Source organism: Microbacterium marmarense, assembly GCF_037204165.1.
Taxonomy (GTDB): domain Bacteria; phylum Actinomycetota; class Actinomycetes; order Actinomycetales; family Microbacteriaceae; genus Microbacterium; species Microbacterium marmarense.
Genome location: NZ_JBBDGL010000001.1, coordinates 917,882 through 1,145,681, shown reverse-complemented (window position 1 = coordinate 1,145,681; position 227,800 = coordinate 917,882). Strand labels below are relative to the sequence as shown.

General features: G+C 62.6%; 220 protein-coding genes and 5 tRNA genes (2 of these 225 cut by a window edge). 89 read left to right on the top strand and 136 right to left on the bottom strand.

The window, feature by feature from the left end:
- The 3 genes from WDU96_RS05200 to WDU96_RS05190 form a co-directional block, all read right to left on the bottom strand.
- On the bottom strand, positions 1-372 hold the 5' portion of the coding sequence (locus WDU96_RS05200) for a carbohydrate ABC transporter permease (RefSeq protein WP_337337416.1). It extends 603 nt beyond the left edge of the window; 372 of the gene's 975 nt are visible here — the first part of the coding sequence; it begins with the start codon at positions 370-372; the stop codon falls past the left edge of the window.
- Complete coding sequence (locus WDU96_RS05195; protein ID WP_337337415.1) at positions 369-1,502, bottom strand: carbohydrate ABC transporter permease; 1,134 nt, start codon at positions 1,500-1,502, stop codon at positions 369-371. The genes WDU96_RS05200 and WDU96_RS05195 overlap by 4 nt, the downstream gene beginning before the upstream one ends.
- A gap of 111 nt (positions 1,503-1,613) precedes the next feature.
- The gene (locus WDU96_RS05190; RefSeq protein ID WP_337337414.1) at positions 1,614-2,921 is read right to left on the bottom strand and encodes an ABC transporter substrate-binding protein; all 1,308 of its coding nucleotides are present in this window, start codon (positions 2,919-2,921) and stop codon (positions 1,614-1,616) included.
- Positions 2,922-3,177: 256 nt separating this feature from the next.
- On the opposite strand from WDU96_RS05190, the gene WDU96_RS05185 reads away from it, so the two are divergent.
- Complete coding sequence (locus WDU96_RS05185; protein WP_337337413.1) at positions 3,178-4,188, top strand: LacI family DNA-binding transcriptional regulator; 1,011 nt, start codon at positions 3,178-3,180, stop codon at positions 4,186-4,188.
- Positions 4,189-4,305: 117 nt separating this feature from the next.
- Here WDU96_RS05185 and rplL read toward each other — a convergent pair whose 3' ends face one another.
- From rplL to WDU96_RS05165, 4 genes are all read right to left on the bottom strand, one after another.
- Positions 4,306-4,686, bottom strand: coding sequence for a 50S ribosomal protein L7/L12 (gene rplL, locus WDU96_RS05180; RefSeq protein WP_337337412.1), 381 nt, complete (start codon positions 4,684-4,686; stop codon positions 4,306-4,308).
- Positions 4,687-4,736: 50 nt separating this feature from the next.
- Positions 4,737-5,225 carry a 50S ribosomal protein L10 gene (rplJ, locus tag WDU96_RS05175; protein ID WP_337337411.1) on the bottom strand — a complete coding sequence of 163 codons (489 nt, stop codon included), beginning with the start codon at positions 5,223-5,225 and terminating at the stop codon, positions 4,737-4,739.
- 256 nt (positions 5,226-5,481) lie between these two features.
- Positions 5,482-5,781, bottom strand: coding sequence for a Dabb family protein (locus WDU96_RS05170; RefSeq protein WP_337337410.1), 300 nt, complete (start codon positions 5,779-5,781; stop codon positions 5,482-5,484).
- 112 nt (positions 5,782-5,893) lie between these two features.
- Complete coding sequence (locus tag WDU96_RS05165; protein WP_337337409.1) at positions 5,894-10,903, bottom strand: ExeM/NucH family extracellular endonuclease; 5,010 nt, start codon at positions 10,901-10,903, stop codon at positions 5,894-5,896.
- A gap of 183 nt (positions 10,904-11,086) precedes the next feature.
- Between WDU96_RS05165 and WDU96_RS05160 the strand changes: the two genes are divergently transcribed.
- From WDU96_RS05160 to WDU96_RS05145, 4 genes are all read left to right on the top strand, one after another.
- Complete coding sequence (locus tag WDU96_RS05160) at positions 11,087-11,755, top strand: YqaJ viral recombinase family protein (RefSeq protein WP_337337408.1); 669 nt, start codon at positions 11,087-11,089, stop codon at positions 11,753-11,755.
- Between the two features lie 142 nt (positions 11,756-11,897).
- Positions 11,898-13,604, top strand: a complete 1,707-nt coding sequence (locus WDU96_RS05155; protein ID WP_337337407.1) for an MDR family MFS transporter — start codon at positions 11,898-11,900, stop codon at positions 13,602-13,604.
- An 11-nt stretch (positions 13,605-13,615) separates the two neighbouring features.
- On the top strand, positions 13,616-14,074 hold the full coding sequence (locus tag WDU96_RS05150) for a MarR family winged helix-turn-helix transcriptional regulator (protein ID WP_337337406.1): 459 nt from the start codon (positions 13,616-13,618) through the stop codon (positions 14,072-14,074).
- Between the two features lie 136 nt (positions 14,075-14,210).
- Positions 14,211-15,242 carry an NADP-dependent oxidoreductase gene (locus tag WDU96_RS05145; protein ID WP_337337405.1) on the top strand — a complete coding sequence of 344 codons (1,032 nt, stop codon included), beginning with the start codon at positions 14,211-14,213 and terminating at the stop codon, positions 15,240-15,242.
- Between the two features lie 13 nt (positions 15,243-15,255).
- Here WDU96_RS05145 and WDU96_RS05140 read toward each other — a convergent pair whose 3' ends face one another.
- Positions 15,256-16,152 (bottom strand): LysR family transcriptional regulator ArgP, encoded by an 897-nt coding sequence (locus tag WDU96_RS05140; protein WP_337337404.1) that lies wholly within the window; start codon positions 16,150-16,152, stop codon positions 15,256-15,258.
- A gap of 68 nt (positions 16,153-16,220) precedes the next feature.
- Here WDU96_RS05140 and WDU96_RS05135 point away from each other — a divergent pair, with 68 nt between their 5' ends.
- Positions 16,221-16,880, top strand: a complete 660-nt coding sequence (locus WDU96_RS05135; RefSeq protein ID WP_337337403.1) for a LysE/ArgO family amino acid transporter — start codon at positions 16,221-16,223, stop codon at positions 16,878-16,880.
- A gap of 38 nt (positions 16,881-16,918) precedes the next feature.
- On the opposite strand, the gene WDU96_RS05130 is transcribed toward WDU96_RS05135, so the two are convergent.
- The 11 genes from WDU96_RS05130 to gabT form a co-directional block, all read right to left on the bottom strand.
- The gene (locus WDU96_RS05130; RefSeq protein WP_337337402.1) at positions 16,919-17,263 is read right to left on the bottom strand and encodes an iron chaperone; all 345 of its coding nucleotides are present in this window, start codon (positions 17,261-17,263) and stop codon (positions 16,919-16,921) included.
- 99 nt (positions 17,264-17,362) lie between these two features.
- Positions 17,363-18,052, bottom strand: coding sequence for a 50S ribosomal protein L1 (gene rplA, locus WDU96_RS05125; RefSeq protein ID WP_337337401.1), 690 nt, complete (start codon positions 18,050-18,052; stop codon positions 17,363-17,365).
- Between the two features lie 14 nt (positions 18,053-18,066).
- Complete coding sequence (gene rplK / locus WDU96_RS05120) at positions 18,067-18,498, bottom strand: 50S ribosomal protein L11 (protein WP_337337400.1); 432 nt, start codon at positions 18,496-18,498, stop codon at positions 18,067-18,069.
- 119 nt (positions 18,499-18,617) lie between these two features.
- A complete protein-coding gene (gene nusG, locus WDU96_RS05115; RefSeq protein WP_337337399.1) occupies positions 18,618-19,646 on the bottom strand; it encodes a transcription termination/antitermination protein NusG in 1,029 nt (342 codons plus the stop codon).
- Between the two features lie 82 nt (positions 19,647-19,728).
- Complete coding sequence (secE, locus tag WDU96_RS05110) at positions 19,729-19,989, bottom strand: preprotein translocase subunit SecE (RefSeq protein ID WP_337337398.1); 261 nt, start codon at positions 19,987-19,989, stop codon at positions 19,729-19,731.
- Between the two features lie 92 nt (positions 19,990-20,081).
- A tRNA-Trp gene (locus WDU96_RS05105) sits at positions 20,082-20,154 on the bottom strand.
- A gap of 184 nt (positions 20,155-20,338) precedes the next feature.
- Positions 20,339-21,700 (bottom strand): NAD-dependent succinate-semialdehyde dehydrogenase, encoded by a 1,362-nt coding sequence (locus WDU96_RS05100; RefSeq protein ID WP_337337397.1) that lies wholly within the window; start codon positions 21,698-21,700, stop codon positions 20,339-20,341.
- Between the two features lie 40 nt (positions 21,701-21,740).
- Complete coding sequence (locus WDU96_RS05095; RefSeq protein WP_337337396.1) at positions 21,741-23,300, bottom strand: APC family permease; 1,560 nt, start codon at positions 23,298-23,300, stop codon at positions 21,741-21,743.
- The gene (locus WDU96_RS05090; RefSeq protein WP_337337395.1) at positions 23,297-24,184 is read right to left on the bottom strand and encodes a universal stress protein; all 888 of its coding nucleotides are present in this window, start codon (positions 24,182-24,184) and stop codon (positions 23,297-23,299) included. The genes WDU96_RS05095 and WDU96_RS05090 overlap by 4 nt, the downstream gene beginning before the upstream one ends.
- Positions 24,181-25,542 carry a flavin monoamine oxidase family protein gene (locus WDU96_RS05085; RefSeq protein WP_337337394.1) on the bottom strand — a complete coding sequence of 454 codons (1,362 nt, stop codon included), beginning with the start codon at positions 25,540-25,542 and terminating at the stop codon, positions 24,181-24,183. The genes WDU96_RS05090 and WDU96_RS05085 overlap by 4 nt, the downstream gene beginning before the upstream one ends.
- A 43-nt stretch (positions 25,543-25,585) precedes the next feature.
- Positions 25,586-26,944, bottom strand: coding sequence for a 4-aminobutyrate--2-oxoglutarate transaminase (gabT, locus tag WDU96_RS05080; protein ID WP_337337393.1), 1,359 nt, complete (start codon positions 26,942-26,944; stop codon positions 25,586-25,588).
- Positions 26,945-27,054: 110 nt separating this feature from the next.
- Here gabT and WDU96_RS05075 point away from each other — a divergent pair, with 110 nt between their 5' ends.
- Both WDU96_RS05075 and WDU96_RS05070 read left to right on the top strand, forming a co-directional pair.
- Positions 27,055-28,584, top strand: coding sequence for a PucR family transcriptional regulator (locus tag WDU96_RS05075; RefSeq protein ID WP_337337392.1), 1,530 nt, complete (start codon positions 27,055-27,057; stop codon positions 28,582-28,584).
- Between the two features lie 47 nt (positions 28,585-28,631).
- The gene (locus WDU96_RS05070; protein WP_337337391.1) at positions 28,632-30,056 is read left to right on the top strand and encodes an NAD(P)/FAD-dependent oxidoreductase; all 1,425 of its coding nucleotides are present in this window, start codon (positions 28,632-28,634) and stop codon (positions 30,054-30,056) included.
- Positions 30,057-30,063: 7 nt separating this feature from the next.
- Here the strand turns inward: WDU96_RS05070 and WDU96_RS05065 are convergent, their stop codons facing one another.
- Positions 30,064-31,536, bottom strand: a complete 1,473-nt coding sequence (locus WDU96_RS05065) for a helix-turn-helix domain-containing protein (protein WP_337337655.1) — start codon at positions 31,534-31,536, stop codon at positions 30,064-30,066.
- 157 nt (positions 31,537-31,693) lie between these two features.
- Between WDU96_RS05065 and aceA the strand changes: the two genes are divergently transcribed.
- Entirely contained in the window at positions 31,694-33,010 is a 1,317-nt protein-coding gene (gene aceA / locus WDU96_RS05060) for an isocitrate lyase (protein ID WP_337337390.1), read from the top strand.
- Between the two features lie 91 nt (positions 33,011-33,101).
- Positions 33,102-34,760 carry a malate synthase A gene (aceB, locus tag WDU96_RS05055; RefSeq protein WP_337337389.1) on the top strand — a complete coding sequence of 553 codons (1,659 nt, stop codon included), beginning with the start codon at positions 33,102-33,104 and terminating at the stop codon, positions 34,758-34,760.
- An 81-nt stretch (positions 34,761-34,841) separates the two neighbouring features.
- Here the strand turns inward: aceB and WDU96_RS05050 are convergent, their stop codons facing one another.
- Together WDU96_RS05050 and WDU96_RS05045 are read right to left on the bottom strand one after the other, a co-directional pair.
- A complete protein-coding gene (locus WDU96_RS05050; RefSeq protein WP_337337388.1) occupies positions 34,842-35,651 on the bottom strand; it encodes an ABC transporter permease in 810 nt (269 codons plus the stop codon).
- A complete protein-coding gene (locus WDU96_RS05045) occupies positions 35,648-36,511 on the bottom strand; it encodes an ABC transporter ATP-binding protein (protein WP_337337387.1) in 864 nt (287 codons plus the stop codon). The genes WDU96_RS05050 and WDU96_RS05045 overlap by 4 nt, the downstream gene beginning before the upstream one ends.
- A 94-nt stretch (positions 36,512-36,605) precedes the next feature.
- On the opposite strand from WDU96_RS05045, the gene WDU96_RS05040 reads away from it, so the two are divergent.
- Entirely contained in the window at positions 36,606-37,808 is a 1,203-nt protein-coding gene (locus tag WDU96_RS05040) for a pyridoxal phosphate-dependent aminotransferase (protein ID WP_337337386.1), read from the top strand.
- Positions 37,809-37,829: 21 nt separating this feature from the next.
- Here the strand turns inward: WDU96_RS05040 and WDU96_RS05035 are convergent, their stop codons facing one another.
- The 10 genes from WDU96_RS05035 to WDU96_RS04990 all read right to left on the bottom strand — a co-directional run bounded on the left by WDU96_RS05035 (position 37,830) and on the right by WDU96_RS04990 (position 45,428).
- Positions 37,830-38,966, bottom strand: coding sequence for a UDP-N-acetylmuramate dehydrogenase (locus tag WDU96_RS05035; RefSeq protein ID WP_337337385.1), 1,137 nt, complete (start codon positions 38,964-38,966; stop codon positions 37,830-37,832).
- Between the two features lie 3 nt (positions 38,967-38,969).
- Positions 38,970-39,374, bottom strand: a complete 405-nt coding sequence (locus WDU96_RS05030; RefSeq protein WP_337337384.1) for a MaoC/PaaZ C-terminal domain-containing protein — start codon at positions 39,372-39,374, stop codon at positions 38,970-38,972.
- Complete coding sequence (locus WDU96_RS05025) at positions 39,371-39,820, bottom strand: FAS1-like dehydratase domain-containing protein (protein ID WP_337337383.1); 450 nt, start codon at positions 39,818-39,820, stop codon at positions 39,371-39,373. Before WDU96_RS05025 ends, WDU96_RS05030 begins: the two co-directional genes overlap by 4 nt.
- Positions 39,821-39,859: 39 nt before the next feature.
- Entirely contained in the window at positions 39,860-40,663 is an 804-nt protein-coding gene (locus tag WDU96_RS05020; protein ID WP_337337382.1) for a sulfite exporter TauE/SafE family protein, read from the bottom strand.
- A gap of 3 nt (positions 40,664-40,666) precedes the next feature.
- Positions 40,667-41,488: a DUF2510 domain-containing protein gene (locus tag WDU96_RS05015; RefSeq protein ID WP_337337381.1), complete on the bottom strand. Its 822-nt coding sequence runs from the start codon at positions 41,486-41,488 to the stop codon at positions 40,667-40,669.
- A 169-nt stretch (positions 41,489-41,657) separates the two neighbouring features.
- Positions 41,658-42,725 (bottom strand): alpha/beta hydrolase, encoded by a 1,068-nt coding sequence (locus WDU96_RS05010; protein WP_337337380.1) that lies wholly within the window; start codon positions 42,723-42,725, stop codon positions 41,658-41,660.
- A 172-nt stretch (positions 42,726-42,897) separates the two neighbouring features.
- A tRNA-Met gene (locus WDU96_RS05005) sits at positions 42,898-42,971 on the bottom strand.
- Between the two features lie 35 nt (positions 42,972-43,006).
- Positions 43,007-43,078: transfer RNA gene (locus tag WDU96_RS05000), tRNA-Thr, on the bottom strand.
- 66 nt (positions 43,079-43,144) lie between these two features.
- Positions 43,145-44,251, bottom strand: coding sequence for a M23 family metallopeptidase (locus WDU96_RS04995; RefSeq protein WP_337337379.1), 1,107 nt, complete (start codon positions 44,249-44,251; stop codon positions 43,145-43,147).
- Between the two features lie 376 nt (positions 44,252-44,627).
- Complete coding sequence (locus WDU96_RS04990; RefSeq protein ID WP_337337378.1) at positions 44,628-45,428, bottom strand: inositol monophosphatase family protein; 801 nt, start codon at positions 45,426-45,428, stop codon at positions 44,628-44,630.
- Positions 45,429-45,470: 42 nt separating this feature from the next.
- On the opposite strand from WDU96_RS04990, the gene WDU96_RS04985 reads away from it, so the two are divergent.
- Entirely contained in the window at positions 45,471-47,045 is a 1,575-nt protein-coding gene (locus WDU96_RS04985; RefSeq protein WP_337337377.1) for a phytoene desaturase family protein, read from the top strand.
- Between the two features lie 6 nt (positions 47,046-47,051).
- On the opposite strand, the gene WDU96_RS04980 is transcribed toward WDU96_RS04985, so the two are convergent.
- Positions 47,052-48,131: a DUF2304 domain-containing protein gene (locus WDU96_RS04980; protein WP_337337376.1), complete on the bottom strand. Its 1,080-nt coding sequence runs from the start codon at positions 48,129-48,131 to the stop codon at positions 47,052-47,054.
- Between the two features lie 128 nt (positions 48,132-48,259).
- Between WDU96_RS04980 and WDU96_RS04975 the strand changes: the two genes are divergently transcribed.
- Positions 48,260-48,745, top strand: a complete 486-nt coding sequence (locus tag WDU96_RS04975) for a GNAT family N-acetyltransferase (protein WP_337337375.1) — start codon at positions 48,260-48,262, stop codon at positions 48,743-48,745.
- 93 nt (positions 48,746-48,838) lie between these two features.
- Here WDU96_RS04975 and WDU96_RS04970 read toward each other — a convergent pair.
- From WDU96_RS04970 to WDU96_RS04935, 8 genes are all read right to left on the bottom strand, one after another.
- A tRNA-Tyr gene (locus WDU96_RS04970) sits at positions 48,839-48,923 on the bottom strand.
- 90 nt (positions 48,924-49,013) lie between these two features.
- Entirely contained in the window at positions 49,014-49,928 is a 915-nt protein-coding gene (locus tag WDU96_RS04965) for a PfkB family carbohydrate kinase (protein WP_337337374.1), read from the bottom strand.
- A complete protein-coding gene (locus tag WDU96_RS04960) occupies positions 49,925-50,425 on the bottom strand; it encodes an FBP domain-containing protein (RefSeq protein ID WP_337337373.1) in 501 nt (166 codons plus the stop codon). The genes WDU96_RS04965 and WDU96_RS04960 overlap by 4 nt, the downstream gene beginning before the upstream one ends.
- A 47-nt stretch (positions 50,426-50,472) precedes the next feature.
- Positions 50,473-51,369: a bile acid:sodium symporter family protein gene (locus tag WDU96_RS04955; RefSeq protein ID WP_337337372.1), complete on the bottom strand. Its 897-nt coding sequence runs from the start codon at positions 51,367-51,369 to the stop codon at positions 50,473-50,475.
- 66 nt (positions 51,370-51,435) lie between these two features.
- Entirely contained in the window at positions 51,436-53,322 is a 1,887-nt protein-coding gene (locus WDU96_RS04950; protein ID WP_337337371.1) for a glycoside hydrolase family 13 protein, read from the bottom strand.
- A 218-nt stretch (positions 53,323-53,540) separates the two neighbouring features.
- Positions 53,541-54,530, bottom strand: coding sequence for a sugar ABC transporter permease (locus tag WDU96_RS04945; protein ID WP_337337370.1), 990 nt, complete (start codon positions 54,528-54,530; stop codon positions 53,541-53,543).
- A 1-nt stretch (position 54,531) separates the two neighbouring features.
- Positions 54,532-56,154, bottom strand: a complete 1,623-nt coding sequence (locus WDU96_RS04940; protein ID WP_337337369.1) for an ABC transporter permease subunit — start codon at positions 56,152-56,154, stop codon at positions 54,532-54,534.
- 77 nt (positions 56,155-56,231) lie between these two features.
- A complete protein-coding gene (locus WDU96_RS04935; RefSeq protein ID WP_337337368.1) occupies positions 56,232-57,476 on the bottom strand; it encodes a sugar ABC transporter substrate-binding protein in 1,245 nt (414 codons plus the stop codon).
- 233 nt (positions 57,477-57,709) lie between these two features.
- Here WDU96_RS04935 and WDU96_RS04930 point away from each other — a divergent pair, with 233 nt between their 5' ends.
- Positions 57,710-58,198 (top strand): YajQ family cyclic di-GMP-binding protein, encoded by a 489-nt coding sequence (locus WDU96_RS04930; RefSeq protein WP_337337367.1) that lies wholly within the window; start codon positions 57,710-57,712, stop codon positions 58,196-58,198.
- Between the two features lie 419 nt (positions 58,199-58,617).
- Here the strand turns inward: WDU96_RS04930 and WDU96_RS04925 are convergent, their stop codons facing one another.
- From WDU96_RS04925 to WDU96_RS04910, 4 genes are read right to left on the bottom strand one after another with little or no spacing between them, the layout of a single operon-like run.
- Positions 58,618-59,991, bottom strand: coding sequence for an FAD-dependent oxidoreductase (locus WDU96_RS04925; protein WP_337337366.1), 1,374 nt, complete (start codon positions 59,989-59,991; stop codon positions 58,618-58,620).
- A gap of 32 nt (positions 59,992-60,023) precedes the next feature.
- Positions 60,024-61,079 (bottom strand): polyprenyl synthetase family protein, encoded by a 1,056-nt coding sequence (locus WDU96_RS04920; RefSeq protein ID WP_337337365.1) that lies wholly within the window; start codon positions 61,077-61,079, stop codon positions 60,024-60,026.
- Positions 61,080-61,113: 34 nt separating this feature from the next.
- Positions 61,114-61,875 carry a demethylmenaquinone methyltransferase gene (locus WDU96_RS04915; RefSeq protein ID WP_337337364.1) on the bottom strand — a complete coding sequence of 254 codons (762 nt, stop codon included), beginning with the start codon at positions 61,873-61,875 and terminating at the stop codon, positions 61,114-61,116.
- A 51-nt stretch (positions 61,876-61,926) separates the two neighbouring features.
- Entirely contained in the window at positions 61,927-62,472 is a 546-nt protein-coding gene (locus WDU96_RS04910; protein ID WP_337337363.1) for a DUF402 domain-containing protein, read from the bottom strand.
- Between the two features lie 43 nt (positions 62,473-62,515).
- Between WDU96_RS04910 and WDU96_RS04905 the strand changes: the two genes are divergently transcribed.
- Positions 62,516-63,781, top strand: coding sequence for an isochorismate synthase (locus WDU96_RS04905; RefSeq protein ID WP_337337362.1), 1,266 nt, complete (start codon positions 62,516-62,518; stop codon positions 63,779-63,781).
- Positions 63,782-63,787: 6 nt separating this feature from the next.
- On the opposite strand, the gene WDU96_RS04900 is transcribed toward WDU96_RS04905, so the two are convergent.
- From WDU96_RS04900 to WDU96_RS04890, 3 genes are read right to left on the bottom strand one after another with little or no spacing between them, the layout of a single operon-like run.
- On the bottom strand, positions 63,788-64,651 hold the full coding sequence (locus WDU96_RS04900; protein ID WP_337337361.1) for a polyphosphate kinase 2 family protein: 864 nt from the start codon (positions 64,649-64,651) through the stop codon (positions 63,788-63,790).
- A 39-nt stretch (positions 64,652-64,690) separates the two neighbouring features.
- A complete protein-coding gene (gene menD / locus WDU96_RS04895) occupies positions 64,691-66,502 on the bottom strand; it encodes a 2-succinyl-5-enolpyruvyl-6-hydroxy-3-cyclohexene-1-carboxylic-acid synthase (RefSeq protein ID WP_337337654.1) in 1,812 nt (603 codons plus the stop codon).
- A 1-nt stretch (position 66,503) separates the two neighbouring features.
- Entirely contained in the window at positions 66,504-66,965 is a 462-nt protein-coding gene (locus tag WDU96_RS04890) for a PLDc N-terminal domain-containing protein (RefSeq protein ID WP_337337360.1), read from the bottom strand.
- 88 nt (positions 66,966-67,053) lie between these two features.
- Here WDU96_RS04890 and WDU96_RS04885 point away from each other — a divergent pair, with 88 nt between their 5' ends.
- On the top strand, positions 67,054-67,335 hold the full coding sequence (locus WDU96_RS04885) for a DUF4229 domain-containing protein (RefSeq protein WP_337337359.1): 282 nt from the start codon (positions 67,054-67,056) through the stop codon (positions 67,333-67,335).
- A gap of 6 nt (positions 67,336-67,341) precedes the next feature.
- Here WDU96_RS04885 and WDU96_RS04880 read toward each other — a convergent pair whose 3' ends face one another.
- From WDU96_RS04880 to WDU96_RS04870, 3 genes are read right to left on the bottom strand one after another with little or no spacing between them, the layout of a single operon-like run.
- Complete coding sequence (locus WDU96_RS04880; RefSeq protein WP_337337358.1) at positions 67,342-68,322, bottom strand: 1,4-dihydroxy-2-naphthoate polyprenyltransferase; 981 nt, start codon at positions 68,320-68,322, stop codon at positions 67,342-67,344.
- A 58-nt stretch (positions 68,323-68,380) separates the two neighbouring features.
- Complete coding sequence (locus WDU96_RS04875) at positions 68,381-69,535, bottom strand: AMP-binding protein (RefSeq protein WP_337337357.1); 1,155 nt, start codon at positions 69,533-69,535, stop codon at positions 68,381-68,383.
- 16 nt (positions 69,536-69,551) lie between these two features.
- On the bottom strand, positions 69,552-70,451 hold the full coding sequence (locus WDU96_RS04870) for a 1,4-dihydroxy-2-naphthoyl-CoA synthase (RefSeq protein WP_337337356.1): 900 nt from the start codon (positions 70,449-70,451) through the stop codon (positions 69,552-69,554).
- 89 nt (positions 70,452-70,540) lie between these two features.
- Between WDU96_RS04870 and WDU96_RS04865 the strand changes: the two genes are divergently transcribed.
- Genes WDU96_RS04865 through WDU96_RS04855 form a run of 3 tightly spaced genes read left to right on the top strand, consistent with a single transcriptional unit; the run spans position 70,541 to position 74,387 of the window.
- Positions 70,541-71,071 carry a hypothetical protein gene (locus WDU96_RS04865; protein ID WP_337337653.1) on the top strand — a complete coding sequence of 177 codons (531 nt, stop codon included), beginning with the start codon at positions 70,541-70,543 and terminating at the stop codon, positions 71,069-71,071.
- Between the two features lie 46 nt (positions 71,072-71,117).
- On the top strand, positions 71,118-73,952 hold the full coding sequence (locus tag WDU96_RS04860; RefSeq protein WP_337337355.1) for an ATP-binding cassette domain-containing protein: 2,835 nt from the start codon (positions 71,118-71,120) through the stop codon (positions 73,950-73,952).
- A 48-nt stretch (positions 73,953-74,000) separates the two neighbouring features.
- Positions 74,001-74,387 (top strand): glucose-6-phosphate dehydrogenase, encoded by a 387-nt coding sequence (locus tag WDU96_RS04855; RefSeq protein WP_337337354.1) that lies wholly within the window; start codon positions 74,001-74,003, stop codon positions 74,385-74,387.
- A gap of 39 nt (positions 74,388-74,426) precedes the next feature.
- Here the strand turns inward: WDU96_RS04855 and metH are convergent, their stop codons facing one another.
- On the bottom strand, positions 74,427-78,056 hold the full coding sequence (metH, locus tag WDU96_RS04850; RefSeq protein ID WP_337337353.1) for a methionine synthase: 3,630 nt from the start codon (positions 78,054-78,056) through the stop codon (positions 74,427-74,429).
- Positions 78,057-78,109: 53 nt separating this feature from the next.
- Positions 78,110-78,904, bottom strand: a complete 795-nt coding sequence (locus WDU96_RS04845) for an LLM class F420-dependent oxidoreductase (protein ID WP_337337352.1) — start codon at positions 78,902-78,904, stop codon at positions 78,110-78,112.
- Positions 78,905-78,956: 52 nt separating this feature from the next.
- On the opposite strand from WDU96_RS04845, the gene WDU96_RS04840 reads away from it, so the two are divergent.
- Complete coding sequence (locus WDU96_RS04840) at positions 78,957-79,952, top strand: o-succinylbenzoate synthase (RefSeq protein WP_337337351.1); 996 nt, start codon at positions 78,957-78,959, stop codon at positions 79,950-79,952.
- On the opposite strand, the gene WDU96_RS04835 is transcribed toward WDU96_RS04840, so the two are convergent.
- Entirely contained in the window at positions 79,930-80,574 is a 645-nt protein-coding gene (locus WDU96_RS04835; protein WP_337337350.1) for a TetR/AcrR family transcriptional regulator, read from the bottom strand. The two genes, WDU96_RS04840 and WDU96_RS04835, sit on opposite strands and share 23 nt — an antisense overlap.
- Positions 80,575-80,696: 122 nt before the next feature.
- Between WDU96_RS04835 and WDU96_RS04830 the strand changes: the two genes are divergently transcribed.
- Together WDU96_RS04830 and WDU96_RS04825 are read left to right on the top strand one after the other, a co-directional pair.
- Positions 80,697-83,519, top strand: coding sequence for an MMPL family transporter (locus tag WDU96_RS04830; protein WP_337337349.1), 2,823 nt, complete (start codon positions 80,697-80,699; stop codon positions 83,517-83,519).
- Positions 83,516-85,864 (top strand): YhgE/Pip domain-containing protein, encoded by a 2,349-nt coding sequence (locus WDU96_RS04825; RefSeq protein ID WP_337337348.1) that lies wholly within the window; start codon positions 83,516-83,518, stop codon positions 85,862-85,864. The genes WDU96_RS04830 and WDU96_RS04825 overlap by 4 nt, the downstream gene beginning before the upstream one ends.
- Positions 85,865-85,929: 65 nt before the next feature.
- Here the strand turns inward: WDU96_RS04825 and ccsB are convergent, their stop codons facing one another.
- From ccsB to WDU96_RS04795, 6 genes are read right to left on the bottom strand one after another with little or no spacing between them, the layout of a single operon-like run.
- On the bottom strand, positions 85,930-86,979 hold the full coding sequence (gene ccsB, locus WDU96_RS04820) for a c-type cytochrome biogenesis protein CcsB (RefSeq protein WP_337337347.1): 1,050 nt from the start codon (positions 86,977-86,979) through the stop codon (positions 85,930-85,932).
- A 9-nt stretch (positions 86,980-86,988) separates the two neighbouring features.
- Positions 86,989-88,686: a cytochrome c biogenesis protein ResB gene (resB, locus tag WDU96_RS04815; RefSeq protein ID WP_337337652.1), complete on the bottom strand. Its 1,698-nt coding sequence runs from the start codon at positions 88,684-88,686 to the stop codon at positions 86,989-86,991.
- 7 nt (positions 88,687-88,693) lie between these two features.
- Entirely contained in the window at positions 88,694-89,500 is an 807-nt protein-coding gene (locus WDU96_RS04810) for a cytochrome c biogenesis CcdA family protein (protein WP_337337346.1), read from the bottom strand.
- Entirely contained in the window at positions 89,497-90,102 is a 606-nt protein-coding gene (locus WDU96_RS04805; protein ID WP_337337345.1) for a TlpA disulfide reductase family protein, read from the bottom strand. The genes WDU96_RS04810 and WDU96_RS04805 overlap by 4 nt, the downstream gene beginning before the upstream one ends.
- A complete protein-coding gene (locus WDU96_RS04800) occupies positions 90,099-90,728 on the bottom strand; it encodes a histidine phosphatase family protein (protein ID WP_337337344.1) in 630 nt (209 codons plus the stop codon). The genes WDU96_RS04805 and WDU96_RS04800 overlap by 4 nt, the downstream gene beginning before the upstream one ends.
- Before the next feature lie 42 nt (positions 90,729-90,770).
- Positions 90,771-91,799: a DUF368 domain-containing protein gene (locus WDU96_RS04795; RefSeq protein WP_337337343.1), complete on the bottom strand. Its 1,029-nt coding sequence runs from the start codon at positions 91,797-91,799 to the stop codon at positions 90,771-90,773.
- Between the two features lie 108 nt (positions 91,800-91,907).
- Between WDU96_RS04795 and aspS the strand changes: the two genes are divergently transcribed.
- From aspS to WDU96_RS04770, 5 genes are all read left to right on the top strand, one after another.
- Positions 91,908-93,251, top strand: coding sequence for an aspartate--tRNA(Asn) ligase (gene aspS, locus WDU96_RS04790; RefSeq protein ID WP_337337342.1), 1,344 nt, complete (start codon positions 91,908-91,910; stop codon positions 93,249-93,251).
- A gap of 157 nt (positions 93,252-93,408) precedes the next feature.
- The gene (locus WDU96_RS04785; RefSeq protein WP_337337341.1) at positions 93,409-94,548 is read left to right on the top strand and encodes an ABC transporter substrate-binding protein; all 1,140 of its coding nucleotides are present in this window, start codon (positions 93,409-93,411) and stop codon (positions 94,546-94,548) included.
- Positions 94,545-95,480, top strand: a complete 936-nt coding sequence (locus WDU96_RS04780; protein ID WP_420063929.1) for an ABC transporter permease — start codon at positions 94,545-94,547, stop codon at positions 95,478-95,480. Before WDU96_RS04785 ends, WDU96_RS04780 begins: the two co-directional genes overlap by 4 nt.
- The gene (locus WDU96_RS04775) at positions 95,477-96,271 is read left to right on the top strand and encodes an ABC transporter permease (protein WP_337337340.1); all 795 of its coding nucleotides are present in this window, start codon (positions 95,477-95,479) and stop codon (positions 96,269-96,271) included. The genes WDU96_RS04780 and WDU96_RS04775 overlap by 4 nt, the downstream gene beginning before the upstream one ends.
- A complete protein-coding gene (locus WDU96_RS04770; RefSeq protein WP_337337339.1) occupies positions 96,268-97,389 on the top strand; it encodes an ABC transporter ATP-binding protein in 1,122 nt (373 codons plus the stop codon). Before WDU96_RS04775 ends, WDU96_RS04770 begins: the two co-directional genes overlap by 4 nt.
- Here the strand turns inward: WDU96_RS04770 and WDU96_RS04765 are convergent.
- The 5 genes from WDU96_RS04765 to WDU96_RS04745 form a co-directional block, all read right to left on the bottom strand.
- The gene (locus WDU96_RS04765; RefSeq protein ID WP_337337338.1) at positions 97,386-97,634 is read right to left on the bottom strand and encodes a glutaredoxin family protein; all 249 of its coding nucleotides are present in this window, start codon (positions 97,632-97,634) and stop codon (positions 97,386-97,388) included. The two genes, WDU96_RS04770 and WDU96_RS04765, sit on opposite strands and share 4 nt — an antisense overlap.
- A gap of 5 nt (positions 97,635-97,639) precedes the next feature.
- Positions 97,640-97,933: a rhodanese-like domain-containing protein gene (locus tag WDU96_RS04760; RefSeq protein WP_337337337.1), complete on the bottom strand. Its 294-nt coding sequence runs from the start codon at positions 97,931-97,933 to the stop codon at positions 97,640-97,642.
- 89 nt (positions 97,934-98,022) lie between these two features.
- Positions 98,023-98,121 carry a 30S ribosomal protein bS22 gene (locus WDU96_RS04755; protein WP_003792170.1) on the bottom strand — a complete coding sequence of 33 codons (99 nt, stop codon included), beginning with the start codon at positions 98,119-98,121 and terminating at the stop codon, positions 98,023-98,025.
- A gap of 81 nt (positions 98,122-98,202) precedes the next feature.
- Positions 98,203-98,394, bottom strand: coding sequence for a helix-turn-helix domain-containing protein (locus tag WDU96_RS04750; protein ID WP_337337336.1), 192 nt, complete (start codon positions 98,392-98,394; stop codon positions 98,203-98,205).
- Between the two features lie 96 nt (positions 98,395-98,490).
- On the bottom strand, positions 98,491-98,895 hold the full coding sequence (locus tag WDU96_RS04745) for an ArsR/SmtB family transcription factor (RefSeq protein ID WP_337337335.1): 405 nt from the start codon (positions 98,893-98,895) through the stop codon (positions 98,491-98,493).
- 68 nt (positions 98,896-98,963) lie between these two features.
- On the opposite strand from WDU96_RS04745, the gene WDU96_RS04740 reads away from it, so the two are divergent.
- Entirely contained in the window at positions 98,964-100,403 is a 1,440-nt protein-coding gene (locus WDU96_RS04740; protein WP_337337334.1) for a TrkH family potassium uptake protein, read from the top strand.
- Complete coding sequence (locus tag WDU96_RS04735; RefSeq protein ID WP_337337333.1) at positions 100,396-101,067, top strand: potassium channel family protein; 672 nt, start codon at positions 100,396-100,398, stop codon at positions 101,065-101,067. The genes WDU96_RS04740 and WDU96_RS04735 overlap by 8 nt, the downstream gene beginning before the upstream one ends.
- Before the next feature lie 10 nt (positions 101,068-101,077).
- On the opposite strand, the gene proC is transcribed toward WDU96_RS04735, so the two are convergent.
- The 3 genes from proC to WDU96_RS04720 are packed head-to-tail and all read right to left on the bottom strand — an operon-like array spanning position 101,078 to position 103,602.
- Positions 101,078-101,908 (bottom strand): pyrroline-5-carboxylate reductase, encoded by an 831-nt coding sequence (gene proC / locus WDU96_RS04730; RefSeq protein WP_337337332.1) that lies wholly within the window; start codon positions 101,906-101,908, stop codon positions 101,078-101,080.
- 16 nt (positions 101,909-101,924) lie between these two features.
- Positions 101,925-102,587, bottom strand: coding sequence for a GntR family transcriptional regulator (locus WDU96_RS04725; protein WP_337337331.1), 663 nt, complete (start codon positions 102,585-102,587; stop codon positions 101,925-101,927).
- 13 nt (positions 102,588-102,600) lie between these two features.
- Complete coding sequence (locus WDU96_RS04720) at positions 102,601-103,602, bottom strand: ornithine cyclodeaminase family protein (RefSeq protein WP_337337330.1); 1,002 nt, start codon at positions 103,600-103,602, stop codon at positions 102,601-102,603.
- A 265-nt stretch (positions 103,603-103,867) separates the two neighbouring features.
- Between WDU96_RS04720 and WDU96_RS04715 the strand changes: the two genes are divergently transcribed.
- The 9 genes from WDU96_RS04715 (at position 103,868) to WDU96_RS04675 (ending at position 113,163) form a co-directional block, all read left to right on the top strand.
- On the top strand, positions 103,868-104,791 hold the full coding sequence (locus tag WDU96_RS04715) for an ABC transporter permease (protein WP_337337329.1): 924 nt from the start codon (positions 103,868-103,870) through the stop codon (positions 104,789-104,791).
- Positions 104,788-105,696 carry an ABC transporter permease gene (locus WDU96_RS04710; RefSeq protein WP_337337328.1) on the top strand — a complete coding sequence of 303 codons (909 nt, stop codon included), beginning with the start codon at positions 104,788-104,790 and terminating at the stop codon, positions 105,694-105,696. The genes WDU96_RS04715 and WDU96_RS04710 overlap by 4 nt, the downstream gene beginning before the upstream one ends.
- On the top strand, positions 105,693-106,706 hold the full coding sequence (locus tag WDU96_RS04705; RefSeq protein WP_337337327.1) for an ABC transporter ATP-binding protein: 1,014 nt from the start codon (positions 105,693-105,695) through the stop codon (positions 106,704-106,706). The genes WDU96_RS04710 and WDU96_RS04705 overlap by 4 nt, the downstream gene beginning before the upstream one ends.
- Entirely contained in the window at positions 106,706-107,542 is an 837-nt protein-coding gene (locus WDU96_RS04700) for an ATP-binding cassette domain-containing protein (protein WP_337337326.1), read from the top strand. Before WDU96_RS04705 ends, WDU96_RS04700 begins: the two co-directional genes overlap by 1 nt.
- An 18-nt stretch (positions 107,543-107,560) precedes the next feature.
- Positions 107,561-109,099 (top strand): ABC transporter substrate-binding protein, encoded by a 1,539-nt coding sequence (locus WDU96_RS04695; RefSeq protein WP_337337325.1) that lies wholly within the window; start codon positions 107,561-107,563, stop codon positions 109,097-109,099.
- 93 nt (positions 109,100-109,192) lie between these two features.
- Positions 109,193-110,416 carry an amidohydrolase family protein gene (locus WDU96_RS04690; protein WP_337337324.1) on the top strand — a complete coding sequence of 408 codons (1,224 nt, stop codon included), beginning with the start codon at positions 109,193-109,195 and terminating at the stop codon, positions 110,414-110,416.
- Positions 110,413-111,162 carry an aspartate/glutamate racemase family protein gene (locus WDU96_RS04685; RefSeq protein WP_337337323.1) on the top strand — a complete coding sequence of 250 codons (750 nt, stop codon included), beginning with the start codon at positions 110,413-110,415 and terminating at the stop codon, positions 111,160-111,162. Before WDU96_RS04690 ends, WDU96_RS04685 begins: the two co-directional genes overlap by 4 nt.
- A 73-nt stretch (positions 111,163-111,235) precedes the next feature.
- On the top strand, positions 111,236-112,201 hold the full coding sequence (locus WDU96_RS04680) for a cation diffusion facilitator family transporter (protein ID WP_337337322.1): 966 nt from the start codon (positions 111,236-111,238) through the stop codon (positions 112,199-112,201).
- Between the two features lie 32 nt (positions 112,202-112,233).
- Positions 112,234-113,163, top strand: coding sequence for an LLM class F420-dependent oxidoreductase (locus tag WDU96_RS04675; RefSeq protein WP_337337321.1), 930 nt, complete (start codon positions 112,234-112,236; stop codon positions 113,161-113,163).
- Here WDU96_RS04675 and WDU96_RS04670 read toward each other — a convergent pair whose 3' ends face one another.
- Complete coding sequence (locus tag WDU96_RS04670; protein WP_337337650.1) at positions 113,164-113,595, bottom strand: nucleoside deaminase; 432 nt, start codon at positions 113,593-113,595, stop codon at positions 113,164-113,166. It lies immediately after the preceding gene.
- A gap of 64 nt (positions 113,596-113,659) precedes the next feature.
- On the opposite strand from WDU96_RS04670, the gene upp reads away from it, so the two are divergent.
- Positions 113,660-114,292, top strand: a complete 633-nt coding sequence (gene upp / locus WDU96_RS04665) for a uracil phosphoribosyltransferase (RefSeq protein ID WP_337337320.1) — start codon at positions 113,660-113,662, stop codon at positions 114,290-114,292.
- 111 nt (positions 114,293-114,403) lie between these two features.
- On the opposite strand, the gene WDU96_RS04660 is transcribed toward upp, so the two are convergent.
- Positions 114,404-114,724 carry a DUF3467 domain-containing protein gene (locus WDU96_RS04660; RefSeq protein WP_337337319.1) on the bottom strand — a complete coding sequence of 107 codons (321 nt, stop codon included), beginning with the start codon at positions 114,722-114,724 and terminating at the stop codon, positions 114,404-114,406.
- 60 nt (positions 114,725-114,784) lie between these two features.
- Positions 114,785-118,324 (bottom strand): TM0106 family RecB-like putative nuclease, encoded by a 3,540-nt coding sequence (locus WDU96_RS04655; protein WP_337337318.1) that lies wholly within the window; start codon positions 118,322-118,324, stop codon positions 114,785-114,787.
- A gap of 84 nt (positions 118,325-118,408) precedes the next feature.
- On the opposite strand from WDU96_RS04655, the gene WDU96_RS04650 reads away from it, so the two are divergent.
- Positions 118,409-120,469: an NAD(+) synthase gene (locus tag WDU96_RS04650; protein WP_337337317.1), complete on the top strand. Its 2,061-nt coding sequence runs from the start codon at positions 118,409-118,411 to the stop codon at positions 120,467-120,469.
- Positions 120,470-120,473: 4 nt separating this feature from the next.
- On the opposite strand, the gene WDU96_RS04645 is transcribed toward WDU96_RS04650, so the two are convergent.
- The gene (locus WDU96_RS04645) at positions 120,474-121,052 is read right to left on the bottom strand and encodes a hypothetical protein (protein WP_337337316.1); all 579 of its coding nucleotides are present in this window, start codon (positions 121,050-121,052) and stop codon (positions 120,474-120,476) included.
- Positions 121,053-121,193: 141 nt separating this feature from the next.
- Here WDU96_RS04645 and WDU96_RS04640 point away from each other — a divergent pair, with 141 nt between their 5' ends.
- The gene (locus WDU96_RS04640; RefSeq protein ID WP_337337315.1) at positions 121,194-121,322 is read left to right on the top strand and encodes a hypothetical protein; all 129 of its coding nucleotides are present in this window, start codon (positions 121,194-121,196) and stop codon (positions 121,320-121,322) included.
- Positions 121,323-121,331: 9 nt separating this feature from the next.
- Here WDU96_RS04640 and WDU96_RS04635 read toward each other — a convergent pair whose 3' ends face one another.
- Genes WDU96_RS04635 through WDU96_RS04625 form a run of 3 tightly spaced genes read right to left on the bottom strand, consistent with a single transcriptional unit; the run spans position 121,332 to position 125,729 of the window.
- Positions 121,332-121,514 carry a hypothetical protein gene (locus WDU96_RS04635; RefSeq protein WP_337337314.1) on the bottom strand — a complete coding sequence of 61 codons (183 nt, stop codon included), beginning with the start codon at positions 121,512-121,514 and terminating at the stop codon, positions 121,332-121,334.
- A gap of 52 nt (positions 121,515-121,566) precedes the next feature.
- On the bottom strand, positions 121,567-124,578 hold the full coding sequence (locus WDU96_RS04630; protein ID WP_337337313.1) for an AAA family ATPase: 3,012 nt from the start codon (positions 124,576-124,578) through the stop codon (positions 121,567-121,569).
- Positions 124,575-125,729, bottom strand: coding sequence for an exonuclease SbcCD subunit D (locus WDU96_RS04625; RefSeq protein ID WP_337337312.1), 1,155 nt, complete (start codon positions 125,727-125,729; stop codon positions 124,575-124,577). The genes WDU96_RS04630 and WDU96_RS04625 overlap by 4 nt, the downstream gene beginning before the upstream one ends.
- A gap of 185 nt (positions 125,730-125,914) precedes the next feature.
- Here WDU96_RS04625 and WDU96_RS04620 point away from each other — a divergent pair, with 185 nt between their 5' ends.
- The gene (locus tag WDU96_RS04620; RefSeq protein WP_337337311.1) at positions 125,915-127,246 is read left to right on the top strand and encodes a ferredoxin reductase family protein; all 1,332 of its coding nucleotides are present in this window, start codon (positions 125,915-125,917) and stop codon (positions 127,244-127,246) included.
- Positions 127,247-127,417: 171 nt separating this feature from the next.
- On the opposite strand, the gene WDU96_RS04615 is transcribed toward WDU96_RS04620, so the two are convergent.
- Both WDU96_RS04615 and WDU96_RS04610 read right to left on the bottom strand, forming a co-directional pair.
- Positions 127,418-127,714, bottom strand: coding sequence for a hypothetical protein (locus WDU96_RS04615; RefSeq protein WP_337337310.1), 297 nt, complete (start codon positions 127,712-127,714; stop codon positions 127,418-127,420).
- A gap of 89 nt (positions 127,715-127,803) precedes the next feature.
- Positions 127,804-128,097, bottom strand: coding sequence for a GNAT family N-acetyltransferase (locus WDU96_RS04610; RefSeq protein WP_337337309.1), 294 nt, complete (start codon positions 128,095-128,097; stop codon positions 127,804-127,806).
- A 460-nt stretch (positions 128,098-128,557) separates the two neighbouring features.
- Between WDU96_RS04610 and WDU96_RS04605 the strand changes: the two genes are divergently transcribed.
- From WDU96_RS04605 to WDU96_RS04595, 3 genes are all read left to right on the top strand, one after another.
- Complete coding sequence (locus tag WDU96_RS04605; protein ID WP_337337308.1) at positions 128,558-129,286, top strand: winged helix-turn-helix domain-containing protein; 729 nt, start codon at positions 128,558-128,560, stop codon at positions 129,284-129,286.
- Positions 129,287-129,358: 72 nt separating this feature from the next.
- Positions 129,359-130,330, top strand: coding sequence for a DNA-3-methyladenine glycosylase family protein (locus tag WDU96_RS04600; RefSeq protein ID WP_337337307.1), 972 nt, complete (start codon positions 129,359-129,361; stop codon positions 130,328-130,330).
- A gap of 61 nt (positions 130,331-130,391) precedes the next feature.
- Entirely contained in the window at positions 130,392-130,775 is a 384-nt protein-coding gene (locus WDU96_RS04595) for a SpoIIAA family protein (RefSeq protein WP_337337306.1), read from the top strand.
- Positions 130,776-130,781: 6 nt separating this feature from the next.
- On the opposite strand, the gene WDU96_RS04590 is transcribed toward WDU96_RS04595, so the two are convergent.
- Positions 130,782-131,693 (bottom strand): aldo/keto reductase, encoded by a 912-nt coding sequence (locus WDU96_RS04590; protein ID WP_337337305.1) that lies wholly within the window; start codon positions 131,691-131,693, stop codon positions 130,782-130,784.
- A 76-nt stretch (positions 131,694-131,769) separates the two neighbouring features.
- Here WDU96_RS04590 and WDU96_RS04585 point away from each other — a divergent pair, with 76 nt between their 5' ends.
- The 6 genes from WDU96_RS04585 (at position 131,770) to WDU96_RS04560 (ending at position 136,690) form a co-directional block, all read left to right on the top strand.
- Positions 131,770-131,997, top strand: a complete 228-nt coding sequence (locus WDU96_RS04585) for a hypothetical protein (RefSeq protein ID WP_337337304.1) — start codon at positions 131,770-131,772, stop codon at positions 131,995-131,997.
- Positions 131,998-132,073: 76 nt separating this feature from the next.
- Positions 132,074-133,105: a siderophore ABC transporter substrate-binding protein gene (locus tag WDU96_RS04580; RefSeq protein WP_337337303.1), complete on the top strand. Its 1,032-nt coding sequence runs from the start codon at positions 132,074-132,076 to the stop codon at positions 133,103-133,105.
- Between the two features lie 40 nt (positions 133,106-133,145).
- Positions 133,146-134,150, top strand: coding sequence for an ABC transporter permease (locus WDU96_RS04575; protein WP_474199785.1), 1,005 nt, complete (start codon positions 133,146-133,148; stop codon positions 134,148-134,150).
- Positions 134,147-135,139, top strand: a complete 993-nt coding sequence (locus WDU96_RS04570) for an iron chelate uptake ABC transporter family permease subunit (RefSeq protein ID WP_337337301.1) — start codon at positions 134,147-134,149, stop codon at positions 135,137-135,139. The genes WDU96_RS04575 and WDU96_RS04570 overlap by 4 nt, the downstream gene beginning before the upstream one ends.
- Positions 135,139-135,891 carry an iron ABC transporter ATP-binding protein gene (locus WDU96_RS04565; protein WP_337337300.1) on the top strand — a complete coding sequence of 251 codons (753 nt, stop codon included), beginning with the start codon at positions 135,139-135,141 and terminating at the stop codon, positions 135,889-135,891. The genes WDU96_RS04570 and WDU96_RS04565 overlap by 1 nt, the downstream gene beginning before the upstream one ends.
- A 28-nt stretch (positions 135,892-135,919) precedes the next feature.
- Positions 135,920-136,690 (top strand): siderophore-interacting protein, encoded by a 771-nt coding sequence (locus WDU96_RS04560; protein ID WP_337337299.1) that lies wholly within the window; start codon positions 135,920-135,922, stop codon positions 136,688-136,690.
- A gap of 14 nt (positions 136,691-136,704) precedes the next feature.
- Here WDU96_RS04560 and WDU96_RS04555 read toward each other — a convergent pair whose 3' ends face one another.
- A complete protein-coding gene (locus WDU96_RS04555) occupies positions 136,705-137,538 on the bottom strand; it encodes an aldo/keto reductase (protein WP_337337298.1) in 834 nt (277 codons plus the stop codon).
- 61 nt (positions 137,539-137,599) lie between these two features.
- Here WDU96_RS04555 and WDU96_RS04550 point away from each other — a divergent pair, with 61 nt between their 5' ends.
- Positions 137,600-138,424, top strand: a complete 825-nt coding sequence (locus tag WDU96_RS04550) for an esterase/lipase family protein (RefSeq protein ID WP_337337297.1) — start codon at positions 137,600-137,602, stop codon at positions 138,422-138,424.
- Positions 138,425-138,433: 9 nt separating this feature from the next.
- On the opposite strand, the gene WDU96_RS04545 is transcribed toward WDU96_RS04550, so the two are convergent.
- The 3 genes from WDU96_RS04545 to WDU96_RS04535 form a co-directional block, all read right to left on the bottom strand.
- A complete protein-coding gene (locus WDU96_RS04545) occupies positions 138,434-139,945 on the bottom strand; it encodes a SulP family inorganic anion transporter (RefSeq protein WP_337337296.1) in 1,512 nt (503 codons plus the stop codon).
- A gap of 119 nt (positions 139,946-140,064) precedes the next feature.
- Complete coding sequence (locus tag WDU96_RS04540) at positions 140,065-141,720, bottom strand: ABC1 kinase family protein (RefSeq protein ID WP_337337649.1); 1,656 nt, start codon at positions 141,718-141,720, stop codon at positions 140,065-140,067.
- A gap of 77 nt (positions 141,721-141,797) precedes the next feature.
- On the bottom strand, positions 141,798-142,376 hold the full coding sequence (locus WDU96_RS04535; protein WP_337337295.1) for a PadR family transcriptional regulator: 579 nt from the start codon (positions 142,374-142,376) through the stop codon (positions 141,798-141,800).
- Positions 142,377-142,576: 200 nt separating this feature from the next.
- Between WDU96_RS04535 and WDU96_RS04530 the strand changes: the two genes are divergently transcribed.
- From WDU96_RS04530 to WDU96_RS04520, 3 genes are read left to right on the top strand one after another with little or no spacing between them, the layout of a single operon-like run.
- Positions 142,577-144,421 (top strand): AMP-dependent synthetase/ligase, encoded by a 1,845-nt coding sequence (locus tag WDU96_RS04530; protein ID WP_337337294.1) that lies wholly within the window; start codon positions 142,577-142,579, stop codon positions 144,419-144,421.
- 21 nt (positions 144,422-144,442) lie between these two features.
- Positions 144,443-145,321: a DUF1295 domain-containing protein gene (locus WDU96_RS04525; protein ID WP_337337293.1), complete on the top strand. Its 879-nt coding sequence runs from the start codon at positions 144,443-144,445 to the stop codon at positions 145,319-145,321.
- Between the two features lie 31 nt (positions 145,322-145,352).
- A complete protein-coding gene (locus WDU96_RS04520; RefSeq protein ID WP_337337292.1) occupies positions 145,353-145,778 on the top strand; it encodes a hypothetical protein in 426 nt (141 codons plus the stop codon).
- 49 nt (positions 145,779-145,827) lie between these two features.
- Here WDU96_RS04520 and WDU96_RS04515 read toward each other — a convergent pair whose 3' ends face one another.
- Both WDU96_RS04515 and WDU96_RS04510 read right to left on the bottom strand, forming a co-directional pair.
- Positions 145,828-147,549 carry an FAD-dependent oxidoreductase gene (locus WDU96_RS04515; protein ID WP_337337648.1) on the bottom strand — a complete coding sequence of 574 codons (1,722 nt, stop codon included), beginning with the start codon at positions 147,547-147,549 and terminating at the stop codon, positions 145,828-145,830.
- Positions 147,550-147,757: 208 nt separating this feature from the next.
- Entirely contained in the window at positions 147,758-148,420 is a 663-nt protein-coding gene (locus WDU96_RS04510) for an amino acid deaminase (RefSeq protein ID WP_337337291.1), read from the bottom strand.
- A gap of 97 nt (positions 148,421-148,517) precedes the next feature.
- On the opposite strand from WDU96_RS04510, the gene WDU96_RS04505 reads away from it, so the two are divergent.
- The 6 genes from WDU96_RS04505 to WDU96_RS04480 are packed head-to-tail and all read left to right on the top strand — an operon-like array spanning position 148,518 to position 153,597.
- The gene (locus WDU96_RS04505) at positions 148,518-149,222 is read left to right on the top strand and encodes an HAD family hydrolase (protein WP_337337290.1); all 705 of its coding nucleotides are present in this window, start codon (positions 148,518-148,520) and stop codon (positions 149,220-149,222) included.
- 2 nt (positions 149,223-149,224) lie between these two features.
- Positions 149,225-150,235 (top strand): phosphate/phosphite/phosphonate ABC transporter substrate-binding protein, encoded by a 1,011-nt coding sequence (gene phnD / locus WDU96_RS04500; protein ID WP_337337289.1) that lies wholly within the window; start codon positions 149,225-149,227, stop codon positions 150,233-150,235.
- 24 nt (positions 150,236-150,259) lie between these two features.
- Entirely contained in the window at positions 150,260-151,084 is an 825-nt protein-coding gene (gene phnC / locus WDU96_RS04495; protein ID WP_337337288.1) for a phosphonate ABC transporter ATP-binding protein, read from the top strand.
- Positions 151,081-151,890 carry a phosphonate ABC transporter, permease protein PhnE gene (phnE, locus tag WDU96_RS04490; RefSeq protein ID WP_337337287.1) on the top strand — a complete coding sequence of 270 codons (810 nt, stop codon included), beginning with the start codon at positions 151,081-151,083 and terminating at the stop codon, positions 151,888-151,890. Before phnC ends, phnE (WDU96_RS04490) begins: the two co-directional genes overlap by 4 nt.
- A complete protein-coding gene (gene phnE, locus WDU96_RS04485) occupies positions 151,887-152,756 on the top strand; it encodes a phosphonate ABC transporter, permease protein PhnE (protein WP_337337286.1) in 870 nt (289 codons plus the stop codon). The genes phnE (WDU96_RS04490) and phnE (WDU96_RS04485) overlap by 4 nt, the downstream gene beginning before the upstream one ends.
- Positions 152,737-153,597 (top strand): MurR/RpiR family transcriptional regulator, encoded by an 861-nt coding sequence (locus WDU96_RS04480; protein WP_337337285.1) that lies wholly within the window; start codon positions 152,737-152,739, stop codon positions 153,595-153,597. The genes phnE (WDU96_RS04485) and WDU96_RS04480 overlap by 20 nt, the downstream gene beginning before the upstream one ends.
- A gap of 2 nt (positions 153,598-153,599) precedes the next feature.
- On the opposite strand, the gene WDU96_RS04475 is transcribed toward WDU96_RS04480, so the two are convergent.
- Positions 153,600-154,445: a formate/nitrite transporter family protein gene (locus WDU96_RS04475; protein ID WP_337337284.1), complete on the bottom strand. Its 846-nt coding sequence runs from the start codon at positions 154,443-154,445 to the stop codon at positions 153,600-153,602.
- Between the two features lie 123 nt (positions 154,446-154,568).
- Positions 154,569-154,823 carry a helix-turn-helix domain-containing protein gene (locus WDU96_RS04470; RefSeq protein WP_337337647.1) on the bottom strand — a complete coding sequence of 85 codons (255 nt, stop codon included), beginning with the start codon at positions 154,821-154,823 and terminating at the stop codon, positions 154,569-154,571.
- Between the two features lie 70 nt (positions 154,824-154,893).
- Here WDU96_RS04470 and map point away from each other — a divergent pair, with 70 nt between their 5' ends.
- Positions 154,894-155,670, top strand: a complete 777-nt coding sequence (map, locus tag WDU96_RS04465; RefSeq protein ID WP_337337283.1) for a type I methionyl aminopeptidase — start codon at positions 154,894-154,896, stop codon at positions 155,668-155,670.
- Positions 155,671-155,969: 299 nt separating this feature from the next.
- Here the strand turns inward: map and WDU96_RS04460 are convergent, their stop codons facing one another.
- Positions 155,970-157,811, bottom strand: coding sequence for a DUF2207 domain-containing protein (locus WDU96_RS04460; protein WP_337337282.1), 1,842 nt, complete (start codon positions 157,809-157,811; stop codon positions 155,970-155,972).
- Positions 157,812-157,854: 43 nt separating this feature from the next.
- Here WDU96_RS04460 and WDU96_RS04455 point away from each other — a divergent pair, with 43 nt between their 5' ends.
- A complete protein-coding gene (locus WDU96_RS04455) occupies positions 157,855-158,292 on the top strand; it encodes a MarR family winged helix-turn-helix transcriptional regulator (protein ID WP_337337281.1) in 438 nt (145 codons plus the stop codon).
- An 8-nt stretch (positions 158,293-158,300) separates the two neighbouring features.
- Here the strand turns inward: WDU96_RS04455 and WDU96_RS04450 are convergent, their stop codons facing one another.
- The 4 genes from WDU96_RS04450 to WDU96_RS04435 are packed head-to-tail and all read right to left on the bottom strand — an operon-like array spanning position 158,301 to position 160,908.
- Complete coding sequence (locus WDU96_RS04450; RefSeq protein ID WP_337337280.1) at positions 158,301-159,035, bottom strand: ABC transporter permease; 735 nt, start codon at positions 159,033-159,035, stop codon at positions 158,301-158,303.
- Positions 159,032-159,931, bottom strand: a complete 900-nt coding sequence (locus WDU96_RS04445) for an ABC transporter ATP-binding protein (protein WP_337337279.1) — start codon at positions 159,929-159,931, stop codon at positions 159,032-159,034. The genes WDU96_RS04450 and WDU96_RS04445 overlap by 4 nt, the downstream gene beginning before the upstream one ends.
- 32 nt (positions 159,932-159,963) lie before the next feature.
- On the bottom strand, positions 159,964-160,257 hold the full coding sequence (locus WDU96_RS04440) for a DUF4287 domain-containing protein (RefSeq protein ID WP_337337278.1): 294 nt from the start codon (positions 160,255-160,257) through the stop codon (positions 159,964-159,966).
- A 42-nt stretch (positions 160,258-160,299) separates the two neighbouring features.
- Complete coding sequence (locus WDU96_RS04435) at positions 160,300-160,908, bottom strand: TetR/AcrR family transcriptional regulator (RefSeq protein WP_337337277.1); 609 nt, start codon at positions 160,906-160,908, stop codon at positions 160,300-160,302.
- A gap of 206 nt (positions 160,909-161,114) precedes the next feature.
- Between WDU96_RS04435 and WDU96_RS04430 the strand changes: the two genes are divergently transcribed.
- Complete coding sequence (locus WDU96_RS04430; protein ID WP_337337276.1) at positions 161,115-162,086, top strand: hypothetical protein; 972 nt, start codon at positions 161,115-161,117, stop codon at positions 162,084-162,086.
- A gap of 125 nt (positions 162,087-162,211) precedes the next feature.
- Here WDU96_RS04430 and WDU96_RS04425 read toward each other — a convergent pair whose 3' ends face one another.
- Both WDU96_RS04425 and WDU96_RS04420 read right to left on the bottom strand, forming a co-directional pair.
- Positions 162,212-163,714 (bottom strand): L-serine ammonia-lyase, iron-sulfur-dependent, subunit alpha, encoded by a 1,503-nt coding sequence (locus WDU96_RS04425; RefSeq protein ID WP_337337275.1) that lies wholly within the window; start codon positions 163,712-163,714, stop codon positions 162,212-162,214.
- Between the two features lie 36 nt (positions 163,715-163,750).
- Positions 163,751-164,986 (bottom strand): trans-sulfuration enzyme family protein, encoded by a 1,236-nt coding sequence (locus tag WDU96_RS04420; RefSeq protein ID WP_337337274.1) that lies wholly within the window; start codon positions 164,984-164,986, stop codon positions 163,751-163,753.
- A gap of 109 nt (positions 164,987-165,095) precedes the next feature.
- Between WDU96_RS04420 and WDU96_RS04415 the strand changes: the two genes are divergently transcribed.
- Complete coding sequence (locus WDU96_RS04415; RefSeq protein WP_337337273.1) at positions 165,096-165,572, top strand: Lrp/AsnC family transcriptional regulator; 477 nt, start codon at positions 165,096-165,098, stop codon at positions 165,570-165,572.
- A gap of 31 nt (positions 165,573-165,603) precedes the next feature.
- Here the strand turns inward: WDU96_RS04415 and WDU96_RS04410 are convergent, their stop codons facing one another.
- The 5 genes from WDU96_RS04410 to WDU96_RS04390 form a co-directional block, all read right to left on the bottom strand.
- Positions 165,604-166,176 carry a DUF2238 domain-containing protein gene (locus tag WDU96_RS04410; RefSeq protein WP_337337272.1) on the bottom strand — a complete coding sequence of 191 codons (573 nt, stop codon included), beginning with the start codon at positions 166,174-166,176 and terminating at the stop codon, positions 165,604-165,606.
- On the bottom strand, positions 166,173-167,039 hold the full coding sequence (locus WDU96_RS04405; RefSeq protein ID WP_337337271.1) for an endonuclease/exonuclease/phosphatase family protein: 867 nt from the start codon (positions 167,037-167,039) through the stop codon (positions 166,173-166,175). Before WDU96_RS04405 ends, WDU96_RS04410 begins: the two co-directional genes overlap by 4 nt.
- Entirely contained in the window at positions 167,036-167,830 is a 795-nt protein-coding gene (locus tag WDU96_RS04400; protein ID WP_337337270.1) for a glycosyltransferase family 2 protein, read from the bottom strand. The genes WDU96_RS04405 and WDU96_RS04400 overlap by 4 nt, the downstream gene beginning before the upstream one ends.
- A gap of 156 nt (positions 167,831-167,986) precedes the next feature.
- Positions 167,987-168,059, bottom strand: a tRNA-Arg gene (locus WDU96_RS04395).
- A 93-nt stretch (positions 168,060-168,152) separates the two neighbouring features.
- Positions 168,153-168,788 (bottom strand): asparagine synthase, encoded by a 636-nt coding sequence (locus tag WDU96_RS04390; RefSeq protein ID WP_337337269.1) that lies wholly within the window; start codon positions 168,786-168,788, stop codon positions 168,153-168,155.
- Positions 168,789-168,881: 93 nt separating this feature from the next.
- On the opposite strand from WDU96_RS04390, the gene WDU96_RS04385 reads away from it, so the two are divergent.
- The 3 genes from WDU96_RS04385 to WDU96_RS04375 all read left to right on the top strand — a co-directional run bounded on the left by WDU96_RS04385 (position 168,882) and on the right by WDU96_RS04375 (position 171,282).
- Entirely contained in the window at positions 168,882-169,733 is an 852-nt protein-coding gene (locus tag WDU96_RS04385; RefSeq protein ID WP_337337268.1) for an SDR family NAD(P)-dependent oxidoreductase, read from the top strand.
- Between the two features lie 119 nt (positions 169,734-169,852).
- Positions 169,853-170,494: a DUF4956 domain-containing protein gene (locus WDU96_RS04380; RefSeq protein WP_337337267.1), complete on the top strand. Its 642-nt coding sequence runs from the start codon at positions 169,853-169,855 to the stop codon at positions 170,492-170,494.
- Positions 170,491-171,282: a polyphosphate polymerase domain-containing protein gene (locus WDU96_RS04375; RefSeq protein ID WP_337337266.1), complete on the top strand. Its 792-nt coding sequence runs from the start codon at positions 170,491-170,493 to the stop codon at positions 171,280-171,282. Before WDU96_RS04380 ends, WDU96_RS04375 begins: the two co-directional genes overlap by 4 nt.
- A gap of 111 nt (positions 171,283-171,393) precedes the next feature.
- Here WDU96_RS04375 and WDU96_RS04370 read toward each other — a convergent pair whose 3' ends face one another.
- The gene (locus WDU96_RS04370; protein ID WP_337337265.1) at positions 171,394-171,777 is read right to left on the bottom strand and encodes a DUF5684 domain-containing protein; all 384 of its coding nucleotides are present in this window, start codon (positions 171,775-171,777) and stop codon (positions 171,394-171,396) included.
- 169 nt (positions 171,778-171,946) lie between these two features.
- On the opposite strand from WDU96_RS04370, the gene WDU96_RS04365 reads away from it, so the two are divergent.
- Positions 171,947-172,144 (top strand): hypothetical protein, encoded by a 198-nt coding sequence (locus WDU96_RS04365; RefSeq protein ID WP_337337264.1) that lies wholly within the window; start codon positions 171,947-171,949, stop codon positions 172,142-172,144.
- An 88-nt stretch (positions 172,145-172,232) separates the two neighbouring features.
- On the opposite strand, the gene WDU96_RS04360 is transcribed toward WDU96_RS04365, so the two are convergent.
- On the bottom strand, positions 172,233-173,174 hold the full coding sequence (locus WDU96_RS04360) for an aldose 1-epimerase family protein (RefSeq protein WP_337337263.1): 942 nt from the start codon (positions 173,172-173,174) through the stop codon (positions 172,233-172,235).
- Between the two features lie 190 nt (positions 173,175-173,364).
- Between WDU96_RS04360 and WDU96_RS04355 the strand changes: the two genes are divergently transcribed.
- From WDU96_RS04355 to WDU96_RS04345, 3 genes are all read left to right on the top strand, one after another.
- Positions 173,365-173,721, top strand: coding sequence for a YidH family protein (locus WDU96_RS04355; protein WP_337337262.1), 357 nt, complete (start codon positions 173,365-173,367; stop codon positions 173,719-173,721).
- Positions 173,718-174,071 carry a DUF202 domain-containing protein gene (locus WDU96_RS04350; protein WP_337337261.1) on the top strand — a complete coding sequence of 118 codons (354 nt, stop codon included), beginning with the start codon at positions 173,718-173,720 and terminating at the stop codon, positions 174,069-174,071. Before WDU96_RS04355 ends, WDU96_RS04350 begins: the two co-directional genes overlap by 4 nt.
- 120 nt (positions 174,072-174,191) lie before the next feature.
- The gene (locus tag WDU96_RS04345; protein WP_337337260.1) at positions 174,192-175,421 is read left to right on the top strand and encodes an MFS transporter; all 1,230 of its coding nucleotides are present in this window, start codon (positions 174,192-174,194) and stop codon (positions 175,419-175,421) included.
- A 63-nt stretch (positions 175,422-175,484) separates the two neighbouring features.
- On the opposite strand, the gene rhaS is transcribed toward WDU96_RS04345, so the two are convergent.
- Genes rhaS through WDU96_RS04325 form a run of 4 tightly spaced genes read right to left on the bottom strand, consistent with a single transcriptional unit; the run spans position 175,485 to position 180,199 of the window.
- On the bottom strand, positions 175,485-176,528 hold the full coding sequence (gene rhaS, locus WDU96_RS04340; protein WP_337337259.1) for a rhamnose ABC transporter substrate-binding protein: 1,044 nt from the start codon (positions 176,526-176,528) through the stop codon (positions 175,485-175,487).
- Positions 176,529-176,586: 58 nt separating this feature from the next.
- Entirely contained in the window at positions 176,587-177,642 is a 1,056-nt protein-coding gene (locus WDU96_RS04335) for an ABC transporter permease (protein ID WP_337337258.1), read from the bottom strand.
- Entirely contained in the window at positions 177,639-178,676 is a 1,038-nt protein-coding gene (locus tag WDU96_RS04330) for an ABC transporter permease (protein ID WP_337337257.1), read from the bottom strand. The genes WDU96_RS04335 and WDU96_RS04330 overlap by 4 nt, the downstream gene beginning before the upstream one ends.
- Positions 178,673-180,199 (bottom strand): sugar ABC transporter ATP-binding protein, encoded by a 1,527-nt coding sequence (locus WDU96_RS04325; RefSeq protein ID WP_337337256.1) that lies wholly within the window; start codon positions 180,197-180,199, stop codon positions 178,673-178,675. Before WDU96_RS04325 ends, WDU96_RS04330 begins: the two co-directional genes overlap by 4 nt.
- 142 nt (positions 180,200-180,341) lie before the next feature.
- Between WDU96_RS04325 and WDU96_RS04320 the strand changes: the two genes are divergently transcribed.
- Complete coding sequence (locus tag WDU96_RS04320) at positions 180,342-181,352, top strand: LacI family DNA-binding transcriptional regulator (protein ID WP_337337255.1); 1,011 nt, start codon at positions 180,342-180,344, stop codon at positions 181,350-181,352.
- 9 nt (positions 181,353-181,361) lie between these two features.
- On the opposite strand, the gene WDU96_RS04315 is transcribed toward WDU96_RS04320, so the two are convergent.
- The 12 genes from WDU96_RS04315 to WDU96_RS04260 all read right to left on the bottom strand — a co-directional run bounded on the left by WDU96_RS04315 (position 181,362) and on the right by WDU96_RS04260 (position 191,495).
- Positions 181,362-182,786 carry a gluconokinase, GntK/IdnK-type gene (locus WDU96_RS04315; RefSeq protein WP_337337254.1) on the bottom strand — a complete coding sequence of 475 codons (1,425 nt, stop codon included), beginning with the start codon at positions 182,784-182,786 and terminating at the stop codon, positions 181,362-181,364.
- Between the two features lie 93 nt (positions 182,787-182,879).
- Positions 182,880-183,404: a ribonuclease H family protein gene (locus tag WDU96_RS04310; RefSeq protein ID WP_337337253.1), complete on the bottom strand. Its 525-nt coding sequence runs from the start codon at positions 183,402-183,404 to the stop codon at positions 182,880-182,882.
- Positions 183,405-183,439: 35 nt separating this feature from the next.
- A complete protein-coding gene (locus tag WDU96_RS04305; protein WP_337337252.1) occupies positions 183,440-183,751 on the bottom strand; it encodes a DUF7882 family protein in 312 nt (103 codons plus the stop codon).
- Positions 183,752-183,779: 28 nt separating this feature from the next.
- A complete protein-coding gene (locus WDU96_RS04300; RefSeq protein ID WP_337337251.1) occupies positions 183,780-184,262 on the bottom strand; it encodes a glycosyltransferase in 483 nt (160 codons plus the stop codon).
- Between the two features lie 15 nt (positions 184,263-184,277).
- Positions 184,278-184,985 (bottom strand): glycosyltransferase, encoded by a 708-nt coding sequence (locus tag WDU96_RS04295; RefSeq protein WP_337337250.1) that lies wholly within the window; start codon positions 184,983-184,985, stop codon positions 184,278-184,280.
- A 36-nt stretch (positions 184,986-185,021) separates the two neighbouring features.
- Entirely contained in the window at positions 185,022-185,918 is an 897-nt protein-coding gene (locus tag WDU96_RS04290; protein WP_337337249.1) for an SDR family oxidoreductase, read from the bottom strand.
- Positions 185,919-186,013: 95 nt separating this feature from the next.
- Positions 186,014-186,304 carry a DUF1905 domain-containing protein gene (locus WDU96_RS04285; RefSeq protein ID WP_337337248.1) on the bottom strand — a complete coding sequence of 97 codons (291 nt, stop codon included), beginning with the start codon at positions 186,302-186,304 and terminating at the stop codon, positions 186,014-186,016.
- A gap of 77 nt (positions 186,305-186,381) precedes the next feature.
- Positions 186,382-188,019 carry an MFS transporter gene (locus WDU96_RS04280; RefSeq protein ID WP_337337247.1) on the bottom strand — a complete coding sequence of 546 codons (1,638 nt, stop codon included), beginning with the start codon at positions 188,017-188,019 and terminating at the stop codon, positions 186,382-186,384.
- A 50-nt stretch (positions 188,020-188,069) separates the two neighbouring features.
- Positions 188,070-189,059: an SRPBCC family protein gene (locus tag WDU96_RS04275; RefSeq protein ID WP_337337246.1), complete on the bottom strand. Its 990-nt coding sequence runs from the start codon at positions 189,057-189,059 to the stop codon at positions 188,070-188,072.
- Positions 189,060-189,086: 27 nt separating this feature from the next.
- Positions 189,087-189,437 carry an ArsR/SmtB family transcription factor gene (locus tag WDU96_RS04270; protein ID WP_337337245.1) on the bottom strand — a complete coding sequence of 117 codons (351 nt, stop codon included), beginning with the start codon at positions 189,435-189,437 and terminating at the stop codon, positions 189,087-189,089.
- 205 nt (positions 189,438-189,642) lie between these two features.
- Positions 189,643-190,311 (bottom strand): response regulator transcription factor, encoded by a 669-nt coding sequence (locus tag WDU96_RS04265; RefSeq protein ID WP_337337244.1) that lies wholly within the window; start codon positions 190,309-190,311, stop codon positions 189,643-189,645.
- Positions 190,308-191,495, bottom strand: coding sequence for a sensor histidine kinase (locus tag WDU96_RS04260; RefSeq protein WP_337337243.1), 1,188 nt, complete (start codon positions 191,493-191,495; stop codon positions 190,308-190,310). The genes WDU96_RS04265 and WDU96_RS04260 overlap by 4 nt, the downstream gene beginning before the upstream one ends.
- 164 nt (positions 191,496-191,659) lie before the next feature.
- On the opposite strand from WDU96_RS04260, the gene WDU96_RS04255 reads away from it, so the two are divergent.
- Together WDU96_RS04255 and WDU96_RS04250 are read left to right on the top strand one after the other, a co-directional pair.
- On the top strand, positions 191,660-192,358 hold the full coding sequence (locus tag WDU96_RS04255) for an ABC transporter ATP-binding protein (RefSeq protein WP_337337242.1): 699 nt from the start codon (positions 191,660-191,662) through the stop codon (positions 192,356-192,358).
- Positions 192,355-193,656 (top strand): ABC transporter permease, encoded by a 1,302-nt coding sequence (locus tag WDU96_RS04250; protein ID WP_337337241.1) that lies wholly within the window; start codon positions 192,355-192,357, stop codon positions 193,654-193,656. The genes WDU96_RS04255 and WDU96_RS04250 overlap by 4 nt, the downstream gene beginning before the upstream one ends.
- 100 nt (positions 193,657-193,756) lie before the next feature.
- Here WDU96_RS04250 and WDU96_RS04245 read toward each other — a convergent pair whose 3' ends face one another.
- The 3 genes from WDU96_RS04245 to WDU96_RS04235 are packed head-to-tail and all read right to left on the bottom strand — an operon-like array spanning position 193,757 to position 196,058.
- Positions 193,757-194,785, bottom strand: a complete 1,029-nt coding sequence (locus WDU96_RS04245; protein WP_337337240.1) for an ABC transporter ATP-binding protein — start codon at positions 194,783-194,785, stop codon at positions 193,757-193,759.
- On the bottom strand, positions 194,782-195,576 hold the full coding sequence (locus WDU96_RS04240; RefSeq protein ID WP_337337239.1) for an ABC transporter permease: 795 nt from the start codon (positions 195,574-195,576) through the stop codon (positions 194,782-194,784). Before WDU96_RS04240 ends, WDU96_RS04245 begins: the two co-directional genes overlap by 4 nt.
- Positions 195,573-196,058, bottom strand: coding sequence for an ABC transporter permease subunit (locus WDU96_RS04235; RefSeq protein WP_337337238.1), 486 nt, complete (start codon positions 196,056-196,058; stop codon positions 195,573-195,575). Before WDU96_RS04235 ends, WDU96_RS04240 begins: the two co-directional genes overlap by 4 nt.
- Before the next feature lie 41 nt (positions 196,059-196,099).
- On the opposite strand from WDU96_RS04235, the gene WDU96_RS04230 reads away from it, so the two are divergent.
- On the top strand, positions 196,100-196,267 hold the full coding sequence (locus WDU96_RS04230; protein ID WP_337337237.1) for a hypothetical protein: 168 nt from the start codon (positions 196,100-196,102) through the stop codon (positions 196,265-196,267).
- Between the two features lie 139 nt (positions 196,268-196,406).
- Here WDU96_RS04230 and WDU96_RS04225 read toward each other — a convergent pair whose 3' ends face one another.
- A complete protein-coding gene (locus WDU96_RS04225) occupies positions 196,407-197,666 on the bottom strand; it encodes an ABC transporter substrate-binding protein (protein WP_337337236.1) in 1,260 nt (419 codons plus the stop codon).
- A 114-nt stretch (positions 197,667-197,780) separates the two neighbouring features.
- On the opposite strand from WDU96_RS04225, the gene WDU96_RS04220 reads away from it, so the two are divergent.
- Together WDU96_RS04220 and WDU96_RS04215 are read left to right on the top strand one after the other, a co-directional pair.
- Complete coding sequence (locus WDU96_RS04220; protein WP_337337235.1) at positions 197,781-198,494, top strand: TVP38/TMEM64 family protein; 714 nt, start codon at positions 197,781-197,783, stop codon at positions 198,492-198,494.
- Positions 198,491-199,111 carry a CDP-alcohol phosphatidyltransferase family protein gene (locus WDU96_RS04215; protein ID WP_337337234.1) on the top strand — a complete coding sequence of 207 codons (621 nt, stop codon included), beginning with the start codon at positions 198,491-198,493 and terminating at the stop codon, positions 199,109-199,111. Before WDU96_RS04220 ends, WDU96_RS04215 begins: the two co-directional genes overlap by 4 nt.
- Here the strand turns inward: WDU96_RS04215 and WDU96_RS04210 are convergent.
- Positions 199,108-200,544, bottom strand: a complete 1,437-nt coding sequence (locus WDU96_RS04210; RefSeq protein ID WP_337337233.1) for a dihydrolipoyl dehydrogenase family protein — start codon at positions 200,542-200,544, stop codon at positions 199,108-199,110. The genes WDU96_RS04215 and WDU96_RS04210 overlap by 4 nt on opposite strands.
- Before the next feature lie 119 nt (positions 200,545-200,663).
- Here WDU96_RS04210 and WDU96_RS04205 point away from each other — a divergent pair, with 119 nt between their 5' ends.
- Positions 200,664-201,395: a flavodoxin family protein gene (locus WDU96_RS04205; RefSeq protein ID WP_337337232.1), complete on the top strand. Its 732-nt coding sequence runs from the start codon at positions 200,664-200,666 to the stop codon at positions 201,393-201,395.
- 45 nt (positions 201,396-201,440) lie between these two features.
- Positions 201,441-202,226, top strand: a complete 786-nt coding sequence (locus tag WDU96_RS04200) for a Crp/Fnr family transcriptional regulator (RefSeq protein ID WP_337337231.1) — start codon at positions 201,441-201,443, stop codon at positions 202,224-202,226.
- 143 nt (positions 202,227-202,369) lie between these two features.
- Here WDU96_RS04200 and WDU96_RS04195 read toward each other — a convergent pair whose 3' ends face one another.
- Positions 202,370-203,170 carry an SDR family NAD(P)-dependent oxidoreductase gene (locus tag WDU96_RS04195; RefSeq protein WP_337337230.1) on the bottom strand — a complete coding sequence of 267 codons (801 nt, stop codon included), beginning with the start codon at positions 203,168-203,170 and terminating at the stop codon, positions 202,370-202,372.
- A 143-nt stretch (positions 203,171-203,313) separates the two neighbouring features.
- Here WDU96_RS04195 and WDU96_RS04190 point away from each other — a divergent pair, with 143 nt between their 5' ends.
- On the top strand, positions 203,314-203,919 hold the full coding sequence (locus WDU96_RS04190; RefSeq protein ID WP_337337229.1) for a TetR/AcrR family transcriptional regulator: 606 nt from the start codon (positions 203,314-203,316) through the stop codon (positions 203,917-203,919).
- 324 nt (positions 203,920-204,243) lie between these two features.
- The gene (locus WDU96_RS04185; protein WP_337337228.1) at positions 204,244-205,155 is read left to right on the top strand and encodes an aggregation-promoting factor C-terminal-like domain-containing protein; all 912 of its coding nucleotides are present in this window, start codon (positions 204,244-204,246) and stop codon (positions 205,153-205,155) included.
- A 5-nt stretch (positions 205,156-205,160) separates the two neighbouring features.
- Here the strand turns inward: WDU96_RS04185 and WDU96_RS04180 are convergent, their stop codons facing one another.
- Entirely contained in the window at positions 205,161-206,249 is a 1,089-nt protein-coding gene (locus WDU96_RS04180) for an LLM class F420-dependent oxidoreductase (RefSeq protein WP_337337227.1), read from the bottom strand.
- Positions 206,250-206,386: 137 nt separating this feature from the next.
- Here WDU96_RS04180 and WDU96_RS04175 point away from each other — a divergent pair, with 137 nt between their 5' ends.
- Positions 206,387-208,363: a BCCT family transporter gene (locus tag WDU96_RS04175; protein WP_337337226.1), complete on the top strand. Its 1,977-nt coding sequence runs from the start codon at positions 206,387-206,389 to the stop codon at positions 208,361-208,363.
- A 51-nt stretch (positions 208,364-208,414) separates the two neighbouring features.
- Here WDU96_RS04175 and WDU96_RS04170 read toward each other — a convergent pair whose 3' ends face one another.
- From WDU96_RS04170 to WDU96_RS04120, 11 genes are all read right to left on the bottom strand, one after another.
- Complete coding sequence (locus WDU96_RS04170; RefSeq protein ID WP_337337225.1) at positions 208,415-209,890, bottom strand: FGGY-family carbohydrate kinase; 1,476 nt, start codon at positions 209,888-209,890, stop codon at positions 208,415-208,417.
- Positions 209,891-209,916: 26 nt separating this feature from the next.
- On the bottom strand, positions 209,917-210,720 hold the full coding sequence (locus WDU96_RS04165) for a BtpA family protein (RefSeq protein WP_337337224.1): 804 nt from the start codon (positions 210,718-210,720) through the stop codon (positions 209,917-209,919).
- Between the two features lie 42 nt (positions 210,721-210,762).
- The gene (locus tag WDU96_RS04160) at positions 210,763-211,566 is read right to left on the bottom strand and encodes a DeoR/GlpR family DNA-binding transcription regulator (RefSeq protein WP_337337223.1); all 804 of its coding nucleotides are present in this window, start codon (positions 211,564-211,566) and stop codon (positions 210,763-210,765) included.
- Positions 211,553-212,905, bottom strand: coding sequence for an amidohydrolase family protein (locus WDU96_RS04155; RefSeq protein ID WP_337337222.1), 1,353 nt, complete (start codon positions 212,903-212,905; stop codon positions 211,553-211,555). The genes WDU96_RS04160 and WDU96_RS04155 overlap by 14 nt, the downstream gene beginning before the upstream one ends.
- Positions 212,902-214,437 carry an ABC transporter ATP-binding protein gene (locus WDU96_RS04150; protein WP_337337221.1) on the bottom strand — a complete coding sequence of 512 codons (1,536 nt, stop codon included), beginning with the start codon at positions 214,435-214,437 and terminating at the stop codon, positions 212,902-212,904. Before WDU96_RS04150 ends, WDU96_RS04155 begins: the two co-directional genes overlap by 4 nt.
- Positions 214,438-214,468: 31 nt before the next feature.
- Positions 214,469-215,560, bottom strand: coding sequence for a BMP family ABC transporter substrate-binding protein (locus WDU96_RS04145; RefSeq protein WP_337337220.1), 1,092 nt, complete (start codon positions 215,558-215,560; stop codon positions 214,469-214,471).
- Positions 215,561-215,586: 26 nt separating this feature from the next.
- The gene (locus WDU96_RS04140) at positions 215,587-216,654 is read right to left on the bottom strand and encodes an ABC transporter permease (RefSeq protein ID WP_337337219.1); all 1,068 of its coding nucleotides are present in this window, start codon (positions 216,652-216,654) and stop codon (positions 215,587-215,589) included.
- The gene (locus WDU96_RS04135) at positions 216,651-217,766 is read right to left on the bottom strand and encodes an ABC transporter permease (protein WP_337337218.1); all 1,116 of its coding nucleotides are present in this window, start codon (positions 217,764-217,766) and stop codon (positions 216,651-216,653) included. The genes WDU96_RS04140 and WDU96_RS04135 overlap by 4 nt, the downstream gene beginning before the upstream one ends.
- A 123-nt stretch (positions 217,767-217,889) precedes the next feature.
- Positions 217,890-218,966 (bottom strand): HupE/UreJ family protein, encoded by a 1,077-nt coding sequence (locus WDU96_RS04130; RefSeq protein WP_337337217.1) that lies wholly within the window; start codon positions 218,964-218,966, stop codon positions 217,890-217,892.
- Positions 218,967-219,011: 45 nt separating this feature from the next.
- A complete protein-coding gene (locus WDU96_RS04125; RefSeq protein ID WP_337337216.1) occupies positions 219,012-220,082 on the bottom strand; it encodes a YHYH protein in 1,071 nt (356 codons plus the stop codon).
- Positions 220,083-220,116: 34 nt separating this feature from the next.
- Positions 220,117-221,175, bottom strand: a complete 1,059-nt coding sequence (locus tag WDU96_RS04120; protein ID WP_337337215.1) for a YHYH protein — start codon at positions 221,173-221,175, stop codon at positions 220,117-220,119.
- 77 nt (positions 221,176-221,252) lie between these two features.
- On the opposite strand from WDU96_RS04120, the gene WDU96_RS04115 reads away from it, so the two are divergent.
- From WDU96_RS04115 to WDU96_RS04095, 5 genes are all read left to right on the top strand, one after another.
- A complete protein-coding gene (locus tag WDU96_RS04115) occupies positions 221,253-221,960 on the top strand; it encodes a response regulator transcription factor (RefSeq protein WP_337337214.1) in 708 nt (235 codons plus the stop codon).
- On the top strand, positions 221,957-223,438 hold the full coding sequence (locus WDU96_RS04110; RefSeq protein ID WP_337337213.1) for a sensor histidine kinase: 1,482 nt from the start codon (positions 221,957-221,959) through the stop codon (positions 223,436-223,438). The genes WDU96_RS04115 and WDU96_RS04110 overlap by 4 nt, the downstream gene beginning before the upstream one ends.
- 114 nt (positions 223,439-223,552) lie before the next feature.
- Positions 223,553-223,933, top strand: coding sequence for an SHOCT domain-containing protein (locus WDU96_RS04105; protein WP_337337212.1), 381 nt, complete (start codon positions 223,553-223,555; stop codon positions 223,931-223,933).
- Positions 223,934-224,046: 113 nt separating this feature from the next.
- Complete coding sequence (locus WDU96_RS04100) at positions 224,047-224,466, top strand: DUF6325 family protein (RefSeq protein ID WP_337337211.1); 420 nt, start codon at positions 224,047-224,049, stop codon at positions 224,464-224,466.
- Positions 224,467-224,476: 10 nt separating this feature from the next.
- The gene (locus WDU96_RS04095) at positions 224,477-224,827 is read left to right on the top strand and encodes an SHOCT domain-containing protein (RefSeq protein WP_337337210.1); all 351 of its coding nucleotides are present in this window, start codon (positions 224,477-224,479) and stop codon (positions 224,825-224,827) included.
- 55 nt (positions 224,828-224,882) lie between these two features.
- Here the strand turns inward: WDU96_RS04095 and glsA are convergent, their stop codons facing one another.
- Entirely contained in the window at positions 224,883-225,848 is a 966-nt protein-coding gene (gene glsA, locus WDU96_RS04090; protein ID WP_337337209.1) for a glutaminase A, read from the bottom strand.
- Positions 225,849-226,029: 181 nt separating this feature from the next.
- Between glsA and WDU96_RS04085 the strand changes: the two genes are divergently transcribed.
- Positions 226,030-226,341: a carboxymuconolactone decarboxylase family protein gene (locus WDU96_RS04085; RefSeq protein ID WP_337337208.1), complete on the top strand. Its 312-nt coding sequence runs from the start codon at positions 226,030-226,032 to the stop codon at positions 226,339-226,341.
- 20 nt (positions 226,342-226,361) lie between these two features.
- Here the strand turns inward: WDU96_RS04085 and WDU96_RS04080 are convergent, their stop codons facing one another.
- Positions 226,362-227,800: the 3' portion of a helix-turn-helix transcriptional regulator gene (locus tag WDU96_RS04080; protein WP_337337207.1), read on the bottom strand. Its footprint extends 802 nt past the window's final position; the window shows 1,439 of its 2,241 coding nt (coding positions 803-2,241); its start codon lies off the right edge, out of view; the stop codon is at positions 226,362-226,364.

The window sequence follows — 227,800 nt, the reverse complement described above, 5'->3', positions numbered from 1 at the left end:
GATCGCCAACGGCACGATCGTCGCCGGTATGGTGATGGCGATCGAGTTGACGAATGCGCCAGCCATGGTCAACTGCGAGTTGCCTGCCTGCAGCACCTGCACATAGTTGTCGATCGTCACCTCGGGGTCGGCGAAGAACGTCCACCATCCCGTCGTCTTGATCTGCGCTTCCGGGCGGAACGATGACACCAGCAGGCCGAAGGTCGGTATGGTCCACAGCAGCGCGATAACGATCGACGCGGCCGAGGCCCATGGGTTTGAGAGCGCCTTCTTGGTGCGACTCCAGATGCTCTCTGAACGACGCTCCCCGCGCGTAAGCTCTTCTCTCGTCTCGTCATCGACGGGAAGGTCGATTGGCATTACACCGCTCATCGGATCTCCTTCTGCAGGCGAATCTGTCGTGCGTTATAGATCACGATCGGCAAGACAAGCACGAACAGAATCACGGCAAACGCCGCTGACCGGCCAGCCTCAAACTTCGTGAACTGGGTGTACATCTCGTTCGCGATCACCGACGTGTCGAAGTTTCCGCCCGTCATGGTTCGAACGATGTCGAACACCTTCAGCGACGCAATCGAGATCGTTGTCAGCACCACAATGATCGCGGGACGGATCGCGGGAACCGTCACGTTCCAGAAGGACTGCCATGCGTTCGTACCGTCAAGTTCAGCAGCCTCGAGCTGCTCAGTGGGCACGCCCTTGATCGCGGCCGACAAGATGACCATTGCGAAACCGGTTTGCACCCAGATCAGCACGACAATCAGAAACAGCGTGTTCCATGGCGCTACCAAGAGCCACTGCTGCGGCTCCCCGCCAAACCAGACGACGATCTGATTCAGCAGACCGATCTGTTGGAATTCGGCCGCGCGATACTCGTACACGAACTTCCAGATGATGCTGGCGCCGACGAATGAGATCGCCATCGGCATGAAGACGAGCACCTTGTAGATCTTCTCGCCGCGAGTCTTGTCGATGAACACGGCGTATGCCAGACCCACCGCCGTCGAAACGGCGGGCGCGATCAGCACCCACACGATGGTGTTCGCGACAGTGCGAATGCCGTCGGGCTGTGTGAACACCCACACGAAGTTGTCGAATCCGATGAACTCCTTGCCAGAGGAGTTCATAAACGCTGCGACGAATGTCTGAATGGACGGGATGATGAGCCCGATCAGCAACAGCAACGCTGCCGGAGTCAAAAAGGCGATGAGCTGAATCAGGTAGCCCTTGCCCTGACGTGCGCGATAGTCCAGCAGGAACAGAATGGCGCCGACTACCGCAGCGGCTGCGGCCGCCCACCATGCCGAGTTGAACGCGACGAAAAGCACGACTGGAATCAGCACGCACATGGCGAGGCGAATCCAGTTATAGATCTTTCCTGGGCGTGGCGCGATGTCGATGAAGAAGAGGATGAGGCCTACCACCGCGAGGAACGCCACCACCACCAGGATTGCCTGGACTACCGGGGGGAAGGCTCCCACCCAGGTAAAGAAAGCGGTCATGTCGCTCCTTTCGAGTGCGACGACGGACTCAAGGGATGAATCCGAAACAAGAGAGTCACTGCGTGCGCAACACGAGCCGCCCCACACATGCGGGGCAGCTCGTGCGCGGCGCTAGCTAGGCCAGCCCGACTCAATCTGTTCAGTGACTTCGTTGACCGGCGTACCGCTGATCCACGAGACCATGCCCTTCCAGAACGTTCCTGCACCAACGGCACCCGGCATCAGGTCCGAAGCGTCGAAGCGGAATGTCGTGTTGGGGTCCTGCAGAATCTCGATCGCTTGCGACAGGATTCCCGAAGACGCACTCGAGGCGTCAAGCCCGGTGTTCGCCGAAATCACGCCGCCCAGTGCAACGCGGTTGTTTGCCCACTCGGGGCTAGACAGGAACTCGAGCACCTGCACGGTGTCAGCGTCGGAGTTGAATGCACCGACGATCTCGCCACCACCTGTGACGGCCGCGGCACCAGCCTCAACACCGGGCATGATGAATGCCCAGACGTCGCCGTCTTCAGCGACAGTTCCACCGGCATCCTCAATGAATCCCGAGTAGAAGGAAGCCTGGTGGTGCAGTGCGCAATCGCCCGAGACAAGCGCGCCCGCGGGATCGCCGAACTCAGTTGAGTTGATGGACTGCACATCACCGAAGCCGGCGTTCACGAGGTCTTCGTTCAGCAGGATCTCGCCAGCTGAGTTGAAGGCATCGACGATGGGAGCGTCGGTGAACGTAACCTCATTCGCGACCCACTGGTCGTAGACCTCAGGGCCAGACTCTCGCAGTACGTAGTCTTCAATCCAGTCTGTTCCCGGCCAACCAGTGGCATCGCCAGACCCGAAGCCGACACACCACGGTGAAGTGCCCGTCTCTTCTTGAATGGTGTTGGTGAGCGCCATCATCTCGTCAAGAGTTTCGGGAACGGTCACGCCCCATTCCTCGAACTTCGCGGGCTGGTACCAGATGAAGCCCTTGACGCTCGCCATCAACGGCGCGCCATAGAGGGTGCCGTCGACGGTGCCATAAGTAGCCCAGTCTTCGGTCCAGTAGTCCTCGACGTTCGCGACAACTTCTTCAGGAGCGGGCGCCAGGTAGTCGCGACTGGCGAGGTCAGCGAGAAGGCCCGGCTGCGGGAAGATGGCGATATCGGGTGGGTTGCCGCCCTGCGCGCGAATACCGATCTGCGACTCGAACTCTTTCGAGGCTTCGTACTGGATCGTGATTCCAGACTCTTCCTCGAAGTCAGCCCAAGATTCCTCGAGCAGCTCGGCTTCGGTGTCAGAGATAGTGCCGTAGACCGTGACGGTGTTGTCGCTCTCGGCGGCATCTGAATCGCCCCCGTCCGCACTGCAACCCGTTATCGCAAGTCCCACGACCCCCGCCAGGGCGATAGGCACCATCACACGACTCCGCTGTGATCTCACCATGTTTTTTCTCTCCTCGTTGAGTGTGTGGGCGACAGAGCCCGATCGACATGTGTTTGACGGCATCCTCGGGAACCGCTTCCAGGCAAAGCTACATTGCCAACACCCTGCGCACAACAAAATCGATTGTTACAACTCGGTAACTCGGTGAATTCCGACCCACGGCGAGCCGATGCAATCATGGAACCGGTTGCTGACAGACGCGTGCTCAGGTACGGTTTACGCATTCCCATCCACCTTCGATGACGAAAGCTGACGGATGAGCGGTATCGCCGATGTGGCCCTTCGTGCAGGCGTGTCTAAATCGACTGCCAGCCGCGCCCTGAGTGGTGCAGGGCATACGTCCGAGCGCACCCGCACCCGAGTTCTCGCGGCAGCCAGCGAGTTGGGGTACGTTCCATCGACCAACGCGGTCAGTCTTGCCACTGGGCGCACGCGCAACATCGGTGTGGTGATGCCTCGCGTCAACCGTTGGTTCTTCGCCGAAGTGCTCGAGGGCATTCAAGCCACTCTGCTCGCGCGGGGGTACGACCTCACGCTCTACGATGCCAAACCGGGGTCACCCGAACGAGCGCGAGTGTTCACCGAATTCTTCGCGCGCAAACGCTTCGACGGGCTCATCGCGGTCGGCATTGAGCCGGTCGACGATGAGATCGGTCAGCTGCAAGCGGTGGGCCGGCCGATCGTCAGCGTGGTCGGCGCGCAGGATCAGCCTGGCGTCGTAGGAATCGATGACGTGCGCGCGTCAAGGCGCGCGACCGAACACCTGCTGGGATTGGGGCATCGCAAGATCGCGTTCTTAGGCGCCGGAGATGCTGAGGTGTGGGCCAACGTCGACCGATTGCGACTGGAGGGATACCGCGCCGCGATGAGCGACGCGGGCCTCAGCGCGTCGATCCTGCACGTGCCGTCGCCAGTCACACTGCCCGGGGGCTACGCAGCGGCGGTTGATCTGCTCAGCGACGACCGACGACCGACAGCGATACTCGCGGTGTGCGACGAAGTAGCCATTGGCGCGATTATTGCCGCGCGGCGACTAGGCATCGCCGTGCCCGCATCGCTGAGTGTTGTGGGCATCGATGACCACGAGTTCGCTGAGATGTTCGCACTCACCACTCTGCGGCAAGAGCCGCAGGAACAAGGGGCCCTCGCCGCGCGGGTGCTGCTCGAGACACTGCAGCACCCCGACAATCCGACCCTCATCGAGCCGATGCCTGCACGGTTGATCGTGCGCAACTCCACAGCCTCCGTGGATCCGTCGCAGCTCTAGCGGATTGAACAGAATGCACGAAGCCCCGGATGCCTAAGCATCCGGGGCTTCGAAATAACCCGATCGGATCAACCGATCTGAGCGATCAGCGGACGCTCAACGAGCGCCCGCATCGGCTCACTTGAGGGTTACGGTCGCGCCTGCGGCCTCGAGAACTTCCTTGGCCTTGTCAGCGGCTTCCTTGCTTGCGCCCTCGAGCACAGCCTTGGGAGCGCCGTCGACAACAGCCTTGGCCTCGCCGAGGCCGAGCGAGGTGAGCTCGCGCACGGCCTTGATGACCTGGATCTTCTTGTCGCCGGCAGCCTCGAGGACGACGTCGAAGGAGTCCTTCTCCTCGACCTCTTCAGCTGCGCCTGCGCCGCCGGCGCCAGCAACGGCGACGGGAGCAGCAGCGGTGACGTCAAACTTCTCTTCGAATGCCTTCACGAACTCGCTGAGTTCAACGAGGGTCAGGTCGGCGAACTGCGACAGCAGTTCCTCAGTGGTGAGCTTCGCCATGATGTATCTCCTAGATAAATGGGGGTTTGTGTTGAGAAAAAGCCAGACGCTTACGCAGCGTCGGCAGTCTCGAGCTTCTCGCGAAGAGCATCGATGGTGGCCGCAGCCTTGCCCATCGTGGCCTTCATCATGCCCGCAGCCTTTGCAAGCAGAACCTCGCGGCTCTCGAGCGAGGCGTACTTGTTGATCTCGTCGGCGCTCAGGAGGTTTCCCTCGAAGACACCGCCCTTGATCACGAGATGCGGGTTGGCCTTGGCAAAGTCACGCATTGCCTTCGCGGTGGCGACGAAGTCACCGTGCACGAATGCGATAGCCGACGGCCCCTTGAGGTCGTCGTCCAGACCAGAGACGCCAGCGTTGTTCGCCGCGATCTTGGTCAGCGTGTTCTTCACCACGGCGTATTCCGCGTCCTGACGGATGCTGTTGCGCAGCTCCTTGAGCTGTGCAACCGTCAGACCGCGGTACTCGGTAAGCAGAACGGCGTTCGAGCTCTCGAAGTTCTTCGTAAGCTCGGCAACCGATGCATCCTTCTGCGCCATGGTCACTCCTTGTGTGTATGAGACGTTCCGCGGCAGCGGGGCGTCAGCTTCGGCATCCGGTCAGCTGATTTGTTCACGAACATCAAAAAAGCTCCGGCGCAAGCGCACGGAGCTGGATTCTCGAAGAGATTCATTTCGTACACCTGCGCGGGCCCCTGCAATGCAGTGCTTCAATCTTCGTTCGCTTGCGCGCACGATGATGACCGACGGTCTTTGGCTAACGTCAAGAATAAACGATCGAGCTCTCTCCGCCAAATCAAGGGCCGTCGACGAAGTCATACTCCTGAAACTCGGCGACTTCGGTGACCCAACGATTCGCAACGAAAGCGACGTGATCGGGGTGGTTGTTGTAGGCGTCGTACGCACTCTGATCTGCAAAGCTCATCGAGAACTGGTGGGTCAGTGCACTTTTCGCACTCACTTGCCGCGCGACAGCAAAATTCCGCACGCCCGGAATAGCGGCAAGAATATCGGGGCCAGCATCCAGAAATTCACTTTCTTCAGCGGAGCCCGCGGGGTGCATGAGGCGGAAGACAACGGTGTGCTGAATCGACATGACCCCATCTTGGCAGGTGCAGCGCACTGCCCTTGCTCTCGACGCTCGCGTGCACGAAGAAGGCCCCGCTCACCGCTTGAATGCAAACGATGAGCGGGGCCTTCCGTGTTGACTAGACCGCGCGACGTGCGGCGATAACCCGCAGTGTCACCCCGAGACCCAGCATCATCGCGAGCGCGATGAGAAGCGCACCGAGCTCACCGGCGTTGCCACCGGTCGCAGCCAGCGCGCCCCCGGCGCTGGTGTCGCCGGCATCGTCTGTGCTCGTCGCGACGTCGCCATCGGCGATCGTGATCGACTGCCAGCCGATCACCTCACCGGAGGCATCGAGCACGACAAGACGGTGTGTTCCCGTGACATCGGTGGGCAGCTGAACCGAAACAGTTCCGTCTGCGGCCACCTGCAACCAACCACCGCCCAGCTGCTGTGGCGTCGAGTGCAGCCACACGCTCACCCACTGGCCCGCGTACTTCGGGTCAAGACTGATCACGACGGTGCCGCCGGGCACGAAGTCGCCATCGAGCCCTGCAATGCCGTTCGCGTTCTGCGGGGTGAGATCACCATCTGCAACCGGAATTGCATCGGTGGTCGGCTTCGCCGATCCGCCCGTTGTGGGCAGTTCTCCCCCGGTGCCCGGGTCAGTCGGATCGGTCGGATCGGTCGGATCGGTCGGATCGGTCGGATCGGTCGGATCGGTCGGATCGAGAACTCCCACTACTGTCAGCGGAACAGTCACGACCGTGCCACTGACAGGTGCTGTGAGCGTCAACGTGGTCGCACCTGCTGCCGACTCAGGAACAACGAGTTCGATGGATGCTGCGCCCGCCGTCACTGCGAACGGGGCGTACGCCGTATCGCCGATGGTCGCCTCGACCGTGGTGTTCTCCGGGCTGCCGAGCGATGTCAGGTTAAGCCCTGAGACCTCGATCGAAAGCGTCTCACCTGCGTTGATCATCGAGGGAACACCGGTGACCTGAGCGCTACGGCTCTCGAAACTCGGGCTCACCGGCGAATTCGACTGAAGGTAGGCGATCCAGGCGTCACGATCGATGAGGCCCGAGTCCCGCGTGTTCGATCCCTGGGCCAAGGTAGAGAAGTTGTCTCCGCCCTGAAGCAAGAAGCTGAACGATCCGATGCGGTAGTCAGCTTCACGGTCGATCGGCTCACCGTCGATCCAGACACCTGTGATGTGCTCACCGCGGTCTGCGGTCGCGTCGAACGTGTAGCTGACGTTCTCTGACAGACCAAGAGCCAAGAAGGCACGGCTAGAGCCCTCGGGCTGCCATTGCTCTTCAAGTGCCGATATGAGCTGTGCACCTGTGAGCGTTGTCGTCCACAGGTTGTTGAGGAACGGCAACACGGCGTTTGCCTCGGCGTAGGTGATGACTCCGTTATCTGAGCCGTAGAGCATCTCGGCTCGAAGCCCGCCGGGGTTCACCATGGCGATCTCGGCTGCCCCGAGCTCGGGGTTTGAGAGGCTTTCGACGATCGCGTCTGCAACCAGGTTGCCCAGTGTCGACTGCGAGGTGCGGTCGTCTCGCGACCCACCGGTCCACATTCCGTCGACAAACGCGCCGCCGCTGAACGCGGTGGTGATGTCGGCGGTGACCGAGCCCACCTGAACACCGCCGACCACAGCTGCGTGCGCAAGAGCGTCGGCGACGATCGTCGACACTTCTTGAACGCGCGGGTAGGCGGCGATCAGGTCAGCATCACTGGTCGTTGTGCGAGCAACGGTGCGTGCCGTGTATGACTCAACGTCACCCGATTCAGCGTCAACCGTGAGAACGATCTGACCGATGTTCGAGCCGTAGTCACCGCTCTGAACAATTGGGCGTGTGCCCTCTTCGCCGGGGATCGGTGCGTCCCACACATACAGCTTGTGGGTGTGGCCGGTGAAGATGGCGTCGACGTCGCTCGACGTCTTCGTGACGATGTCAGCGAATGAACCGCCAGCAGCAACCTCTTCTTCAACAGTCGCGCCCTCAGCCGCACCGTCAGTAGCTCCCTCGTGGTATTCGGCAATGATGACGTCAGCCGTGCCCTCAAGTTCAGCTGCCACTCGGTTGACGGCCTCGACCGGGTCTCCGAAGTCAACCGAAGCGATGCCACCGGGGGTGACGAGCGTTGCGGTGTCTTTCGTCACCGCGCCGATCACGGCCACGGTGAGGCCATCGACCTCGAACAACTCATACTCCTGAAGAACGGGGTCGGTAGTGCCCTTGGCATAGATGTTCGCGCTGAGGTACGAGAAGTCTGCTGCGTCAGTCACCCGGCCTGTCAGGTCATCGATTCCATTGTCGAGCTCGTGGTTGCCCACGGCCGACGTTGCCAGTTCAAGTGCATTCAACACATCGATAGTGGGCTCATCACCCTGCGTTGAGGACGCAAATTCTGACGCACCGATGTTGTCACCTGCAGAAAGGAACAGGGTGTTGTCGTCGCCGTACTGTGCACGCAGCTGCTCCACGGTTCCCGCGAACTTCACGGTGTTCGAGTTGATGCGTCCGTGGAAATCGTTGATGTTCAACAAGTTGAGATCCACAAATTCGTCTTGTTCGGCGAAGTCAACACCCACCACGACAGGATCGTGGTCGCTCGAACGGTACGGTGACTCGTCGTAGAAGATCGTCGCGTTGTAGTTGTAACGGCTGTACTCCAGCGCGATCGATTCACCCGAGTTGATGTTCCAGATGTCTGCACCGGTCACAAGCTCATCTGCCGAAGCGGAGGCGAGAATGTGGTCAAGCGATCCGCTGGCACCGTCGAACGAGTATGTGTACTTTCCCGTCTTGGAGCCCTGGTCAACGTAACCCGCGCTGTAAAACACCTGCATCGGGTCTTCCTGCGTGTAGGCGTTGAAGTCTCCGATGAGGAAGACATCGTCAGTACCGACGTCGGCCTGCAGCGTATCTGAGAACTCGACGAGGGCGGTCGCCTGCGCAACGCGCGATGCGTTCGAGGCTCCCTGACCATCGCCCTGGTCGGCGTCAGCTCCCGTGCCCGATCCTTTCGACTTGAAGTGGTTCACGATTGCGATGAAGGTGTCAGCGTCACTCCCACCCGCGGGCTTGAACGCTTGAGCAAGCGGGTAGCGCGCGTTGCTGAACGCTGCGTCATCATCGATGACCGCGTCGCCCACGGTTTCAAGATCTGCTTTCTTGTAGATGAAGGCAGTGCGAATGACGTCTTCGCCCGTCGGCACGGTTTCGGGCGAACGAGCGTAATCCCATGCGTCCGAGCCAAGATCAGCATTCAACGCGTCGACGAGTTCTGCCACAGCAGCGTCGCGGTCGACGCCAGCGATGGTGGAGTTCTCGATTTCTTCGAGCGACACGACCTCAGCGCCCAGCCCGTTGATCGCTGCGACGATCTTGGCTTGCTGACGTGCAAGGTTTTCGTCGTTTGCAGCTCCGCGCACGGCTGCGGTTCCGGAGCACGAGTTCACCGTGATGTTGTTGCCGGCGCGGTCTGTGTAGTAACTGCACGATGAGCCGAGTGCTACAGCATCTGCGCCGGTGGTGGTGAAGTAGTTCAGCACGTTGAAGCTGGCGATCTGCACGTCGCCACCCACATCCGCAGGCGACGCGGTGCGAGTGTTTTCGAACGTTGCCGGCTGCACAGTGGTGGCGTTTTCTACCGTCAACTGCTGGGTGGGCTGGAAGTTCCACAGGCCGTAGCGGTAATCAACGATCACCGCTTGGGTGAACGTCGTCGAGGCACCGACGATGACCGGATCGGTGGTCGACAGGTACGGCAGCGGAATGCCTTTGTTGGCGGTCGAGTTGAAGTTCGTCGAGGCACCGTCATCGAGCGTGACGAAGCGCGCCGCGTTATCGGCGATGACGGCCTCGTACTCGGCGCTGCCGGGAAGAGCAACTTCAGTCGGGGTCAGCAGAGGTTCGACGCCTGAAGCCAGACCGATTGATCCGTAGTAGTTGGTGTCATACGTGTCGGTGACGGTGAACTCACCCTGAGGAGCAACAAGCATGCCCTCGAGCAACTCCCGCTCGTCGTCGGTCGCGGGCCATGCCACGGCTGCTGGGGTAACCGCCTCAACGGTGTCAGACAGCACGGTGACGTTCTCTGCGCTAGGTGAGAGCTGAGTCGCTCCGTTGTACTCAGACACGAGCCCGGTCACTTCGACATAGTCGCCGATGGCGACCTTCGCCGTCGCGGCAGAATTGTAGATGAACACGGCTTCGGATGCTGCGTGTGACGCGTCAAGGGCACCTCCTGTGCCCGGTGCCTGTACGTAGAAGCCGTTGTAGCCGCCAGTGGGGTACTCGGCTGTGACGACGCCTCGCGTCGTGACCGTTTGCCCTACCATCGGGCTTGCTGCGCCGGTTCCCTGAATGGCTGCGATCTCGACCACGACCGGTGCCGCGGTGGGAGTCGGAATGGGAGTTGCCGTCGCGGTAGGAGTTGCCGTCGCCGTGGGGGTCGGCGTCGGCTCCACACTTGAAGCGGATGACTGCGGAGTGACCGTTGCAACACTCGCAAAGTCGACGGAGTTGTTGTCGGTGTCTACGAAATCAGCGCGAGCGAGCGAGTTGGGCTCACTGTTGCCCCCGTTGACGGCGACGACTGCGCCTTCAAAAGTGTTCGACGTTCCATAGCCGATAAGGTCTGCGACCTCGGGGTTGTCAACGATCGACCCGATGGCAAGAGTGACAGACTCTGTCGTCTCCGCCAGGTAAAGGGTTCCTGAGGTGCCTGAGGCGCCAAGGGTGGCGTCAAACGCAAGGTCGGGAGTTACCGGCAACGCGGCCCCATTGGCGCCGTTGCCGTTCCACGCAACCAAGAAGTAGCCGCCTGGCTCGATCGTGCCTGCGAGTGGGTAGCTCACCGAAGGCCCCGCCGTACCGCTGGCTGAGCGGTATTGCACAGACCAGTCCGAGAGGTCTTGCGCAACGTCGCCAGCGTTGTACAGTTCAACGAATTTGTTCGTGTACGGCGCGTTTGCGCTTCCGCCCTTGAGGTATGCCTCATTGAAAATGACGTCAGCGTCGCCAGGCTCTGCGGCGAATGCCGATAGCGGCACTAACGCTGTGCCAACGAGTGCCACCGTGATACCGGCGGCGAGGCGACCAAGCAAAGGGCGCCGTCGAGAACTGGACATATGTCTCCTGATGAGTGTGATCGAATGATCGGAACCTCCAAAAGCTATGGCCGCGTTCATCCCGTAGCGTTTCCCGTGTGTGTCGCACTGATGAACAGTCGATGTGAGTTTCCCGCGGCACCATCTGCTGTGTTTCGAGCGTCGCAGGCGCACGGTGTCTACGCACCGAGTTAGTCTCGATTGGTGACCCCCGAACTCGCAGCCAGAATCGTCGCTGATTCTCGCGACCGAGTGGCGTGGATGCGAGCACGATCGCGTGGAATCACCGCGACAGATGTGGCATCCCTCACCTCCGAGAAGTCAATCGTGCGCGCCGCTGACTCGAAGCTCATGGGTTCGGGCTTCTCGGGCAACGCTTTCACCGCGCATGGCAAGGCGCGCGAGCCCGAGATCGCCGCATGGGTTGCCGCGACCCACGGCATCCAGCCTTCATCGGCACTTTTTCACGCCGTCGTCGAAAAGCGGCACCTCGCAACTCCCGACGGAATCATGATCGACTCCGCAAGTCGTGTCACTCTCGCCGAGATCAAAACGACGAACAAGTCGTGGCGCAGCGTGCCACGCACCTACCTCCGTCAGGTCTGGTGGCAACAGCACGTCCTCGGGGCAGAGCGCACGCTCGTGGTCTGGGAAGAGCACAACGACTTCGTTCCGGTGAGCGACGAACCCCGTTGCGTCTGGATCGACCGCGACGAGCGTGAGATCGCAAAGCTGGTCAGCCTCGCAACCTCGTTGATCGATGAGCTGTACCACCGCACCACAGGCCGACGGCCCGCAGCTGATGCCCCCAACGCAGCGCCTGTTGGCGCGCGTCAACCCTTCCGCTCGCTGGCACTTGTCGACCTGAGCTGACGCCGGCGGGCGCCTTCAACTCCTCCGCATACGCATTTAGTTGACACTGGTCAAAGATCTTCATATAGTTGACTCTTCTCAACTATTGACCTAGATCAACCATGTCGCGTCAATGCCGCCGCGCGCCACGCGAAGGATTTTCATGTCAGCATCCACCGGCAAAGCTCAAACCGCCGCCGCTCCCCCTGCAGACCCCGCTCACAAGCGCCGCGTTCTTCAGGCTCTTATCGGCCTGCTGCTCGGCATGTTCGTTTCGATGCTCGCATCGACAGTGGTCTCTTCCTCGCTGCCGGTGATCATTCACGATCTCGACGGCGACCAGGCGGCCTTCACCTGGGTGATCACAGCCACTCTTCTGACCACGGCTATCTCGACACCCATCTGGGGCAAACTCGCCGACCTTTTCAACCGCAAGATTCTCATCCAAACCGCCATCGTCATTTTCGTGCTGGCTACGGCGGCAGCAGGTTTCTCTCAGAGCACCGAGATGCTGATCGCCTTCCGCGCAGTGCAGGGCATTGGAGCAGGCGGGCTCGCAGCTCTCAGTCAGGTGATCCTGGCCGACATCATCAGCCCTCGCGAACGCGGACGATACATGGGGTTGTTCGGGGCAGTCATGGCGCTCGCGACGGTCGGCGGCCCGCTTCTCGGCGGCGTAATCACCGACACCTGGGGCTGGCGCTGGAACTTCTTCGTCGCGTTGCCCATCGCCGTCGTCGCGCTGATCATTCAGCAACGCACCCTTCATCTGCCCCCGCGCCCCAAGGTCAAGGCACGCATCGACTACCTCGGCATAGTGCTGCTCTCTACCTCGGTATCGCTCTTGCTGATCTGGATCACCAATGCTGGATCGACCTACGACTGGCTCGGCACTGAAACGCTCCTCATGGTGGGCGGCGCGATCCTCGGGGTGATCGCGTTCGTCATCACGGAGCTGCGCGCGAGTGAGCCGCTGATTCCACTCACGCTGTTTCGCAACCGCACCTTCACCCTGTCGGTACTCGCGTCGATCGCCACTGGCATCGCGATGTTCGGGTCGGCGGTGTTCCTCAGCCAGTACATGCAGATGGCGCGAGGAGCGACCCCCACTGAGGCTGGTCTGATGACGATCCCGATGATGGCTGGCTTGCTCATCGCGTCGACGGTGGTCGGTGGCATCGTCACGAAGTACGGGCATTGGAAGCCTTACCTCATTGCTGGCGCCGTGCTGCTCATCGCTGGGTCGTCGCTGCTCTCGACAATTCACTACGACACAAACTTCGCGCTGGTGTCGCTCTATATGTTCTTGCTCGGTTCCGGTGTCGGCATGACGATGCAAAACCTCGTGTTGGTGGTGCAGAACACGGCAAAGCCCGAAGAGATGGGTGTCGCCAGTTCAGGCGTCACGTTCTTTCGCAGCCTCGGCGGCACGATCGGCGTTTCGGTGATGGGCGCGGCACTGGCTTCGTCAGTCACCACGCTCACCGCCGCAGCAAGAGCGGACATCACTGCCGCCCTTGCTGCGCTGGGCGAGCAAGGTGCGGTGATCGCGGAGCAGCTTCAGTCTGGAACGCTCCCGCAGGTTTCGGCGTTGCCCGAAGGCATCCGCATCATCATTGAGGATATCTATGCTCAGTCCATCGCTCAGTCGTTCCTCATTGCGGTGCCGTTTGCCATTCTGAGCTTGATCGCGATCGCTCTGTTGCCAAATCACCCGCTCACGCGTATGACTACCAGTGAACGCGTCGTGGCGAACGAGGCCGATCTGGCAACAGTCTCTACGGCCCAAGGCATGGATGTGCTGCGAGCGACGGGTGACGATCGTGAATCCCGTTCACACGACTCTCGCACCGCGCACGACAACGGCTAGTGTCGACAGTCATGGACCCGATCGACAACCCCAGGGCGCGCACGGCTGCCGTGCGCGCCCTGGAGGCCGAATTCGGCGAGCTGATCTCTCGATTCCGGCGCGTGCTTTCTGAGAATGCCAACCGGGTGAGCCCTGGCATGCTGCCCGGCGCATACAAGGTTCTCACCACGATCGCACGCAAGGAACAGGTCACCCTCTCTCACTTGGCCGACTGCTTGATGGCCGACAAGGGGCAGATCAGCCGCGCGGTGCGTGAACTCGAGGCCTTGCAGCTCGTCACCCGCACGCCCGACCCCGAGGATGGGCGTTCCAGTCTGATCTCGCCCACCGCGTTCGGGCTGGAACGGTTGAGCGTCGCTCGCGCCCCCCAGGAAGGCGCACTCCTCAAGGCGCTCGACGCGTGGTCGCTCGCAGACATCGAGAATCTCTCTCGCATGTTGCACGCACTTAGCGCAGGCGAGACCCCGTAACTCGCCCGGCGATCGGGCACGACGTTCGCGACACGGTAGCACCCGCGTAACACGTGCGAGACATTGACAAGGTTGACTGCTCGTATCACCAAATCACGTGCGGTCGTCGCCGACCGCACACGCGGAAGGAGCCATCATGAGAGCGCGACCTCTGCGAACCGCCTCAGCGCCACGCCCCGACACCACCCCAGTCGGTGAAACGCCAGAAACCATGCGTGCCGCTGTCTTCGACACCCCCGGCGAATCGAGCGTTCTCCATATCGCTACGGTGCCTGTGCCGAGCCCGGTAATCAGCGAACTGCTCGTCCGAGTTCATGCTGCGGGAGTGAACCCGATCGATGCCAAGACTCGCGCTGGCCGCGGCGTGGCCCCAGCGATCGACTCGTTTCCTTCAACGATAGGTTTCGACTTCAGCGGCACCGTAGTGTCGTCGCCCTACGAATCGCACCCCTTCCCCCCGGGCACGGAGGTGTTCGGCATGACGCACTTTCCTCGCTCTGGCGGAACCTACGCCGAATATGTTGTCGTGCCGACGCTGTCTGTCGCACGCAAACCGGCAGCGCTGTCGCACGTTGAAGCGGCTGGCGTTCCCCTGGCGGCGCTGACGGCGTGGGGCCTTGTCGTTGAGACCGCGCGCGCGCATGAAGGTCAGCGCATACTCATTCACGCCGGCAGCGGAGGGGTGGGCCACTTCGCCGTGCAATTCGCAGCCTATTTCGGCGCGCACGTCACGGTCACCGGTTCAGACCACAACGCCTCGTGGCTCCGCGAGCTCGGAGCGTCCGTCGTCGTCGACTACAAAACGACACGATTTGAAGACGTTGTCGCCGATGTCGATGTCGTGATCGACCTGGTCGGCAACGTCAGTGATTCGACAAGCAGCCGCTCACTCACAGTGTTGCGCCCTGGGGGGCTTTACATCATCGTGCCAACCGGGTCTTGGCCCGAGTACGCCCACGCAGCGGATGAAGCTGGTGTGCGCGCAACCAGTTTCAAGGTGAGCCCCGACGGCGCCGCCCTTTCGACTATCGCGCGCCTGCTCGACTCGGGCTCGGTGCAGGTGTACATCGACCAGATCTTTGAACTTGAGGATGCTGCCGCTGCCCATCGTGCAGTTGAAGATGGGCACACGCGCGGCAAGATCGTTCTGCGCGTCGCCGAGGGCTGAGCGTCACGGGTTCTCAGACGCCGGGCCGCTCCAGCACCGTGGCGGCGGCCTCGGCGACGGTGTCAGCAATCGCGTCGAGCAGCTGCGATCGCAGATTCCACTGTTGCCAGTACAACGGCACATCAACCCACAGGTTGTCGAGCTTTACCAAGCTGCCGTCGTTGAGGCCTTCGGACGATTGAAAAACCGGCAGCAGACCCCAGCCCAGCCCCAACGACACGGCGCGCGCGAAGTCGTTCGATGCAGGCACATAGTGCCGCGGCGCAGTGCCCGCGCTCCCCCGGTCTCTGAGCCAGCGCGTTTGCAGATCGTCTCGTCGATCGAACTCGACCACGGGCGCGGCGTCGAGCGCTGTTGCGGTGGGGCCAGCGGGCAGCCATCGCTTCATGAATCCCACCGTAGCCACGGCGTCGTAGCGCATGACTCCGAGCGGCATCACCTTGCACCCCGACACCGGAGCGCGCCGCGAGGTGACCGCGCCCATCACGGTGCCCGATTCCAGCAGCGAAGCAGTGAAGTCTTGGTCGTCGCGGTGCAGATCGAACACGACAGGATGCTGCTCAGCCAGACGCGCCAGCGGCTGCAAGAACCACGTGCCTAGGGAATCAGCATTGACCGCGAGTGGGATGCTGACCCGTGCGGAATCGTCGCCGACGCCCATCTGAACCAGCGCATCGTGCTCGAGAAGGGCGATCTCACGAGCAAATCGAACTACGGCCGTGCCCGCCTCGGTCGTGCGTGCCGGCTTCGCTCGCACCAGCACGACCCGACCGAGCTGCGTCTCCAGCGCTTTGATGCGCTGACTGACCGCAGATGGGGTGACGTGCAGCCGTTTCGCCGCAGCGTCGAGCGTGCCTTCTTGAACGACCGCCAGAAGCGTCTCGGCGAGTTCCCGCGAAATGTTCATCATTAGCTAGAGTAATGCGTCCTTAGAATCATTAGCTGGTTTTACTAGCTATGCAGCCGTAGCTTCGTTCTGTGGCACTCACCTCGATACTTGCTGGCTTTACTCTCGGACTCTCGCTGATCATCGCGATCGGCGCGCAGAATCTGTTCATCCTGCGCCAGGGCGTTCACCGCCAGCACGTGGTGATGGTGGCGATCATATGCGCCGTGTCAGATGCGATTCTCATCGTGTTCGGCGTCGCAGGCCTTGGTTTTATCGTTGCGTCCGCGCCCTGGCTCATAACTGCAGTCCGCTGGGCGGGAGCCGGCTTCTTGTTCGGGTATGCGCTCCTCGCTGCTCGGCGCGCGTGGCATCCGCGCACGACCGGGCTTGACGTCTCGGCCGCACCGATAACTACGGCACAACCGTCGCAGACTGGCGCTGTCTTGACCGCAGCCAAGATGAAGGCATTGCCGGTCGCGCTCACGTGTCTCGCGCTCACCTGGCTCAATCCGCATGTCTATCTCGACACCGTGTTCTTGCTTGGCTCGGTGGCCAGCACGCATGGCGACCAGCGCTGGCTGTTCGCTTTGGGTGCGGTGATCGGCAGCGTCGTCTGGTTCAGCGCTTTGACCTTCGGCGCGCGTTACCTGAGTCGCTGGCTCGCAACACCACGGGCGTGGCGAATTCTCGATGTAGTGATCGCCGTGGTGATGACGGGCCTGGCGATCAGTCTGCTGATCTCGCACTAGCCCCGTGCGCGCTCGGCCGCCGAGCGCACGAGCGGGATTCAGCCGTCTATCTGCGCCCGTCGGGTGTGCACCATTGTGCGCACGGCCGCATCGGGAATGGGACTGTCCGGCTGGAAGCGCACGGTGCCCTTGTCGCGATCGAAGCCAACCAACTCATCTGCGGCCGCCGCGATGGCTTCGGGGCTGAACGGATACACGCCGATGTGCTTCGCGGTGCGCATCACAGAGATCAGTGACTTGCCTTTGTACACGAGGGCGGGCATTCCGTAGCCTTTTCCTTGCTCGACGTCAGGAACCAGATCCCGAGCGATGTCGTAGACGTGCTCGATCACCACACGATCATTCTCGGTTTGCTCGGCTAGATAGTCATCGACTGTTCCCATAGCGCCATCATGCCAGCAGTTCGGCGGCGACACCGCCGCCGGGCACAACGAGAAGGGCCCCACCCGGAGGTGAGGCCCTTCTTTGCGAATCAGTCAGACTCAGATGGAGTTGACGTCCAGCGGGATGCCCGGACCAAAGGTGGTTGAGACAACAGCCTTCTGGATGTAACGGCCCTTCGAGCTCGACGGCTTGAGACGCACGATCTCTTCGAGCGCCGCGAGAATGTTCTCGTCGAGCTGCTCGGCCGAGAACGATGCCTTGCCGACGATGAAGTGCACGTTCGCGTGCTTGTCAACACGGAACTCGATCTTTCCGCCCTTGATCTCCTCCACGGCCTTGGCCGGGTTGGGAGTCACGGTGCCGGTCTTCGGGTTCGGCATGAGACCACGGGGGCCCAGCACCTTACCGAGACGGCCAACCTGGCCCATGAGCTCAGGAGTTGACACGGCAGCGTCGAAGGACGTGTAGCCCTCTGACACCTTCTGGATGAGCTCAGCGCCGCCGACCTCGTCTGCGCCCGCGGCAATAGCAGCTTCAGCGGCCGGACCCGTTGCGAAAACGATGACGCGGGCCGTCTTGCCGGTACCGTGCGGCAGAATGACGGTGCCGCGCACCATCTGGTCAGCCTTGCGGGGGTCAACAGCGAGCTTCAGCGCGACCTCAACGGTTGAGTCGAACTTCGCTGAGCCGGTTTCCTTAGCCAGTGTGACGGCTTCGGTCGGCGTGTAGAACTTGTCTGCCTCGATCTTGGCAGCTGCGGCCTTAAAGGCCTTTGACTTGGTAGCCATGATGTTTATTCCCCTCAGTCCTCAACCGTGATGCCCATGGAACGGGCGGTGCCGGCGATGATCTTCGAGGCAGCCTCGATGTCATTTGCGTTCAGGTCGGGCTCTTTCGCTTCAGCGATTTCGCGAACCTGAGCCTTGGTGAGCTTGCCAACCTTGACCGTGTGAGGCGTGGAAGAACCCTTTGCAAGGCCAGCGGCCTTCTTGATGAGCTCTGCCGCCGGCGGGGTCTTGAGGACGAACGTGAAGCTGCGGTCCTCGTAGACAGTGATCTCTACGGGGATGACGTTGCCACGCTGTGCTTCGGTAGCCGCGTTGTACGCCTTGCAGAACTCCATGATGTTGACGCCGTGCTGACCAAGCGCCGGACCGATCGGCGGCGCGGGGTTTGCGGCACCAGCCTTGATCTGGAGTTTGATCAGGCCGGTCACCTTCTTCTTGGGTGCCATTTCCTTTTCCTTTCATCGAGCGAAACTGCGTCAGGCTGCGCCTCGACGAGTTCCGTTCTCCCGCACGCTCGGCATTTCCGAGCCGCGGTTTTCCCGGGTGGTCCCGGGAAGTCTTAGTGTCAGAGCTTTGTGACCTGGTCGAACGAGAGCTCGACCGGTGTCTCACGCTCGAAGAGCGAAACGAGAACCGTGAGCTTGCCGCTTTCGGGCTTGATCTCGCTGATCGTGCCGGGAAGACCCGCGAACGAGCCTTCTTTGATGGTGATCGTCTCGCCAACTTCGAAATCGACCTCGGCAGGGATGCTGCGCGCGACAGGCTGGTTGCCCTTCGCCGCACCAGCCTTGGCCGGAGCAACCTCTTTGATTTCGACGAGGCTCTTCAACATGTTGAATGCTTCTTCAAAGCGCAACGGCGTGGGGTTGTGAGCGTTGCCCACGAAGCCGGTGACACCGGGGGTGTGGCGCACGACCGACCAGGTGTCTTCGTTGAGTTCCATGCGCACGAGAACATATCCCGGAATGCGAACGCGCGTGACCATCTTGCGCTGGCCGTTCTTGATCTCGACGACGTCCTCCATGGGGACCTCGATCTGGTAGATGTCTTCTTCTACCTCGAGCGTTGACTTGCGCTGCTCGATGTTCGCCTTGACCTTGCGCTCAAAACCGGCGTAAGAGTGAATGACATACCACTTGCCCTCGAGTGCGCGCAGTTCTGCGCGGAACGCGTCGTAGGGGTCTTCTTCGCTGTCATCGTCAGAATCAGCTTCGGTGGCGTCTTCGTCACCGTTCACATCTGGTCCGTCGTAGGGCGCGACCTCGTCCGCGGCTTCAGCGGCATCTTCTTCTGCCTCTTCGGCAGCCGAGTCAGTCAGCACCTCAGCGGCGGCTTCGACCTCAGCGGTCTCGTCGATCTCAAGCGCGTCATTCACGATTGCGTCTGCTTCCGGGTCGTTCACTTCGACGTCATCCATTTCGGACTCGTTTGCGTCGTCGCCATCTTCGTCAACAATGTGAATTGCGACGTGCTCGGCCGACGTGCTTGCGCGCTCTTCTTGAGCGAGAACGTTGCCTTCTTGGGCTTCGTCATCTTCTGAGGACTGCTCTGCAGCGGTCGCCCAGTCGGCGTCGTCGACATATCTTTCAGACACTTGGGATTCTCTTCCGTTTCGTCGCGGGGTGTGATCCGACCGCGTCGCCACTTGGTGATTCAGGGATGTAGGTGATTCAGGATTAGGACGGGACGCCGAAGACGTACTGCGCCATCAATACGAACACGAAATCGAGTCCGTACACGATGGCCATCATGACGACAACAAAACCCAGTACGACTGCGGTGTACTTCAGGAGCTCTTGACGGGTCGGGGTGACGACCTTGCGAAGCTCGGCGAAGACCTGACGGATGAAAAGAGCAAAGCGCGCGAAGACGTTGGGCTTCTTCTCACGTGTGCCGCCTGAAGCGACGACTTCACCCTTCGGTTCGTCCTGAGCCATCGATGTCACCTGATTACTTTCCGCGCTTCGACATTCGCCGAACCACTGTGTTGTCAACCGCTGACACCGTACTGTCAACGTTTGCTGACGCGCAGGGCGGACAGGAATCGAACCTGCAACCTGCGGTTTTGGAGACCGCTGCTCTGCCAATTGAGCTACCGCCCTAGAAGCCCGGAAGCTTCGAGGCCCGCAAACTTCTGCCGCACTTTGTGAGAAGTGGAGTGCCACCCATTACAGGGCACGGCGAAAGAATGCAGATTTGTACTGCACGTTCAAGTGTACGGCATGCCCTCGCGGGCCGCGAACCAGGCCAGCGCGTGACGCGGTGCCGACCCGGTCGCGAACCGTCTCACATGGCGGTGCGAATGAGCTTCTTGTTGACGAACTCGTCAGCGGCGAGCAATCCCATCTCTCGCGAGGTGCCAGAGCGCTTGACTCCCCCGAAGGGGAGCGCAGGCTCGTCAGCGAGAACGCAGTTGATATAGACCATGCCCGCGTCGATCTGATCGGCCATGCGCGCCGCCTGCTCAGAATCGGTCGTGAAGATGTAAGAGCCCAAGCCGAAGCTCGTGTCGTTCGCAATCTCGACAGCCTCCTCTTCGCCAGCGACGCGGTACACAACGCCCACCGGACCGAAGAACTCTTCGCGGTAAGCGTCCATATCGCTGGTGACGTCGGTCAGCACCGTGCCAGGGTAGAAGGCACCGTCACGCACGCCGCCGGTCACGAGCGTCGCACCCTGCGCGACGGCGTTGTCTACCTGGGCCGCCAGGCGCTCTGCGGCGGCAAGCGACGAGAGGGGGCCGAGCACAGTGTCTTCAGCGAACGGGTCCCCGACCTTTGCCGCATCCATGGCCGCCGTGAACTTCTCGACGAAGCTTTCGTAGAGATCGTCGGCCACGATAAAACGCTTCGCGGCATTGCAGGATTGACCGTTGTTGTCGAGACGCGCATCGATGCCGGCTTGTACGGCAGCATCCAGATCATCGGTTGACAGCAAGATGAAGGGGTCGGATCCCCCGAGCTCGAGAGCAACCTTCTTCAAATGACGGCCAGCCAACTCGGCTACCGCCGACCCGGCACGCTCAGACCCGGTCACCGACACGCCCTGCACGCGCCGATCAGCGATGACCGTTGCGGCTTGCTCATTCGTAGCAAGAATGTTGACGTACACGCCTGCGAGCCCGGCGTCGTTGTAGATCTTCTCGATTGCTTCTGCCGACTCGGGGCACTGCGGAGCGTGCTTGAGCAGGATCGTGTTGCCCACGACGATGTTGGGAGCCGCAAAACGCGCGACCTGGTAGTAGGGAAAGTTCCACGGCATGATCCCGAGAAGCACACCAATCGGCGACCGTCTGATGATCGCATCACCATCACCCTCGATGTCGAGCGGCTGATCACCGGTGATCTTGTCGACGTGGTCGGCGTAGTACTCGGTGATATCAGCGGCGAAGTCGACTTCTCCGAGCGCCGCTTCTAGGGGCTTGCCCATCTCGCGCACGATGATGTCGGCGAGCTCTTCGCGCCGTTCACGGTGAAGTTCGGCGACCCGGCGGATTCCCGCAGCACGCTCGGCCGGCGACACGGTGCGCCACGTGCGATACGTCGAATCGGCTGTCTCGATGGCCTGTGCGAGCGCCTCGTCGGTGATCGTCGGGTAGGTGGACAGCGTCTCGCCGGTGGCGGGGTTGATGACGGCATAGTCAGTCATGAGTGTTCTCTCCGATCAGAAGGGTGGGTTAAGTCTGCCGCTATCGCTTCACGCGACGCAGGCTTGGCGGCGATTCCAGCGAAAGTGTCTCACCACGGAAGAATGCCGGACGCTTGATCGCCTGCCAGACCATGACGATCACTCCCAAGAGGATGACACCCATGCCGAGAATGAAGACGAGTCCGACACCACCGATGTTGGAGCCGCTGCCATAGTCAGGATCCATGCTGTCGACGAGCGTGATCGCGAACAAGGCTGCCAAGATCGCTCCGCCCAGAAGCGGAAACAGCAACGTGAAGAAGATGTTTCGCGTGCTGTCAAGCCATTGCTTGCGGAAGTACCAGACACAAGCGAACGCGGTGATCCCGTAGTAGAAGCAGATCATCATGCCCAGCGCTGTGATGGTGTCCCACAGCACGTTCTCGCTGATGAGCCGCATGACCGTGTAGAACGCCGATGCGACGATAGCCGACACGACCGTCGCGTAGCCGGGGGTGAAGAAGCGGGGGCTGATCTGCGCGAATTTCTTGGGGAGCGCGCCGTAGTGCCCCATGGCCAGCAAGGTGCGCGCTGGTCCGACGAAAGTGGATTGAAGCGAGGATGCTGAGCTGGTCAGCACCGCGAGTGACACCAGGAACGCCATTGGGCCGAGCACCGGTCCTGACAGGTAGAAGAAGACGTTGTCTTGAATGTCGGGGTTGCCGAGCCCCAGCCCTTCTGCTCCGGTGCCGGCGAACATCAGCAGAGACACCGCGATCAGAAGATAGAGCACAACGATGGTGATCACCGTCAGCGTGGCCGCCCTGCCGGGTGTCTTTTCGGGGTCTTTGGTTTCTTCGTTCATGGTGAGAGTGACATCCCACCCCCAGAAGATGAAGATCGACAGCGACAGACCCGCTACTACCGCTGTCACAGAGCCGACAGCGAAGGGATTGAACCACGAGAGTTCGGGAAGGCTGGCATCGAAGGCGTTGCCCTGCACGACTTGCACGAGCGCCGTGATCGAGAAGATCAGCAGCACCGCAACCTGAAAGGTCACGAGCACATACTGCAGCTTTTGCGTCGTCTGCATGTCGCGGTACGACACCAGGGTGGCCGCGAGCATGAACAGCAGACACACCGTGACGTTGATGAAAGGGTTGAAAGCCATCGCGGCGATTGTGCCGGGGCTGCCCGCAATCTGGTCGATGAGCAGGAACAGAAACTCGACCGCGATTCCGGCCAAGTTCGACAGCACCAAGATGGTGGCAGCAACCAGTCCCCATCCCGCCATCCATCCGATCCATGGGCCGAAAGCCCGCGACGCCCAGGTGAACGATGTGCCACTGTCGGGCATCACACGGTTGAGTTCCCGATAGCCGAAGGCCACCAGCAGCATCGGGATGAAGCCGACGAGAATAATAGCCGGCACCTGAAAACCGACTTCCGACACGGTAGGGCCAAGTGCAGCAGTGAGCGTGTACGCGGGCGCGATGCACGAGATGCCGATCACGACGGCACCAAGCAATCCGATCGTGCCGGCGCTCAGGCCCTTCTGCGAGAGTCCGCCCGTGGCTACCGGGTCTGTTTTCGGCGCTGACGCGGCTGAGGGAGCACTCATTGCTGCCCGCTTTCTGTGGAACGCGTACGCGGAACCACGACCATTGGTACCGGCAGCTCGTGCAGCATCTTCGCTGCCGTTGAGCCGAGGAAGAGTCGACGCGGCTGCGCCAAGCGGCTAGAGCCGACGACTGCGAGCTCGCCCGGCTCCCAGCCAAGGTGCGAGACGGCGTCTTCGATGCTGTCGCCGCGGGCGACGATGACTTCAGCGTCGATATCGTCGGGCAAGGCAGCCAACGCCTGCGTGAGCACGTCGTCGGCGTGTGCCGCCCCCGCGATACGGATGACGCCCGTGTTCACTGACGCGGGAAGGTCGACCGAGACCAGCGAAACCAAGCGCAATTCGGCGCTCGTCGCCACGGCGAGCGCAATGCTCTCCTGCAAGAGCGCGTCGGCGCCGGGTCGGGTTCCGACAGCCGCCGTGATCCTGGTGATACCTGCACCGGCCTCGGTGCGCCTCGCTCCCTCTGGTGCGAGCACCACTGGCACGTTCGACGAGTGCAGAAGCTCGTCGGCGACGGTGCCCAGCCGATGGCGACCGCGAAGACCGCCGTTCGCTGCGCCGACGACGATGTAAGACGCTTCAAAATCGGCCGCCGCTGTCACCAGGCCCTCGGCGAACGAATCTGCGTATCGCACGTGTGTGCGCGTCTTGACACCCTCGGGCACCTGTTCTGCCGCCTGACTCAGCCACGCCGAAGCCTGGTCACGCAGGTAGCGGTCGTAGGCGGCATCTGGCGGCGTGATCACGCTGCGGCCATCGGCTGGCAGCACGACGACAACGTCAACCGCGCTCGCAGACGCGTGAGCCAAACGTGCAGCCAGCGCTACCGCGTCAGCCCCGGCACTGGTCGCCGTATAGCCGACGACGATACGGGCGGTCACGAATGCGCCGCCGCGACGATGTTCGCCGCGACCAGTCGGCCCATGCGAATGGCGCCGTCGACGTGCTGGTAACCAGCACCGGCCATGTCACTGCAGGCGAAGTGGATGGGTCCCACCGGCGTGCGCAGATCGGCTCCGTACCGAGCAAGCCCGCCCAAGTCGAAGCTCGCCGCGTACGCTCCGCGAGTCCACTCTTCGGCGCCCCAGTCGCTCTCGAAGTACACCAGCGGCTCTTTCGCCTGCGGTCCGTAGTAGTTGGCCAGCGACAAGAGAATCCGCTCTTTGCGCTCCTCAGCCGACACGCGAAAAAGGTCGTCGGCATTTCGATCCGACACGAACCCCACCAGCGTGCCGCGCTCGTCGCCGTGGTTGGTGTTGTCGTACGCTTCGTGCGCAATCTCGTAGGGGCTGAAGGCGGTGCCCGAAAGTCCGTCTTCTCGCCAGAACGGCCGGTCGTACACCGCGTGAACCTTGATCACAAAGCCCATCGAGATGTGCTGGTGCATCTGCTGCTTGAGTCGCGGCAGCGGCGGGGCGAAGTCGATCCAGGGATACAAGATCGGCGCATGCGCAAGAATCGCAAAGCGCGCGTGCACGGTCATATCTCCGTCTGTGATGACAGTCACCCCGTCTGCGTGCCATTGCACCGTGTGCACGGGTTGCCCGAGAAACACGTCATCGCCCAGCCGTTCCGCGAGCAGCAGCGGCACCTGCTGAAGTCCACCCACGACTCGCTCGTCGAGAATGTAGTCGGCGTCGACGAGGTTCGAGAAGCTTCCCGCACTTGCCGCCATCAGCAGCGCCTGCAGGGCGGAGAACGCATACGCGGGCTTGGTCAGCATCGCCCCGGCGATGAAAAGCGCGATGTTGTCACGCGCTTCTTGGTCTTGAGTCTGTTCTTCTAGCCAAGCTTCGAATGAGATGCGGTCGAGCGCCTCTGCATCAGGGTGTTCCCAAGGCTTGTCTGGATCGATGAGTGCCACCATTGCGTCGAGCTTTTCGATGAGTCGAACCAGCTCCTTCTCGGTCGCCTCGGGCACCGGAAAGATCTCTCCCGTAAACCGGGTGAGCTCACCGCTCGCATTGACGTACACCGAGTCGCCCTCGCGGTAGCGGCGATAGGTTTCGAGCCCGAGCTCTTCGATCGTCTCTTTGAGCGCTTCTTGATCGGGCGACACCCACTGGCCCCCGATTTCGAGCATGGCTCCGTCGACGACGTCAGTCCATAGCCTGCCGCCCACGCGGTCTCGCGCTTCTAGAACAGCAACCGATAGACCGGCCTTCTTCAGCTCGTTCGCTGCGGTAGTTCCGGCGGCGCCGGCCCCAACGATGACAACGTCTCTCGTGATCTCAGTCATCTCACTCCTCTGTAATGGTGTGGGCGCGCCGATGGCGGCCAGGTCACGCTGCGGCGAGAGCTGCCGCGACGACGTCGAGGCCCTCGTTGAGCAGACCGTCAGGGATCGAAAGCGGCGGCAGAAAGCGAATGACGTTTCCGTAGGTGCCGCATGTGAGCACGATCACACCTTCCGCGATGCACGCCTTCGCAACGGCTGCGGTGAGCGCAGCATCCGGATCACCGGTGTTTGGATCCACAAACTCGGCGGCGATCATCGCGCCGTGGCCGCGGATGTCTCCGATGCGCGCGTCTCGAGACTGCATGTCTGACAGTCGCGAGATCAGGATGCTGCCGATGTCGCGTGCGCGCTCGATGACCCCGTCGTTCTCGAAAACGTCAATCGCGGCGATTGCTGCCGCACAGGCGATCGGGTTTCCGCCGTAGGTGCCACCGAGACCGCCGGCGTGCGAGGCGTCCATGATCTCGCTGCGACCGGTCACCGCGGCGAGGGGAAGCCCACCCGCGATGCCCTTTGCCGTGGTGATGAGATCGGGAACGATGCCAAAGATCTCACTGGCGAACATGGCGCCGGTGCGGGCAAAGCCGGTTTGGATCTCGTCAGCGATGAAGACGACGTTGTTCGCGCGCGCCCACTCGACAAGTGCCGCAAGAAAGCCCGCTGCGGGGACGATGAAGCCGCCCTCCCCCTGGATGGGTTCGATGATGATCGCGGCGAGGTTGTCGGCGCCTACCTGCTTCTCGATGATCGAGATAGCGTTCTTTGCGGCAGCTTCGCCGCTGAGGCCGTCGCGATAGGGATACGACATCGGCGCGCGGTAGATCTCAGAGGCGAACGGGCCGAAGCCGCTCTTGTAGGGCATCGACTTTGCGGTGAGACCCATCGTGAGGTTGGTGCGTCCGTGATAGCCGTGGTCGAATGCGACCACGGCCTGCTTCTTGGTGAATTTGCGGGCGACCTTGATGGCGTTCTCGACGGCTTCCGCCCCCGAGTTGAACAGCGCGCTCTTCTTTTCGTGGTCGCCGGGAGTGATGCGGTTGAGCGCTTCGGCAACGTCGACATACGACTCGTAGGGCGCAACCATGAAGCAGGTGTGGGTGAATTGGGCGACCTGTTCTTGCACCACTGCGACAACCTTGGGGTGCGCGTTGCCAATGCTGGTGACCGCGATACCCGAGCCGAGGTCGATCAGCGAGTTGCCGTCGGCGTCGACGATGACTCCCCCACCCGCGGCGACCGTGTGCACGGCGGCTGTGTGTCCGACTCCGGCTGCCACGGCGGCGGCTTTGCGGGCGATCAGCTCCTGCGAGCGAGGGCCCGGAATGCTGGTGACGAGGCGACGCTCCTGCGGAAGAGTCGGGCCGCCGAGGGGAACGTGAGTGAGGGTGTCGGTTGCGCTCATAGTGGCGAGCGTAGGGCGCTCAACCCGCGCAATGCACCTGCCCTCATGTACATTGTGCATACCTTCTTGTACCGCTCGTACACGAAGCCCGCAGCGCATTCAGGAGCACCATGGCCGCCGCCCCCGAAACCCCCACCCTTCGCGCTCTGCTTGGCCGCGCCGATCTTCAGCTGACGCTCGATGGCGAAAGCGCTCGGCACAATCGGCTGCTTGACCGCGCCGTGCGATGGGTGCACAACTCAGACCTCGCAGACCCCACTCCGTTCTTGTCAGAGGGAGTCGTGCTGCTCACTACGGGCACGCAGTTCGCCGAGGGCGTCGACAGCGACGCGGACGTTCACGCGTACGTGTCGCGGCTTAAAGAACGCGGGGTCGTCGGGCTGGGTTTCGGCACTGAAGTGGTGCGCGACGGCATCCCTCCGCAACTGATCGATGCGTGCCGCGCGACGCAAACACCACTGTTCGAGGTGCCGTACCGCACCCCCTTCATCGCAGTTGCGCGCGCGAACGCCGAGGCTATTGCCGCGGCTTCGTATGCACGCAGAAGTTGGGCATTGGCTGCACAGCGCGCCATTGCCCTCGCTGCCCTCAGGGCCGACGGCCTCGGCGCCACCGTGGCAGAGCTTGCCCGCCAGCTCGACACGTGGGTGGGATTGTTCGACGCTGCGGGAGAGCTTTCTCGCGAGCACCCTGCCGGCGGGCTTGCCGCGACCACGGCTGACTCACTTCGGTCCGAGGTGATCGCTGTGCTGCACCGCGGGGCCCGAGCGGGGTCATCGTTGCCAATCGGCGACACCGCTTTCTCGCTGCAGACGCTCGGGCGGGGTGGGCATCTGCGTGGCGTGATCGCGATCGCCGCAGGTGACCTCGACCAAGAAGGACGCCGGCTCGTGACATCGGTTATCGCGATGGCTGGGCTGGCTCTTGAACAGCAGCAGGGCCTCAGCAAAGCGCGCAACTCGCTGCGGGCAGGGCTCGCTCAATCTCTGCTTGGCGATGACCCGTCTCTCGCTCGACGAATCTCAAAAGACCTGTGGGGCCCGCTGCCGGCCGCGCCCGTGGTTGTCGCCATCACCGATCTTGCCTCAGCCCGCGTCGATGCCGTCTCTGAGCGACTGGAGTTGCGTGCAGAAGAGCGCCGCGGATCGGTGTTCTTCGGACGCACCGATGACGGACTCGTCGTGGTCGTTCCCGCCGATGACCGCTCACCCATCGTCGAGGTCGCAGAGCTCTTCAGCCTCCGCGTCGGCGTATCCGAGCCGACCACCTACGAGCGCGTTTCGTCGGCGATCGGGCAGGCGCTTCTGGCACGCGATCGCGGTTTGACCGGCGTGAGCAACTTCGCCGACGTCGCTCACGGCGGAGTATTCTCAGCGCTCACCGATGATGCGCGCACCCTCGCCTTGGCTGAGCTCGCGCCGTTGAGCGAGTACGACGCTGAGAATGGCACCGAACTGGTCGTCATGTTGCGCACCTGGCTAGACAACGATTGCTCGCACGAGGCTTCAGCGCGCGCCCTCGGCGTTCACCGCCACACCGTACGCACGCGCTTGGCGCTCGCCGAGAAGCTGCTCGGGCGCGACCTGTCGTCGTTTGCGATTCGCGCCGAACTCTGGGCGTCGCTCCGCGTCGCGCAATAGCCAGACACGCTGACTCTTTCGTTCCCAATTCACGACAGCTTGGCGTCGTGGCGCCTGCCGCACTGCGAGAAGATGATCAGGTGAGTGAAGACAGCGCGACAGTGAACGGCGACGTCTCATGGTGGTGGCGCGATCTGGGTGGTTTGCCGACGGTGCGAGCAGCCCTACCGGGATCGATTGACGTTGATGTAGCCATTGTCGGGGGCGGTTACACCGGACTGTGGACGGCGTACTACTTGAAGAAAGCTCAGCCAGATCTGCGTGTTGCGGTGCTCGAGCAGCGCTTCGCGGGTTTCGGGGCGTCAGGACGCAATGGGGGGTGGCTGACCAACTCGGTGACCGGAGGCCGCGCCACCTACGTCGCCACACATGGCCGCGATGCGGCGATCGCTCAGCAGCGTGCACTCAACGACGCGGTCGACGAAGTGATCGCCGTCACCTCGCGCGAGGGCATCGATGCCGACATCATCAAAGGCGGTGAGTTCGAGGTGGCCCGCACACCAGCGCAGCTGGCCAGGTTGCAGACCTCTGCCGCGGGCGAACAGACGTGGCCCCACACAGACGTCGAACTATTGGATGCTGCTGGTGCCGCTGAAAGAATCGCTGTTGACGGCGCGCTGGGCGCGACGTGGCACCCTCATTGCGCGCGCGTGCACCCCGCCAAGCTGGTGAGCGGCCTTGCCTCTGCGGTTGAACGCCTAGGGGTGGCGATCTACGAGAACACTCGGGTGTCAGCGATCGCCCCTGGGCGCGCGATCACCGACCGCGGAACAGTGCGAGCAACGCACGTACTGCGCGCAACCGAGGGCTTCACCCCCGATCTGAAGGGCGAGCACCGCACGTGGTTGCCGATGAACTCGTCGATGATCGCGACCGCTCCCCTGCCTGCGTCCGCGTGGAATGCGATCGGCTGGGATGGTCGCGAAACGCTCGGCGATTTCGCGCACGTCTATATGTACGCCCAGCGCACTGCCGACGATCGCATCGCCTTCGGCGGTAGAGGGGTGCCATACCGCTACGGGTCGCGTGTCGACACCGACGGAACAACCCAGCAACGCACGATCGCGTCGCTCACCGCGCTGCTCCATAGCTTCTTTCCCATCGCGGCAGACGTGCCGATCGACCATGCATGGGCGGGAGTGCTCGGCGTGCCAAGAGACTGGGCGGCGTCCGTCGGGCTGAACCACACGACCGGATTGGGCTGGGCGGGCGGCTATGTCGGCACGGGAGTGACAGCAACCAACCTTGCCGGGCGCACGTTGGCCGATCTTGTTCTCGGCCACGACACCGAACTCGTTCGCCTGCCGTGGGTAGATCATCGGGCGAAACTGTGGGAAGCCGAGCCCCTGCGCTGGCTCGCGGTGAATGCGATCTACACCGCCTATCACGCCGCCGATCGCGCGGAATCTCGCACCTCGTCGACGCGCACCGCGTGGCCGGCAAACGTCGCGGCTTGGGTGGCTGGTCGCTGACGGGGTATCAGGCTGGTGCGTGAGCTTGGAGGAACTCATACACGTCGGTCGTGTCAACCCCCGGGAAGGCGCCGGTCGGCAGCGTAGCGAGAAGCGTGCGCGGTGTGCGAACGTTCGGCCAAGAGTGCTCACGCCACGCCAGCTCAAGGTCTGCCGGAGCTCGACGGCAGCACGTCTCGACAGAGTGCTTCGAAACCCCACGGTTTGTCGTGTCTCGCCCTAGGAACCACTTGGTGTCGTCGAATCGCACGCCGACACTGACCGAGTGTGCTCCCTCGCTGGAAAGCTCGACTCGCGCTGTGCACCAATACGTTCCGTTGCCGGTGTCGGTGTATTGGTAATACGGGTTGAAGTGATCGTCCACATCGAACACCACGCGCGACGTCCACTTGCGACAGCACATCTGTCCTTCGATGGCGCCCAGACGGTCCGTCGGAAAGTTCACGTCGTCGTTCTCGTAGGCCTTCGTGATCGTGCCCGACTCATGGACCTTGAGAAAGTGCACGGGAATGTCGAGGTGGCGGGTCGCGAGGTTCGTGAAGCGGTGCGCTGCGGTCTCGTACGAAACCGAATACGCGTCGCGAAGGTCTTCAATCGAGATGGCACGGTCGTTCTTGGCCGCCACCAGCGAAGGCACCACGTGTGCTTCAGGAATCATCAGCGCACCCGTGAGGTAGTTCGTCTCGACTCGCTGGCGCAGGAACTCCGCGTAGCTCTTGGGCTCCTGATGCCCGAGAATGCGACTCGAGAGCGATTGCAGCACCGCCGTGCGCGGGTCGCCCTTCGTGGCCAGCCTGCTCGACAGATAGAGTCGACCGTTCTTGATATCTGCAACACTGCGAGTCGTCTGCGGCAGATCTGGCACGTAGTGCAGCGTGAAACCAAGATGCGCCGCGATGTCGCTCGCCGTGCGCTGGGTCAGCGGGCCGCCCGGGTGATCGACGGCGTCCAACACCCGTCTTGCGTGCTGCTCAAGGTCTTCAAAGTAGTTGCTCTGCGTGCGCATCAGCTTGCGCAGCGCCACGTTGGCACGGCGAGCCTCTTCGGGGGTGGCCGCGCGTTCATCACGAAGCCGCTCGATCTCTCCCTGCAACGACAGCATTGCTTTCAACGCATCGGTGGGAACCGACTTGGCGATGCGAAACGGGTCGATGCCGAGCGCTTTGAATGTCTGGCCGCGCATTGCGCGTTCGAGCGCGATCTCGAGTGTCGCTCGCTCGTCCAGGGGCTCCGATTCCAAGAGGGCATCCAGAGACGATCCCAAGGCACGCGCAATGGCCTGCAACAGCGTGAGCTTCGGTTCGCGCTTGCCGTTCTCGATCATCGAGAGCTGGCTGGGAACGCGATCAACCGCCGCGGCGAGTTCGTCAAGCGTCATGCCGCGGTCGGTGCGCAATTGTCGGATCCGTCGGCCGATTGTTAGTGAGTCCACCTCATCATCGTCGGGCAGATCAGCGACCGATTCACGGCCCGAAGTCATCGTCATACCGCGATTCTGTCACGAAACGAGAATTTTTGACAAACTTCACACCTAAATCCGTCGGGGAACCGCACGAAGTTCACTGCAGAGTGGAGGTACGACAACAGCAGAGGCCGAAAGCCGAAGCATCCAACTGATCCAACGCAGGAGAACCGCCATGACGATCCAAGCCACCCCCGGCCAGCCGCCGCTTCGTGCAGGCGACCAGACGCAGACCGCTGCCGAGCTTCAGGAGATCTGGGATACCGATCCTCGCTGGCAGGGCATCGAGCGCACCTTCTCGGCAGAAGACGTCGTCGCACTGCGCGGATCCGTTCGTGAAGAGTCGACGCTCGCGCAGCGTGGCGCCGAGAACCTTTGGAACCTGTTGCACACGGAGGACTACATCCGTGCACTCGGCGCATACACCGGCGGTCAGGCAGTGCAACAGATTCGTGCGGGACTGAAAGCCATCTACCTGTCGGGATGGCAAGTAGCTGCCGATGGCAATCTCGCCGGCCAGACCTACCCCGACCAGAGCCTCTACCCCGCCAACTCGGTGCCGGCCGTGGTGCGACGGATCAACAACGCGCTGATCCGCCAAGACCAGCTCGAGCACGCCGAGGGCGAAATCACTCAGGACTGGTTGGCCCCGATCGTCGCTGACGCCGAGGCTGGCTTCGGCGGTCCGCTGAACGCCTACGAGCTCGCTCAGTCACTGATTTCTTCGGGTGCCGCAGGCATCCACTGGGAAGACCAGCTCGCGAGCGAGAAGAAGTGTGGCCACTTGGGCGGAAAGGTGCTTGTTCCCACGCAGCAGCACATCCGCACCTTGAACGCCGCTCGGCTCGCCGCCGACGTTGCCGGCGTGCCGACGGTCATCATTGCGCGAACCGATGCGCTGGCTGCCGATCTGCTCACGAGTGATGTCGACGAGCGCGACCAGCAGTTCACCACCGGCGAGCGCACGAGCGAGGGCTTCTATCGCGTCAACCCCGGTCTCGACGCAGTGATCAGCCGCGGGATGGCATTCGCGCCCTACGCTGACCTCATCTGGGTCGAGACGGGCGAGCCTGACATTGAACTTGCTCGCGAGTTCGCCAAGGCGATTCACGCGAAGTACCCGGGCAAGCTGCTCGCGTACAACTGCTCGCCCAGCTTCAACTGGAAGCGTCACCTCAACGACGCACAGATCGCTACCTTCCAACAAGAACTCGCCGACCTGGGCTACAAGTTCCAGTTCATCACCCTCGCGGGCTTCCACGCGTTGAACTACTCCATGTTCGACCTTGCCCGCGGCTACGCCGATCGCGCTATGAGCGCCTACGTCGAGCTGCAAGAAGCTGAGTTCGATGCCGAGAAGGACGGTTACACCGCTACCAAGCACCAGCGCGAAGCGGGCACCGGCTACTTCGATCGCGTCTCTACCGCGCTCAACCCTGACAGCGCCACCCTCGCCCTGGTCGGTTCGACCGAGGCGCAGCAATTCCACTGATCAAGTGTTCGAATGCTGCGGCTCCCCCATCCGGGTGGCCGCAGCATCCCGCCAGATATTTCGTACGACCCACACAGATAAGGACAGGGCAATGACTCCGACCGCTACGGGCATCGCGCCCGAGACGAACTCCATCCCGACGACGACCACCGCGAGCATCCAGATTCTGGGTGAAATGCGTCCTCGCTATGACGAGATCCTCACACCCGAGGCCGTCGCTTTTCTCGCCGCGCTGCACCACCGCTTCTCGGGGCGCCGCCACGACCGGCTCGCCGATCGCATGCGGCGCCGCTACGAAATCGGAAACGGGCACGACCCGCGCTTTCGCGACGACACCGCTCACATTCGCGAGGATGCCGAATGGCAGGTCGCCGGAGCGGGCCCCGGCCTCGAAGACCGTCGTGTCGAGATCACCGGCCCCACCGATCCCAAGATGACCATCAACGCGCTCAACTCGGGTGCGAAGGTATGGCTCGCCGACCAGGAAGATGCCACAAGCCCGACCTGGAAGAACGTGATCGAAGGCCAACTGTCGTTGCGCGATGCGATCCGCGGCGAACTGTCGTTCACGAGCCCCGAAGGCAAGACCTACGAAGTCACCGCCGAAGAAACTCCGACGATCGTGATGCGCCCGCGTGGATGGCACCTGACCGAGAAGCACCTGCGGTTCACCGACCGCTCGGGGCGCGAGATGGCGGCCTCGGGTTCGCTGATCGATTTCGGGCTGTACTTCTTTCACAACGCGAAGCAGCTCATCGAGAATGGTCGCGGGCCCTACTTTTACATCGCCAAGCTCGAGAGCGCTGAAGAAGCCAAGCTCTGGGACGACGTGTTCACCTTCGCAGAGAACTACGTCGGCATTACCCACGGCACGGTGCGGGCGACAGTTCTCATCGAGACCCTGCCGGCAGCCTTCGAGATGGACGAGATCCTGTTCGAGCTGCGCGATCACTGTGCGGGTCTGAACGCGGGACGCTGGGACTACATCTTCTCGATCATCAAGAACTACCGCGGCCGCGGTGCACGCTTCGTGCTCCCTGACCGCAGCGAAGTGACGATGACCGTTCCGTTCATGCGCTCGTACACCGAGCTTCTCGTGAAGACCTGCCACAAGCGGGGGGCATTCGCGATCGGCGGCATGAGCGCGTTCATTCCGAATCGTCGTGATCCTGAGGTGACTGCGCGTGCCTTCGAGAAAGTGTCTGCCGACAAGAACCGCGAGGCTGGCATGGGCTTTGACGGCACCTGGGTAGCGCACCCTGATCTGATTCCCGCCGCAATGGCAGAGTTCGATGCGGTGCTGGGCGACAAGCCGAACCAGGTCGATCGTCAGCGTGACGATGTTGAGGTCACGGCAGCCGATCTGCTCGACGTGCACATCGGTCGCCCGATCACTGCGCAGGGCGTTCACGACAACGTGTCGGTGGCGATCCGCTACATCGAGGCCTGGTTGCGTGGACTCGGTGCCGTTGCGCTCGACAACCTGATGGAAGATGCCGCCACCGCTGAGATCTCGCGATCGCAAGTGTGGCAGTGGATCCACCAGGATCAGCGAACAGCTGATGGCGCACTGATCACTCGCGAATACGTCGAAGGGCTCATCACACGGGTGCTCGGCGAAGTCGATCGTCGCGAGGGTGACCGATTCGATGACGCGGCGGCAATCTTTCGCGAAGTCGCTCTGGGCAGCGAGTTCCCCGCGTTCTTGACCCTGTCGGCCTACGCCAACTACCTGACCGAAGCCGACTAGTTGCAGCTAGCCAGCAGCGCGCCGCGTCTCTGCCACAACGCAGAGTCGCGGCGCGCTGTGGTGCGCAACGGCCAAGCACGTCTAGCCGCTGCGGCGATTCCAGCGGAACGTAAGCAGGCTCAAGACCGCCCCGACCACGAGCCAGATCAAGAGAGCGACAGCCACCCAGCCGAGCTCCCATGCCCCAGCAGGCTCGAGGGTGGCAAAGTCCTCTGGCAGAAACACCGCGCGCATGCCCCGCGCCATCCACACCAGCGGGAACAGGCTGGCGAGATTCTGCAACCAGTCGGGCAGCAGCCAGAAGAAGAGATAAACCCCTGAAGTGAACTGAAGAATCAGCGCCACCGGCACGACAACGGCGACGGCGCTCTTTCCGGTACGGGGAACGGCTGACATCGCGATCCCCAGCAAAGCTGAGGTCAAGATGCCGAGCACGAACACCCATGCGAAGGTGGTCCACGACTCGAGCGACGTGGGCAATTCAACGCCGAAACCAAACGCGGCCACCAGCAACAGCAACGTTGCCTGCACGATTCCGGTCGCAAACACCTGACCAAACTTGCCGAGGAAGTAGCTCAGCGGCGACAACGGCGTGCCGCCAAGCCGCTTGAGGGTTCCATCAGATCGCTCCATAGCGATGTCGGTCGCGAGGTTCTGAAAACCAGAGAGCAGCAGGCCTGCGGCAAGCATTCCCGGCAGATAGAGCTGAGCTGCAGACAGCGCCTCTACCTCAGGCCCTACGACGAGATCTCCGTCGGCGCCAAAGATAGAACTGAACAGGGCGAGCATCATCACAGGGAAGAAGAAGGTGAACAGCAGCGTGTCGGGCGCCCGAAAGTAGCCGCGAACTTCGTAGCCGACTCGCGACGCGCCCAGCGCCAACACGCTCATCGACGGGCCTCCGCTTCTGCAGATTCTTCGATCATCGATAGGTAGATCTCTTCAAGACCAGGCCTGCGAATCTCGAGGCCTTCAGGCTCGGCACCCAGCCGAACCGCAAGCGCATTCGCAAATTCGAGGGGTGTCGCCGTGGTTTCAATGCGCTCTTCCCCCGCATCAAGCCAGCGCACGCGTGGAGTTCGCGCTCCTTCGCCGCCGAACGAGTCGATCGGACCGATAGCGTGAACGACACCTGCCGCGATGACCGCGACGCGGTCTGCCAGCTGAGCGGCTTCGTCGAGATAGTGGGTGGTCAGCACGATCGTCGTGCCTTCCGACTGCAGCCCGCGAATGAGTTGCCAGAACTCCCTGCGGGCGTGCGGGTCGAACCCGGTCGTGGGCTCATCGAGAAAAAGCACTTCAGGTCGCCCGATAATTCCGAGCGCGACATCGACGCGACGCTGCTGCCCTCCCGACAGACGCGAGATGCGGGTGCGGGCCTGCTGTTCGAGGCCGACCGAGGTGATCACCTCTTCAACCTCACGCGGATTCGGGTAGTAGCGGCTGAACTGTTGCAGCTGCTCCCGCACGGTGTAGGCGCCAGCTTGCCCCGTTGACTGCAGCACGATGCCGAGTTTCGCCTTCCACGACAGGCTTCCAGAATCCGGATCGGTGCCCAGCACACTCACGGTGCCACCCGATCGAGAGCGGTAGCCCTCGAGGATCTCAACGGTCGTGGACTTTCCTGCTCCATTCGGGCCGAGCAGGGCAAACGTCTCACCCCGCTGAATGTCGAACGATACGTCACGCAGCACTTCGCGTTCACCGTACGACTTACGAAGGTTTCGCACGTGGATCGCTGCCGTATTCATAAGCCCAGTCTCGTGGGTGCTCTACAACAGCACAATCCAAGATCCGTCAGGGTTCACATTCCGCGTCGCACCTCGCGCGACTACGCTCGTAGATGTGACCGAACGCGCACCACTCTCCCGCAAATTGTCCGCCATCGCCGAGTCTGCAACGCTCAAGGTCGACGCCAAGGCCAAAGCCCTTCAGGCTGCGGGCCGGCCCGTGATCAGCTACGCGGCTGGCGAGCCGGATTTCTCCACGCCGCAGTTCATTGTGGATGCTGCGGCCGAGGCCTTGCAGAACCCAGCGAACTTTCGCTACACGCCCGCGGTCGGGCTTCCGGTGCTGCGCGAAGCCATCGCCGCAAAGACGCTGCGCGATTCCGGTCTCGAAGTTGACCCCTCGCAGATCATCGTGACCAACGGTGGCAAGCAGTCGGTCTATCAAGCTTTTCAGGCGGTTGTGAACCCGGGCGATGAGGTGCTGCTTCCTGCGCCGTACTGGACCACGTACCCCGAGGCGATTGCTCTGGCCGATGGCGTGCCCGTCGAAGTGTTCGCCGGAGCTGACCAGGATTACAAGGTGACGGTTGCGCAGCTTGAGGCGGCACGCACCGACAAAACCACCGTGCTGGTCTTCGTCTCCCCGTCGAACCCAACAGGTTCGGTCTACACTCCCGAAGAGACCCGTGCGATCGGCGAGTGGGCCGTCGAGCACGGCATCTGGATCATCTCCGACGAGATATATCAGAACCTCGTCTACGAAGGCGCCCGTGCGGTGTCGATCGTTGAAGCGGTGCCCGAGGCGGCGAACCAGACCATTCTTGTCAATGGCGTTGCCAAGACCTACGCGATGACCGGTTGGCGCGTGGGTTGGATGATCGGCCCGAAAGACGCCATCAAGGTCGCGGCAAACCTGCAATCTCATCTGTCGAGCAACGTCAACAATGTCGCCCAGCGCGCCGCCGTTGCCGCCCTGACGGGCCCGCAAGACGAGGTCAAGCAGATGCGCGAGGCGTTCGACCGTCGACGTCAGCTGATCGTGAGCGAGCTGAACAAGATCGATGGGGTTCATACGCCGAACCCGCTTGGCGCCTTCTACGCATACCCCGACGTCACCGGCCTTCTCGGCAAGACGTGGGCTGGAAAAACTCCGACCACTTCACTCGAGCTCGCTGATCTGATCCTCGAAGAGGCTGAGGTTGCCGTCGTCCCCGGCGAGGCGTTCGGCCCGAGCGGGTACCTTCGGTTGTCTTACGCGCTCGGCGACGACGCTCTGCTCGAGGGCATCCAGCGCATGCAGCGTCTGTTCACCGCGTAACGGCCGACGACGCAACGCTCGTCAGAGGTCGACTCCCACGAGTACTGGCTCTGGTTGCAATACGAGGCCGAATTCTGAGTACACCCGGTTCTGAATGAAGCGGGCGAGCTCAGCGAGCTCACCCGCCGTCGCGTTGCCTCTGTTCGTAAGAGCAAGTGCGTGCTTGGTCGACAACGAGGCTCGAGACCGCGGCAGCTTGAAGCTCTTGCCAATGCCCGATTGCTCGATCAGCCAGGCTGAGCTCACCTTGACCTCAGACTTCTTGGCCGCAAGCTTCGGCACATAGCCGTCGAACGAGTCCAGAGGAATGACGAGCACCGGATCGAGGTCTGGGGCCACGGGCCAGCGAGGGCACTCGGCTGGAAGCGTGCGGGCGAAGGACTCCGACACCACGGCATTCTGAAAGAAAGAACCCGCGCTGTATGTGTCGGCGTCTGTGTCGTCGAGCACCATGCCTTTGCTGGCACGAGTTTCAAGCACGTGGTCACGAATCCATTTGAGGCTGACGCGATCGTCTGATTCCAAACGCAACGCGGAACGCAACTGCTCACCGGCGATCGGGCGATCACCTTGGCCTACCTCTGCAAGCTCGAAGGTCACCGAGATGATCACCGCGCGGCGGGCCGGCAATGATCCGTAGTGCTGCTTGAGCACTGAGGTGCGAAAACCGAGACCGAGTTCTTCGGCCGACACCGTCGAGACATCGCCGGTCGATTCATCGATGAGCTCAGCCTCCACGAGCGTCTGAACGATCTCCTGACCGTATGCGCCCACGTTCTGCACCGGAGCTGCACCGACGGTTCCCGGTATTCCCGACATCGCCTCGATCCCGGCGAGTCCAGCATCGACGGCAAAGGCGACGAGTGCGTCCCAGTTGTGCCCCGCTTGCACTTTCACACGTGTGAAACCAGGACGCGTTCCAGGTTGACGTTCGATGCCCTCAGTCAGAATGCGAACCACGGTGCCCTCGAACGGCTCGTCGCCGACGAACAGATTCGAGCCGCCGCCGAGAACAAACCACTCCTCGCCAGTAGCCCACACGTCATGCAGAGTGCTGATCAGCTCATCACGGGTCGTAGCGTCGACCATTCGTGCTGGCGCGGCGCCCGTGCGCAGCGTTGTGAGCTGCGAGAGCGGGATCGGTGCAATCTCGGGCACGACTCAACCGACCCGAACTCGCACCTGAGCTTTGCCCAGCACGGTCGTATCAGCGTGAGTCACCGTCAGGTCAACGCGCACTGCGTCTTCTGCGATCGCGCCGACCTTGGCAACAACCGATACCTCGGCGCCGGCCGCGGCGTCGACGACCACCGGACGCGTGAACCGAACGCCGTACTCGAGAATGCGCCCCGAGTCACCCAGCCATGGCACGATCGTCTCTACGGCAAGGCCCATCGTCAGCATGCCGTGTGCCAGCACGCCCGGCAGACCCACCGTTTCGGCGACGTCGTCGCGGTAGTGAATGGGGTTGAAGTCTCCGGATGCTCCGGCGTACCGCACGAGCGACTCGCGGGTGAGATGAACTGTTCTTTCGGCGACGACGTCTCCGACTGCAAGAGCGCTCATTCGCTTGCCTGCCCGACCAGCAGCACCGACGTCGCTGTCACAACGTGCGCGCCGTCAGCATCCACTACTTCAGCATCGCTGGTCACCATGGCGTTGCCACCGAGCGTGCGGATGCCCGTTACTGTCAGCTGAGCCGTCAGCTCATCGCCCGCAACGATCGCGCGGGTGTAGCGAAAACGCTGCTCTGCGTGAATGACCCTCGAGAGCACGATGCCCGAATCGGGCGCCGAAATCAGCTGCTGCAGAGTGAGATCTTGCACCACCATGGCGAACGTCGGAGGCGCAACCACGTCGGCATAGCCGAGGGCACGGGCTGCTTCAGGGTCGACATGCTGAGGATCGTTGGCGAAGACCGCGCGCGAGAACTCACGCACCTTCTCACGACCCACGAGGTAGGGGGCAGTCGGCGGGAAGACGCGACCGACGATCTCGGGGTTCACTGGCACGTACACAATCCTATCGACCGGGGCAGAGCCCGATCGCTGTCACTTGTTCTTGTTCCGCTGCGCCTTGACGGCTTTCACGCCCATTTGAACGGCGATGAAGGTAAGGAACAACGCGAAAAGGATGTTGGCTGCGAAAGGGTCGAGCAGGGTCGCGAACCAGGCACCGACAGCCGTGGTCGTACATGCCGCCCCGCCGATGATGGCTGCGGCGAACAGATTGACGTTGCTGCGGCGAAGGTTTCCCACCGTGCCAGAGATCGCGGTCGGGATCATCATGAGCAGTGAGGTGCCCTTGGCGATGAGGTCGCTCGTTCCGAATAGGAGTATGAGCGCGGGCACCACGATGATTCCGCCGCCCACACCGAGCAGACCGGAAAGCACGCCGGTGACGAACCCGACAGCGGCCAGGCCGAGCCCGTTCCACCAGTCAAGCTGAAGCCCGGCATCGCGAGAAGGAATCACCAGGAACAAGCTGACGATGACGATGCCTAGAAAGCCGATGAACGACCATCGAAGAATGGTGGCCGACAGCCGCGCCAGTAGCCACGTGCCCACCTGAGCGCCGATCACCGCCGTCGCGGCAAGGATCAGTGCGGGAATCCATGCCACGGAGTCCGATAGCGCGTACGAGACGACACCGACCGTGGCTGTGGGCACGATCGCGGCGAGCGAGGTACCCGCGGCGAGTCGCTGTTCGAAGCCGAGCAGCAGCACGAGCAATGGCACGATCACCGTGCCACCGCCGACGCCGAACAGGCCCGACATCAATCCGGCGATCAGGCCGATACCGATGCACGCAGCGATGAAGCGGAAGCTCTTGGGGTTCTTTATGGTTTCAGGCACGCGTCACCGATTGTTGATGCTGTCGATCGCCCAGTCGCCGTTCACTTCAACGACCAGGTATTCGTACTCATCAACGACGGTGTTGTCTGAATCTGTCGGATTGCCTTCTTCGTCGAAAGGCACTTTGTAGGTTTCGTCGGTCTCGACGAATATCACGCCCGGCGCTTCGTCGATGCTGACCACGGTTACCTGATACTCCGAGGATGTCGCATCGAAGTCTTCGACCAACTGGGTGAAGGTAACGCAGTCCACAGCGCCCTCAGTTGCGCGGAACGACTCGGTGGTCGACGCGAAATAGCTCTCGCAGTCCGCACTTGCCCACGCGTGGTCGTACAACAGCACTGCGTCGACGGCCGCCTGCTGGTCCGCGCTCTCGGCGACCACTGACGAACTGGTATCGGAAGAGCCATCTGACGTCGACAGACTGAAGATCAGCAGCGGCACGACAACTGCGATAGCGATGACGATGCCAAGCAGCACAACGCCAAGCACGACCCACACCACCCACAGCTTCGACTTGCCGGGTTCAGTGGCGGCCACGAATCCGCCGCTGTACGCGGGAGCTTCGGCGCCTGGCACCGCTCCCGGGTATCCATCGGGTGCGTGCACGTATCCCGGAGTCTGGGCGGCATCAGCTTCCATTGCAGCCATGAAGTCCTCAACCGACGCAGGGCCGGCTGGTTCTGCATCGCTGGCGGTAGCCGACTCTGTGACGCCGCTCTGCTCCGCGTTGGGAACAGCCACATGCTCGGTCCACTGCGAGCCATCCCACCAGCGCATTGCGCCGTGTCCGTCGTCATACCAGCCAGGAGGGGTCGTCGTCATTCTCAAACCCTATCCGTCTGCGAACGCTAGGCACGCACGCGGGCATGAAAAAGCCCCGACCGTTACCACGCGGCCGGGGCGAGACGAATGAGATGTTCGCCTATCGAGTACAGCGTACCCCGCCAGGCTGGCAATTGGCCTTATGCGGCGACTATGGCGAACGAAGAAGCTAGCTCGTCACTTCTGCTAGCCAGCCGATAGTCGCCTCGAGTGCTTGTTGCGCTTCGGGGCGATCAAGATGGAACTGGTACTCATGGGCAAGCGCGGGCTCATGATCAGCGGGCCAGAACAGCTCGGTGACAGGCACGCCTGCGGCTTGAAGGGCCGTGCTCATCGGTATTGATTGCAACCAGGTGAGCCCATCGCCATTGCCGCCGCTGATGTAGGTGGGAGGAAAGTCGGGTGTAGCGAAATCGATGGTCGACATCGTCGCGCCCTCGTAGGTTGCCGACCAGTTCTTGGTGCCCGTGTATGCCCACAGCGACGTCTGCAGACCCCAAGCGATGATTCCATCGAGCTCGGCCATCGATGCCAGATCGTAAACACCGCAGTTGAGCAGCGCGCCACTGAGCTGCTCGGGTTCGAGGGTAGGGGCAATTCCCATCAGATTGGCATAGCGCTCGTTGGTGATCAGCGTGGCGAGCTGGCTGGCAAGCTGGGCCCCCGCCGAGTCACCAGCCAACACGATCTTCGAGCTGTCAATGCCGAGCTCATCAGCATGATCGTCGAGGTAGCCGAGCGCCTCATTGAGCTGGTTCACCGCGGTGGGGTACGTCGCCTCCGGCCCGAGGCCATAGTTGACGCCAACAGTCGTGTACCCCTCGTTGGCGAGCAGTTGCAAGTACGGGTTGACGTTTGCTGAGGATCCGGAAACCCACGCCCCACCATGAATCCATACGACGGTGGGTAGCGCCTCGGCGTCCGCAGCATTGCTGAAGAGATCTAGCGTCTCGACGGGGTTGACTCCATCGCCGTAAGCGATGTCGAACATTTGGGTGGTGGGTTCAACCGCCACGTGCTTTTGCATCTCTGCGGCGGTGGTCGCGCCGTCTTTCACGAACAAACTGCGGATGATCAGGGCTGACGGAGTCGGTGTCACCGCGCCGACTATGGCGCCCACGACCGCGACGACCAGCAACGAGCCGACGATCCACGCAGCTACGCGCCAACCGCGATGGCCGCGACTCGAAGAGTCTGAGGCAATTGCCTCGTCGGCAGTCTTCGAAGGCTTGCTCATCAACGAAGGCTAGCGGGCGTCAGGTGAACCAAAGTGCACGAACAGCCCACAGATGGATTTGTGCGGCGTGCGTCTGATGGGAGCGGCGCGAGATTCCGCCTGGAGCTCGTCTGCGACTAGAGCAGCCGTGAGACAACGAAAAAACCCCCGGAAATCCGAGGGTTTCAATCTGTAGCGGGAGCGGGGCTTGAACCCGCGACCTCACGATTATGAGTCGTGCGCTCTCACCAACTGAGCTACCCCGCCGCACCGTTTTCAGATCATTCGATCCGAATACTACGAGCCCCGAGACAGGTTTGAACTGTCGACCCCTTCCTTACCATGGAAGTGCTCTACCACTGAGCTATCGGGGCGTGCTGCCTGCAACAGGCAACTAGAAGAGGATACCAGAGCATCCGCCTATTGCTGAACCGGTGCCACTATCCCGCGTTCTCTTGCAGCCAGACCAGCGGGTCGATAGCGGTGGTGCCGTTCAGCAGAATCTCAAAGTGTGTGTGCGCACCGAATGAGTAACCCGTGTCGCCAGTGTTTCCGATGACCGTTCCTACCGTCACCTGCTGCCCCGCCGTGACCTGCAGCGAACCATAGAGCATGTGCGCGTAGTGGCTCGATACAAGCACCCCGTCGACTTCGTGATCGATGATCACGTGCACACCGTATGCCCCGCCAGCTTCTGTTGCCACGCGCACCACCCCGTCGGCAATCGCCTGCACAGGCGCACCCTCGCCGGGGGTGAAGTCCACGCCTTCGTGCATCGTTCCCGAGCGCATGCCGAAGCCGTAACTCATCGGAACGCCCACAGCGAATGGCCATTGGATGTCAGCATTCGGATCGTTCACGAAGAGGTCAGAGACATTCGAGATGCCAGAGTCAGATGCAACTTCTGCGACCGTGACGGTGTCGTAACCGCCTTCGCGGTCAAGCGTGGCATTCTCAATCGTCGATGGTGCAACGTAGGCCTGGATCTCGTCGTCATCGTCGGCGGGACCGACATCGCCCGCCGCAATCCTTGCTCCCTGCGAACCAGCAGTCATCGCGGCCATCGCTTCAGCGGGCGTCGTCATGCCGACAGTCAGCAAGCCGACGGCCCCCATCACTCCAACCGAGAAGGAAAGGGCTGTGGCTCTCTTCAGAGCGGCACGCCGGCTGACCCGGCGCCTCGCCGCAGCAGTGGCGCGAGTAGTCGGGTGCACAATGACGGTTTCAGCGTCGTCAAACTGAACGGCTTCTTCACGCACGGGCAGTTCACCCGTGAATGAGAACAGGCGTGCCGACGCAGCGAATGCATCATCGTTGCTCTCGTGCGCGTCGGCCGCGAGCTCAACAGGCTCCGCGTCGATCGCGGCCTCGTCGCGAACTGTGGGCTCTGCGTCGATCGCGGCCTCGTCGCGAACTGTGGGCTCTGCGAGCGCAAACGAACCCGTCTCGGTGAACGCGGGGGTGAGCACGGGAGCCGGCGCCTCGGGGGCCACTGCATGCGACGCGGTCGCTGCGCGACGCGCGCGGCGACTCGTCGGTTCTGTCACTGCACGAGCTGCGTCGTCAGCATGCGCCGAATCGGCGATTCGCGCGGTAGCACCTGCAAGGTCTGCTCCCGCTCGCTCGCGCCTCTGCGCGCGCGACAACGCCGGGTCAGCAGCGGGCGGCTGAACGGGCGTGGCGGCGGTACGGCTCGAGCGACGCGTGGGCGCGTTCGCAGCCTGAGGGGCTTCAGCAGACAAGCGGGATGGAGCTCTCGGGTCGTGTCGCTTCGGGGGCAACGGTACGGTCTTCGGGCTTATGAGGTCACAATTGGTTCGGGCCAAAGGTAACGATCGGGTAAACAATACCCGGGGAGGCCTGAGAATGCCATGTGTGCGTCGCCGAGTCGCGGGAATTCGTTCGCGCTGTTTACTTTTGCGTCTAGTCGCCGCTCGCAGAGGAGAAGAGCGAATCGAAGAGCAACGAGTTGGATGCTACGACAAGCACGCGACCGAATTCGTCCCTCTCATGACCAACACTCACACGACCGCCCGCCTCGGTGACGATGAGGGCGCCTGCCGCGTGATCCCACGGTTTCAGACCACGCTCGAAGTATCCATCGAGTCGGCCTGCCGCGACTGCACACAGATCCAGGGCCGCCGAGCCGAACCGGCGAATATCGCGAGCGAGCGGCATGACTCGAGCCACGCGTGCCAGATCGCCCGCGTGGGAGCGAGGGTCATAGCCGAATCCGGTGCCAAGCAGCGCACCTGCGGGCGAGGGTGCATCGTTCACAGCGATGCGCCGACCGCCCAACCACGAACCATTGCCGAGCGAAGCATGAAAGATCTCGGCCGTCACCGGATTGAACACCACCCCCGCAAGGGCGGTCCATTTGTCGGGCTCGGGGGTTCCTCGCACGGCCGCGATACTGACCGCATAGGCCGGAATCCCATAGGCGTAATTGACGGTTCCATCGATGGGATCGACGATCCAGGTGATGCCACTCGTACCTGTCTCGGGTTCGGACTCCTCACCGACGAACCCATCTTCGGGTCTCATCGAACGGAGTCGATCGCGAATGAGTGACTCGACCTCTCGGTCAGCCTCGGTGACGATGTCTGCCATCGACGACTTGGTCGCAGCGATCTCTACTCCCTCATCTCGTCGGCGGCGCGCCAGCGCTCCTGCCTCCCGAGCAATCTCGATCGCAATGTGTGCCAGCTCGGAAACATCAGTCATGTCCCCACGGTAGCGGGATGAGGCCTGCCGCTACCGTGAAGCATGGCCATTTCACACTCAATGTTCACGCACGACGTCGTCATCGTCGGAGGCGGCCACAACGCGCTCGTCGCGGCCGCGTATCTTGCCCAAGCGGGCATCTCAGTTGTCGTTCTTGAACGCCTCGAACACGTGGGTGGCGCAGCAGTCTCGGAACGGCCTTGGAACGACGTCGACGCAAAGCTCTCGCGCTATTCGTACCTGGTCAGCCTGCTCCCCCAGCAAATCATCGATGATTTGCACCTCGACATCACGCTTGAGCGCCGGCGCTTTTCGTCCTACACACCCGACCCCGATGACCCGACTAAGGGCATATTGGTCGACAACGAAGATGCCACCGCCACAGCAGCATCCTTCTTGCGCGTGACCGGCGACGACTCCGAAGCCGAACGTTTCGAGGAGTTCTACGCTCGCGTTGCACCGATCGCCGCAGCGGTGTTCCCCTCTGTCACCGAACCGCTGTTGCGTGAGAGCGAGGTTCGTGAGCGTCTGCAGAACGACGTGCTTTGGCAAGACCTTGTTGAGCGCCCTCTCGGCGAAATGCTCAACCGCGACCTGAAATCAGATATCGCGCGAGGGATCGCCCTCACAGACGGACTGATTGGCACCTTCGCCAGCGCCGACGACAAGTCTCTGCGACAGAATCTATGTTTTCTCTACCACGTGATTGGTGGCGGCACCGGAGACTGGGACGTCCCCGTCGGCGGTATGGGCGTGGTCAGTGGCGCACTCGAGAGCGCAGCGCGCGCGGCTGGCGCAGAGATTCGCACGTCAGTCAACGTGACGGCGATTGACCCCGATGGCAGCGTGCATGCCGGCGATGAAGCGTGGCGAGCACGACTGGTGCTGAGTGGAGTGGGCCCCGCAGTACTTGACCGGCTCATGGGAACCAGCGACGCAGACATCGCAATGCCTGAGGGCGCACAGCTCAAGGTGAACATGCTGCTCTCCCGGCTGCCGCGTCTGCGCGATGAGCAGGTCTCAGCCGAGGCCGCGTTTGCAGGAACGTTTCACGTCAACGAGACGATGAAGCAGCTTGAGCGAGCTTTCGCGGCTGCGAAGAGCGGCAGCATCCCGAATCCGTTGCCGTTGGAGATCTACTGCCATTCATTGAGCGACCCGACAATTCTGGGCCCGCAGCTTCGTGAATCAGGCGTACAGACTCTCACGCTCTTCGGGTTGCATGTGCCGCACCGGCTCGTCGCGGGCGAAGACCCCGATACGGTGCGCGCTGCGTTGCTCAAGTCGGCGATGGATTCGCTGGACTCTGTGCTCGCGGAGCCCATCGCTGACTGCCTCTATCTTACGCCAGACGGCACGCCCTGCGTCGAAGCACGCACGACGGCTGACCTGGAAGTTTCGCTCGGAATGCTCGGGGGCGACATCTTTCATGGCTCGCTCTCATGGCCGTGGGCAAGCGATGACGAACCGTTGAACACTCCCGCGCGGCGATGGGGTGTTGCCACGAGTCACGACGCGGTGCTGATCTGCGGATCGGGCGCACGGCGCGGTGGTGCTGTCAGCGGTATCGGCGGCCACAACGCGGCGATGGCAGCGCTCGAGATTCTGCGCGGCTAGGCGGGCTCAAGGGCGAGGCGGCAACGGCGGTGGCGGTGGAAAGTTGCGGTAGTCGATCTCGTCGGCTGCCACCGTTGGCGCAGTTGCGGTCTCAGTCGCCACTGCTGGGGCGACATCTGCCTGGACATTTGCGCTCGCATCTTCCGGAGCTACAGCAACATGGGCGGCAGGGGCCTGCTCGCCGGCAGACCCTTCCGCAGCCGCAGATTCAGACTCGGATGCGGCCAGTGACGACTGGTCGGGCGTGGGAAAAACATAGGCGCCGGCGCTGGGCTGACCGGAATAGTAGGCATTCCAGTCGGGTGATCCGTCTGGAAGCATCGGCAGGGGCGTCTTGCCGTCTACGTAGTACGGCCACGGGAGCGGCTCAGGGGCAGGCGCCGCTGCAATCGCACCGTAGTGAGCGTTGCCACCCGAGTGAGCAGGCGACGCGGGACGCGGTGTGTGTGGCGTGAACAGCACGTTGACCAGCGGAAGCAACGCCGTGCCCACGGCAGCGAGAATCGCAACCGCTACGACGACTCTGCCGTACAGGTCGGAGAAGTCCAGCCACTCCGAGAACATGAGCGGCAGCGTGAGAAGCACTGCCAGCGTGACGACAAGCACGATCGTAACGATCGCAACCACCTGGGTGAATGTCGTGACCCGGCGAGCGAAAGCCTTCACGTAGAGCCGCACGTGCAACAGCACCAACTGGAAGATCAACACGATGATGAGAAAGTTCACGAACCGTGACGCGAGCCACCAGGTGCGCTCGGGCATCCAGATCATCACCGCGCCGATAAGCAACAACACGATCCACGTCGCCATGCTCGCCAGCGCAAACCATGACGGGCGACGCGGAGCGAGGTGAACATCAAGAATCGTGACCCCCGCAAACGCGGCCAGCAGAAGGACCGTGGCGAAAGCGCGGCCAATGATCCCGTTCTGCTCGCCGACGAGCACCCAGACTACGCACACCAGCGCGGCCGCGATTAGCGCACCGATCGCAACCCAGATCGCAGCTCGCATCAGCGGCGGCAACGCCTGCTCTTCAGCTGAAGCAGCAGCGGGTACAGAACCCAAGGAATGCTCTGGCGCAGTCATGACAGTCCTCTCTCACCGTGAGATCGTTCGAAAGCCATCCTGACACGGTGTGATCAAAAGACAGAGGGCCCGAGCGCATTCGCAAAACTGCACTACCCGCGAAGTGGCGGTGTAGGTACGGTGGTTTCGTGGCTCATATTGATCTTCGCGAACTCGGCGACGACGATCTCGATGCAATCTTTGAGATGATGCGCGATAGCGCCGCCGTCGAGCTGGCGGCGTTCACCGCCTCTGATCCGGATGATCGCACCCGATTCGACGAGTGGATAGCCCGCGAGCGCGGCAACCCAGATGTCAGCATGCACGTGGTCACCGAGGACGGTGGGTTCGCAGGAACCGCGGCGACTTTTATGGCCGACGGCGATCGCGAGGTCACTTATTGGATCGCACGCCATGCCTGGGGTCGTGGCGTGGCCACCGCCGCGCTGCAGCTTTTGGTATCACGAGAAGCCACGAGACCGCTTTTCGCTCGCGCCGCATCCCACAACCTCGCGTCGATCGCTGTGCTTGAGAAGTGCGGCTTCACCGAAGTCACGCGCAACGTCGACTTCGCGCCAGGCCTCGGTCGACAAGTCGAAGAGATCTTCTTCACACTCGTACCCACCCTCGACTAGCGCAAGTCAAGCGCGGCGAGAATATGCGACGACAAAAGCTCACCAACCACGAGCGTCTCGCGACATAGGAGCCCTCAGTCGCGAGAGAAAATTTGGTGGCGAGTGAGGGATTCGAACCCCCGAATGCTGAGCAGTCTGATTTACAGTCAGATCCCTTTGGCCGCTTGGGTAACTCGCCAGGTGCGCACCCGCCCAGGCTTTTTCAGTCGACCGGAGGCGCGATCCACAATATTACCCCCTGCGGGGCACTCCCAGAAATCGAGTGCGTTCAGGTGCCGATACGATCAAGATCCAGGTCGTCTAACGCCGACGGAAGCCGCAGCAGAGCGCCCTCAAATCGGCATGTGGCAGCGGCAGCATCCATCGCCTCGTGAAGAACCTCAGACCAGGATTGAACGGCTTCGGGCCACTGCCTGATCACGGCCGCGATGACCGAGGCGAACACTGCATCACCCGCCCCCATCGTGTCGACGATCGAGCCTGGCAGTGAAGAAATCGGTGCTGTTGCGACGTCGCCGTTCGACTCAACGGATGCGCCGGCCGCTCCCTCGGTTGAGAGCACCGCGCGTGCCCCATGCTCGATCAGCCGCGCGCTCAGCGCATCAACCGGCACCTCGTAAAGCAACGTGGCATCGTCGGCGCCGATCTTCACCAGGTCGGCGTGAGCGGCCAAACGCTCGAAACCACTGACGAACAGCGAGAAGTCTCGCATCATGCCTTCGCGAGGGTTCGGGTCGATCGCGAGCATCGCACTGCCACCGGCGAGCGCCGTCGCCAAGCCGAAAACCTGGTTCGGATCGTCGAGCGCCATGCAACTGACGGCCACCAAGGGGGCCTGGCGAATCGCGTCGGCAGCGGCGGAGTCGAATTGGATGCTGCGCTGTTGCGCGGCTTCGTTGAAGACGTACTCAGGCTCCCCGCCCGCACTGCGGGTGCTGACGGCACGCGCGGTGCCGTGAGGTGCAGGTGTCGCGATCAGGTCGACGCCATAGTCATTCAGGTAAGACCTGATGCGCTCCCCCTCGTCGTCATCCCCGACCATGGCAATCAGAACGGCGGGTACTCCAAGCCGTGAAAGACCCACGGCGACGTTGAGCGCCGCGCCACCCACGAATTCCCTCACCCCGCGGTCGTCGCGTATCTCGTCGATAAGAGCATCGCCCACCACCGCTACGCGGTTCACGAGGCGTCCACGCTTGAGTCGAGCACGCTAGCGACGAAGCTCTCCACACGTCGCCGGGTTCCATCGATCTTCATATCTACACTCGCTCTCATTTCGCTGGGGGCTAGCGGCGCCGCCAAACGTACATTTTCGTGACATGACAGATCGGCACAGATGTACGTGCCAATACTGTCCCCTCGCTCTCCTGCTTTGCCACCCTTGCGTGCGCTGAACAGCGACACCTGATCGCCGGGCTGCATCGTGTGACAGAGGTTGCACAGACCCGAGCGGGCGCGCGAGGTAGTGCTCGCCGCACGCACCATCACACCGCGCAGCTCACCGTCTACTTCTGCGATGACATAGCCGCGACCCCGGGTTTGGGGATCACGCCAGGCGTAGAAATCGAGATGGTCCCAATCAGTGAACAAGAAATCAGCCGGCAAAGCCAGAAGCTGTGTTTCGTCATCAGTGGCATTCTCAAGTGCCGAGCGCACATCGCTGTCGATAAGTGGGCGCATTGCAACCTCCTGACTGTCCTGATCCAGTCTACGAACGCGCGTGACTGCTAGCTCTGCGGCGGCGCAGCCACGGCTTTCGCCTCAGCGTCGTTCACGCCAGTGCGATCGCGAATCAAGAAGCCGAACCCGAAGGCGATGAAGAACATCAACACGCCATACACCGCGGCAGGCAAGCTGAGCTCGGTTGAGCCCAGTACGGTCTGCGCGATCACAATGGCGAGCGTTGCATTGTGGATGCCGATCTCGAACGATGAAGCGATGGCTTGACGTTTGCCGATTCTGATCGCGCGAGGCACGAGGTAGCCGATCGACAAGCTGATGAGACAGAAGACTACGGTGATCAACGCCAATTGGGCGAAGTTTTCAAGCAGCAGAGACCAGTTGGACGCGACCGCTCCCGCGATGACGACAACCAAGATGATCACCGAAGCGATCCTCACGGGTTTATCCATCGCATCGGCGAACGTCGAGGCGAAGCGGCGGATCAGCATGCCGACCGCGACCGGCAGCAGCACGATCGCGAAAACCTCGAGCGTTTTTGACCATTGCAACCCGAGCTGGTCATCGAACGGGTTGAAGTACACGATCGCCAGGTTCGTGATTAGTGGCAGTGTGACGACAGCGATCACCGAGTTCACCGCGGTAAGTGAGATATTGAGCGCGACATCACCCCGGAACAGATGGCTGTAGAGATTCGCGGTCGTGCCACCCGGCGACGCCGCCAGCATCATCATTCCTACGGCGAGAATCGGCGGCAGCTGGAACAGCAGTACCAGTGCGAAACAGATTGCCGGAAGCAAAACCAGTTGGCACCCGAGAGCGACTATCACCGCCTTGGGCTGCTTCAGCACCCGCGCGAAATCGCCGGGGGTGAGACTGAGACCGAGGCCGAGCATGATGATGCCCAGGGCCACGGGAAGGCCGATTGTGGTCAACGCTGACATAGCACTCAGTGTGCCCGATGGCACGACGAAGTCGCGCCATCGGGCACACTGCGTGTCGCCCTGGTGCTACTGCGGGAGTCGTACACCCGGCAACGACCAGACGGCGAACGTCGGTCCTTCAGCCGAAATCAGTACCGCGCCGTCTTCTGCGACCGCGAGCGTGGCTTCGCCATACAGCTCCACGGCTTGGCCAACGCCCGCCAGCGCGCCGGCGCCGATCGCTGCATCGATACCTTCACGGGCGGCCGCGACGAGAATGGTTTCATCCGCCGCTTCGCGCACGAAGATCACACTGTGCTCATCGACGTGCACCCAGCGAAGCCCTCCGGTGGCCAGAACCGGATGCGCGCGGCGCAGCCCGATGAGCGACGTGTACAGGGCCAGCCTTTGCGCGACCTCGGGTGAAGACTCTCTCCCCCACGGAATCGGGCTGCGGCTCCACTCGCCATCAACGCCGGTGAGGCCGAACTCATCACCAGCGAAAACCACGGGAAGCCCCGGCAGAGTCATCGCCAGCCCGACTGCAACGGGTACCGTGCCGGGCGCGGCATTCGTCGCGAACCGCGCCGTATCGTGCGTGTCGAGCGGTTGCATGTTGCCCAAACGCACCCGCCACGGGATTCCGGCGTTGAAGCGCACAACCGCGTCGACGAATTCTCTCGCCGAATAGCGAGGAATTCCGCCCAGAGGTTGACCGAAGAACCACGGTTCTGTGAGCGTGTTCGCGTCGCCATCGAGATAGGGCTCGTGCGTCGGCTCGCTGAGCCAACCCCACACGGGCCGCGTGAACGACGGGTACGTCATCGCACCGTGCCATCCATCGCCCTGCAGGTCACTTGCCGCGTCATTGGTCGACTCGCCCAACAGAATCGCATCGGGATTGATGGCATGCATGGTGTCACGCAGCAGTCGACGTACGTCTTTGTTGAGGTCGACGGCCCCTAGTCGCCCCGTCATGTTGGCGACGTCGATGCGCCAGCCATCCGTCGAATAAGGCGGCTTCAGCCACTTTGCCACCACCGACTGTTCGCCCGTGATGAAGCGCTCGCGCAGCTGTTCTGAGGCCCAGTTGAACTTGGGCAGACTGGGGTAGCCGAGCCACGAGACGTACTCCGTGTTCTGTTCGTTCTCGAAATAGTAGAACTCGGACTCCGGTGCTTTCGGATGCGCGAAAGCCGACTGAAACCACTCGTGCTGGTCGCCCGAGTGGTTGCTGGTGAGGTCACCGATGATTCGCATGCCCCTGGAATGAACCGCGTTGATCAGCCGCTGGTACGCCTCGCCGCCGCCGAGCAGCTCATCGATCTCGTCGAAGCTTGACGCGTCGTATCGGTGGTTGGATGCTGCGGGGAACACGGGAGTCAGGTAGACCAGATTGACGCCGAGTTTTTCCAGGTGGTCGAGCTTTTCGATGATGCCGTCGAGGTCGCCGCCGTAGAACTGGTCGGTGCGATGTGGCATGACGCCATTGACCGGGTCATCCCATTCTGCGGGAATCACCCACTCTGGCAGCTCCCGCCCGTCAGCACCGGCCGAGCGCGCGAAACGATCCGGAAAGATCTGATACATCACGGCTTCGTTCAGCCATGCCGGAGGCGCGGCGTTGGCGACGAGGGCGAAGTCCTCGGCATCCAAAGTCTCGATGTGGTGCAAACCTGTCTGATTGAGCCACTCGGCGCCGCCCTCACTATGCACGAGAAGCCAACGGTAGCCATGGCGCGGGTTTGCGACGACGATCTCTGCTTGCCACCAGTCCCACCCGTCGACCGTGCCGAGGTGTTGAGCTTCGGCCCATGCAGGCTCATGGTCAGGGTTGGAGCGCACGCGGACCGCGGATAGCGGTGCATAGCTGCCTGGCACACGCAAGCGAACGGCTACCCGATCACCGAGGGCAGGCTCAAGGTTCGATACGTAAAGCGGCGAACCGTCGTGGTGAGGGTGAAGGGTTGTCATAAGGGTGCCTTTCGTGTGAATGATCGACGTGGTTGCACGGCAGCCGCCATGACAGAGCCCTTGAGTTGTTGTTCAGTTGTCGGATTCAGGATGCCGCAACTGCCGCCACCGGTTCGCGGTCGCACGCGGCACTGGCGCTCACTACCGAGTATCGCGCGGCGCGACACGAATGCGCATCGTCCACACCGGGTCGGCCGCGATCACACCGCGCCACTCGACTACTTCACACTGCCCGCCGTGAGACCTCCCACGATGTAGCGCTGCAGCGCGAGGAAGAGCGCCACCGGAAGGATTGCGGCCAGCACAGCACCCGCCGCAAACACGCTCCAGTTCTTCGAGAACTCGTCAGATATGAACTTGTAGAGTCCGACCGCCAGCGTCTGCTTTTCGGGGTCGATGAGGATGACGCTGGCCAGCACGAACTCACTCGAGGTGCCGATGAAGCTGAGAAGACCCACGACCGCGAGAATCGGCGCGACGAGACGCAGGATGATCGTGAAGAAGATGCGTGCGTGGCCGGCGCCGTCGATCTTCGCAGCCTCGTCAATCGATGAAGGCACGGTGTTGAAGAAGCCGTACATGAGGTAGGTGTTCACACCCAGCGCGCCGCCGAGATAGATCATGATGAGACCGATCTGGCTGTTGAGCCCGATCGCCGGGAATACGTCGCCGATAGCGACCATCAGCAAGAAGATGGCGACCATCGCGAGCATCTGCGGGAACATCTGCACCACGAGCAGCGTCGTGAGACCGAATCGGCGTCCGGTGAACCGCATACGCGAGAACGAATACGCGGCGAGCGCTCCGAGAAGAACCGTGCCGGCTGCTGTGACCAGCCCGATGATGAGGGTATTGATGTACCACGCACCGTAGGGTTGCCGGTCGCTTGAGAACAGCGTCAGGTAGCTGTCGATACTCGTATTGGAGAACAGGGAGTTCGCCGTGAGAAGCGTGCCGCCAGGGTTGAGCGACGCCGACAGGACGTACAGCAGAGGGAAGATCGCGAACAGCGAGATGGCAATTGCCACGAGGTGACGCCATCCGGTCTCGCGAAAATACCGTTTGAACGGACGACGCGGGGCTGCGGCGACACCGCGCACGCCCGCAGTACCGCGCCCCGAGGTGCTGGCGGCCAGTTCGTCGTCTTGCGCGGCGACGTTGTCGATGAGTCCACGCGCCGCGGGGGCACCGGGTCTGAGGTTGCTCATGTCAGTTGATCTCCTCGAGTGCTTTGGTGCGCCGGAAGGCGATCACCGAGATCGTGCCCACCAATAGGAAAATGATGATCGAGAACGCGCTGGCCAGGCCGTAGTCGGCCGTCGAACCGACGAACGCGACCTTGTAGACCATCGTGATGAGGATGTCGGTCGCGCCGACGTTGACGCCGGCCGCCGCATCGCGTGGTCCGCCACCGGTGAGCATGTAGATCAGGCTGAAGTTGTTGAAGTTGTAGGCGAAGGACGCGATCAACAGCGGCGCAACCGCGACGAACAGCAGCGGCAGCTTGATGTTGCGGAAAACCTGCCACGCGGTCGCACCGTCGACGCGCGCGGCCTCCTGCAGTTCGTCGGGGATCGCCTGCAACGCTCCCGTGCAGATGAGGAACATGTAGGGAAAGCCGAGCCAGAGATTCACCAGCAGGATGCTGAACTTCGCCAGCCACTCGTTGGTGAGCCACGGCACGTCGGCTCCCCCGAGAAGTACGACGTTGATGAAGCCGAACTCTTGATTCATCATTCCGGCCCAGACGAGCGCCGAGAGAAATCCGGGGAACGCGTACGGCAGGATCATAATCAGCCGGTAGTACTTCTTCGACTTCATACGCGGATCGTTCAAGACGATCGCAACGAAGAGTCCGAGAACGAACGTCGTTGCAACCGAGAAGAACGCGAAGACGAAGGTCCATACCAACACCGACAAGAACGGACCGCGAATAGATTCTTCGCTGAAAGCCCGCACGAAGTTGTCGAAGCCCACGAAGATCTGCCAGCCCGGCCTCAGCTCCGAGCCGTCGTCGGCGACAAATGCGCCGGTTCCCTGGTCGGAATACACCGTACCGGTGCGGGTGTCGGTCATCGTGTCGGCTTGCTCGTCATAGACGAGCTTCGAGGTATAGACGTAGGCCGACGATCCGTCGGGGGTGCGCAGCGCCCCATCGTTCGGGTCGTCGCTGATCGGAACCGCGATGTCGGCGATGGCCTCTTGGTTGGCGACGATCTCTGCGAAGCCGAGCGAGGTGTAGCCGTCGATCGCGACCGCTTTGCTTCCGTCCATCTCGGCACCCGTGACCGGCTCAAGCGGACGTTCTTCACCACCGATCTCGACGGTGCCGTCGGGATCGGTAACCAGGAAGGAGAATTCGCCGAGCTGTTCGACGACGGTGAGTCCGTAGGCGGGTGAGTCGGGCACGCGCTCCTGTGCCGACAGCATGAGCGAATTGATCGCACTGTCTTTGTCGCTGTTGTGACCGGTGCCGTAGTTCGTGAACGCAACGTAGCCCGTGTAGCCCGCGGCGAAAATCTGAAAGACGAAAAGGAACACCAGGCCAGGAATCAAGTATTTGGCTGGCAAGTGCCCGCGACTGAGGTAGATCCAGTTGGCGTAGGCCGTCACAGCGAACACTACGCCCGCGGCGACCCACTGGTCGCTCTGCAGCAGCACGAGGATCGAGTACACCGCGAGCGCATCGATGACGCCGAGCGCGACGATCTTGACCAGCAGCACTTTCCAGCCTGCCGCGGCGGCATCTGCCATCCGTGCGGCGCGGGCCGAGCGTTTGGTCCGCTGAGCGTCGACCGCGAGGTCGCGGTCTACGGTGGTGGGGGTCGTCATTGGCATCCCTCGACTTGGAGACTACATGGGCCGAACAGCGGGGCGACACCGGTGGTGCCGCCCCACTGAGCGATTGCTTATTCGATGGCGCTCTGTACGTCGGTTGCCATCTGATCCCACAGCGTCGCAGGGTCGCCGCCGTTGATGATGGCAGCTTCGGTGACGCCCCAGAACTCCCATACCGCGCCCATCTCTGGAATCGACGGCATCGGCACGGCATTCGCGCCGACCTCGCCGAACCCGGCAACGATGGGATCGCTGGCGACGGCCGCGTCGAAGGCCGAGGTGAGTGCAGGAGCGCGACCGCCAACCTCATAGAGCGCGGTCTGCACTTCTTCAGATCCCACGTAGTTCACGAGGAACTCGTTAGCGGCGAGGCGGTTCTCGCTCTCGGACGAGAGGAAGAAGCCCTGCACACCGGCGAACGGCTGCGCGTCCTGGCCACCTGCCGAAGGAATGGCATCGACAGAGAAGTTGATGCCAGCTTCTTCGATCGCCGGAACGTTCCAAGGCCCGGTCAGGTAGAACGGCGCGCCACCACTCGTGAAGTTCTCAAGTGCGAGCTCGCCCGTGATGTTGGTGTTCAGAACACCGGCTGCACCCTGCTCGCCGAGCCAGGTTGCGAACGCCTCGCCGCCGTCGTTGCCGATCTGAAGGTCATCGGCGTTGTAGCTGCCGTCGGCGTTGTTGCCGAAGACTGGAGCGCCGAACGAAGTCTGGAACGGGTAGAGGTGGTACGGGTCGGCTTGCTCGGGGTCGAGGCCCACCAGGAACTCGTACTCGGTGCCCGCGGCCTGAGCCATGGCGATCATGTCGTCATAGTCTGCGGCGGCCTCGGGAGCGAGGTCGGTATTGCGAATGAGGGCGATGTTCTCGATCGCGTACGGCACAGCGTACGTCTGGCCGTCGTAGGCCCAGGCGTCCACCGCGACCTGTTCAAAGTCCGAGGACTTGTCACCGAGTTCCACGGGCGCCACCACACCGTTGGTGGCGAGCACGCCGAGCCAGTCATGCGCACCCACCGCGATGTCGGGTCCTTCGCCGGTCGGAACCTGCTGCACGAACTGGTCGCGGATCTCGCCGAACTCTTTCTGGATGAGTTCGACGTCGACACCGGTCTGCGCCGTGAAGTCAGCGGCGGCTTCTTCCAGAACGCCCGCCCGGTCTGCATCCACCCAGACGGTGATGGAACCGGTCATCTCGGGTGCTGCCGTGTCGTCGTCGGTCGTCGTGGAGCCTTCGCCAGCGCAGCCGACAAGGGCCAGCGATGAAACAGCCACGATCGCGCCGAACGTCGCGATGCTCTTGTTGTTCACCTTCATTGGTGTGTGCCTCTCTCAAAGTCAATGGATGCGACCGGCCGACGCCAGCGCCGCAGCACCGTAGAAGGCCGTTCTTCCGCCCGCGAATGCAAGCGCTTACATTCTTATCACGAGATTCTCGTAGATCAAATCCGCAAGATGATTCGATATCCTCCTGTGATCAAAGCGGCGAGTGGAATCGCTTGCATAAAACCAACGCGCAACAACAACGGCTCACGGATAGACTTCCGCGCATGGCAGATTCATCATTCGACATCGTGAGCAAGGTCGATCACCAAGAGGCAGAGAACGCCCTCAATCAGGCCCGCAAGGAGGTCGAGCAGCGCTACGACTTCAAGGGCACTGGCGCCTCGGTTGAGTGGAGCGGCGAATCAATTCTGGTCAAGGCGAGCACCGAAGAACGTGCGAAGGCTGTTCTCGATGTCTTCCAGTCCAAGCTCGTCAAACGCGGCATCTCGCTGAAGAGCCTCGAGTCAGGCGAGCCTTTCGCCAGCGGCAAAGAATTCCGCATCGTTTCGACGATCAAAGACGGCATCTCGTCTGAGAACGCGAAGAAGATCAGCAAGCTGATCCGCGACGAAGGCCCCAAGGGTGTCAAGTCGCAGATCCAGGGCGACGAATTGCGCGTGCAGTCAAAGAGCCGTGACGACCTGCAAGAGGTGCAGCGCCTGCTCAAGGCGGCCGACCTCGAAGTCGACCTGCAGTTCATCAACTACCGCTGAGTCGCTGGCCGCCACCAGGGCATGACCGCGTGATGCCCTGTCACGCAGCGACCACCCCCCCTCAGCGGCTCATCCGTCGCGGACACACCCCGCCAAGACCCCCAGCGCCTAAAGACGTTGGGGGTCTTTCTTGACCCGCGCGCACGGAGGTGAGCATCTCTCGCCCCACCGCCGAGAGATGCTTGGCGACCTGTCGACCCTCGTTTACCACTCGTTCACATAGAAGGTCTTCTATGTGACACGGATAGAAGCTCATCTATCTGAACTGCCTGCACCGGCGGTTCGCTGTAGCCGCGCATGCGGCTCCCACGCTTCGCTCGGTGAACTCTCATGAGGCATCTTCCGATAGTAGTCGGATAGACGATTGTCAATGTGTAGCTAGTCGCGCGAGGAGCGTGGTTCCGACCGGCGGTCGGGCGCTAGCCTCCGCGCGAAACCCGCACCATCTCATCGCGTGGCACGACCTTGACACGCGCGCGCTCTTGATCAGCGCCCAGAGCGATCTCATGCTCGTCGAGCCGGTGCCAACCCTCAAGATCGGTCCACTTCACGCCGCGCGTGGCAAGCAACTCAACAATCGCTGCTTCTGAGGGATCGGCGGGCTGCCACCACGAACCTTGGTCGTTGATAATGTGCCGCACGGTTTCCATCGCATCGGATTTGGTGTGGCCGATCAGCCCCACGGGTCCGCGCTTGATCCAGCCGGTGGCATAGACGCCAGGAACGCGCTCGTTCGAGTCGTTGCGCAGCACTTGCCCCTCGTGATTGGGGATCACGCCATGTCGTGTGTCGAAGGGCACGCCAGGCAACGGCGACCCGAAGTACCCCACCGCGCGATAGAGCGCCTGCACCTCAAGCTCACGCATCTCGCCGGTGCCGACAACACCACCCTCGCCGTCGGGACGAGTGCGCTCGTAGACGAACGCAGACACCCGGCCATCGACATCTTTCTTCACCTCGATAGGTTTGGCCCAAAAGTGGAGGTGAAGGCGGCGCGACGCGTCGCCACCCTCATTGTTCACCGATGAGCGCTTGCGCCAAGACTGCAGAATTCGGTCGATCACCATGACCTGCTTGTTGCTCGCGATGGCGGCCTTTGACGCTTCGTCATAGTCAAAGTCCTCGTCATAGACAACCGTGTCAACGTCACGCATTTCACCGAGCTCACGCAGTTCGAGCGGCGTGAACTTCACCTGGGCAGGTCCGCGGCGACCGAACACGTGCACATCAGTGACGGGTGAGCCCGCCAGACCCTCGTGCACGTTCGCGGGAATCTCGGTGGGCAGCAGGTCGTCGGCATGCTTGGCAAGCATGCGTGCGACGTCGAGCGCCACATTGCCATTGCCGATGACTGCAATGGACTCTGCATCAAGCGGCCACTCCCGAGGCACGTCGGGGTGCCCGTCGAACCAGCTGACGAAATCCGCTGCGCCATAGGAACCGTTGGCGTCGATGCCTTCGATGTCGAGATCGGTGTCTCGAATCGCTCCCGTCGAGAAAATCACCGCATGGTAGTGATTCTTCAGGTCTTCGAGGGTGATGTCTTCGCCGAAGCGCACGTTGCCGAACAGTCTGATGTCGCCACGGTCGAGCACCCCGCGCAACGCGGTGACGATCCCCTTGATGCGGGGGTGATCGGGCGCGACGCCGTAGCGCACCAATCCATACGGTGCGGGCAGTTGCTCGAACAGATCGATCGACACATCGAACTTGCGCTCTGCTTTGAGGATGATGTCGGCAGCATAGATGCCCGCAGGCCCGGCACCTACGATTGCGAGTCGGAGCTTCGTCATGATTCCCCTTTGATCACTGAACCAGCGGTAGATCAGCGAGAGCGATCGACGACTGCCCGTGCAAAACGAGTCAGTGCGTCGCGCACTGCGCCATCAGGCAGCGGCGCCAACGCGTCAATCGATTCCGCCGACCAGCGGTGTGCAAGGTCGAGCGTGGCCTGCGTCGATTCGTGGTCGCGCAGTTCGGCGAGCGCATCATCTAACAGCTCCGGATCAGCACCGTCTGCGATCTGCGCGACGCCGTCATCAATACGTTCGCGAAGTGCTGTGGCCGAAGTGTCTGAACGCTGTGCCAGCAGAAGGTAGGGCATTGTCGGCACGCCTGCTCGCAGATCGGTGCCGGGCACCTTGCCTGTTTCGTCGGGGTCAGCCGACAGATCGATCACGTCGTCGAGCAACTGGAACGCCACACCGACCTTCTCGCCAAAGACGGTCAACGCCCCTTCGAGCTCAGCGGGTCCGTTCGAGAACGTCAAGCCGGTTCGTGCTGCCGCAGAAATCAGCGAGCCCGTCTTGTCTGCCAACACCCGCAGATAGAACTCAACCGGGTCATCGTCGTCTTGGGCACCTGTGGTCTCGTGCATCTGCCCAATCACGAGCCGTTCAAACGTGTCGGCCTGCAGACGAATAGCAGCCTCACCGTGCCGTGCCATGATCTGGCTGGCACGCGAGAAAAGCAGGTCGCCGGTGAGAATGGCAATGTTGTTGCCCCACACCTCGTGAGCCGCCGGGACACCTCGTCGCTTGTCTGCAGCATCCATCACATCGTCGTGATAGAGCGAACCTAGGTGGGTCATCTCAAGGGCTGTGGCCCCATCGATCACCTTGTCGGTCGCGCCGTCGCCCAGTTGGCAGGTCAGCAGAGCGAGCATCGGGCGCACGCGCTTGCCGCCGGCGTCATAGAGATAGCGGCTGGTCGCGTTCGCGAGAGAATCTGCCATAGCGAGCTCACGCACAAGCGCGGCATCCACACGCTCAAGGCCAGCCTCCACCGTCGACAAAAGCCGGCGCGAGCGGGGACCGGCGAAGATTCGGTCGCTCAAGCCCAGCTTGCTCGCGATGCGCGTGCTTGGAGCCGACGATGTCACCACTCCAGCCTAGCGCTGGTACGGCTAAGCGAGATCAGCTTGCACCGTTGGGCTTGCTGCCACGGTGAAGCGCGACGATCCCCATCGATAGATTTCGATGGGCGACGTCGCTCCAGCCTGCTTCACGCAGCCACGCCGAAAGGGTCGGCTGGTCGGGCCAGTCTTTGATGGATTCGTTGAGGTAGTCGTAAGCGTCAGCGTTTGAGCTCACAGACTTTGCGACCACGGGAAGGATGCGGTCGTTGTAGAAACGGTACAGGCCGCGGAACGCGGGCGACGGGGGCTGCGAGAACTCACAGATGACAATTCGGCCGCCCGGTTTGGTCACGCGCAACAACTCGCGTAGCGCCTTCTTCGGTTCGTTGACGTTGCGCAGGCCGAACGACATGGTGACCGCGTCGAACTCGTTGTCGGCGAACGGCAGCTCGGTTGCGTCGGCCTGCACGAACGTGAGGTTTTCGACGCCTCCGCCCGCCGCTGACGGACCATAGCGACGAACACCCTCGGCGATCATGCCGCGCGAGAAGTCAGCGGCAACGATCGTGGCGCCGCTGCGCGCCAGCGCCACACTTGATGCGCCGGTGCCTGCTGCGAGATCGAGAATGCGCTGCCCAGGCTTCGGGGCGATTGCGCGAGTGGTTGCAGCTCTCCACAGCCGGTCATTGCCCATGCTGAGCACCGTGTTGGTGCGGTCATAGCCCGCGGCGACTTCGTCGAACATTCCGCTGACGCGCGCCGGGTCTTTGTGAAGGTCAGCGCGGTGAGAGTCTGGCGAAAAAGCGTCGTTCGAGGTCACCCGTTGAGTCTAGGGCGTCTGACATGCGGGCCGGCTGGTCTGGAATGGATGCTACTCAAGTTCCAGGGCTGCGAGCTGTCTGAGCCAGTGCGCGACCGTGGTGTCGTCAAACGGAGCAGTGCGTGCGGTTACTTCGCGTTCCAAGTCGCTGGCAAGGGCGTCGAGAAACTCGACCACGTCAGCGGGGTAGCCGTAGCCCACTCGGTGCTCATCCCATTCATCGCGGTCGTCTATGTAGACCCCGCCGTCGACGCGATCGACCACATCAAGATCCATATCGATACCGGTCGGCTCACCGTTGCTCCAGCGCACATCCCACGCGAGATCTATGTACACGCGAGTGCGGTGCGGCGCGGCATTGTGGGTGAAGGCATAGTCGCCGCTCGGCGGCATCAACGTGACATTGGCATGGTCGGCGACGAACGATCGCGCCGGTCGAGAGCTGCCCCACCCCGGAATCTGCCCAAACCAATCGCCCCACTGATCCTGACCCAGATAGACGCAATCGTGAACCCAGTGCACGCCACCATCCCACTTGCGCCATCGAAACTTGAGGCGAGTGCCCGGTGCAGGTCTCTCGATCGCGGATTCAGTCACGCGTGCGAGTCTAAGCGCGCCGGACGCGTCTAGGCTGAGATGTGTGACCGAACCGCCTCGCCTGCCGCGACTCGTCGTCACAACTCGCGAGATCGACCCGGTCGACGACCTGCTTGAGTTCGCTGGCCCCGCTTCACCGCTTGCATGGCTGCGGCGTGATCGCGGAATCGTCGGTGTCGGCATCCCCCTGGTTGAGATCTCTCTTTCAGGAGCGGATGCGACACCCGAGCACTTTGCGGCACGCTGGCGCGAGCTTGCGGCGGCCGCCGAAATCGATGATGCGGTGAGCCTTCCTGGCACCGGGCTGGTCGGTTTCGGCACCCTGGCTTTCGACCCCGAGGCATCGGCGTCACCGAGCGTGCTGCTCGTGCCGCCGACGGTGATTGGTCGCTCCGGTGATCGGGCGTGGCTCACCTCCATTCACCTGGCCGACGACATCGCCGCAACCGAGGCGCCCATTGCCCGACCATACGGTCCGCTCTGGTCGGCGACTCTCGGACCGGGCAGCCAAGACCCGGCTGGCTATCAAGCGTCAGTCAGCAGCGGCTTGACTGCGATCGCCAACGGCGACTACGAGAAGATCGTGCTCGCGCGCGACGTGGTCGGCACAATTCCTGCGGGCGCCGATCTGCGCAGGCTTGTGCGCGCTCTCGCCGATGACTATCCCGATACGTGGACGTTCGCCGTCGACGGCCTCGTGGGCGCAAGTCCCGAAACGCTCGTGACGGTGCACGGCGGCCGGCTCACTGCTCGAGTGCTCGCCGGCACCATTCCTCGCGGCACCGATGCCAGTGACGATGTCGTCGCGTCGGATGCCCTTGCGCACAGCGCGAAGGATCTCAGCGAACATCGCTTCGCGGTACGCAGCGTGCTCGAGACCCTTGCGCCGCATGCCACCAACCTGCATGCCGATGATGAGCCGTTCGCCCTGGAGCTGCCGAATCTCTGGCACCTGGCGACAGACGTCGCTGGTGACATCTCTCACCACGCTTCGGCACTCGATTTGGTGGGGGTGATGCACCCCACGGCCGCGGTGGCGGGCACGCCCACACAGACCGCGATTCGCGCGATCCGCGCCCTTGAGCCGTTCGACCGGGGGCGCTATGCGGGCCCGGTGGGTTGGGTCGACGGCAACGGCGACGGTGAGTGGGCGATCGCCCTGCGCTGCGCTCAAATCGGAGAGCCTGACGACGAGACGATCCCCGTTGTCGCACATGCCGGTGCGGGAATCGTGCGCGGCAGCATCCCCGAGTCTGAACTGCTTGAAACGCGCGTGAAACTTCGCCCCATCATCGACGCCCTCGCCTAGTCAGGCTCAGCTGGCGGCGAGCCGCGCTTTCTCGGCCGCAACGTCGAAGGTCGCTGCCGGCCAGCGCGGATCGATGTCTTCGAGCGCCTCAAGAAGCAGGTGTTGCACAGCAAGACGGGCGTACCACTTGCGGTTCGCTGGCACGACGTACCACGGCGCATGCTCAGTTGAGGTGCGCTCGAACACGGTTTGATACGCCGCCATGTAGTCGTCCCACAGCTGTCGCTCATCGACGTCGCCCGGGTTGTACTTCCAGTATTTGTCCGGCCGCTCCAACCGCTCTGCCAGCCGCGACTTCTGTTCTTCGCGAGAGATGTTCAGCATTACCTTGACCACCCGGACGCCAGAGTCTGTCAACCGCTTTTCAAAGTCGTTGATGGCGCCATAGCGCCGCTCGATCTCGTCGGGTGCGGCAAGTTCACGCACCCGTCCGATGAGAACGTCTTCGTAGTGCGAGCGGTCGAAAACGCCGATGAACCCGGGCTCAGGGGCACGCTGTTCGATACGCCAGAGAAAATCGTGCGCGAGTTCCTCTTCGGTCGGCTTCTTGAAGGCGGTCAACGCCACGCCCTGGGGGTCGACCGACCCGACGACGTGTCGGACGATTCCGCCCTTTCCTGCCGAGTCCATTGCTTGAAGCACGAGCAGCACCGAAGCGTCGGTGGCGTCAACGCGGCTCTGCGCAAACAGTCGCTCCTGGTATTCGTCGAGCTGCTCTGCCCCCGCGGCCAGATCATCTTTGGCGTGTGCTTTGTTGTGCTCATATCCCGGCGTCGACTGCGGGTCGACGTCTGCGAGGACGAACCCTTGGCGCACCCGAAGCAACTCGGCCACGTCGTCACTCCAGTGTTTCTGGCTGCGGGCGATCATCGTGTTCTCCTTGAGATCATCTAGTCAGGATGCCAGGGGTTACCGCTCGAGCGATACCTCAATGATCTGCATTCCTCCGACCGGCGAGGTGAGCGCCTGGTCGAGGGCGGCACGCGTCTTGACATGGTGGTATTCCCAGCCGTAGGCGTGCGCGAGTGAATCAATCCGCACACTCTGCGGGGTGTAGAGCACTCGGTTCATCGCATCGTCTGAGGCAACCTCAGCAACCTCGAGACTGTCGAAGATCGTTCCCCCGCGGTCGTTGCCGATCACGACTTGGATGCGCGGCTCAGACTCGCTTGGCGCAATCAGCATCGCGCCGACGTCGTGCAGAAACGCGAGGTCACCGAGCAACACACGCGTAACCCCGGCGGCATCGCCGGCTTGGCTGGCCAAGGCGACGCCGAAGGCTGTAGCAACGGTGCCATCAATTCCCGCGAGACCCCGGTTGGCGTGCACGGGCACCTTCTTGCCCGCGAGCACAGCGTCAGCGACTCGCACGAGCCGCGATGAACCGAAGAACAATCTGTCGTGCGGCCACGTCGCACGCCAGACGGCATCGACCAGCGACTCCCGATTCAAAGGTGCACGAATAACCGCCAGTTCGGCGGCGACCGCGGGAAGGCGGGTATCGCGCTCGGCTGATGCCAGCGCACGTGCGTCAGGCGCTGGCGGAGTGAGATCTACCGCGAGTCGCCTCGACGCCGACAGCCATGCACCAAGCCATTCGCGGTCAGTCTCGCCCGGGGCAACAACCACCGCATCAGCCGCGACAGTCGTACCGTTGAGGTTGAGCGGTTCGCCGGGGCCGCGCAATGCGATCACCTCTACGCGCGCGTCGGCCAGCAGCGCCGCGACCTCGCGGCTGAGGGTCGGGTGACCGAGCACAATGGCGCGCTGGATCATGCCGCCGAGTTCGGCCTCGGCGAGCAACGAGCGATAGCCGTGCACGAGTTGTCGGCCGAATCTGGCGCCGCTCACGATTTCGGCTATGAGCGGCCAGCCACCGAGATGCGCGAGCTCTTCGGCGTCGGCACCCGCATCGGCGCCGGCAATAACAACCGTTCGCGGTCCACGGTCGATGACCAACGGAAAGTCGCCGGTGTCGCCCGGCAGATCGGACTCACCGATGCCCCCGCCGCCTTGATACAGCGCTCCCGACATATCTTCATCGTGCTCATCGCCCGGCAATGAGGCCTCACGAACTTCGGGTGTCGAAGCAACAGTGTCGGCAGAGGCGTCACCGAACCACGTGGGAAATTCGCCAGCGAGAGGCTCGCGGTAGGGAACGTTCAAGTGCACGGGCCCCGGCGAGCGCAGCCCTTCGCCGAGCGCAGCAGCCATCGACTGGTTGGCGATCTGGCGCAGCATCATGCTTTGCTCGCCATCACCGCTCTCGTCGATGTCGACGGGCACCGGAAGATCCGCCTCGAATCGAGCGTCGCGGGCGAACATGCCGGGTTGATGGGTAGTCTGATTTGCCCCGATCCCGCGCATTTCGGGTGGGCGATCGGCGGTGAGCAGAATCAAGGGCACACCGGAGTGGTGAGCTTCGAGGGTCGCCGGCAGCAGATTCGCCACCGCCGTGCCCGACGTGCAGATCACGACGGCGGGCATTTTGCTCTCTCGGCCTATGCCCAGGGCTGTGAAGCCAGCAACCCGCTCATCGACACGAACATGCAACGAGATGATGCCGCGTCGTTCCAATTCGGCAGCGGCAAGCGCCAGTGGCTGCGAGCGTGAGCCCGGACTCACAACAATATGGGCGACGCCGAGTTCGACCAAGCCGCCGAGCAACGCCGCAGCCGCATCGGTCGCGGCTGCCGCGATCCGGTGATCGTGCCGGGCCATCTCAGCCGAGCGCGCCGCGGTGACCACGGTTGTCGTCGTCACCATCAGAGACGTGGGGCGAAGAATCTGGGTCGCTCACCGTGTCGGCATCGCTTGGCTGCGGGTCTTCGTCGACGACGTTGTAGTTCGTCTTCCACTTTGGATCGTCGTCTTCGCTATCAAGCTGGGCGAGCTCTTCTTCGAGTCGGCGGATGCGATCGTCTTGCTCGCTTGTCGACCCGAGCTTGCCGAGAAACTCGGGATCATCGTCTGGAGCGTGCCGCTCCGCGGCTTTCGCCGCACGCATGCGGCCCACGCTCAACCAGAGCAGTCCGCCCAGCACCGGAAGCAGCACGACGATCAGAATCCACACGGGTTTTGACACACCGCGGTGACGAGTCGGAGGCTGGACGGCGCAATCAACAATGGTGAAGACCCAGAACGCGGTCGCCACCAGGGCCAGAATCAGCAGCACCCGAGGCATCTCCCTATCCTATGCGCCAGAACGCGCTCGCGGTCCGCGCTTGACGTAGAGCAAGCTGTGTGTTCGCACCGCGGCTTAGGATGAAGGTGTGAAACCTCGCTCCGCCCTCGTCTACTCGGTGTTGCGCCTGCTCGCATTTCTCGTGCCTTTCGGCGTGCTCATGCTGTTTCCGATCATGCGCGACTATTACTGGCTGGCCGCAATCTTCGCTGCGCTCATCGGCCTGAGCCTCTCGATGCTCTTCTTGCGACGACCGCTCGAAGACATGGCTGCCAGCATGGCGGAACGTCGCGCCCGCGCGACCGCGCCTGTCACCGACGAAGACGTAGAAGACGCCGCGGCTGATGCCGTGGACTCTCCCAAAGACTGAGTTCGCTCAGCCCACGAACGCCCAGCACAACACCGCGCCGTAGGCCAGCGAGGTGAGCGACGTCACGCTCAGCGCGACGACGAGTTCACGCGGATCGCGATACGTCCACACAATCAGGATTGCCGCGACGGCCGCCACCATCGGCAGCAGGCTCAGCCATGCGATCGGATAGACCAGAGCGAGAAGAATCGCAATAGCAAAAGGCAGCAGCACGAATACCGTGAACAGCCACCGCGTAGCCGTTCTGCCGATCAGAACCGTGAGAGTGCGCTTGCCCGCTTTGCGGTCTTGATCGATGTCGCGCAGGTTGTTGGCGAGCAGAACCGCACACGCAAACAGTCCTGCCGCGATCGCCCCGAACCATGCTTCCTGAGGGAGTACGAAAGCCTGCACCCAGGTTGTGCCCAGTGTGGCAACCAGTCCGAAGAAGACGAACACGACAACTTCCCCGAAGCCGTAATAGCCGTAGGGCCGTTTGCCGCCGGTGTAGAACCAGGCGGCAATTATCGAGATGACGCCCACCAGCAACATCCACCACTGCTCAGTGCGAATGACGATCGCAAGGCCCGCGACAGCGGCCACCGCGAAGAACGACAGTGCGACAAGCAGCACCGTGCGCGGGTTCGCTTTGCGCGCTCCGGTCAGCCTGGCGGGGCCGACACGGTAGTCGTCGGTGCCACGAATGCCGTCGCTGTAGTCGTTGGCATAGTTCACGCCGATCTGCAGCGCGATCGCGACCACAAAGCAGCACAGCGCAATCACCCAGTGAAAGGCATCGGTCACCACCAGGGCGGCGCCCGTGCCAATCAGCACCGGTGTCGCCGCAAGCGGAAGGGTGCGAAGGCGCGCTGCACCAATCCAGTCGCTCGCTCGCGCTTTCTCAACTCTCGCCGGGTTCTGCGATTGGGTCGTCTTCTGCGGGTTGCCGCGCGAGACGTGCTTCTTGGAGCCCGGACGTTTGCGTTTCTTGCTGGAGGTGCCTGCCACGAGTGGTCATCCTAGACCGCGAATCAATGACCTGGCGAAGCCGAGGCTCATCGGCGCGTCAGCGCAGAGCTCCCACGACCCGCCGAATCGCTTCTCGGTCGGGCTTTCCTGAGGGAAGCATGGGCAGTTCATCAACGAGCACAAGCCGCGACGGTCGCGCATGGGCACCGAGCTGTGCGGCGACCGCATCGCGGGCCTCTTGCAACTGCACCGCTTCGCTGCGGCGCAGCGATTCGCCGCGCCGCGCCACGACAACCGAGGCCTCGCCCCACTTGTCGTCATCGACCGCAACGACGACCGCACCGTGCAGACCGGTGATCGAACGCACCGCATGTTCGACGCGGTCAAGCGAGACATTCAAGCCACCCGAGACGATGACATTGTCGATACGGCCATGAATGCGCAGCAGTCCACCGTCGATGAGCCCGGCGTCACCGGTTCGATACCAGCGCGCGCCGCTGTGGTCGCGGACGAAAGTCGTGTCGGTGAGCTCGTCGTTGCCGAGATAGCCGTCCGCGAGGGTCGGTCCAGACACCTGCACCTCTCCCCGCTCGACGCGGAGCGCCACACCTCGCAGGGCTGACCCGTCATAGACGCAACCGCCACTGGTTTCTGTCGAGCCATACGTGCGCACGATGCGCACCTGCTCGGCCTCGGCCCGCTCGCGCATCGCCACTGGCATTGCTTGGCCGCCGATGAGGATCGCTTCAAACGAACGAAGCGCCGCTCGCACCGCCGAGTCGTGCTCTGCGGCGTCGAGCAGCTTTGCCAGCTGAGCGGGCACGAGCGAGGTGTAGGTAGGAATGCGCTCACCGCGATCAGTCGACACCATCATGAGAGATGCTGCGGCAAAGCCTTGCGGCGTGAATGAACCGCTCATGATGGCGGGTTCACGATCGGTCACGATTGAGCGCACCAGCACTTGCATTCCCGCGACATAGCTCGCCGGCAACGCGAGCAGCCACATTCCCTCGCCGATTCGGTCGGCGGTCGCCAGCGCGCTAGAGGTCAGCGCGTCTCGGCTCAAGGCGACACTCTTGGGCACACCGGTAGAACCCGAGGTCGTCACCACTACCGCCGTGCCGGCCCGCACATCAGTGGGCATCGTTGACACAGCGCCCAGAGCGAGCGCGGGGCCGGCGCCGTGCAGAGCGGATCGCACCGCACGCAACACCTCTCGGGGGTCATCCCCGGTGACGGGCTGCAGCTTCATAAGCGCACCATGCGCGTCAGAAGTGCCAGGGGTACGGCGACCAGTCGGGGGCACGCTTCTCGAGGAACGAGTCACGACCTTCGACGGCTTCATCGGTGCCGTAGGCGAGGCGAGTCGCCTCACCGGCAAATACCTGCTGGCCGACCAGACCGTCGTCGACCGCGTTGAAAGCGAACTTCAGCATTCTGATCGCCGTCGGCGACTTGGTGAGAATGGTGCGAGCCATCGCGATTGCCTCGTGCTCGAGTTCGGCGTGCGGAACGACACGGTTGACCGCACCCATCTCATACGCCCGCTGGGCGGAGTATTCCTCGGCAAGAAAGAAGATCTCGCGCGCGAACTTCTGCCCGATCTGGCGTGCGAAATAGGCCGAGCCGTAGCCCGCGTCGAACGAGCCGACATCAGCATCCGTCTGTTTGAACTTGCCGTGTTCGGCGCTCGCGATTGTGAGATCGCAGACGACGTGAAGCGAATGACCGCCGCCAGCCGCCCAACCCGGCACAACAGCGATAACGACCTTGGGCATGAAGCGGATCAGCCGCTGCACCTCGAGGATGTGCAGTCGACCGGCGCGCGCGGGGTCGGTGACCGAGTCAGTCTCGGAGTATTTGTATCCATCCCGGCCGCGAATGCGCTGATCGCCGCCCGAGCAGAACGCCCAGCCGCCGTCTTTTTCGCTCGGACCGTTGCCGGTGAGCAACACCACACCGATGCGCGGATCCTGTCGCGCTATCTCGAGCGACCGGTACAGCTCATCAACGGTGTGGGGGCGGAACGCATTGCGCACTTCAGGCCGGTTGAAGGCGACGCGTGCGATGCGCCCGTCGAGGGAGACATGCGAGGTGATATCGGTGTATGCGTCGGCGCCAGGCGCCAGCATCCACTCACTCTCATCGAACAGATCGGAAACGCTCACCGGCCCAGCCTACGACGCACGCGCAGAGTTCATGGTGAGACACATAGCGAAGCCCCACGGCGCACGCGCCCTAACCTGGAATCGTGACCATGACTCTGCGCGCTTTCGCGGCCTCTGCTGCCGCTGCCCTTCTAATTTCCCTCGCTGCCTGTTCTTCTGCCGACACCACGGCAACACCCGAGGCATCGGCAACCACCGAAGCCGGCTCCGGCGAGTGCGCTGGTGTGACAATCGTCGTCGAATTGCCTGAAATCGACGTGGCAGACTCCGATGCCGGAACCACGTGTATCGAAACGGATGAGGCGATCGCCGCCAGTGAAGCCGTAGCTGAGGCAGGTCTCACCACTGAGGGCACAGCCGAGTATGGCGACCAAGTGGTTTGCCGTGTCAACGGTTTTCCCGCCGCCGACTATGCACTGACCGCAGAAGACGGTTCTGATTACTTCGAGACGTGCGAGTCGATGCCCGCCGCGTTTGCGTACTGGTCGATGTGGGTGCAACCCGCCGACGGCGAATGGGGCTACGCCCAAGAAGGCCTCGGCACGCTTCAGTTGCAGCCCGGCGAGAGCCTCGCCCTGCTGTTTACTCTGAACGGCGAGCCCGCGGCACCCAGCGCCTGAACACCGAGCTCCTGAACACCCAGCGACTGAACACTAACCGCCTGACGTGACCTTTCGACCCGGACCCCTTCGTGCCGCCGCGGCTCTCGCTGCAGGCTTCGTTGGGGTTCGTGTCGTTTACCGGGTTCTTTTTCACGGCGCTGATGGGTCAGGAACGGTGGTGCTCGCACTGCCCGAGTACCGCCTGCCGGCTCCGCTGAACCATGTCGTGCTGTTGGGGCCTGCCACAACAGATGGACTGTGGGATGCTGCGGCGAGCGCAATGCCGATCGCGTTCACCATTCTGCTCTTCGGCGTCATCAACGCGCTCATCGATGTGCCACGCCTCTTCGCCCGTGGATCACGGCGTGGCCCGCTCAAAGGCGTTGCGCGCACACTCGCGGTAGCGTGGGCCGCGTTGCCAGCCCTGGCTGATTCGGTGCGCCGGGTGCGCTTCGCGCAGCGGTTGCGTGGCGAGCGAGGTGGGCCGCGCCTGCTCGCGCCCGTGCTCGAACGCACTCTCGAGCGCGCCACGGCCATCGCGTCGGCACTGGAGCTTCGCGGGTTGGCCGGAGCGGCAGCCGAGGGTGATTGCGAGCATCCCGCCAACGCGCTCGATGCAGCGATCACGCACCATGGCGCGCCCTCGCCAGCGGTGCGCATTGACGCGCTTGACCTCGCCCCGGGTCGGTTGACGCTCGTCACTGGCACCACGGGCAGCGGCAAGTCAACGCTGCTGCGGGCTTTGGCGGGGCTTCACAGTCATGTCGATGGCGGCACCATCAGCGGGCGACTCGACGTCGTGGGCCTCGATCGCGTCGCTACACCACCGCGAGATACCGCTCGACTAGTCGGAGTCGTGCTGCAGAATCCCCGCGAGGGCTTCGCCACTGATCGCGTGCGTGATGAGATCGGTCTGACGCTGGAGCTGCGCGGGGTCGCTCCCGTGATCGTGGCCGCGCGTGTAGATGAGATCGCCTCCCGCATTGGCATCGAGTCTCTGCTGGGCCGGGATGTTCGAGGCCTCTCCGCTGGCGAAGCCACGCTGGTGGCTATCGCGGCCGCCATAGTGGAGCATCCGATTCTGCTGCTCGTCGACGAGCCGCTTGCCGATCTTGATTCGCGCTTTCGTCGGCGAATTGTCGAGCTTCTCCGTGCGCTTGCGCACGACGCGGGCATGAGCGTCGTCGTTGCCGAACACCGACATGCCGACTTCTCATGCGTCGCAGATGAGCGTCTCGAGATCATCAACGGTGCTGCTCGCGCGGTGCCGGTGCAGGCGGTGGCGTCGGCCATTCCGATGCTCGCTCGGGTGTCGACGGCGCGCGAGACGGTGGCGTTGAGCGCGAACGACGTCACCGTGATTCACGGTGACACCACCGCAGTACGGGGCGCCTCGCTGAATGTCGCGGTGGGAGAGATCGTCGCGCTGCGGGGCGCCAATGGTGCCGGCAAGTCGAGCCTGCTCGCCGCGATCGCGCTGCCGCCGCGTGATGCACACCTCACCGTAAAGGGCGTCGCGGTGACCAGGCGAAAGATCGCGCTGGTGCCCGACGCTTCCGATGACCTGTTCGTCTGCACCAGCGTGGGTTCGGAGTGCGCGAGGGCAGACCGCCGTGCACACGTACGACAAAGCACGACTGCAGCACGGTTCGCCGGTTTTCTTGGCCACGAGACCGGGTCGGCAGCATTCCTCGCGCTGGCAGCGCAGCATCCGCTCGATCTCTCTCTCGGCGAGCGCCGATGCTTGGCAATCTCGCTGCAACTGGTGGCCTCACCACCGGTTCTGCTCGTCGACGAACCCACGCGAGGGCTCGATCCGGCGGCGAGTGCGCTCGTTTCTGCGGCACTGTCTCGTGCCGCTTCTGACGGCGCTGCGGTGCTCATGGCCACTCACGATGGGGACTTCGCTGCCGCCCTCGCCGACAGAACTCTGACGATGGCGAACGGGATCGTCTCAGAGCAACCGCAGGTGTCGAGCCCTGGTGCGACGCCGCAAACGCCGCAGACTCACGAAGATGCTTGGCGCGAGCCGCCGCCCGAGCCCGCACAGCCTGTCGTGCTACGCCGCGTGACCGGCATGCCCGCTCGCTCGCGCGGGTGGCCATTCTCAGCTCCCTGGGTGGCTCTAGCTGCCGCGAACCTCGTTGCACTCGCAGCGTTTGCGTGGCCGCTCATGGCATACGCGGTGCCCGCGCAGTCGGCTGCCGCGGTTCCTGTTGCGGCCTTCGCACTCGCCCCAGTGGCTGCCATCGTCGTGCTGATAGCCCTCGACGGCTCGGTTCGCGCAGCACACACCCTTGCGCTGCTGGGCACATTGGCGGCGATCGGCGCCGCAGTGCGCATTGTGGGAACCGGCGTCGGCGGAGTAGAAGCCGTCTTCATTCTGCTGATACTCGCGGGGCGAGCCTACGGCGTGAAGTTTGGCCTGCTGCTCGGATTGCTGACCATCGCCCTCTCGACCGTTGTCACAGGCACGTTCGGCCCGTGGACGCCATTTCAGATGTTCGCGTGCGCCTGGGTCGGTGCCGGGGCGGGCCTGCTTCCTGGTAGAGGGTCTGCTCGCGCCGAGATCGCAATGCTGAGCGTCTACGGGGTGCTTGCCGCATACGCCTTCGGTCTGATCATGAACCTCTGGTTCTGGCCATTCGCGATCGGCACGGGTTCGGGAATCTCGTACGAAGCAGGGGCACCCCTCACGCAGAATCTCGGCAGTTTCTTCGTTTACTCGCTAGTGAGCTCCACTCTCACGTGGGACACCCTGCGAGCGATCACCACGGTGATCGGTTTGCTCGTGGTGGGAAGCGCCGTTCTAGCGGCCTTGCGGCGCGCTAAACCCGTCGCTGCGCAACCGAGCACACCACGAAGCGGTGTTGAGAAGCCACTGCGCGTGGGACACTAGAGCCAGGTGACTCCCCATTCGGGTCGAAGCCGCCGAAAGGACTCCCCGATGAAAATCACCACCTCCTCCGACTGGCGCGACGAGATGCCGTTCGACGTTCCAGTCTCGGCGGCCGAGGTACTGCCAGGCGAGCCCACCCGCTGCGCTGGCTGTGGATCGGATGCTTCACTGAACCCACGAACGGTGATGTGGGCGGTCAAGCACCGGCATCCCAACAACCACGCCGGCTTCGTGCGCCTGTATTGCAGCGTGCATGTGCCCAAGCCCCCCGCACGAGCACCGGAGCTTTCGGTGACGAAGAAGCGCGAACGCCGCCCGGCCGCCCGCAAAGCAGATGCGGTTCCCGAGCGCCCGAAGATCCTCTGCCCCGACTGCTACGTCGAAGTGCCGTCGCACGGCACCTGCGGAATGTGCGGCCAGCAAGTCGCTGGCTAAGCCGCCACGAACGGCTCGCCGGAAACTCGGTGCGCCACCTCACACCGAGAAGTACTTGGCCTCGGGGTGATGGAACACGAATGCGTCGGTCGACTGCTCGGGATGCAGCTGCAACTCGTCGCTCAATTCAACGCCCATGCGTTCAGGCCTCAGCAGTTCAACCACCTTGCGTCGGTCTTCCATCTCGGGGCACGCCGGGTAGCCGAGCGAGAATCGCGCGCCGCGGTATTCGAGTTTGAACAGTCCCGCGACATCTTTCGGCTCTTCATCGGCGAAGCCAAGCTCGGAACGAATTCGGGCGTGCCAGTACTCAGCCAGCGACTCGGTCAGCTGCATCACAAGACCGTTCAGCTCGTAGTAGTCGCGATAGCGGTCTTCGGCAAACAGCTTCGCCGTGACTTTGTCGATAGCCGCACCGGCAGTCACAAGCTGCACCGGCATCACATCAATTTGGCCAGACTCCTTCGAGCGAACGAAGTCTGACAAGCAGAGGTGGCGATCACGGCGCTGGCGCGGAAAATGGAACCGAAGTCGTTCGGCGCCAAGCTGACCGTCAGAGCCACCGTCTGGAGCGAGCAGGCCCGCGGCGCCAAGCGTTCCTTCGCGGTCATCGCCGTGGTGAAGCACGATCAGGTCGTCGCCCTCACTCTGCACCGGAAAGTAGCCGTAGGCAACCGAGGCATCGAGCATGCCTTCAGACAAGATGCGGTCAAGCCAATAGCGCAAGCGAGGGCGGCCCTCGGCCTCAACCAGCTGATCGTATGAAAGACCGTCGGCGCCACGACCCGGCTTCAGCCCCCACTGCCCCATGAATGTGGCCCGCTCGTCAAGGAATGCCGAGTAGTCGGCGAGTGCGAGACCCTTCACAATGCGGGTGCCCCAGAACGGCGGCACCGGCACCGGGTTGTCGGCCAGAACGTCGGAGCGCGCGGGCATTTCTTCGGGCTCGGTGAGCGTGAGCTGGGTTCCCGAGCGATGAATGCGCTTCTTGAGCGGCGGCAGGCCCACTTCTGCCGGGTCGGCGCCGCGGGCAATCGCCACCAGCGGCTCCATCAGTGTCAGTCCCTCGAACGCGTCTCGTGCGTAGCGCACGTCACCGTCGAAGAGACCGGCGAGGTCATCTTCCACGTAGGCGCGGGTGAGGGCAGCGCCGCCAAGAATGATCGGCCACTTCTTCGCCAGACCCCGAGAGGAAAGCTCCTGCAGGTTCTCTTTCATCACGACGGTTGACTTGACCAGCAGCCCCGACATGCCAATCACATCAGCGTTGTGTTCTTCAGCGGCCGCGATGATCTCAGCGATTGGCTTCTTGATTCCCAGGTTCACGACGTCGTAGCCGTTGTTGGTGAGGATGATGTCGACAAGGTTCTTGCCGATGTCGTGCACGTCGCCACGCACAGTCGCGAGGATGATCTTGCCTTTGCCCGACGCATTGGACTTCTCCATGTGCGGCTCAAGCAGGGCGACGGCCGCCTTCATCGTTTCTGCCGACTGCAGCACGAACGGCAACTGCATCTCACCCGAACCGAAGCGCTCCCCGACAACCTTCATGCCCTCGAGCAGATGTTTATTGATGATTTCGAGCGCCGTCAAGCCGCTCTCGCGGGCGAGATCTAGATCGGCCTCCAGCCCCTTGGCTGCACCGTCGATGATTCGACGCTCCAGCCGCTCCCCGACGGGGAGTGCATCAAGTTCAGCGGCACGCTGATCGCGAAGCGCGGCGGTGTCGACTCCGGCAAAGAGGTCGAGCATCACAGCGAGCGGATCGTAGGTGAGGTTGCCCTCCGCGTCATATTCGCGGCGGTCCCAGACCAGATCGAGCGCAACCTTGCGCTGATCTTCTGACAGCGAAGCGAGTGGCACGATTTTCGCGGCGTCAATGATTCCTGACGTCAACCCAGCTTCGACGGCTTCGTGCAGGAAGACCGAGTTGAGCACGCTTCGCGCCGCGGGGTTGAGGCCGAAAGACACGTTCGAGACTCCCAACGTGGTGTGGATGCCCGGGTACTTGGCGGTGAGCCGGCGAATGGCGTCGATCGTCTCAATGCCATCGCGTCGCGTTTCTTCTTGCCCAGTGGCGATCGGAAAGGTCAGGCAGTCGACGATGATGTCTTCGACACGCATGCCCCAGTTCTGCACCAGGTCATCGACGAGGCGAGACGCGATACGCAACTTGTCATCGCCGGTGCGAGCCTGCCCCTCTTCGTCGATGGTGAGCGCTATCACCGCAGTGCCGTGCTCTTTGACCAGCGGCATGATCCGCCCGAAGCGGCTCTCGGGCCCCGCACCGTCTTCGTAGTTGACCGAGTTGACGACCGGGCGCCCACCAATCAACTCAAGCCCCGCGGCGATCACCGCTGGTTCAGTTGAGTCGATGACGAGCGGCAGGGTTGAGGCGCTGGCAAAGCGTGAAACGATCTCGCGCATGTCGTTGACGCCATCGCGCCCCACGTAGTCGGTGCACACGTCGAGCAGGTGCGCACCCACGCGAATCTGGTTGCGAGCGATATCGACGCAGTCGTCCCATCGCCCTTCGATCATCGCTTCGCGAAACGCCTTCGAGCCGTTCGCGTTGGTGCGTTCGCCGATCGCCAGGTAGGACGCATCTTGGTCAAAGGGCACGTGCTGGTACAGGCTCGCGATGCCCGCTTCGGGCGCGGCGGTGCGTCTGGTCGAGGCATCAACCGAGCGCAGTCGCTCGACGACGGCACTCAGGTGCTCGGGCGTAGTGCCGCAGCATCCACCAACCAGACCGACACCGAACTCGCGCACGAACTGCTCGTGAGCCGTGGCCAACTCGTTCGGAGTCAGTGGATAGTACGCGCCATCGGCGGTTAGCACGGGCAAGCCCGCGTTCGGCATGCAGGCCACCGGCACATTGGAGTGCTTCGACAGGTGCCGCAGGTGCTCACTCATCTCGGCCGGGCCGGTGGCGCAGTTCAGGCCGATTGCATCGACGCCGAGAGGCTCGAGGGCAGTGAGGGCTGCGCCAATTTCGCTTCCCATCAGCATTGTTCCCGTGGTCTCGACGGTCACCTCGACGAGGATCGGAAGCCGAACACCGCGATTGACGATGGCCTGCTTGCAGCCGTTGATCGCGGCTTTCGTCTGCAACAGGTCTTGTGAGGTCTCAACGAGAAAGGCGTCTGCGCCACCGTCGATGAGTCCCTCAGCCTGCAGCGCAAAAGTCTGCTTCAAGTGGTCATAGGTGGTGTGTCCAAGACTTGGCAGCTTGGTGCCGGGCCCCATCGACCCGAGCACCCAGCGCATGCGCCCGTCGGCGGCCTCGGCCGCTTCAACCTGCTCGCGAGCAATGCGCGCACCGGCGGTGGCGAGCTCGAGAATGCGATCGTCGATGTCGTAGTCCGAAAGGTTCGACCAGTTCGCGCCGAAGGTGTTGGTTTCGATCGCGTCGATACCGGCAGCGAGGTACTCGTCGTGGATGGCCGCGATCATGTCAGGGCGTGTGACGTTGAGGATCTCATTGCAACCCTCGAGCTGCAGGTAGTCGTCGAGTGTCGGCTCGTGCCGTTGCAGCATGGTGCCCATCGCACCGTCTGCGATGACGACGCTGTTCTGCACGGCGTCAAGCAGCGCCTGCGCACGCGCTGGGCGCGGCACAGCCTCGATATCGAGGGCGAAACGGGACGAAGTGCTCTGAGCGTTCACCCACGCGAGTTTACTCAGCGCGTCGCGTTGCGGCTCTCGTGAGTCTGACTGAGTCAGCCGTTTTTCGCGTCACGCCAACGCAACCATGATCTGACGATCTCGTAGTCGTAGTCGGGCCCGCTGAAGTTGAGGGTGAACAGTCTCGTGCCGGCCGCGTATAGTTCGTCGGCGTCGTCTTGACTGCGTCGGTGCAGCTCATTCGAGACCACCAGTCTCGACAGATCGCGCTGCTCCTTCTCTGCCCACCGTTCGACAACCTCAAGCTTGTGAGGCAGCTCTTCGGCAGCCACGAAACTGTGCCAGATATCGGCGTGCCTCGCGACCAGGCGCAGGGTCTTCTGCTCTCCTTTGCCACCGATCATCACCGGGATCTCGCGCGTGGGCGCGGGGTTGAGCTTCTGCCACCGTTCCTCGATCCGCGCAAGTCCGTCGGCGAGGTCATTCAGTCGAGAGCCGGCGGTGCCGAATTCGTAGCCATACTCGGTGTAGTCGCGCTCAAACCACCCTGAGCCGGTCGCGAAGATGAACCGGCCTTCGCCGCCTCGTGCCGAGATGTGGTCGATTGTGCGGGCCATATCAGCCTGCAGATCGGGGTTGCGATAGCTGTTGCAGTTCACCAGCGCGCCGAACTCCACCCGTTCGGTCTGCTCCGCCCAGGCGGCGAGCATCGTCCACGACTCAAAGTGCAAACCTTCGGGATCGCCCGACAGCGGAAAAAAGTGATCCCAGTTGAACAGAATGTCTACGCCCATCTCTTCGAGGCGTAGAACAGCGTCGCGGATCTGAGGGTAAGTCACGTGCTGGGGAGCGATCTGCACGCCGAGGCGCACGGGAGTGTCGAGAAGCATGCTTCTCAGCCTAAATCCCTCGCGGCACCCATAGGTTTGCCATGATGATCACATGATCCTCCCAACGCTCGCTGACATCCTCGCGAGTACGCGCATTGTTGCGCTGCCGCTCGCCACTGAGTTCCGCTCGATCACCGTGCGCGAGGCCGCACTGTTCGAAGGGCCAGAAGGGTGGACGGAGTTCTCGCCTTTTCTCGAGTACGGCGATGCCGAAGCGGCGACATGGCTTGCCGGGGCAATCGACTTCGGGTGGATGCCGCAACCCGCGGCTTTGCGGCATCAAGTTGCTGTCAACGCAACCATTCCGGCTGTCGGCACTGCCGCTGCGGCGGAGATTCTCGCCCGCTTCGACGGGTGTCGCACGGCCAAGGTCAAGGTCGCTGAACCAGGCCAGACGCTCGCCGACGACGTGGCCCGCGTGCAGGCAGTTCGTGAGGCAATGGGCTCAGAGGGACGCATCCGCGTTGATGCCAACGGAGCCTGGAACATCGACGAAGCTGAGCATGCCATTCATGCCTTGGCCGAATTCGATCTGGAATACGTTGAGCAGCCGTGCGCGAGCGTCGACGAACTCGCTGAGATTCGGCGGCGGGTGAAGTACATGGGCATTCCCATCGCGGCAGATGAGAGCGTGCGTAAAGCCGCTGATCCTCTCGCCGTCGCGCGCGCCGGGGCAGCCGACCTTCTGGTGATCAAAGTGCAGCCACTCGGAGGAGTGAACCGCGCGCTCGAGATCGTCGCCGAAGCTGGCCTGCCCGCTGTCGTATCCAGCGCTCTCGATACCTCAATCGGACTATCGATGGGCGTAACTCTTGCGGCTGCGTTAGAGCAACTCGACTACGACTGCGGCCTCGGCACCGCAGCGCTGTTCACCAGCGACGTGACCTCTCCCGCCCTGACCCCGCAGAGCGGCGCCCTTTCGGTCGACCGGATCGCCGCGGATCCGTCGCTGCTCGCGGCGAGCGCGGCCGGCGCAGATCGAGCGGACTGGTGGCGCGAGCGCATCACCCGCTGCCATGCACTGCTCAGCTCTGCGGCGGCCGAATGACCAGTTGGGCTACGATCGCGAGCTCAGCGCTGACGAATTCACGCATCTGAGTGTGATTGAGCCCAGCCATCACCGCCCGCACCGACGCACTTTCCCAGGTGGTGAGCATGACTCGAGCGACGTCGGCGGCTGGTAACACGCAGACAAGAGTGCTCGCTCGAGAGATATCGTCGACGATCTGCGTGACGCTCACCAGCAACTCGTCTTCTTGAGCGAGCGATGCGGCCGCAAGGCCCGGGTTGCGCAAGGCGTTGATGCGAATTTCGCTCATCAACAGCACGCTCAGCCGATCTGACGCTGTCGTATCGAGAACCTGTTGAATGACCTGCAACGCCTTCGTTTCTCCGCCGTTCAATGCGCCATCTTGCTCAAGCGCTCTCACGCGCGCACGAACGGCCTCTACCCGCGAGAGTGACACTCGTCCGGCGAGTTCAAGAAAGAGTTCGTCTTTGGACTCAAAGTTGGAGTAGAAGGCGCCGCGAGTGAACCCTGCTCTCTCGCACACCTCTTCGACCGAAGCCGCATCGAGGCCGACTTCAGCGAATACCTGAGCGGCGGCATCCAGTAGCTTCTGCCGTGTGGCTTCTCGTCGGCGTGAGGGCGAGGCCATGCTCTCTGACATCAGTTCTCCTTGGTTCTCATCTTCTGTTCAGCCTGAACGCATGAGACTCGCCTACGATACACTGACGTATCCGATACAGCGGTGTATCTGTTTCGCATTGGCACTTGAATGACGGAGGCGCTGTGTCTACTCTGCTGTACTCGCTCGGACGCTGGTCGTACAACCGGCCGTGGCGGGTTCTCGTCGGCTGGCTGCTGCTACTGGCGATCGCCGGCAGCAGCGCAGCAGTGTTCATGAAGGGCACCGACAACTCGTTCAGCATTCCAGGATCTGAGTCCCAAGAGGGGCTCGAACTGCTCAGCCGCAGCTTTCCATCGGCCAGTGGCGCGAGCGCGACACTCATCGTCGGAGCCGCTGACGGCGACAACATCACCGAGGCTCCATACGATCAGCTCATCTCCGACGCCATCGTCGATCTAGAGAGCGTCGATGGCGTGGCAGCAGTCGCCGACCCGTTCGACGGGTTGATCGATGGAACGATCGCTGACGATGAATCGGCTGCCATCGTGACCGTGCAGCTAGACGGCGATGCGACCAGCGTCTCGAGCGCCACGACGTCGGCGCTCACCGACATTGCTGCGGAACTGCGCGAAACGCTTCCCGAGGGTGCGAACGCAGCCATGGGAGGCGAGCTGTTCGCAGCCGCGATTCCCGCGTTGTCGCTGATCGAAGCGGTAGGGGTTCTGATCGCTCTCTTCGTGCTGATCGTCACGTTCCGCTCGTTCGCGGTCGCATGGTTTCCCCTCGTGAGCGCGCTGATCGGCGTGGGGCTGGCGATCTCGCTCATCCTCGTGTCGACCGCGTTCGCATCGGTCTCTTCCACAACGCCGATGCTGGCAATCATGCTCGGTTTAGCCGTCGGCATCGATTATGCACTGTTCATCGTGGCCCGACATCAAGATCAAGTACGCGAGGGAATCGACCCCGAAGAGTCGGTCGCGCGTGCCACCGGCACGGCTGGCTCCGCGGTCGTGTTCGCCGGCATCACGGTGTTGATCGCCCTCATCGGGCTCAGCTTCGCCGGCATCCCGTTCCTCACCACGATGGGTGTTGCCGCCGCGGTTGCCGTGGCGATAGCGGTAGTCGTCGCTGTCACTCTCACTCCCGCTTTGCTGGGATTCAGCAAAGGCCGGGTGGTCGGCTGGGGCTTTGCAAAGAAGAAGCCGGCGCAACCGACCGAAGACGACGAAGAGCAGACAGTCGTTGCGCATACCCCACCGAAGTCGAACCGCTGGGTGATGCTTGTCACGAAGCATCCGCTGGTCACCACGATCGCGGTTATCGTCGGCCTCGGTGTGATGGCCGTGCCTGCCAGCAGTCTTGCGCTTGCCCTTCCCAACGCGGGCGTGCAACCGACTTCAAGCGAAGCACGCCAGGCTTACGACCTCACCGCAGAAACCTTCGGTCCAGGCGCCAACGGACCGCTGATCATGACCGGCACAATCGTGACATCGACGGATCCGCTCGGCCTCATGGACGATTTGGCGACCGAAATCGAAGCGATTCCCGGTGTTAAAGAAGTAGCGCTGTCAACACCCAACGAAACAGCCGATACCGGACTCATCCAGATCATTCCTGAGACTGCTCCAGATGCCCCCGAAACAGCGGAACTCGTTCGAACACTGCGGGACCAACACGATCGGCTTCTCGAGGAATACGGTGTTGATCTGAAGGTCACCGGATTCACCGCTGTCGGAATCGATGTCTCAGACCGGCTTGGTGCCGCGCTCGTCCCGTTCGGCATCTTTGTGGTTGGCCTGTCATTGATCCTCCTGATGATCGTCTTCCGCTCCATCTGGGTTCCGCTCATGGCCGCCGGTGGCTACCTGTTGTCGGTGGCCGCGTCGTTCGGCGTTGTGGCGGCGGTGTTCGAGTGGGGGTGGTTCGCCGACGCGCTGCACGTCGCCAAGGTGGGCCCCATCATCAGCTTCATGCCCATTTTGCTCATGGGCGTGCTGTTCGGCTTGGCCATGGACTACCAGGTGTTCCTGGTTTCACGCATGCGCGAGGACTACGTGCATGCTGTGCGCGCGCCTGGCGGAGCGGCTGATCGAAAGACTGCGCTCGGTGCCGTTCGATCGGGCTTCACTGCCTCGGCGCGGGTGGTCACCGCAGCGGCCGTCATCATGTTCGCCGTGTTCGTCGCCTTCGTGCCCGAAGGCGACTCTTCGATCAAGCCCATCGCGCTCGGACTCGCCGCTGGTATCGCCATCGATGCGTTCTTGGTGCGAATGACACTGATCCCCGCTCTGATGGCGCTACTCGGCGAGAAGTCATGGTGGATTCCGCGGTGGCTCGACAAGGCCCTACCCCACTTCGATATTGAAGGTGAAGCCGTCCAGCGTGAACTCGAGTTGGCGAACTGGCCTGAACCCAATACGTCAGCTGCCGTCGTGGGCGAGAATGTCGCCGTGCATGCCGACGGCGGCAACCGAAACGGCGAAGTCACCCTCTTCGCTGGCGCGACGTTCCGCGTCGAACCGGGATCTGCACTGGTTGTCACTGGAGACGCTCGCGCGGGAAGAGCCTTTGCCCTTGCCGTGGCGGGTCGAATCACCCCCGATCAAGGTCTGCTGCGCGTCGGAGGCCATTTGCTTCCCGGGCGAGCTGCCTGGGTTCGCGCCCATGTCGGCGTGGCTTTGCTTTCTACTGCGGAGCACCCGGTCAAAGAACTGCGAAGCGCGCTTGCCGGCAACACTCGAACCGTCGTTATCGAAGCGCCAGAGGTCTTAGAAGGCGCCGAGCGCGACCAGGCGGCCGCTGTTTTGCGGGACGCGATCGAGCGTGCGTCCGAGCGGGGCGCTGCCCTCACGGTCGTGACCGTCTCACGTGCCGAGGGTCCGGCCCTTTCCCTGCTCGCCGAAGCGAGGTTCAGCGACGTTGCGTCGATCGGCCTCACACAGCATCCTTCTCCCACTCCTTCCACCGCTGAGGTGAACGCATGACTCTCCCCCTAGAACGCTCGCAATCCCGGAGCCCCATCACGTGGCTGACGTTGATCGGTGTCTTGCTGCTGCCCGTCATCATCGGCGGCATCCTGATTACTGCGCTGTACAACCCCACCGAGCGTCTCGATAATCTGAACGCCGCAATCGTGAACAACGACGAACCGGTTGACGTTGACGGTCAAATGGTGCCGTTGGGCCGCCAACTCACCGCCGGTCTCGTCGAGGGCTCAGACAGTCTCGACAGCAACCTCACATGGACGCTGTCAAACACCGACGAGGCCGAGGCGGGCCTGGCGGACGGCACTTATGCCGCGGTGATCACCATTCCCGAGAACTTCTCGACCGCTGCTCTCTCTACGCGCCCCGGAGAAACTCCCGAGCAGGCAACGATTGAGGTCACCACTCCCCCAGACAGCTTGATCGTCGACGACGCGATTACCTCGCAGGTGGCGACCGCCGCTGCGTCTCTCATGGGATCCGAACTGTCGACGGTGTATCTCGAAAATGTCTTCCTCGGCTTCACTACCCTGGGCGAACAACTGAGCGAAGCGGCAGATGGCGCGGGTGAACTGGCCGACGGTGCTGCCAGCGCGGCAGAGGGCACCGTCAGTCTCGCTGACGGCGTTGACCAGTTGGCGAGCGGCGCCACAGAGCTGTCGGCCGGTGCGGGCGAGATCTCGGCTGGCTTCGGTCAGCTCTCGGGCGGTGCCGCAGAACTGGCGGTTGGTGCGGGCGAGATCTCAACTGGTATCGGCCAGCTCTCGACGGGCGCACAGGAACTCGCCGACGGTGCAGACGAGATCTCAGCCGGCACGAGTGGCATAGCCACCGGTGCGGCCGGGCTCGCGGCGGGAACTACAGAAGCGGCTGAGGGACTGGACAGCTGGGCTGCCGGCGCGCATCAGAGCGCCGATGGCGCCGCACAGCTCGCCGATGGACTCACCGTCATGGCTGACGAGGTGGCTGCGCTTCCCGATGTTCCCGAAGAGCTCGTCGTCGCAGCGCAGACCCTTGCCGACAACAGCGGCCAGATCGAAACCACCGTGACAGACGCCGCAGCAGAGCTCGACACCCTGGCTGCCAGCTGTCTCGCAGAGGGCGGCTCGGCTGCGCTCTGCGAGGCCATCACAGATGTCGCCGATACCGCCAATGAGGCGTTGCCCGCTATCACCGGCATTCTCGACGACTCGCAGAACATCGCCGACGGGATTGCTGGCCTGGCCGAATTCGAACCGCAACTGGTCGCCGCGCTGCAACAATCAGCTGCGGGAGCCGATTCGTTGGCAACAGGAGTGTCTGCGCTCGCAGACGGCGCCACCGAAACAGCAGTCGGCCTCGATGAGCTCGCGTTCGGCATGGGCGCCCTTGCGGTTGGCGCCGACGATCTTGCTGACGGCACCACGACGTGGGCCGGCGGAGCTGAGGCGTGGGCTGCGGGCACGTCTGAGGCGAGCGCAGGAGCCAATACATGGGCAGACGGTGCCTACCAGTGGGCGAGCGGCGCGGCAGCCGCCGGCTCCGGCGTGAACACGTGGGCCTTCGGCTCGAGCGAATGGGCTATGGGAGCCACCGACGCGGCTACGGGGGCTGAAGAACTTGCTGACGGCGCCGGACAGCTCGCCGACGGCACAAGCGAGCTCGCCAGCGGCCTTGGCACCGCAAGCGAAGAGATTCCCACCTACACCGAAGACGAGGCCGACGCGCTGGCAACCGTGGTTGCTGATCCGGTTTCGGCTGAGGGCGCGGGCAACGAGCTGTTCGGCGCTTCGGCTATTCCTCTGCTCGCGATGCTCGCACTCTGGTTCGGCGGCCTGGGAAGTTTCATCGCTCTGCAGGCTGTCTCACGACAGGCACTGACCTCACGCAAGCCCTCTGCACTGCTGGCGGCTCGGGGCCTCGCTCCTGCTGCTGCCATCGGCGCAGCGCAAGGCCTGCTCGTGGCTGCAGTCGTGCAGTTCGCCGCGTCGTACGACTGGTCAACGTGGCTCGCATTCGCGGCAATGGCGATCGTCGCGGGCGTGGCCTTCGCGGCGGTGAACCAAGCGCTCGTCGCTGCGCTCGGTGGAGCGGGGCGCTGGGTCGCCGCCATGATCGGCGTGCTTGCACTCGCTACCGGGATCGTGTCGACAGTGCCCGGAGTCTTCACCGACTTCGCCGCACTCTTGCCCACTACCCCCGCCTACAACGGCATGCTCGCCGCGCTCACCGCGACGACCGGCTACGGCGCGGCGATCGCCGGGCTAGTCGTCTGGACGCTGATCGGCTTCGCAATCACCGTCATCGCGGTGGCACGACGCCGCTCGGTCTCGTCGAAGAGCTTGTTGGCGCCGGCGACCGTCTAGCGGGCCCGCTACGAGAAAGGGTCCGTCGCTCATCGAGCGGCGGACCCCTTTTCTCGTGGCCGGGATCAGCTCAAGCCGGAGTAGGCGTGCAGACCCTTGAAGAACATGTTCACGATGGTGAAGTTGAACAGCACAGCGGTGAAGCCGATGATCGACAGCCACGCCGAGCGCGACCCGCGCCAGCCTCGCGTGGCACGCGCGTGGATGTACCCCGCGTAAAGGACCCAGATCACGAAGGTCCACACTTCCTTCGTGTCGAAGCCCCAGTAGCGGCCCCACGCATCGTTCGCCCAGATCGAGCCCGCGATGAGCGTGAATGTCCAGAAGATGAATCCAAGAATCGCGAAGCGGTAGGCGAGCGACTCAAGCGCCTCGGCACTGGGGACGGTACGCAGAAACCCTGGGCCGGTTTTAACGGCAGTGGTGGATGCTGCGGCTGCCGCAGCCACCTTCTGTTCGCGTCGCGCCTGCATCAGCTGCAACACCGAGAGGCCGAACGCGATCGCGAACAGCGCCGTCGCCAAAGATGCGACGAAGACGTGAATGACGAGCCACACGCTCTTGAGCGGATCCATCAGCGGGGTGATCTCTACGTAGAAGTTCATCGCCGAGGCACCGAGGAGCACGACTACCAGACCGGTGATGAACGCCCCGAGAAAACGTAGGTCGTAGCGCAGCAGGGTGACGAGGTAGACACCGACGACGAGCAGAAGGCCCGTGAGCGCGAACTCATACATGTTCGACCACGGCACGCGACTCGAGGCGATGCCCCGCGTGACGTCGCCGCCGAGGTGGAACAAGAAGCCGAAGACGGTCAGTGAGGTGCCGATTCGCGCCCAGAGGTACCGGGGTCGCTGCGACGGTGACGCGTTCAGCGCGACCTCAGCGGCTCGCTCTTCATCGCGTAGCTGCGTCATCGTGCTCGCACTCGAACCGGCCGCGGCACCAACCAGTTCACGCTCGCGCAGAGCGGCGTCTTTCTGATCGACGCTGCTTGCCGAGCGGGTGGCGAGATCTACGGCGTAGGCGATGAACGCGAGCGCGTAGACCGCGATCGCTGTCCACACCAGCAGCACTGAGATCGACTCGAGCGAGAGAGCGGCGGTATCCTGCATCGTGCCAGTCTACGTCGCGGGAGCGGCGCTCTGACCGGCTCTGAGCGACGCGCTGTGCTTGTCGGCCACCTGGTCGACGGCGCCCATCAGCGTCGGATCTTCACCGCGCGCAAGCCCGGCGTATTCGACATTGAGCGCTCCTTGTTCTGGCGTGATCTTCACCCACATGCGGCGGCGCGGCACGAAGAGGGCCACCATCAGTCCGGCCGTCGCGAGAATCGCGAATAACAGCACCCAGGTTGCGCCGGCATCGCGATGCACTGAGAGGGATACGTAGCGCTTCACCGACTGCTCATAGCCAGCGGCGCCCGCGGGCGATTCGTCTTCGAATGTGATCGTGCCGTACCCGTCGGGCAGATCAGCTGTCTCCCCCGGAGCCAGCTCGATCGATTCGACATCGGTGTCACGTCCGGTGAGCTTTTCCATTCCCGTCGGATCGAGCGTGTAGACCGAACGAGGAATGCCGTCGTTGATGCCGAGGTCGCCGGCATAGACGTCGAGAGAAAGCACCGGGTTCACGAGCGCCGGGTATGCCGAAGAGAAGGCACCCGTCGTGAGTGGTGCCTGCGTGGGATAGAAGAAGCCCACCAATCCCAGCTGATCTTCAAGACCATCGGCGATCTTCACCACGCCGAGCGACGTCATATTGGTGTCTTGCGGCAAAAACGGCACAGATTCTGAGAACACGACCTCGCCGTCAGAGTCCATCACGGTGATTGTCGGTGCGTAGCCATTGCCCAGGAGATAAACACGGTCGCCGTCGATCTCGAGGGGATGGTTGACGCGAACCTCAGCTTCGACGGGGTCGCCGCCCGCTTCTTGCACGGTGAGGTTCGCAACGAAGTCGCCGGCCTGACCTGCGCCCGGGGTGTTTGCGGGTTGATAGGTGACTTCAAAGCTGTCGAGCGTCATCGCGTAGGGCGAGAGTTGCTCTTCATCGACGAAGCGGCCAGGGTTGAACGAGGCGTAATCAAGCAACGTGTTGACGAAGGTGCGTCCCTCGATGATCACGCTCTGGCCGGTGTGCGTGAACCCACCGCCCACTCCGACGGCGATGAGGACTCCCACGAGCGAGGCGTGAAAGACGAGGTTGCCGGTTTCTCGCAGGTACCCGCGCTCGGCAGACACCGACATTGCACCGCGGGCGTCATAGCGCTCGACGCGGTAGCCCGCACTTCTGAGCTGCGTGTGCGCGGCCGCAATGGCGGCAGACGCGGTGGAATCAGCATCCTGCCCGTCGGCAATGGCGACTGTCTCTGAGCGATATGCGTCCAGGCGAGACAGCCGTGCCGGTGTGCGCGGCGGACGCGCACGCAGGGCCTTCCAGTGGTGCTTGGTGCGCGGAATCACACAGCCGATCAGTGAGATGAACAGCAGCAGGTAGATCGCCGAGAACCAGGGCGACGTATAGACGTCGAAGAGGCTCAGTTTGTCAAGAATCGGAGCGAGGTCGGGGTTGTCGGTGAAGTACTGCGTGACGCCGTTGGGGTCGGCGCTGCGCTGCGGCACGAGCGAGCCGGGCACTGCAGCGATGGCGAGCAGCAAGAGCAGCACCAGCGCCGTGCGCATCGAGATGAGGTGGCGCCAGGCCCATCGAAGCCAACCGGTGAAGCCGAGCGAGGGATTCGTGATGTCGGAGGCCGACTTCGTGTCGCGAGACGACGAGTCTGCGTGATCGGCGGGGCGCAACGGCTCGCCTTCGAGCATGTCTGCGTCAGATGGGGAGCGGGACACTCGCAAACACCCCCTGCAGCTGAGCCATGATCTGAGTCCAAATGCCCGTGACCATGAGCAGGCCGAGCAAGATGAGCACGATGCCGCCGATGATGTTCACCGCGCGGATATGTTCGCGCAGGAACGCGACTGAGGCCGTCGCCCAGCCGAAGCCGAGCGTGAGCAGCACGAACGGAATGCCCAGGCCGAGCGAGTAGGCAAAACCGAGCAATGCGCCGCGCCAGACGGAGCCACTGTCAAAGGCCATACCCAGAATGACCGCGAGGGTCGGGCCGATGCACGGCGTCCACCCGATGCCGAGGGCGACACCAAGCAGCGGCGCTCCAACGAGTCCGACGTTGTTCTTCACCTGCGGTCGCAGCGTGCGCTGCGCGACACCGAATACACCGATGAAGACTAGCCCCAGCAGAATGATGACGACGCCGAGAATGCGCGTGATCGGGTCGGCGTATTCGAGCAAGAACCTGCCGAGAGTGCCTCCCAGCATGGCAACGCTCATGAACACCACGGTGAAGCCACCGATGAACAGCAGCACGCCCAGCAACAGGCGCCCTCTCGCGGGCGCCTCTGCGGCAACTGCGGCAGGGGCGCCTGGTGCGAGCCGACCGCTCTCAGAAGGGCTGCGGTCAGAAGTCTGACGCGGCGTCGCCGCGCCCGCGATGAAGCCAAGGTATCCGGGAACGAGCGGAAGAACGCAGGGCGACAGAAACGAGATCAGCCCTGCAAGCACAGCAATCGGGATCGCTACCAGCAGCGTGCCGTCGGCGACAAGGGCGCCGGGGTTCATGATTCGTCCAGCGTGTCACGCACAAGGGTCTCGAGAATCGACGCGCTCTCGACGACACCGATGATGCGCACCGCTACGCGACCCTCGCGGTCGAGCACGAGGGTGACCGGCACCGCATTCAACGGGGTCTTGCCTGCGAAGGCAAGCTTGATCGACCCGTCGACGGTGGTCAACGCGCTGGGATACGTGATGCCATAGGTATCAGCGAACGCCTGTGACTGTTCGGCGCCGTCGTAGAGGTTCACGCCGAGAAACTCGACCTCATCATCGATGAACTCTTGGTGAGCGGCCTCGAGTTCAGGCGCCTCGAGCCGGCACGGTGCACAAGCGGCGTACCAAAAGTTCACGACGAGCACCTCGCCGAGGTAGTCGTCGCTGGTCACTGTTTCGCCGTTGTCGAGTACAGCGTCGAACTCGACGGGTTCGGTGCGCTCTTCTTCGGGAATCTCTACGACGCGAAATCCATCGGCCGCGATGAAGCCGTTGTTGCTTCCTTCGCGGTAGGCCTCGGCAAGCGGGTCGCTGGAGCATGCGGCGAGCGAGAGCACCATGGTGAAGGCCAAGGCGATGGATGCTGCCGCCTTCGCGAACCTCAGTCTCATACGGCGCCCACGTCGACGGCACCCTCGGTGGTCGCCGGTTCTGCGTAGGACACTTCAGCCCACTTGCCATCGGGCATCTCGAAGCTCGTGACGCTCGACAGCGCGCAACGGCGCTCGCGAGGATCATGGCGCGACGGCAGGCCTGCCACCGCAAGATGCGTCACCCAGATCGGCAGCTGGTGCGAGACGATCACGACATCGCCAGCGTCAACCGACTCCCATGCCGTCGTCATCGCCTTATTCATGCGGGCGATGACCTGTGCGTAGGGCTCGCCCCAGCTGGGCAGTGCAGGTTTGCGAAGATGACGCCAGTTCCATGGGTTCATCAGCGAGCGCACCATGCGCCGACCCTCGAAGACGTTCGTCGGTTCGATGACTCCCTCATCGATTGTGGCGTCTAGTCCGAAAAGCTCTGTGAACGGCTCTGACGACTCACGCGTGCGTTGCAGCGGGGAACACACAAGCGCAGTGACGGGGCGATCGAGCGTTTTCACGTATTCCGCGGCTTGCTGCGTCATGCGGCGACCGGCATCGCTCAAACCGAATCCGGGGAGCCGCCCGTAGAGCACGCGGTGGGGGTTATAGACCTCCCCATGACGCACGAGATGAAGGCGATCGGCGGGCACCCACACAGTCTACGCGGCCGAGGTCTGTGGGGCGGCTGAGCGTCAGTCGTCGGAGTGCTTCGCCGGTGCGTCCGCAATGGGCGTCGCAGCTGCAGACGTGAGTTGACGTCGCTGAATCACGCGCTCGACAGCGATCATCCCGAATACGATCCCGGCGCCGATGATCATCAGCAGAATCGGACCGCCCACCGGGTCGTACGGCGCGACCGGAGTGCCAACGCCGTGTGAGTCGTCGCTCGTTGCCTGCCACGGCCACAGTGCCCGCAGCGATCCCAGCATCAGACCGGCCATTGCCAGAAGCGTGATTCTCCGATGGTGATCGAGTAGCCACTTCATGAGCTGCACAATCGTGACGAGCCCAACGAGGGCGCCCGCTGCGAAGACCGCGAGGTACGAGAGGTTGCGCTCGTCTACCGCGATCAACGTCGGTGAGTACAGGCCGATCGCCAGCAGGAAGAACGATCCAGACACTCCGGGCACGACCAGCGCACACACGGCGATTGCCGCCGCGATGAAGACCACCCACAGCGGCGGTTCGGCCGAGAACGAGCCACCGGCCAAGTCGATGAGCACAAACGCCACGATCGCTGCAACGACAAAAACGAGCACCCCCAGGATCTTGGATGCGACCGCGCGCTGTGCTTTCGGAATGAGCTGCAGGGGTACCACGATGCTCGCGGCGACAAGCCCGAAGAACAAGCCGCGGGCAAGTTCCACGTTGTTTGCAACCAGCGACTCGATCATTCCAGCGAGGGTCAGCACCATCGCCGCCATGCCGACGATCACGGGGATGACCAGCCACCAGTCGACGGCACGGAACTCCCGCAGGAAGCCCTCGCGGCGCGAGGGTCCGACCACGAGCCGTTTGAGCGCATTGACTCCGTGCGAGGCAGAGTCGATGAGCCGCTCGTAGACACCGGTGATCAGCGCAATCGTGCCACCCGAGATGCCAGGAAGCAGTTCGGCGAGGCCGACTAGTCCACCGCGCAACGCGTTCAATAACACTGCCGGGATGCGGTCGGAGGCGGTGCCTGAAGTGCGGCTAGGCTGCGGCGAAGCGGGCGTCGTCATGCCTCGACGATACGCGCTCACCTCGGCCACTCGCCTACAGCCAGACCAAGCAGTGCGCTGCACCGATCCGGACAACTGTTTGGATGCGTCACAGGTAGACTGCCCTGCGTGAATGAACGCGTCCTCGTAAAGCACCTGCAGGACCTCGCCGACGGTCCCGTTTCCGTCTCTGGTTGGGTCGAAACCGTCCGAGACCAAAAGAAGGTGCAGTTCGTCATCCTTCGCGACGAGACGGGCGCCGTGCAGCTGGTCAACCCGGCAACCCGCGAGGTCGGTGACGATGCCACCCCCGAGGCGACCGCCGCTCTTGAGCTGACCGAAACCATTTCGGCTCTCGCCACGGGCACGTTCTTGACCGTGACAGGTCACCTCAAAAAAGACGAGCGCGTCAAGCTGGGTGGGCTCGAAGTCAAACTGTCGGGCCTCGAAATCGCGGCGGCCGCGCTGCCTGAAACGCCCATCGCCGCTGACAGCGCGCAAGACAAGCGCATGGACTGGCGGTTCCTCGATCTGCGCCAAGCTCGAAACAACCTGATCTTCCGTGTGCAGACGACGCTCGAGCATGCGCTGCGCACCTATTGGATCGAGCGCGACTATATCGAGATCCACTCACCCAAGCTGATGGCTTCTGCGAGCGAATCCAATGCCGAGCTATTTGCGCTCGAGTACTTCGGCGAACAGACCGCCTACCTCGCGCAATCGCCCCAGTTCTTCAAACAGATGGCTCAGTCTGCCGGCTTCGGCAAGATCTTCGAGATCGGCGACGTGTTCCGCGCCGACCCGTCGTTCACCAGCCGCCACGCAACCGAGTACACCTCGATTGATGCCGAGATCAGCTGGATCGACTCTCACGAAGATGTCGCGTCGATGCAAGAAGAGTTGCTCGCGTTCGCATTTCAGACCGTGGCCGACAAGCACGGAGCCGAAATCAAAGAACTGTTCGACATCGACCTCGTCGTGCCGACCATTCCGTTCCCGCGTATTCCGCTCGCCGAAGCGGTGGAGATCGTCAAAGCGCGAGGCTATGACATTCCGCGCACCGACGGGGATCTCGACCCCGAGGGCGAACGTCAGATTTTCGCCCACGTGAAGGAAACGTACGGCCACGAGTTCGTTTTCGTGACTGACTATCACCCCGAGATTCGAGCGTTTTACCACATGCGCGACGAAGAATCTGGACTCACCAAGAGCTACGACCTGCTCTTCAAAGGTGTGGAGATCACGACCGGCGCGCAGCGTGAGCATCGCGTCGAAGTCCTCGAAGCGCAAGCGCGCGAGAAGGGACTTGACCCAGAGCACCTTGACTTCTACCTTGACTTCTTCCGCTACGGAGTTCCGCCCCACGGTGGCTTCGGAATGGGCCTCGCCCGAGTGCTCATGCTGATGTTCGGTGAATCATCGATCCGCGAAGTCACGTACCTGTTCCGTGGCCCCACTCGCCTGGCTCCCTAGTCGTCTGTGCGTGGACGCGTGTCGTCCACGCAGTGATCACTGCCCGTTCATCCGGCGGGGTGCCTAGCTTTACCCCACGTCCCTAAGTTCCTCTCGACCCCACATTTCTTGCGTCTTCCAGCGCGCGCGAATTGTGACCCACTCGAGAGGATCACAGATGTCCCATTCCCCTGCACGGCGCCTTCTGCTTGGCGCCGCCATTGCAACGGTGACCGCACTGGCTCTCGCCGGTTGCGCTAGCGAGAGCACGCCCGCCGCCGACGGCCCTGATGCCAGTATCGACGCGTCCGCGGCGACAACCCTCAGCGACTTTGGCTCATTCGAAGACCTTGAAGAGGCGGCAAAAGCAGAAGGTCAGCTGAACGTCATCGCATTGCCACGCGACTGGGCTAACTATGGCGAGATCATCGACACGTTCGTCGAGCGCTACCCCGAGATCACGATCAACGAGCAGTCTCCCGATGTGTCAAGCGCCGAAGAGATCCAGGCTGCCGAAACGAACGAGGGCCTCGACACGGCGCCCGACGTGTTCGACATCGGATTGACCGTCGCGTTGCAGAACACCGACTGGTTCGCTCCCTACCAGGTCGAGACCTGGGCTGACATTCCTGATGCGCTCAAAGAGCCCTCGGGTCTCTTCGTCGGAGACTACGGCGGATACATGTCGGTGGGCTACGACGCGTCGCGCTACGACGCGCCTTCGAGCCTCGACGATCTGCTCGGCGAGGACTACCGCGCCGCTGTCGCCATCAATGGTGACCCGACACAGGCCGGCGCCGCATTCGCCGCGGTCGGCCTTGCCACTGTGCAGTCCGACGGCACCCTCGATGACTTCCAGCCGGGCATCGACTTCTTCTCGGAGCTCAACGCTGCCGGCAACATGCTCAAGGTCGATGTGACCTCCGCCACGGTCGCCAGCGGCGAGACACCCGTCGTGTTCGACTGGGACTACCTGAACGCAGCTCACGCGGCTAGCAACGACGACTGGGCAACCGTGGTCTTTCCTGGCATCGGGTACGCCGGCTACTACAACCAGGCCATCAACCGCGATGCGCCTCACCCCGCCGCCGCGCGCCTGTGGCAGGAATACCTCTTCAGCGATGAGGTGCAGAACCTATGGCTCAAGGGTGGCGCGCGTCCCGTGCGCATGGAAGCCATGATCGAGTCGGGCACGATCGATCAGGCGCTTGCGGATGCGCTGCCAGCTGCACCCGCTGAGACGGTCGTCCCCACCGAAGAGCAGAGCTCATCGGCTGGAACACTTCTCGGTGAGAACTGGGCTGCCGCAGTCCAGTGACCCAAGCCCTCATTGACGCCGGTCCCTCTGACTCGGCGGCAAGCCACGCCGCGCCGGAACCTCGTGTTCCGGCGCGGCGTGGCGCATCCGGCTATCTGCCCGTCCTCGGGCTTGTTCCGTTTGGCCTCTACCTGCTCGCGTTTCTTGTGCTGCCGGCCGCGATAGCAATCGGTTCTGGACTATTCGATGGCGACGGAGAATTCACGCTTGAGAACGTCGCGGCGCTCACCGACCCGGTGATTCTTCGCACTTTCTACAACTCTGCGTGGCTATCGCTGCTGACAGCGTCGCTGGGCGCAATCGTCGGAGCGGTGGTTTGCTACGCGATGCTGGGACTGCCCGCTACGGGAATCGTGCGCACTACGGTCGACGCAGCATCCGGCGTACTGGCCCAATTCGGCGGTGTCATGTTGGCCTTCGCCATGATCGCGACAATCGGCATCCAAGGTGTGCTCACCCAGTTTCTGCGCACCACGTTCGGCATCGACATATTCGCGAACGGTGCCTGGATCTACGCGTTGCCGGGACTCATCCCGACCTATCTGGTGTTTCAAATCCCGCTCATGGTCATCACGTTTTCACCGGCGATGAGCGCGCTCAAACCGCAGTGGGTCGAGGCGCATCTCACTCTCGGCGGCACTCGGGCCAGTTTCTGGGCGCACGTTGGGCTGCCCGTGCTCGCGCCATCCTTTCTCGCGAGCTTGTTGCTGCTGTTCGCCAATGCGTTCTCGTCGTATGCAACCGCGGCCGCCCTAGCCAGCCAGGGTTCGCAGATCGTCCCGCTGCAGATTCGCACCGCGCTCACCAGCGAGACGCTGCTCGGTCGAGAAAACCTCGCGGGCGCGCTGGCGCTGGGCATGCTCGTCATTGTCGCAATCGTGATGTGGCTGTATTCGCTGGTTCAGGGTCGCGCTGCGAGGTGGCAAGCATGAACCTGCTCGCTCCTCCCGTCTACGTGCGTTGGGTGATCGGGGTGGTCGTGAGCGCAGTCTTCGCGATTCCGTTCGTGGCCACGTTCCTATTCACCCTCTCTTCCGACGACGGCTACACATTCGACCGCTGGGTCGGGCTGTTCAATCCCGAGAACGCACGCCTCTACGCACCGATCTGGACCGGGCTGGCAAACTCACTGATTCTGGCGATTGTCACCGTTGCCATCGTGCTGTTTTTGCTCACTCCGACGATGATTCTGATCACGCTGCGGTTTGCACGACTTCGTCGCGTATTCGAATTCATCGCCCTGCTGCCGATCACCATTCCTGCCATCGTGCTTGTCGTCGGACTCGCGCCGATCTATCTGCAGATCGGGCGCACACTTGGTACGGGCACCTGGACGCTTGCATTTGCGTACGGAGTCCTGGTGCTGCCGTTCGCATATCGGTCGATCCAGGCCTCGATAGATGCGGTCGACATCAAAACACTGACCGAAGCGGCGCGAACACTCGGCGCAGGCTGGTTCACGGTGCTCGTGAGCGTGGTCGCACCCAACCTGCGCCAGGGGCTGCTCGCGGCGTCGCTTATCTCTGTCGCGGTGGTGCTGGGCGAGTTCACCATCGCCTCGCTGCTCAACCGGCAAGTGCTCCAGACAGCCCTGGTCGTCGTAAACCGAATCGATGCGTACTCCGCCGCGATGTTCACCCTGCTCGCGCTCGCGTTCGCGTTTGCTCTTCTCCTCGTCATTGGGCGCGTAGGACGCTCCCGCCCCGGAAGGATCCCCTCTTGACCTCTGCCGACGCTCCCCCACGCAACCTGCCTTCGACCTCTGACAACATCTTGCTCGGCGACGTCGCTGACAGCACGCGAGTCGAGTTTCGTTCCGTCACAAAGAACTACGGCACAACCCAAGTTCTTCACGGCGTAGATCTCGATGTGGCACCCGGGGAGTTCGTGTCGCTGCTGGGGCCTTCGGGCTGCGGCAAGACGACCGCGCTGCGCGTGCTGGCCGGACTCGAGAGCGCTAGCGGCGGCACGGTGCTGCTGGGCGGAGTCGACGTTTCCGGAGTGCCAACAAACAAGCGTGACATCGGCATGGTCTTTCAGGCCTACTCGCTGTTTCCGCACCTTACGGTGGCTCAAAATACCGCCTTCGGTTTGCGCCGACGTCGTGTGTCGCGCGCAGATGCGAACCGTCGAGCCCACGCGGCGCTCGATCTGGTCGGGCTCGACCACCTCGCGGAGCGCTATCCGCACCAGCTATCGGGCGGCCAGCAACAACGCGTCGCGCTCGCTCGCGCGCTCGTGACGGAGCCTCGCGTGCTGCTGCTCGACGAACCGCTCTCTGCGCTCGATGCAAAAGTCCGCGTGCAATTGCGCGACGAGATTCGTCGTATTCAACTGCGGCTCGGCATCACGACGGTATTTGTCACGCACGATCAAGAAGAGGCACTCGCGGTTTCCGACCGCATCGCGGTGATGAACGCTGGCCGGATTGAACAGGTCGGCACACCCGAAGACCTCTACTTGCGGCCCGCGACGGCGAGCGTTGCGTCATTCGTCGGGGTGTCCAGCTTGGCGCCGGGCGTTGTGCGCGGCGACAGCGTCACCGTATGGGGCAGCGCGTTGCCGCTTCAGACGCCTCACGCCGATGGTCCGGTCGAGGTGTTCCTTCGACCGGAAGACCTCAGGCTGGTCGACACCGAGGCCGCTGGCACTGATGCCGTCGTTCAGGAGAGCACGTTCTTGGGCAGCTTCCGACGCACGCTGGTCCGCACAGCGGACGGCACGCTGGTGCGCGTGCAACACGCGGCGACAGCGCGCGTCGAGTACGGCGACCGCGTGCGGATTGCGCTCTCGACGCACCCGGTGACGGTTCGTCCGCTCAGCGAGAACAACGCGAACTAACTGGAGGCGAGGGCCGCTCGCAACCGATCGGGCGAAACGCGCCAATGCGCGTGGAACTCGCCATTGACCAGCACAACGGGAATCTTCTCCCACCACTGCGCATAAAGAGCCGGGTCGTCTTCGATCGAAAGTTCGTCGAGCGCTACCGCGTTCTCAGGAAACTCGTCGGCCACGGCCTCGATAACGTCGCGCGCCACATCACACAGGTGGCATCCTGACTTGCCGATGAGCGTGATGGTCTTCACCGTGCTCAATTCTCGGTTGAGTAGCCGGCAGCGATCCATTCGCCGGTGCCGCCATCGACGTTTGTCGCGTCGTAGCCGCGGGACTCGAGCGCTTCAACCACTCGTCCGGATCGCCCACCCACCTGGCAGATCACGTCGAAAGGGCCCTCAGGAAGCTCATCGAGTCGGCCCCCGATGCTCGACATGGGAATGTTCACTGCCCCCGGCACGTGCCCCAACGCGAACTCGTCTGCTTCGCGCACGTCGATAAGCGGAGTATTTGATCGCTCGCGCAGTTGCTGCACGCTGATGCTCTGCATGGGACTGTCCTCTCAGGGGCGGTGCCGACGGTTGGCAGGACCAACACGAAGCGCCCGTCCGAGGACAGGCGCTTGGTGTCTAGCCGCTGCTACTTCTTGTTGCGGCGCTGGTGGCGGGTCTTGCGAAGCAACTTGCGGTGCTTCTTCTTCGCCATGCGCTTGCGGCGCTTCTTAATAACTGAACCCACGGAAAACCTCACAATGTCGGGGTCTGGGCGCAGCTCGTGCGCGCCCGGGAACGGCAATATGCAAAAATGCCTCTCGTCAGTCTAGCCGACGTCAGCGATGGGTCGTTGCAATGCTTCGGTTACAGCCGTTTCTGGTACGCGATAACTGCGGCCGAAGCGCACGGCCGGCAGTTCCCCCGCGTGCACCAGACGGTAGACGGTCATCTTTGACACGCGCATGATCGCGGCAACTTCAGCAACCGTCAGAAATCTGACATCAGGCAACTCAGCCATAGCGATCCCTTTCCCCAGAGTCTCTGTGCACACTCTAGAGCGGGATGCGTGCGCGTGTAAACCCGAGTGACGCTTGAGGCGGATGTGAAGGCGGCGTCAGCGACCGGGAAGCTTCTTGAGTGCACTCTCAAGGGCGTGCTTGGCGGATGCGGCGGCACGGCCCACTACCTCGGCCGCGTGTGCTGCCGAATCCGTCAGTGTCGATTCAGCGATGAGATCATCTTCCCCACTGCCGAGGAAGGGGACCAACCAGTCATCAATCTCATCGAGAGGCGCAGCAGACAGGCTGTAGTAGCGGTGCTGGCCCTCTTCGCGCACCGATACCAGCTGAGACTCGCGCAACACCTTTAAATGTTTGGAAACAGTGGGTTGGCTGACCCCGAGTTCGTGAACGATATGCGAGACGCTAGTCCCGCGTTCACCCTCGTTGACGCGATCGAGAAGTAACCTCAGGATGTCGCGGCGCGTACCGTCCGCAATCACGTCGAAGATGTCCGGCATGACTTCAGAGTAGTCGGGCGACGCGACGAGTACCATGACTGAGGTCCACGAAGGAAGAGAGGCGACGCATGGCGACTGGCCCCGCGGCGTCGTTCGCGCGCCGAGTGCGTGCGGCCGCGAAGGCGACAAGCGATACCTTGCGCTCTGCAACAACATCTTCGCCGGCACGGTTCGCGGTAGTGGTCTTTTTGATCCTCATCATGCTGTTTACCGCGCTGTTGTCGCTTCCGATTGCGGCGGCACCCGGTTATCGGGTGCGTTTCGCCGATGCCGTCTTCACCGCAGTATCGACAATCTGCGTGACGGGCCTCACCACCGTCGACATCGCAACCACGTTCTCAGGGTTCGGCAAAGCCGTCATATTCGTCGGGGTCAACATTGGCGGCATGGGCGTGTTGACCCTTGCGTCCATCCTCGGACTCGTCATTTCAAAGCGTTTGGGCCTGCGCGCAAAGCTGATGGCGGCGGGCGACTCGAACCCACTGCGTGCGCACGGCGGCCCCGTCAACGAGGGCCAGACAGTTCGACTGGGTGAAGTCGGTCAGCTTCTTCGAACCGTCGCTCTTTCGACTCTGCTGATCGAGGGTCTCGTAGCAATCGCGTTGTACCCCACCCTCGTTATGGCAGAGATCAATCCGCTGGATGCGCTGTGGGAAGCGCCGTTCTACGCGGCGATGGCTTTCACGAACACCGGCTTTACGCCGAACCCGGGTGGTTTGACGGCGTTCGCCGATGACTATGTGCTGATGACCATCCTGATGACCGCCGTATTCCTCGGCAGCATCGGCTTTCCGGTGATCTACGCCCTGTGGAAGAACCACTGGCACGTGCGCCGGTGGCCGCTGCACACCAAGCTGACCATCATCACCACGATGCTGTTGTTCTTCGCCGGTGCTATCGCCTTCCTGAGCCTCGAGTTCAACAACCCCGCCACATTCGGAGCAATGGATGCGTGGGATACGACATTCCAAGCGTTCTTCTTGTCGGCCATGACCCGCTCTGGCGGCTTCTCGGTGGTTGACGTCGGTGAGCTCTATGGCTCTTCGCTCGTCGTCGGCTCGATGCTGATGTTCGTGGGCGGCGGTTCAGCATCCACAGCCGGCGGAATCAAGGTGACCACCCTCGCCGTGTTGGCTCTGGCTGTGTGGTCAGAAGCCAAGGGGCGCACCTCGGTCGAAGCGTTCGGACGCCGCATTCCCAGCGATGTTCAGCGCGTCGCGCTGTCGGTTGTCGCGTGGGGCGCGACGCTGGTGGCGCTTTCGACCATCGTGATCGCGCAGATGAGCAAAGCACCGATCGCAGATGTTCTCTTCGACGTGATTTCTGGCTTCGCGACGGTGGGGCTCTCGACTGGTCTCACCGCTGACCTCGACGACCCCGCAATCTATGTCATGGCGGCAACCATCTTCATGGGTCGCATTGGTACAGTGACACTCGCCGCGGCTGTGGCAGCAACATCTCGATCGCAGCTTTACTCGCTGCCCGTGGAAAGGCCGATTGTTGGTTGAGCGCATTCGGAGCGACGCTCCCGTCCTAGTGATCGGCCTCGGTCGTTTCGGCGCCGCGTGTGCGGGCGAACTCGACCGCCTCGAGCGCGAGGTGCTTGCCATCGATGAGAACCTCGATCTCGTACAGAAGTGGTCTGAGCGCGTTACGCACACCGTGCAGACAGATGCTCGCAACATCGACGCGTTGAAGCAGATCGGCGCCCAGGACTTTCAAGTGGCCGTGGTCGCCGTAGGTTCATCCATCGAGGCATCCGTGCTGATCACCGCCAGCCTCGTCGACCTCAAAGTGCCGCAGATCTGGGCTAAGGCCGTTTCACAATCTCACGGCAAGATCCTGGCCCGCGTAGGCGCGAACCACGTCATCTACCCCGAGCGCGAAGCAGGCGAGCGAGTCGCGCACCTGGTCAGCGGTCGCATGCTTGACTTCATCCGCTTCGACGACGACTTTGTGCTCGCCAAGATGTACCCCCCGAAGTTCATTCGCGGAGTGGGCCTGAACGAGTCTGGCGTACGCACCAAGTACAGCGTCACCGTCGTCGGCGTGAAGAGCCCCGGTCGCCCGTTCCGCTACGCCGAAGCAGACACGATCGTCACAAACCACGACCTCATCATCGTCTCGGGCACAAACTCCGACATCGAGCGCTTCGCCGCGCTTGATCGATAGAGCCCCGGCGCTACGAGCTCGCCGCAAGCTCTCTTGCCCGAGCTAGGGCGGCATCGGTCGCACGCGCAAAAACCTGGTCAAGGTTCGCATCTTGCAAAACCGCAACTGCGCGTTCTGTCGTGCCGTTGGGACTCGTAACTCGGCGGCGAAGCTCGGCCGGATCGTCATCTGAAGCGTCAAGCAGTGCGGTCGCCCCGATGAAAGTCTGTTCCACCATGCGGCGTGCCTCATCGATAGTGAAGCCTTTGGCTACCGCCGCCTTGGTGAGCTCTTCGATGAGTAGAAACACATATGCGGGTCCCGAGCCGGAAATGGTCGAGAGTGCGTCGATCTTGGTTTCGGGCACTTCGAGCACTTCGCCGCACGTTTCGAACAACGCTCGCACTAGCGACATCTGCTCGGAGCTCGCCGCGGTGCCGGCCGCGATGCCGGTCACCGCCTTGCCGACAAAGGCGGGAGTGTTCGGCATGGAGCGAACGACCGAGACGTCGGCGCCAAGAATGCTCTCGAACGTGGCGACGGTCACCCCAGCCGCCAAGCTCACCACGATGGTGCCGTGCTTCAGATGGGGGGCGATTTCGCGCAGCAGATCGGGGACCGTAGCCGGTTTGACGCCAATCAACACGAGGTCTGCGGTCGCAGCTGCGTCGGCGTTGCCCGTGGGCTGAGACTCCAAGGCGATGCTGGTGACTCCGTCAAGCTCCGCGAGATCACGGGCCTTTTCCGCCGTTCTGTTGGTGACAGTGATGCCCGCCGCGGCAACCTCAGATCCCACCAATCCGCGCAGAATTGCGCCACCCATTGAGCCGGCGCCGAGGATTGCGATTCGTGGAGATGTCATCTTGCAATCCTAGAAGTCACCCACGGTCAAGGATGATTTTGAGCGAAGGTGTTCGTCCCTTCTCAATATGTGAGAAAGCAATGCTCTCGGCCAACCGGTCGTTTCCTTCGTCGATCGCAGCCAAGAGCTCATCGTGTTCGTGAGATTGCACGCCTGGGTCTCGCTCAGCACCGGTCAAATAGAACATCCAGGTCATCCGGGCTGACACGGCCCGCATCAGGTCTCGCAACAGCGCGCTGTCGGCGAGCGCAACGATCTCGTTGTGAAAGCGCGCGTGCGCTTCAGCGATCGCCATGCGCTCCCTCGTCGCTACAGCGTGGTGCGCGAGGTCAAGAGACTCGGCAAGCGGCGTCGAATCGGCCCCTCGGCGAATGTTCTGTGCGGCAAGCCTCGCCGCGAGGCTCTCCAGGCTCAATCGCACGTCAAAAAGTTCGTTGATTCCCCTTGCGGTCCAGATCGTCACTCGTGCGCTGCGCCGAGGCGCCGTGACCACGAAACCGTCGTTTGCCAGCTGCAGCATCGCAGAGCGGACGGGTATGCGCGACACCTCTAGCTCCGCCGCGAGCGCATTCTCTTTCAGCGCCAAGCCTTCCTTGAAACGCCCTGTGATGATCGATGCCCTTAGCGCGTGATAAGCCTGTTCGGCCAGAGAATCCTGCACCAGTGTTTCATCGACCATCTCTATCCCTCGTTCACTCTCGAATGCAAACCATCGTGCCAGTTCCTAGAGTCCGAGCACGCCCAAGCACGTGATCCGCAGCCGCGAGATCCTGCAACCCGATCCCGACCGAGTTGTAGACGGTGATGTCAGAGGCGTTCACGCGGCCGGTTGCGGGGGCGCTGAACACCTTGCCCAGCTCAACCAACGCCGATGGCGCGAGCGCGTTGGCATCGCATGCATTGCGAATGTTCCCTGAATCGGCCAGCGCGACTGATCGCTCATCAACCACCACGGCAGTGGCTCTCTGAAAGACGTCGGGATGGAGCTCGCTGAACGCTGAACGCGGCGGCGAGCCAACTGCATTGACGTGTACCCCCTCGACAATCTGGGCTCCGAAGAGGATCGGTTCCGAAGAGGGCGTCAAGGTGCAAACAATGTCGGCGCCTTCAACGGCCTCCGCGACACTCACTTTCGAAGTCGCCGGCAGGCCTGCTTCTCTGAGCTTGCGAACCCCGTCGCGGGATCGTTCGGGGGAACGTGACCACAACCGCACTTCATCAAACTCGAACAAGCGCGACAAGACGGCGGCGTGTTCGATCGCCAACGCGCCTGCTCCAAGCAGGCAGAGCACACGCGAGTCAGCCCGAGCAAGCGAGCGGGTTGCAACCGCCGTGACCGCCGCGGTTCTCATGCGGGTCAACGAACGACCGTCCACAACGCCTACACACTCGCCGGTGCCTGCATCGAACACCGAAATGCTCGAGCGTTGTGCAGGCAGACCCTCGGCGCGGTTTCGGGGCGAATCTGCCAACACCTTGAGTCCAAACAAGCCCAACGATGGCGCGAACGCTGCCATGGGCACAACTGTCGGTGCATCGTCAGCGCGATCATTGCTGAGGTACAGGGCGTGGGGCGCCAGTTGCACCGCTTCGCCAGCTGAAAGCTCGCAGTGCGCACGGGTGAGCGCCTCAAAGAGTTCATCCCAGTCCACGAGGCCCTCAACTTCCGCCGAGGTAAGAGTGAGTGTCGCCATCTTCGTATCTACTTTCTGTATCCCAAACGGGTTTCGCTAGAAGCTACGGTAGTTCAATTTCGCTCGACGAATTTGCGCACCTTCTCCTGTTGATGACGACGCCAGTCGCGAAAAATGCCCATATTTACGACAAAAAAACGCGCGCGCTCATCGCGATTTATTCATCCGAAGAGTTCATCCTTCAGAAACGCCGTGTCACGCGAACGAAACACTCGTGCGCAATTCTGTATCCCAGATCAATTCCTAGACAGTCGGGGGGTGCGGCATGGCAAGTCTCATCGGACGCCGCTTGGCGCAAGCGATGACCACGGTTTTCGTCGTGGTCACGATCGCGTTCTTGCTCGGAAGGCTGAGCGGGAGCCCTGCAGCGCTGCTGCTCAGCGAGAATGCGTCGACGGAGCAGATCGATGCCCTGAACACCCAACTGGGCTTTGACCAGCCGGTGTGGAAGCAGTACATCGATTACCTCGCAGGAATCGTCACTGGCGACTTCGGCGACTCCTACCGGCAGACAGGCGTCTCGTCTATGGAGTTGGTGCTCGAACGACTGCCCGCCTCGATCGAGCTCGGCGTAACAGGGCTGTTCCTTGGCATCGCACTCGCGCTGGCAGCCGCAGTGATCGTTCAACTCTCCGGCAGTCGAGGGGTGCGCACGGCATTCTTGGGATTGGGGTCTGCGCGACAGGCCATCCCCGACTTCTTCTTCGGTTTGCTGCTTGTGCTGATCTTCTCAGTGCACCTGGGCTGGCTGCCCTCGCTTGGCGATAGCGCGCCTTTCTCAATCGTGATGCCCGCAGCAACCGTCGGGACTGCCCAGTTTGTGATTTACCTTCGGCTGCTCGATAACTCGCTCGGCGAACAGTTCCGGCTGGACTATGCCCGCACCGCCCTCGCCCGCGGTGAGAACCGCTACCGGGTGATTGTGCACGAGTTGCTACCCAACGCCGCGTTGCCGGTTCTCACGATCGCTGGAATCAGTCTGGGCACTTTTCTCGGCGGCCTTGTGATCGTCGAGAACGTCTTCGCATGGCCGGGCATGGGGCAACTGATGCTCAGCGCCGTCTACTCCAGAGACTTTCCCGTCGTCCAGTCTGGGCTGATCGTTGTGGCCACTTTGTTCATCCTGTCCAACGCGATCGTTGACGTGCTCAGCGCTGCGATCGATCCGAGAGTGAGACAAGCAGCATGACGACGATCGACAACGACCGGGTGCTCGTCGCTCCCGACCCTGACACTGCCGCCAAGATTCGGCTGCCGAGCTTCTCGGCCCAAGAATGGGTCGGCATTGGCTTACTCGCAATCGTGGCCATTTACATCATTGCTGTCCCGTTCCTCGCGCAGTACGACCCCTACACCCAGGACCTGTCCGCTGTACTCCTCGAACCGTTCACGGACGCAAACCATGTGCTCGGCACTGACATGCTCGGCCGCGATCTTGCCAGCCGGCTAGCCCTTGGCGGGCGAGTTTCGATGGGAATCGTGCTGCTAGTCGTGGTCGTCAACTCCATCACCGGCATGATCGCCGGGATGCTCGCGGGGTATGCGGGAGGAAGAGTCGACAACCTGCTGATGGGGTGGGCTGATGTACAACTCGCAATGCCCGTGATTCTCGTGCTGATCGCGCTCTCCGCTTCGCTCGGCCCGAGCGTGTGGCTCATGATCTTCACGCTTGCCGCGACCTATTGGGTGGGATACGCACGCGTCGCGCGGAGCACAGCGATGGCTTTGCGCGGTCGGGACTTCGTGATCGCACCGCGAATTCAAGGCGCTACCCCCTACTGGACGGTCAGCACCCACATCGCACCACACGTGAGCGTGCAAATGGTCATTCTCGCCTCGGCTGATATCGGCGGCGTCCTCCTGCTCACTTCTTCGTTCGACTACTTGGGGCTCGGTGTGCAACCGCCCACTCCAAGTTGGGGGTTGATGATCAGCGAAGGCCAGAAATACGTGCGCGAATCGCCGCATCTCGCATTGATCCCCGGCATCGCCATCTTCTTGGTGGTGATCGGCACGAACCTCGTCAGCCAGCGGTTCACCGCTGAGAGAAACATCTCGACGCTCCGCCGACGAAAGAAGAAGGCTACACAATGAGCACACCCCCGCTTCTGCAGGTAAAAGACCTCGTCGTCGCCACCCGAGATGAGAAACACGGCCTTGTTCGACTGGTAGACGGAGTGTCGTTCTCAGTGCAAGAAGGAGAAGTGCTCTGCCTCGTCGGCGAGTCTGGATCAGGCAAGAGCATCACCATGTCGGCGGTGCTTGGCCTTCTGCCCGCTGGTGTCGAAGTGCTCAGCGGCAGCATCGAGTACCGCGGTCGCGACCTGCTTGCGCTGTCGAATCGTGAGTTGCGTGCACTACGCGGCGATGAGCTGGCGATGGTATTCCAGGACCCCATGACCGCACTGAATCCTGTCAAACGAGTTGGCCACCAGCTCGCACGCGCAGTGCAATTGAGAGGAAAGCGTCGCTCCGCCGACGAAATCGACCACCGAGTGCAGGAGCTATTGCACTCGGTGGGTGTCACCGACTCGGCGGAACGCGGCAAGTCCTATCCACACCAGTGGTCAGGCGGAATGCGCCAGCGCGCCGTAATCGCGATGGCGATCGCTCACAATCCACGGCTACTAGTCGCCGACGAGCCGACGACAGCCCTCGACGTGACGATCCAGTCACAGATCATGGCGCTTCTCACCGAAGCACGGGCTAAGTCTGGAGCGGCTATGGTTCTCATCACTCACGATCTTGGGTTGGTCGCGCAGACGGCTGACCAGATCTGCATCATGTACTCGGGCCGCATCGTCGAACAGGGCACGGTCTGGGATATCTTCGATCAGCCGAAACACCCCTATACCGCTGGACTGTTGGCGAGTCTGCTCACCGCAGACCGTTCTAGCGGGCGCGCCTACGCAATCCCGGGCTCTCCTCCGATGCCAGCTCGCCGTGGCAGCGGCTGCGCGTTCGCTGCGCGTTGCGAGCTTCCCGCCAAGTCGCTCGAATGCGCGAGCGCCGTACCCACGCTTCGCGATGTCGGCACGGATCACTTCGCCGCTTGCCATCATGCCGAAGCCATGTCGGCCTTCGAGACGGTGGTGAATTCGTGATGGCTTCCTCTGCAGCGCCTGTTCTTGAGATCGATGATCTGCTTGTCCAATTCACGCGACGCAAGGGTCTCCGCGGACGCCACGTCGTGAACGCCGTCGATGGAGTCTCTCTCACGCTTCAGAAGGGCGAAACCCTCGGACTTGTCGGCGAGTCCGGCTGCGGAAAATCGACCCTCGTTCGCACAGTCTTTGGCTTGAACAAGCCGACCGCCGGCTCAATAAGAGTCCTTGGTGAGACGCTGAGCACGCTCAGCCCGGCGAGACGACGCGCTGTCCAAAACCGCGTGCAGCTTGTCTTTCAAGACCCGTACTCGTCGTTGGACCCACGGTTGAGCGTCCATGACATCGTTGCAGAGCCCCTGCAGATTGTGGGCACGTACTCCAAAGAACGCGTGGTTGAGCTGCTCGCAGATGTCGGCATCGGCGCTGAGAACCTTCGTCGCACACCGGATCAGTTTTCTGGCGGACAAAGACAAAGGATCGGCATCGCGCGAGCGCTTGCTCTGCGTCCCGAGGTTCTCGTTCTTGACGAGCCGGTGTCGGCACTCGATGTATCAGTGCAAGCGCAGGTGATCAACCTGCTCATCGATCTGCAGGCGAAACATGACCTGTCATATCTGTTCATCGCCCACGACCTGTCGGTGGTGCGGTATCTGTCAGACCGCGTGGCGGTGATGCGCGCGGGCAGCATCGTCGAGCTCGGCCAGCGCGATCAAGTGTTCGACTCGCCCCAGCACCCATACACGCGATCGCTGTTGTCAGCGATCCCGATCCCAGATCCGCACCTCAGACCAGACTCACCACGATCAGTCCAGCGCCCTGCCCCTACCCCCTGAGAAACCGAGGAATCACAAATGTCACGCAGACTCATCCGCACCCCCCGCCGTGGGCTCGCTATCGCGACCGTCGCAGTGAGCAGCATTGTGCTTGCCGGTTGCGCATCCGGAGGCGCCGAAGGCGAAGCATCCCCCGATCATGACCTGACGATAGGCGTCGTCACTGAACCGGAAAAGACCCTCGACGGCATCGTCGATGGATCACTCGCCGGCTACAACATCTACTACAACCTGTTTGACCAGCTCACCACGCTCGACGCGGACGGCAACATAATGCCGTCAATCGCGACCGAGTGGTCAGCGAATGATGACTTCACCGAGTGGACGTTCACGCTGCGCGACGACATTGAGTTTCATGACGGCACCCCGCTCACGTCTGAAGACGTCGCGTTCACCTACACCGAGGTTCTCGCGACGCCTGACTCCGACAACTTGGGTTATATGGGAATGCTTGAATCGGTGTCTGCACCGGATGCAACCACCGTCGTCTTCGAACTCAACTCGTCGTTCTCGCCGTGGCCATCGATCACTACTGCGCAGTCGATCGTTCCCGCTGAGCTGTACATGGAACTCGGATCAGAAGAGTTTGCCGAAGCCCCGGTCGGCAGTGGAGCATTCACCTTCGTTAGCCGGTCGCGCGGTGTTGACTACGTTCTTGAGCGCAACGACGACTATTGGGGAGACGTGACTGAGGTCGACACTGTCACCTTCCAGACGGTCGCTGACGAAGAAGCCCGCCTGAACGGAGTGATTTCAGGGAGTCTCGATGTCGCACTCATCTCGCCAAATCAGGTGTCTTCACTCGAGGGCAGCGGCGCGGATTCTGTGTCACGTGCGTCGAATGGTGCCACGTTCTTGGGCATCAACTCGACTTCGGGTCCGCTAGCCGATGAGAAGATTCGCCTCGCTGTGTGGCACGCGATCAACCGCGACGAGCTTGTCTCGGCCGTGCTGGATGGCCGCGCTGTTCCCAACGACCAGATCGTTGCGCCGAATGTCACCGGCTACGTCGATGGCAGCGAAGGCCCAGCCTATGACCCTGCCGCTGCCGAAGCGCTCCTCGCTGAAGCCGGCTATGACGGCACCGCGATTGCTCTGGAGTATGCCACTGACGGTCGCATCCCGATGAGCTCAGAGGTTGCGCAAGCAATCGGTGGCTACTTGGAAGCCGTCGGAATCACAGTTGAGCTTGTGGGAATGGACCAGGCCAGTCTGTCGAACCGCATCTACGGCACCGTCGACATGGATGGCATCTTCTTGAACACGTGGGCGCCGTCGACTATGGACGGCGATATGCCCATCACCAACATGTTCGCGGGCGGACAGAACGACTACGCGCAGAGCCCGACCACGGCCACGCTGGTTGAAGAACAGCGCATGGTCGATGGCGCTGACAGGATCGCGGTGTTCGACGAACTTGCCAGCACCAACTATGCAGCGGCCTACTTGATTCCGCTTTACACGCCTGACGCTGACTATGCCGTGACTGCCGGCATCGACTGGACCCCTCGTGTCGACGGCGAGTTTATGCTCGCCGACGTCACATTCAGCGACTGACGCTACTGTCACGCGAGTGGAGGGCCGTTTGCAATCGGCCCTCCACTCGCCTCTCCCCTGTTACGCGTCACACTGGCGCAAGAAAGGCTCGTGATGTCTTCGACAATTCTGCGCAATGTGCGCCCGTGGGGGCAGGCCCCCGTCGACATCGTTCTCCAGGACGGCGTGATCGACGCTATTTCACCGCACTCTGACTCCGGCAGCATCGCCGGTGCCGCCGAAATCGAGGGCGAGTGCGGGATCGTTGTGCCATCGTTCAGCGATGTGCACGTGCACCTGGACTCCACCCGCATGGGGCTCCCGTTCCGCCCCCATAGCGGGGGGAACACTTTGTGGGAGCTGATCACGAACGATCGTGAGAACTGGCGCTCGGCCGAGCAAAGCGTCGCTGATCGCGCGACCTACACCCTCGGACGGATGATCGAACAGGGTGCCACCCGTGTTCGCAGCCACGCGCAGATCGATGCTGACTCGGGTCTCGAGAAGTTCGAGGGCGTTCTTGCCGCCCGAGAAGCACACCGCGACCGCGCCGATGTCGAGGTCGTCGCGTTTCCTCAGGTAGGCATTCATCTCGAGGCCGGAGTGCCTGATCTGCTCGATGAAGCGCTGCGCAACGGCGCAGATCTCATCGGTGGAATCGATCCGTGCGCTTTGGACCGGGATCCACGCCGTCATCTCGACACAGTTTTCGAACTCGCGCAGCGGCACAGCGTAGGAATCGATATCCACCTGCACGAGGGCGGCACGCTCGGGCTCTTCTCGCTGCAGCTGATCACCGAACGCGTGCGAACGCTCGGAATGCACGGACTCGTAACGGTCTCGCACGCATTCTCGCTCGCGTCGGGGCTCCCCGGTGTCGCGGCCGCCTTGGATGAGATCGCTGATCTCGACATCGCGTTGACCACTGTTGCCCCCAAGGGGTCACACGTGGACCCCCTCGATCTACCACTTCAGGATCTCTTAGAAAGAGGCATCAGAGTGGGTCTCGGTATGGATGGTCAACGGGACTACTGGTCTCCCTGGGGCAATGGGGACATGCTTGAGCGCACATGGATGCTGGCGTACACCCAGGGCTACTCACGCGATGCACTCATTGAGTCTGCGCTCGCTGTGGCTTCATGGGGTGGCGCGCGAGTTATTGACCGCTCGTTGCGCTCAATCGATGAGGCGGTCTGGCCAGGAATGGCTGTCGGCGATCCCGCCGAACTCGTCGTACTTCGAGGCGAGACGGCAACGGCGGCGGTCATGGATCGCGACCCGAATCGCCTCGTCATCCACGCGGGTTCGGTCGTTGCAGCCGGTGGCGCATTGATATGAGTCAGAGACCTGTGGTCCTCGTTGTCAACTGCAATACAAACCGAGTGATGACCGAGCAGATAGTAGCCATCGCGGAATCCGCATCGAACCAAACCACGAAGATCGTCGGCGTCACCCCCGCGTGGGGGCCGTCATCGGCAGAGGGATACGCCGAAAGCTATGTCACCGCAGTTGCGACGATGGACGCGGTTCTTTCTCACCGTGAGCACTTCGATGCCGTGGTGATGGCAGGCTATGGCGAGCACGGCCGCGAAGGAATGCGACAGGCTCTGCGACAGCCAGTCGTCGACATCACCGAAGCGTCGGCCTACTTTGCCTGCCTGCTCGGAAGACGGTTTGGCGTCGTCACCACGGTGCCAGCGGCTGTTGCTGGCATCGAAGATAGCCTGGCTGTCGCAGGCGTGCTGGCAAGATGTGCTGGTGTCGCCGCGAGCAAGGTTTCTGTCTCGCACATCGCCGACGACCAAGCTCGCACTTTCGCGGCGCTTGAGACTGCTGGCCGCGAACTGCTCCTGCGCGGGGCGGATGTCATTGTGCTCGGGTGCGCAGGTTTCGCCGGCCTCGACAAAGCCCTTGAATCCAGTCTCGGCGTGCCGGTGCTCGACTCTGTCGCCTGCGCAGTGCAGATGGCGCACTCGCTCGTCTGTCTCGACAAGCGCACGAGCAAAGTCGGGGCATTCACCCCGATGGATGAAGCCAAACCGTGGACAGGGCGCAAGCTCGGTGAGATGCCACCCACACCTTGACTTGGTGCAGATGCAACTCATGATCGGGCGATTGCGCTGGCAGTCACACGTCGCGCATCCGTAGACTCAATCCATGAGTGCATCTGGTGGCGGCAAGGCAATTCTTGCGGCGTTCCTCGCGAATCTGGGGATCGCAATCGCAAAGTTCGTGGCGTACTTCGTTTCAGGCTCGGCGTCGATGCTGGCCGAGGCGATCCACTCGGTCGCAGACTCCGGAAACCAGCTGTTGCTGATGTTCGGGGGAAGGCAGGCACGGCGACAAGCAGACGCGGAGCATCCGTTCGGCTACGGCCGCGAACGCTACGTCTATGCGTTCGTCGTCTCGATCATTCTGTTCTCGGTGGGTGGCGTCTTCTCCATCTACGAGGGTGTCGAAAAGATCACAAATCCGCACGAGCTGACCAACGCGTGGCTTCCCATCACGGTGCTGCTCATCGCGATGGTGCTCGAGTCTTTCTCCCTGCGCACGGCGGTGAAAGAGAGCAACCAAGTTCGTGCCGAAGGCCAGTCCTGGATCGCGTTTGTGCGGCGCGCCAAGGCGCCCGAATTGCCTGTGGTGCTGCTCGAAGACGTCGCGGCGCTGACAGGATTGTTCTTCGCTCTGCTCGGCGTGGGGCTCACCGTCGTCACCGACAATCCGCTCTTCGATGCGATCGGCACGCTGATGATCGGAACCCTCCTCGTGCTCGTGGCAATCGTCCTCGGCATCGAGACGAAGAGCCTGCTCGTCGGCGAAGGCGCAACCGTGACCGACCGCGACCGCATTGTGGAAGCCGTCCTCGACGGCCCCGAGGTCTACAAGATCATTCATGTCAAGACGCTTTATCTGGGTCCTGACGAGTTGCTCGTGGCTGCGAAACTCGCCTTCGCCGCAGATAAGTCACTCGGTGACGTCGCGTATGAGATCAACACGATCGAAAAGCGTGTGCGCGAGGCGGTTCCTGCGGCGCGCGTCATCTACTTCGAACCCGACATCTACCGCCCGAGCCTCGATCCAGCACCACCCACCGAAGAGTTCTTCATCCGGTCTGTGGACTGAGCTCGACGGACTGAATAGGAGAAATACCGACGATGGAATACTGCCTCTTCACAGAACCGCAGCAAGGTGCCACCTACGACGACCAGCTCACCTTCGCGCAGGCAGGCGAGCGCTCCGGTTTCACTGGCTTCTTTCGCTCCGACCACTACCTGCGCATGGGAGAGGGCGATCCATTCCCCGGCCCAACAGATGCGTGGACGACGCTCGCGGGTATCGCTCGTGAGACCTCGACGATCCGCCTCGGAACGCTTGTTTCGTCTGTCACTTATCGCGTGCCGGGCATTCTCGCGATACAGGTCGCACAGATCGATGCGATGTCAGGTGGGCGCGTAGAGCTGGGGCTAGGTACCGGCTGGTTCGAGCAGGAGCATCTCGCGTATGGCATCCCCTTCCCTGCCAAACGGTTTGATCTTCTCGAGGAGCAGCTTGAACTCATCAATGGCCTGTGGGCAACTCCGGCAGATGAGAAGTACAGCTTCGACGGCGCCAACTACCGACTGAAAGACGCCCCCGCCCTGCCGCGAGCGGTGCAAGAGCGCATTCCCGTCATCGTGGGCGGCGGCGGTCCCCGCCGCACCCCGAACCTGGCGGCACGGTTTGCCACCGAGTTCAACATCGGTTTTCAGCCCGAGAGCGTTATCGCCGAGAAGTTCGAGAACGTGCGACAAGCGTGCCAAGATCTCGGGCGTGACCCTGAGAGCCTGAAACTCTCCGTCGCACTCCCCACGCTGGCTGCGGCAACCGAGACCGAGCTCGAGCGTCGCGCCACGAACATCGGCACCACGCTGCCAGAGTTCCGCGGCGAGACGAATATCACCGGCGGCGCTGAGCAGATCATCGAGAAGGTAGGCAGGCTCGTCGACCTCGGCGCACAACGAATCTACTTTCAGCTGCTCGATATGCGCGATGTCGAACAGGTCGAGTTTCTCGGCGCGGAGGTCCTCCCCCACCTGCCGCGCTAGTCAGCGTTTGGCGTCGAAGAAGTCGCGCAACAACGAGACAGCGAAGTCTTGGCTCAGTCCGCCCACCACTTCGGCCCGGTGCGGCAGTCGACGATCACGCACCACGTCATATACGGAGCCGACCGCGCCCGCCTTTTCATCCCACGCACCGAACACCACTCTGCTCACTCTCGACTGCAGCAGAGTGCCCGCGCACATCAGACACGGCTCCAACGTCACGACAAGGGTGCAGCCGTCAAGATTCCACGAGCCGATGGATGCCGCGGCCTGGCGCATCGCCACAATCTCGGCGTGCGCAGTCGGATCGTTCGTCAGCTCACGAAGGTTACGGCCTTCGCCGATTACTGATCCAGCGGCATCCATCACCACTGCGCCGACGGGGACGTCGCCGTCGGCACCCGCCATGGCTGCCAATTCAAGGGCTTGAGCCATCGCAGCGACGTCGGCAGGATCGAAGTTCACACAATGAGACTACGACCCCGACTAACCTGGGCGTATGCGCCTGCACGTCGCGGAACATCCGCTCATCACCCACAAGCTCACCGTGCTTCGCGACGAGAGCACTTCGTCGCCAGTATTTCGTCAACTCACTGAGGAGCTCGTCACGCTTCTTGCGTACGAAGCCACCCGGAACGTCCGCGTCGAGCCGCACGAGATTCAGACTCCAGTCACCACCACGATCGGAGTGAAGATCAGCGAGCCTCGCCCTCTGGTCGTGCCGATTCTGCGTGCCGGACTGGGCATGCTCGAGGGCATGGTCAAGCTCATCCCCACCGCCGAGGTGGGTTTCTTGGGCATGGTGCGCAATGAAGAGACCTTGGAGCCGTCTACCTACGCCGAGCGGCTTCCAGACGACCTCAGCGACCGGCAGTGCTTCGTGCTCGACCCGATGCTCGCGACCGGAGGATCGTTGGGGGCAGCGATCGAGTTCTTGTTCGAACGCGGCGCGCAGGATGTGACTGCGATCTGCCTGCTGGGAGCACCCGAGGGCGTAGCTGCGATCGAGAAGCAGATTGCTGGGCGCGACGTCACTCTCGTTCTCGGAGCGATGGATGAACGGCTCAACGAGAAGGGCTACATCGTGCCCGGGCTCGGCGACGCCGGAGATCGTCTCTACGGCACCGTGTGATTCACGGCACCGTGTGATTCACGGCGCAGTGCGATCCACAGCACAGTGGAATCGACAGCCCCGTGTGATCTGCAACACCGGGTGAACTGCCCGAGATGAAGGCGTGCGCCCTCAGTCACCGACGATGGGATCGGTCGAGGAACGTCGACCGGTCTCACGCTCCCAGAACTCAAGCTGTTGTGTAAGTGCCTTTGCGAGCTCGAACACCTGCTCGGGAGGAATGCGGATTCGACTGACGACGCGGGCCGGCACCGTTGTGCGCCGTTTGCCTGTGTCGGGATCAACCTCTTCGCGCGGCGGATGCGAGAGGCTGAGAAAGTCCATGACGAAAACGTTGGGCGTGTGCCAGACGTTTGCGAAGTCGGCGTACGACCCCGCGATCTGCTCTGGCGGAAGGTCTATGTCGAACTGTCGTGATGGGTCGTCAGCCATGGTGTCTCCTCACACGCGCGTGTCGTGATTGTGCCAGTCGAGCGCGAGTCTACGCGTGCTTCACCCCCGACCTATCAGTCGAGCAAAGCCGCTGAGCCGAGCCATTCCTTCGGCCGTATAGGGCAAGTCGTCGAGCAACGCCGGCGAGTGCACGATGTATGCGGTGTGCTCAGCGCGTGAAATCGCGACGTTCAGGCGATTGCGTAGCAACAGAAACTCCAACCCCCGCGGCGCATCTCGCCCCGCAGATGCGGCGAGTGAGACGATAGCGACGGCTGCCTCTTGGCCTTGGAACTTATCGACCGTGCCGACGCGGACTGCGGCATACCCAGCGGCCATGAGAGCTTCTTCGACGGTCACTTGTTGAGCGTTGTAGGGAGTGACCACGATGATGTCAGCGGTGTCGAGTGGCCTCGGCGACTCGACGTTGATATCGCCGTCAGCGCCGACGGTCACGTCGGTCCATTCTCGTCCGATCAGGTCAGTCACGAGCTCAACGACCGCCTCAGCCTCCTCGAGCGAGGCCGTGGCGTTTCCGCGATGTCGGACGGGCACCGGGATCACCCCTGAAGACACCCCCGCAATCGAACGATGCGCCGTCGACGGGTGCGCGCGCAGCTCGCCGCGGTACGACAGTCTTGACACTGGCTGAGCAACTTCGGGATGCATGCGCCAGGTGCGCGCGAGAAAGTAGCCATAGTCGGCAGGGATGACGTCGGATCCGTCCATCACCCATCCGAGCGCAGACGTGTCGACTGGCTCGGGATGCGTGCCCTGGCTCACCTGTGGCAGCTGCTGCGGGTCACCAAGCAAGAGCAGTCGCGGCGACGCCAACGACACGGCGATTGTCGACGCAAGTGAGAACTGGCCAGCTTCGTCGATGACGAGCAAATCGAGGCTGCCTCGCGGCACTCGAGTTTCGTGGGCGAAATCCCACGCGGTGCCGCCGATCACGTAGCCACTCGCCTCGTGTTCCGAAGCGAATTGAGCGATGCCGGTTTTCTTGAGCACCGTGAACGGGTGAGCGGGTGCGAACGGGTCCTTCGGTGCCTTCCCCACCAGCGACGATTCAAGGCCCGCGGCGACCACGCGACCGAGCATGTTCTCAACGACTGCGTGGGACTGCGCCACAACGCCAACCTTGAACCCGTGCTCTGCCACAAGCCGCGCGATCACGTGCGAGCCCACGTAGGTTTTCCCGGTGCCGGGAGGGCCCTGCACCGCGAGATAGCTGCGATCAAGGTCGACAATGGCTCGGACAATGGCGTCGACATCGTCACCGTTCGCCCGGGGAAGCTCACCTGAGAGCGTGCGAGGGGGTCGTCGCGCGATCAAGTCAGTCGCTGCGCCCGCGGGGAGTTCTGCGGCTGAGTCGATCAGTGTGTCAGCCCAGGCGTCAATCGCTGACTGTTGATTCGCGGCGCGAGGCGGCGCCGCAGGCGTCAACGCAATCGGCAGGTTGTTCCAGGTTTCACCACTGATCGCGGTTTCTTCCACAATGGCACCATCGTCGAGCGACTCGATGATCGTGATCGCATGATCGGCGTGAATGAATCGAGGTGAAGCGGCGAACGGAAAGGGAACCGGCAGCTCGTACAGCGCGAATGGCTTTGAGCCCTCACCCAACCGCGTGCCGGGCGCCAACTCGCCACGCAGTTCGATGACGCGGCGGTCTACTCGGCGCCCTTCAGGGCGGTGCCAATCTTCGAGTACACGCGAGCGCGCGGCGTCCACCACGACGACATCACGAGACTCTTGCCACATCGAGACGGGTTCACGAAGACGTAAGAAGTGCATCGCCCAGAAGCTCTTGGCTTCACGGGGGTAATAGTCGATCGCGGCTGCGGCCATGCGCAGCGACTGCGCGCGAGGCGACACGGGGTCATGCTCGGAAGCAAGAGCGTTGAGCAGCACAGAGCGAGCCGACGGCTCGTAGACCGTCTCGGATGGGTCGGGGTTTGCGGAAGGACGAAGGTTCACCTCACGAGCACGGTCGACCAGCCAATTGCGCAAGCGACGGGTCGACACGCAGTCGTAGCGGTTGTAGTCGGCAAGGTCATCGAATATCGCACGGGCCTCGTCGTGCGCGCCATCCGCGTCGAGCGCACGTGCTTCGACGTAGCGCACGATCGAGTCGTCGCCCTTCTGCACATCGCTCGTACGCACATCTGCGCCCATATAGAGCGGCTCGAGTTTCTTTATCGAATACGACCGCGATCCCACTCTCAGCGCACGCCGAACAACGGGGTAAAGGTCGACGAAGATGCCGTCTGCAAGCAGACGATCCACATCCGCCTCGCGAGTGCCGTACCGCGCTGCCATAGCCAAGAGGTGAGTTGGCTCGTAGGGAGCATAGTGGTAGATGTGCATGTCGGGATGCTCACGTCGACGCATCGCGACAATGTCGAGGAAGCTTTCGAGCGCACGCTTCTCTTCGTCGAAGGAATGAGCCCAAAGCGCCGTGTACTGGTCAAGATTGTCAACCCAGCCGAACAGATAGTCGATGCCCCAGAGTGCCGGCTCAGTTTCGCTCGCCCTTGGCTCGGAGTGAAGCGGATCGCCTTCGAAATCGAAGAAGAGATCCCCCACGCTTGGCCTGGGTAAGGCACCAAGGGCGCTCGGAGCAACAACTTCGAAGGTGGGAATCGGCGGAGCTAGATCTTCGTCCCGCTGCGATGGGTGCTGCTCAACCACGCCGCCCGCGGGACTAGCCAGTTGCAGCCTCGCCTGGGTGCGAAGCATCGAGAATGCCTCGACACTCATGCCCTTCGGCGGGAGCGCGGCCGACACGAGCTCGTCGACCGTCGTGATGCCGGCGTCTCGCAGTCGTGCGCGCTGAACAGGGCGCATTCCTGCAACCAGCAGCAGATCGCGCGACGCGATGACTTCGCCATCGCACGTGGCGCAGCGACCGCACGCGAACACGTCAAGTTCACCGCGAGCGTCTCCCCAGGCAATCGGCTCACCCTCTGCACCTGACTCAAGCTCGCGATCGGCGATCAATGCGAAGAGCCGCTCGCGCCGCAGAGCGAATACTGGCATGAGATCGTCAACGTCGTGTTCGCTCACGGTCCCGTCTCCGAGCAATAGCTGCACTCGGGAGGCGCGGGGCACGGCAAGACGGTCAAGCTGGTCGACATATGCGGCGAGTTGCATGAGCGCCGTCACTCGCGCGCGTCGTGCGAGCTTGGTGTCTTGCACCAGCCATCTGCCGTCTTCATCACGCACCAGGAAATCCGCGAATCCGACGAATTCTTCGGTAGCAAAGGCTGCTTGAAAAATGACTGCTGCATCAGACGCGAGAGCCGCGTTCGTTTTGGCAACAGCATCGGCGAGACCTTCTGCGTTCGATGAACGCACTTCGGGAATCGTCACGACTCGGTCGCCGAACTGTGCAATGTACTGATCGAGCACACGGTGTTCGTGGACGGTGCCCAATCGACCAGCGCGCTCGAGCGTGAGGTCTTCAGGCTCATCGACAGCCGGCGTTCGCCCGAGCCGCACGTCGATTCCTCGCACCCATGCGAACTCGCACTCGGCCGCGGCCTTCAGGTCGCTGGCACTCCAGATGATTCGATTGTCTTGCTCGATGTAGCGCATGCATCCCCTTCATTCACGACACTAGCCCCGAGCGCCGACATCATCAGGGGTGCCCTCGCGCGGCGCACCTGACAGACTGGAGGGGTGAGCACCAGCCTCCCCTTCGAAAGCGCATACCGGCACGGCTTCGCCCGCGTGGCTGCGTGCACCCTTCCGGTTTCGATCGCCGACCCTGCCGCCAACGCGAGAGCAGTTATCGACTCGGCTCGGGAATGCGATGCCGAGTCTGTCGCTATCGCGGTGTTTCCCGAACTCTGCCTCACCGGCTATGCCATCGATGATCTGGTCATGCAAGACGCAGTGCTCGACGCGGTCTCCGTGGCCATCAACACGATTGTGACGGCCTCAACAGATCTCTTCTCGGTCTTGGTCGTGGGTGCACCATTGCGTCACCGCAATCGCCTCTACAACTGCGCTGTGGTCATCCACCGAGGAGAGATACTCGGAGTCGCGCCCAAGGCATACCTGCCCACCTACCGTGAGTTCTATGAGCGCCGGTGGTACGCCCCCGGCGAGGAGTGGTCTGGAGAGACCATTCGGATTGGTGAGACCGAAGCGGTCTTCGGCACGAACCTGCTTTTCGACGTTCGAGATGTCGAGGGGCTGACGTTCCACGCTGAAGTGTGTGAAGACATGTGGGTGCCGATCCCACCGTCGTCGAAGGCCGCACTGGCGGGCGCGACGGTACTGCTGAATCTAAGCGGCAGCCCGATCACGATTGCGCGAGCCGACGATCGCAGAACACTCGCGCAATCCCAGTCATTGCGTTGTCTTGCGGCGTATGCGTACGCGGCGGCTGGCGCGGGAGAATCCACGAACGATGTGTCGTGGGACGGCCAGACGATGATCTATGAGGGCGGAACGCTGCTGGCGCAGACGGAGCGCTTCCCCGAGGGACCACGCCGATCAGTCGCCGATGTCGACCTTGACCGGTTGCGTCAGGATCGCTTGCGCCAAGGGACTTTTGACGACAACCGGTTGACGAATGACGCTCCGTTCCTCACCATCGAAACCTATCTGCAGCCTCCAGCGACCGATATCGGTTTGAAGCGACCGCTGGATCGGTTTCCGTTCGTGCCCGACGACGCCGCCCGTCTGGCCCAGGATTGCTACGAGGCATTCAACATCCAGGTCTCGGGGCTCGTGCAGCGACTAGAGGCGATCGGCCGGCCACGGCCTGTCATCGGCCTCAGTGGAGGGCTCGATTCCACCCATGCCCTGCTCGTGGTGGCACGGGCGATGGACCGGATGAACCGACCGCGCAGCGAAATTCTCGCCTACACGATGCCCGGCTTTGCTACCAGCGGTCACACAAAATCGAACGCCATTGCACTGGCTGAAACCGTTGGCGCGTCGATCGAGACCATCGACATTCAGCCTGCGGCCACCGAACTTCTCAAGGGAATCAGCCACCCGTTCGCGGGCGGTGAACCACTGTACGACGTCACATTCGAGAACGTGCAGGCCGGAGTGCGCACCGACTTTCTCTTCCGACTCGCGAACCAAAACGGTGGCATCGTGATTGGAACCTCTGATCTCTCCGAACTGGCACTCGGTTGGTGCACTTACGGTGTGGGCGACCAGATGAGTCACTATTCCGTCAACTCGGGGGTTCCGAAGACACTGATTCAACACCTCATCCGGTGGGTGATCGCCGAAGGTGAGGGCGTCAACGACGCCGAAGCGACCGTGCTGCAATCGGTACTCGATACCGAGATCTCGCCCGAGCTGGTGCCAGCGGGTCAAGACGGCAAGCTGCAGTCGACCGAAGATCGCATCGGGCCCTATGCGCTGCATGACTTCGCGCTTGCGCACATCATGCGCTACGGGTTCCGCCCGTCAAAGATTGCATTCCTGGCGGCGCACGCCTGGGCAGACAAGGATGCGGGAGCCTGGCCGCCAGGCTTCCCCACCGCAGATCGCTACGCCTATGATCTGCCGACAGTCTCGAAGTGGCTCACCGTATTCTTGAAGCGGTACTTCGGGTTCGCCCAGTTCAAACGCTCGGCTATGCCTAACGGCCCCAAGGTGTCGGCGTACGGTTCACTGTCACCGCGAGGCGACTGGCGAGCGCCGTCTGATGGCAACGCGAAAGTATGGCTCGCCGAGCTGGCGGCGGCACTGCCCGATTTCGCAGACGACTAGTTGATTACTCCGCCGGCATCAAATATGCGAGCGTGATAACCCAGCTGTCGCGCGAGAGATCCGCGAGCGTGTAGTACACACGCCGGTCGGGAACCCAACCCTTTGTCAGTGGTGAGTCGAGTCGCACTAGCTCGCCGGCGACGCGCGATCCGCGACCGTCGGCGTCTCGCACCGCCTGTACCCGGGTCCAGTGCTCAACGAGTTTGGGAATATTCTCTTCGTCGAACAGATGAGAATGCCGCTGCATCTGGTGAATAGTGGCCTCGTCGGGATGCGAGTCACGCAAATCGATGCCGACGACGATAGACGGATCATAGACGGCGACCAGGGTAGCCGCGCGATAGCTCGCGTTGCGGATCGAGAGCGGCACCTGCTCGCCGTCGACCTCAGCCGCCAGCTGGGTGTGAAATCCGAACTTGCCCGGCAGCTCGCGCTCTACCCGAACTTTGCGCTCTTCAACCCCGAGCTTCGGGGCGATGATTTCACGCGCCAAGGCACGTTTGCGGTCATGTTCGCTCATCTTCGGATCCCAGCCGAGCCGAGCGATGATGCCCGCCGGAGTGTCAAGGAGCACGGATTGCATATTCCACCTCGTTCTGCGGCGGGCGCCGCGCACATTTCTGGTCTCGGGCTTTTTCGTGTCTCAGCTTTATCCTGTCTCAGCAGAGCCGCAGACGAAAGCGCGCCACGCGAGGAGGGCAGGTGTCAGGCTACGCTCGTAGACGTGAGCAGCCCCGACAAAGGATCGAACAAGCCGTCATCCGCACGCATCATCCTGTGGATCGTCGCGGGTAGCGTCGGGCTCTACATGGTCGGTTCAGGTGTGATCGGTCTGATCTCCAATGGCGGCTGAAAGCCTGCACTAAGACGATGCGCGGTTAGCGAAGAAGTAGCGCAACGCAAGAAAGACCAGCAGTGCCACCACCGCCACAACTAGCAACTTGAACACGACGCCGATCAGCGCGAACAGTGCGTTCACCAACACCCAGGCGATAACAATCGCCACGATTACGCCGACGATGGTCCAGATGCTGTTCTTGGTCACCCCTACAGCGTAATCGTGGCCACGTTCGATATGGCCACGAGCGTCCACGATGTCAGCCCGACAGCGCAGTTTGCCGGATGATGCTCGGCCCAGACGCCGACGCCTCGACGTTGAGGTGCGAGGTGATTCGTTCCTTCATCGCTGCCACATGGCTGATGATTCCCACGGTGCGTCCACCTTGGTGCAGCTCGTCAAGAGTTGCCATCGCAAGCTCAAGCGTTTCGCTATCAAGCGAGCCAAAACCCTCGTCGATAAACAGGGTGTCAAGCTTCACGCCGCCAGCACGTGCTGTGACGACCTCGGCAAGCCCCAGAGCCAGCGCTAGTGAGGCGAGAAAAGTTTCACCTCCCGAGAGAGACTGCGGCGATCGCGCCTTTGCGGTGTGGGCGTCGATGATCTCGAGTCCGAGGCCGGACGCCTTGTTTCGCGCGGCGAGAGCATCGGTGTGCCGCAGTCGGTACCGCCCGCCCGACATCTCTTCGAGTCGACGCGCTGCGGCGATCACGATTTCTTCAAGCTCGGCCGCGAGCACAAATGTTTCAAGGTCCATCTTCTTCGCGTTGCGTCCTGCCACCGCGTCAGCCAGCCCCGCCAGCAGCTGGTGCTCAGCCGAGGCAGCAGACGTCGCCGCGTCTGCTGCCTCGGCACGCGCGTACACATCGTTGAGTCGACGGGCTGTCGCAGCGGCTTCGGTGGCGAGCTCGGCGTGACGGTCGCGATCTGCTTGCGCGCGTGCCAGAGCCAACTCTGTCTCGTGCGTGTCGACGAGCATCTCTGGGGCGCCCGCCAGTTCTATCTCAAGCACCCGCAGCGCCTCACGCTGGCCGGCGAGCTCAGCTTCAAACGAACGAACTCGCTCATCGATCTCTGCTCGAACTTCGGAGCGAAGCAACAGAGCCGAAGCCTCCGTGGCATCGGCGAAGCCTGAGTCGGCGATGCGCTGATCGAGATCGGCGGTCGCGACCACGAGCGCACGATCGGCGACGACCACCTCAGCCCGTGCCGCCATGCAGTCACGCGCGCGATCGCGCCGCTGTCGCGCGTCTGCAATTCGATCGTTGATTGATGCGAACTCTCCCCGCGCTGAACGCACAGCCGCTTCGCTCGACTCAATCTGCGCGGCAAGGTGAGCACGCTTCTCACGCGCAGCAGCGATGCGCTGCGAGGCTGCGACACTCGATGCCCGACTTTGCTCTGCCTCGGCGCGCAAAGTCGCCAGTTCGTCAGCACACATCTGCCGCTCGCTCGATGCCGCTTCGGCTTTGCGCACCGCGTCGGTGGCTTCTGCCAGCAGAGCTGCAAGCTGCTCGCTGGTTTCACTCCCAGCCCGCGCGACCGCATCTGCGAGGTCCGTACGCAGCGCACGGGCCACTTCTGACGCGAGCCGCGCCCCGGCGGCTGCCGCCTCAGCGGCTTCTTGCGCCGCGGCAACATCGTCTTCGCTGATGCGTTGCGCGAGGGGCGCCGCGGGTTGCGGGTGGTCAAGCGAACCGCAGACCGCACATGGTTCACCCTCGCTCAGATTCGACGCGATCTCGCCCGCCGCACCCTCGAGGCGGCGGCGCAAGAGTGAGGTCACAGCGGCCACAGCATCCGAATGTTCTCGTGCAGCGGTCAGCTCTTGAGCGTCAGCCTCACGCGCGCTAGCCCGAAGCCGTTCAGCGTCTTGTGCAGCGCTAGCGCGAAGACGCAACGAGGCCACCCGTTCCTCAGCGCTCTCACGGCGCGCGGCGTCTGCCTCGAGCGGGGGCAGCGCTGCTTCAATTGCGGGTATTCGCGCCGCGACCTCGGCAAGCCGCTCCGCCACAGCGGCGAGTGCTCGTTCGTCGCTGGCAAGACTCTCATCGAGCATCGCCAGCTCAGCGGAACGCGCGAGCATTTCATCTTCTGTTGACGCGGCCGCCTGCCAAATTGCGAGCTGCCCGGTGATCGTCTCGATCAGCGCCGAAAACTGATCATCGTCAAGGTCTGTGTGCCCGGGAACGGCACGCCACCGGCTTGCCGCCTCCATCTCAGCACGACGGAGTCTCTCGAGCACCTGGCGCGAGCTCGCGACGCTCTCGAGCGGGGCGCGCAAACCTTCGGCCTCGACAGCTCGCTGCAGCCGAAGTCGCTCGCCGTCGATCGAGCCACGTCGCGCTTCGAGAGCAGCCAGCGCTTCTCGCACCACCGCTCGCTTCTCTTGTTGAGCGCGCACATGCTTTCGCTCGTTATGTGCCGCTTCGGCACCCCGATAGGCCTCGTTCGCCGCGTCGCGCGCGAAGTCTGTCTGTTCCACGGCGTAGCGCGCGCGCTGAATTGCTCTCTCGACCGCAGCGAGGCGATCTTTCGTGTTCGCGGCACGCCCGCTGTCTATCGCGGTCTCCACACTCGCATCGCCGCCCAGCCGATGCTCGTCGATGAGTCGCTCGGCATCGGCAAGAAGAAACTCGACCTCGTTGCCCTGCCTGTCGAGCTGGCGTTGCGACTCGCGCCGACGGGTATCAAGCGTGACCTGGTATGCACCGTACGTGCGGGTTCCGAAGAGGTTGCGAAGCAGAGCCTGCCGTTCATCATTTCCTGCGAGGAGGAACTCGGCGAACCGGTTCTGGGCGAGAAGAATGACCTGAAGGAACTGCGATCCGGTGAGACCCACTATCTCTTCCGAAATCAGCGTTCCCGCCTCTTTGGCACTTGTCGTCAATGCTCGCCACACACCCCCGTCTTTCACAGAGACCTCGACGCGCGCCTTCTCGGTGGTTGTGCCTTCCCCCCGTGCTTTGGGCCGTTCATACTCGGGCGATCGCACGATTCGGTAACGCTCGTCATTGGCTGAGAACTCCAGCAAGACTTCAGTGGGGTCGGTCGGCGCACTGAAGTCGCTGCGCAATCGCCGCCCGGCACCCTCGTAGCGGGGCACCATCCCATATAGCGCAAAACTTACGCCGTCGAGAATGCTCGATTTGCCCGCTCCCGTGCGCCCTGAGATCAGGAAAATACCGTGGTCATCGAATACATCGAAGTCGACGACCTGGCGTTGTCGGAACGGCCCGAAGCCCTCGAGCTCCAACCTGTGCAGTTTCATCCAGCGATTTCGGCCAGAGACCGCTCCGCGACCAGCTCACGGATGATCTGCGATTCTGCTTCGTCGGCACCGACGCCGTTTCTGACGTGGGTGAGAAATGCCTCGAAAAGCTCAGCGTCGTTGCGTACTGCGCGAACGCGGGCGCCGAATGATGCGGCATGATCTTCGTGCACGACCGAGGGCGTGTGAGCCACCTTCGCGCAGTGCGGAAAACGTGCTTGCAGCCGTCGCATCGGGTCTGGCTGGGGTGCGATGTCGGTGTAGCGAGCGAACACCCAAGCATCAGTGGCCTCAGGAAACAGTTCGGGGTCGAGCAGCTCTTCAAGCGATGCCGTAAGCGTGACCAAAGCACGCGGAACCGGCAGCTCGAACGTCGAAACCGTCGAGAGTCCGTCCGCATCGAGATCCACCAACCAGCCGCCGCGAGGCTTGCTGCCTTCGCCGAAATTGTAGTGAAGCGGCGCACCCGCGTATCGCACGTGTTCGCTGAGTCGCTGGCGTCCGTGAATGTGACCCAACGCGGCGTAATCGACGTCGGCAAAGACCTCGAGCGGCACGACGTCGAGTCCGCCTTGTTGGATGTCGCGTTCGAGTTGCGGAGTCGGATCAACTCCCGCCGCGAAGCAGTGCGCAATCGCCACCGAGCGACCGGCTCGCGATTGCATGTCGTTGCGCACTCGCGTCATGGCGTGCGTGAGAGTGTCGCGTTGCGAACGCAACGGCACGTCGTTCCAGACGTGGCGCACGAGGGCAGGCTCGAGGAACGGAATTCCATAGAAGTGCACTGGTCCGAACTCATCGCTGATGGTGATCGGGGTTCCGATCGAACGCGGGTCAGTGACGATGAAGATGCCATCGCGCAAGAGCTTCGACTGAAAGCCGAGGCGCGCCGCTGAGTCGTGGTTTCCGCTCGTCACGATTACCTGAGCGCCTGCGTCACGCAGCGCGACCAGCGTGTCGGAAAGCACGGAGTAGCAGTCTGCGGCGGGCATCGCCGAATCGAAGACGTCGCCAGCAACGATCACCACATCGACGTTGTTCTCACGCACCTGATCGACGAGCGCCGCAAGCACAACACGAAGCGCATCGAGCGTGGAGCTGCCATGAAAGGTGCGTCCGATGTGCCAGTCAGAGGTGTGCAAGATCCGCATAGACCAACCGTAGGCAGAGCCTCCGACATCGCCGTCAGGGCGCTCCGAAAGCGCGGGATTGACCGCCGGGCTCCCAACCGTGACGCGACATTTGCCTCGCCGGGCGATCTCTGCTCGAATGATTGGATCTGGTCGTACCAGATGATCGACAAACACTTGATCGACGCTCACCCTGGGGAGGTGCCATGCACCACCCTGTTCGCGCCGCCCTGTGGGTGCTTGCATATCTGCTGATCGCGCTTGCTCCGCTTGCGCTGAGTCTGATCCAACTCGATCCGGGACGAGGGTTCTGGGTGAACCTCTCGGTGGCAGCCGGGTTCGTCGGACTATCCCTGATGGGACTGCAGTTTGTGATCGCTGCGCGAAGCGTGCACGTGACCGGGCTTTTTGGACCCGACGTGTTGTTGCGCGTCCATCGCCAGATAACCGCCCTGATAGCCGTGCTGATCTTCGCTCACCCGATCATCCTCTTCGTATGGGATGCCAGATTCCTTGCCCTGCTCAATCCGTTCACGTCTCCCCCACGAGCAAAGTTCGCGGTCGCCTCGGTCGTACTGCTCAGCATCCTGATCATCACCTCGGTGTGGCGCCGTCGCCTCAAGATTCCCTACCAGACCTGGCAGGTTCTGCATTCTGTTCTCGCCGTCTTGGTCGTTGTGACCGGAGTAGCGCATGTGTTGCTCATCGGCTACTACGTCAGCGAACCGTGGGAGCGCGCGCTGTGGGTCGTGTACTCGGCGGTGTTCATCTGGATCGGTCTTTGGGTTCGCGTGATACGCCCGCTGTCGCGATGGCGGCGCAGGTGGCGAGTGGTGCACGTGCGACCACAGCCGTTGGGGTCACACACCGTGCGTCTGGAGCCGGTGTCGTCGGACTCTTACGGCCGTCAAGGCTTCTCGTTCTCGGCAGGGCAATACGCATGGATTCAAACCGGGCGCAACCCGTTCTCGATCAACTACCACCCGTTCTCGTTTTCTTCGAGCGCCGAGAACCCACAGAGCGTGGAGTTCACGATCAAGACGGAACACGGATTCACTGCCCGGGTGGGCGAGCTCGAACCCGGCGCGATCGTGTATCTGGATGGCCCATGGGGTCAGCTCACGATGGACGACAACGAGGGCCCAGGCTTCGTATTCATCGCGGCAGGGGTGGGGGTCACCCCCATGCTGAGCATGCTCACGACGATGGCAGATCGCGGCGACCATCGGCCGTGCTGGCTCATTCTCGGCAATCGCAACGAGAGCGAAGTGATCTGCAGCGCGGAGGTCAACCAATTGAATGAGCGCATGGCCAATCTCACCGTCGTGCAGACCATCAGCCAGCCGGGCACAAATTGGAACGGACGCGCCGGTCGCATTAGCCGCGAGCTGCTCGACGAAGTGCTCCCAGAGAACCGGGCGCGCATGCAGTACTTCATGTGCGCGGCAGGGCCCGTGATGGACACTGCGCAATCAGCACTCGTTGAATTGGGCGTTCCAGTTGCGCGCATTCACAGTGAACGATTTGCGATGGCGTGAAGCGCGAGGAGGAGCAACGATGAGAGAGACGATGGTGACCCGGTTTGTCGGGTCGTTCTCGGCGATTGTTGTCTTGGCGTGCGTGGGGTGGGCGCTCCTAGCGCAGAGCGCGGTTCCCGATGCATGCAGCTATCCGACGGCCCCGCCCAATTCGCAGTACATCCACTGCGACTAGCCAGAAATGTCGGCTGCGTATCCAGCGACCTCATCTTCTGACACTTGCACGCCCGCTTGCTCGAAGCGTTGCGCCAGCACCTCCGCTATGCGACCGGCGGACTCGCCACCGAAATCAGCCCGGGTCTGCGCGAGGATCCCGGCGACTTTCTCATCGCCCGAGGCGTTGTTCTGGTCCATAGCCGGCAGCGTCTGATTCGCGCCCGCTCCGAGACCGTGGTCCGCACGCTGGGCTGCGCCTGCGTCAAGGCTTTGCCGACCTTCATCTTGCCCGTGGTGATTTGTGTCGCTCACTGCGATCCCCTCATTCGTGATGCATCCACTCTCCTCGCTCGAGGTCGGCGTCGCGAACGGCTTGACAGTGAGGGCGATGCGGCCTATGTCTAACCGCGCCCCTGCAGAATTCCCGCCCGGCCAGGGTGCGCAGCAAACCAATCAGCGACGTACCAGCACACCGGGCTGACTTTTCGTTCACCCGCGTCCTCGAGTTCGGCGACCGCTCGATCGACAATTTCTCCCGCGTAGCCGTGGCCTCGGAAAGTTGGCACCGTGTATGCGCGCGTCAAGGCGACGATCTTGCCGTCATCGCGATAGTCGAGCGCACTGACGAGGTCGTCACCTCGGTGAAGGGTGTAGCGGGAGGAGTCCGGTTCGTGAGCAAATCGCAGGTCAACCATGTGGTCAGGCTACGCCCGATGAGTGCGAGTCGGCCCGATGCGTCCGCGCGTCGCGCAGTTGCTTACACCGGCGTCGTCGTAACAATCCCATCTGGGCCTCACCGACGTGGTAGTGATTTGACGTATGGCGACGCACTGCGTCATAATCGGCCACATGACTGACAACGCACGCGTACTGTCCGCCTGGGAGGCGAACGGAGCTGCCGGCATGATGATGGCCGGCCGCGGTGCTACTTGTTGTCGAATGTGCCACTAGCACGGTGAACCTGCTGGACTCTGACGACGCCGTCACTCGCGTCATGTTCCCGAGTCCCCGAAGTGCCGCAGGCGCGCGTCGATCACGTGCGTCCGGTTGCTTCGCTTCCCGCCCCACGTTGGGCATCGCCTCACAGGGCAACAAGACTCGAACCCCTCATCTGTCGGCCTCGGCCAGGGTTCCTCTCCCGCTAGGACCATCATCATGTCAACCAACGCTCTCCTCGAACGACCGTCCACGACTCGCCACCTTCGCGCCGTGACCGCACCTACGCCCCAACTCGCGCCTGAGCCTGCAGCGGCAGCGCCGCCGCGCGCTGTTCCCACAGGAACGGCCCCGCGAGGCTTCGCCCTGTACGTCGGTCTCGATGAAGCCAAGGCAGCCGCGGCCGGTGTCAGCCTCGGAACTCTCGTCGATGCGATTCGGCGCACGATCGGCGAACTTGCCCCCGAAGCCGAAACCTACGCCACCGTGGCGCTTGCCCCCGCAGGTGCCGGCGGCCGCGATGTCGACGTGGTGCGCCTCGCGCTGCACGAGCCCTCAGCGGTTGCCCGCACCAAGCCCGAAGAACCCATCGATGACGAACCCATCGATGGCGGCGTTGTCGTTGACATCTCACGCAAGCGCGTACTCATCGACGGCGACTCGGCTGCCTTCACCTTCAAAGAGTTCGAATTGCTGCAGTACCTCGTGCTGCGCGAAGGCCGCACCATCGAGCGCACCGAACTCGTGAACTCCCTCTGGCAGGGTGCAACCGAAGACGAAGCCCCTGGCGAACGCACGATCGACGTGCACGTGCGCAGATTGCGTGCCAAACTCGGCCGTTACGAAGACATCGTGCGCACCGTTCGCGGAGTCGGGTACCGATTCGACCGCCACGCCGATGTCATCATTCGCTACGGGCACGGCACACCGTCACCTGACCGCTTCTGATCGTCCGCGGCTGAACTCGCGGCCTTGCGAGCAGGTTCTTCCGTGTCGGAGGGGTCAGCATAGGGTGTGGGGATGAGCCTGGAAGCGCCCCCGCTAGCACGCGTCGCAGAGCGCGAAGCGTGGTCCGAGCGTCCGGTGCAGACCGAGTACCGTCCGCCGCACCCACTCGATCTGCGTCGCACAGTGCTCGCTCAGCGCCACGGCGCCGGAGATCCCACGTTCTGTGTGACGCCGAGTGTTATTTGGCACGCTTCGCGCACTCCCGAGGGCATCGCCACGCTCGCCCTTCGGGAAACCTCACGCGGTGTGATCCGGGCGGCCGCATGGGGGCCCGGCTCTGCGTGGGCGCTCGAGCAGATGCCGTCTCTGTGTGGACGCGACGACGACCCCAGTAGCTTCGACGCGGAGCAGCATCCGCTCATCGCTTCGGCGCACCACGACAACCCGGGTTTGAGAATCGGCCGCACCGACCTCGTCTTCGACGCGCTTGCGAGCGCGATCATCGAGCAGAAAGTCACCGGAATGCAAGCCTTCGGCGCCTGGAGGCACCTGGTGCGCGCATTCGGCACCCGTGCGCCCGGACCGACGCCTCGGCCGCTCTTCGCCACCCCCTCAATCGAGGAATGGCGCCATATTCCATCGTGGGCATGGCACCGGGCCGGACTCGAACCACCCCAGTCGAAGACCATCGTCCGCGCCGCTCGGCACGGCCGGGCACTGGTGCAGAGCATTCACAACGCCGTCGATGGCGAAGCCGTCGATCGAGTGCTGGTCAGCCAGCCCGGAATAGGACCTTGGACATCTGCCGAAACGCGAATCCGCGCACTCGGAGACGCCGACGCCGTCAGCGTGGGCGATTATCACCTCGCTCACCAGGTGGGTTTCGCGCTCACCGGAAGCCGGGTGGATGACGACGGGATGCTGCACCTGCTCGCCCGCTGGTCGGGGCAGCGCCAACGGGTGATCCGGCTCATCGGTGCGAGCGGAGTCATCGAACCCCGCAAGGGGCCGCGACTGCATCCCGAAGACCATCGAGCGCGCTGACGAACATCCCCCGATCGCGACACGGTGGCGCCACGCCGCCGACCAGGCCATGATGGGGCGCATGATTGAGACACTTTCAGACCTTCCGGACGGCGTCTTAGGATTCCGCGCAGTGGGCGAAATCAGTGCGTCAGATTACGAGGCGGTATTGGACCCGGCGATTGACGCCGCGCTTGAGGTTCGCGACCGCGTGAACATTGTGTTCGTCCTCGGTGATGAGTTTGAGCGCTACAGCCTTGGCGCAATGTGGCAGGACGCGGCCCTTGGCGGTAAGCCCCACAGCCGCTGGGGTCGCATCGCCCTCGTGACCAACCACTCGCTGATCGCCGAGATCGTGCATGGAGTCGCGTTCATGGTGCCCGCCGAGGTGAAGGTTTTTCCCCTCGAGGCGTTGGATAGTGCGACTCACTGGGCGGGCGGCGCCGCGGAGACCAAGCAGGCGTGAGCGCCTTCAGCGGTACTGGCTGTCGTCGATTGCGGCCGGGGCTGAACCGAGTGCGGCAATCGCTCCCCACACCTCGTCAGGCACTACCTCCGCGTGCAAGTCGTTGAGCTGCTGGAGCCGGCCGGGAGACACTACGCCGACGATTGTGCTGTCGATATTCGCGTTGCGCAGCGAGAAGTGCAACGCGACCGCGGGCAGCGTGACCTCGTGCTCTGCGCAGACGTCAATTGCCTTCGCAACCCACGCTTGCAGCTCTTCGCTCGCAGGAGCGTAGTGATACTGCGAGCCCGGCCCCTTAGCGAGCAGACCTGAACCGAATGGTGCCGCGTTGAACACCGTGAGTCCCTGCTCTTTGGCGGCGGCAAACATCGAAGCTGCCGACTGGTCTACCAGGGTGTACCTGTTGTGACAAAGCACCGCGTCAAAGACCTGAGTCTGCAAATAGCGTTCGATCATCGGAACAGGCCCGGCAGCGATGCCAATCGCATCTACCTGGCCCGACTCCCTCAGTTCGATGAGGGCCTCCAGTGCACCGCGACGGCCGACCGCTTCCTCAAACGACACGGAGTACGGGTCGTGAAAGTGCAGCAGCGGCAAGCGGTCGACACCCAGTTTGGCCTTCGTCTCGTCGAACGACCGCAATACCCGATCGCGGCCGAACGCTCCCGTCTCAGGGTCGCAATCAACCTTCGAGATCACGCGATAGCGCGACTCCTCTCCCACCTGCCGCAGCGCGCGGCCGATAACGGACTCACTGCGTCCGCCCGCATAGCTGTTCGACGTGTCGACGAAAGTGTGTTCGCTCGACAGCAGATCGACGGCAATGTGCACGGCGGCCGTTTCTTCAGCAGATCCCCGCAGGCTGTTGCGCCCCAGACCAGAAGTGCCGAGGGTGAGCGGGCTGACGTTCAGCGTCATATGCGATTCCGTTCTGTCGAGCAGGCCTGTCCACTCTACGGATGCTGATAGACCCGGTTCCCCCTATGCTGGCGTGATGGCTTCTACACGCAGCCGCGGCTGGACGCGCGGACACTCTGGATGGGCTGTCGGCACAGCTCTTATGTTCACGCTGGGCATCATCTTCGGTGCGATCTGGGGAAGCCTGCTGCTCGGCATCATCCTCGCTGCAGCTGTGTCGATCGGCTGGCTGATCGCCTATGAGTCGTGGCGCGGCAAGAACGTCGGTCTCGAAAATCGGGACGACGACGGCGCGCAAATCTGACGAACGTTCGCGTCGTCGTCAGCGGGCAGAGGGTAGCAAACTTTGCCTGAGTGCGAATTAGGTTAGGCTTACCTACATGCACACCAGAATTCGTTTCGCTGCGCCCCTCGCAGCGCTCAGCATTTCCGCCCTTGCACTCGCTGGCTGCTCGAGCTCAGACGACGCAGGCACTGCGGCACCTGAGACGACCGACGTCGTAGTTGTGGAAGACGCCAAGCCCACCCTCGTCTTCGTAGAAGAAGAGGGCGAGTCTTACTACGAAGAAGACACCGAGGTTGCACGTGACTCGGTAGAGGTCGTTGCCAACCCTGAGTCGGTCGTGACCTTCGATATCGCAACGCTCGATACGCTCGACGCGATCGGCGCCGGCGACTCGGTCGTGGGTATTCCCGACGTTGCTCTGCCCGACTACCTCGCCGCGTACGCCGATCTGCCGAAGGTCGGCACGCTCTTCGAACCGGACTTCGAAGCAGTTGCCGAGCTCGAGCCTGAACTGATCATCACCGCAGCCCGCAGCACCGGTCAGTATGACGAGCTCTCAGAGATCTCGACCACCATCGACCTCACGGGTGCCTATGCAGGAGCCTTCGTGCCCAGCGCCGGTCTCGAGCGCGCAGCACAGCTCGGCGAGATCTTCGGCGCCGAAGAAGAGGTCGCCGCCCTCAGCGCAGACATCGAAGAACTCGCCTCAACGATCCAGTCTGAGGCGAGTGGCACCGCCCTCGTGCTCAGCATCTCGGGCGGCGAGTACGGCGCGTTCGGTGAAGGCTCACGATTCGGATACTTCTACGACGAACTGGGATGGACACCGGCCGTCGTGTCAGCAGAGCTGCCGGGCGCCGAAGGCTCAGCCCACGGTGACACGGTTACAAACGAGTTCATCCTCACAGCCAACCCCGACTGGATCTTCGCCTTTGACCGCGGCGCAGCAACCGGTGAAGGCTCTTCGGCAGAAGAGACACTCGACAACGAGCTCGTCGCCGAGACGACCGCGGCTCAGCAAGGCCAGATCATCTACCTGCCCGCAAGCGAGTTGTACATCGTGATCAACGGTCTCACGGCCATCGACAACGTTCTCACCGCGGTGCACGAAGCGGCCATCAGCTGACCTGAATGATGGTTGACCGCCCCGAAGCGGGGAGCGCGCAATTCTGAGACGCGCCTCTCCCACGATTCTGATCGTCGCGGGGGTAGCCCTTGTGGCTGCCCTTGCGACGATCTCACTGTTCATCGGTGTCGCTGAACTCGATCCGTTCATTCTGTTTGCAAGCCGTGTGCCTCGTACCGTCGCGTTAGTGCTCGCGGGCTCCGCCTTCGCGATCACCGGCCTCATCATGCAGTTGCTTGTGCGCAACCGATTTGTTGAACCAGGCACCACGGGAGCAACGGATGCTGCCAGTCTCGCTTTGCTTGCGGTGCTGCTGGCCGTTCCCGGCCTGCCGATCGCTGGCAAAGCGGTGCTCGCCGCTGTCGGCGCGCTGATCGGCGTCGTCGGATTCTTATTGCTCGCGCGCCGAATTCCCGCCCGTTCAAGCGTGCTAGTGCCGATTGTCGGCATTCTCTACGCGGGTGTCATCGGGGCTGTGACGACTTTCATCGCCTACCGCGGCGACATGCTTCAAGAGCTGCTCAGCTGGGGAATCGGCGACTTCTCGAGCATCATGCGCGGGCGCTACGAGATTCTCTACTTCGCCGCTGCCGCAGCTCTCATCGCATGGATCGCCGCCGACCGCTTCACCGTCGCTGGGCTGGGCGACGACACCGCGCGCGGCCTCGGCCTTGAGACCCGCGCGGTGATGGGCCTGGGCGTGACGATCATCGCCGTCGTGACCGGCATTCTCATGGTCGTGACCGGGGTGCTGCCATTTCTCGGTTTGATCGCCCCCAACATCGTCAGCCGACTCATCGGCGACAACATGCGACGCGCGGTTCCGCTCGTCGCTCTCCTCGGCGCGGCCATCGTGCTGCTCTGCGACATCATCGGGCGCGTCGTGCGTTTTCCCTACGAGCTGCCGATCTCAGTCGTGATGGGTGTGCTGGGCGGCATCATCTTCCTCTGGCTGCTTCTGAGCACAGCGCGTCCCGTCGACGACGCCGCATCCGCACGACGCAAGCGCAAGAAAAAGCCGGCAACCACGGCGGTGACCCCGTGACCGCCGCATTCGTCGACGGCGCGCGACGCGCGGCCAGCCAGCTTCGCCACCCCACCGGGGCGCTCATCACACTCGGCGCCGTCGCGGTTGTGGTCATGGTGGTGTTCCTCTTCATAGATCTGCCCGGCAAATGGGAGTATGCGCTTGGACTGCGCAGTCGCACAGTCTTCGGTATGGTCATCGCGGCAACCGCTATCGGCGCGGCGACTGTGCTGTTTCAGACCATCACCGCGAACCGCATTCTCACCCCGGGAATCATGGGGTTCGATGCGGTGTTCCTGGCGATCCAGACGCTGGTTGCCTTCGCAATCGGTCCCGCCATTCTGGTTTCCGCTCCGCCGCTCGCCTCTTGGGGCGTCGAGCTGCTGCTGATGATGGGCTCAATCGTGCTGCTGTACTGGTGGCTGTTTCTGAAACGTCGACTCGATCTGCACGTCATCGTGCTGGCTGGTCTCGTGCTCGGCGTGCTGTTTCGATCGGTCACCGGGTTTCTGCAGCGGCTGCTTGACCCTGACACCTTCGCGATCGTGCAGAACCTCACGTTCGCCAGCTTCACCTCCATCGACCGCGAACTGCTCGGGCCCACAGCGATACTGGTCGCGGTGTCTCTGCTATCGCTGTGGCCGGTTCGGCGAGAACTCGACGTGCTTTCGCTCGGCGAAACCACCGCGATCTCGCTCGGCGTCGACCATCGCCGCGTCGTGATGCACGTGATCGTGGCGATCGCCGCCATGGTGGCAGCATCCACTGCCCTCGTGGGCCCGGTGACGTTCTTCGGCTTGATCGTGGCGAACCTCGCCTACGGCGCCGTCGGGCACCGTCATCTACGCAGCATCCCCGCGGCTACTGCGATCGGCGTGATCACCCTGGTCGGCGGGCAGCTGATCCTTTCGCGCATTCTGGGCTTCGGCACTGAGTTACCGATTGTCATTGAGTTTGTCGGTGGCATCTTCTTCATCGTTCTCGTACTTTCTGGAAAGGCTCGCTGATGATCAGCACCGACTCGGTGGTCAAACGCCATGGCGCGCTCGTTGCCGTCGACGATGTGTCGGTTGACATTCGGCCTGGCGTCACGGCGATAATCGGCCCCAATGGTGCGGGCAAGTCGACCTTGCTCGCCGCGATCGGGCGACTTGTCGGCACCGACGCAGGCGATATCACCGTTGACGGCCTCGACGTGCTGACAACAAAGTCACGCGTGCTCGCCCAGCGGCTCGCCATCTTGCGTCAAGACAACCATCTCGCCATCCGGCTCAGCGTGGAGGATCTCGTCGCCTACGGCCGCTTTCCGCACGGCGGGTCAGGGCGCACGCCAGATGACCGAGCCCACGTAGACGCCGCAATCGAACTGCTCGATATCGGCAGCGTGCGCAACCGTTTTCTCGATGAACTGTCGGGCGGTCAGCGGCAGCGTGCTTTCGTGGCCATGGCGCTCGCGCAAGACACTGATCATCTGCTTCTCGATGAGCCCCTCAATAACCTCGACCCGCGTCACTGCGTCGCCCTCATGAAACTCGTTCGGCGGCTCGCCGATGAGCGTGGAATGACCGTGGTCGTGGTCTTGCACGACATCAATGTCGCTGCCCAATATGCAGACGACATCATCGCAATGCGCAACGGCAGTGTCGTGCACCATGGCCCGGTCGCCGAGGTTGTCACTGCCCAACATCTGACCGCCCTCTACGAAACCCCCGCACGAGTCGCCGAGATCGACGGTCGACCGATCGTGCTGTGGGGATAGCCCCCTTCACCGATACCAGGACGCCACCATGACTTCATCCGCTTTCACCTTCGCCATGCACGGGTTCGATCTGCGCTTTCGCAAGGTCGCCCTCGTGCACCGTGAATGGCTCACCGACAGCTACGTGCGCGTGCGCCTGCAAGGCGATCAGCTGCGAGGATTCGATTCGCGAGGCTCTGACGATCACGTGCGCGTCTTCTTTCCTGACGGCGACCCCGAGACGGTCGATGAGCTGCGCGCCGCGCCCAGTCGTGAATACACCCCGCTGTTCTGGGGCGATGACTGGCTCGAACTCGAGTTCGCTGTGCACAGCGGCGCTGGCATCGGCGGTCCGTGGGCCGCGACAGCGCAGCTGGGCTCGATCGCGGGCGTGGGCGGGCCTCGAGGCTCGAAGGTGCTCGAAGGCCAGCCCGACGCGTGGTTTCTCGCCGGTGACGAAACAGCGGTTCCCGCCATTCGGCGGTTCGTGCAGCTCATGCCTGCCACCGCGACCGGTCACATTCTTGTCGAGGTGCCCGACGCCTCGCGCGAGCTGTCGATAGACGTTCCCGTCGGAGTCACCGTGCGGCAGGTGCATAGAGGCGACGCGGCGCCGAGCGCACCCCTGATCGCACGCCTGGAGGAACTCACCGCAGCGGACCGACCGAACAACGCGGTGCTTGGCTTCATCGCTGCCGAGCAGTCTGTCGTCAAGCCCGGCCGAGCGCTCCTCTTGGATCGATGGGGACTCGATGCTGATTCCGTGATCGTCAAGGGCTATTGGAAGCGCGGCGATATCGAGTACCACGCTCCGCACTGACCTCTTAGCGCGGGCTACATCTCTTCGTGGGTGAGCGGGTCACCGTCCCACAGACGCCCACGCTCAAGAGCAGAGATCGCGGCTACCTGATCGTCGGTCAGCGAGAAGGTGAATAGGTCGGCGTTCTCTCGCTGTCGGTCAGGGTCGCTCGACTTGGGTATCGCCGTGCTGTCGAGCTGCACGTGCCAGCGCAGCACGAGCTGCGTGGGTGTCACCGCATGCACTACCGCGAGTTCCTGAATCAGCTGCTCGGTGAGAAGCTCGGTACGACGTGCCAACGGGCTCCAGCTCTCAGTGCGAATACCGTGCTCCGCATGAAAAGCGCGCAGTGCTGCCTGCGGAAAATAGGGGTGAAGCTCCACTTGATTGACCGCCGGGACCACCCCGGTCGCGTCGATCAACTCACTGAGCATCGCCTCGGTGAAGTTGGAGACCCCAATCGAGCGAACCAAGCCTCGTTCGCGGGCATCGATGAGTCCTCGCCAGGTATCGACATATTTTCCGACGCTCGGGTTCGGCCAGTGGATCAATTCGAGATCAAGATAGTCAAGCCGCATCGCACGCAACGAGCTCTCGACGCTCGCGACCGCTTCAGCCCGACCATGACTGCGGCCGGGAACCTTCGATGCAACGAGCAGATCATCGCGTGCAACTGATGAACCGCGCACGGCCTCGCCGACCTCGGCTTCGTTTTCATAGTTGACCGCCGAATCAAGCAGACGATAGCCGGCATCAACCGCTGTCTGAATCGCGGCTGTTCCCTCTGCACCGCGCAGGTTGTAGGTACCGAGGCCAAGTTCTGGGAATGAGAAACCGTCGTTCAACGTCACGGCAGGAATATGCGTCATGACTCCATCCTGCCCGCAAGGTGAAGTATGGCGAATGAATAAACACTCATAGACTCCCCCCATGACCTCGGCGCACGAACCTTCCGACGTCGACAGACCCAAAGCGTCAGTTCTCGACCGAGCAAGATGGTGGGCCGCCGACTACGGCTATGCGCTGCGGCGTCAGCTCGCCATCTTGTCACCGCCATGGTCGCTCGGCCGCCGAAGACGACCGCCGCGAGCGTGGCGGCGCGATTCATCTGCTTTGCCCGAGGTCGTGCTGGTTCCGGGCGTCTACGAGCACTGGACCTTTCTGCGCCCGCTGGGAGACGCACTCGCCAAGGCGGGCCATCGCGTTCGGGTGGTACACGGGCTCGGCATCAACCGGCGACCGATAGCCGCAACTGCCGCGTACTTGGGCGAACAGCTGACGACCCTGCCCGTGCACGATGCGGGGCGGGTTCTCGTCGCGCACAGCAAGGGCGGTCTGGTGGGCAAGCACCTGCTGATCAGTTCGGGCACCGCACACGAGGCGGCGGCAGAGGCAGCGGCCGGCGGCGACCCGGCCGAAGCTGCGGCCGACGCTGCGCCTGCGCTTGGCCTGCTGGGCATGGTCACGGTCTGCACACCGTTTCACGGGGTGCGCCTCGCGGGGCTCTTCCCTGATCCCAGCATCCGAGCGTTTTTGCCTGGCGACGAAACGATCGTTTCGCTGGGGCGCGACACATCGGTCAACGGACGAATCGTCTCAGTGTTCGGTCCTTTCGACCCACATATTCCTGAGGGAAGCGCCCTTGACGGAGCGACGAATGTTCTCGTACCAGCGCCAGGTCACTTTCGCGTTCTCAAGGCCCCAGCGACACACCAGGCGGTCGTCGAGGGCGTCGCGCACCTCGCTCAGCGCTGAATCGCGCGGCTACTCGCCGCCGCCGAGGTTGCCGCTGAGGCGCAGATGAAGAGCCTGGGTGGCTTCATTCATTCCCTCGATCAGCACATGCTTGCCGCGCTGCTCATACTTCGTGCTGATGGCGTCAAGTGCCGCGACCGTTGATGCGTCCCAAATGTGCGAGCGAGACATGTCGATGACGACACGGTCAGGGTCGGCGGTGTACTCGAACTGGGTCGTGAGGTCGTTGCTAGACGCGAAGAACAGCTCGCCCTCGACGGCATAGTGTGCGGTGTCTTCGGTCACGGTGCGGGTCACGTTGGTGAAGTGCGCAACACGGCGAGCAAAAAGCACCATCGCGGTGACGACACCCAGAGCTACGCCGATGGCGAGGTTGTGGGTCCAGACCGTGACGATGACGGTCACGAGCATGACACTCGTCTCACTCCACGGCATGCGCTTCAGCGTTGACGGGCGAATGCTGTGCCAGTCGAACGTTCCGACCGAGACCATGATCATTACGGCAACGAGCGCCGCCATCGGGATGATCGCGACGATATCGCCGAGGGCGACAACAAGAATAAGAAGGAAGACACCCGCGAGGAACGTCGAGATGCGGGTACGCGCTCCCGAGACCTTCACGTTGATCATCGTCTGTCCGATCATTGCGCAACCGCCCATTCCGCCGAATGCGCCCGACATGATGTTCGCCACACCCTGGCCCCACGCTTCGCGTGTCTTGTGAGAGTGAGTGTCGGTGATGTCGTCAACGAGCTTGGCGGTCAGCAACGATTCAATGAGCCCGACCAGGGCGATACCCAGGGCGAACGGGGCGATGATTGCAAGCATGTCGAAGGTGAGCGGAACATTCGGAATCAGCAGCTCAGGCAGGCTTTCAGGCAGCTCGCCTTGGTCGCCGACCGTCGGAACGTTCCACGCGAAAGCCACCGCTGCGACGGTGACAAGCACGATCGACACCAGGGGCGCTGGAATGACCTTGGTTACTCGCGGCAGCAGCACGATGATCACAAGGCCGACCACGACCATGGGATAAACCAGCCACGGCACGTCGACAAGTTGCGGCACCTGAGACATGAAGATGAGAATCGCGAGCGCGTTGACAAACCCCACCATCACGCTGCGAGGAATGAATCGCATGAGCTTCGCGACGCCGAGCACGGCCAGCACGATCTGCAGCAGGCCTCCCAGCAGCACCGCCGCAATGAGGTAGTCGACCCCATACTCGCGCGCCAGCGGCGCAACCACGAGAGCAATCGCGCCGGTGGCTGCTGTGATCATGGCGGGACGTCCGCCCACGAAAGCGATCGTGACAGCCATTACGAACGAAGAGAACAGCCCGACCCGTGGATCGACGCCCGCAATGATGGAGAACGCGATGGCCTCGGGAATCAGCGCGAGCGCGACGACAAGCCCTGCTAGCACCTCGCGGGTGAGCAGCCGTGGGCTCTTCAGCGCCTGGAGCACGGTCGGCTCGATGCGGTAGCGCGCCGCAGGATCTTTGGTTGGAATGACGGCAGTCATGGCACTCCGATGGATTCGGTTCGCACGTCACAGCGCACGCAAAGAAGGGGGTGGATGCTGCGGCTCAAGTGGCCACGGCACCTTCCACTCTAAACGGCGAGATGAAATCCTCCGATTTGTCAGTCGCGCGAACGCCGTCCGACCAGCCCGGCGAACATGGCGTGCAGCAGCGGCAGCACGGCGAGTGCCATGAGGACTGTTCCGAACACCGCATCACTCGAGCGCAAGAGCACTCCCGCGATCAGAAGCGCCATGAAGATGACCGCTGACACGATGCGACGGGCCGTGCGCTCAAGCGTTCGCAGGCGCCTCTCGGTGGCTGGCGCCTGCACCGCGAGCTGGCCACGCTCGGCCCGCGTCGCGAGCTCGTCCATGCGGCGTGGGAGTTGCGCCATGACCCCGGCGATCGATACGGCTTCCTTTGCAAAGCCCTTGACCGTCCCGGCGCCCTGTTGACGCATGAGGGAGTTGGCGAACGGCTCGACGGCCGTCCACATGTTGAAGGTGGGGTTGAGGGCGCTACACACTCCCGACACGAGCGAGATGGTGCGGATCACGAGCAAGAAGTTCTCGGGCAGTTGAAACGGAAGCTCACGAATCGTGTCACCGAATCGGTCAGCGAAGTCGACCATCTCGCGAGGGTCCACGTCTTGCAGCTCGGTCATCGCCATGCCGCCGAAGCGGTCGAACAGCTCGGTCATCGCGCGTTCAAGATCTACCGTGTCAGCGGCAGGCAGCAGCACGCCGATGCGCTGCATTCCTTCGACAAGGCCCTTGCCATCTCGTGCCACCACAGCAACAACCAGCCGCTGCAGGCCACGTCGGAGAGCATCGGGGATCTCGCCCATCATGCCGAAGTCAATGAATGTGAGGTCCCACTCATGCCCGGCTCCGTCAACAGCGCCCGCGCGCGGGGTGACGAAGATGTTGCCGGGGTGCGGGTCTGCGTGAAAGAAGCCAGCAACGAAGAGCTGTTCAAATGTCACCCGAGCCAGCTCATCAGCCACCTGTGCTGGATCAATCGCTGCCGCCCGAAGTCCGTCAATGTCGTTGATCTTGATCGCTGTGACATCTGACAGCGTGAGCACTCGCCGGGTGGTGCGCTCCCAACCGATCTGCGGGGTCGCCACTCGCGTCTCGCCTGCAAAGTCACTGGCGAACCGGTCAGCGTTCGAGGCTTCCTGCAGATAGTCGATCTCTTGCAGGCTGGTCGCGGCGAATTCTTCGACCACCGTGGGCATGTCGGCGTGATCCGAAACGATCCGAACTCGTGACAGCCACCGGGCGATCTTTCGAAGGGCGGCGAGATCGACTTCGACGATGGTTTCGATGCCCGGCCGTTGCACTTTGACGACCGCCGCTGTGAATCCGGCGTCGGCCGCGAGCACTGACGAGAGTTGCGCACGATGCACCTGCCCGAGCGAGGCGGCGGCGATCGGGCTCGGGTCCACCCACGCGTAGGCCAGCTCCAGCGGCATCCCTAGCTCTGACTCCGCAAGGGCACGGATGCTCTCGAAGTCGACGGCGGGCACTTCGTCTTGCAGTCCTTCTAGTTCGCTGGTGATCTCTGGCGGAAGAATATCGAGTCGCGACGACATGAACTGCCCGACCTTGATCATGAGCCCGCCGAGATCAACCGCGAGCGCGTGAAAGCGCCGCGCGAGGTGCTGCATGCGCGCGTTGCGCCCGCGCGCAGCGAGCGATGCCATACCGAAGCGCGGTAGAACGAGTTCAAACCACCACGCTTGCAGCATGAAACGCGCGGCAAACCTCATGATCCGCCGGTATCGCACCCGCGCTCGACGGGGCGTGATTTCAGCGAGCGCGTGACCTCGGCCGGATGTCGGCACGCTCAGTCCTCGGCGAGGATGGAGTACATCTTGCGTCGCGCCTCGTCGATCACGGCAACCGCACGCTCGACCTGATCGGGTGTGCCGCCGCGTGACACCTGCACGATCGCCTGGGCGAGCTTCGCGCCAGCTTTGGGCAGCGCCGTCGAGTTTTCTGAATGACGGAAGCTGGGGGTCTCCCATGGCAGTGAGCCATCTGCTGCTGCGGCCACCTCGCGACCGCTCTCGGTCAGCGAGTATGTCTTGCGTTCAGCAGTCTCTTCAGCGTGCACAAGCCCCTCGTCTGACAGCAGCTGCAACGTCGGATACACCGAGCCTGGGCTGGGCTTCCACGCGCCGCCGCTGCGCGACTCGATCTGCTGAATGATCTGGTAGCCGTGCATCGGCTCTTCCGAGAGCAGGGCGAGAATGGCCGTTCGAACGTCTCCGCGTCCCATTCGTGGGGTGGCCATGCGCACTCCCTGACCGAGAACGTCGCGGAGGCCCTCAAATGCCTCCCAGAGGCCGAAGCCCGCGTCTCCGTTGAAACCGCGTGGCCGTTGCGACCCACCGGGCTGATTGCTCGAAGTTGATTCGTTCATCATTTCCTCCTGCTCGCGTCGATGGCCGAATTCGGCCGACGATATATCTACCGATACTCAACGATACATCGCTCACTGCTCAGCGGGGTGATCTCGTCCGGTGCTTATCAGGTGCGCGCGCCGCCCCCAATCCGTTGAGCGATGGGCTACGAATGAAGAAGCACACGCGCCGATCGGCGTGCATGCGAAAGGAACACACGGTGCGGGACTCCGCTACAGCGCTCTTGGTCGACGTCAGCGACCACCGAAATGTCACTGACCTGCTCACCCGCCGGGCGCTCGCAGCACCTGATCACATCGCATTCGAGGTGCCGCCGCACAATGCCCTCGATTCAGCGTGGCGACAAGTCAGCACGCGAGAGTTTCACAACGAGGTACGCGCGCTCGCGAAGGGCCTTATTGCCACAGGAGTGCAGCCAGGCGACACCATAGCGATCATGGCACCGACCCGCTACGAATGGGCCGTCGCCGACCTCGCATCGTGGTTCGCCGGCGGTGTGGTTGTGCCAATCTATGACACCTCATCTGCTGCTCAAGTCGCGTCGATCGTGGCTGACGCTAGTGTGGTGCTCGCGATCGGCGGCAACAGCGCGCAGCTCGATCTGCTCGACGCCGCCTTCACTAAGACGGGCACCGGTGCGCTCGGCGCGTGGGCGATGGACGAAACATCCCCCGGCCAGCCGCGAGGCAGCATCGCTGACCTCGCCGCGCGCAGCGCCGAGATCAGCAACCGGCGGCTCGAAGCACGTCGAGCCCTCGCCGACCTCGACTCCCCCGCGACAATTGTCTACACCTCAGGCACGACGGGCGAGCCCAAGGGAGCGGTGCTCACGCACCGCAACTTTCTCGGGCAGGTGCTCAACATCGCTGCGGCCTATGGCGAAGTGGTGCATGCGGGCGGCAACACGATCATCTTCTTGCCGCTCGCACATGTGCTCGCTCGAGGCCTCCAGCTCATCTGCCTGGCGAGCGGCATGCGCATCGCTCACCTTTCGGATACGAGTGCCGTCGTGGGCACTCTTGCTGTACTGCGCCCAACCTTCATCGTGGTGGTTCCTCGCGTGCTGCAGAAGATCCAGGCCGCTGCCGCCACCAAAGCGGCAGACCGCGGTCTTTCGAAGGTATGGTCTGCCGCGGCAGACACCGCAGTGGCGTGGGGCGAGTTATGCGAACGGCGCGAAGCTGACAGCCACGCGTCGCCTCACCTGGGCCTGCGGCTTCGCCACGCGTTCTTCGACTACCTCTTCTACCGGCGTTTGCGCGACGTCATGGGCGGACGAGTGGACTACATCCTCTCGGGCGGCGCAGCACTCGACGCCTCGCTTTCTCAATTCTTCAGGGGTGTTTCGGTTCCAGTCATCGAGGGCTACGGCCTCACCGAAACGACCGCTCCGCTCACCGGCAATCTGCCGGGCAACATTCGCTCTGGCACGGTCGGGCCACCTCTGCCCGGAACGGCGATTCGCATCAGCGAGCAGGGCGAGGTGCTGGCCCGAGGCGTCGGTGTGTTCGCCGGCTATCGCAACCCTCGCCACAACAAAGACGCGTTCGTCGACGGCTACTTTCGCACGGGCGATCTCGGAAGCATCGATGCTCATGGGCGCCTGGTACTTGAGGGGCGGTTGAAAGACGTTATCGTGACGTCCAATGGCAAAACCATCGTTCCCACCCTGTGGGAGAGCGCCGTCGAATCAAGCCCACTCATTTCTCACGCGGTGATGGTGGGCGAAGGACGCTCGTATCTGTCGGCGCTATTGCTGCTCGATGCAGAAGAGACGGCAAAGTGGGCGGATGCTGCCGGAGTCGTGCTCGCTGCGCCCGATGCCACGATCCTCGATGAGGTTGCCGATGCTGGTCTGCGCAGACACATCCAAGCCGCCATCGACGCAGCCAATTCACTTGTCGCCCACAGCGAGCAAGTGCGCCGCTTCACACTGGTCGCCACAGACTTGGCTGACACGACGCTGGTGACACCCACGATGAAGATCAAGCGGAATGTGGTGCTGCAACGCGCAGCATCCGCCATTGAAAACCTCTACCGCTGACCGATCCTGAAAGAATACGCAATGGAATCTAAGAACCGCGCCTCACTGATCGCCGTCATCGTCGCCATCGTCCTGGGCGGCCTTGTCGCTTGGGCAGGAAGCCAGGGTGGTGCCACCGTCGGCGGCTTGCCGCTGTTCGCCCTGGCCGTCGCGGCAGCATTCGTCATTCAGGCGATCGTCTACGTTCCCTCGATGCTGGCCAAAACAGAGCGCTTCTTCGATTTGACCGGTAGCCTCACATTCATCAGCATCTCGATCGGATTGCTGCTGCTTGCTCCCGCACCTGATGCGCGCACCTGGATCTTGGCGGCGATGGTGATTGTATGGGCGGCGCGGCTCGGAACGTTCCTGTTCATGCGCATTCACAAGGCAGGATCTGACGATCGCTTCGACGAGTTCAAGAACTCACCGCTGGTGTTCTTGCGGGTGTGGATGCTGCAGGCGCTCTGGGTCAGCCTGACGGCCGCCGCCGCGTGGATTGCGATGAGCACGAGTGCGACAGCGCGGGAACCGATCGGTTGGCTCGCAATCGTTGGGGTCGCGGTGTGGCTGGTGGGTATCATCTTCGAGATCGTCGCAGATGCGCAAAAGTCCGCGTTCAAAGCCGATCCCGCAAACGAAGGCAGCTTCATTCGCAGTGGACTCTGGTCGCGTTCGCGCCACCCCAACTACTTCGGCGAGATTCTGCTGTGGATCGGAGTCGCCCTCGTGGCGGTTCCCGTGTTGAGCGGGTGGCAGTGGGTTGCCCTTATCTCGCCGCTGTTCGTCATCTTGCTCTTGACGAAAGTGAGCGGTATTCCGCTCCTCGAGGCGAAGGCCGACAAGCGCTGGGGCTCGAATGATGACTATGCCGCTTACAAGAAGCGCACGCCCGCGCTCATTCCGCGATTCTCTGCGTAGCGGAACGTCGCCGCTCGCATAGGATCGCGCCATGGAGATGGTCGCAGACGATGTTCGAGCATTCATCGACAGTTCGGATCGCAGCGACGATCTGCGCGTGCTCGACGAGATGATCCTCGCTGCTATGCCTGGGCTGAGTCGCACGCTCTGGCGGGGCAAAATGTGGGGCGGAACCGAGCAGCAGATCATCGGCTACGGAGTGATCCACCAGAAGCGTCCGAAAGGCGCCGACGTGGAGTGGTTTCTCGTCGGTCTTGCCGTGCAGAAGAGGCACTTGTCTGTCTACGTCAACGCCGCTGAAGGCAGTGCGTATCTCGTTCAGCAGCGATCTGCGTTGCTCGGCAACGTGAAAGTGGGCGCTGCTGCCGTAACGTTCGCGGCAGCATCCGATCTGAATCTCGAAGAGTTTCGAGACATGCTCACGCGGGCACGTGAACTGTCACCCGACGCCACATAGCCAACAGCGTCGGGGACAGCGCCATCTCGAGGCGATCAGCGCACGCAGATCACACCGGTTGCAACACCGCTTCGGTCTCGAGCAGCTCGCTCGCGCGATCGCCGAGCGTCGCACGCAGCGTGAGAATGCCGCCTGACAGCGATGCCGATTCCATTCCCGCCTGGGTGACCACGCGGTGGGCGATTGCCGAGCGCACGCCCGAGGCGCACATGACGCGCACGGGACGTCCGGCGGCATGTTCGCGAACCTCATCGATCCGCTCACGCAACTCAGTGTGGGGAATGTGCAGGGCCCCGGGAAGGTGGCCGGTCACCCACTCGTCGGCGCGACGCACATCGAGCACGAGAGCGCTGTCGAGCGCCTCGGTGAGGTCATCGGCGTACCAGAGCGCGAGCGTGCCGTTGAGCACGTTTTCGCCGACCATGCCCGTGAGATTGACAGCGTCTTTCGCCTGGCCGTATGGGGGCGAATATGCCAGATCAAGATCGATCAGCTCGTCGACCGTCATGCCCGCACGAATTGCGGTTGCCAGCACGTCGATGCGCTTGTCGACACCCTCGAGGCCGACCGCCTGGGCGCCGAGAATCAGGCCGCTTTCGGGAGCGATGTGCACGATCAGGTGCACCTGGGCGGCACCGGGAAAGTAGCCGGCGTGCTGGTTCGCGTGCAGGTGGAGCGTGCGAAACGCCACACCCGCGTCGACGAGTGCTCGACGGTTCGCGCCCGTGAGCGCTGCGGCGAGCGAGCCGACGCGCACGATGGCCGTGCCGACCGGCTGAGGAATCTCACGAGCGTGGTCTGGACGCAGAATGTCATCGGCGACCAGCCGGCCAGCGCGGTTCGCTGGCCCTGCGAGCGCCACGGGACGGCGAGCGCCGGTGACTTTGTCGACGCTGAGCGTGGCATCGCCAACCGCCCAAATGCCGGGAACGTTGGTGCGACCGTGGGAATCGACAATGATCGCGCCTCGCTCGCAGGCGACTCCGGCCTGCTCGAACACCGAGGTGTCAGGGCGCACTCCCACTGAAACGACGACCATGTCAGCATCCACCCTCGAACCATCGGCGAGAACGACGCTGTCGCTATCGATGCCTGGTTCGATGGATGCCGCCGCCACTCCGACGCGCAGGTCGATGCCGAGCTGCCGCAACTCCTCGGTAATCAGCCACGCGAGTTCGGGTTCCATCGGAGGCAACGGCTGGGGTGCAAGCTCAACGACCGTCACCTCGAGATTCTGAGCGGCGAGCGCTTCGGCTGCTTCGATTCCGATGAAGCCCGCGCCAAGCACGACCGCGCGACGCGCTCCGCCGGTGACCATGTCTCGAAGATCGGTGGCATCATTCACGGTGCGCAGCGTGCGCACGCGGGGCGAGTCGATTCCTGGCAGCGGCGGCACGAAGGCTGCAGCGCCCGGTGAGAGCACGAGCGCGTCGAAGCCAATGCTTTGCTGGCCGTCGGCGGTTTGCACCGTGACGGTCTTCTGCGACGCGTCGAGGCCGACGACGTCATGCCCAGGGCGCACATCGAGTGCGAGCGCGGCATGAAGTGATGCGGGGGTTTGCACGAGCAGCGCGGCAGGATCTTCGATCTCTCCCCCGACGAAGTAAGGCAGGCCGCAGTTTGCGAACGAGACATGCTCCCCGCGCTCGAGAACTATGATGTTCGCCGATTCGTCGAGGCGCCTGGCTCGAGCAGCGCAGCTCATCCCTCCCGCAACGCCGCCGACAACGACGATGGTCTTCGGCTGGGTCGTATCCAACAGGTCAGGCATTACCGTGCCCCTCGCAGCGCTGCTCGGCGGGAACGCCCGCCAGCGCTTCTTCAATGTGTTGGCCGCAGCCATCCCACGTTGCCTTGCCGCAGATCGGGCAGGTCACTCGCATGCACATGGTTGATCCTCTCGGGTTGCCTACACAGAATCTAGCATACCCTGGGGGGTATTTCACCTCGCGTCGACGATCGCCGCTTGAGAGAGCATTTCATCGCACGCCGTTCCAGCGCAGTCGCTGCGGCTCAGAATCCCACTCTGCAAGAACCGGATCGGCCGACGCCACCGGAAAGGCTGTGACGAGCAAACCATCGACCGAGTACACGAGCGCCCACTCCCCCGATTCCACTGCCCGCTCGAGGGCGAGCGTCGCACCACCGGCGTGGCGAACGCACTCGGCACGCGCCAGCACTGAGTGCGCCGCGTCGCCAACGCGCTCGAGCAGCGTGCGAGGCGAAGCCCACGGCACAAAGGCGTCTGCGGGCAACCCGCATGCGACCGCGAGGTGTCCGTCCATCCATCGGTCACGCTTCAGTCCGTAGGGCGTCTCTACCGTCGAGAGCAAGTACCCGTAGACGTGCAACACTCCCGCGTTACCCACGGGCCACTGTGCTTGCAGCTGGGCGCGATCGTGCAGGGCATCGAAGAGCTCTCGGCCGATCACCGCGGCGCCGACGTTCTCGTCGATAACGGTAGACGACCCCCACTCAGCGAAGCGCCGAGCTGCGACGTCCGCGTCAATCGCAGCACCCAGCCACGAGTGTTCGTCAAGCGCTGCTACGGCATCGCGCTCGGATTGATGGGCCGCAGCGTGCAGGGCGTCGATCACAAGCCACCAGCGTACGGGGCTGACAGTGGCACGGAGTTCACACACTGTTTACGCACCACGGCCATTCCGTCCACATTCACCAGCCACTATGGACGCAACGTCCACTCCGGGTTGGAAAGCAGCCCGGATGAGAAGGAGAGCCGTGAGCCCCACCATACTTTTCGACTTCGACGGCACCCTTGCCCTCGGTGATGGCCCCATCACCGCGTTCGCCCGCGAGATCTCGACTCGAGTAAACGACGCCGAGTTCATCGGCCGAGCGGATGCTGCACTGGCAGCATTCGAAAGCGGTGAGCACAGCTACCGCGACGGATACGACGCCGTGACAAGCGTCGCGGTGTCAGAAGGAATCGACCGTGACGTCATCGGCGCCTCGTACAACGCGTCGCGCGCCATTCTTGGATCCCACGGCGCAGCGGTGAGCCCACCCGCGGGTCTCGCCGAGTTCTTCGAGCGCATCGGCGACCAAGCGAACCTCGAACTGGCCACGAACGCACCCGGGAGTGGCGTCGTCGCAGTGCTGCAATCGTGGGGCGTAGCCGAAGTGTTCGACGCAATGCACTTCAGCGTTGGCAAGCCCGACGGGCTCGAGCCAGTGATCGCCACTGCACTTGATCGCGGCCCCGTACTTTCTATCGGCGACATCTTCGAGTTCGACCTCGCACCGGCCAGCCGTCTGGGCGCCGACACCGCACTGGTCGGAGCCACCGCATCACGTTCGACAGCTGCCACCACGATGCGTGGCGCTAGCCTGGCCGACCTCTACGACGAGATCATCGCCTGGGTCGCGACATCAACTTCTCTTTCCGCCATCCCGAACACCACGTCCACCGAAAGGTCCAACTGATTATGCGCAAGTCCCTGCTCATCGCGGGTGTCGCGGCTACCGCCGCCCTCACCCTCGCCGGCTGCAGCAGCAGCTCCGACACCGCGTCGACCGAAGAGGTCACCGAGTGGCCCGAGTCGATCACGATCTCGCTCGTGCCGTCGGTCGAGGGTGAAGACCTCGCCGAAGCACTCGACCCGCTGACGACCTACCTGTCTGACAACCTCGGCATCGAGGTCAACGGCGTGGTCGCTACCGACTACGCGGCCACGGTTGAGGCGCTCGGCGCCGACCAGGCCCAGGTCATCATCACCGACGCCGGATCGCTGTACAACGCCACCGAGCGCTACGACGCAGAACTGGTTCTTCGCGACGTGCGCTTCGGTGCCACCTCATACGCCTCGGTTGCCTTCACGAACAACCCAGACAAGTACTGCGCCGACGAGCCCGTGATGTCAACCTATGCGGCAAGTGACATCGAGCTGTCGTACTGCAACGGCATCGAAGCGGCCGGCGAGGCTGCCATGGGCCAGGGCGCAGCAGGCCTCGACTCATTGGCTGAGATCAGCGACGGAACCATGGTTGCCCTGCAAGCAGCAACGTCACCTGCCGGTTACCAGTACCCCGTCGTGGCAATGCGCGAAGCGGGCATCGACACCGACGCAGGCATCACGCAGGTTCCCGTCGAGGGCAACAACAACGCGGTTCTTGCGGTCTACAACGACGACGCTGAAATCGGGTTCGCCTACTGGGATGCCCGCACCACGGTCACCGAAGAGGCACCTGACATCGCCGACAAGGTTGTGGCTTTCGCCTACACCGACATGATCCCCAACGGTGGCGTGGCTGTCTCGAACACGCTGCCCGCTGACCTCGTGACCGACCTTACCGAGCTGATGGATGGCTACGCCGATTCGTCTGAGGAGGCAGCGAGCGTCATGTTCGACCTCGTTGGCCTGTCGGACTGGACCAGCGAAACCGCTGAAGACGAGATCGCTCGCTACGGCGAGATCCTCGCTCAGTTCTCGAACTGAACAACTCACTGAAAGAGTCGATGCATGCACATTGACCCGCATCGCGCGGAGGCCGGGGTTAGCCCCTCGGCCTCCGCGTCGTGGTCCATCAGTCTCGACGATGTGTCGGTGACCTATCCCAACGGCACCCGCGCTCTGCGCGGAGTGTCACTCGACATCGCCGCGGGCGAGATGGTCTCGATCGTCGGGCTTTCGGGCTCGGGAAAGTCGACGCTCATCCGCACGATCAACGGGCTGGTGGGCGCCACCAGCGGCACGGTCACCGTAGGACCGCACACGGTGACGGGCATGCGAGGTCGCGAGCTTCGCCGGTTGCGTGGACACATCGGCATGATCTTTCAAGGCTTCAACCTCGCCGATCGCACGAGTGTGTATCGCAACGTGCTCGTCGGCCGCTTCGCGCACACGCCGAGCTACCGCACGATGCTCGGCATCACGACACCCCATGACCGCGAACTCGCACTCGGCGCGCTCGACTCAGTCGGCATGCTCGAAAAAGTATGGATTCGAGCTGGCCAGCTCTCGGGCGGCCAGAAGCAGCGCGTCGCGATTGCGCGCGCCCTAACCCAAGAGCCGAGTGTCATGCTGGCCGACGAGCCGGTGGCCAGCCTTGACCCCCCGACTGCGCACACCGTGATGAATGACTTGCGTCGCGTCAACACCGACGCCGGCCTTACCGTGCTGGTCAACATTCACCTGATGGATCTGGCGCGCACTTACACGACCCGCATGATCGGCCTGCGCGACGGCGAGCTGGTGTATGACGGCTCTGCGGCAGACGCCACCGAGAGCGATTTCGAGCAGATCTACGGCCGGCCAATCCAGCCAGATGATCGGCTGGGCTCGTGAGTGCACCCGCTCGCGAATTCACGCTTCCGCCCAAGCCGACGGCGCGGCTGCGCGTCGCCCTGATCGTTGCCGCCTTCGTCGCCTTCACTATCGCTACTTGTACCCCTGCCATCGGCGGCATCAACCTCGACTTCGGCGCGCTAATTCGCAACTGGGACAACGGCTCGGGTCTGATGGCACAGCTGTTCCAGCCTGACTTCTCGTTCATTCCCCGCACCATCGGGCCCATGATCGAGACGCTGCAGATGGCACTGGTCGGCGCCGTCGCGGCCGCGATCGTCTCGGTGCCTCTCACACTGTGGGCGGCAGCTCCGACCAACCCGAACTCCTTTACCCGCAATACCGTCCGCATGGTCATCAATGTCGTGCGCGCAGTCCCCGACCTCGTCTACGCCACGATCCTGGTCGCGATGGTCGGCGTCGGTGCCCTGCCTGGCCTCATGACGTTGTTCTTGTTCGACATCGGCATCATCGTGAAGCTGGTCTCTGAAGCGATCGACTCGGCCGACCACCACTACATGGAAGCGGGTCACACCGCTGGCGGCACACAAGCGCAGATCAACCGCGTGACGGCCCTGCCGCAGTCGTGGCCGCTCTTTGCCAACCAGTGGCTCTACACGCTCGAGCTCAATGTGCGCATCTCAGCCATACTTGGAATCGTGGGGGCTGGCGGCATCGGTCGACTCCTCGACGAACGACGCGCGTTCTATGCATACGACGACGTCTCGATCATCATTCTCGAAATTCTCGTTGTGGTGATCCTGATCGAAATCGCGTCCAACGCACTCCGGAGGCGTCTCGTATGAGTCTTCAGCGAACCGACTTCGCCGTGCCACCGCGTCCGTCACGTTTGGTGCCCACGCTATGGGCACTTGTTGCCGGCGTGATCATCATCGTCGCTGCTGCAGGATTGCCGATTGACTGGAGCGACCTGGGCGCCGTACCTGGACAGGTGTGGCACTATTCGGTCTTGATGTTCGAGAACCCGAACTGGGAGAAGCTGCCGCGCGCGCTGTTCGAGATGTGGCGGTCAATCTCGATGGCGTGGGTGGGCGCAATCATGTGTGTGGTCGTCTCCATTCCGCTCGGCATGCTGGCTGCCCACTCGGTCGGACCCGCGTGGGTGCGCCTGCCGCTTCGCTGGCTGTTTGCGGTGATCCGCGCCGTCCCTGAGGTGATCATCGCCCTGATCCTTCTGACCATCACCGGGCTCACCCCGTTCACCGGCGCGCTGGCCCTCGGCATCGCGGGTATCGGAACTCAGGGCAAGTGGGTCTATGAAACGGTCGAGTCTGTGCAAGAAGGGGCGTCCGACGCCGTCCGCGCCGCGGGCGGCGGGACCGCCGAGGTGACCCGCTGGGCGTTGTGGCCTGCTGCTGCGCCTACGCTGATGTCGTTCGCGCTGTACCGATTCGAGATCAATATTCGCACCTCGGCGGTGCTCGGTCTTGTCGGCGCCGGCGGCATCGGCACGATGCTCGCGAACTACACCAACTTTCGCGAGTGGGATACGGTCGGGATGCTGCTGATCGTGGTCATCGTCGTAACGATGCTTATGGATACCATTTCTGGCGCGATTCGCCGACGAATCATGAACGGCGCACGCATGTCGACGAAAGCCCCCGCTAAACCGAAGAGAACCAGGAGCCGCGATGTGGACAGGGTCGGCTGAGGCACCCCCTACCGTGCGGATCGCGATGCTCGCACCTTCGTTGCAGCCCAGCGAGAGGCGCGTGGCCGAGGCCATCGCTGGCGACGCCGAGAGAGCCATCGAACGCACTGCCCAAGAGATCGCCGACCTTGTCGGGGTGGGGCGGGCGACGGTTATTCGCACCGCGCAATCGCTCGGTTACGACGGCTACCCGCAGCTGCGCGTGGCCCTCACACGCGAAGTGGCGCTTGGCGCGCCAACTGCGACGGATGCTTCGGATGGAACCATGCTTGGCGCGGTCAGGGCGTCGATCGAGCGCGTAGCGGGCCGGCTCAGCCAAACGACCTCCGCCCTCACCGAGGAGGCATTGGAAGAATTCGTGCGGGTGTTGGACGAGTCGCACCGGGTTCTCGTAGCGGCGAATGGCCTGTCTGCTCCGCTCGGCCTCGACCTTGCCATGCGGCTGGTGTCTAGTGGGCGATCCGCCGAATACATGTCTGACACCATGGGCCAGCAGATCACGGCGGCTCAGCTCGGCAAGGGGTCAGCATGTCTGGTTGTTTCCGGCTCGGGTGCCAACCGCGCGACGCTTGAAGTGATCGATGCCGCGCGCGCGAGCGGTGCCACCGTGCTGGTGATCACGTCGTTCCCCCGGTCTGCCGCCGCCGAGCGCGCTGATGTGACACTCGTCGTCGCGCCTATCGATGACTCGTTTCGCGAAGAACTCGTACACACCTCACGTGCGGCCCTCATGCTCATGACCGAGTCGGTGGTGTCGCTGCTCGCCGCGCGTCGCGGAGACGCAGCGCTCAAGGCACGTGCGGCGACACTGTCTGTGCTCAGTCGGTCGCTCTCGGAGTAGGCCTAATCTTCGGCTTTCGCGTGCTTGTTGTTGCGTCTGCGAATTTCGAACAGCTCGCCGCCGCGCACAATGCGCAATGCGGTGACCAGCGCCACACCGCCCAGCAAGTTGAGCCCGAGCACGGGGAAGAACCAGCCCATCCAGTCGAGATAGCTGACGTCGGCGCCACTGATGATCGCCCCGAATGCAAACAGCGAGTCGAGAATTGAATGGAAGAGCTGGAACCCTGCCAACACGAACCCTCCGACGACCGCTGCGGCGATCTTCGGCATCTCAGAGTGCGCGCCCTCCTGCATCCGAGTCATCAACGTGATCACTGCGCCCCCCAAGATCGAGAGCGCTACGAACTGCCAGTCAAAAGGCGCGTCGATGAAGTGGTGCGCTGTCTCGGTGAGAAGTTCGTGCCATTCAGGGAACGCGGTCACGATGATGAGCATCATCAGCCAGCCACCGAATAGGTTCGCAATCAGCGTTCCCGACCAGAGCTTGACCAGCTGCAAGACCGTTCCTTCTCGAGCAACGAGCGCCGCAATCGGCATGAGAAAGTTCTCGGTGAACAGCTCGCTGTGGGCCAAGAGCAGCGCAATCAGCCCAACGCTGAACGCCACACCGGCGAGCAGCTGATCGCCGGTGGCATAGAGCACGCCCAGATAGGCGAGTACACCGACACCCACCTCGACGCCGCCGAGAAAACCGGTCACAAGCGTCGCGCGAAAGGTGCGGTGCAGTCGCTCAGCGCCCTCGCCTACGACATCTTCGAATTCCAGCTCGAGCTCTTCTTCAACAGGCCCGTCGTTGTCACCATCGGCCCGCCGTTCATCAGCTCGGTCCTTGCGATCGCTAGCCATGCTTCGATCTTCGCACCCGCGCTGTCTGATCTCACTCGAGTTGACAGAACGCGAAGTAGCCGACGTGGGGTTCGAGTGTCAGTTTTTTTGACTGACCGATAGCGGCTCTTCCATGGCAGAACGCTATGCGACGGCTGATGCTTCGACCTCGGCCCACAGCTGGTCGAGCGAGAGGCCGACCGCGCCAGCGATCGCGGCGACCGTCTGGAACGACGGCGTTGCAATGCGTCCCGACTCGATCTTTCGGAGCGTTTCCGGTGATATCCCTGCCGCGAGCGCGACCTCGGGCATCGTTCGCCTGCCGCGCTTTTGGCGCAGTACCGCGCCGAGCCTGCGGCCGCGGTCAAGGTCCGCAGCGCTGAGGGGAAGCCGCACCATCACGTCGCCAATACTATTACCAGCATCCGTGGAACCGGTATAGTTATCCCGATATCCAAGGGAGAGCACGATGATCGAGATCCTGACTTCTGCCCAGGTCGACCAAGCCCGTGTGAGTGGAGCGCTCGTCGCCGATGTCTTGCACGCGATGAAAGCGCGCGCGACCGTCGGCACGAACCTGCTTGAGATCGACGCCTGGGCGAAGGAGATGATCCTGGACGCTGGCGCCGTGTCGTGCTACGTCGACTATGCCCCCTCCTTCGGGAACGGACCCTTCGGTCACTACATCTGCACCGCCGTCAACGACGCGGTACTACACGGAATGCCGCACGACTACGCCCTTGCCGACGGCGATCTGCTCACCCTTGATCTCGCTGTGCTGACGGGAGGCATCGCCGCCGACGCCGCGATCAGCTTCACCGTCGGTGAGAAGCAGCGCCCGGAAGACCTCGCGATGATCGACACAACCGAGCGTGCGCTTGCTGCCGGTATCGCTGCCGCCCGCCCCGGCGCGAAGATTGGTGACCTCTCTCGAGCCATCGGCACGGTGCTCAAGGCCGATGGATACCTCGTCAACACCGAGTACGGCGGGCACGGGATCGGAACCACGATGCACGGCGACCCGCACGTGCCCAACACCGGTCGCCCCGGCCGCGGCTACCAGCTGCGCCCCGGACTCCTCCTCGCCCTGGAACCGTGGATCATGGCCGACACCGACAAGCTCGTCGTCGATGACGACGGCTGGACCCTCCGCAGCGCCACCGGCAGCCGCACCGCGCACACCGAGCACACCATCGCGATCACCGAGACCGGTGCCGAGATCCTCACTCTCCCGTCGTCCCGCTGACGCCGCCAGCCATACAGATAGCGCGAGACGCGACGCAGGAAAAAATAATCACAAACAGATAACGCAAAAGGCTTGCCGCCGTTATCTTTCCGTTATAGAGTTCAGGAACGGTAGTTGTTTTGCTGTGGCAGCTACCGACATGTGATTGCAGGACACTCTTGGTGCAAGGGACAAGGCCCGGTCAGAAGCCTCTCTGACCGGGCCTTACTTTTGCGCAAAAGTCAGGCCCGGTCAGAAGCCTCTCTGACCGGGCCTTACTTTTGCGCAAAAGTCGATGGATGCTGCGCGGGCGAAGCCACTCACACTCCCCCGCCACCACCGCCGCCACCACCACCACCGGCCGAACCGCCGCCGCTCGAGCCGCCCGATGTCGACGACGACGACGCGGTGCTGGCCGAAAGCGTAGAGATGCCGCTCGAGAATGACGCTGCATTGAAGCCTGCAGCACCCACGTACCAACCCGGCGAGTTGCCCGCACCATACAGAACCGCAAGCTCTCGTGCCCACTCCTCCTCTTGGCCGAAGACGACTGCGAACGGCAACAGCGTCTCGTAAAGCCGCAACATCTGTCGTGAGTCCGCGGTGTCGATGGGCGCCCGTTCCGCACCGGCGGGTGACTGCAGCATCCGGATGCGATCAGCCTCAGCCCACTCGATGAACACTTTGAGTCCCTTGAGATGGTCTCGGATCTCTGCACCCTTGGCGGTCAAGGGTTTGTGAGCCACCAGCCCGATCGCCACGAAGAACGCGGGAATCGCCGCGATCAACAACGCAATCGGCACGAGTGCAGAGACAAAGTTGGCGATCGCGAGAAAACCGAAGATCACCACGGCCGCAGCAGAGACGAACGCCAGGAGGCTCGGCACAGCGCGCACCCCGGATGGCACTTCACGCCGCAGGCCTCGGTTCGTGAGCTCTTGTTGCGCCGCCTTCAAAATCCCCTGCGCCGCGGAGGAGAAGCGAGTATCGCTGCGCCCGAACTCGAACTCCTCTCCCGGCTGACCGCTCGGAAAGAGACCTTTCAAGAGCATGCGCCCATCGCCATCTGCCCTAGACGGGTCGACCAGTTGGGCGATGAGCTTCGTGCCGCCGAAGAGCTTTCGCTCGCCCTCAATAATGCGAATGCTTCCCACGACGGCTTGTTCCAGAACCTCAGCAGGAATCGCCTTTGTTGTGAGGCCCAGCAGCACCGCGCTCTCGAGCGCGTCGATCACCGGTGGCGGAGAGAATTCGGTGATGATCGTGGGTCGCCCCGGCGCGTCTCGCAGGAATCGTGCCCGATTCACGCCGGCCAACACCACCGATCCGATCAGTGCAAGCGCCGCGAGCAGCTGCGCCCAGCCCCATCCCGAGGCAAACACCGACGAATCGAACGTGGCGAATGTGCCGGCCTCGAAGCCTATTGCGACAGTCATCGTCTGGTATGCCAGCACATTCGACGCACCGGCGGCGATCACGTCACCTTCGTCGGCGATCGCACACGCGGTGGTGTCGTCGGCGTATCCGACATAGCAGGCCTGTTGGCCGGTTCGCGCAGCATCCAACTCATCCGACATCGTCACCCGAGCCGTAACTTGGCCGAATGACTGGCGCCACTCGGTGCCGTTGACATTCCAATAGAACTCGTCGGAGCCGGTGTTCTCGAAGTAACGGGCGACATTGATCAGCGTGTAGGTGAACACATACGTCTGCGGCCCTTGCAGATAGTCGTCTGAGCGCGAAGTCATCGAGTAGTAGCCGTCGTCGTGGTCAATCTCACTCGGGCGCTCGTTGCCCTCACCATCAGTGATCGAAATGAGTTGGGGGTCAGTAGGCGCGTCTAGATAGGAATCAGGGATGCTGCGCCGCATGCCGCGGTTCTGGTCATAGTCGGGAAACAACGCCACGAACGTCTCGGTCACGAGAGCAGTGCTCGTGCCGTCGTCTGCACGGCCTAGCTCGTACTCGACGTCCAAGCTCTGAAATGTGAAGTCGTCCACGTCAGCGAGCACCACATCAGAGGCGCTCTGGGAATCCGCGATCGCAGGTGCCGCCGCGCCACCGACAAGCAACACCGATACCATCGTGGCAAGCGCTGCGAGGCGAGCCCATCGGCGGCGAACGCGGTCTGCGCGGCGTTGTTTCCTCTGGTTCTCGATCACCCGCCCAGCCTACGACCAGGCCACAGGTCGATAATCTGATGCCATGACCGATCGTCGCCTTGCTATCGATGCGTGGGAGAGTCTCTTTCGCGCGCAGCACGCAATATTCGCCGAGATCAGTGATGACTTCGACGACACCCTCTCACAGGAAGAGTACGACGTGCTGTTGACGGTCACGCGAGGCGAAGACCTCACGGCCCGCCTGCGAGATGTCACCGGCAACATGCTGATCAGCCAGCCCAGCGTGTCTCGTCTCGTTGATCGGATGACCGCTCGAGGGCTACTGACCAAGTGCCCCGATCCGCACGATGGCCGCGGCTCGCTGGTTCGCGCGACTGACGAAGGTTCCGCGCTGTTTCGTCGGATTGCCTCTCGGCACGGAGCATCTATCGCGCGCAGAATGGCAGTGCTCAGCGACGAAGAACTTGAACAGCTCCGCGCGCTGACCGCGAAGCTGCGACACACCGCACCCGACGACTGACGCCGCTTCTAGGGCGTTCTGCGACGCAGAGTCAGCGGCGCGAGAACCAGTGCGCCAACGGTGAAGGCTGCAACCACGAGCATCGGTGCGAATACGTCCCATCCCTCATCGCCGGCAGTCACCGCGTTGATGGTGTCGATCGCATAGCTGAGCGGCAGAAAGTTCGAGATCACATAGAGCGCGTCGGGCATATCTTCGCGTGGCATGAACAAGCCACCCAGAATGATCTGCGGGAAGACCAGCAATGGCATGAACTGCACTGCTTGAAACTCTGTTCGCGCGAAGGCGCTCGCAAGCAGTCCGAGAGCGGCACCGAGAACGGCGTCGATCACCGCGACCAGGCCGAGTTGCCACAGTGGACCATCGACAGTCAGCCCGCACACGAACACGGCGAACGAAACCGTCACGACGGCTTGAATGGCGGCCATCAGCCCGAATGCGAGGGCATAGCCAAGAATGAAGTCCGTCTTGCTGATCGGTGTCGTCATCAACCGCTCGAGCGTGCCTGAGCGGCGTTCACGAAGCGTGGTGATCGAGGTGATGAGAAACATCACAATGAACGGAAAGAGACCCAGAATGGCCCCACCGAAGGTGTCGAACACGCCCTCTTGATCGACGAAGAGCCAGGCGAACAGTCCCACGAGCAGGCTCGGCGCAATCAGCATCAGCGCGATCGAGCGTGGATCATGTCGCAGTTGGCGCATCACCCGTCCAGCGGTGGCGAGCGTGCGGCCGCCGTTCATTGCTCGCTCCCCGACTGCTCGCGCGCTTCTCGGCGAGTGAGTGGTGGGGCCTCGGATTCCCCTTCGGAATGCGGCGCCGCAGGCTCGGCTTCTTTCGGTGCGGATGCTGCCGCGGGGTTCTCGCTCGAACGGGATGCGGCAGCATCCCTTTCGATCAAAGCCAAAAAGGCGGCGTCGGCATCAGTTGTGCCGGTGTCGCTCAAGAGCTGCTGCGCCGTGGTATCGGCAATGACCCGACCTGCTCGCATCAGAAGCAGGCTGTCGCACCGGGTGGCTTCATCCATCACGTGGCTGGAGACAATCAAGGTAGTGCCTGCGTCGGCGAGCCCGCGGAAGATCTGCCAGAGTTCGGCCCTCAGCACCGGGTCGAGACCCACCGTTGGCTCGTCAAGCACAATCAGCTCGGGCTCACCGAGCATGGCGACCGCAAGTGAGACGCGGCTCTCTTGCCCTCCGCTCAGCGAGTCGATCGTCTGGCTGCGCTGCGTGCCGAGACCGACCTGCTCGATCACGCGGTCAACGTCGCTCGCCGGTGCTGCGATGAGGCGGGCGAAGTACTTGAGGTTCTGTTCGATCGTCAGGTCGGAGTACACCGAGGCCGCTTGAGTGTCGTAGGCAACGCGGTGGCGCAGGTTCTTCGCACCGGCGGGGCTCCCGAGCACGGTGATACTGCCGCCAGCTACCTTCTGCACCCCGACGATCGCACGCATCAGCGTGGTCTTGCCGCACCCTGACGGGCCCAGCAGCCCCGTGATATGCCCCCGCGCGATGTCGAGGTCAAGCCGGTCGAACACTTTCGTGGATCCGCGAGACACTTCAAGGCCTCTCACCTGCACGGCTGGCGCATCTGCTGCACCAGGCGACTGCGATGAAGCATCCGCCAATTTATTCATCATGCGATGAATTATTCCGCTTGAAGGATAGAGCGTCAAGCGCTTGCGGGGTTCGTAGCCTTTCCGTCTAGCCAAAGCTCATCCGACACATCGGAATGTGCACCTGCCGTGCCGACATGTTTCGCCGCGATCTTGGGGCCCTTGGTGATCACATGGACCAAGGCCATCGCATGCCCTCGGCCGAGCCCATAGTCGTCGGCAAGCCACGCGACTATCTCGCCAGCCTTGGCGCCAGGCCCGAACCCTTTCGCAGTGGCGAGGTCGACAAATTCACGCGGAGTGATTCCGGTCTTGTCTTCGATGTTGTCGAGGTATGCCTGGAAAGACATCTGCGTCCTTTCACTGCGAGTTCGGGTCGATGCGAGTTCGGGTCAACCGTGGAGATAGCGCTGAACAGTTGGGGCAACGCGTTCCACAAGTTCGTCGATAGAGGCATGCGACAGCGCTGGCAACTTGATCACGTAGCGCGCAACGATCAATCCCGCGATCTGCGAGGCGACCAAACTGGCTCGCAGCTGCGCGTCGTCGCTATCGAGCGTGCCTGATACTCGGCCGATCACCTCGCGAGAGAGAAAGCCTGCGAGCAGCGGTGTGGTGAGCCGGTTGCCGAGCGCTGTACGCATCAGGGCCACGCCTCGCCGTTGCACCTCGGGCTTGTCCCACGACTCAAGCAGATATCGGATGATCCGCTCGCCCACCTCGGATTGAGGCCCGGCCAGAATCTCAGGCAACGCCACATCGGGGCGCATCGGCGCACCCACCGCTTCACCGAACAGGTCAGCCTTCGTGCCGAAGTAGTGATGCACGAGGGCAGCGTCCACGTCTGCGCGCGCCGCAATGGCACGCATCGTGGCTCCGTCATAGCCCGCTTCGCCAAACTCGTCGATCGCGGCATACAGAATGCGCTCGCGGGTGTTCGACTCGCCTGCGGGTGGGCGGCCGCGGCGCCGTTTTGGCGTGGGAACGACATATTCCTTCACGGGGCCAGCCTACGCAGGCACGCCCGGTTGCGGCATCCCTCGTCCACAGGTAGTGCTGTGAGCCCTCACCGCAGCGGCGCAGCTTCTCGCTCGGGCGCCGCTGGTGCGGCCAGCATTCGTCCTCCACAGGGAGCCGCAATGAGGCGACGCGCACGCAGTAGTTCCTGCGTAGCCACCGAGGTGCGGCCGACCATGAGACTGCTGAAATGTCTCGACCTGCGCGGGCGCTGCCTGACGAACTCGGTGACGCGTTCGCGGTGCACGCGGCGCTCGAACGCGGCGTGAGCGCTGCCCGACTTCGCTCCGTGGGCCTTGAGCGGCCATTCCACGGCGTGCGAATGTTGCCGGAGACGCCGCATGTGCTTGCTGCGTTCAACCACGATTCAACGCAGCGGGCTGCGATCGAGCGAAAGGCGAAGGCGTTTGAGCAGGTGATGAGCGCCGGTTGGTTCTTCGCCGGTTCGACGGCGGCGGTGTTGTTCGGCGCGCCCGTTGTTCACTGCGACGAGCTTGTCGTCGCCGCAATCCACCCCGCCGATGCCCCGAGGCGGCGGGGCGTGCGGGCAATCAAGGTCTCGAAACATCTCGTTGCGGTGAGCAAGTGCGCGGGCATGCGAGTCTCGTCGCCGGCCTCGACGTGGGCAATGCTCGGAGCTGAACTCACCGTTCGCCAGCTCGTCGCGGTGGGAGACATGTTGGTGCGCGTACCCCGGACCCGGCAAGGGTTTCTCATGCTGAATCATGAACTCGCCACTGTTGATCAGCTGCAGGCTGCGCTTGATGCCGGGCGACGAATCGGCGCCTCAAGACTGCGCCAAGCCCTCGAACAAATTCGAGTGGGCTGCGCGTCACCACTCGAGACGGACTATCGGCTGGATGCCGCGGCCGCCGGGCTTCCCGAACCTGAACTGGATGTCGAGATCTTCGACCGCCGGGGACGCCGCATCGGGATCACTGAGTTTGTGTACCGAGAGTTTGGCACGCTCGTCGAGGTCGAGGGCGACCATCACCGCACCGACCGAAAACAATGGAACCGCGACATCGAGAAGTACTCCGCATACGTTGCGGAGGGCTGGGAAGTTGTCCGCCTGACGTCTGCCCACATTCGCGGACCGCACCCGCGCGCAACGGCGATCGTCCGCGACGCACTCACGCGCCACGGTTGGGTCGCGACCTAGTTCGCCGCGGTGCGCCCCTCGTGTGTGGCGGTGCACCACCCTTGTGTGTGGCAAAGTGCGGAAACCACGGCGCGATTCCCGCACAATCGCCCACACGAGCAGTGATGCACGCGCCTACGCGCGCGTCAGCACTCGATGACGTTGACGGCGAGCCCGCCTTCACTGGTCTCTTTGTACTTGGTCGACATGTCGAGTCCGGTTTGGCGCATCGTCTCCACGACCATATCGAGCGAAACATGGTGCGAGCCGTCGCCGCGCAGCGCCAGTCGCGCCGCTGTGACCGCCGTCGATGCCGCGATCGCGTTGCGCTCGATGCACGGAATCTGCACGAGCCCACCGACCGGGTCGCAGGTCAACCCCAGGTGGTGCTCCATGGCGATTTCGGCCGCGTTCTCGATCTGACGGTTGGTGCCTCCCATGACCGCGGTCAGCCCTCCTGCCGCCATCGCGCATGCAGAACCCACTTCAGCCTGGCATCCGCCCTCGGCTCCAGAAATCGATGCATTCGCTTTGAACAGCGAGCCCAGCGCCGTTGCAGTGAGCAGAAAACGACGGATGCCGCGGCGACGGTTCGCCTCAGCGACCGCGGCATCGTCAGCCACCGCCTGAGCGAGCTCCGCCGCTCCGGCGACCTCGCCCGAGAACCCGAGCAGCGCGCTGCCTACGAGCTCCCCGTAGGGGGTGACCGCATTGCCCGCGCCGAGGCCAGACTCAGCCAAGAACCGCCACCAGTACATCGCAACAGCCGGAACGATGCCCGCCGCACCATTGGTGGGCGCTGTCACCACGCGTCCTCCGGCGGCATTCTCTTCGTTGACGGCGAGCGCGAACGCTCCCATCCATTCCCCCGGAATCTCTTGGTGGCCCTCGGCCTCGGCAGCATCCAGCTGACGCCTGATCATCGAGGCGCGCCGCTTGACTTGCAGCCCACCGGGCAACATGCCGCCAGCGCGCAGACCCGCTTCGACACTGCCTGCCATGGCGTCCCAGATGGCGTCGAGGCCCGCGGCGATCTCTGCGTCAGTGCGCAACGCTTCTTCATTCATGCGCGCGGCTTCGGCGATCGTGATCCCCCGATCGTCGCATGTGGCAAGCAATTCATCTGCTGAAGAGAATGTCAGCGGAAAAGCGTGCGACTGCACCCGCGTCGGCTCACCCTCGCGGCGGATGAAGCCGCCGCCGACTGAGTAGTAGGTGTCACTGAGCAAAGTGCTGTCATTGTCGCCCAGGGCCGTCATCGTCATCGCGTTCGGATGAGCGGGCAAGCGGGTGCGCGGCAGCATCTCGATGTCGCTCCGCGAAAACGGCACGGGGCGCGAGCCGTCGATGAGCAGCGTCGCGCCATCAGTCCATCCCGACCACGCCTGACGCACGTCGGCTGGGTCGACCGTCTCGGGCTCGAGCCCCTTCAGCCCGGCGACAACGGCGTCGGGTGTGCCGTGGCCGATTCCCGTTGCGCCTAGCGAACCATACAGAGTGCACGTCACGCGCGAGACCTCATCGAGCAGCCCGGCAGCGCGCAGACGCGCCGCAAAGTCGCGGGCAGCCCGCATGGGACCGACGGTGTGGGAGCTCGAGGGTCCGATCCCAATGGAGAACAACTCGAACGCCGAAACGTATGCGCTCACGTCTTCAGGTTACGCTTCCCTGCGAATCAGCCGCGCTCAGCGCGCGTGAACCAGCCGGGCATCTTCAGGTGTCTGAGCCTCGGCGGGCGAGATGGCGTGGGCCGCATCGAGTGCCGCCATCAAGTCATCGGTGAGATCGTCAACATGCTCGAGTCCGATCGAGAGGCGAACAATACCGGCACCCGGTTTGGCCGGGGCGGCTACCGGACGGTGGGTCAAAGAGGCCGGATGCTGCACCAGCGAGTCCACACCGCCGAGCGATACCGCATGCTCAATCAGCGCGCATGATTCTGTGAAGCACGCGGCGGCATCGTATCCGCCCGCAAGTTCGATCGCCACGATCGACCCGGCGCCGTCAAGCTGAGTGCCCAGCAGCCCCTTGGGATCTTGTCCGGGCAGTCCCGGGTAGAAAACCCGGCGAACGGCGGGATGCGCACTCACTCGCTCTGCCAGCGTCGCCGCGGTGTCTTGCTGCGCACGAACACGCAACGGCAGCGTGCGCAGACCGCGGTGCAATAGGTATGCCCCCATCGGGTGAAGCAGTCCACCGGTCAAAGCGCGCACTTGCCGCAAGCGCTCCACCCACGACCGATCGCCCGCGACCACACCACCCATGGCATCGCCATGACCACCGAGGTACTTGGTCGCACTGTGCAGAACCAAAGTGGCGCCATGACGCTTTGGCTTCTGCAGCACCGGGGTCGCAAACGTGTTGTCGACAAGCACCGGCACATCGCCGGCGGCCAGCGCCACCTGCGCGAGGTCGACAAGCTCAAGGGTCGGGTTCGCGGGGGTCTCGACGATCACCAGCCCGGTCTCGGGGCGAATGGATGCTGCAATCTCGTCGACGCTCGCCCAGGTGACCGTTGTGCCCAGCAGGCCGCTGGCCAACACGTGATCGGTGCCGCCATACAGCGGCCGAACCGCAACGATGTGTGGTTTTCCTGCAGTGACCGATGCGATCAGACATGCCGAGAGAGCGGCCATGCCGCTGGCGAACGCCACCGCGCCGTCTGTCTCTTCAAGCTCGGCGAGCGCGTCTTCAAATCGAGCGACACCGGGCTGCCAGAGCCGCTGGTACACCGCGCTTCGCCCAGCGCCGAGATCTTGGCCGGTAGCAAGCTCTTCGTACGCGAGGCCACCGGAATCAACATCGGGCAACGGGTATGTGGTGGAGAAGTCGATCGGAGGAACGTGCGCTCCGCTTTCTCTGAGTCCTTCCATTCCCGCGTGCACGGCTCTGGTGTCGAATCGCTGCTGTCTGTTGCCCATCGAGCCAGAACAACAGATTATGGAAGAAGTGGCAATCACGTCTGCAGCATCCGCACTGATTGCCCGAAACTTCAAATATTCTGCGTGGCGGCGCTTCTGGAGGAGCAACATGGCGAAGGTCCTTGATCTCGATAAAACCGACCGAGCACTCCTGCGCGCACTCACGGCCAATGCGCGAGCGTCTGGCTCATCCCTCGCCACGACACTGGGCATCGCAGAGTCAACGGTGTCGCTCAGACTGCGCCGTCTGCAGAGCAACGGCGTGATTCGGCGCTTTCGTGCCGAGATCGATCCGACTGCAATCGGCGCGACAGTGCAGGCTCTCGTCGCCGTTCGGTTGGTCAAGCACGCGCGCGAGGAGATCGAGGCTTTTCGACGTGCTGCCCCAAGCCTGCCGGGAGTGCTAAGCCTGTTCCATATGGCTGGTGCTGACGACTACCTGCTCCACGTCGCCGCTCGCGATTCGGGCGAGTTGCGAGAGTTCGTGTTGGCTCATCTGACCGGCCACCCCGCGGTGTCGCACACCGAAACCAACCTGATCTTCGAGCACGCTGAGGGCGACGGTTGGGAACTGCTGCTCAGCTGACATTGCCGCCGCGCTGTCGCTGCTGCGGCCCCTAGTCTCGCAGCAGGGTGAGGTGCGCGACGGCGAACCCTGCGAGCAGGGCACCGACGCCACCGACGGCCATGTCGGCGATGGTGTCGCCGTAGGCGACGAAGATGTCGTCGCTGATGAAAGTGAAGCCAATCCATTCGACCATTTCCCACACGGCACTCAGCGCGAGGCCGAAGGCGGTCACGACCACGACGGCCCCCGCCGGAACGAAGCGCTCACTGCGCTGGCTAGGCAGAATGTGAATGCGCGCCAACAGCACGTAGAGCAACGCAGCGGCTACACCTGTGCACACGAGGTGCACAGCAAGGTCCCACCAAGCCACGCTCGTGTATAGGTCGAACACATTGCTCCACGCTGCGACAAGCAGCGTCACCGAGCACGTGATGTCGAACCACGATCGCACTCCGACGAAACGGGGCACCATCAGGCCGGGCAAAGCAAACGCCAGCACCCCCGCGTCTGTGAGGTCGAACCAGATAGCGGCGACCACGACGCTGAGCGCGCCGATCACTCGTACTGCATCTGCCGCCCCCTCACCGAGAGTCTGCGGGCGGCGTAAGAAGTTCTCGATCATTCGATTCGCTCCTGCTGGGTAGCATCCACCATCGCATGAATCGGAAGGTGATCAGAGCCCCACGCGCCGCTGTACTGTCGGGGATTGATGGCCGCTCTCAGCACAGCGACGCCCGGCGTTGCGGCAATCATGTCAATGCGCTTTCCCTCAGGTCGCGGCGGACGATAGTTGGCGTAGGTCGCCCACTCGTCGCTCACCCGCGCCTCGGCAGCCGCCCAAGTATCGACCAGTTCGCCGTTGCCGAGCAGCTCGCGCACTGCAGGCGAGTGCGGCCCCGCGTTGAGATCTCCCATGATCGCTGCCGGATGTGGCTGTTCAAGTGCGCGACGTCGCACCGCCCGTGCCGAGCGTACGCGGGAGCGTTGCGAGAGATGGTCAAAGTGAGTGTTGATCACACAGAGGGATGCTGCTGTGTCGCGGTCGCGAAACGACGCGGCCACCATGATCCGCGGAAACACGTTACCCCACGACATCCACGACACTGACCCTGGTTTGTGCGGGCGGTCAGAGAGCGCCAGTTGCTCCCACGACGTCAGCTCGAGTCGATCGGCGTCGTAAAACAGTGGGCAGCCTTCGCCGCGACCGCTGCGACTGCGTCCGACGCCGATACTTCGATAGCGATCGCCGAGGGAGTGCGCAACAAACTGCGCTTGGCCAGCGAGCGCCTCTTGTATCCCGAGAATCGTGGGCCGTTCGGCGCGCAACAACGCTGCTATTGACGGGGCCCGGTGAGACCAGCGATCGGCTCTGCGCCAGTGGGGCGACGGCACCCGGCGGCGGATGTTCCAGCTCATCAGGTGCAACGCTGGCGGCGTGGCCAGGCCAACGAGCGCAGGCGGTTCGCGATCGGCATCCTGGTTCATATGTCTGTGCCCTTCTGCCGCCTCGGCGCAACGACCGTGCGATAGAGAACGAGCTTTACCCATCTGACCGGTGCGAAGTCGGCGGGCCAGTGAATCAGAACGGTGCGAAAGCCGCGATACATACGCAACGCGAACGAGCGTGCACTGTTGAACGGTCGCATCGACATTCCCATCGATGCATCGGCCAGGTACCGAATGCGGTAACGCTCGCCAATGTGAAAGGCAAGATCGAGGTCGTCGTGAACATGTTGGTCGTGGCGATGCACCTTGAACCTCGCAGAACGCCAGACCTCACGGCGCATGGCGAGATTCGAGCCGAACACCGGAAGGTGACCGAGTGCCGGCAGCGTCGTTGCGACGTAACTCGCGAGATAGGCAACCGCGATGGGGCCACGCAAAGCCTTGGGGCCATCGATAAAGCGCGCCCCACCCGTGAACACGGCAACGTCGGGGCGTCGAACGAATGCCTCGCAGATCGACTGCACCCAGATTCCCGACGGAACGCAGTCTGCATCGAGCCGCAGAATGAAGTCTCCGCTGGCGAGGTCGTAGCCGTGGGCACTCGCTGCGGGAATACCCGGCTCTTCGCATGTCACCACGGTTGCGCCTGCCGCTGTGGCCACGTTCGCGGAGGAATCAGACGAACCGTTGTCGACAACGATGATCTCGTCGATGTTGCGCGTCTGCTTCTTCAACGCGCGCAAGCATCGCGCCAGCGCAACGCTGTCGTCTTTCACCGGAATCACAACCGACACCCTGGCCTTTTCGGCGGCCAGCCGGGCGCTGTTCATCTCACCTCAGGCATGCATCGAGACTACTTGGGGCGCACACAAGGCAAACGATGACGTTCAGCTCGGCTATCCTTTGCCGACTCGCGACGCTGTTGAGCATAAAAAAAGAGCGTCGGTTTCCCGACGCTCTTTCTCAATTACTGTCTCAACACAGTGTGCGCCCGAAGAGACTCGAACTCCCAACCTTCTGATCCGTAGTCAGATGCTCTATCCATTGAGCTACGGGCGCATGGTGCTTGCTCTCACAAGCACCGAGAATCAAGAATACCCCACGCGCGCGCTACTCGCGAATCGGGGCAGGATGCCGCGAATCGGCGCCGGCTCAACCGTCTAGTTCGCTCAGGTCGATGCCAGCTCGACGGGGCGCGGGCGCGTCTTCGCTCGGTGCGGCAGCGCTGACCTGTGCGGATTCGCCGTCTTTCAAATGTCGCCGGTGCGCGGCAAGTTTGGGCAGATCGACCAGTCGCAACGACTGCATTCGGGCATTGCGCATCATCTGATAGTTCGGGTCCAAGTCGGGGCGCATGCCCTCAACGTTCAGGCGACGCTCGAGGTTGGCCGCGACATCTCCCCACGCCGCATCGCGTGATTGCTCTACGAGCACTCTCACCGCGTGAGGGTCTTCGGCATGCAGACGCAGCTGCTTGGCTACGCCGCGGTACTGTTTGCGTCGCTTGCGGAGATTTCTCGTGTCGCGGTCGCGATAGTCATGGGTGCCACCCGAATCGCTGAACTTTCCCCACGCCCGCTTGGCTTGACGCCTCGCGAGCTCAGCGGCTTCTTCTTGTTCCTGGGCAAGGTGGTTGAGCGTCTCTTGGGCGAACGAGGCGAACCTCGCCGCATCGAAATCTTCGCCGCGAGCAATCGTGTCGACCAGAATGCGGTTGCGAATCACCAATTTGGCGGCGGCGTACGCAATAGCGACGCCTTCAGCAATGGCATCCGCTGTCTTTCCCATCACAACCTCCAACCTGAAGGCTAGCGTCAGTAGCACCCTGTTCCATCAGTGACAATAGACGGCGACCCTCTTCAAAGACGACAAGGTGAAACTGTGGCCAGGAACAAACCCCTCGAAACGCGCGACAAGACGACCGTCATTACGGGCGCTGCGAGCGGAATGGGTGCTGATGTTGCCCGCGATATCGCTCGCCGCGGCGGCAGAGTCGCCCTGCTCGACCGCAACGAAGAAGGTCTCGCGACAATCCTTGCCAGCCTGCCCGGCACGGGCCACACTTCTCATCTGATCGACCTCACTGATGACGACGCCGTGGTCGCAGTGGCAGCAGACATCGAGGCGTCTCATGCTCACATCCAAGCGCTGATCACGTGCGCTGGGTCGTCAATGCTCGGAAACATCGATCAGCTGACCATGGCTGAAATGCGTTGGCTGATGGATGTGAACCTCTGGGGCACCGTCAATATCACGAAGGCACTCATCCCGGCGATGCGTCGCGAATCCGCCGCTCATATCACTCATCTGGTCAGCATCTACGGGCTCGCCGCACCGGCTGGCCGCATCCCATATGCGATGAGCAAACACGCCGTGCGCGGGTTCACCGAGTCGCTGCGACACGAGCTAGAGGGTTCGACGGTGACGGTCGGCGGTGTGTACCCGGCGGGAGTCAAGACGGGCATCATTCTGCACGGACGCTATGCCGCTGCCCTCGATCCCGCGATCGCGCAACGCGCCGCGCACGCTCAGGCGAAGATGTATCGCACCGAGCCGGAAGACGCTGCGCGCACCATTGTCGATGCCACCGTCAATCGGCGCACACGCACCTTCATCGGCCGGGAAGCACGACTTGTTGACGCGATAACTCGCATCGCGCCGAGTCACTACTGGTCGGCCATGCGCAAAACGCTTCGCGAGGCGGTCGACACCACAACACCGATCAAGGGATAGACAAGCACCCGAGCCCCGTTACCAATTCGTAACTCCTCGCTCGAACAAAGACCTGTCATAGCAAGCGCATAGGTGTGAGGCCCTCAATAGGAATGTAACGAATTTCCGGAGGACACCCCATGAGTCAACTCATCGTCATTGCCATCGATCTGCTCGCGATCGGCCTGCTTGCTTTCGCGGTGTATTACCCCCGCCATCGCCGTCGCGACCTTGCCGTCGCGTTTGTGGGAATCAACGTCGGTGTGCTGGCTGTCGCCATGGTTCTCGGCTCATCGACGATCAGCGCCGGCCTCGGCCTTGGGCTATTCGGGGTGCTCTCGATCATCCGGTTGCGCTCGCGTGAAATCGAACAGAGCGAGATCGCCTACTACTTTGCAGCTTTGGCTATCGGGCTGATCGCCGGCATCTCGGGTTCGATCACCTGGCTGAGCGCGCTGCTCATCGCGCTGGTTGTCATCGTGATCTCGATCGTCGACTCGCCTCAGCTGCTGCGGCGTTCGCAAGAGCGTTCGTTGACGCTGGACCGCGCGTACCTCAACGATGCTGAGTTGCAGACAGCGGTCGAAGAGCTGCTCGGCTGCGAGAATGCTACCGTCACCGTGCGCTCGATCGATCTGGTCTCAGACACCACTTCGGTCAACGTCCGCTACAACTCACCCCGAGTACCTCGCCGCGCAAACCCGAGCACACCCGTGACTCCCCCAACGACGAACTCGGCAACCATCACGTCGGCAACAGGCACTCTGCAGGCGCAGCGATGAGCTCCGCGATCACGCAGCTGAGCGCACTGCCTACCGTTTCTCTTGCTGACCTCAATGAGCAGGCGTCGCTGCAGACCCGGGTCGACCGCAAGTACATCCTGCGCGCCGCCGACGTCGCAGCGGTGCTGGCCGAGCTGCCCGAAGGCGCCGCGATCCTTGAGATCGACGGCGAACGCGCCCTGCGATACGCCTCGCACTACTACGACACCCCGAGGTTCGACAGCTACCTCGGCGCAGCGCACGGTCGTCGACGCCGGTTCAAGGTGCGTTCGCGCACATACGTCGACTCGGGCGGCTCGTTTCTCGAGGTAAAGACCCGCGGTGGTCGTTCCGCCACTGTCAAAGACCGCGTTCCGGTTATCGACGAATCGCTCGACGACAACGGCGTGCGCTACGCCGCAGAAATGCTCGCTGATGCCGGCATTCCCGCTGCTGGCCGCATTGCCCATGGGCTACAACCAGTCCTCGAGACGCGCTACCGTCGAGCCACGTTGCTTCTGGCACCCGAAGCGGGCGAGGCATCCACGGCGTCGCGCGCGACGATCGACATCGAACTTGAATGGGCCGATGCCAACGGAACTCGGATGAGCCTGCCTGGGGCGGTCATCATCGAGACCAAGTCAGGCCAGCGTGCTGGAGCTCTCGACCGAGCGCTGTGGCGACACCACCACCGTCCCGCCAAGATTTCAAAGTACGGCACCGGTCTCGCTGCGCTTCGCCCTGACCTGCCCTCCAACAAGTGGCGCAGGGTTCTCACGGAGCACTTCCCGCAGGCGATCGCCGCCTAGCGACCTCTCTCCCTCTGCAATCTGAACGAGACAGCCCCGTACGTGGCACTTCACGCCAACTGCGAAAGGCCCGTATGCACTGAGTGCATACGGGCCTTTGACATCCGGCGACTACACGGGCTTGGTGTAGGTCTCCTTGCCGAAGCCGATGATGAAGTAGCCGATGAATGCGAACATCCACAGCAGGAAGAACGAGAAGACGCCGCCCTTGTCGAAGGCGCGGCCCACGCGAAGCGCGACGATGATCGAGAACACGATGTTGACGATCGGCACAAGGAAGAGCAGACCGAGCCAAGCAGAGAAGCCCGCGATCTTGGTGAGGACGAAGAAGTTCACGATTGGGATGATGGCGAGGATTCCCGGGTATCCCGCCTTGTCGAATACCCGCCACAGTGCGACAGCGACCAGCACGTAGACGATGATTCCTGGGATTGAGATTGACCCGAAGAGCGTGCCAATGTCTGCGGTTGACGTGACAGAGTTCATGTTCAGCATATTCACAGCATAGGGGTGATCGCGCGACGCCCGCGATACCCGATCGCGGAGCCCCAGCCATGGCAGTCTGGGCCGTCTAACAAGCCACCACGATTGGCGCAAGGGCCTTGTTCGAGAGGATGTCGGTTTCTATCGTGGAACACTAGAGCAACCCCGGAAGGAGCGCGACATGGGATTCATGGACGATGCCAAAGAGACCGCAGAAGCGGTTGGAGAAAGTATCAAGCGTTCTGCACACGACACCGCCGACAAGATCGGCGATAAGGCTGACGAGATGAAGGCAGATGCTGACGTCAAGAAGGCCGAAGCGGAGCGCGACTCAGTCGAAACGCGCAATGAGATCAAAGAAGACCTGCGCGACAACTGATCGCGCGTTCGACCGCTGAGTGCGGCATTGCAAGGGCCTCGGAGAACACTCCGGGGCCCTTTGCATTACCGAGACCGGCGAATCCCCGTCAGAGCGCGACAATTCTCCAGGACGCCACCGTGGTGTCACCGGGTTCGATCACGATAAGCCCGGTGTCGTAGTCGTAGGTGGCGTCGTTGAACGCGTCGGGCGCACAGGTCATCGGTTCAACCGCCAGACCGATTCGGTGCGTTGCCGCAACCCCGGTGTCGGCGGTATGCACCTGAACCCACGGGCACGAGGCATCCCACGACATTGAGACTCCGCACCCGTGGGAGTCGGTGAGATTCACCGTCGCACGGTCGTGAGCGTCGCGGGCGAGTCCGGTATAGGCGTGGTCGATCTCAGCGGTGCCGATCAGACGCGGCGCGCGAAAGTCGAACCGCGAGGGATTCACGGCATCGACCTGCTCAAGACGCTCGGGAATCAAACGTTCTTGCGTCACGGTCAGCACCTGCGCTGCGGGCAGTTCGAGCGTCCAGCCGTCGACGCTGCCCGCACCCGCCACGAGGTAGGGGTGTGGGGCGGTGCCGAACGGCGCAGCATCCGCCGACTCATTCGTCGCCTCGACGCTTTGCGTGAGCCCTTCCCTGGTAAGAGTGAAGGTCGTGCGAATCGAGATGCGCCACGGGTACGACGTCTGCGCGGGAATTACCGCAGCCAGAGTCACGTGGCTGGGTCCTTTGTCAACGGCTTCGTAGTCGAGCCACGCCGCGAGACCGTGCAGGGCATGGTCTCGTGCGGGTTCGGTGAGAGCGAGTTGATATTCCGTTCCGTCAAATGTGTACCGGCCGTCGGTCACCCGGTTCGGCCACGGCACGAGCGTCGCACCCCGATACGCGGGCCGCACTTCGTCTGGCGCGAAGGGCACGACGAGGTCGCGCCCTTCGAAGGTGAGCGAGCGAAGCGTGGCGCCCACGCTCGCAATGACAGCTTCATAGGCGCCGGTCCGAAGCGCATGCTGAGTGCCGGAAAGAGGAGTGCAAGGCATTGTTGTGGTCCTGAACGAGTCGCTAGTGATTCGGATTATGCCGCACCCCACTCGGAGTGGCCAGCGTGTGGGGGCCAGCCATGTCGCAGCGTGGCGCGGCACCCATGCATTGACGTTACTGCGAGGCGCGAGATCAACACGACCCGGCACGCGTATTCTGGAACCGGTCAATGCAACTGAGAGGACCCCCGTGGCACGTTTTCCGTCGTTCGTATACGGCCGCGGTGATGAACCCGACGCACGCTTCACCCTCGCGAACGAGCGAACCTACCTCGCCTGGATCCGCACCGCGCTCGCTCTGGTGGCGGCAGGTGTGGCGTTAGAAGTGCTCGGCCTCGATCTCAACCCCGGCCTGCGCCTTGCCGCATCTATCGTTCTCGTTATCGCGGGCACACTCGTTCCCGTGCTCGCATGGATCAGTTGGGCTCGCACTGAGCGTGCGCTGCGCGAAGACAAGCCGCTGCCAGCCTCGCTGCTCGGAAGTGTGCTCATGGTTGCTGTCAGCGTTGCCGGAGTGCTCGTCACTCTCGCCGTCATCATGCGATGAGGCCATCTGACTTCGACAAGGGTCTGCAACCCGAGCGAACTGAGCTCGCGTGGCGGCGAACAATGCTCTCGATTGCCGTCGGTTCGATCGTGGCGATGCGGCTGCTCCCCACGATCTTGGGCAATCCGCTCTGGTTTCTGCCCGGACTGATCGGTCTCGTCGGTGCAGTCACGATCTGGCGTATCTCTGCGCATCGGTATCGACGCGTGAGCCACGCGACCATCACGCACGGTGACAGAGCGATTCTGCCCGACGGAAAGCTCACCCTTGCGCTCGCCATCATGGCCGGCGGTATCGGCGCATTTGGGCTCGTTGTCCTTGTTCTTGTCACCGCCTACGCGCCGCTGTAGCCGAGAGACTGAGGCCTTACCCAGGCGGCTTCGCTACACTCGAGCGACGATTCTTTTCGTGCATCTACCTCGCGCTCTCGGCGGTCCAAGGCGGCACACCAACACCGCCCTGGAGCAAAGATGACCGATACCCTGACGAGAGTTGCACCGCGCCCACCGACGCTTGTGGGCGAAGCGGGTTGGGGCTACTTTCCGATCGCCCTGACCGCACGCTTGCCGTTCGCGATGATGGTCGTCGGCATTCTCACGCTGATCGTGTCGGCTCGTGACTCGTTGGCGCTCGGTGGTATCACCTCTGCAATGACCGGCGTGGGCACAGCGCTCTTCGGTCCGCTGCTCGGTGCAGCTGCCGACAGGTTCGGCCAACGGCGCGTGCTGTTGATCACCGGCACCGCGAACAGCCTGTTGCTGATCGCTATCGCCTGGCTCGCGTTTACGACCGCCGCCGATGGTGCACTTCTTGCCTTGGCGTTCTTGATCGGCGCCACGATGCCACAGGTCTCGCCGCTCTCGCGAAGCCGACTGGTCGGCATCGTCCGTCGCTCGTTCGAGGGACAGCGCAAAGCGAAAGTGCTGAGCGGAACGATGGCCTACGAGTCAGCGGCCGACGAGATCGTATTCGTCTTCGGTCCGGTTGTTGTCGGACTGCTCGCCACCACGCAAGGACCAGCAGCCCCCGTAATCGGCGCCGCTCTGCTTGCCCTCGTCTTCGTGACGGCCTTTGCGCTGCACCCGACGGCGAAGACTCCCGCATTACGCGAGGGAGAAAGCGCGGATCAGCAGGCCCCCGTCAAACAGCTGTTGCGACCAGAACTGCTGATCACGGCAGTCGGAACGCTGGGCATGGGGCTGTTCTTCGGTGCGATGCTCACTTCTCTTACAGCATTCATGGCAGAACGAGGAGTGCCCGAGCAAGCAGGCCTCGTCTACGGCGCAATGGGAATCGGCTCTGCGGTGTTTGCACTGGGCGTCGCCTTTCTGCCCGTGCGCTTCAGCCTGCATGCCCGCTGGCTCACCTTCGGCGTAGTCCTATTCACCGCCTCGCTCGGGCTGATCATGGTCACGACCGTCACGGCGATGGCGCTGTGCCTGCTGGTGATCGGCATCGGCATCGGGCCCACCCTCGTCACCCAATACAGCCTCGCGGCGGCGCGCAGCCCCTGGGGTCGATCAGCGACCGTGATGACGATGCTGGGCTCAGGCGTGATCGTTGGTCAGTCCGCCGCAACCGCACTGACTGGCATTGTGGCTGAAGGTGCGGGTTGGGGTATCGCGTTGTTCGCACCGATCGGCGCGGCAGCCGTGGTGCTCGGTGCCGGGATCATCAACGCGAGGTTGTCGCGGCGCTAGGCTCCACTTAGCGCGCGAGTGCCCGGTCCCGCACCAGCGGGACCGGGCACTCGCGAAGACGGCCTAGAAGTCGAAGTCACCGATGTTGTCTGCGTCAAACACGTAGGGGTCACCGAGAAGGACGACACCGTCGGCGCCGACTTCGTACGAGCCGAGCTTGCCGCCGTCGAACGAGTCACCTTCAGCACCGGAAATCTCGCCAGTAGCCAACGCCTGAGCAGCAAAAGCCGCGAGGTAGCCGAGGTCCGACGGGTTCCACAGCGCGAACGCGGTGACGGTTCCGTCCTCGACGTATTCGCGCATCTGGTTGGGCGTGCCCAGACCTGTCAGTGCAACCTCACCCTTGTACTCTGAAGTCGACAGGTAACGTGCGGCTGCTGAGATACCCACAGTCGTGGGCGAAACGATGCCCTTGAGGTCAGGATAGGTTTGCAGCAGCGCTGCAGTCTTATCGAATGACGTCTGATCGTCGTCGTCACCGTAGACCACCTCTACGAGCTCGATGTCGGGGTGGTTGGCAGCGAGATCTGCTTGCATCATCTCGATCCACGCGTTCTGGTTCGTCGCGTTGGCCGAGGCCGAGAGAACCGCGATCTGACCAGCATCGCCGATCTGCTCTGCGATGAGATCGACCTGAACTCCGGCGATGCCTTCCGCCGTGGCCTGGTTGATGAAGAGGTCGCGACAATCCGGGTTCGTGTCAGAGTCGAAAGTGACGATCTTCACGCCGGCCGAGCTTGCCTCGCCCAGCGCGTCACAGATCGCCTCGGGATCGTTCGCCGAGACCACCAGCGCGCCCACACCTTGCTGCGCGGCAGTCTGGATGAAGCTCACCTGTGACGTGGGAGTCGCTTCGGTCGGACCTACTTCGTCGAAGGCGCCACCGAATTCCGCGACCGCTTCCTCACCACCAGCACTTGAGGTATCAAAATATGGATTTCCCAAGTTCTTCGGCAAGAAGGTGATGGCGAGATTGGCATCACTGTCGCTCGTATCTGCACTGTCGCTGCCCGTGTTTGACGAGCACCCGGTCGCGACGAGCGCGACTCCAACTGTGATTGTGGCGGCCGCGAGCGCGAACCGCGGCTTGCGCTGTGTTCCAAACATCATTGTTTCCTTTCTGCGTGCTTGCGCACGTCGGGTGGAGTTGTTTTTGGGAGTAGACCTAGACCGCGTCAGCGGCAGTTCGTCCCTTTTTCTTCCCGATGGCCGCAGACCTACGATTCTGCAACCATGCGAGGAGGCTTGCCGACACCACGGAGGCCACGAGAAGCAGCCCCGTAATAACGTTGATGATGTCGCTGGTGATTCCGGCGAGACGCAAGGCGCTTCCGAGTGTGCCAATCAGAAGCACACCCGCAATGACGCCGTGCAAGGCGCCGCGGCCGCCGAATATCGACACTCCGCCCAGCAACACCGCAGCAATGATCTGAAGCTCCATACCCATGGCGTTGTCGCCCCGTGCATTGCTGTAAAGCAGGGTGAAGTACACACCGGCAAAGCCCGACACCGAGCCGCTAAACACAAACAGGATGAATTTCGTCTGGCCGACATCGATGCCCGAAAAAGCGGCGGCCTCTTTGTTGAGTCCAATCGCATAGAGCGAACGGCCGAACGGGGTGAAGTGAAGGAGAACGGCGAAGACGATCGCCAGAATTGCGAACGGAACCATGATCATCGGAACGGGTGTACCCGGAATGTTCGCTTTGGCGAGATCACTCCATGCTTCAGGGAAGTCAGTGATTGCGGTCGTGCCGAGCAGCCCGACCGCAATTCCACGAAACAGCGCGAGAGTGCCGATCGTGACTGCGAGGGAGGGCAGCCCCACAACGGTGACCAGGAACCCATTCACCATGCCTGCGACCGCACCCACCAGCACCGCGAGGATCGCGGCGAGAACAAACGGGAGACCCGCTTGCGTAAGGATGCCGACCATCACGCTGGAGAGTCCAACTATGCTCGCAACAGACAGGTCGATCTCTTCGGTGATGATGATCAGCGTCATCGGCAAGGCAATGAGCAGTATGGGTGCAATGTCGCGTAGCAAATACGTCACGGTGAGCGGACTGTCAAAATTGGGCACCGCAATCAATGAGAAGGCGATCACAATCGCGAGGATCGCGATAATCGTCGATTCACGGGTCAGGAGCACTCGACGCCAAGCTGGCTTTGCATGTGCTTGATAGACGCGCACGGGAGCGCCGGCGGTTGCCGCGGTCATCGTGTCTCCTCTCGTTGTGCGATCAGTCGTCGGTGTTGACGCACTGCCAGAACTCGATCGAGCACGATCGCTCCCAAAATCAATGCACCGACCACAGCGCGCTGCCAGAAGTCATCGATGCCCAGAATCGGTAGCGCACGGTTGATCGTCAGCAAGAGGAAAGCGCCGATGGCGGCACCCCACACTGTGCCCACACCTCCGGAGATGGCCACGCCGCCGATCACCGCAGCGCCGATTGCTTGCAGCTCCCATCCGAATCCTGCGCTCGAGCTAACCGTGCCGTACCGAGCCGCATACAGCACACCGGCAAGACCGGACAGCGCTCCGCTGACCACGAAAGCTGAAATCACACGCCGAGTGACGCGCAACCCGTAGAGGTGAGCTGCTGCAGGATCAGATCCGATTGCATACATCTCTCTACCGCTGCGCAGATTGCGCAAATACCACGCTGCCGCGATGAGCACCACGACCGCGATGATCGTCAGAACTGGAATGCCGACAATCTGGTCGGTGCCCAGCGAACGGAAGCTCTTAGGAAGGTCTGACGCGTTGATGCGGTCGCTGCCGGTCCATGCCACGTTGACTCCGCGGTAGATATACATCGTGCCAAGCGTGATGACCAGCGCTGGCACTCTTGCGAAGGCAACAAGCGAACCGTTGATCAACCCGAGCAACCCGCCGAGGAACACTCCACCGGCAAACACGGCGATCAACGGGACGCCGGGGAAGTCGATGAACATCCGCCCGGTGAGATAGGCCGTGAGGCCGACCACCGAACCAACCGATAGATCGACATTTCGGGTGATGATGACGATCGCCGAGCCAACGGCGACCAGGAGGAGCAAGGATGGCGTGAGCAGAAGGTCGCGAAACCCATCAGCCGAGAAGAGGAATGTCGGGTTGCTTAGTGTAGCCGCGACGATCACGACGACTAGCGCGATCAAGATACCCGTTTCTCGAGCGGTCGCGATCGACTTGACAAGCTTCGTCGCGGAGCTTGTTCCAGGCTGAACCGAAGCAGTCGAAGTGGTCATGACGCAAGCTCCACATCTGCAGTGGCCGCGTACATGATGGCCTCCGGCGTCGCATCGGCACGCGTGAATTCGCCGGTCAGACGCCCCTCGCGCATAACCAGAACGCGGTCGGCCATGCCGAGCACTTCCGGAAGTTCAGAAGAAATCATCAGAATCGCCAGTCCCTGCTGTGCGAGCTGGCTGAGCAGTCGGTGCACTTCTGCTTTCGTGCCGACGTCAATGCCGCGCGTCGGCTCGTCAACGATGAGCACCTTGGGCTCCGTTGCTAGCCACTTGCCGAGGACAACCTTTTGCTGGTTTCCCCCAGAGAGGGTGCCGGTCTCAGCATCCAATGCCGCCGTTTTGACTTCGAGCTTGCTCGCCCAGATCGCCGCAGCTTCATTCTCAGCGCCAGTCCACAGCAGTCCCCACTTGGAGAGCTTCGAACGAATGGCGAGGGTGATGTTGCGCGATACACCATCTTCGAGAACGAGCCCCTGCTTGCGACGATCTTCGGGAACAAGCGCGATGCCGCGTTCGGTTGCCTTGCGCGGATTGCCCTTCGGAAGCGTTTTGCCTTCGAGGGTGATACGCCCGCTCTCATAGGGATCGACGCCAAATATTGCGCGAGCAACCTCACTACGACCGGCACCTACAAGCCCGGCAAGCCCGACGATCTCACCGGCTCGAAGCGTGAACGAAATGTCACGGAACACCCCGGCGCGTGTAAGACCGGCGACCTCACACACGACGTCGCCGACCTCGGAGGGCAGCTTGGGGAACAGTTCCGTCACATCACGTCCGACCATTTGGCGCACCAGGTCGTCCACGGTGGTGTGAGCGATAGTTTCAGTACCGATGTACGAACCGTCGCGCATCACAGTCACCGTGTCGCACAGGTCAAACACCTCGTCGAAGCGGTGCGAGATGAACAAGAGCGCTCGGCCTTCATCGCGCAAACTGCGAGCGACGGCGAATAGCCGTTCCACCTCCACGCCCGAGAGAGCGGCGGTGGGCTCGTCCATGATCAGCACCCGCGCATTGAGCGAGATTGCCTTTGCGATCTCGATGATCTGCTGGTCAGCGATTGAGAGCCCTTCGGTCACTCGATCGGGGTCAAGTCCAACGCCCAGTCGTCCGAATATCTCTAGCGCCTCGGTCCGCATCGCTTTGCGGTCGATACGGCCCACTCGATTTACGGGCTGGCGGCCCATAAAGATGTTCTCGGTGACAGAAAGGTCAGGAAACAGGGTGGGCTCTTGGTAGATTACCGCGATGCCAGCCGACTTCGACTGCGCTGTGCTCGTGAAATCGACAGACTCTCCATCAAGCAAGAGCTCCCCGGCATCGCGGCGGTAGAGACCGGCGACGATCTTGACAAGCGTCGACTTACCTGCGCCGTTCTCGCCAATGAGCGCGTGGATTGAGCCGCGCTGGAGTGCCAGGCTTCCGGATCTCAGCGCAACTACCGGTCCGAATGACTTCACAACGCGGCGAAGTTCAAGCGCCGGATGCTGCACGGCGGGGGCGACATCATCAGTCACTGCGGCCTCCTCCTTGAGGTTGAATCCGAATCTGAATCGATTCAGAGAGGTTTCAGGCTACTCTAAGTTCACCGATGCAAAACGGTCAAGTCGTAAACCCGATGTGACCGAAACGTGATCCGACGACGAAGTGAGGCTGACTGTGGTGGTAAGCATCCGTGACGTTGCAACCCGTGCGGGGGTGTCCGTAGGCACCGTCTCGAATGTTCTGAACCGTCCTCATGAGGTCTCGGTCGAATCCGTCGACCGCGTCACCAAGGCCATTGACGCTCTGGGCTATGTGCGCAATGACGCTGCGCGAAAGTTGCGCGCGGGAGTCAGCACGACCGTCGGTTTCGTCGTGCTAGACGGCCAGAACCCGTTCTACAACGAAGTCGTTCGTGGAGCCGAAGATGAAGCAGCCCGCCACGGAATTGCCGTGCTGTACGGCAACACCGATGAAGATCTCAGCCGAGAAAAGGTCTACATTGACTTGTTCGAAGAGCAACAGGTGCGAGGCCTGCTCATTGCTCCATACGGTGATGTGACCGCCAGGCTGCAACGCCTGAAATCTCGCGGGATAGCGACAGTACTCGTAGATCGATTCAGCGGCGACGGGCGCTTTTCGTCGGTGTCTGTAGACAGCGTGGTGGGCGGCCGCATGGCGGTCGAGCACTTGATCGAAACTGGCCGCCGACGGATCGCCTTCGTAGGGGGTCCGTTCGACATCCGACAGGTAACAGACCGTCTGGCTGGTGCACGCGTCGCTGTTGAAAACGCTACCAACACCGCGACGCTTGAGGTTGTCGCTACGGCAGCGATGACGGTCGACGACGGTGTCGCCGCCGGCGCCAAGTTGCTCGCGCGACCGATGCACGACTGGCCTGATGCACTCTTCGCCGCGAATGATCTCATCGCTTTGGGCCTATTGCAGGCGCTCGCTATCGACGGCCGGCTAATTGTTCCCGAGGACGTGGCCATCATCGGTTTCGATGACAACGCCTTTGCCGCGGCGGCGGCAGTGCCGTTGTCTTCGATCCGGCAACCGAGCCGCATGATCGGGCGCACCGCGCTACGAATCTTGCTCGAAGAGGCTGACGATGCAGACAGCATTGCTCGCCAGACCGTGTTCCCGCCCGAACTGGTGATCCGTGCCTCCACGCATCCGCGGTGAGAACTCCGCTCAGCTGAGCGTGCGGCCCAGCCAGTCGCGAGCGCGACCGGATAGGCGTTTCGCAAGCTCTGTGTCTGCGGCCCACGACTCGAAGCCGTGCGGTGCGCCCTGCACGATGTCGAGCACCACATCCACTCCAGCTGCACGAAGACGACGCGCGTAAGCGATGTCTTCATCGACGAAGAGTTCGATGTCGGATGCGTAAACCCAAGCGGGCGGCAGTCCTGAGAGGTCTTCGCGCCGCGATGCCACCGCGTAGGGCTGCGTCGCTTTCTCGTACTGCTTGCCCAGGTATGACGTCCAGCCGACAAGGTTGGCGCGGTTGTTCCAGATCAGGTGACCCGCGGCATCCAATGATCGATCGGCTGCTGTGCGATCGTCGATCATCGGGCAGAACAGCCATTGCGCGGCAACCTGATCACCCCGGTCGAACAGTTTTTGCGTGAATGCAGCGGCGAGTCCGCCCCCGGCGCTTTGACCGCCGACGGCAATGCGCTGAGTGTCGATGCGCAGCTGGTCGGCATGAGTGTGCATCCAATGCCACGCAGCATCAAGATCGTCGAGCGCAATCGGGTAGCCGCGTGTGGTGCTCGCTCGATACTCCACCGAAACGACGGTGATGCCCAGCCGGGCAGCCGTCTCACCACAGAATCGGTCATCCATTTTGGCGGCGCCGAGCACCAGCCCGCCCCCGTGGATCCAGAACAGCCCACCGGCCGTCGAGCGTTGACCCGAGGGCTGATAGAGGCGAAGATTCACGTTTCGCTCACGCACGACACGACGATCGACTCCGTCGACGTCGAACGAGGGCACCAGTTTCGAACCGTGCACGAAGATCGCCCGCATCAGGCGGTTTTCCAGTCGGATGTGTGGCGCGCGTCGGGCGAGGGCCTGCAACTCGGGTGCGACGTCGTCGCGCGATACCGGCGTGTGCGAAGAACGACGGGGCCAACCAGCAAGGACTTCTTCAACCACAGCCCGTGGGTGCTGGGCGACATTCACAACAACACCGTGCTCATCAGCGGCGAGCGGGTCAAGCGTGGCTAGCTGTGAGATCAGCAGCGATGCCGGCATGAAGTGCCCTGCACGCGCGCCCAGGCGCTCTGCGAGCAGTTCAGGAGTGCCGACAAGGTGCGCAAAGACGAGGTCTTCAGCATGCGCCCGCAGAATGTCTCGATGTTCGCGGCGCAACGCTGAGCACGCGAGAACGACATACTCTCCACGCGCAGAGCGACGCGCAACCTCATCGCCGACGGCAGCAAGCCAGGCGCCGCGGTCGGCATCGGTCAACGGCGTGCCTGCCGCCATCTTGGCGATGCTCGATTCAGGGTGAAAGTCGTCAGCATCGAGAAGCACCGCCCCCGTTGCGGCCGCGACGCCTTCGGCAATAGTGGACTTGCCCGAGCCTGATACGCCCATCACGATCAGCGGCACAGAAACTCCAAGGTGTCGACGTCAGCGGGACTCCGTTTGCCGAAGCATCCAGAACTTCAGTGTAGGGAACCCGTGCGTGGGTTTGCGGTGCGGCTACTTGCCGGGTGCGGTCGAGACGTCGAGTCGTTCTTTGCCCCCGTGCGATGACCAAGCGCTTGCCACGCCTTTCGCCGCATGCGTCGACGCCCGAACTGCCCGCTCGTCAGCCCATTCGTTGAGCACATGGCCCGCGTGGCCACGCACGTGCTCGAGCACAACATCGGGCATTCCGGCAGCGCGCCGCGCGTCGCGCGCCACAATCAGCTGTTCGAGAATCTCGCGGTTCTTCGTGGGAGCGCCGGCCGAGGTCTTCCAACCGCGGCGACGGTGGCTGTCCATCCACGATTGATACGTGTCGATGGCGTACTTCGAGTCGGCCTGCACCACCAGGTTCTTCACGTCGACGTGGTCTTCGATCGCGTGAAGCAGCCCGAGCAGTTCGCCGATGTTGTTCGTGCCCTGGGGAATCGAGCCCGCTGCCCAGTGCCCGTCTTCAGCAACCCATGCCCATCCCGCCGGCCCGGGGTTTCCCTTGCAAGCGCCATCAGTGGCCACGGTATAGGTCTGCTCGTCAGTCACCGAGCAAGGCTAACTCGTTTGGCGAACGCGCACTGTCAGGATGCGGGCTGTGCGTCCTTGGGCTCGGGCGAAAGGGTGAGCCCGGAGGGGCTGCTCGCCGAGAGCATGAGCTCTTCGACCCAGAGCCGGTTGATCGTCTGCGGTCGGCGATCGATGAAATGAAACTGGAGGGGTACGGACGCATGAATCCAGAAGCTGCGGCGGCCGGTGCCGTCTCTGAGTTCATGATCGAACATGAACGACTCTGAGCGACGAAGCTTGTTCATGACCACCAATCGAAGGTGCGCAAGGGTGCGATCGTCGATATCGATCGCGTTCGCTGACGTGTCATAGATGAATCTGCCCACACAGAGACAATAGCCCGTAGTTCACCGGCTACTGTGCGCGCGGGCGCCAAGTCGACTCGACGACCTCAAGTGCAACCGTGATGCCATTCTCGTCTGCCATGCGCTCCGCGAGCGCTCGGTTGGCTGACGCGTACACGGGCACGGCGTCGAGGGCCGTCCCGATCGTGTTGGCCGAAACCCTGCGATAAGGAATGGGTTTGGGTGCGAGCCCCGCGCGGTGAAGGTGCTTTCCCCAAAACGGCTGGTCAGCGATGAATGGCACCACGATCGACGTCGTGCCCGCCCGTGCTGCGGTATGCACAGTGCCGGCGCCACCATGATGAATCGCGGCAGTCGCCTGCGGCATCACCTGGGCGTGCGGTGCCGAGTCGGTGACGAAGATGTCAGCACCGAGAAGATCATCGGTCACTTCAATGCCGCCCCAGCCTGTGACAATCAGGGTTCGGATGCTGCGTGCTCGCGCAGCCTCGATGATTGCGCGACCGCGAGCTGCGGCGTTGCCCGCGGCCATCGAACCGAAGCCCGCCTAGACGAATGGTTCAGCGATGAATTCGGCTAGTGCCGTATCGAGCGCTCTCTCTGTTGCGGGGGCCGTCCATGGCCCGGTCAGGTGAACGCTCTCGGGCCAATCGTCGGGCCGCGCCAGCAGATGCGGACTCACCGTGACCATGGTGGCTGCGGGCGCCGACGCACTGGTTGCTGAAACGCCGAGCAACGCGGCAGCCTCGGAGAGTTCTTCCCGGAACATTCCGGCCGCCGCCCCCATGGCCTGGTATGTGAGTTTATTGACCGCACCACCGAGGCTTGCGGTCGTCGTGCCGGGTGCGGCGAACGCCCGTGTCGGGGTCGTGACCGGTACCGCCTCGACCACGATGTGAGGGATGCCGAGATGGTCGGCGACAAGGGGCGCCGAGACGATTTTAGGGTGGTACATGAGCACATCGGGCGCGAATTCACGCGTCGCGCGTGCACTGTTCACGATCACGGCACGCATCACCGGCTTCACCGTGGAGCGGAAAGAGCGCATCGCCGTGAGCGGCGACACTCCTTGATCGGCGATCATCGCCGAGAAATCGGCACCAAGACTGATGGCATCAAGCCCCGAGAGATCTACGCCGGAGTTGTCGGGGAGGGCGAGTCGCACCTTGTGCCCGGCTGCTTGAGCACCGCGGGCGAACGCGGCGAACGGTTCGACATCGCCACGCGAGCCCGCGGTGATCAGCATTATCTTCATCGGGCAACCCTAGCGAAGGCTGCTACTCAGTCGAGATCAGGGCGAAGGTATGCCGCCGTTCACGTTGAGAGTCTCACCGATTACATACGAAGACTCGGCCGACGCTAGGAACACGTACGCCGGCGCGAGCTCGGCGGGCTGCCCCATCCGTCCGAGTGGGGTGTCTTCACCGAAGTGAGCGATCTTCTCTTGCGGTTGGCCATCTGTGACTTGCAGCACCGTCCAGATGGGGCCCGGCGCAACCGCATTGACCCGAATACCGCGCGGTGCGAGCTGCTGCGCGAGACCCTTCGTGAACGCGTTGATCGTCGCTTTGGTCGATGCGTAATCGACCAACACAGCTGACTGCTTGTATGCCTGAATGGATGTCGTGTTGATGATGGACGCCCCCGCCGGCAGGTGGGCGAGCGCGGCTTTGGTAATCCAGAACATCCCGTAGACATTCGTCTTGAAGGTGTCGTCGAATTGTTCATCTGAGAGCGTTTCGAGGTCTTCGTTGAAAACCTGCTTGCCGCCGTTGTTCACGAGTATGTCGAGGCCGCCCAACTGATCTGCGGCGTCAGCGACGAGCGTGCGGCAATACTCAGCATCCCGAAGGTCACCGGGCAATTGAACGGCAACAACCCCCGCCTCCCGCACCAGCGCCGCTACACGGTCAGCATCTTCTGCTTCGCTCGGCAGGTACGACATCGCCACCGACGCGCCCTCGCGCGCAAAGGCGATGGCGACGGCGGCCCCGATGCCCGAATCTGCGCCGGTAATGAGCGCACGTCGCCCCTGCAGGCGACCGGTGCCGCGGTAGGTGCTTTCGCCGAGGTCGGGCTTGGGTTGAAGATCAGCCTCAAGGCCGGGTTCAGGCTGATGTTGCTTTTTCGGTTCGTATTCGGCGTACAGCTTGGCAGGGTCTACAAGGGTGTATTGATCGCGTGTCATATTTACCTCCGCGACCACGGTACTCAGCGCCGCAAGCGCGATGCGAGGGGGTTGACAGCTCGACGAGATCGCCTACACATGAGCCGCGCAGGACGTCAGCTCAGACGTCTTTCGAGCCGCACAGTGACCGAGTCGCCAACGTCTTTGCCGAGCTGTTTGCGCACCTTGGCGTTGAGCGAGAGCATGTGTCCACCCGTGCCGGTGACCATCAGCCCCACATTCTTCAACGTCACCTCGTCGACGACGGCATCTACTCGCACGGCCTTGCCGGTGCCAAAGAAGTCGCGCGAGCCCGGCATCTCCACACACGCCCACGTCTCACCCTTGACTTCCACTCCGATGGCGGCGGTGAAGGTGTGATCAAGCGGCTGAGGGTCGATTGCCATGAGACAAGGGTTTCGGCTGTCACCCCGTGCCGCAACCCCTATCTCGGTTAACTATCGCGCTTGGCTATCGCGCTTGGCTATTGCGCTTGGCGGGCTGCGACCCGCAACCGAATCGCACCAACGAACCCGAGCAGCAGGAACGCAGAGGCCACGAGCAGCGACCAGCGCGTGCCGTCCGCGAAGCCGGTGGCGAGAGCGTCGACAGCCGCCGCTGTCTGGTCACCGAGTGCGCTTGCGCTGCCCTCGGCACGCAGCTGAGTGATTGTTGTTCCCGCAGATTGCCGTGTCGTCTCGGCGAGAGTGTCGGCAGCATCGCCCGTGATCCCCGCCTCCGACAGTGCGGCCGGCAGGGTGAGCGCCAGCGAGACCGAAAGCGCGGCGCCCGCAAACGCCGTGCCGAGCGCCGAGCCAACTTGGCGCACAGTGCTCTGCGTGGCCGAGCCCTGACCAGATACCTCCACGGGAACATCTCGCAGCACAGTGCCGGTCAGCTGCGCCGAGGCGAGGCCGAGCCCCAGCCCGTAGACCACGAGCGGCATCGCCACGAGCCAGCCAGGAGTTGCGCCGTGAATGAGCAGCGCCAGCACCACGACGCCGAGCAGCTCAAGGCCGAGCCCGATCAAGACTGTGCCGGGTGAACCGAATCGCGCAGCGAGGTGTCGGGCTGAAGCGCCCGAGAAGAAGGCACCGATCGCCATCGCGGCGAGCACCAGCCCCGCACCGAATACGTCAAGCCCAAGCGCGTTGATCAGATACAGCGGCAACACGAAGATGATCGCGAACTCGCCCACGGCGACCATGGCTGCGGTCAGGTTGCCCCATGAGAATGTCGGCAATTTGAAGAGGTTGAGGTCGAGCAAGGCTGACCGGCGAACCTTTTCGCGGTGCCGCTCCCACACAACGAAGAGTGTCAACGAGACAGCAGCAACGGCCAGCGTGATCGGGATGATCGAGATCGGAGCCGTTGACGGCCAAACCCAGCCGAAGATCGTCAATTCGCTGGTGGGCGTCCACCACCCCAGGTCGGGTCCCTCGATCACGCTGAACACGAGCGCGCCGAACCCTATGCCGCTGAGCAGCGCACCGTCGACATCGGCGCCCGGTCGCCCCTTGGCGCCGCGAGATTCGGGAACGGTCAGCCATGCACCCACGAACACCAGCAGGCCGAGCGGCACGTTCACAATGAAGATCCAGTGCCACGAAGCCCACTGTGTGAGCGCGCCGCCGGCCAGCGGTCCAATCGCCGCGGCTCCCGAAATCACGGCACCCCAGACCCCGAAAGCTGCCGCGCGGTAGCGGCCGCGGAACATCGCGTTCACACTCGACAGCGTCGCCGGCATAATCATCGCCGCCCCCACCGCCTGCACCGCTCGTGCGCCGATCAGGGTGCCGGCTGCATCCGATGCGGCCGCCATGATGCTGCCCGCCACGAAGATAACGATGCCCACGAGAAACAGCAGCTTGCGGCCCCACCGGTCGGCGAGCCGCCCCGTCGACAGCAGCAGCGCCGCCAGGATCACGGCATAGAGGCTGTTTACCCACTGCGCATCGGTCAGATCGAGGCTGAGGTCGCTGATGATGTCGGGAAGCGCAACGCCGACGATCGTGCCATCGAGAACGATGAGGCCGAGTCCGGTCGACAACACCGCTAGCGCTAGCCACTCGCGACGGGTGGGAGCGGGGGCGGTGTCAGGCACGGAAGCTGGTGAACTCACCCTGCCATGATGGCGCAACCGGGCACCGTGGCCCCCTCCCCCCCGCGGCGCTATAGCGAAATCAGTTCGGATTCCAACCGCGCGTAGCTTGTCTCCATGCCGTCTGTCATGCCTGTGGCCAGCACGATGTCTCGCACTTCAGAGCTCGGGTACGTGATCAGCAGGCTCAACAGCGTTCCGCCGCTGACCGGGGTGAGCGTCATCTCGTTGATCGTGCCAGGGCCGTCCATGCCGATCATTCGTTCAGTCGTCACCTCTCGGTGTGGGGCATCTGATTCGAGTACCTCACCTTCGAAGCCGAAGCCCTCGGCGCCAGCGGCCGCTCCGTCCGCGATCGGGGCCCACTCATAGCGGTAGCCGTCGCCGACCTGTTCCGCGAGATCGCAGACCGTCATCGCCCAGCCGTCAGGGCCAAGCAGCCACCTCTTCATGAGCGAAGCATCGTGGTGGGCACGCCAGACCTGCTCGACGCTGCCCCGGATCACACGGGAGACGCGAACATGAATGTCGTCGAGAATCTGCGCGTCGGCGCCGCGCTCGCTCGCGAACGATGACAGGTCGGCCAGCACTGCGTCGATCTGCCCCATTGCCATGCGCATGCCTTCTTCCATGCCCATCTCGATCATCTGCTCAAGGCCCTCGAGTGAGGGGAAATGGGTGGTTGTGATGAGGCGAGACCCAGCATCCATGGGTTCAAAAGTGAAGGTCATGCGCACGGCGGGCATCTCGGCGTTCTCGGTGCCGTCTTCGCTTGCGAAGCCGTCACGCACCTCAAAGCTGCGGCCGGGGTCGACGGCGAGAAACTCCCAGAACCCACTTGAGTGTTCTCCTTCTGGGCCAGTCATCGTGTAATGAGAGCGCCCGCCCGGGTACACATCGTGACGGTAGAACGTGGCCGGCCACGTGGGCGGGCCCCAGAAGCGCTCTATCTGGCGAGGGTCGGTGTAAGCGTTCCAGAGCCGCTCGACCGGGGCAGTGAATTCGGCGATCACGACCATGGTGAGCGCTTCGGTGTCTTTGTGAACGGAGGTAATCGGCATGATCAGGCCTTTCGAGGTGTGGAGGATTCAGTTCGTACGAGGTGGTGCGTCAGCGAGCAACGCGTCGAGGCGGTCGATGCGCGATCGCCAGATCTGCTCATAGCGGTCAAGCAGCAGCTGTGCGCGGCGAATCGCCTCGGGGTTGCCGCGCACCTTGCGTTCGCGGCCGTGTGCATGCTTCGTCACCAGACCGGCTCCCTCGAGTACTGCGACGTGCTTCTGCACTGCCGCGAACGACATGTCGTAGGAGGTAGCGAGCTCTGATACCGACGCTTCGCCCTGCAAGGTGCGCCGGACGATGTCTCGCCTCGTCGCATCGGCGAGCGCCCGAAAGATCCGGTCCACCTCGTCGTCGCTGAGTTCTAATTGTGCAACCATTTGGTTGTACGTTACGCTCGCGGGGTTGAGGTGTCAACCCGTTTCTTGTCTGACTCGTCCGCGCGCATTTGTCGACGAGACATGAGCTGGTGCGCGAAACATGGCGCCCGCGGGCCTGTTTCGCGCACGAACTCATGTCTCGCGGGATGGTGGCGGCGATGAGGGGCGGATGCTGCGCGAAGCGAGGCGGAGGCGCTACAACGCGCTACGCGCCTGGCGCGAGCAGGCCCGTCTCATAGGCGAGGATCACGAGCTGCGCGCGGTCGTGTGCATACACCTTGGCCATAATGCGGTTGACGTGCGTCTTGGCGGTGTGAGGAGAGATGACTAGCGACTCGGCGATGTCTTGGTTCGAGAAGCCTCGCGCCACAAGAAGGAGCACTTCACGTTCACGATCAGTGAGCTGCTCGAGTTCTCGCGGAACCGGAGCCGTCGATGCCTCGGTCTGCGGCAGGACGAACTTCGTGATCAAGCTCCGGGTCGCAGCCGGCGAAAGAAGCGACTCCCCCGCATGTATCGCGAGCACCGCGAGCACAATGTCTTGAGGCTCCGAGCCTTTGCCGATGAAACCGCTCGCTCCCGCGCGCAACGCCGCCAGCACGTACTCGTCTTCTTCGAAGGTGGTGAGAATGAGCACCCTCGTCGCGCTCAGCTCTGGTCGTGCGCAAATCGCCGCGGTCGCCGCGATTCCGTCTTTGCGTGGCATCCGGATGTCCATCACGACCACATCGGGCTTCACTCGAACGGCTTGCTCGATGGCGTCCTCACCATCGACAGCTTCACCCACAACATCAATGTCCTCAACCTGGCTCAAGATGTCAGAGACCGCTTGCCGAATGAGGGCTTGGTCGTCTACGACAAGCACCGTGATCACCGTGAAAGCTCCTCTCTGTTGAGTGGAACAACCGCCGCGAGCCGCCAACCGCCGGGGAACGGCCCAGTCTCCACAGTGCCATGCACGGCGGATACACGTTCACGCAGCCCCACGAGTCCGAGTCCTGAGCCGATTGCCTCAGAATCACTCGCCGCGCGCCGCCCAACCGGTGCCGCTGGGTTGGTGATGACCACCGAAAGCATGCTCGCCTTGGCCTCGATGAGCACATGGGCGCGATGCTCAGCACCGTGTTTGTGCGCGTTTGTGAGCCCCTCTTGCACAACCCGGTAGGCGACGAGATCGGCCGCAGTAGGCACCGCTGACAGATCGCCATCAACGCGAACAGTAATCGCCAATCCCGCGGCGGCGAACGGCCGCTCAAGGTCAGCGAGGCGGGCCAAGCCCGGTTGCGGACTGGCGTCACTTGGCTCGTCTGCGCGCAATACCTCGAGCAGGTCACCGATTTCACCCAGCACGGTGCGCGCCGCGGTTCGAATCGTGCTGAGTGATTCTTCCGCCTTCTCAGGCTGACTCGCCATAGTGGAGGACGCCACACCCGCATTCAGGCTGATCACCGCGATCTGGTGAGCCATGACGTCGTGCAGATCGCGTGCGATCCTCACCCGCTCTTCCGCAACGCGGCGCTTCGCCTCAGCCTCTTTGGTCGCTTCGGCACGCTCGGCGCGACCGGTCATCGCCTGAATGAACTCGCGCCGCGAACGAGTGGCGTCGCCCGCTGCCGCGGCAAAAGCGACGGTGATCACGACCTGGAACACACGCGGATCTACAATTCCTGCCGCCGGATCAAAGAGTGCAATCATCGCGATCGCAATCACAGTGAGCACGCCGACCACCAGTGTTGTGCGCCTCGTCGAGCGGTTGGCCACCCCGAAGGTCGCGATAGCTATCGCGATCACGATTCCAGGCGCGGGAACGCCCCAAAACACCGCAACCGGGTAAAGCAGCAGACATGCGAGCAGTACGGTTTTCGGCCAGCGACGACGTAGCGGCAGCAGCGCCGCCGGAATGATCGCCACGAAGTAGGCGGCAAGGTTGCCTAGCGACGCGCCGTGCACGGGAATGAACGGAGCCGCCACGATGAACGCCGCTGCGATAGCGTCGCCAACCCACAGCGGCACGCGCCGTGTGATGGTGTCGTGCAGTCTCGTCACGGGCTGCGTCATGCTTCCAGTGTGGCGCTTGCCGCGAGTTGCCGCGTCATCCCCGCGCGGCATCGCCTGTACTGCGATCGCGGTACGTCAGGTGTCCACGACTGCGGGATGCCCGCTCATGCGCGAAAGACGAGGCTTGGGTACAACCAGCAGCATCCGATCATTGGGAGCAATAAATGACCACCCCGATTCTCTCGGTCAAGGACGTACACAAGTCCTACGGCCGAGGACAAAACCGCTTCGACGCCCTCAAAGGGGTGAGTCTCGACATCGCCCAGGGCGAGAGCCTCGCGATTGTTGGCAAGAGCGGATCAGGAAAGTCCACTCTGATGCACGTGTTGGCACTTCTGGATGCTGCGTCATCTGGCTCCGTCGAGCTCGACGGCGTAGACACGGCAACCCTGCAGGGCCGCACTCTCAACCGAACGCGCAACAAGACGTTCGGGTTCGTGTTTCAGCAGTTCTTTCTCACTGGCAATCAGACCGTGCTCGAGAACGTGATTCTGCCGCTGAAGATTGCAGGCATCGGACGCGCGGAACGCAAACGCCGTGGTCTTGCGGCGCTGGAGCAACTCGACCTTGGCGACAAAGCGAAAAACAGGGCGGTGAACCTGTCAGGCGGTCAAAAGCAGAGAACCGTCATCGCTCGCGCACTCGTCAACAACCCGCAGATCATATTTGCCGATGAGCCCACAGGCAATCTGGATTCAGCGACCGGCGCTGTCGTCGAAGATATTTTGTTCACTCTCAACCGTGAAAACGGCATCACGCTCATCGTGGTCACGCACGACGACGAGTTGGCCAGTCGCTGTGATCGACGCATTCTCATTCGTGATGGTGAGATCGTCGAAGACTCCGCGGCGGTGGCAGCATGAAAACAACTGACCTCATCGGGTCGGCAGTCTCGAACACCTTCCGTTCAAAAACTCGCACTCTGCTGACCATTCTCGCGATCTTCATCGGCGCGTTTACTCTCACGCTCACCAGCGGCCTTGGTACGGGAATCAACGCTTACATCGACGACACCGTGACATCGATCGGTGCGAACGATGTCATGACGGTCACCAAACCAGCTGATAGTGCAGGTGGGGTGCCCGGCTCAGACACAGGGCCGGTCGAATACGACCCCGACGTCGTGGCAACAGGCATCCCTGGTTCGTCAGTGGTTGCCCTCACCCCCGACGACATTGATGCGCTCGCTGAAGTCGACGGTGTTCTGATGGTTGAACCGACCCGCTCGATCTCGGCTGACTACGTCGAAGGCGCCAACGGCGACCAGTTCGTCGTAGGAGTCGGCACCTTGATAGCTGGCATGACCGTGCAGCTCGAAGCTGGTGTTGTTCCCGACGACAGTGCCGCGGGCTTCGAAGTAGTGCTTCCGCTGTCGTACGTCGAACCGATGGGCTTCGCAGACGGGCAAGACGCACTGGGCGAGAGCATCACCATCGCGCTCACCGATGCAGAGCGCAACACGCATCTCATTGACGCGACAGTGGTCGGGGTAGCGGAGGAAGGACTCGCGGGCCCGACCGGCGAGAATCTTCTGCCCAACGAAGCACTGAGCGACGCGCTCTTCGACGCGCAGACGACCGGCTTGCCAGAAGATCAGATACACCAGTACCTGCAGGCGAGCATCTGGTTTGATGCGGAAGCCACCGACGAGCAGATCACCGCGCTGAAGGATCGCCTGGCCGACGAGGGCTACAGCGCAACAACCGTTGCCGATCAGATTGGAACGTTCACGAGCATCATCGACGGAATCGTCCTGGTGCTGAACGCCTTCGCCATCATCGCGCTTCTTGCCGCGAGCTTCGGGATCGTCAACACCCTGTTCATGTCGGTGCAAGAGCGCACGCGCGAGATCGGGCTGATGAAGGCGATGGGCATGAGCAGCGGTCGCGTGTTCAGCCTGTTTAGCCTTGAAGCCACCTTCATCGGGTTTCTAGGCAGCGCCATTGGCGTAGGCATCGCTATGGTCGTCGGCACCGCTGTGAGCGGGGCACTATCGACCACCCTGTTGTCAAACCTGCCGGGATTGACGCTCATCGCGTTCGATCCGATCTCGGTCGGCGTGATCATTCTGATTGTCATGCTGATCGCATTCCTCGCGGGAACACTGCCCGCAGCCCGCGCGGCACGGGCCGACCCGGTGGAGTCGCTCCGCTACGAATAAGCAACAGCCGAAGGCGCCGCGCTCCGTTATCTGGGGTGCGGCGCCTTTCCCATCGTCACGAGGCATGCCCGCGACCGCGATGAGAGCTAACGCTGGCAACCTAAATGGGCACGACGGATGCTGCGCCGGGTGCGAATCTGAAACGCACCACATCTCCGGGTCGCGCTGTGTCGCCCGGCGGAAGATCAGCAACCAGCTCTGCAGATTGACACGCGATGGTAGCTTCACGACGCGCGCCCTTGCGGGCCACGTGAGCGATCACGCCCGAGAACTCCGCCGAATCGGCGATTTGCACGCACTCTTGCCTGATGACCAGCAGCCCTTCGCCGTCCGGCGAATCGGCGTCTACGACGACGGACCCCAGCGCGGATCGGTGCGTTCCATCGGCAACAACCCCAGCAATTGCCGTGCGCCCACCCATGAACTGCGCGACCGCGAGAGACGCCGGACGGTGATAGATGCGATCAACGGTGTCGTGCTGCAGCACTTGGCCGTCGGCAAGAACGACGATTCGCTCGGCCAAAGCGGCAGCCTCATCAGCGTCATGAGTCACCACCACCATCGTCGGTGGCAGCTCAGTTCTCAGCTCTGCCAGAAGAGCATGCATGTCGGCACGCAGTGCGGGGTCTAGCGCGCTGAACGGCTCATCGAGCAGCAGAATCGACGGTCGGGCGGCCATGGTTCGGGCGATCGCGACACGCTGCTGCTGCCCCCCGGAGAGCGAAGAAACCGAGCGTGAGCTGTACTCACCCAACTGCACGAGGTCGAGGTATGGTTGCGCGTTGTGCCGGGCTTCGCTGCGCGATCGTCCGGCAGCACGCAACGCAAATGCCACGTTGTCAAGCACCGAAAGGTGCGGAAACAGCAGTGCCCGCTGAAACACCATGCCGATGCCACGGCGTTCAGGCACAACTCCGGCGACATCTCTGCCGCCGATAAGAACAGCGCCCGCCGTGGGCTCATCGAGTCCAGCGACGATGCGAAGCAAGGTGCTCTTGCCCGAACCGCTCCGCCCCAATATGGCGGTGCGTGCGCCCGCTGCAAATTCGAGATCGACGTGGTTCAAGGCAAGATTCTCAGCCGAGCCGAAACGCTTGCTGACGCCGGCCAACGTGATGGCAGCGCTCATCGTGCCGCCTCCTTTCGCCAACGCCCTTGAACAATGATCGATAGGAGCACAATCGGCGGCACGACCGCAGCGAGGGCAAGCACCGCCACCATGGCATCGTTTCCTATTCCGGATGCTGCCGCCGCCGTGATCAGCGGAAGCGTGACGATCTGGCCGCCGCCGATGATCACCGTGACCACGTAGTCGCTCCACCCGACGAGAAACGCCAGAAAGGCTGACCTTGCCAGAGCTGACGAAAGCAACGGGAAGTGAACGTGCCACAGCACGTGTGAGCGCGATGCGCCAAGAATGCGAGCCTCTTCTTCATAGCCGATGTCGTGAGCGGCGTAGGCAGCCCGCATCGAGAACGTCGTGTACGGAATTGCCATCACCACGAGAACCCACACCACACCCACCAGTGCGGGAATGCGCGCCCGCAAGAACAGCACGTTGATGCCGAGGGCTGCCGCAAACGGTGGCAGCAGCACCGGAGCGAACAGAAGCGCGGTCAATAGCCGCGGCAACGGAGCCCACCCGTAGACCAGCGCGCGGGCAGCAAACGCGCCGAGCGGTGTCGCGATGACAGCGACCACCAAACCCAAGACGATCGAGCGCCCGAAGGCTTCAGCCCCACCTTGAGCAACGGCAGAGGTCAACCCGTCTAGCCCCCATTCGGTCGGGAGTCGCGCCGGGGACGACCAGCGGTCTGCGAAGGCCCAGAGCACCAGCGGCACAAAGGGCAACGTGAACCACACCACAAGCAACGCTGCCACCGCTCGTCTCAGCCAGCGAGTCGACGCAGATGCGGTCATCGCCACACCGCCGATCTGCGCAGCAGCGCGAACGCAATCCCGCCGGCTGCGGCTGCCAGCGCCACCGCGGTCAGCGCCACCGCCGCAGCTTCGTCTCGTGCCGCGAGATTGGCGTCGTTATAGAGGCGGACCGCCATCACCGACAACGGTTCGGGGTACGTGCGCCCGAGAAGCCACGCCACCTCATACGAACCCAGCGTATAGACGAAGGTAATGGCACCCGAAATGATGAGTGCCGGCGTGGCCAACGGCAGCCACACCAGGCGCAAGCGCGTGCGGCGGCCTGCCCCCAATAGTGCAGCGGTTTCGTCGTAGTCGACGACGCGGGTGATCAGCGCTCCCGCAACAACCAGAGCGACGAACGCGGACTCTTTCCACGCGTATTCGAAGACGACAGCGCCCCACCACGGGCCCGCAACAAACGACGGCCACGCGTCGGGGGGGGATCGACAACGCTCGGGCGAGCACACCCGAGTCGGCAAGCAAAAGGCCTACCGCAGCCGCGCCGATGAGGTGGGGCACGGTGACCGTCACCGCTCCCGATGCGACAACGACTTTCGAAGACCAACCCCCGCCTGCAATCAAGAGGGCTGCTGCGCCTCCCACCAAGACGGCAATCAAAGTGGATGCTGCGGCGATGCCAAGCGAAACGGCGGCTGCTTGCGGCAAGTCGTCCGCGGCGTTGCTGTAGGCCTCAACACTCAGTGCAGCGCTTCCGATGAGCGGCATCAGGCCAAGGCTCTGCAACAGCATCGAGACCAGGCCACCCAACACGACGAATGCGGTGGGGGCGGCAACGGCCACCACCAGCATCCATGGCCCTAGCCTCTTCACCTGCTCGCGGCGACCTGGGTGCGCCAGCCCTCATCGATCGCTCGCACCCAATCTGCCTCAAGCTCCGGGTTCGCAGAAGCCGATAGTTCTTCAAACGACGGCACGACAGGTGAGGCCGGCAAGTTGTCGAACTCGCCGCGCTCGTCGTCGGTCAATGCGTCGTAGTCGAGCACGGTGAATTGGCCCCAGGTCGCCGGGTCTGCCTTCGCCACCTGTTGATCGACGCTGAGAGCGAGGTTGGCTACCACCATGGCGCCAGCGGCGTCGGCGGCGTTGGCGGGGATGGCGAGAAAGCTTGCGTTGCCGAGGGTTCCTTCTTCGAGCGTGAGCACTTTTGTGCCTGCCGGGTAGGTGCCGTCGGCCACCAACTTGGTGAGCGTTGCGGGGCCGTAGGTCATCGTGAAATCCACTTCACCATCTGCGTACAGGCTGTTGAGCTGTTCTGAGTCTGCGGGATACGTATCGCCGCCGCGCCAGAGCGAAGGCGCGATCTCTTCGAGTGCGGCATACAGCGCGGGAGAGAGCGTGTTGAAAGCCTCATCGCTGTACTCGGACGCGACCTCGTCATGGCCCCCAGCGGTGCTGTAGAGCACCTGTCGCAAGAAAGCAGAGCCCGTAAAGTCTGGCGGCGCGGGGTACGTGAACCGCCCGGGGTTGGCATCGATCCACTCGAGCAGTTCAGCCATCGTCGAGGGTGGATCGTCGACGGCATCCGAATCGTAGGCAAAAGTGAACTGTGCTTTGTTCCAAGGTGCTTCGCAGCCGTTGACCGGCGCTCCGAAGTCTTCGGTGAGGAGGGGGTCGGATGCAGAGACTTTCGCCATATTCGGCAGCAGTGGCGTCCACTCACACAACCACGCCCCTGCCTGCGACCCGGTAAGAAAATTGTCACCGTTCACCCAGATCAAATCGACGGACCCATCGTCTGACCGTCCCGCCTGCAGTTCCGTCAGCACACGATTGAGGGCGTCGGCGGTGTCGGCGATCGGGACCCGTCGCAGAGTCACGCCTTCTGCTGCCGCCGCGGGCGCGAGCACAGTGTCGACGTAGTTGTTGCCCTGTTCGTCACCGCCCCACATCCACAGGTCAACGCTCTGACCTGCAGCCACGCTCGTCACGTTGTCCCAATCCGCGAACGATGTCGCGCTCGTGGGCGGGGCGGGCGCTGAACACGCGGTGAGAGCAAGAAGACTCGTCATACCCAGCGCGGCACCAACCATGAGTGGGCGCCGCCGACGGAAGGGGGTACGCGTCACGGTGAAGCTCCTTGGGTCAGAGGCGGGTATGGGCAAGATTAGTTGGCAGCTTCGTCTGCGGATGGTGATCTATGACACAGACGGATCTTTGGTATGCGACCTAGCATGTCTAAAATGCGGATCTCGAAAATCAGCGCCAAGTGGCGCATTGTCATCTTTGCCGCATTCCTCGCTACCGTCGTCGTCATTGGACTGCTTGTGCCGTTGCCGAGCGTCGATGAGATTAGGGCTGTTGCCGACGCTGGCGGGATCTGGGTGCCGATCGTATTCGCGATTGTCTATGCCTTCGCCACGCTCACACCCATTCCCAGCAGCGTGATGAGTATCGCTGCGGGGCTGGTGTGGGGACTCGGTGTGGGATTTCTGGCGGTGTATCTCGGCGCGCTCGGCGGCGCGATGATCGCCTTCACCGCCAGCCGCGTGCTCGGACGCGAATCAATCGAGCGAATCACTGGAGCGCGGGTCGCGGCAGTCGATGATCTGCTGCGCAGTCGCGGAATGGCGACGGTCATCGGAGTTCGATTGGTTCCCTTGTTTCCATTCGCCGTGCTCAACTACACCGCAGGGCTCACGAGCGTGCGCCGTCGCGACTACGCCCTCGGCACGATGATTGGAATCGTGCCGGGAAGCCTCGCGTATGTCGCTGTGGGCGCGTACGGGTTCAGTCTTGAGTGGCCGTTCTTCATAGCGATGGCGTTTCTCGGGATCCTCACGATCGGTGGCGCTGTGCTCGCCGTGCGCATCCGCTCGCGTTCACGCAGCAATGCCGCGAATGCCGACTCAGAAACCGCGTCGGACTCCCCCGCCGCTGGCGGTTCTGCGGAATGATCGATTCTCAGCTGCGGCGGGCGCTGCAGCGGCCACTGGAGTGGGGCGCACGGACGATCGATGTGACGTGGGTTACACCGAACCGCCTCACGCTGGTCGGGATGCTCCTCGGGCTTGCCAGCGCAGCTCTTGCAGCCTTTCAGTTGTGGGTCCCGGCGCTCATCGCCTGGTTGCTGTCACGAGTTTTCGACGGTCTCGACGGCGCGTTGGCTCGTCGCCGTTCGAAGCACGGTTCTGACAGCGAAGTGGGTGGGTTTCTCGACATCGTCGCGGACTTCGCTACCTACGGCGCGACCGTTGTCGGCGTCGCCATCGGAGCGGCCGCCGCCTTCGATGCGCCGTGGTGGCCATTCCTCTTGGTGCTGTTCGCCTATTACCTCAACGGCACAACTTTCCTCGCGTTCTCGTCGATCGCTGAACGTACCGGCCGGCGCATCGACGATGGACGATCGCTGTCTTTCCTCGGGCGCATCGCCGAGGGGGCCGAGACCATCTTCGTCCACAGTTTGTGGTTGATCTTGCCGTGGTTTGCATGGCAAATCGCGCTGGTGTGGGCGGCCGTGGTGTTCGCCAGCGCTGTGCAACGCGTTGCGCTCGCGGTACGAATTCTGCGCTAGCGAACGCGGAGCGCTCGCAGTCGGCGCAGCGCCTGAACCGCGACGGCGAACGCGCCTCGGCGCAACCGGTACCGCACATCTGCGACCGCGGTGTTCCACAGCGGGTCGTTGAACGTCGGATACGGGTGGATCACTCCCGCCAGCACGCTGGTTGACAGATTGGCCTTCATCGCGAGGGCTAACTCTCCCATCGTTTCGCCCGCGCGAGGGCCGACGATTGTGCCGCCGAGAATCTTCCCTCGACGGTCGACGACGATGCGGGCGAACCCTGCGGTGTTGTTCTCTGCAATCGCACGGTCGGAATGTTCGTGGTGCCAGGTCACAACCCGATGGCGTCCGGCTGTCGCATCAGCGCTTTGGAGGCCGACGGCGGCAACCTCGGGTGCGGTGAATGTGACGCGTGGCACGACGCGCGTCTCCGCCTTTCGGCGCAGTCCCAAGATGGCGTTGGTGGCCGCCACACTCCCGTTGACTCCGGCAGTGTGAGTGAACTGCGCTAGCCCGGTGATATCGCCCGCCGACCAGATTCTGGGGTTTGTGGTGCGAAGGCTGTCATCGACTTCGACGTATCCCTTTGCATCACGATCAACCCCCGCAAGCTCAAGTCCGAGCGAGTCGGCTTGCGGAGTTCTACCAAGCGCCGCGACGATCGCATCAAACGCAACCTCAGCACCGTCATCCAAGGTGACGACACCAGACTGTCCATCGGTTGAGCGAACGGCCACTGCCGAACGCCCGGTGAGCACGGTCACGCCGTCGTCGGTCATGGCCCGATGAACGATCTCGCTGGCTTCTTCGTCTTCTTTGGGGAGCAGCCGTGAGCCTCGGTGAACGATCGTCACCTGAGATCCCAGTCGCGCCATGGCTTGACCAAGCTCACTGCCGATCGCTCCCCCGCCCAGCACCACGAGGCGCGGCGGGAGGGCGGTGAGGTCCCAGAAGTCCTCGCTCGTGCGCATCTGCACTGTTTCGGCGCCTTCGATGTTGGGCAGAGCGGGAGAGCTGCCTGTGGCGACAACAGCCTGACGAAAGGTCACCTTCTGACCGTTCACATCCAGGGTTTTTGCCGATGTGAAGCGAGCATCGCCGATCATGACCGAAACGTTCTCGGCTTCAAGCGCTTCAGGGGAATCCACGGGGGCGATGGTCGTGATCGCTCGCGTCACCGACGACATTGCCCGCTCAAAATCAGATTGCGCAAGTTCAGGGTCTAAAGGCCCGCTGCGCCCGGCGCGACGGGCCGCATCGACGTCGTGCGCGACCGCGATCAGCGTCTTCGAGGGCACGCAGCCCATCCATAGGCAGTCGCCACCGAGACGATCCCGCTCGATCAACAGCACCCTCGCGCCGAACCCTGCCGCAGTCTTGCTCGCGACCAGCCCCGCGCTGCCCCCGCCCACGACAACAAGATCCCATGTGCCAGAATTCAGCATCCGATTCCCCTCACTGCTTTCTCAACACTCGCGTGCTCTAACTGTCTAACAGGGTGAAGCCTTCTGGTCTGTAACCGACAACACAGAGGAGAGCGTTCTCGCGGCGTAGCATCGGCCCCATGAACGCCTCACAACGACCGTCAGCCACATACTCCGATCTGAGCGCTGTCTTCATCAATTGCACGCTCAAGAAGAGTCCCGACCTCAGTCACACGCAGGGGTTGATGGATCGAAGCATCGCGCTGATGCGTGCGCAGGGAGTGAGTGTTGACAGCCTCCGCTTCATCGATCACAACGTCGCCACCGGTGTTTATCCCGACATGCGCGAGCACGGGTGGGATGAAGACGCGTGGCCCGACGAAATCTGGCCCAAGATTGACGCCGCAGACATCCTGGTGATCGGCGGACCGCTTTGGCTGGGCGATAACGCCTCAACGACCAGACAACTCATCGAGCGGCTCTACGCCATGAGCGGCCTGTTCAACGACAAAGGTCAGTATGTCTATTACGGCAAGACCGGCGGCACGTTGATCACGGGCAACGAAGACGGGGTCAAGCACGCCGCTATGTCAACGCTGTACAGCCTGCAGCACATCGGTTTCACCATTCCCCCGGCTGCAGATGCGGGCTGGATCGGCGAAGTAGGTCCGGGGCCGAGCTACCTCGACCCTGGCTCGGGCGGTCCTGAGAACGACTTCACCAACCGCAACACCACATTCATGACGTGGAACCTGCTTCACCTCGCGCGCATGTTGAAAGATGCCGGCGGCGTACCCGCGTACGGCAACCTTCGTGAGGCGTGGAACGATGGCGAGCGCTTCGGCTTCGACGCCAACCCGGAGTATCGCTAAGCGGCAGCGACCACGCTCATGAGTGGATTATCAGGTGGTGGGCACATGATTGATCAGTGCGCTGCCAACGTGGTGGCCGCACCGCTCTCGGGTCAACGCCCGTGGGCCCCCACTCAGCGAGAGAGCAACCCCTTGGTATCTGCCACCGACGAGCCCTTCAATTGTTTGAGCGCGGTCGAACTCTTCGCCGACCTCTCACCAGATGAGCTCGCCGCGATTGACCGGATGGCGCCATCTCGCACCTATCGCACGGGCGAGCTGGTCTTCAGCCAGAGCCAGCCGGTGCACGCACTGTTCGTGTTGCAATCTGGGCGCGTGCGGGTCTTTCGCGTCACCGAAGACGGCAAAGCACTTACGATGGCGATACTTGAGCCCGGTGCGGTGTTCGGCGAAATGATGCTGGTCGGGCAACGCATGTACGACAACTATGCCGAAGCGATCGAAGAGACGTTGCTGTGCGAACTGAGCGTCACAGATGTGGAACAGCATTTGCTCTCAGACCCGCGCATCGCGATTCGCATCTCTCGGCACCTCGGCGAGCAGGTTGCGCGCCTCGAAGAGCGCCTCACCGATCTCGCGCTGCGTCCGTTGCTGGCTCGTCTAGCGAGCACGCTCGTGCGTTTGGGTGAGCCGCAACGCCGTTCACGGACGGGCCACGTCACGATCAGGCTGACCCACGAACAGCTCGCGGGGTTGCTCGGCACCACCCGAGAGTCGACCAGCAAGGCGATGTCTGATCTCGCTTCCCGCGGCCTCATCAGGCAATCGAGGGGGCGCATCGTGTTGCTCGATGTGCCGGCTATGACCGCGCTGTCTACAGCGACTGCTTAAGCGGCGCCTAGGCGCCACAGTTGGGCGCCTAGGCGCCGCGCCACGGCGCGGTCAGCCGCCGTTGGACGCCACCGCGGGGTCAGCCACCGCTGGACGCCACCCCGGGGTCAGCCACCGCTCGCGCGACGGGCACCAATCAGTTCTCAGATGCTGCGGTGATCCTGCACAGCAGCTTCCATGTCAGCGAGTCCAGGCACGATCATCGCGTCGACGGCCAAGGAGTCCGTCGCGTTGAGTTGCTGCATACCTCGAGCAGACTCCGGAGTGGCGTTGATCTCATGCTCGCCAGCGGCGAGGGCTGCCATTAGCGTTCCCACCACATCGGCGACCGATGCAGTTTCCCAACCCGCGTTGTTGGTGGTCATCATCGCCGTGTCCGTCGCGCCCGGGTACAAAGTGGCGACGTGCACGCCAGTGCCATGAAGCTCACGGCGCAGCGATTCGCCAAAGGCAGCAAGCCCAGACTTGGCGGCTGCGTAGACGGCGTAGAAAGGCATAGCGACGAGGGCGATCGAGCTTGAGACGTTCACGATGACACCGCCGTCTGCCGCACCGCTCGCGCGCAACTGAGGCAGAAGCGCCCGTGTCAGCAGGATCGGCGCGCTGAGGTCAAGATCCAGCATCGCGCGCACGTCATTCTCGCTTGAGTTCTCGAGACGACCGGCACGCACGTTGCCGGCGTTGTTGACCAGCAAGTTCACGGCGTCCCACGAGTCAACAGCCTGAGCGACCGCGTTGACACCGTCTGCGGTACTGAGGTCTTGGGCAAGAATCTCTGCGCTGCCGCCCGCAGCCTTGACGAGCTGTGCGGTCTCATTCAACGTCTGTTCGCGACGGCCCACGAGAAGCAGGTGTGCGCCCTCGGCCGCAAACTCGAGAGCAATTTCTCGACCGATTCCTTGCCCTGCGCCGGTGATGATTCCGCGACGGTTGCGAAGTTCCATGGTGATCCTCTTTCTCTCGACTGGTACGCGCAGGCACACGCCAACGCCACACAAGATGTATTCGGTACCGAACGGTAACATAGTTCAACCAGCTTTACTACCGAGCGGTTTCAAATTCGTCTGCATCGGCGTAGAGTGTCGCCATGAGCGCGATAGCCAGCACCGCCGTCGGCCGGCCACGCCTCTTCGACGAAGAGCGCGTGCTGGCTGAGCTCACCGCGCTCTTCTGGCGCAAGGGCTATTCCCAAACCACGATGAGCGACATCGTCGAGTCCAGCGGAATGCACAAACCGAGCCTCTATCGCACCTTCGGCAGCAAAGAAGAACTGTTCGCAATCGTGCTGCGCCGCTACCTCGCGGAGCGGATGCAGATGTTCTCCCAACTCATCGCCGAATCCGGTAGCGGCATCAGTGCGGCTCACAAGTTCCTGACCCTGTTTGAGATCGATGCCGTGTCAGAGCGTGGTCGCGATGGATGCCTGATGGTGATGGCTTCGAACGAGCTGCGCGGCACGCTGCCCGGCTATGACTTCGCATCCGACTACCGACAGCAGATGCGTCAACAGCTGTCGACGCTTGTCGCAGCGGCGTGGCCCGGCGGCGAAAGCGAGGCCGAGTTCGCACGGGCGCGCACTGATGTGCTCACGACCTACCTCCTTGGACTCCACGTCGTGATGCGCTCGGGCGCCAGCGCGGAAGAGATCCACGAGTACGTGCAGGCGATGCACCTCACCGTCGACGCCTGGTAGCGACTCGCGAGTACCGCGGTGATGCGCACCGCACGCGCTGGCGCAACCGACTTTCCCCCAAACATGACCTCGTGCGCGAGACGAGCTGTCGTGCGGCCTGTTTCGTGCGCGAAGTCATGTTTCGCGGAAGTGGGTCAGCCGCGTTCTCACGCTTTTACCAGCGCTCACAAGGGGTTCGTCCAGAGCGAGCGCCCAGACTCGTTCACTTGCGCTCACCCGACTGCGCAACTGCCGCGGAGTTCGGCACCGAGTTCCCTCAGAAAGAACGCCTCCCCCATGCTCTTCCCCCAGCCCGCTCGCACTGAAAACCCTTCACTGCGAGGCATGACCGCCACTCGCTCCGCCGCCTTCGGGCTGAGCCTCTCGCTGCTGATCGCCGCCGGTATCGCCACGGCTACCCCCGCGACAGCGCAGACTCTCACGTCGGCGTCGACGGTTACCGCGCTTGCTGATGCGAACGACGACGCACAAACTCTCGACGACATCTCCGTCCAGGCGCAGTCTGCCCTCGACGCGGCCAACGCCACGCTGACGGCGGCTGCGACGGTAGTCGGCGACGTGGCAGCATCCGACCTCGAACTCGACACCGATGACACGTCGATCGACACAACGGCGCTTCGCGACTACATCGAGAAGTTCGATGGGCTCGAGGTAATGCCGTTGCTGATTCTTCCTGGGCTCACTGCTGACACCGTTGCTGAGACCGAACTCGTGCAGGCGCGCGCCGACGAGCTGAGCGGAAAACTAGCAGACGCCGAAGAAGCTGCCGCGGCTGCCAAGAAAGCGGCAGAAGAAGCCGCCGCGAAAGCAGCGGCTGAACAGCAAGCCGCCGAAGCAGCCGCCGCGGAAGCTGAGGCCGCGGCAGCCGAGGAGTCGGCTGAACAAGCCACGGGCACTGGCGCCGCCGTTGCGGCTACCGGTTCGAACTCCGCTGGCGATGCGCAAGCATATGCACAGGAGCTGGGCGCCTCGCAGTACGGATGGGGCGCCGACCAGTTCTCATGCCTCGTGTCGCTGTGGAACCGCGAATCGGGCTGGAACTACCAGGCCTACAACGCCAGCAGTGGGGCGTTCGGCATTCCGCAGTCGCTGCCCGGCAGCAAGATGGCGAGCGCCGGTGCGGATTGGCAAACGAACGCAGCGACTCAGGTTGCGTGGGGCCTCGGGTACATCTCGGCGGCCTACGGCACGCCTTGTGGTGCATGGTCGCACTCTGAGTCTGTCGGCTGGTACTGATCTAGCTAGTCGCGCACCAGATCGAGCAGCGACGTGACATCGTTCAGCCGCTGCTCGGGGGTGTCGGCGACGGGTGCAAGCAGCAGGGTGGTCACCCCAGCGGCTTCGAACGCCGCAATGCGGCGCTTCAACTCCTCACCGTCGCCGAAGAGCGCAACGCCATAGAGCAGTTCGTCTGGCACGGCCGCGATCGCCTCGGCTTGACGCCCCGAGAGGTACAGCTCTTGGATCTCGGCCGCTTCAGCCTCGTAGCCGTAGCGCACCGCAATGTCGTTGTAGAAGTTTTTGCCTTTCGCACCCATGCCGCCAATGTAGAGCGCCAGCTGCGCACGCACGGCCATCAGCGCCTTCGGCGACGGGTGACCGAAGGCGAAGAACACTTGCACCTGAATCTGGAGCGTGCCGAGCTGGGGGTCGCGACGCGACAACCCCTGCTCCAGCGATTCGCCCCAGACGCGGTCAGCTCGGTTGGGGTCGTAGAAGATGGGCTGCCACCCCTCAGCGATCTCTGCGACTTGAGCAACGCTCTTGCTGCCGAGCGCCGCGATCGAAATGGGGATGTTCGTTCGCTCCGGCGTATTGATGAGCTTCAGCGGCTTTCCCATGCCGGTGCCGCCCTGTTCCCGCGACAGCGGCACAGAATAGTGTCGACCGTCGTGAATCACCGGGTCGCGGCGCCACACCTGACGGCAGATGTCGACGATCTCGCGAGTGCGACCCAGCGGCGCGTCGTACTTCACCCCGTGAAAGCCTTCAATCACTTGTGGGCCCGAAGCGCCAAGCCCCAGAGTGAAGCCCCCTCCGGCGAGCGAGTCCAGGCTCGCTGCGGTCATCGCGGTGAGGCTTGGCGTGCGGGTATAGAGCTGGAAGATGTTGGACATCAAGCCGATGCGCGTGGTCTTGGCTGCCAGATAGCCCAACCGGCTGACGGCATCGAATGAATACGCCTCAGCGACCGCGATCGTGTCAAGGCCGACAGCCTCGTACGTTTCCACTGCGTCCGCTATCTCATGAATGTCGCTCGAGTAGTTCTGAATGAGTCCGAAGTGCATCGTGTTGCCTTCCATCGAGGGCCCGCCGCATTGCTGTGCCATCGGGAACGATACCGGAACGATGTGAGCCCTCTTTTGGAGCATTCACAGCGTTCTGTAAGGTAGAGCGAACGATTCACGACGAATGAAACGAACTAGTCGTAGTCCCGCCAAGTGGGACACGCAGAGGAGACACGTCGATGACCGCACCAAGTGGCTCTGATACGCCTAAAAAGGCAGACCCCAAGAAGATTCTCAAAGAGGTGACTCACCCCGCACTTATTCCGGGAATCGGCGTCGAAGACACCCCCCGACAGTTCAGCACCAACTGGGCGGTATTCGGAATCGCTGGCGTCATGGTGCTGGGCGTGGTGATCTGGGGATTCGCCGCTCCCGACAGCATCAGCGCCGTTGGGTCGGCATCGCTGACCTGGGTGACGACGAACTTCGGCTGGCTGTTCTCAACACTCGCCATGGTGACCATCGTGTTCATGTTCATCGTCGGTTACGGCCGTACGGGTGGCATCCGCCTCGGCGCCGATAATGAGGCGCCCGAGTTCTCCACCGTCTCGTGGATTGCGATGCTGTTCTCGGCAGGCATGGGTATTGGCCTCCTCTTCTGGGGCTCGGCTGAACCGCTTTACTACTTCAACAATGTGCCGCCCGGCTTCGACGCGGAACCGGGCTCTGAAGCAGCAATGCTCGACGCGCTCTCGCAGTCGATCCTGCACTGGGGACCGTTCGCGTGGGCTTTCTACGCTCTCGTGGGTGGGGCTATCGCATACGCCGCGTACCGTCGTGGGCGACGCCCACTCATCTCGGCCATCTTCCAGCCGATCTTCGGTGAGAAGACCGACGGCCCGCTCGGCGCCGCAATCGACGTGTTCGCGATTATCGTGACGCTATTCGGAACCGGCGTCACCCTCGGCATGGGAACGCTTCAGATCGCCAGCGGCGTGGAGTTCGTGACGGGGGCCGGACCGCTCGGCAACAGCGCAATCATCATCATCATTACGGTGCTGACCGCCGCATTCGTCGTGTCTGCTGTCTCGGGAATCAAGCGAGGCATTCGCGCGCTGTCGAACATCAACATGGTGCTGGCAGGCATCATCGGTCTGTTTGTCTTCATCGTGGGCCCGACGCTGTTCTTGCTGAATATCATCCCCGCCAGCGTGCCAGCCTTCATCAACGACATGTGGACGATGCTCATGCGCAACCCCGCGCAGGGCGAAGACGCCGCCGCCTTCATGGCGAGCTGGACGAACTATTACTGGGCATGGTGGATCTCGTGGACGCCTTTCGTCGGTATGTTCATCGCGAAGATCTCACGCGGTCGCACCCTGCGACAGTTCGTAACCGTCGTGATCATTGTGCCGTCGGCCGTGTGTATCGTCTGGTTCGGCATCATGGGCGGCACCGCGATGCTGATGGAGCTGCAGGGGTTGGGCATCAGCGAAGCCGGCGGCTCACAGGCCGTGCTGTTCGCCATGCTGTCGAACCTGCCGTTCGGTGGTGTCGTTTCCGTCATCGCCATGATCTCGATCGTGCTGTTCTTCGTAACGTCGGCTGACTCGGCTGCCATCGTCATGGGCTCGATGAGCCAGCGAGGCAAGCCGGAGCCTTCGACGTGGGTGACCATCACCTGGGGTCTCTTGCTCGGCGCAGCAGCGCTCGCTCTCCTCTTGGCAGGCGGCGAGACTGCACTGTCTGGATTGCAATCGATCATGGTCGTGACGGCACTGCCGTTCGCCATGATCGTCATCGGCATCATGTTCGCGTGGGGCCGAGAACTGCAGACCGACCCGTATATGTTGCGCCGTCGCTATGCGAGGGCCGCGATCGCTCAGGGTGTTCGCCTTGGTATTGCAGAGCACGGCGACGACTTCGTCTTCGGCTCCACCGAAGTGGGCGCCGACGAGGGCGCGGGAGCCGGATTCGATTCCGAAGACCCGGCACTCACCGAGTGGTACGACACCGCAACCGGTCAAATTGCAGTGGTCACCGCCGACGACGTGCGCCGCACGCTGGAGCCGGGCCGTATTGAGCCCAAGGGCCCAGAGGACCCGCGTCACACAGCGTCGGGTGATGCATCGCTAACGGTTGGCGAAAACCGACGCGCAGAGCGCGAGCAGCGTAAGCGCGAGAAGAACGAGCAGAGCGAGAAAGACAAAGAGTAGCCAAATAGGTCGGGGTGGGGCGCACACTAGGTGCGCCCCACCCCGACCTATTCAGCGTCGCGCGAGAGCATGCATCGTGGGCGCTGTGAGGTCTCCCAATGAGGTCCACAATCCGAACGCCTCGTCGTAGCGATTGATCAGCTCGGCGACCGGATCGATAGTTTCGCCCTCTTCAATGAGTTCGAGCGGCGCATGCCAGTCAGCGAAGGCGGCTGTGCCCCTTCCCGCCGCGAACGCAGCGCCCAGCGATGCTCCGGGATGGTTGCGAACGGTGCGCAGCGGCACCCCCAGCACCGAGGCATGAATCTGCTTCCAAAGCAGCGATGTCGCGCCGCCGTTCGTGACCGTCGCCTGATCCATAGCGATTCCGCGCCCTCGCATGACGTCGGCGTTGTGCCTGAATCCGAATGCGATGCCTTCAAGAGCACTGCGGTACAGATCGACGGCGTCGTGCCCGAGATGCATCCCTGCGAAGACTCCCCGAAGGTCAGGATCATTGCGCGGACTCTTCTCGCCGAGAAAGTAGGGCAGGCACAGAACCTCTGCCGCTCGTCGGTCGGTCGCTTCAGCATCCATCGCCGACAGGTCAGCAATACTGAGTAGTTTCTGCACCCAGCGAACCAAGCTGCCGCTCGTTGCCATACAACCATTGGGCAGCCAAAGACCTGAGACAGGATGCCGATCGAGAAAGAACCGCTCGTCGACGATCGGCGCGTCTGCTACCGCGAGGATGTCGCCGGCGCCACCGAGCTTCACCAGCCAGTCGCCTGGGGCGACAAGTCCCGCACAGTAGGCAGACAGCACGTGGTCGGCTCCACCCGTGACTAGCGGGATTCCACGAGCAAGCCCGACCCGATCTGCCACACGCGGATCAAGTTCGCCTACAAGCTGCCCCGGGTCGATGACGGGGGGTAGTCGCTCAGCAAGACCCCGGACCTGGTCGTTAACCGCCGGGAAGGGGTGCCCGTCGAAATCGAATAGACCAGACTCCAGTGCCCAGTTGGACTCAACGTGGATCTGCGCACCGAGCGCAGCGAGGATCCAATCATACGAACCAACTACCCACCGGGTCTTTGCCCAGGTGTCGGGCTCATGCTGAGCCAACCACATCGCCTTTGGCGCCACGGACTGCTGGCTAGGAACTGATCCAGTAGCGTCGAGAAGATTGGAACCAGTCGTCGCCCCTGCGATTCGGTCGACCTCTGCGCCAGCGCGTGCATCGTTCTGGAGAATGGCGTTGCGCAGGGGGTTGCCCGCTACATCAAGACAGACGACCGCAGGCACCATTCCTGTCGTCGCGATCGCCGTGACGCTGCGGCCGCCCGCGACGGTCGCCAGCTCGGCAAGCGTTTCGAGCACATTCGACAGCCACATGCCGGGGTCGGCTTCAGCCCAGCCAGCGTGTGTCGATGTCAAAGCATTGGCTCGGGATGACTGCGCGATGATCCCCCTGCCCACGTCAACGAGCACGGATTTCACACCGGTTGTGCCGATATCAATTCCGATGACCAGCTGTGAGTCAGTCACGTTCTCTCCTGATCGTCGGCCGCCATTCAGGAGCGTGCTGCGTCGACAAAGCGTCGCGCGCGGTCACGATCCACGGCGTTCCAAGTATCGCCGTCGATCTTCAACGAAGATCCGACGATACAACCGTCGGCAATCGTGAGCATCTCAGCGATGCTTTCCGCTCGCGCTCCCGTGTTCAATAGAACAGGTGTCTCTTCAGGCACGGCGGCTCGCACATCGCGCAACAGTGTGGTCGATGGACCAGCGCCGGCCATTGGTCCCGACACCAATATGCCGTCGGCCAAGGATGAAACCACCGTCGACTTGGCAATCTGCGAAAACGTTCTGTTCCCGATAGGCGAAGCGAACTCGGGTGAGATGTTCATCAGGATCGCAATGTCGCTGGCGTCGAGGCGACGACGTTCACGCAATGTCTCGGCCGCATCGGTGTTCCATAGGCCCATATCGGACTCCCATACTCCCGTAACCACCTCACGCATGAAGGATGCGCCCGTGGCAACCGCGGTTGCGAGCGCGATGCTCGGGTCCCACAAATAGTCGACCCCGAAAGGAATCGATGATGGCCGGCATTCGGTGACCACACGTGCCATGACAGCCGCCGCTTCTGGACCTGCCTTGAGCTGGTACGGCCGGTCATTCTCGTTGCAGAACATCACGGCATCGAATCCCGCCTCCACGAGAACCTCAACGTCGCGCGTCACCTGAGCTACCAGCCCATCAACGCCTTCGGCTGCGTTGTAGAGCGGGGTGCCTGGCAGTGCAGGCACGTGGGCCATAGCGATGAGAGGTTTGGTCTGTGCCGGGAAAACGGCGCGAAAAAGCGAGGACATGCGACTCCTAGGTTTAGAGAGAGGAAAGTGTGCGAAATGCGATCAGCCGAGAGCGCTTGAGCCAGGCGGCGTGGATTCCGCCTCGGCGAAAGTGATGTTGGCCCCCTGCTCGCGCAGCTCCACGATCGTGGGGTGCTCGGGAGACGCATCGGTGACGACAACTTCTACGTCACTAATCGGCGCGACGCTGACGAGGTGCGTACGACCGAACTTGGCCTCGTCCGCACCGACAATGATTCGACGAGCAACTGCCGCTGCGGCTCGTTTCACGGCGGCTTCTTGGGGGTGATACTCCGTCAAACCGCGGACAGGGTCTATACCTGAGATGCCAGCGATATAGGTGTCGCAGTTGTACTGAGAGAGAAACCGCTCTGCCTCTGGCCCGATGAGGCTGAGCTCGCCGGGACGGACGAGTCCACCGGTCAAAATCACTGTGGTGTCCGGTTCATCGGCAAGGATCGATGCAACCGTCAGAGAGGGCGTCACCACGATCAGTCCCAGGCCTCGCCCTTGGATCGCATGCGCGACGGAAGCGACCGTCGACCCGCTGTCCAGGATGACCGACTCGCCGGGAGATAGGAGATTGACGATGGTGGTAGCAATATGCGCCTTCGGCCCCGCAGCTCGCCCAGCGCGTGCGCCGTAGGAAGGTTCAAATGCCGTGCCACCGTGTGCGATCGCTCCACCTGAGATTCGTCGCACGACTCCGGCACTGCTCAACGCCTCGATGTCGCGTCGGACAGTCATCTCGCTCACGCCGAACTGCAAAGCAAGTTGCGCAAACTGAACCTCGCCGTCGCGAATAACCAAGTCTTCGATCGCGCCGCGTCGCTCATTGACGTCCATGGTCTGCCCCACCTGCCATCCGCCCTACGAGCACATCGTAGTCACGCTGCTGCTGCTCTCGTTGCCCCTTGAGGTCAATGGTAAGGAGCTGCTTGTCTCGCATCAGCCACCGCCCCGCCACCATTGTGTCGGTGACAGATGCTCCGCTCGTGCCATACACGAGTGCGGCTTCGAGGCTCTGGGCGCCAATCGGTCCTCTCGCGATCTCGCGAAGAGGCAAAGCGATCAGATCCGCAACAGCGCCAGGTGCGAGAGCACCATCAACCGCGGCGCCGCCCAGTGCCTTGTGACCGTTGCGCGTCGCGATGCGCAGAATCTCATCGGGTGTCACGTTGTTCGGCGTGCGCGACGTGAAGGCGGCGAGTTTACCCAGCATGCGCATCTCTTCGAACAGGTCGACGTTGGTGTTGTTGCACACGTTGTCGCTACCGAGAGTCACGTTCACGCCTTGATCGATCGCATCCCGAACTGGAGCAGCTGGCGCGCCCGATTGCATGGCCACCGAGGGGATCAATGCCATAGAAGCTCGGGTTCCCGCGAGCAGACTCAGCTCTTCAACCGGCACCGTGTTGCAGTGCGCGAGGATGGTGGGCACGTCGAGCATCTGCATCTCAACCAGCTTGCGCAGTGACGACACCCCGTAGTGTTCGTCGCAGTATTCATCTTCTTCGCTTGATGTCGAATAATGAGCGTGCATGCCCACTCCGAACCTCTCGGCGAGATCACGCGCGGCGAGCATCGCCTCCGGTTGATTGTCGACGAAGAAAGCGTGCGGACCGACCCAGCCGCGAACAAGATCCGAGGTGCCGCTCATCGCTGACACAAACTCGGCCGTCGATCGAAGCTCTCGGGCACGCGCGGCATCATCACCGAGTTCGACGATTCCCCAAGCGATGGCGGCGCGCAGGCCTGACTTGATCACGGTCGGCGCTATCTCATCTGCATAGAAGTACTGATCGGCAAACGATGTGGTGCCGTGGTGAATGAAATCGGCGCAGCTGACAGCCACCGACGCTGGTACGAGCTCGGGAGTGAGGTGCGCTTCACGATTGCGCAAGACTCCCAGAAACCCCTCCATCGACAGCAGGGAGTGGCCCTGCGCGACACCGCGCATCAGCGACATCGGCGTGTGGGCATGTGTGTTCACGAGCCCGGGCATCACGAGAGCGTCCCCCAGATCGCTGACATGCGAACCTGTGGGTCGCGATCCCACCAGCTGGCGCGCATCGACGATGACACCATTCTCAATCTCGATGGCCCCGGGCGAAAGCACCCGGCCGTCGCCGGTCCAGACCACGTCGGCAACAACAACTCGTGGTGGCTCCTGCTGTGTTTTCACGATGCATCCTCTCCGCTAGCCATAATTCTTCCCACTCGCTCACGTGTCATCTGCTCGCGAGGAAACGGACCGACGAGCTTTCCGCGGTACATGACCGCGATGCGATGCGAGAGAGCAAAGATCTCATCGAGCTCGGTAGAAACAAGCAGTACACCTGCTCCGTCGGCGCACGCATCTAGGAGCACGCTGTGTACGAACTCGATCGATCCGACATCCAAGCCACGCGTCGGCTGATTGGCGAGAACAATCGACGGGCGGCCGGCCAGTTCGCGGCCGATGACGATCTTCTGAAGGTTGCCGCCTGAGAGCGACGCGACGCTCCGCGTCGGGGCGGCACCACGCACCTCGTAGTCCGAGATGAGCTTCTCAGCGAATCGGCGCCGCGCGCGGCGTTTGATCACGCCGAATCTGCTGAACATGCGAGAGCGAAATGCGGTGGCGGCGGCATTTTCTTCGAGGGTTGCTTGCACGTTGAGACCAACATGCATGCGATCGGCGGCGATATGGGCGACGCCGGCATCGCGGATTCGCGCGGGTCGCGCATTGGTCAGATCTTGGCCGCGCACACTCACTTTTCCGGAGTCGAGCGCACGCAACCCTGCGAGCGCTTCAATCAGCTCATCCTGACCGTTTCCGCTCACGCCTGCCACGCCCACGACTTGTTGCTTGTGCAGGTCGAATGAGATTCCTGAATCTCCTGTGTCGCCGACTCCTGGCAGCCGCACGTCTTCGACGTGAAGCACGACATCGCCCGAGGCTTCGCGAGGTGGCGCCGTGTGAAGTTGCACTTCTCGCCCCACCATGAGGCGAGCCAATTCCGCGTCGTCCGCTTCACCTCGGCGAAGATTCGCCACCACTTTTCCTTGACGCATGACGATGATTCGGTCTGCGACGGCCTGCACTTCGGGCAGCTTGTGCGAGATGAACAAAACCGCACGTCCGGTGTCTGCCAGACGGCGCATCATCAAGACCAGGTCATCGGCTTCTGCGGGAGTGAGCACGGCCGTCGGCTCGTCGAAAATGAGAAGCCGCGCGTCTGCCGCCAGCGCTTTTAGAATCTCGACCCGCTGCTGTGCGCCTATCGTCAGGCTGCCGACTCGCTGAGTCGGCGAAAGGTCAAGCCCAGACTCGGCTGCCAGCTCGGCAACCCGCTCATTTGCCGCGCGATCGTCATAGAAGCCCGCACGCGCTGGTTCCCGCCCCAGAAGCACGTTCTGCGCGACGGTGAAGCTCGGAACGAGCTCAAAATGCTGATGCACCATACCCAGACCCATGTCGATGGCGTCTTGCGGGCTTTTGATATCGCGCTGCTGACCATCGACGAGAACGGTTCCGGCATCAGCTGGATGAACTCCGAAGAGGAGATTCATCAGAGTGCTTTTGCCCGTTCCGTTCTCGCCGATGATCGCAACGACTTCACCCGGCCAAACCTCGAGCGACACATCTGCGACAGCAAGCACGCCGGAGGAAGCGAAGTACTTGCGCATTCCACGTAGCTCGAGTCGTGGTGCGTCTGCTGAGGTCTGGCTCATGGGTGAATTCCTAACCGGCCGGGGGCGCCAGTCAGCCTTCCAACCCGAGCGCGGCGCATGCGTCGCTGCTCGGATCGTTGAGTGCGTCGCACACTTCGAGGTCGCCAGCGAGGATCTGCTCAGTGAGATCTGCAATCTCGACTTCGAGGTCGGGGAGCTGGGCGGTCAACGTCGCGGGGCCTTCGTCAGCAAAAACCGTCGAGCCGTCGTCCCACGACAGACCTGTGACACCGTCTGCCATGCCCGCGGCAACGAAACCTGCTGTGAAATCGCCGTTGAGCGCCGCGTCGACGAGGTTGTAAGTCGTCATATCGACCCGCTTCATCACTGACACGATCACACTGCCAGGGGCGTCTGCATCCTGATTCGAGTCCACACCGATTGCGTACGTTCCTTCTTGCTCGGCTGCGGTAAACACGCCTTGGCCGGAGAGACCCGCTACGGCGAAGACGATGTCGTTGCCGTCCTGATACAGCGCGAGAGCTGCTTCCTGCCCGACAGAAGGGTCAGCAAACTCCCCGTTCAGATAGGTGGGCGTGACGACGCAATCAGCGCAGGCGGCGAGCACGCCCTGCTCGAATCCGTAGAAGAACTGGTTCAGACCCGGGTTGTCGATGCCCAAAACTGCGCCGACCTTCTTGGTCTCCGTGAGCGATCCCGCGACATACCCGCCGAGGAAGCTGGATTCGTGCACGTTGATTGCGAAGGCCTGCACGTTGTCGGGAAGTTCGTCGACGTAGATATCGCTGGGCACACCGAACAGCTGGTCGGGGTTCTCTTCAGCAACGGCCAACAGCGAATCTGGATCGAGACCCGGGGCAAGGATGATGTCAGGCTGAGTGGCGACTGTCGAGCGCAATACTGACTCTTGCTGTGAGACTGATTCGGCCTCGACGACTCGACCGGTCACGCCAAGTTCAGACTCTGCCAGCACAGTTCCTGCGATCGCGGAGTCAATGAAACCGCCGTCACCCGCAGCGCCGGGTGTGACAAGAGCGTAGGTGAAGGTCTCTTCGTTGGCATCGGCTGTCTCGTCGGATGACGTGGAGCATCCGGCGAGCGCGATGACTGCGGTAAGAGCGAGCGCGAGGCCCGCAGTAGATCGTGTTCGGGTGATTGACATTTGTACCTCCTGGTTGGTGGTGCAGTTCAGTGGTGCATCGGGGTGGAGCGTGACGGGGAGCTCTCGTCGGGTGGCGATTCGGGGGAATGGTCTCTGGGCACCTGTTTGTCGTTGGACGATGCTTCGGCAGACGATGCTTCGTCGGGCGGCCGCAGACGGCGGCGGGGTAGTGCGAGCGGAATCTTGGAGTTGCGCGACCACAGTCGGAGTAAGCGCCCGCGCGATTTGGCTTGCAGACCGACAATCACCAGCGCCACGAAGGCTGCTCCTTGGGGGATGAACTGGGTGAGGTTGGACGGAACGTCAAACTGCTGCAAACGAATGCTCGCCGCGCTGGCCAGGCCGAAGAGACCTGCGGCGGGAATGAGAAGCGCGGGCTTGTTCAACGCGAGCAAAGCCGCGGTAATGCCGATCCAGCCTCGATCACCGCTCATGTTTCGCGTGAAGAGGCCCAGTTCACCCACCGACAGGTAGGCGCCGCCGAGGCCAGCGATTGCCCCCGCAGCGATCAAGGTACGCAGCTGTGCGCGATCGACCTTCAGCCCAGCGCTTGCTGCAGCCCCAGGCGCCTCCCCGACAGCGAGCAGATGACGACCACGACGGGTGCGAAACCAGATCGCGATCAGAAGCACAAGAAAGAATGCGCTGTATGCGAGCCAGTTGAGTCGACTGAGCAGGCTGTCGAGCAACGGGAAGGCTTCGACAAACGGCAGGACGATCGTGGGCAACGTCTCAATATCGGGCTTGAAAGTGCCTACACCGCCCAGGTATGAGCGCATCAGAAACACGGTGAGCTGCAAGACCAAGATGTTCAGTCCAATGGCCAGAACCACCAGGTCTACACCGAAGCGGTGCGCGAACGCCATGATGACACCGATTACCGCGCCGGCAGCGGCCGCCGCGACGACTCCAATGAAGGTGTTCTCGGTGCCGGCCGCGACGAGAATCCCCACGAATGCGCCGATGAGCACCTTCGACTCGATTGCGAGGTTGAGAATCCCGGCGCGCGCCGACAACATCGACGCGATCGCCGCGAACAGAATCGGAACGGTAAGGCGAATGCCGGAGTTGAGGAAGTCCGCCAACATGATCATTGTGAGCTCCCGACCATCACGGTTCCGCGCGATGTTCCGCTGCGCCTGTTCGCCCGCCGTTTGTCGATAGCACGCTGAATCCTCAGCAATAGCGGGGCTTGGATAGCGACCAGCACGATCATCATGGCGAGCACGGTCGAGCCGATCTCGCGGGGCACACCCAGCGCGATCTGCAATCCGTTCACAGCGCCGACGGTGATTCCGGCGTAGAACACACCGACGATGCCCGCACCGATGGCAGTCGTTCCGCCAAGGATGGCCGCGGTAAGGCCCGTGAACCCCGTCCCGTCGCTGAATCCTTCGATCACGCGATAGTTGGAACCGATCACTTGGACACCACCACCGATGCCTGCGAGGGCACCGCCGATAAGGCCCGCTCTCAGCACGCTCGCGGTAGCCGACATACCGGTGTATCGGGCGAACAACGTCGCCTCGCCGCTCATGCGCTGCTCGTACCCGCGCGTCGTGCGCGACAGGTAGAACCAAACCAGGCCACAGGCGATAACAGCGAGCACGAACGCGAGTCCGAACTTGGTGGACACGTCCCATACGGGCAACTTCGCTTCGTCGCGGATCGTCTGCGTGTAACCCACTGTCGAAGCTTCCGCGCGAAGCGGGTAGTTCACTAAGAAATCGACCAGCAGGCCCGCCATCGCGTTCAACACGATGGTGATGATCAGTTCATTGACGCCGAGATAGACCTTGAGTATCGCTGGAATCACACCCCAAGCGGCGCCGACCAACGCCGCAGCGAGCAGGCACAGAATCGGGCTGAGCACCGCGGGCGCCGGAATCGAGTAGCCGATCACAGCACCGGCAAGTCCGCCCAGCGCGTATTGCCCCTCCTGCCCAATGCTGAACAGCCCGCTTCGCAGGCTGACAACCGCACCGAGCGCACAGAAGATGATGGGGCTGGCTAGCGCAAGGGTTCCTGCGAGCGAGCAATGCGTTGACGAGCAGCTGAACCCCGCTTGGATCACCGTTCCAGCAGCGTCAAACGGCGAGACGCCCAGCGTCGATACGAGTAGGCCGCCAAAGACGAGCGCAATTACCACCGCGCCTACAGGCAGAGCCAGGCGTAGTGCGCCTCGCTCGATGCTGTCGCGGTCCACGTGTGCTCCCTGAGATCGAATCACCCGTTGGGCGACTGTTTCACAAAGCATGTGACTTGAATGTTGCTAATTCACATTCGAACAGTTTCTTGGATGTTACAAATTCACATGAATGACGGATCGTCACACCGGCAGAACGCGTGTGACCGTCCAATAGAGGCCGACCAAACCGACTGCGACGCAGACCGCAATTCGCACATACTCAAGCTGTCGGGGCAAGAGCCAGCCCAGAAGCGCGTAAACCGCGAGCACGATTGCCACAACCGCCAGTTGCGCGACGTCAATGCCGAGGTTGAACATCAGCAGCGCCACAATGTGGTTTTGGGTCGCGAGGCCCAACCGTGCCAGGCTCGACGCGAAGCCGAGCCCGTGCACGAGCCCGATCACACCGGCGATCCACCACGGATGCTTGCCCAGCCTGCCCAGCGCGGCGAGCGCTGCGACGGCCACGATCGATAGCGCAATCGCGGGCTCAACTATCTCGGCGGGCACCGGAAAGATCTCAAAATACGCCAAACACAGGCTGATCGCGTGTCCCACGGTGAACGCCGTCACAAGCTTCACCACCCGCCACATGGTTGAACGATCGACGCGCGCGCCAACCACGCCCAGTGCAAGCACAATCAGGAACAGCGCGTGGTCAAGGCCCAGCCGAATGTGCTCAATACCTTGGAAGAAGAAGGATGCTGCGGTCGCCCACCCATCAAGCGTGAAGGTCACGGCACCGTCATCGCTCAAGTGCCCGATAACCAGCTCGTCGTTTTGCGAAACCACGACACTGTTGGTCGGTGAGGTGAACTGCCACACGACCTCAAGTTGCGCAACATCTTCGTCGCCAAACTCTGCCGTAGCGAACGCAAGTCCGATGTACTCAGAAGCAACGACCGACTCGTCTGCGCCGAGCCCAGCACCAATGATCTCGACCGCACCACCGTTGACGGTGAGCTCGACGTTGTCTTTGACAATCGATACCAGGTTCTCGGCAAGCGCTGACTGCTGCGCGCCGATCTCTGACTGATCGATCAGCCCGTCACCAGACGTGTCTTCGAGGCCCACGTCTTCGAACGCGACGAGTCCCGTTCCAACGATTCTTCCGTCCTCGACGGCGAGCGTGAGGGCGATGGTTCCATCGTGCGCTGCCGCAGGAGAGGCGATCGTGAGGAGCCCCAGGAGCATCGCCACACCGATCAGTACCGACACACCACGGCTTCTCGTCGTGGGCTCAGTATGAAACGAATTCACCTATCAGCCGTTCCCACCGGGAGGCCCGCCGCCGTCGTCGGGGCCGCCGCCTTCGCCGTCAGGTAACGCGATGTTGTCGCCGTCAGGACTCGACAGCTTGCCGTCGGCTGCCGCACCAACCCGGCACAGCGGCAGGTTGGGCGAGTCATACGACAGGTGATAGTGGTACACCTCACCGAACTCATCCGTGTCTGAGACGTGTCCGCCACAGGCATCGAGATCGCTCGGCACCGCACCGTCTTCTTCTGGCCCGTAGATGACGTAGCCATCAAACGCGAGTCCGATCGAGGCCTCTACTTCTTGGGTGACGTCGCAGATGAGGCCGGTGTCGGCGTCATCGAGGTTCGTCTGGATCGACTCAGCACCGAAATGCCAGTGGTAGTAGCCGCTCGGGTCAATATGTCCGCCACACGCGTCCAACGCGGGTAGACCACCACGGTCTGCGACAGAGGGCGCATCACCAAAGATCGTGACACCGTCGAACGCAAGCCCGATCTGCGAGATCTCAGTGAGGTCTACCGGCTCATCAAGCAGCTCCGGCGCCGTAGGAATCAACACTTGCAGGTGGTACGAGCCATCGGGGGTCGCTTCCAAGCAAGAGTTCTCAGTTGCAGTCTCTGAGGGCGCGGCAGGGTCAGAGATCGAGATGTTGCCATCAGCATCCACGAAGTCATAGCCTTGCGCCGACATCATGTCCCAGTACTCGCTGTCGAGTGCGTAAAGTCCGGGATCATCTCCGTCCCAGACCCAGATCCCGCCAATGTCACTGGTGGTCGCTGGGCAGTACGGTCCGTCTGTTTCGACCGTGGACGGCAGGCTCGCGACCTCGAACTGGTAGCACGTCGTGTCGGTGCCGTTTTCGAGCGTGCAGTCGACGGTGGTGGCTTCACTGGTGAGGGCGTCATCGCCAAACAGGCTGATCAGCTCGACCTGCGTGGACTCAGGAGTCTCAACCGTGACGGACTCGGAGTCCGAGGTCTGCGTCGAAGCATCCGTATTCTCGGCTGCACACGACGCCAATAGCAACGCCGAACAGGCAATCGGAACGAGCAGAAGTTTTGAAGAAAGCTTCATTGTTGATCCCTTGGGTTGCAATCAGGCGTCAGCGCTAGTCGTTGGGTCCACCGGCGGGCGGCCCGCCAGCGCCCTCTTCGTTAGCGACTACCTGACCGACAAAGCACTCGATGACGAGATTCTCTTCGATGGCATTGGCGTGGTAGTGATACCCCTCGGCCTCGGTGGTATGCCCGTTGCATTCGTCCAACTCAACGGACTCGAGCTGCTCTTCGGTGTAGGGGCTGAAGACCGGGTAACCATCCATGGCATAGCCGAACTGTCCGGTTTCGTCTTCGCTGGCGGACTCGACTTCTGAGCATCCGGCCGCACCATGCAGGTGATAGCCCTCAAATGGGTTGTAGTGTCCGCCGCAGTCGTCGAACGCGGCGATCGTGTACGCGCCGAGGATTGCGTCGACTGGAGCCGACAACGCAATCACGACGCCATCAAGGGTCACCCCGAGGTTGCCCTGCGTTGACGACGCTGCGGACGCGGCGACGGGTTCCGCCGGGATCGTCACGGTCGTTTCGATAGGCTCGCTGTTGTCGAGAAAGTCGATGCTGCCCTCGATGCAGTAGTTCTGGTATTCCGGATCGACGTCCGGCCGAGCGGCTGCCTCGAAGGCCTCGATAGTTTCGGTTACATACACGTTGCCGTCTTCGTCATACATCTGCCAGCCGCTGCCGTACAGATCTGCAAGACCAGCGATGAACTCGCCATCGAGATCGTAAACGTCTTCCCCATCGAACCAGATACCCGCATCGTCAGCACTCGTTGTAATGGTGTCTGGACAGAATGGGCCGGTCTCATAGGTGCTCGGGTAGCCCGAGATCGTGAACTCGTAGCACGTGGTTTCGGTGCCTTCGCTGAGGGTGCAGTCAACTAGCTCAGGCTCGCCGACGATCGCGTCGTCGGCGAAGAGCGTGAGGTCAATGCCGGTCGGAGCGACAACGGTTTCGGTGGCAGTGTCGCTTGCTTCTGACGTGGCAGACGACGACGAAGAGGCTTCTTCTTCGCTCGCCGCACATGAAGCAGCAAGAAGTGCCACAGTGGCCGCAAGACCTGCGACGAGGAGTGTGCGGGAGACCCGGCGTGAGCGAGAGAGCATCATGCCCACAGCATGCCGCTTGGTGCTGTGGCGACGCTGTGGCTGTGCTCCTCGTGATTGCACTTGCTAGGTTCAAACCCGTGACCAGTGAAACCTCTGCAACGCTTCGCCATCGCGTTCTGGTCGTTGAAGACAACGAAGCGATCAGCGACGTCGTCGTGACCGCGCTGCAATTTCAAGGTCACACCGTTTCGCACTCGGGCGACGGATTCGATGCACTGACACAACTGCGAGCCCAACCAGTCGACCTGATTGTGCTCGATGTCATGCTCCCGGGGTTCGACGGATTCGAAGTCTGCAGGCGACTTCGCTCAGCTGGCACAGATACCCCGATTCTGTTCCTCAGTGCTCGCGCTGATGCCGACGATCGCATTCGAGGATTCGCGACCGGCGGCGATGATTACCTCACCAAGCCGTTCACGGTCGACGAGTTGGTCTTTCGGGTGGCGGCAATACTGCGTCGCAGCTATCCCTCGCCTGCCCACGGCCTGCTGCAGGTGGGATCTCTGACACTCGATCCAGCAGCGTACGAAGTACGCCGAGCCGGAGTGCTGGCTGATCTTTCGGCCACTGAGCATCGCCTGCTGCAGTACCTCATGGAGAACCGTGGCGTCGTGGTGTCGAAGTCCCAGATCTTGGCCGAAGTCTGGGGAGAAGATTTCACGGGCAGCGAGAACGTTGTTGAGCTGTTCATCGGCTATCTGCGTCGCAAAGTTGATGACGGGCACCCGCCGCTCATACATACCCGGCGGGGCGTGGGCTATGTTCTGCGCGAGGGGCCACGGTGAGAAGGCTTTCTCTGCGATGGATGCTGCTGATCCCGATCGTCACCACCATCACCTTCGGCTTCATCGCTTTCGCGCTCTTTGTCGACGCTAGTGAGCGCTCACAGCGGCTCGATGAAATCGACCGCGAGCTCTCTCGCGCCGAGCTCACGCCGCTCTCAGCATTCGCCCCGATTGATCCCAACGCACCGCTCGAACAAGGCGACCCATCATCGACTCCCCCGCTCCGTCCCACCGATGCTGCTGAGTTGTCTGATGATGCACTGCCCGTGCAGCTCGTAATGACCAGTGGCGGCGAACTGCTCGCTCAGCGGGGTGGAGTGAATCCCTTCTCGGCCGAAACGTTGACACAACTCGCCACCGAGCCGTTCGGCAGCACGCTCAGCACCGACGGATACCGAGTGCTGGTGTCACAGGAGAATGACGAACTGACACGAGTCACAGCCCTCTCGCTCAGCAGCTTCGACGCGGCCATCACGAGCTTGCGACAGGCGTTGCTCGTCGGGGGAATCGTGATCGTGATGCTTGAGGCAACAATCGTCTGGGTTGTCGCGGGGCGCCTTTCCCGACCGCTCACTGAGACCACGGCCGCAGTGAGTCGCATCGCGGCCGGTGAGCTTAACACCGTGATCAAACCGTCGGAGGGATCCCGGGAGATCGCCGAGCTCACGGCAGACCTAGGCCGCATGGTTGATCACCTGCGCGCGGCGATCGCAGCGCGGGAACAATCGACGAGCGACGCGACCCAGGCGCGCGACGATATGCGCCGACTTCTCGCCGATGTGTCACATGAGATTCGAACCCCTCTGACAGCGCTCAAGGGGTACGCCGACCTCTATGCGCAAGGCATGTTGGCCGACTCAGAAGCTCTCGATCGAGCGATGTCGCGCGTAGGCGATGAGAGCATCCGTCTCAACGAACTGGTGACCTCGATGATGCGCCTTGCGCGAGACGACAGCCCCCTGGCCGCCGAACACGAAGAAGTAGACCTCGCGGTGCTCACGTCCAACGTTGTCGATGACTTGCGCGCAGCTTTCCCTGAGCGCACCATCGAGGCGCACTTCGGCAACCCGCCATCAGCACGAGTGTCAGGCACCCCGGGCAGACTCCATCAAGCGCTACTGAATCTTGGCGCCAACGCGTGCAGCCACACGCCCCCGACTAGCCCCGTATCAATCACTGTTGCGCAGGCGAACGACATCGTTCTCGTTTCGGTTGTCGATCATGGGCCCGGCGTTCCCCTCGCGGAGCGCGAGAAGATCTTCTTGCCCTTCTACCGTTCGGATCCGTCGCGCACACGCCTGCACCACGACGGGGCTGGTCTCGGGCTTGCGGTGACCCAGCAGATCGCGGCGGAACATCGCGGGTTCGTGTCGGTTCATGAAACCGCCGGCGGCGGCGCGACCTTTGAGCTAGAGCTCCCCCTAGCCGAAGCCGACGCCGACGCCGACGCCGACGCCGACGCTAGTCACGCACGCTGACACCGACATGCGCGGCGATATCATCCCATCCGCATGACGCGCATCGCACCGCGCGCTCGTAGCGTGAACAATGCATCCACTATGCGGTGCGCCCAAACTTGAAAGGTTTTGCTTATGAGCATCTGGGACTTCTTCGTCTGGTTCTTTTGGATCTACATCTTCATCACGTGCATCTGGATCTTCATCACGGTCTTCGTCGACATCTTCCGCGACCACACTCTCAACGGGTGGGGCAAGACGCTGTGGATCATCTTCTTGGTCGTGTTGCCGTTCCTTGGTGCGTTCGTGTACCTGATCGCTCGCGGCCGCAGCATGGGCGAACGCCAGATGAAGCAGTCGCGCGATGCTCAGGCAGCATCCGCCGAATACATCCGCAGCGTCGCTGCCCCGACGTCACCGTCGGCTGAAATCGAGTCGGCCAAGAAGCTGCTCGACTCGGGAGCGATCACGCAGGCAGAGTTTGACTCGCTGAAGACTCGCGCGCTCGCAAGCTAGGCACCATCATCCGGTCGGGCATGAGACATCACCCCGACCGGATGATGACAAAATCATGAATCGGGCGGATGCTGAAGAGTGTCCACAACCGCTGACCTACGGAGGTCTCGCCCATGACCACATTCGACTACGGCCCGATCGAGTTCTACACGATCGGATTCGATGGCGATCGGCCGGGTCCGGCCGTTCTGCAAGCGATCGATGACCTCGTCGCATCGGGCACCGTGAACCTGCTTGATCTGATTTTCGCGACGCGCGATGCTAATGGTGATCTCACCATCGCCGAGATCACCGACACCACCGACGATGCGGGTGTTCCGGCCCTCGATCTCGCCGGTTTGGCGAGCGAGGAAGACATCGAAGCGCTGGCCGACGCGGTTCCTGCGGGCGCGTCCGCCGCGATCCTCGTCGTAGAACTGCTGTGGGCAAAGTCGTTCGCGGCGACTCTTTACGACGCTGGCGGTTTCGTCGTGAGTCGGCAGGGCATCCCCGCTCCCCTCGTAAACGCGTACCTGTCCGAACACCTCGATTGAAGGAGACACCATGTTGCGAAGAGGTCGTCCAGGCCTGATTGGCATGGCAGCGCGCACGGCGGTTGTCGCTGGCACCGCCACGGCAGTATCAGGCGGCATGCGCTCCCGCCAAGCCAACAAAGCCAACCAAGCCGCTGAAGCTCAAGCGTGGGAAGCGCAGCAGCAACAGGCGGCGATGGATGCCGCCGCTGCGCAAGCTGTCGCCAACGCTCAGCCTGCAGCGCCCGCCCCGGCGCCCGCAGCTCCTGCTGGCGGTGGTTCAGACCTCATGGCTGAGCTCACCCAACTTGCCACGCTGCACTCGCAGGGCATTCTGTCGGATTCGGAGTTCGCAGCCGCGAAGGCGAAGCTGCTCGCATAGCGCAGTGCAAAAGTGTGAGCGCCCGATGGTTTGGGCGCTCACACTTTTCGTTGGTCTAGGACGTTGAACGGCTGCGAAACAGCCCGAGTTCCAAAGCCGTGGCGACATCTGCAATGGCTGCTTGAGCGCGCACACTGTTGCCGGCCTCATCGAGAGGCGGCGAGAATGCCGCGATCGCGAGCTCGCCCGGCGCTACGGCAACCACGCCGCCGCCGACACCGCTCTTGCCGGGCAACCCGACTGTGTACGCCCAATCGCCCGAGCGCGTGTACATGCCCTCCATCATCATCTCTGCGAGCAGGTGCGGCACGAGTTCGCTCTCAACGACCCTCGCACCAGATACCGGATTGACGCCGTCAAACGCCAGCGTCGCTCCCATGGTCGCCAGGTCGACCGCCGAGATCATCGTCGAGCACTGCCGCGTGTAGATCTCTACGGCTTCCATGGGATCGCAGTGCATGGCACCGCCGCCGTAAAGCAGCCAGGCGATCGCCCGGTTGTGAAAATTCGTCTGTTGCTCTGAACTATTCACCACCTCGCTCAGTTGCAGATCACGGCCGGTGAACTCGCTCTGCATCTTCAAGATCTGGCGCCAGCGATCTTCTGCGTCCTTTGCCACAACCAGGCTGGTCGACGCCATCGCCCCCGCATTGACCATCGGTGAAAGCGGAAGGTCGCTGTGCATCTCGAGTGCCATCACCGAGTTGAATGCCATGCCCGTGGGGTCAGCGCCCACCTTGGAATGGAACGCGTCGGGGCCGATTTGACTCATCGCAAGAGCCATTGTGGTGAGCTTGGAAATGGACTCGATGGCAAAGTCGACGTGCGAATCGCCTGCGACGTGCACGCTGCCGTCGACGGTGACTACCGCTACCGCGAAGAGTGATGAGTCGACAGATGCGAGGTAAGGGATGTAGCTCGCATTCGCACCGCCGGAGTCTGCGCGGTGCGTCGCGTAGGCCGCCGAAACAGCAGCCGCGATCTCTGTGTTCCTAGGTGAGCGTTCGTCGGCGATCGCCATCAAGTCGTGCTTCCCTTCCCGCTGGGCGGCGCCTGTCTGCGCGCAGCGTTGCTTCACCTCAAACGAGGTGCCAGCCCAGCAAAGCACTAAATGCTCGACGCGACGTCACGCAGAGTGCATGATGCGCCGCTGATGTGAGCGCCGTAGCGTCGAGTCAACGCTAAAAGGGGTGAGGATGCTGATGCCTACGTATCGCGATCGGCTGCGGTCGCTATCAGTGAGCGACCCCGCCGCGGTGAGCAATCACTCGAGGTTGCCTGGTGAGCTGGCGCCGAAAACGCTGGCGCTGGCGCGACTTGCCGCTTTGATCGCGATAGGAGGGGCTGGCGCATCTTTCGGCGAGCACACCGACGCGGCAATCAGCGCCGGCGCGAGCCCTGACGAAATCGTCGACGTACTTGTTGGAGTGAGTGCGGTTGTCGGCGCGCCGAGGGTCGTCGATGCCGCCCCCAAAGTTGCATCAGCACTCGGCTACGACTTAGACGAATCGTAACGAGAACGCTGCGTCGCGGCTCAGGCCCCGAGCAAACCGACCTCGATCGCGCGGTTCACCGCATCCATGCGAGAAGAAACCCCTAGCTTGCGATAGATCGCGCTCACCTCGGTGCTGACGGTGTTGCGCGACACAAACAGTCGAGCGCCAATCTCTGGATACGTCAGGTGAGTTTGAAGGTAGGGCAGTAACCTCAACTCGGCCGGCGTGAGCGGCGGCCCGTTCAGCCCGTCAGACGAATGCGCGTCAAGCCGACGCTTGAATCGGGCGACCTCATCGATCAGCACGCCGAGTTTCGGCCGCTGCGCAATGATGTCGTCGATTTCACGCACGAGGTGGCGCGCCGTCGACACATCGCCCAGCGACACATACATATACGCGGTGTGCAAGCGCAACCTCACCCCGAGGGTCGGCAGCACATGGGTGCAGATAGTGCGCACGCGCATCGCCGAGGCCAGCTCTCGCTGTGCATCCTTCGTGCGACCTTGATGCAGCGCGAACCGCGCAGCCACCGGAAAGACCATGGCCGCGGCGGCATAGTCTTCGAGGTGGTGCTCAGCAACCGTGGTGCGCGCTCGATTCACCGCTGCCTCTGCGGCATCCCACTCCCCCGCTGTCATCGCAATCAACCCGAGCTCCGCATCGCAGATCGCGCCGATCTCTCGATTGCCACCCGTGCGGGCAACCTCAGATGCTTCAGCGAAATGGGCTTTTGCTGCGCCCACATCTCCGAGCGCAAGACGCGCCTCGCCCGCGACGGCTAGCGCAAGATCGCGCCACGGACTCCACGATGGTTCTTGGGCGAGCGCGAAATCGGCATCGCGTCGCGATTGCTCGGGACCGTCAACGCACAGATACGAGCGCAGCATCGCGCGCCCCGAATCAAACGAGGCAGTGCCATCGGCCGGGGTTCCCTCAAACGTCGCGTGCTCGACAAGCGCCGCCCAGCGTTCAGCTTCGCGGGCCTGACCGGTAAGCGCCATGATCCACCCCGCTATGACGGCCATGGGTGGATACTCCGCAATCGCGTCATCGCCCAGCACCGACAACCAGCGTTGCACGGTGGCAACCTGACCTGATTCGTAGGTCGGCAACATAAGTTGCGCGGTGACCTGCACCGCGCGGGCAACCTCTTCTGCTTCTAACAGATGCTCTACTGCGCGCGCTGGCGAGCCATGATTCTCGTGCCAATCCGCGGCGCGCGCGTGCAGGTGAGCGGCTTGTCCTGGTTCGAGGCGATCAAGCTCGCTGAGCAAGAACTCCTGAAACAGCGCGTGATAGCGAAACCATTGCCGCCGACGATCCAAACGGATCAGAAATAGACCGGATGCCTCAAGCTCAAGCAATTTCGCCTGTGAAGACGACTCGTTCAGCACGTAGTCACAGAGCGACGCAGACATCCTCGCGAGCACGGCGGTTCGACGCAGGAACTGTTGGATCGGCTCGGATAGCGAGGCGA

What these genes read in the sequence shown, in the direction of transcription:
- WDU96_RS05195 (WP_337337415.1), bottom strand. Translation starts at nt 1,502, where the DNA reads ATGACCGCTTTCTTTACCTGGGTGGGAGCCTTCCCCCCGGTAGTCCAG.
- WDU96_RS05190 (WP_337337414.1), bottom strand. Translation starts at nt 2,921, where the DNA reads ATGGTGAGATCACAGCGGAGTCGTGTGATGGTGCCTATCGCCCTGGCG.
- WDU96_RS05185 (WP_337337413.1), top strand. Translation starts at nt 3,178, where the DNA reads ATGAGCGGTATCGCCGATGTGGCCCTTCGTGCAGGCGTGTCTAAATCG.
- rplL (WP_337337412.1), bottom strand. Translation starts at nt 4,686, where the DNA reads ATGGCGAAGCTCACCACTGAGGAACTGCTGTCGCAGTTCGCCGACCTG.
- rplJ (WP_337337411.1), bottom strand. Translation starts at nt 5,225, where the DNA reads ATGGCGCAGAAGGATGCATCGGTTGCCGAGCTTACGAAGAACTTCGAG.
- WDU96_RS05170 (WP_337337410.1), bottom strand. Translation starts at nt 5,781, where the DNA reads ATGTCGATTCAGCACACCGTTGTCTTCCGCCTCATGCACCCCGCGGGC.
- WDU96_RS05165 (WP_337337409.1), bottom strand. Translation starts at nt 10,903, where the DNA reads ATGTCCAGTTCTCGACGGCGCCCTTTGCTTGGTCGCCTCGCCGCCGGT.
- WDU96_RS05155 (WP_337337407.1), top strand. Translation starts at nt 11,898, where the DNA reads ATGTCAGCATCCACCGGCAAAGCTCAAACCGCCGCCGCTCCCCCTGCA.
- WDU96_RS05150 (WP_337337406.1), top strand. Translation starts at nt 13,616, where the DNA reads ATGGACCCGATCGACAACCCCAGGGCGCGCACGGCTGCCGTGCGCGCC.
- WDU96_RS05145 (WP_337337405.1), top strand. Translation starts at nt 14,211, where the DNA reads ATGAGAGCGCGACCTCTGCGAACCGCCTCAGCGCCACGCCCCGACACC.
- WDU96_RS05140 (WP_337337404.1), bottom strand. Translation starts at nt 16,152, where the DNA reads ATGATGAACATTTCGCGGGAACTCGCCGAGACGCTTCTGGCGGTCGTT.
- WDU96_RS05130 (WP_337337402.1), bottom strand. Translation starts at nt 17,263, where the DNA reads ATGGGAACAGTCGATGACTATCTAGCCGAGCAAACCGAGAATGATCGT.
- rplA (WP_337337401.1), bottom strand. Translation starts at nt 18,052, where the DNA reads ATGGCTACCAAGTCAAAGGCCTTTAAGGCCGCAGCTGCCAAGATCGAG.
- rplK (WP_337337400.1), bottom strand. Translation starts at nt 18,498, where the DNA reads ATGGCACCCAAGAAGAAGGTGACCGGCCTGATCAAACTCCAGATCAAG.
- secE (WP_337337398.1), bottom strand. Translation starts at nt 19,989, where the DNA reads ATGGCTCAGGACGAACCGAAGGGTGAAGTCGTCGCTTCAGGCGGCACA.
- WDU96_RS05100 (WP_337337397.1), bottom strand. Translation starts at nt 21,700, where the DNA reads ATGACTGACTATGCCGTCATCAACCCCGCCACCGGCGAGACGCTGTCC.
- WDU96_RS05095 (WP_337337396.1), bottom strand. Translation starts at nt 23,300, where the DNA reads ATGAGTGCTCCCTCAGCCGCGTCAGCGCCGAAAACAGACCCGGTAGCC.
- WDU96_RS05085 (WP_337337394.1), bottom strand. Translation starts at nt 25,542, where the DNA reads ATGACTGAGATCACGAGAGACGTTGTCATCGTTGGGGCCGGCGCCGCC.
- gabT (WP_337337393.1), bottom strand. Translation starts at nt 26,944, where the DNA reads ATGAGCGCAACCGACACCCTCACTCACGTTCCCCTCGGCGGCCCGACT.
- WDU96_RS05075 (WP_337337392.1), top strand. Translation starts at nt 27,055, where the DNA reads ATGGCCGCCGCCCCCGAAACCCCCACCCTTCGCGCTCTGCTTGGCCGC.
- WDU96_RS05065 (WP_337337655.1), bottom strand. Translation starts at nt 31,536, where the DNA reads ATGACTTCGGGCCGTGAATCGGTCGCTGATCTGCCCGACGATGATGAG.
- aceA (WP_337337390.1), top strand. Translation starts at nt 31,694, where the DNA reads ATGACGATCCAAGCCACCCCCGGCCAGCCGCCGCTTCGTGCAGGCGAC.
- aceB (WP_337337389.1), top strand. Translation starts at nt 33,102, where the DNA reads ATGACTCCGACCGCTACGGGCATCGCGCCCGAGACGAACTCCATCCCG.
- WDU96_RS05050 (WP_337337388.1), bottom strand. Translation starts at nt 35,651, where the DNA reads ATGAGCGTGTTGGCGCTGGGCGCGTCGCGAGTCGGCTACGAAGTTCGC.
- WDU96_RS05045 (WP_337337387.1), bottom strand. Translation starts at nt 36,511, where the DNA reads ATGAATACGGCAGCGATCCACGTGCGAAACCTTCGTAAGTCGTACGGT.
- WDU96_RS05030 (WP_337337384.1), bottom strand. Translation starts at nt 39,374, where the DNA reads ATGAGCGCTCTTGCAGTCGGAGACGTCGTCGCCGAAAGAACAGTTCAT.
- WDU96_RS05015 (WP_337337381.1), bottom strand. Translation starts at nt 41,488, where the DNA reads ATGACGACGACCCCTCCTGGCTGGTATGACGACGGACACGGCGCAATG.
- WDU96_RS05010 (WP_337337380.1), bottom strand. Translation starts at nt 42,725, where the DNA reads ATGAGCAAGCCTTCGAAGACTGCCGACGAGGCAATTGCCTCAGACTCT.
- WDU96_RS04990 (WP_337337378.1), bottom strand. Translation starts at nt 45,428, where the DNA reads ATGACTGATGTTTCCGAGCTGGCACACATTGCGATCGAGATTGCTCGG.
- WDU96_RS04985 (WP_337337377.1), top strand. Translation starts at nt 45,471, where the DNA reads ATGGCCATTTCACACTCAATGTTCACGCACGACGTCGTCATCGTCGGA.
- WDU96_RS04980 (WP_337337376.1), bottom strand. Translation starts at nt 48,131, where the DNA reads ATGACTGCGCCAGAGCATTCCTTGGGTTCTGTACCCGCTGCTGCTTCA.
- WDU96_RS04960 (WP_337337373.1), bottom strand. Translation starts at nt 50,425, where the DNA reads ATGCGCCCACTTATCGACAGCGATGTGCGCTCGGCACTTGAGAATGCC.
- WDU96_RS04955 (WP_337337372.1), bottom strand. Translation starts at nt 51,369, where the DNA reads ATGTCAGCGTTGACCACAATCGGCCTTCCCGTGGCCCTGGGCATCATC.
- WDU96_RS04950 (WP_337337371.1), bottom strand. Translation starts at nt 53,322, where the DNA reads ATGACAACCCTTCACCCTCACCACGACGGTTCGCCGCTTTACGTATCG.
- WDU96_RS04945 (WP_337337370.1), bottom strand. Translation starts at nt 54,530, where the DNA reads ATGAGCAACCTCAGACCCGGTGCCCCCGCGGCGCGTGGACTCATCGAC.
- WDU96_RS04940 (WP_337337369.1), bottom strand. Translation starts at nt 56,154, where the DNA reads ATGACGACCCCCACCACCGTAGACCGCGACCTCGCGGTCGACGCTCAG.
- WDU96_RS04935 (WP_337337368.1), bottom strand. Translation starts at nt 57,476, where the DNA reads ATGAAGGTGAACAACAAGAGCATCGCGACGTTCGGCGCGATCGTGGCT.
- WDU96_RS04930 (WP_337337367.1), top strand. Translation starts at nt 57,710, where the DNA reads ATGGCAGATTCATCATTCGACATCGTGAGCAAGGTCGATCACCAAGAG.
- WDU96_RS04925 (WP_337337366.1), bottom strand. Translation starts at nt 59,991, where the DNA reads ATGACGAAGCTCCGACTCGCAATCGTAGGTGCCGGGCCTGCGGGCATC.
- WDU96_RS04900 (WP_337337361.1), bottom strand. Translation starts at nt 64,651, where the DNA reads ATGATCGCCCGCAGCCAGAAACACTGGAGTGACGACGTGGCCGAGTTG.
- menD (WP_337337654.1), bottom strand. Translation starts at nt 66,502, where the DNA reads ATGGCCCGGCACGATCACCGGATCGCGGCAGCCGCGACCGATGCGGCT.
- WDU96_RS04890 (WP_337337360.1), bottom strand. Translation starts at nt 66,965, where the DNA reads ATGCCTCGGGTGCTGCTGATTCTGGCCCTGGTGGCGACCGCGTTCTGG.
- WDU96_RS04875 (WP_337337357.1), bottom strand. Translation starts at nt 69,535, where the DNA reads ATGAAGCTGCAGCCCGTCACCGGGGATGACCCCCGAGAGGTGTTGCGT.
- WDU96_RS04865 (WP_337337653.1), top strand. Translation starts at nt 70,541, where the DNA reads ATGACTCTGCGCGCTTTCGCGGCCTCTGCTGCCGCTGCCCTTCTAATT.
- WDU96_RS04855 (WP_337337354.1), top strand. Translation starts at nt 74,001, where the DNA reads ATGAAAATCACCACCTCCTCCGACTGGCGCGACGAGATGCCGTTCGAC.
- WDU96_RS04845 (WP_337337352.1), bottom strand. Translation starts at nt 78,904, where the DNA reads ATGCTTCTCGACACTCCCGTGCGCCTCGGCGTGCAGATCGCTCCCCAG.
- WDU96_RS04840 (WP_337337351.1), top strand. Translation starts at nt 78,957, where the DNA reads ATGATCCTCCCAACGCTCGCTGACATCCTCGCGAGTACGCGCATTGTT.
- WDU96_RS04835 (WP_337337350.1), bottom strand. Translation starts at nt 80,574, where the DNA reads ATGTCAGAGAGCATGGCCTCGCCCTCACGCCGACGAGAAGCCACACGG.
- WDU96_RS04825 (WP_337337348.1), top strand. Translation starts at nt 83,516, where the DNA reads ATGACTCTCCCCCTAGAACGCTCGCAATCCCGGAGCCCCATCACGTGG.
- ccsB (WP_337337347.1), bottom strand. Translation starts at nt 86,979, where the DNA reads ATGCAGGATACCGCCGCTCTCTCGCTCGAGTCGATCTCAGTGCTGCTG.
- resB (WP_337337652.1), bottom strand. Translation starts at nt 88,686, where the DNA reads ATGCTCGAAGGCGAGCCGTTGCGCCCCGCCGATCACGCAGACTCGTCG.
- WDU96_RS04810 (WP_337337346.1), bottom strand. Translation starts at nt 89,500, where the DNA reads ATGAACCCCGGCGCCCTTGTCGCCGACGGCACGCTGCTGGTAGCGATC.
- WDU96_RS04805 (WP_337337345.1), bottom strand. Translation starts at nt 90,102, where the DNA reads ATGAGACTGAGGTTCGCGAAGGCGGCAGCATCCATCGCCTTGGCCTTC.
- WDU96_RS04795 (WP_337337343.1), bottom strand. Translation starts at nt 91,799, where the DNA reads ATGACGACGCCCGCTTCGCCGCAGCCTAGCCGCACTTCAGGCACCGCC.
- WDU96_RS04785 (WP_337337341.1), top strand. Translation starts at nt 93,409, where the DNA reads ATGTCCCATTCCCCTGCACGGCGCCTTCTGCTTGGCGCCGCCATTGCA.
- WDU96_RS04775 (WP_337337340.1), top strand. Translation starts at nt 95,477, where the DNA reads ATGAACCTGCTCGCTCCTCCCGTCTACGTGCGTTGGGTGATCGGGGTG.
- WDU96_RS04760 (WP_337337337.1), bottom strand. Translation starts at nt 97,933, where the DNA reads ATGCAGAGCATCAGCGTGCAGCAACTGCGCGAGCGATCAAATACTCCG.
- WDU96_RS04750 (WP_337337336.1), bottom strand. Translation starts at nt 98,394, where the DNA reads ATGGCTGAGTTGCCTGATGTCAGATTTCTGACGGTTGCTGAAGTTGCC.
- WDU96_RS04745 (WP_337337335.1), bottom strand. Translation starts at nt 98,895, where the DNA reads ATGCCGGACATCTTCGACGTGATTGCGGACGGTACGCGCCGCGACATC.
- WDU96_RS04740 (WP_337337334.1), top strand. Translation starts at nt 98,964, where the DNA reads ATGGCGACTGGCCCCGCGGCGTCGTTCGCGCGCCGAGTGCGTGCGGCC.
- proC (WP_337337332.1), bottom strand. Translation starts at nt 101,908, where the DNA reads ATGACATCTCCACGAATCGCAATCCTCGGCGCCGGCTCAATGGGTGGC.
- WDU96_RS04725 (WP_337337331.1), bottom strand. Translation starts at nt 102,587, where the DNA reads ATGGTCGATGAAACACTGGTGCAGGATTCTCTGGCCGAACAGGCTTAT.
- WDU96_RS04720 (WP_337337330.1), bottom strand. Translation starts at nt 103,602, where the DNA reads ATGGCGACACTCACTCTTACCTCGGCGGAAGTTGAGGGCCTCGTGGAC.
- WDU96_RS04715 (WP_337337329.1), top strand. Translation starts at nt 103,868, where the DNA reads ATGGCAAGTCTCATCGGACGCCGCTTGGCGCAAGCGATGACCACGGTT.
- WDU96_RS04710 (WP_337337328.1), top strand. Translation starts at nt 104,788, where the DNA reads ATGACGACGATCGACAACGACCGGGTGCTCGTCGCTCCCGACCCTGAC.
- WDU96_RS04705 (WP_337337327.1), top strand. Translation starts at nt 105,693, where the DNA reads ATGAGCACACCCCCGCTTCTGCAGGTAAAAGACCTCGTCGTCGCCACC.
- WDU96_RS04700 (WP_337337326.1), top strand. Translation starts at nt 106,706, where the DNA reads ATGGCTTCCTCTGCAGCGCCTGTTCTTGAGATCGATGATCTGCTTGTC.
- WDU96_RS04695 (WP_337337325.1), top strand. Translation starts at nt 107,561, where the DNA reads ATGTCACGCAGACTCATCCGCACCCCCCGCCGTGGGCTCGCTATCGCG.
- WDU96_RS04690 (WP_337337324.1), top strand. Translation starts at nt 109,193, where the DNA reads ATGTCTTCGACAATTCTGCGCAATGTGCGCCCGTGGGGGCAGGCCCCC.
- WDU96_RS04685 (WP_337337323.1), top strand. Translation starts at nt 110,413, where the DNA reads ATGAGTCAGAGACCTGTGGTCCTCGTTGTCAACTGCAATACAAACCGA.
- WDU96_RS04680 (WP_337337322.1), top strand. Translation starts at nt 111,236, where the DNA reads ATGAGTGCATCTGGTGGCGGCAAGGCAATTCTTGCGGCGTTCCTCGCG.
- WDU96_RS04675 (WP_337337321.1), top strand. Translation starts at nt 112,234, where the DNA reads ATGGAATACTGCCTCTTCACAGAACCGCAGCAAGGTGCCACCTACGAC.
- WDU96_RS04670 (WP_337337650.1), bottom strand. Translation starts at nt 113,595, where the DNA reads ATGGCTCAAGCCCTTGAATTGGCAGCCATGGCGGGTGCCGACGGCGAC.
- upp (WP_337337320.1), top strand. Translation starts at nt 113,660, where the DNA reads ATGCGCCTGCACGTCGCGGAACATCCGCTCATCACCCACAAGCTCACC.
- WDU96_RS04660 (WP_337337319.1), bottom strand. Translation starts at nt 114,724, where the DNA reads ATGGCTGACGACCCATCACGACAGTTCGACATAGACCTTCCGCCAGAG.
- WDU96_RS04655 (WP_337337318.1), bottom strand. Translation starts at nt 118,324, where the DNA reads ATGCGCTACATCGAGCAAGACAATCGAATCATCTGGAGTGCCAGCGAC.
- WDU96_RS04645 (WP_337337316.1), bottom strand. Translation starts at nt 121,052, where the DNA reads ATGCAATCCGTGCTCCTTGACACTCCGGCGGGCATCATCGCTCGGCTC.
- WDU96_RS04630 (WP_337337313.1), bottom strand. Translation starts at nt 124,578, where the DNA reads ATGAAACTGCACAGGTTGGAGCTCGAGGGCTTCGGGCCGTTCCGACAA.
- WDU96_RS04625 (WP_337337312.1), bottom strand. Translation starts at nt 125,729, where the DNA reads ATGCGGATCTTGCACACCTCTGACTGGCACATCGGACGCACCTTTCAT.
- WDU96_RS04620 (WP_337337311.1), top strand. Translation starts at nt 125,915, where the DNA reads ATGCACCACCCTGTTCGCGCCGCCCTGTGGGTGCTTGCATATCTGCTG.
- WDU96_RS04610 (WP_337337309.1), bottom strand. Translation starts at nt 128,097, where the DNA reads ATGGTTGACCTGCGATTTGCTCACGAACCGGACTCCTCCCGCTACACC.
- WDU96_RS04605 (WP_337337308.1), top strand. Translation starts at nt 128,558, where the DNA reads ATGTCAACCAACGCTCTCCTCGAACGACCGTCCACGACTCGCCACCTT.
- WDU96_RS04600 (WP_337337307.1), top strand. Translation starts at nt 129,359, where the DNA reads ATGAGCCTGGAAGCGCCCCCGCTAGCACGCGTCGCAGAGCGCGAAGCG.
- WDU96_RS04595 (WP_337337306.1), top strand. Translation starts at nt 130,392, where the DNA reads ATGATTGAGACACTTTCAGACCTTCCGGACGGCGTCTTAGGATTCCGC.
- WDU96_RS04590 (WP_337337305.1), bottom strand. Translation starts at nt 131,693, where the DNA reads ATGACGCTGAACGTCAGCCCGCTCACCCTCGGCACTTCTGGTCTGGGG.
- WDU96_RS04585 (WP_337337304.1), top strand. Translation starts at nt 131,770, where the DNA reads ATGGCTTCTACACGCAGCCGCGGCTGGACGCGCGGACACTCTGGATGG.
- WDU96_RS04580 (WP_337337303.1), top strand. Translation starts at nt 132,074, where the DNA reads ATGCACACCAGAATTCGTTTCGCTGCGCCCCTCGCAGCGCTCAGCATT.
- WDU96_RS04565 (WP_337337300.1), top strand. Translation starts at nt 135,139, where the DNA reads ATGATCAGCACCGACTCGGTGGTCAAACGCCATGGCGCGCTCGTTGCC.
- WDU96_RS04560 (WP_337337299.1), top strand. Translation starts at nt 135,920, where the DNA reads ATGACTTCATCCGCTTTCACCTTCGCCATGCACGGGTTCGATCTGCGC.
- WDU96_RS04555 (WP_337337298.1), bottom strand. Translation starts at nt 137,538, where the DNA reads ATGACGCATATTCCTGCCGTGACGTTGAACGACGGTTTCTCATTCCCA.
- WDU96_RS04550 (WP_337337297.1), top strand. Translation starts at nt 137,600, where the DNA reads ATGACCTCGGCGCACGAACCTTCCGACGTCGACAGACCCAAAGCGTCA.
- WDU96_RS04545 (WP_337337296.1), bottom strand. Translation starts at nt 139,945, where the DNA reads ATGACTGCCGTCATTCCAACCAAAGATCCTGCGGCGCGCTACCGCATC.
- WDU96_RS04540 (WP_337337649.1), bottom strand. Translation starts at nt 141,720, where the DNA reads ATGAGGTTTGCCGCGCGTTTCATGCTGCAAGCGTGGTGGTTTGAACTC.
- WDU96_RS04535 (WP_337337295.1), bottom strand. Translation starts at nt 142,376, where the DNA reads ATGAACGAATCAACTTCGAGCAATCAGCCCGGTGGGTCGCAACGGCCA.
- WDU96_RS04525 (WP_337337293.1), top strand. Translation starts at nt 144,443, where the DNA reads ATGGAATCTAAGAACCGCGCCTCACTGATCGCCGTCATCGTCGCCATC.
- WDU96_RS04520 (WP_337337292.1), top strand. Translation starts at nt 145,353, where the DNA reads ATGGAGATGGTCGCAGACGATGTTCGAGCATTCATCGACAGTTCGGAT.
- WDU96_RS04515 (WP_337337648.1), bottom strand. Translation starts at nt 147,549, where the DNA reads ATGCCTGACCTGTTGGATACGACCCAGCCGAAGACCATCGTCGTTGTC.
- phnD (WP_337337289.1), top strand. Translation starts at nt 149,225, where the DNA reads ATGCGCAAGTCCCTGCTCATCGCGGGTGTCGCGGCTACCGCCGCCCTC.
- phnC (WP_337337288.1), top strand. Translation starts at nt 150,260, where the DNA reads ATGCACATTGACCCGCATCGCGCGGAGGCCGGGGTTAGCCCCTCGGCC.
- phnE (WP_337337286.1), top strand. Translation starts at nt 151,887, where the DNA reads ATGAGTCTTCAGCGAACCGACTTCGCCGTGCCACCGCGTCCGTCACGT.
- WDU96_RS04480 (WP_337337285.1), top strand. Translation starts at nt 152,737, where the DNA reads ATGTGGACAGGGTCGGCTGAGGCACCCCCTACCGTGCGGATCGCGATG.
- WDU96_RS04475 (WP_337337284.1), bottom strand. Translation starts at nt 154,445, where the DNA reads ATGGCTAGCGATCGCAAGGACCGAGCTGATGAACGGCGGGCCGATGGT.
- WDU96_RS04470 (WP_337337647.1), bottom strand. Translation starts at nt 154,823, where the DNA reads ATGGTGCGGCTTCCCCTCAGCGCTGCGGACCTTGACCGCGGCCGCAGG.
- map (WP_337337283.1), top strand. Translation starts at nt 154,894, where the DNA reads ATGATCGAGATCCTGACTTCTGCCCAGGTCGACCAAGCCCGTGTGAGT.
- WDU96_RS04455 (WP_337337281.1), top strand. Translation starts at nt 157,855, where the DNA reads ATGACCGATCGTCGCCTTGCTATCGATGCGTGGGAGAGTCTCTTTCGC.
- WDU96_RS04450 (WP_337337280.1), bottom strand. Translation starts at nt 159,035, where the DNA reads ATGAACGGCGGCCGCACGCTCGCCACCGCTGGACGGGTGATGCGCCAA.
- WDU96_RS04445 (WP_337337279.1), bottom strand. Translation starts at nt 159,931, where the DNA reads ATGATGAATAAATTGGCGGATGCTTCATCGCAGTCGCCTGGTGCAGCA.
- WDU96_RS04440 (WP_337337278.1), bottom strand. Translation starts at nt 160,257, where the DNA reads ATGTCTTTCCAGGCATACCTCGACAACATCGAAGACAAGACCGGAATC.
- WDU96_RS04430 (WP_337337276.1), top strand. Translation starts at nt 161,115, where the DNA reads ATGTCTCGACCTGCGCGGGCGCTGCCTGACGAACTCGGTGACGCGTTC.
- WDU96_RS04420 (WP_337337274.1), bottom strand. Translation starts at nt 164,986, where the DNA reads ATGGGCAACAGACAGCAGCGATTCGACACCAGAGCCGTGCACGCGGGA.
- WDU96_RS04415 (WP_337337273.1), top strand. Translation starts at nt 165,096, where the DNA reads ATGGCGAAGGTCCTTGATCTCGATAAAACCGACCGAGCACTCCTGCGC.
- WDU96_RS04410 (WP_337337272.1), bottom strand. Translation starts at nt 166,176, where the DNA reads ATGATCGAGAACTTCTTACGCCGCCCGCAGACTCTCGGTGAGGGGGCG.
- WDU96_RS04405 (WP_337337271.1), bottom strand. Translation starts at nt 167,039, where the DNA reads ATGAACCAGGATGCCGATCGCGAACCGCCTGCGCTCGTTGGCCTGGCC.
- WDU96_RS04400 (WP_337337270.1), bottom strand. Translation starts at nt 167,830, where the DNA reads ATGAACAGCGCCCGGCTGGCCGCCGAAAAGGCCAGGGTGTCGGTTGTG.
- WDU96_RS04390 (WP_337337269.1), bottom strand. Translation starts at nt 168,788, where the DNA reads ATGGGAAAGACAGCGGATGCCATTGCTGAAGGCGTCGCTATTGCGTAC.
- WDU96_RS04380 (WP_337337267.1), top strand. Translation starts at nt 169,853, where the DNA reads ATGAGTCAACTCATCGTCATTGCCATCGATCTGCTCGCGATCGGCCTG.
- WDU96_RS04375 (WP_337337266.1), top strand. Translation starts at nt 170,491, where the DNA reads ATGAGCTCCGCGATCACGCAGCTGAGCGCACTGCCTACCGTTTCTCTT.
- WDU96_RS04370 (WP_337337265.1), bottom strand. Translation starts at nt 171,777, where the DNA reads ATGCTGAACATGAACTCTGTCACGTCAACCGCAGACATTGGCACGCTC.
- WDU96_RS04365 (WP_337337264.1), top strand. Translation starts at nt 171,947, where the DNA reads ATGGGATTCATGGACGATGCCAAAGAGACCGCAGAAGCGGTTGGAGAA.
- WDU96_RS04360 (WP_337337263.1), bottom strand. Translation starts at nt 173,174, where the DNA reads ATGCCTTGCACTCCTCTTTCCGGCACTCAGCATGCGCTTCGGACCGGC.
- WDU96_RS04350 (WP_337337261.1), top strand. Translation starts at nt 173,718, where the DNA reads ATGAGGCCATCTGACTTCGACAAGGGTCTGCAACCCGAGCGAACTGAG.
- WDU96_RS04345 (WP_337337260.1), top strand. Translation starts at nt 174,192, where the DNA reads ATGACCGATACCCTGACGAGAGTTGCACCGCGCCCACCGACGCTTGTG.
- rhaS (WP_337337259.1), bottom strand. Translation starts at nt 176,528, where the DNA reads ATGTTTGGAACACAGCGCAAGCCGCGGTTCGCGCTCGCGGCCGCCACA.
- WDU96_RS04335 (WP_337337258.1), bottom strand. Translation starts at nt 177,642, where the DNA reads ATGACCGCGGCAACCGCCGGCGCTCCCGTGCGCGTCTATCAAGCACAT.
- WDU96_RS04330 (WP_337337257.1), bottom strand. Translation starts at nt 178,676, where the DNA reads ATGACCACTTCGACTGCTTCGGTTCAGCCTGGAACAAGCTCCGCGACG.
- WDU96_RS04300 (WP_337337251.1), bottom strand. Translation starts at nt 184,262, where the DNA reads ATGGCCGCGGGCAACGCCGCAGCTCGCGGTCGCGCAATCATCGAGGCT.
- WDU96_RS04295 (WP_337337250.1), bottom strand. Translation starts at nt 184,985, where the DNA reads ATGAAGATAATGCTGATCACCGCGGGCTCGCGTGGCGATGTCGAACCG.
- WDU96_RS04290 (WP_337337249.1), bottom strand. Translation starts at nt 185,918, where the DNA reads ATGACACGCGATCAATACACCCTTGTAGACCCTGCCAAGCTGTACGCC.
- WDU96_RS04285 (WP_337337248.1), bottom strand. Translation starts at nt 186,304, where the DNA reads ATGGCAATCGACCCTCAGCCGCTTGATCACACCTTCACCGCCGCCATC.
- WDU96_RS04275 (WP_337337246.1), bottom strand. Translation starts at nt 189,059, where the DNA reads ATGCCGATTACCTCCGTTCACAAAGACACCGAAGCGCTCACCATGGTC.
- WDU96_RS04270 (WP_337337245.1), bottom strand. Translation starts at nt 189,437, where the DNA reads ATGGTTGCACAATTAGAACTCAGCGACGACGAGGTGGACCGGATCTTT.
- WDU96_RS04260 (WP_337337243.1), bottom strand. Translation starts at nt 191,495, where the DNA reads ATGACGCAGCCCGTGACGAGACTGCACGACACCATCACACGGCGCGTG.
- WDU96_RS04255 (WP_337337242.1), top strand. Translation starts at nt 191,660, where the DNA reads ATGACCACCCCGATTCTCTCGGTCAAGGACGTACACAAGTCCTACGGC.
- WDU96_RS04250 (WP_337337241.1), top strand. Translation starts at nt 192,355, where the DNA reads ATGAAAACAACTGACCTCATCGGGTCGGCAGTCTCGAACACCTTCCGT.
- WDU96_RS04245 (WP_337337240.1), bottom strand. Translation starts at nt 194,785, where the DNA reads ATGAGCGCTGCCATCACGTTGGCCGGCGTCAGCAAGCGTTTCGGCTCG.
- WDU96_RS04240 (WP_337337239.1), bottom strand. Translation starts at nt 195,576, where the DNA reads ATGACCGCATCTGCGTCGACTCGCTGGCTGAGACGAGCGGTGGCAGCG.
- WDU96_RS04220 (WP_337337235.1), top strand. Translation starts at nt 197,781, where the DNA reads ATGCGGATCTCGAAAATCAGCGCCAAGTGGCGCATTGTCATCTTTGCC.
- WDU96_RS04215 (WP_337337234.1), top strand. Translation starts at nt 198,491, where the DNA reads ATGATCGATTCTCAGCTGCGGCGGGCGCTGCAGCGGCCACTGGAGTGG.
- WDU96_RS04210 (WP_337337233.1), bottom strand. Translation starts at nt 200,544, where the DNA reads ATGCTGAATTCTGGCACATGGGATCTTGTTGTCGTGGGCGGGGGCAGC.
- WDU96_RS04205 (WP_337337232.1), top strand. Translation starts at nt 200,664, where the DNA reads ATGAACGCCTCACAACGACCGTCAGCCACATACTCCGATCTGAGCGCT.
- WDU96_RS04200 (WP_337337231.1), top strand. Translation starts at nt 201,441, where the DNA reads ATGATTGATCAGTGCGCTGCCAACGTGGTGGCCGCACCGCTCTCGGGT.
- WDU96_RS04195 (WP_337337230.1), bottom strand. Translation starts at nt 203,170, where the DNA reads ATGGAACTTCGCAACCGTCGCGGAATCATCACCGGCGCAGGGCAAGGA.
- WDU96_RS04190 (WP_337337229.1), top strand. Translation starts at nt 203,314, where the DNA reads ATGAGCGCGATAGCCAGCACCGCCGTCGGCCGGCCACGCCTCTTCGAC.
- WDU96_RS04185 (WP_337337228.1), top strand. Translation starts at nt 204,244, where the DNA reads ATGACCGCCACTCGCTCCGCCGCCTTCGGGCTGAGCCTCTCGCTGCTG.
- WDU96_RS04180 (WP_337337227.1), bottom strand. Translation starts at nt 206,249, where the DNA reads ATGGCACAGCAATGCGGCGGGCCCTCGATGGAAGGCAACACGATGCAC.
- WDU96_RS04175 (WP_337337226.1), top strand. Translation starts at nt 206,387, where the DNA reads ATGACCGCACCAAGTGGCTCTGATACGCCTAAAAAGGCAGACCCCAAG.
- WDU96_RS04165 (WP_337337224.1), bottom strand. Translation starts at nt 210,720, where the DNA reads ATGTCCTCGCTTTTTCGCGCCGTTTTCCCGGCACAGACCAAACCTCTC.
- WDU96_RS04160 (WP_337337223.1), bottom strand. Translation starts at nt 211,566, where the DNA reads ATGGACGTCAATGAGCGACGCGGCGCGATCGAAGACTTGGTTATTCGC.
- WDU96_RS04150 (WP_337337221.1), bottom strand. Translation starts at nt 214,437, where the DNA reads ATGAGCCAGACCTCAGCAGACGCACCACGACTCGAGCTACGTGGAATG.
- WDU96_RS04145 (WP_337337220.1), bottom strand. Translation starts at nt 215,560, where the DNA reads ATGTCAATCACCCGAACACGATCTACTGCGGGCCTCGCGCTCGCTCTT.
- WDU96_RS04140 (WP_337337219.1), bottom strand. Translation starts at nt 216,654, where the DNA reads ATGATCATGTTGGCGGACTTCCTCAACTCCGGCATTCGCCTTACCGTT.
- WDU96_RS04125 (WP_337337216.1), bottom strand. Translation starts at nt 220,082, where the DNA reads ATGAAGCTTTCTTCAAAACTTCTGCTCGTTCCGATTGCCTGTTCGGCG.
- WDU96_RS04120 (WP_337337215.1), bottom strand. Translation starts at nt 221,175, where the DNA reads ATGATGCTCTCTCGCTCACGCCGGGTCTCCCGCACACTCCTCGTCGCA.
- WDU96_RS04105 (WP_337337212.1), top strand. Translation starts at nt 223,553, where the DNA reads ATGAGCATCTGGGACTTCTTCGTCTGGTTCTTTTGGATCTACATCTTC.
- WDU96_RS04100 (WP_337337211.1), top strand. Translation starts at nt 224,047, where the DNA reads ATGACCACATTCGACTACGGCCCGATCGAGTTCTACACGATCGGATTC.
- WDU96_RS04095 (WP_337337210.1), top strand. Translation starts at nt 224,477, where the DNA reads ATGTTGCGAAGAGGTCGTCCAGGCCTGATTGGCATGGCAGCGCGCACG.
- glsA (WP_337337209.1), bottom strand. Translation starts at nt 225,848, where the DNA reads ATGGCGATCGCCGACGAACGCTCACCTAGGAACACAGAGATCGCGGCT.
- WDU96_RS04085 (WP_337337208.1), top strand. Translation starts at nt 226,030, where the DNA reads ATGCCTACGTATCGCGATCGGCTGCGGTCGCTATCAGTGAGCGACCCC.